Origin of the sequence: Natronorubrum marinum, assembly GCF_052040125.1 — an archaeon.
Classification (GTDB): Archaea; Halobacteriota; Halobacteria; order Halobacteriales; family Natrialbaceae; genus Natronorubrum.
On record NZ_JBPPFV010000001.1, the window covers coordinates 1,114,789 to 1,345,474 of the forward strand.

The window sequence follows — 230,686 nt, forward strand, 5'->3', positions numbered from 1 at the left end:
GCTTTTTTCGCCCGGCGTGAAGGGGACCGATTCGTCGGGATCCGGTCTCGGTCTGTATCTGGTCGAAACGCTTATCCACCGATACGACGGCGATTTCCGGGTCGAAGAGAACGAACCCAGGGGAACGACGTTCGTCGTCGAACTCGATCGATGCCCTCCTTCCACGGCGGATGAGAGTCGGCGCGACTCGGACACGCCGCAAATCAACTGAGTGCCCGATCGACTTACGGCTCGTACTAACCACGCCTCGGTCGGTTCGCCCCGTCAGATGCCGCGAGACACCTATTGCAGCGTCGACCGGTTGCGCCGACGAACCGAACCGCTCGCGGGAGCGGTTCTCGCGACGAAAACTTCTAACTACACTCGTTGTGAACGAGTACGTATGTCACTCGAAGTCGGGGTTCTCGGCTATCGGTTCATGGGCAAAGCACACGCGAACGCGATGGCGCGGCTGCCGATGTTCTTCCCGGACGCGCCGGACGTCGAACGCAGCGTCCTCGTCGGCCGCGACGAGGCGGCGTTGACCGACGCGGCAGACCGGCTCGGCTTCGACTCGATCGCGACCGACTGGGCCGAGGTCGTCGACGATGTCGACGCCTTCTACAACCTGGGGCCGAACCACGTCCACGCCGAACCCTCGATCGCGGCGCTCGAGGCCGGGACGCCGGTCTTCTGCGAGAAACCACTTGCGCCGACGCTCGAGGAGGCCGAAACGATGGCCGAAGCGGCCCGGAACGCCGGGAGCGACGTGCCCGCCGGCTGTGCGTTCAACTATCGGTTCGTCCCCGCGATTCGGTACGCGAAACGGCTGCTCGAGGCCGGCGAACTGGGCGAGATCCACCACGTCCGCGGGCGCTACCTGCAGGACTGGCTGGTCGATCCCGAGGCACCGTGGTCGTGGCGCAACGACGAGGAACTGGCCGGGTCGGGCGCGCTCGGCGACCTCGGCGCGCACACGGTCGACCTCCTTCGATTCCTGGTCGGCGACGACGACCTCGCGGGCGAGATGGTCGGCATCAGCGGCCACTTACAGACGTTCGTCGACGAGCGGCCGGTTCCGGATTCGGACGAGACGCGACCCGTAACCGTCGACGACGCCTACTCCGCCCAACTCGAGTTCGAAAACGGCGCCATGGGGACGCTCGAGGCCTCCCGCTTTGCTACCGGCCATAAAAACGACCACACCGTCGAAATTCATGGCTCAGAGGGCAGCCTCCGGTTCTCCCTCGAGCGACTGAACGAACTCGAACTGATGCGAACGAACGAAAATCGCGGCTACGAGACGATTCTGGTCACCGACGAGGACGACCCCTACGTCGACCACTGGTGGCCGCCGGGCCACGTGCTCGGCTGGGAGCACACGTTCGTCCACGAGAACTACGAGTTCCTGAGCGCCGTCAGCGAGGCTGGCGAGTTCGAGCCGAGTTTCGAGGACGGCCTCGCCGCCCAGCGCGTGCTCGCGGCCATCGAGGAGAGCGACGAGAATCGGGAGTGGGTCTCGCTCGAGTAGGGCCGTATCGGGACTGCTTTGGCGCTGCCCATCACCGATACCGAGTATGGCGCACGACGAAGACGAACGGTACTGGGGTCGGCCGGCCGTGCTCGAGCGTGGCGGCTCGCAGATTCACTACTGGGTCGTCGGACCGGAAGACGGGCCGCTGGTCGTTTGCACGCACGGTGCGACGATGGATCACCGGCTGTTCGATCCGCAGTTGGAAGCGCTGGTCGACGCCGGATACCGAGTGCTGGCGTGGGACATCCGGGGCCACGGGATCTCCAAACCCATCGGTACCGACTTTACGGTGCCTCTCGTAGTCGACGACCTGATGGCGATCATCGACCGCCTGGGTGACGAGGAGGTCGTCCTCGTCGGGCAGTCGTTCGGCGGCTACGTCTCACAGGAACTCCTCTTTCGGTATCCCGAGCGCGTGACCGCGCTCGGAATCATCGGTTCGACGGATCTACTGACCGTTCCGCCGAGGCTCGAGTACCTCGCCCTCCGACTCACGCCGTCCCTCTTTCGGCTCTGGCCCGCCGGCCACCTCCGCAAAGTCATTGCAGAGAACACGGCGGAAACACCGGCGGCGAAACGCTACGCGTACAATGCAACCTGTCAACTGTCGAAGCGAGAGTTTCTCACCGTCTGGAAGGCAGTCGCCGTCTGCCACCACGCCGAACCGGGCTACCGTATTCGGAAACCGTTTCTGTTGACCCACGGTGAGCACGACGGGACGGGAACCATCGCGCGCGATGCACCCGCGTGGGCGGAGCGAGAAACCGACTGCCGGTACGAGGTGATCCCCGGTGCCGGCCACAACGCAAACCAAGATAATCCCGGCGCGTTCAACGAGATACTGCTCGAGTTCCTCGAGGACGTAGTCGAAACCGGGTAGCGCCGCCCGTTACACCGACTCGTCGCATCCCGATTCGTCTCGACGGACCCGACGAAGACCCGGTTGTAAATACGCAAGCCGCTTCGTTTCTTCGCTGCCTCTCATACCGACCTCGATGGACGGCTACGACGTCGCGCTCATTATCGTCGCGATTGGACTGCTGGGTGCGATTCTCTTACCGCGATTGCTGGCGAGCCGTCCGCTCTCGCTGCCGATGTTCTACGTCGGTCTCGGAGTCGCTCTCTTCGCGATACCGGGGACGCCGTCGATCGATCCCGTGGCCAACGCAGTCGCGACCGAACACCTCACCGAACTCGTCGTGATCATCGCGTTGATGGGCGCGGGACTAAAGATCGATCGCCCCTTCGGGTGGCGCAACTGGGCGGCGACGTGGCGGCTGCTCGCCGTCACGATGCCCCTGACCATCGCAGCCATCGCGGTACTCGGCTGGGCACTGCTCGGACTCCACCCGGCGACGGCGACGCTGCTAGGTGCGGTGCTCGCCCCGACGGATCCCGTCCTCGCCTCCGACGTGGATGCGGGCGCGCCGCTGACGGAACTCGACGACGAACGCGCGTCCGTCCACCGATGGGGCTCCGTTCGATTCTCCCTGACGTCGGAGGCGGGCCTCAACGACGGCCTGGCGTTTCCGTTTACGTACCTCGCGATCGCCATCGCCGCGGCCGACACCGTCGCGGGTCGAACGTGGCTCCTCGAGTGGGCGCTTCTCGACGGACTGTACAGGATCGGAGCGGGGCTCCTGCTAGGGTACGTGATCGGCCACCTGATGGCCAGGCTCGTCTTCCACGCGCCGGTCGAATCCCACCGTTCGGAAGTACTGGCGGGCGCGGAAGCGATCGTGACGACGCTGTTGGCCTACGGCGTAACGGAACTGCTCGGCGGCTACGGCTTTCTCGCGGTGTTCGTTGCGGCGCTGGAACTCCGACGCTACGAGTGGGAACACGACTACTACCGGGAACTCCACGACTTCGCGTCGCTCGTCGAACGGTTGCTGATGGCGGCCGTGCTCGTCCTGTTCGGCGGTGCGATCGCGGACGGGCTGTTGGCGTCGTTGACTTGGCCCGACGTCGCGGTCGGACTCGCGGCGATACTGCTCGTTCGGCCTCTCGCTGGCCTGCTCGGGTTCGTCGGCTCCGATGCGCCGCTGGGCGATCGTGCGATCGTCTCGGCGTTCGGCATCCGCGGAATCGGCTCGTTTTACTATCTGGCGTTCGCGCTCGCTCACGCCTCGTTCGCGGAACTCGAACTCGCCGTCGCCGCCGAACGCCTTTGGGCGATCGTCGGCTTCGTCGTCCTCGCCTCGCTTTTCATCCACGGTGCGACCGCCGGCTTCGTGATGGACGCGTTCGACGCCCGTCGCGACCGAACGCTCGCGACGGACGATGGAACCGTCGACGAACGGACGGACGATTCCGGGCCGTAAGAACCACTTTATACAGTCCGGACGAATTGTCGGTTCAGTATGGCAACCAGACTGGCGGAGTTCGTTGCCGAGGAGCTCTGGCTCCTGATCGGCGTCGTGACGTTCGCACTCGTCAGCCTCGCCGGAATCGCCGGCCTCGAGGCACTCGCTGGGGCGATTTCGATCGTCGGCTGGTTCCTGCTGACGCCCCTGTTCCTATTCTGGGGCGAGGAGATCGCCGCGCTGTACGTCGGTGACGAAGAGGCGGCTTCGGACACAGATGACGCCGAACCCGACGCCCTCGAGGAACTCAAGCGCCGTTACGCGGAAGGCAAGATCGACGACGAGGAGTTCGAGCACCGCCTCGAGCGACTGGTGGCGGTCGATGAACTTCCCGACGACGTGTTCGCCAGGGGGTCGTCGACTGAAACGGATGCTGGAGACAATCGTCGCGAGCGCGAGTACGAGCGGGAATCGTAATTCGACCGCCGTTCGACCCGACTACGCCTTTTCGTCGGCCGTTTTCGCCCTGATGACCGTATCGATCTCGTCGTAGCGGACGCTCTTGTTCTCCGGCGACTGGCCGTCGATCTCGAGGTAGGCCGGTTCGAAACTCGTTACCGCTCCCGAGTGTTCCGGATGGTCGGCATCCGTTCGGTCTCGACTCCAGATTTCGACGACATCGCCGACGGAGATGTGCTCTTGGACGAGCGCCGCGGCTTCCTCTTCGTCGGCGTCCGGCGGGACAGTGAGTTCGGTCATGTCACCGGACAGACGACGGCGACGCGGGTAAGTGACCCCGCGTCAGTTGACGGTCGCTTTTATCCCGTCGGGCGGCAGTCGGTGAGTCCCGCCGTCACGGCAAACCTCCGATCGACGGTCGGCGGCTCGGTTACACGAGCGAGACCGTTTCGAGTGCGTCGATCCGCCCGGCACCGGTCTCGGGGTCGCCACGTCCACTCCCCTCCGCCCCGCGTTCGATCACGTTCTCGACTTGGTTGGCGTTGGCGCTGGGATCGAGTTCGCGCACGAGCGCGGCGAGCCCGCTGACCTGCGGTGCGGACATCGACGTTCCGGAGAGGGCCGCGTACTCGGCCCCGGGAAGCGCCTCGTTGTTCGGGTCGAACGTCGAGAAGATCAGTTCGCCCGGCGCGCCGACCGAAATCTCGTTGGTCCCGTAGTTCGAGAACGCCGCGAGTTCGTCGTCTTCGGTCGTCGCGCTGATCGAGGAGGCCCGAGGGATGCTCCCCCAGAGGCTGACCCACCCGCCCTGCTGGAGGTTCTGGCTGTCGTTCCCCGCGCTCACCACCACCGACGTGCCTCGCTGGGCGACGCTGCGTACCACACGCTGGCGAGCGATACGGTAGCCCTCCTGATTGTCTCGCGGTGGCTGCGGCGGGCTTCCGATGCTCATGTTCACGACATCGAGCCCACGCTCGGCCGCGTAGTCGAGAGCGAGGAGGGAGTCACCCACGGTAGCGAGGAGGTCACCTTCCGCCGGAAAGACCCGGAGCGAGACGATTTCGGCGTCCGGCGCGACGCCGGTCACGCCCGACGCTCCGGTCGCCGCCGCGATGCCCGCGACGTGAGTGCCGTGATAGTGTACGTCGCCGGTGTGCTCGGACTCCTCCCAACCGACGAACGTCCGGCTGGCGTCCGTGTCGACGTTCCCCAGATCGGGGTGGCCGTCGTAGACGCCGGTATCGATAATCCCGATGCGGGTACCCGTTCCGGTCGCGTGCTCGTGTGCATCGAACGCGTTGATCAGCCGCTTGTCCCACTGCTCGTCCTCGAGTTCGCCCTCAGTGTTCGTCGCTGTCGGGCCCTCGGGCACATCGAGTCCGTACGCGAAATCCTCGAAGGCGGCATTGACGCCGTTCGCATCCGACGGGTCCTCGTCCTGGGGGCCCAGGACGAGGTAGACGTTCGCCCCCGTAATCTCGTGGACGACCGTAAATCCCGCTCGCTCGAGTTGCGTCGGGTTGCCGCCACTGACGATGTATCTGACCCGCTCTTCGTCCGCACTCGCCGTTCCGATCGCTGTAAGGCCGATCCCTGTCGGTATTCCTGCGACTACCGCACGTCGGTTGAGGTCGTATGACATACGGGAAGGGCGAAGAAGTTGGAACAATATAACTATTTATTTACTAACTTTTCATAGTCGGTGTATTCTGAAACCTCGTACACGTGTAGACCGCCGTAACCGTCCTCACAGGCTCGTTGTGTGGCGAAATTCGCGTGTGAACTGCGTTCCCGAGGGTCCGTCGAAGGGTGACCGGTCACACCACTATTTAGACGACAGTTTTTGTACGATAGCGCCGAACTGAGGGGTATGACGACGATCAAGGACAGCGTTCATGACCACATTCGGGTCGATGGTGTGGCGCGCGACCTCCTCGATACACCCGCCGTCCAGCGACTTCGAAATATTCGCCAACTCGGCACCGTCTCGCTGGTCTACCCCTCCGCGAACCACACCCGGTTCGAACACAGTCTCGGCGTCTATCACCTCGCCTGTGAGGCTCTCGATCACCTCGGCATCGACGGCCAACAGGCCGAGCGCATCCACGCCGCGGCCCTGCTTCACGACGTCGGCCACGGCCCGTTCAGTCACAACCTCGAGTCGGTCACCCACCGACGGACCGGCCGATATCACGACGACGTTCACGGCCTCCTTTCGCAGGGGGAGGTCGGCGATGTCCTTCGTGAGCACGACCTCGAGCCGGACGCCGTCGCGGACCTCGTCGCGGGCGAGGGACGGTTCGGGCAGCTCGTCTCGGGCGAACTCGACGTCGACCGGATGGACTACCTGGTGCGAGACGCCCACCACACCGGCGTTCCCTACGGCACGATCGATCACGGGCGACTCGTCCGCGAACTCACCTTCACCGACGGCGAACTCGTCCTGGACGAGGGGAACGTCCAGGCCGCCGAGAGCCTGCTGGTCGCTCGGGCGCTGATGAACCCGACCGTCTACAGCCACAGCGTCGCCAGACTCACCAAGGCGATGCTCCGGCGGGCGTCCGAGCGGTTGCTCGAGTCCCCCGACACCGACGTCGACGCCGGAACGCTCCAGCGGATGGACGATCACGATCTGATCGTCGCCCTCCGAACGTGTGCGGAAACGAGCGAGTTCTCCCGACGATTGGACCAGCGAGATCTGTACAAACGGGCGGTGTGGGCGGAGATCGACGACGTTCCCGGCGGGATCATCGAGTCCAAGCACGAATCGATCCGGGAGTTCGAACGCGAGGTCGCCGACGAGGCGAACGTCGATCCGGAGTGCGTGATCCTGGACGTTCCCGGACGGCCGTCGATGAAGGAGTCGACGACGCGCGTGCTGGTCAACGGCGACATTCGCCGGCTGGGCCAGCAGTCGCCGCTCGTCGAGGCGCTGCGGGCCGCCCAGTACTCCCAGTGGCGACTCGGCGTCTACTCGCCGCCCGAGATGCGCGAGCGCGTCGGCCGCGCGGCCGTCGACGTGCTGGGGCTGGATATCGAGGGCGCGCTCGTACGGGAGGTTCGAAACGGGCTGGACGCGACGCTCGATCAGTTCGTCGACTGACGCCGGTGACGGAACGGGCTCGAGGTCGCTGCCGACGCTCGCCCGTGAACTCACCATACTGACATTTCAGCCGTACTATAATACGGGATTGACGGACAGTAGTGACTGCCATCCGAATCGGTTCGTCGATGATTCGACTTCCACCGCCGTCGGTTCGTCGCCGCCCAGACCGACTGTGATCGCCGGAAATGCGACTACGGCTGTCGGTTATTAGCAACCGTCGCTCAAGGCGTCTCGTCAACGATCGGCCGGGAGTAACCTCCTTTCGTTACGAACTGATTCGCCCACCAACTCCGGATTAATCGGTTCCTGTGGCAGTGTAACGTTCTGGTAGCTTTTCTACTGGCATCGTGGCGAGACCAGTCATGGACGCACACAGTCCGCGGCGACGAACCGTTCTTAAAGCCGGTGCGATAGCGACGCTACTCTCGGCTGGCGGGAGTTCCGCGACCGGCGCACAGGGGACGACTGTCGACGACGAGCGGGCCGCCGAGATGCTCCGGGAGTTCTACGACGGCTACCTCGAGGGGATCAGCCAGGCGGTCGCCACCGACGTTCAGATGGAGGCGTCGATGATCGAAGACGGCCGCGACGAACCGTGGCCGCTCGCGGTCTGGGACGACGTCGAAGACGCGCGTAGCGAGGGGATCACGCTGGGTGCCAGCGAGGGCGGCTCGCAGCCGTTTTGGGACGAGTATCAGTCGTTCGACCGCGACTACGACGGCGGAAACGGTGGGGGCGATCCCGACGACGGTGGGGACAGTGGCGATGATACCGACGACGCCGGTAACGGCGAGGTTCGGATTGAACTGCTCGAGACCAACGATCCCGTTCTCGCGGGCGAGACGCTCGCGGTGACGGCCGAACTCGAGACCGATGCCGACTCGGCGACTGCCGCCGAGGTCGAACTCGTCGTCGGCCACGATCCGACGGTGGTCGATACCGTCTCGAGAACGATCGACGGGACGGAGACGGTGACGCTCGAGTTCGAGACCGCAACGGTCGCGAACGGTCAGACGTTCCCCGTTCGGGTCCAGGGATCGGACGATTTGGCGGAGACGTCAGTCCACGTGCTCGGAACCGACGAGAGTGTGTGAGGTGACGGGACCCGGAGACGGATAGGGACTCGGGGGCGGATAGGGACTCCGGGCGGGATTGTCGAGTTGGCCGGCCGTACGGAACTGCTACGTGTCGCTACAGGGAGCCGTTGCGGACTGCTATAGTCGCCTCTTTCGCATCGACGTCGCCGGTTGGTCAGGTCGCAGTGGGGTGGCGAGTCCCAAATCCGAACGTATCACTGTACATGAAGATAACTTAACCCGATCCATCGGGTGCTATGGGTCACGAATGGCCCAGACGACTGAAACTACTACTCTTTCAGAAAGACCATCAGAGACCGACACGAGTACGTCGATCAGAACGCTGAACGAATCGTCGTCCGGGCTCGAGATCCGCGTTCTCGAGACGATTCGAGCCAAGTCGGCCGGCCAGTGGAACGACGTCGTCGAGCGGGCGACGTGCGGCAGCGTCTTCCATCGATACGAATGGTTGGAAGCCATCGAGACCGGACTCGGATACACGCCGCGGCATCTCGTCGTCGAGAAAGACGGCAACCTGATCGGTCTGCTGCCGAACTTCGTCGTCGATATCGAAAAGACACCGTTCAAACGGCTCTCGTCGGTCTATCCGGGATTCGGTGGCCCGCTTGTCACGACCGACGTAGACGAGACGCTGTCGTTGCTCACCGATGCCGTTCCGGATCTCTGTACCGGCCGGACGGTCGTCCACCAGATCCGCGCGCTCGATACGAAGTATCTCAGGTACAACAACCGCCTGCAATCGACGGGGTACGAGCCCTATCGACGGGAGTGTCGATTCCTGCTCGATCTGACGCGAGGGTACGACGACATCTGGAACGAGATGAGCAGGACGAGACGGCGAGGGATCGAACACGGACGGGACGCCGACTACGAAATCGTCGAGGAGGAACTCACCAGGTCGAACCTCGAGCGATTTCACCGCGTCTACAGCCGGGTGATGGACCGCGTCGACGGCGACGTCTATCCGCGTTCCTTCTTCGAACAACTACTGTCGATGCGAGATCGACTGCTCCTGTTGACGATCCGGATCGACGGCGAGTACGCCGGCGGATTTCTGGAACTCCTCGACGAGGATCGGTCCTCGATCCACGGCTTTTTCGCCGCGGTTCCACAGGCGTACTTCGACGACCACGCGTCGGAACTGCTCTACGACCACGTGATTCGATGGGGGATCGAAAACGGTTACGAGACGTACGACTTCGGGAGCACGAACTCGAGTTTCGAGGACGGCGTCTTCAGATTCAAGGAAGGGTTCGGCGGCCGGCTGATTCCCATCCTCGTCTGGGAGCGCGGCTGCAATCCGCTCTGGAGAGTCCTCAAAACGGGCCGGTCGCTGTACTGGCCCCATCGGTGAACCGCTTCGGCCCGCCCGGCCCGTAGACCGTCTTTTTCTTTCGATTCGTCGACGGGCGACGCTACTCACGATCTCCGAAAAGGTCCGGGTGCGAGAATTGAACTACGCGTCTCAGTCGAAACTGACTGAAGGATGGACACTACCCTAACCCGGACGCGAGTGCATTCGAATCGATGACGGGTTCGTAAAAAGGCCTTCTGTCGGATTGCCTCGCGTGAGAACGCGGCGGGTTATACTGTCGGACAGAACTACGTGAAGATCGGTCGCTCTACTGCGGCCGTCTCCGACGGCGACGGCCGCGAATTCGCGACCGACTTCGTATTGACTTCTGTCCGACAGTATTAGTACCAGGCGCCGCCGGAAGAGACGTTGATATCCTGCCCCGTCACGTGGCGAGCGTCCGGGCTCGCGAGCTGGACGGCCAGCGCGGCGACCTCCTTGGGCGGAACCAGCTCGCGGATCGCGAGATTGTCGAGCACGTCGCCTTTGGCCTCCTCGAACTCGATCCCTCGTTCGTCGGCCTGCTTCTGGAAGACGTTCCGGATACGCTCGCCCTCGACCGGGCCGGGACAGATCGCGTTCGCTGTGACGTCGTCTTCGGCGAACTCGAAGGCCAGTGCGCGCGTCAGCCCGATGACGCCCATCTTCGAGGCCGCGTAGGGCGTCCGATTGGGGTAGGGCCGCTTGCCGCCGATCGAGGAGAGGGTGACGATGCTACCGTGATCGGATTCGCGGAGGTGCGGCGAGGCTTCCCGAACCGCTCGAGCGATGCCGACGACGTTCACGTCGAGCGTTTCGAGCCACTCCTCGTCGGTCGTCCGCTCGACGGGGGCGGTCGGCCCGGCGATGCCGGCGTTGTTCACCAGACAGTCCAGCCCGCCGAACTCGTCGACGGTAGCGTCGACGGCGTCGGCGACTGAGTCGGCGTCGGTTACGTCGGTTTCGACCGCCAGCGTTCGCTCGGGTGCGTCAATCAGTTCTTCCGTCTCGTAGATCCCGTCGCTACGGGCCGCGAGCGCGACGTTCGCGCCCGCGTCGGCGAACGCGACGGCGATTTCGCGGCCCAGTCCCTGACTCGCACCGGTGACGAACGCTGTGGTATTCTCCAGCATACTCGAGTCGTCGAGCAAGATCCCCTAAAGCGTTCCTGCCGGTGAACCGCCACGTCGCTACCGACGGTTCCGCGTCCCCCACGGTCTTTACGCTCGAGGCCGACTCCAGAACCGATGCGAGCCGCAGCCTTCACCGATCTGACCGGTCCGGACGGCGTGAGCGTAATCGACCAGGCGGAGCCCGAGCCCGGCCCGGACGAGGCCGTCGTCGACGTCGAAGCGAGCGCGATCAACCGCCACGACCTGTGGATTCTCGAGGGCGACTCGGCGATGGTCGACGCGGACGACCTCCCGTTCGTCACGGGGCTGGACGTCGCCGGCGTCGTCGAGGACGTGGGCGACGGCGTCGGGAACGTCGAACCGGGCGACAGGGTCGTGCTCTGTCCGAACGAGACCTGCGGCGCCTGTCGGTTCTGCAGCGAGGGTCCCGAAAACACGTGCGAGCGCTTCTCGCTGTACCACGGCGGGCTGGCGGAGCGGGCTCGAGTGCAGGCCGATCGACTCATCGTCTTGCCGGACGAGGTCGACGCCACCACGGCCGCCGCGCTGCCCACGGCGTACATGACCGCCTACCACATGCTCCGACGGGCCGACGTTGGCCCGGGTGATCTGGTCTTCGTTCCCGGCGCGACTGGCGGAGTGGGCGTCGCGACCGTCCAACTCGCCGACATCCTCGGCGCGCGAACGATCGGAACCTCGTCGTCGGCGACGAAACTCGAGCGCGTCCAGGAACTCGGGCTCGACTACGCCATCCAGGCGACCGACGTGGACGAGATCCAGGGGGAAGTCGCCGATATCGGCGATCCCGACGCGGTCATCAACCATCTCGGCGGCGAGTACACGAAACTCGGACAGGACGTGCTGCGCCGCGGCGGGACGATGGTCGTCTGCGGCCGCACGGCCGGTAACGAGTCGGCGATCGACGTCGCGAACCTCTTCCTCGGGCACAAGCGCGTCGTCGGCTCGACGATGGGGACCCAGGACGATCTGCGACGGCTCGTCGAGTTGACCGCTTCAGGAGAGCTGTCGCCGGAAATCGATCGGACGTTCCCGCTCGAGGAGACCGCCGACGCCTTCGCGACGATGCAAGACCGCGAGAGCATCGGTAAGCTCGTGGTCGAACCGTAGTTCAGCAGCTTTCATCCAGGCAAGTTTCGGCCGCCCGGCCATCCACCGCCGGGTGGGATGAAAGGGGCTTTCGGCGTCGGCGAACCCGGACGACGAAAGCACCGCAGTCGAACGGAGTGAGACGAGGAGCGCAGCGAGTCCCGGGAGCCGAGGTCGAAAGGGGCTTTCAGGGTGTTCGCGTCCGCGCTCACAGAAACCGCGTCAATTCACACGCTAGCTAGTCCTAGCCGGAACGCGCTGGCCGGAGCTATTTCCGCCGGCCCGATGTCCGACGCCCATGACCGATATCGCCATCACCGGCGCGTCAGGACGGGTTGGACGGGAGGCTATCGAGGCGCTTTCCGACGAGAATCTTACCCTCTTTTCACACAGCGAAAGCGAGGAACTGGACACCACGCCGATAGACGTCGCCGACCGCGAGACGTTCGTCGACGTCCTCGAGGGCCAGGACGTCCTGATCCATCTCGCGGCCAATCCGGACCCGCGGGCGGAGTGGGACGAACTTTCGGGACCGAACGTCGACGGGGCGTACAACGCGTTCGAAGCCGCGGCGGAGAACGACGTAGAGCGGGTCGTCTTCGCGAGTTCGAACCACGCGGTGAACATGAAAAACACCGTCTCACCGATCCGGCCGGAGTCGACGGTCGGCAAGCCCGAAATCGTCCGGCCCGACGACGAGATGGATCCGGACACCTACTACGGCGTGACGAAGGTCTTCGGGGAAGCGATGGGTCACTACTACGCCAAGCGCCACGGGATGGACGTGGTCAACCTCCGAATCGGCTGGCTGCTTTCGGAAGACGAACTCGAGCAGGAGGTCGCCGACCGAGACGGGGCGGGCGAGCGGTTTGCTCGGGCGATGTGGCTCAGTGACGGAGACTGCCGGCGGGTGATCGAGGCGGCCGCGACGACGAGCCTCGAGTCGAACCCGACGACCGCTCACGGCATCTCGGACAACTCCGAGCGGTTCCTCTCGCTGTCGGAGACGATGCTCGAGTTGGGCTATCGCCCGCAGGACGACTCGGCGGACGTGTTGGGAGACTGATGGAACGGGAGGCCCAAGTCGAGTGGGCCGTTCGACGTCCGCCGATTCGCGGACCGTAAGACCGATTAGCGACTGGTCCGTACCGAGACATATGACACGGGTACGCGATTCGACGGGCTACGGACCGAACACCCAGATGTCCCTGTTCGGGTACATCATGGCAGCGATTCTCGTGATGATCGCGCTACCGCTATTGCCGGTACTCATCCCCGCGTACATCATCTGGCGGGTGTTCTACGCCGACGAACCCGAGCACAGTTTCGAGTCGTGGCGAAAGGAACGGGGTCGACCGCCGAGCAGTTCGTAAGCGGTCAGTATGGGTCTCAGTCGTCCGCGCTCGCGCCAGCTAACGCCGACGGCGGGCCGCCCGGCAGTTCGTCTCGGTCGTGTGGGGCCTCGAACGCGAGGTCCGGGCCTCGAGCGACGATCCGGTTCGGATTCACGTCGGGATGGGTCGTGTAGTAGTGTTCTTTGATGTGGTCCATGTTTACCGTCCCTGCGATGCCTGGCGTCTGATAGAGGTCGCGCAGGTACGGCCAGAGGTTTTCGTACTCGCGGACGTACTGGACGTTGCACATGAAGTGCGTGTGGTAGACGTTGTCGAACCGGACGAGCGTCGTGAACATGGCGACGTCGGCCTCCGTCAGCCGATCTCCGGCGAGGTATCGCTGGTCCGCCAGCACGTCGTCCCAGCGCTCGAGCGCGGCGAACAGGTCGTCGACCGCGTCGTCGTACGGCCCCTGCTTTTTGGCGAAGCCGGCCCGGTAGACGCCGTTGTTGATCGGGTCGTAGATCTCCTCGATGATTCGGTCGACGTCGTCCTGCAAGCCCTCCGGGTAGAGATCGACGTCTCGAGTCGCAACCTCCCCGAACTCGGTGTCGAGCATCCGCATGATCTCCTTCGACTCGTTGTTGACGATCGTGTCCTCCTCTGTGTCCCAGAGAACGGGAACAGACACGCGTCCGGTGACGCCCGAGTCAGCCTCGACGTAGAGCTCTCGGAGGTAGTCGGCGTCGAGGACGGGGTCTCGCGTACAGCTTTCCTTTTCGGGCGTGAACTGCCAGCCGTCCTCGTCGCGGTAGGGGTCGACGACCGAGACGGAGATCGCGTCCTCGAGCCCCTTCAGCGCCCGGACCACGAGGGTTCGGTGCGCCCACGGGCAGGCGGAGGAGACGTAGAGGTGGTACCGGTCCGCTTCGGGCTGGAACCGGGCGTCCGGATCGTCGCGGATCCGGTCGCGAAACGTCGTCTCCTGGCGTTCGAACGAGCCGTCGTCGTCGGTGTACTCTCCAGCGTCCGTCCGCCACTCGCCGTCGACGAGCATGTTCATACCCGTGGTACGGCTCGAAGGTACAAAGCGTCTCGCTGACATCTGTGTTACCACCGTGAAACGCCACTGCCGGCGGTCAGCTCACGGCAGTCGCGACCCAGTAGCCCAAGCCGATGGCGACGAGGATCGCGCCCTCGAGTCGCGTTACGCGCCTGCCGGTCGCGAGGAGGCCCGTCGCGATGGCGGTCAGGGCGACCAGCCAGACGACGCCGGGGAAGACGGCGGGGTCGACGGTCATCGGACGCACGACCGCCGCGAGGCCGAGCACGCCGAGGCAGTTGAACACGTTCGAGCCGATGATGTTGCCCGCCGCGATGGCGACCCCGCCCCGTCGCGCCGCGACGACCGACGTGACGAGTTCCGGCAGCGAGGTCCCGGCGGCGACGACCGTCACGCCGACGAGCCACGGCGAGATCCCGACCGAGAGTGCGATGGTCGTCGCCGAGGTAACCAGGACGCGACCGCCGGCGATGACGAGTGCGAGGCCGACGAGCAGGCGAACGCTCTCGCGACCGAGCCGTACGGGATCGTCGGCTGTTGCGGTCTCGTCGGTGACGAGGCCGTTCTCGTCCGCCGTCCCGCCGATCGCTTCGATCTCGGGACTCTCGATCGTCTCGATTTCCTCAATCTTCTCGATCGCCGCCCCGCCGTCTGAACTATCGGGCTCCCCGCTCGAGTCCGTCCCCGACGACCGCCGGATCGCCATCCAGAGCGCTCCGAGATAGCCGAGCAAGAGGACGAGCAGCAGCGTCCCCTCGAGTCGCGACACGGACTGGTCCGCCAGTATAAAGGCGGCGACGACTGTCGTACCGGCCATCACGAGCGCGTCGCGACGGAGCAGCGTCGTCGTGACCCGGAACGGGGCGAGCACGGCGACGAGCCCGAGAATCACGCCAAGGTTGAACACGTTCGAACCGACGACGTTGCCGACCGCGACGTCGCCCTGACCCTCGAGTGCGGCGGTCGTCGAGACGGCGATCTCCGGCGCGGAGGTGCCGAAGGCGACGACGGTGAGACCGACGACGAGCGACGAGATCCCGACCGACTCGGCGAGCCTCGAGGCGGCCGCGACGAGCCACGTGGCCCCGAGCCAGAGGGCAGCCGTACCGACGACCAACAGCGCGACGCTCTCGAGGACTCCCATCAGTTCCTCTCTCTCCCGGAACCGACAAAAGCACCGGGCCGACTCGAAGCGACTCGCCGAGTTATGGGACGTCCAAAGAGGCGCTCTCCAGCGGACGGTCGGCGAACTGTCGCCGAGACGTGTCGGCCGGAAGTAACCCACTCATTTCTTGGTAAGACTTTTCAGCGAGAGTTTGATTATACATCTCGTGAGTTCAAATGAGTGGTGTCAGTGATGATTCGACTGATGGCGATCCGACGGACGCATTCGTCCAGGGAACCGACGACGACGAACCACGAATAGCGTTTTACGGCGGCCGCGGAATGAGCGCGCTCCCGATCGCGTTCTTTATCGTTTGGGCCGTCGCACAGACGGCGCTCTGGCGGATCTCGGATACCGGCGGATTGATCGTCGGGATCCTGATCGGCCTCATTGTCGGAATGTTCTTCGTCCGCGGGAACTGGAAATCCTACGCGAACACCATCTTCGAGGGGATGACCCAACCCGTCGCGGTGACGGCGATCGTCGCCTGGATCTGGGCGGGGATGTTCGCCGAGGTGTTACAGGACGGCGGTTTCGTCGACGGACTGGTCTGGTTCGCCGACGTCGCGGGGATCGGCGCGACGCTCTTCCCGGCGGTCACGTTCGTCCTCGCGGCGCTGTTCACGACGGGAATCGGAACGGGGTACGGCGCGGCTATCGCGTTCGTCACGCTGTTCTTCCCGGCGGGCATCCTGCTCGGCGCGAACCCGGTCTTGCTGTTCGGCGCGATTTTGTCGGGTGCGATCTTCGGCGACAACCTCGCGCCGGTCAGCGACACGACGATCGTCAGCGCCGTCACGCAGGATTCCGACATCGGCGGCGTCGTCGCCTCGCGGTTCAAGTACGCGATCATCGCCGCGCTCATCGCGTTCGTCGGCTACGTCGTCGCCGGACAGTTCATGGGCGGGCTCGAGATCGCCGGCGACGCCCAGGAGATTCTGGTCGCCCAGAGCGAACCCATCGGCTTGATCCACCTCGTCTCGATGGGGATCGTCATCGGCGCCGCAGTCGCCGGCCGGCACATCGTCGAAGCGATCTCGTGGGGGATCGTCTCCGCGATCGCGTTCAGCCTCGTGCTGGGGCTGATGAGCGTCGGCGACATCGTCACCTTCAACGCGCCACAGGACGCGCCGGTGGCCGAACCGCTCGAGTTCCTCCCGTTTCTCACCATCGTCGACAACCCTGACGCGGTCGGCGTCGGCGGGAGCTTGATCAACGGTGCCGCGGGCTTCTTCGAACTCGCGATTCTCGTCCTGTTGATCATCGCGGCGGCCCAGATCATGATTCGGGGCGGCGCGTTCCAGGCGATACTGGACTGGTCGATCGAGAACCTCGCGACGAACGTTCGCAACGCCGAACTCACGATGGTCGGCTCCGCGGCGCTGATCAACGCCGTCATCACGATCAACACGGCCGCCGAGGTCGCGATCGGGCCCTACATCTCGAAGATCGGCGAACGGTTCAACCTGAACGGCTACCGTCGGGCGAACATTCTGGACGGGCAGACCGCCGCGCTCGGCTACATCTTCCCGTGGTCCGGCGGCGTCCTCGCCGGCTACACGGCGATGCAAGACTTACCCGCGGCCTACGACTGGTTCGACACGGACATGCTCGTCACGCCGATCGACGTCGTCCCGTTCGTCTTCCAGGGCTGGCTGCTGGTCGCAGTGTTCGTCGTCGCGGCCATCACCGGCTTCGGCCGCGAGTACGTTACCGACCGCGAAACTGAGGAGGTGGCACGCATATGAGCTTCTTCAATACGTATTTCAAAGGATGGACGTTCCGGAGTACCAGGCCGTCGTTCGACGTGGGCGACGAGATCAGCGTGTTCGTCTCCGAGACGAACGGCACCGACGCGGGACTGGCCTACGTCGGTGATACCCAACTGATCGTCGAGGGTGCCGGTCCGGAGACCGTCGAGAAACGCGTCCGACTACGGGTGACCGAGTTCGACGAGGCGGAGTCGACCGGTCGCGGCGAGTTCCTCGAGGTCGTCGGCGAGAGTTCCTACACGCAGTAGTCTCCGTCCGCAGTTCCGGTCACGTTTTTTCGGTCGCTCGAGCGAGAGACACACGTTTAAGCGACCCGAGTGAGCATGCGAGGTATATGGCAGACGACGGGGATCGGCACCGACAGAGTCGCCTGTTTACGGACGACGACGGTGAGTTCGACGCTGCACGCGCTCGAGAGGAGTCGCTCCCGGTCGAGGACGGCGAACTGATCGATACCGACGAACTCGCCGATCACCAGCGCTACGTCGAGGGGCGGGGGATCTACGACGAGCGAAATCGGATCAACGACCTCACGGGCAAGGAGTGGAAGTACGCGACGAAATCGGTGATCGCGGAGCGCTACCCGCCGGACGTCCAACACGACCTGCGGAGCGAACACGGCGGCCAGAAGCCGCCCCGACTCTGTGCCGACCTGATCGAGCGGTTCAGCAAGGCCGGCGATACCGTCCTCGACCCGTTCGCCGGCGTCGGCGGCACCCTGCTGGGCGCGAGTTTCTGCGAGCACGAGGGGACGGGGCTTCGGGAGGCGATCGGCTTCGAGCGCACCGAACGCTGGATCGAGATCTACGAGACGGTCCTCGAGCGCGAGAACGAAGCGCGACGGAGCCGCGGGGAACCGCCGCTTTCCGAACAGGACGTGCGCCACGGCGACTGTGCGGACCTGATCGAGGAGATTCCGGACGACTCGGTCGACCTGCTCCTAACCGACGTTCCCTACTGGAACATGGACGAACTCGAGCAGACCCGAAACGAGCGCGCGACCCGCGAGAGCAAACTCGGCGCGTTCGACGCGGACGAAGATGCTGAAGATTCTGAAGGCGTTGAAATCGCTGGAGACGCCGAAAGAACCGACAGAGCCGACGACGAAGCGGGCGGCGAATCGGACACGCAGTCCAAAGCCGAGTGGCTGGCCGACATGGCCGAGAAGTTCGACCGCTTTGCCGACGCGGTCGCCCCCGACGGCCACCTCGTCGTCTTTATCGGCGATATGTACCGCGAGCAGTCCTACGAGTTCCTCTCGGCGGATCTCGCGCGAGCGATCGAGGCGACGGCACCCGTGACGCTCGCGGCGACTCTGATCTGGTACGATCCGACGAAGGATCTCCACGTCTACGGCTATCCGTTCTCGTTCGTCCCGTCGATGGTCCACCAGAACGTCCTCGTCTTCCGACCTGATAGCTGACATACCCGCGGGCTGACCCGTGTCATTCGGGCGTCTGACGCGGTTTTATTGGCTCTCGAGACAATCGGTTTAACTGGCGCGCACTGGCGGAAATCGCTCCCCATCCCACTCCAACCCACCCCATCCGCGCGCCAGCATTCCTCCCCTCTCGCTTTTGTGCGGACGACCGATCACGACAGAGACGGTCGTCTCCGCGACGCAGGGTGTCATACGGTTTACTGTAAGTCATCTCCGGCCCGACCGCGAGCCGTCCTGCGGTCGGGCCGGTAAACCGTTATAGCAATCCGTATCAGGCGCTCGCCGGTAACAGCGCCGACCGAACGTCGTCCGCCCGATCGGTTTCGGTGATGATCGCGACCTCGTCGCCGCTCGCGAGTTCCGTTCCGGGTAACGGAATGGTCAGCGACTCGCGCTCGCGGCCGTGCGCGTAGATCCGTGCTCCCGCAGGTAACTCGAGTTCGCTGATCCGTTTCCCGACGGCTGGCGAGCCGTCCGTAATCTCGAGGACGGTCAGTTGCAGGTTCGTCGCGAGATCCGCGACGACGTTGAAGTCGCCGCCGAGCATGGCCGTCTTGGCTCCCGCCGCGCCGAGTCGCTCGGGGTAGATGATCTCGTCGACGTCCGCGGCGTACCTCTCGTAGATGTCCTCGCGGTAGTCCTCGTCGATCCGCAAGACGGTGCGACAGCCGTGGTGTTCGCCCACCATACAGGCCGCGAAGTTGACGTTGAGATCCGGCGAGAACGCACCGATTGCGTCGGCCGTATCGATCCCGGCGTCGACCAGGACGTCCTCGTCGGCGCCGTCGCCGTGAACCGTCTCGAACCCGTCGTTCTCCGCGCGCTCGACGCGGTCGGGATCGTTGTCGACGACGATGGCTTCGTGACCTTCGTCGCTCAGAATGCGCGCCGTTCGCGATCCGACCCGTCCGTAACCCACGATGACGAATCTCATGGTACAGTAGTACACGCTCCGAGGTCAAATACGTTGGCTCGAGGACGGGGAGACCGACGTGAGCGCCGCGTTGTCCGCAATCGCCTCCGTGATCGCATCCGTCAGTCGCCGTCCGTCGCCTTCGTTTCGACGACGACCACCCGCAGATCGTTCAGGTTCGTGCCGGTCGCACCGGTTCGGATCAGTTCGCCCCGCTCGGCCAGATACGGCGAGACATCGTTGTTTCGCAACGCGGTCCGAGCGGTCTCTCGATCCTCGACGGTCGTCCCATCGACGAGCGCCCCCGCCGCATCGGTTGCGCCGTCGATCCCGTCCGTGTCGACGGCCGCGACGGTGATCTCTCCCTCGAGAGAGCGCCCGTCCACGAGTTCGATCGCCGCGCTCGTCGCGAACTCCTGGTTCGGCCCGCCAGTTCCGTCACCGGCGACCGTCACGGTCGTCTCGCCGCCCGAGAGGAGCACGGCCGGCGGCGACAGCGGGACTCCCGTCGCCAGCACCTCCTCCGCGATGGCCACGTGAGTCGTGGCGGCCTCGCGGGCCTCGCCGCGAACGCGCGAGGAGAGCACGAGCGGTTCGTAGCCGCGTTCGAGGGCGACCTCGCGGGCCGCCTCGAGCACCGTCGTTCCGTCGGCGACGACGTACGTCTCCACGGTCTCGAAAACCGGATCGTCGGCGTCCGGCGTCTCCGGAATCTCGCCGGCGGCGCCGCGCTCGAGCCGATCGACGACGGCCTCCGGAACGTCGATCTCGTACCGCTCGAACACCGCAATCGCGTCCGCGAACGTCGACCCGTCGGGGACCGTCGGCCCGCTCGCGATCACGCTCGGATCGTTGCCGACGACGTCGCTCAGGAGCAGCGAGACGACGGTCGCGGGGGCTACGCGCCGGGCCAGTTGGCCCCCTTTCAGCGCCGAGCAGTGTTTTCGAACCGCGTTGATCTCGCTGATGTCGGCGCCGCTCTCGAGCAACGCGTCGGTCGTCAACTGCAGATCCTCGAGCGAGACGTCTCCCGCTGGCGCGGACACGAGCGCGCTCCCGCCGCCGGTGATCGCCGCCAGTACAAGCGTTCGCTCGTCCGCCGCGTCGGCGGCCGCGAGCAGTTCGCGCGTGCTCTCGACGCCGCGCTGGCTCGGCACCGGGTGGTCACCCTCGAGCACCGCGACGCGGTCGGTCTCGGCCGGATCGTCGGTGACGACGACCCCACCGCCGATCCGATCGCCGATAACGTCCTCGAGCGCCGCGGCGACGTGTGCGGCGGCGTTCCCGCCGCCGAGCACGATGATCTCGTCGTACTGGGTGAGGTCGTATTGTGCGAGGTTGCCCGTCCCGTCAGCGACACGAAGGCGATCGCGTCCCTCGAGCGAGACGGCCTCGCGGATCACTCGCCGCGGGTGGCCGGCCGCGATTCCCGCTTCGAGACACTCAAGGGTGAGATCCCGAGCGTCGGTCGTCGCCAGCCGATCTCGGTTCTCGATCACGGGCGATCACCTGCCGAACGGTCCGGCGGCCGTCGCAGTGAACGGTTCGATGGCCGTCGCAGCGAACGGTTCGATGGCCGTCGCCGTAATCGGTCGTCGATGTGGCGCGGTCCGGTGGCCGAATCGCCGGTGAACGGCCCGCGTCCCGTCTCTCCCATAGTCGAGCGTTTCGCCCGGAGCCGATAAAGGTGGTCCCAATACGGCCTTCCTCGAGCCCTCGGCGGAAGACCGAACCGAAGTTGTCGAAGGTGGTTACCGCGGAATCATTGCACGAACGTGTCTATTAGCTATCGGCTTTCGGACGGGAAGTTTTAACTAATCGCTCTTGTTATGCTCGATCGTCCAATATGGGGGCTTCCGATACAATCGCGGCCTACTTCGGATTCGACGAACACGAGACAGACTATCGAACTGAGACGCTCGCCGGCGTGACGACCTTTCTGGCGATGGCCTACATCATCGTGGTCAACCCCGCGATTCTGGCCGAAGCCATCACGATCGACGGCTACACCGACGCCCAGACGCGAGACGTGATCGCGATCGCGACGATCCTCGCGTCCGTTCTGGCGATCGGCGTGATGGCGTTCTGGGCGAACCGCCCGTTCGGGCTGGCCCCCGGGATGGGGCTCAACGCCTTCTTCGCGTTCACCGTCGTGATCATCCTCGGCGTGCCGTGGGAACTCGCCCTCGCCGCCGTCTTCGTCGAGGGGATCATCTTCATCGCACTGACGGCTGTCGGGGCCCGAAAGTACGTCATCGAACTGTTCCCCGAACCCGTCAAGTTCGCCGTCGGGGCCGGTATCGGTGTCTTCTTGCTCTTTCTGGGACTCCAGGAGATGGAGGTCGTCGTCGGCTACGAGGCGACGCTGCTGACGCTCGGGAACGTCCTCGAGAGCCCCGTCGCGGCGCTCTCGCTCACCGGGCTCGCGCTGACCTTCTTCCTCTACGCTCGCGGCATCCGCGGCTCGATCATCGTCGGCATTCTGACGACCGCGGTCGCCGGCTGGCTGCTGACGCTCCTCGATGTCGTCTCTCCCGGCGCGTTAGTGCCGGAACCAGCGTACGAGCAGGCGACGAGCGACGGGCTTTTCAGCATGCTGCTCTCCGTCGAGTACGATATTACGCCGCTGATTTCGGGCTTCGTCGACGGACTGGGGATGATGGCCGACGATCCGCTCGTCTTCGCGCTCGTCGTCTTCACCTTCTTCTTCGTCGACTTCTTCGACACCGCGGGCACGCTGATCGGCGTCTCGCAGATCGGCGGCTTCCTCAACGAAGAGGGCGATCTCCCCGAGATCGAACGCCCGCTGATGGCCGACGCGGTCGGGACGACGTTCGGCGCGATGATCGGGACGTCGACGGTGACGACCTACATCGAGTCCTCGACGGGTATCGAGGAGGGCGGCCGAACCGGCTTCACCGCACTCGTCGTCGGCGTGCTGTTCCTTGCGGCGCTGCTCTTCGTGCCGCTCATGCGAGCGATTCCGCAGTACGCGACGTACATCGCGCTCGTCGTCGTCGGGATCATCATGCTCCAGGGCGTCGCCGACATCGACTGGCAGGATCCCGTCTGGGCCATCTCCGCCGGCCTGACGATCACGATCATGCCGCTGACCGCCTCGATCGCGAACGGACTCGCTGCGGGGATCATCAGCTACCCGCTGATCAAGGCGGCTATCGGTGAGGCACGCGACGTCAGCCCCGGTCAGTGGGTGCTCGCCGTCCTGTTCGTCTGCTACTTCACGATCTACTTCGCCGTCGAAGCGGGACAGATTACGTTCTGATCGGCGCGCGCCGTCGCTTTCGTCCCGCTCGTCATCGATTGCGGCAATTCGACACCCGACCAGTGGTCTCTTAGGGCTGAGTCGACTATCCGTATCCATATGGCTGACATTACGATGTACGAACTCCCCGGCTGTCCGTACTGCGCAAAAGTCCGCACGAAACTCGACGACCTCGAGCTCGAGTACGACGTGATCGAGGTCCCTCGGTCACACGACGAGCGCACCGAAGTCGAGAAGGTCAGCGGCCAGACCGGCGTTCCCGTCATCACCGACGAGGCCAACGGCGTCGAGGGAATGCCGGAGAGCGACGATATCGTCGAGTACCTGGAAGAAACGTACGCCTGAGTCGTCCCTGCCGTTCGGTCGTTCGAATCGGTTCTCGCTCCTGCGTCAACTCGTGAGCGACAGCTTGCGTGTCATCTCGAAGCCGGATATCGCACTTGAACCGCTGTAAAACCGATCTAAGCAGCTTCTTCGTGTTCGGCGCGCTCTCGGATGACCTTCCGGAGCTCCGCGGCGTCGCGAAGCTCCTCGAGTTCGTCGCGTTCGACCAGCGCGGTGCCGTCGACGGACTCCTGTTTCGCCCGGTCGACGACGTAGACGGACTGCGTGTGGGTGACGTGGCCGATGGAACTCATGATCCGGGCCCGTTTCTCGGCCGCCTTCGTGAACTCGGAGTGGCCGGTGAGCACGACCTCTTCGTCGTCGTCCTCGTCGTCACGGCTGACGGCTTTGAACGGCGAACGCAGCGTCGGGTGGACGCTGTAGCCGGCCCGCGTGAGGACGGCGACGACCTGTTCGTCGTCGGGGTCGGCGTCGGGGTCGTCGGGCGTCGAGTCGCTCTCGTGGACCTCGTCGGCGCCGTCGAGTACGTCGACCGGACTCGTCAGCGGCGCGTCGAACAGCTCCTGTAGCGTCATCGCGACCTCGACGGAGGCGTTCATCCCGTCTTCGTACTTCGAGACGGTTCGCCGGGAGACGCCGAGTTCGGTCGCGAGTTGGCCGAGACTCCACTCTTTATCCTGACGTTCGTCGGCGAGCAGGTCGCCGTCGATGTTGACGTAGAGGCCGCCGGGTGCGGCGTAGATCAGCGGCGGGACCTCCTCGATGAACAGGTTGTACGCCGTATCGGGGCTGAGGACGGGGACGCCGTGACGGAAGTAGGTCACGTCGGGTTTGAGATCCTCGTCGCGACTCCGGAGGCCGATGACCAGCGGCGTCGCCCGAAGGTAGGTCCCCAGGCGACGCATCTCGTGGCCCGTGGCCTCGTTGAACGCGTCGATGTTGCCGAGGATTTTGACCAAAATGAGGTCGTCACCCCGGCGCGCAGCGATATCGAAACTCTTCGGTCGGATCGCACACCGGTCGCTCACCACGAATCCCGCGTCCTCTAACATCGCGGTCACGTTGCCGACCAGTGCGGAGCGGGACATAGGGGGATGTAAGCGATTCCTCGTATAAGACGTTTTCCCCGGGACATCCGGGTGCCGTATCGTGGTTCGGATACGTACCGGCAGTATACTTTTATACTTGTTACCGCCCCCGTCGGTGATAGGTCGCTTCCGTTGATCGGTTCGATCCAGTTCGAGTGGACAACTCGAGGACCCATCCCGAAAGCGGTTACTCGCTCCCGTCCCAACTCCGAGCGATGACCGTCGTCGGCCTCGACGATACCGACTCCCGCGAGCGCGGGATGTGTACGACCTACGTCGCCGCACAGGTGGCTGAGCGACTGCGTCGACAGGGGGCTACGGTTTCGAAACTGCTTCTCGTCCGACTCAACCCCGCCGTACCGTACAAGACGCGGGGCAACGCTGCGCTCGCGATATACACCGACGCCGACCCTGATCACGCCTTTTCGATCGCTCGAGACCGCCTCGAGTCGCTCTCGGAGACGGCCGACGAGCGAACCAATCCGGGGCTCGTGGTGACCGAGGGCGGGCTCGAGGACGTTCCCGATGACGTGAGCGAGTTTTCCGGTCGGGCGATTCGCGAACACCTCGAGATTGCCGAGGCGACGGCGCTACTCGGGCGCCACGGCTACCGCTCGTGGCACGCGGGCGACGGACGCGGGCGGATCGGCGCGCTGGCCGCGATCGGCAGTCGTCGGGCGCTCTCGGAGTGGACGTACGAACACATCTCCTATCGGGATGCGAGCCGATGGGGAACCCCGCGAGACGTCGACCGCGAGAGCGTCTTCGACGCGGCCGACCGTGGCTACCCCGGCGTCTGGGACACGGTGGACCGCGGGGAGGACGAGCCCGTCTGCGTGCCCCACACCCCCGGCCCGATCCTGTACGGGATCCGCGGCGACGATCCCGGCACCGTTCGCGATGTCGCCGGGATGATCGAAAGCGAACCCGTGGCCTCGAGCCAACTGTTCGTGACCAATCAGGGGACGGACGTCCACCTGCGAGATGGAGACCTCGAGTCGGTCGTCGACGGCCGGGCGTACCGGGTCGACGGACGGGTCGCGAGCGAGCCCGAAACGCGTCGCGGGGGGCACGTGTTCGTCGCTCTGGCGGCTGGGTCGGCTGACACCCCACGGCTCGAGTGTGCCGCGTTCGAACCCACGAAGCGGTTCCGCGACCGGGTGCGAGCGCTGCAAGTCGGCGACCGGCTTACCGTCTGCGGCGAGGTGTCGCGGGGAACGCTCAAACTCGAGAAGTTTGCGGTCCGAGAACTGGTGACGACCGAGCGCGTGACCCCGACCTGTCCCGACTGCGACCGGCGGATGAAAAGCGCCGGGCGGAATCAGGGCTACCGCTGTCGGGACTGCGGGACCAGCAGGGACGGGAAAGCCGAGCGAGAGCGCGACCGCGACCTCGAGACGGGCTGGTACGAAGTTCCCCCGTGCGCACGAAGACATATTTCGAAGCCGCTAGTCCGCGGCGGGTTCGACGCGCCGACCCACCCCGAGCGGTAGGCAGTTCGCGGGCGGGATGGGGTCGTCGTCGCGTCCGCTCCTCGTCCGGGCAAGGGACACGCTCGATTCAGATTCAGTTCTTGAGCGTGCCGTAGACGGGGTAGGGAATGTTACGCGCGACGCCGTCGGGACGCTACTGAACCGGGATCCCGCGGCGGACGAGAAACTCGCTGGTCGCCTTGATCTCGACCGGGCTGCCGATGACCCGACAGCGGTCCTCGCCGTCGGCCACGATGGTCACGGTGAACTCGTCGTCCAGCGGCGGCTCGAGGCCCTCGAGGACCGCTCGAGGGAGCACGATCTGGGTGCTATCGCGCAGCCGCGCCGCATTTGACATCGTGTGCACGGTGCGTCGCGCGTCGTTTATTTGTGTCGAAACCGTCGCCGTCGGTGCCGGAATCCGGTGGTAGTACCGCGTGGCGTTCGTGGTGTGCGTGGATACGATCCCGTTCGAAGCGTCCCACCGGGGAGACGGACGGTCGTCGTCCGTCCCGAAACGGGGACGGAGCGTCTCGGTCACTGCAGCGCGGGCTCTTCAGCGTCGTCATCGACGTCGCGCTCGTCGGTCCCTATGGACCGCATATCGTCGCTTTCGGAGAGCGAAACTGTCGAGTGCAACCGTTGCAGGGTCCTAAGCGTCCGGGTAGTTATGGGCGATACCGTCGGCTGGAGAGTCATGGGCGAACTACTCGCGAAATCGCTAACGAAAAAGTCCGTCGTCGGTGTCGACGGCGTCGACTTCGGAACCGTTTACAACCTCACGCTGAATACGACATCCGGGAAACTCAACGATCTCGTCGTCGACCCATCTGCACGGATCGAATCCCGGTCGCTCGACTTCGAAACCGACGAGGACGGTCGGCTGCTCGTCCCCGTCGATCGGATCCGAGTCGTGAAAGATACCATCGTCGTCGACTACTGAGCGGAGCCGGTCGGCTTCGGGCCTCGCCGCTCGAGCGGCGAGTCGACGACGAGCGCGGTATCGCGACGACCGAGCGCACGACGGCGCCGTCGTCACCGTACTGCGGAGGGGTCGAAAGTGTTTTTCGGCACGGGCGGTTGGGTACAGACAAATGGGGCTCGAGGAGGAGATCGAGAAGATCGAAGACGAAATCGCCAACACGCCCTACAACAAGTCGACGGAGGCCCACATCGGCCGGCTGAAGTCCAAGCTCGCGGAGAAAAAGGAGAAGCTTCAGAATCAGAGTTCGGCCGGCGGCGGCACCGGCTACTCCGTCGAGAAACACGGCGACGCGACCGTCGCGCTGGTTGGGTTCCCGAGCGTCGGCAAGTCCTCGCTGTTGAATTCGCTGACCAACGCCGAGAGCGAGACGGGCTCCTACGAGTTCACGACGCTGGACGTCAACCCCGGCATGCTCCAGCACCGCGGGGCGAACATCCAGATGCTGGACGTGCCCGGACTGATCGAGGGCGCAGCGACGGGGAAGGGTGACGGCCAGCAGGTGCTTGCGGTCGTCCGGAACGCCGACCTGATCATCTTCACCCTCTCGGTGTTCGAGATCGAGCAGTACGATCGGCTGCAAGAGGAACTGTACGACATCAACATCCGCGTCGATCAGGAACCGCCGCGGGTGACAGTCCGGCCGAAGATCAAAGACGGCATCAAGATCACCTCGAGCACCGAGCAGGACTTAGACGAGAAGACGATCTCGGACGTGTTGCGCGATCAGGGCTACGTCAACGCCGACCTGAATCTGCAGGAGAACGTCGACATCGACAGACTGGTCGACGGCCTGATGGAGAACCGAGAGTACATCCCGTCGATCACCTGCGTGAACAAGGTCGACCTGATCGAACCCTCCTACAAGGAAACCGTGGACGAGCAACTTCGCGAGCGCGACTTAGATCCCGAGGAGGTGACGTTCATCAGCGCCGAGGAGGAGAAGGGACTGGACGTCCTCAAAGACCGCATCTGGGAGAACCTGGGGCTCATCCGGGTCTACATGGAGAAACCCGGGCGCGGCATCGACTGGGAGGAGCCCCTCGTCATCGAGGAGGGCGCCACCGTCGCCGAAGCCATCGAGAAACTCGGCGGCGAGATGGAAGAGCGGTTCCGCTTCGCTCGCGTAACGGGTCCCAGCGCGACCCACGACCAGCAACAGGTCGGCAAGGACCACGTCCTCGAGGACGAGGACGTGCTGAAGCTGATTTTACGGCGGTAGCTTCCGCGGTGTCAAGACGGTCGAGACGGTCGAGACGCTGGAGGTGGTTTCGTTCGATGGTAGTGTGGACCCGAGCGACTGTCCACTCGCTCGTTCAGTCACGCAGGAATTAGTTAGCAGGCTGAGTGTACCGTTCCGATCGACTAGCGTTATTCGCCAGCACGATGGCTCGTCTACTATGTCCGAATTCGGTGCACTGTCGCTGGTTCCGCCGCTGCTCGCGATCGTCCTCGCGATCGTCACCCGGCGGCCGATGCTCTCGCTGTTCCTCGGCGTCTGGTCGGGGGCCGTTATCTACACGGAGAGCCTCGGTCTCGCACAGACGTTCGACTGGATCGTCGGCGCGATCATCGCCGACGAAGGCTTTCACGTCCAGATCCTGCTGTTTACGATCCTGCTCGGCTCGGGCGTCGCGCTCATCTGGCGCCTCGGCGGGGCGACCGCCGTCCGCAACTGGGCGACGGCCCGACTCGAGACCCAGCGAACGGTCGGGTTGACGACGTGGGTGTTAGGGCTGCTCATGTTCTTTGACGACTACGCGAACACCGCGATCGTGGGGAGTACGATGCGTGAGATCTCGGATCAGTTCCGCATCTCCCGCGAGAAGCTCTCCTACATCGTCGACTCGACGGCCGCGCCCGTGGCGACGATCGGGCTCTCGAGTTGGGTCGCCTTCCAACTCTCGCTGATCGCCGCCGGCTACGAAGACCTCGGCGTCGAGGAGGCCCCGACGGCCTTCGAAACCTTCGTCTGGTCGATTCCGTACAACACCTACTCGCTGCTCGCGATCGCGATGGTCGGCATCGTCGTCTACACCCGTCGGGACTTCGGCGAGATGCTCGACGCGGAACACCGCGCGTGGACGACCGGGAACGTCAACCGCGAGGGCGCCCAGCCGCTACAGGAAGTCGAGCGCGATCTCGGCGAACCGATCGAGGACCGACCGATGTTGCGGACGTTCTTCGCGCCCGTCGTCGTCCTCATCGCGGTCACGCTGGCCGGCGCGCTCTGGACGGGCTACGACGCCTGGACCGCGGCGCAAGCCGAGGCGGGCGCACCGACGGCTATCGGCGCCGCCGCGGGCGAGGACGGCTGGCTGCAGGTGCTCGTCGACGTCGTCGGCGCGGGCGACTTCGCCGGCGCGCTGGTCTGGGGCTCGTTCGCCATGGTCGCGACCGCAATCGCGATCGGCGTCGCCTACGATCTCTTCGATCTCGGCGACGGCGTCGACACCGTCATCGACGGCTTCCGGCTCATGGTGACCGCGGTCACGATTCTCGTCCTTGCGTGGGCGATCAGCGATGTCGCGTCGGCCCTCGAGACGGGCGACTACGTTGCGGGGGCCGTCGGGGATGCGATTCCGATCGCGCTGTTCCCGATCGCGATCCTCCTCGTCGCGGCGTTCATCGCGTTCACGATGGGGTCGTCGTGGGCGACGATGGGAATCGTGACGCCGCTCGCGATCGAACTCGCCTACAGCCTGACGGGAACGTTCGACCTGATGCCGGTCGTCGTCGGGGCCGTCTTCTCGGGGGCGATCTTCGGCGACCACACTTCGCCCATCTCCGACACCTCCGTGCTGTCGTCGACGTTCACCGGGGCCGACTTGATCGACCACGTGCGCACGCAGATCTACTACGCCACGACCGTCATGGTCGTCGTGGTCGTCTGCTACCTGCTCTACGGCTATCTCGACGTCTCGCCCGTCATCTTCCTCCCGCTGGGGATCGCACTCCTCTACGCGCTCGTTCGCGGGCTGTCCGAACTCGACGGAGCCCGCAAGGGACTCGATCCGATCGCGTCGCGGACGTCTGCGGAGCGCGCGGACGGCGACAGCGGGGACGAGTAGACCGCCGGCTTCGCCACGCTTTTTGATCCCGCAGGCGTCGTGTCGCGTATGGACGGAACGCTCGACCACACGATGATTCGCGTCGAGGATCTCGAGGCGTCCCTCGACTGGTACCAGACGCACCTGGAGTACGAGGAGAAAGACCGCTACGAGGGCGACGGCTTCACCATCGTCTACCTCGGCCCCGAGGAGATGCACGAGGAAGGCGCGATGCTCGAGCTCACGCACAACGAGGGCGCGGACCTCGAACTGGGCGACGCCTGGGGCCACGTTGCGGTTCGCGTGCCCGAAGGCGAACTCGAGGCCCACTACGAGCAGCTGATGGACGGGGGCGTCGAGGACTACCGCGATCCCGAGAGCTGCGGCGGCCGGTACGCGTTCGTCAAAGATCCCGACGGCCACGAGATCGAAATCGTCCAGCGCGATCAGGGGGCGACGTGGTCGCTCGACCACACCATGATCCGCGTCGAGGACGCCGACGAGGCTCTCGGCTTCTGGACCCGAAAGTTCGAGTACGACGAGGTCGGCCGCTGGGAGTCCGATTCCTTCGCGAACTACTTCGTCGAGCCGTCGGACGCCGCCGAGGAGGCGATGTCCGTCGAGTTGACGTACAACTACGACGGCCGCAGCTACGAACTGGGCGACGCCTGGGGCCACCTCTGCGTTCGAATGGACGACCTCGAGGCGGACTGGGATCAGTTGCTCGAGCGGGAGGCTGAGGACTACCGGGACCCCGAGAGCAACGACAACATGTACGCCTTCACCAAGGATCCGGACGGCCACGAGATCGAACTGATCGAGCGCGACCTCGAGGCCGACTCGCTGTTCCCGTTCTGAGCGGCGACCAGTCGCTTAACCGTTCTAATACGACGCGCAGGACGAATTTTCCCTTTTAACAGTTCAAAAACGAACGAGTACTCGAATCTATCCCAACCAATCACTACGTAGTGTGAGGCAACGCGGATTCGACACACCTATTGGTGTGTGGACACACTCTCGAGTAGAGAGGGACATGTCCGGAAACGCCGATCGGAACGAATCGGGCCAGTTCGAATCGACGTTCGACGACGAGGAGATTCTCGCACACTTCGCTGACGGTCGGCCGTTCCATACCGCTCAGGAGGTCGCCGACCGCTTCGGTGTCGACCGATCCACGGCCTATCGTCGATTGTCTGACTTGGCGGCAGCCGGGGCGCTGGAGAAAGTTACCCTCGGTAGTCGGACCGTCGTGTGGTGGTACCCGACGGAGACGGCCGGAGAACACACGGAAGCGGAGACCGACGACCCGCTTTTTACTGCTCCCGCATTTACTATCGACGAGCCGATCGACGAAGACGACATCGACGACGTCCTCTACGGTGAACTCGAGGGATGAGCGGTCCGGGAACGACTCCGCTGTTGGTCGATACGGGCGCGTTCTTCGCACACTTCGTTCGGGATTCTCCCCGGCACGAGCGAGCCCGTACCGTCATGAACGGTATTCAGGCCGGTAACCTCCGATTTCGTCCGCTGTACACCACCGGATACGTTCTCAGTGAATTAGCGACACTCATTCTCCGGAAGAAGAATCACGAAAAAGCACTCGAGACGCTTCGACGAATCCGAAATTCGTCAGCCATCACGGTTCTCCACCCCGACGAAACGCAGTTCGACGCGATCTGCGACGAATTCGCTCGCTTCGACGACCAGCAGATTTCGTTCGTCGATCACGCGACGGGATCGCTCGCGGCTGCCTACGAGGTTGAACACGTGTTCGCGTTCGATAGTGATTTTCGAACGCTCGGGTTCACGCTCGTTCCCGAGGACGTGCACATCCCGTAGACCGATCACTCGAGCGCTTCGTTGTCCGCCTCCCACGACGCCCGCGCCGTAACCCGGTCGGACTCGATCTCGAGGGACAGATCGTCGGCCGTCGCGCCGAGTTCGGCCTCGAGTTCGGCTTCCGTCTCGGCGTCGATCGACTCGAACGTCGCCGCGAAGTTGCCCTCGGCGCTGCCGTCCGCGTCGAACGCGAGCGAGCTGACGATCGTGCTCGCCTCCTCGACGTCGTCGAGATCCTCCTCGCCGCCGTACGTGCCGAAGACGGCGTGGCCCTCGCCGGCCGCCTCGAGCGCCCAGTCGAACTCGTCGCGCTCGTCGGTCGCGCGCTCGCGGTCGCCCGCTTCGGCCTCGAGGACGGTTCGAACGTGGTCGACGCCGTCGACGTCTTCGGAGTCGCTGGCAAGAACTATCGCGTCCGCGCCGACGGCGACGGCTTGACTCGAGGCCGCTCCGAACCCGTCGTCGTCGGCTTCGCTCGCGTAGAGCCCGAAGTCACCGATATCGTCGACGTGCTGGAACGTCGCTCCGGCGGCGTACGGATCGTCGTCGGTATCGGTGAGCGCCTCGACGACTTCTTCGGTCGCGACGTCCCCGAGGAAGACCAGCGTCTCGTTGACGAGCAGCAGTTCGTCGAGCGTCGTTTCGGCGTCGTCCGCCGCTAGCGTGTCGTCTTCCAGATCGACGATCCGGTCGAGGCCGGCACTCGGAGCCGCGAAGCCCGCAGACATCGCCGCGAGGAAGACGCCGATCAATGGCAGTTCGAGCATCGGATCCTCGGCGTCGGTTGGGTCGTCGTCCGGCACTGGATCGTCGCCATCGTCGTCCTCGAACGCCTCGAGGCCGGCCCAGTCGACGTAGCTGAACAGCAGTTCGCCGTCGGCGTCACTCGCCAGCCACCGCTCGTAGTCGGGGAGACCGGAGGACTCGTTGGTCTCGCCCTCCGGGTCGGTTTCCGCGTCGGTGTCGCCGTTTTCGTCATCGTCGTCGCCGTCGTCGGCGCTCGTACAGCCCGCCAGTGCGGCCGCCGAGGCGGTCGCGGTTGCCCCGGTGAGTCGTAGCAGGTGTCGTCGGTCCAGATTCATAGAGTCCGTATTCTGAGGGTGCCAGCAAAGTTGTTCTGGTCAGGACTGTCTCGTTTTAAGATGGGTTATTGACGTTCTCGTCGTGACGATCGTACGTTGGTTTCGCCTCGCTCGAGGCTGGGTTGTTGTGAACGAGCGAGTGTACGTGTCGACTCTCGAGGTGGTAATCAGTAATTAGGAGGGACGCACTCGCGAACGTGGCGTGATCTGGGCGAGTAACGAGCGATGAAGAGCCACACCAGCTCGAGAAAGTCAGATTACTTTATGAGTAACACGTGGTTGGAATCGGTATTCACGAGGTGGTATCAATTGGTGGCTCGAGCCGTCGATAGCCGCTACGTCATGCGATTTTATCTAATCGCCGCCGAAGTAATCGATTACTGAGTGTTCCAGAAAGCTTATTACGTGATGCTTTATACATTTCTGATACCCCTACCCGGTGCGAGACAGTGCGGCGGTTTGCACTGGTCGCTCACTCGCACTCCTGTCGTATCGATCGCAGACCAACCAACACAAAACACAAAGACAACATAAATGACAAGCGAAATTTCATATCGCGAAAAGGGACGCGCAGTGTTCCTGGCCGCGCTTATGGTTATGTCGGTCGTTGCCATGTCCGCAGCGTTTGCGGGTGCGGCGGCAGCGAACCACGACGATGAGACTACAGTTACGGCCACCGCCGGAAACGGTGATCGTGCATATCAAGGCCAAACTGTAACCGCATCAGATGTAGAGCCACTAAACAGCAATGATAACACCGTTGACCTTTACCTCGGAGACCCATCTGAAGATGGAGAATGGATCCGAGAGGTCGACGTTGAAAACATGAACGGTGGAACAACCGGTGACATCGAGATCGACACTACGAACCTCGAATCAGGTTCCTACTGGATCGAGACGGGTGACGGTGACCTGACCTTCTCGGTTCGAACGCAGAACCTGGATGCCGAGTTCGCTGACGGTGTCGTCACGAACCTTCAGGGCGAATCGTCGGAGACGACGCTCGATATCGAGTCGCCACGCTCGACCTTCCCCGTTCACATCAGCTCCGATGACCTAAGCGGAGATCAGCTCGTTCAGATCTTCGGCGTTACCGAAGACTCTAACGAAGACCACAGCGATGACGGATACGTTGTTGTGCACAATCGTGGTAGCCACGATGCTGACTTCCAGAACCTCGAAGCTGGTGAATACAACATCACTGTCGAAGCTGGCGACACTGCGGCTGAAGATACCGCAACGATTACTGTCTCCGACGAGGAAGTCTCGGTAGACTTTACTGAGTCGACTTTCCTCGAAGAGCGCAGTAACGTTGCAGAAGTCACAGTTGACTTCGACAACGCAGACAACGCCTTCCTCGTCGTTGGTGACGAAGATGAGGTCAACTACGAAGTTGTCCTTGAAGTCACGCCAGATGACAGCGATGACGAAGTTACTGTTTCGATGAACACCGCACTTCTCCACACCCTCGAAGAGGCTGACGAAGACGGTGTTCACGATGCAGTTAGTGCCGACAATGACGCTACTGTTGAGATTGTCGACGTTGTCCACGATGGACCCCTCACCAACCCACTCGCTGCTGGTGACTATCAGCTCGATCTTGGTGGAGCCTACGACGGCGACCTGACTCAGGAGTACGACACGGCGTACCTGACGCTTGAGGAGCGTTCGACGCTCTCCGAGGATGCCGTCTCCACGCACACCGCACCTGCAGGTGACGTTACGGATGCTGACGGATTCGCAGATGCAACGGTGACCGAGAGCGACGAGATCGCTGCCGGTGACCAGCTCTTCGTTAGCGTCGAAACGTCGGGCCTCTTTGGCTACTTCGCTGATGGTGTAGACGCAGACGGTATCTCGCTCTCGCTGACTGAGCAAGACAACTCGCCAAACGCGAACCCACAGACCTGGAGTACTGACGACGACACTCTCGACGCAACCCTCATTAGCGCTAACCAGTCCGAAGGTCAGCTGATCTACGTCATCGACTACGATGACCTGTACGACGGCGCCCCTGAGGACTTCGACGACTCCCTTGGCTTCGACGTTGACTTCACGGTCTCCGAAGAAGACAATGACTACGTTGACGATGAAGACGAGTCCGCTGAGAGCGAATTCTCGCTCGAAGAGCGAAACACTGAGTGGGACGACAGTACGGCTGAAATCCCTAACTCGGCTAACGCTCTCGCAACTGGTACAACGAACGTCGCACCCGGTACCGAGTTCACCACCCGAGCTCGCGCACCAGGTACGTTCGTGACCTTCTCCGACGTGGAAGTCACTGAAGATGGTACCTTCAGTGCTGAGTACGACTTCAGCGGGTACAATGCTGGTACTGAGTTCACGCTCCGCGCAACGGATCCGGTCGGTAGCCAGCACATCACTGCTAACTCCATCCTCGTCGAAAGTGAGCAGCCAGCAGAGGCTGACCTTGACTGGAACGTCAACGTCGATCCTGCAGAGCCCGTTGAGGGTGACGACGTGACCGTGACCGTCTCGGTCGAGAACCTCGGCGAAGAAGCCGGTGCAGCCTCCTACGACTTCCTCCTCGACGGCGAGAGCCAGATTGAGGGCGACGTTGAACTCGAAGGCGGCGAATCCGATACGGATTCCTTCACCGTTGAAGACGCTGCTGCCGGTGACTACAACTGGGAGCTGCTCGTCGACGGTGAATCCGAATCCGACGGCACGCTGACCGTCAGCGAAGCCGACGAGAACGGAGAGGAGAACGGTGACGAGAACGGCGACGAGAACGGCGACGAGAACGGTGACGAGAACGGCGCCGAGAACGGTGACGAGAACGGCGACGAAGATGACTCCGACGACGACGGAACGCCCGGCTTCGGTGTCGCAGTCGCTGTTGTCGCACTGCTCGCAGCCGCAATGCTCGCACTGCGCCGCCAGAACTAAACCGTAACTAACTACCGGACCCGCTCCGGTTTCGCAGTATTTTCCTTTCTTTCGAACGCTACACCCACAGCGGTAGCGCTCGTCGACTACGTTGCGACGCCGTCGTGTAAACAGCAGTCATGAAACCTCGTTCGTTCAAGCGTTTCGAAGCAATTCTCGAGATCGATACCACCGAAGCGATAGTTCTAACCGACTAGCGCAGCCGATACGCATCGGTGCTAACTCTGGAACGGTAGCATTCTTTCAGTGCTCTGCACGAGATGTCCAGACGGAACGCTGCGGGACGCTCGAATCGGTGATCCCGGTGTGTGTCTCGTACGTATTTCTGGCGAAAATCGAAGCAACAGCACCACGCAAACCCCGTCGCTCGTCACTCGTCGCCGACCAGACAGTACGCGTGTCCGGGTACCTCCATGATCGTCTCCTCCTCGTCGTCGTAGTAGTTCGAAAACACGGCCCGCTCGGCGTAGTAGATCCGGCCGTCGACGGGGACCGGCGCGCTGGTGACGCGACCCCGGTTCTCGACTCGCCAACACCGATCGCCGGTCTCCTTGTCGAGCGCGTAGAGATGCGAATCGTAGGAGCCGACGAGCACCGATCCGGAAGTGACCGACAGCGCACCGATGACGCGCCCGTTTACGTCGGCTGACCAGCGTTCGTCGCCGGATTTGGCATCGATTGCGTAGACGTAGCCGTCATCGTTACCCATGTAGACGACATCCTCCTCGGGGTCGACCGCCGGGTTCGACATGATCGAGCCGTCCGTCTCGAACGCCCACTCCAGAGAGCCGTCCTCGAGGTCGAGGCAGTAGAAGGTATCGTCCCAACTGCCGAAATAACCGTAACCGTCGTGGGCTGCGACGGTTCCTTTGATCTCTGCGCCCGCGCGAAACGCCCCGTCTTCTCGTTCCTCGCCGTCTGCCTCGGCCTGAAACTCCCAGAGAAACTCGAGCGAAGGGAACTCCCAGCAGTAGACGACGCCGTCGTTCGAGCCGGCGAGGATGCGCCCGGCCTCGAGGTCGATCGTGGGCGAGGGGTGGGGCTGGCCCCAGATGCGGTCGTCGCTCCACGTCGGCTCGCCGGTCTCGGCGTCGATGGCCCAGAGCGCTCCCGAGGACGGTGAGCCGTACTCGGCGATGACGTAGAGCGTCCCATCGTAGTAGGCTGGGCTCGAGCCGATCGCGAGTGTTCCCTCGAGTTCATCGGATCGTATTCGCCAGACGAGATCGCCGGTTTCAATGTCTAGCGCGTACAGATCTCCGTCATAGCCGCCGATGTAAGCGGTGTCGCCGACGATAGCCGCCGAGCCATGAAAGCCGAGGTCCGTCGCACCCGTCCGCGTCGACCAGCGCTTCTCGCCGTCGGGGGCGTAGGCGTGTACCCAACCGTTGTCGCCCGCGAACACGATCGTCTCCCCGTCGGGCGTCGGAACCGGGCTCGATTTGGCCGCGGTGTGTCCGACGTAGTTGATCGGAAACGTCCAGTTCACGCTCACCGATCCCGGAACGGCCTCATCGGGATAGTAGCCGAGGCGTCGCAGCCCCCGACAGAACAGCGAGACGTTTTCGTCCGGATGTGTCGCGTACTCGGAGACGAATTCTGTGGGCTCGCCAGTGCCACAATCGCCGTCAGCACCGGCTGGATCATCGCCGTCGACCAAGGTATTGACTGTGTCGGCACACCCGGCTAGCCCCGCGACCGCGACGGCACCGCTTACACGAAGGAGGTGTCGTCGAGTCGGTGTGCCCGAATGTTCTCGAGTACGCCCGGACGGCGAAAACTGGTTCGTCGATTCCATTAGGGGTTCTGTTGACGTCGAAAACTGCTGTAGGCAAAAGTATCCCGATTCCGCTGGTTTCGCGTGTTTCGCTGAAGTTTTCGACAACGATGATTTCGGAATGCCGGCTTCGGTTTCGCCGTCGTCGCTGTGATCGCAGCCGCGATGCCGGCCCTGCGACGCCAGTACGATGTCTAACCACCGGACTTCGTTCGGCTTCGATGTACGGTCATTTCTTTCGCGCGCTACACCACCCAGCGACAGCCGTCGCGATCGACGACGGGATCGCGAACGATCACGCGATGCGGGCGCTTCTCGCGACGACCGACGCCGATAGCCTTGGCTCGAGTCCGAGTTGGTCTCCGATCGGACACCATTACAGAAGCGCCGTACTTTGGCTCCTGGCTGGACACGCCGGCCGATGTCCCGACGCGAGTCTGGACGAACGACTCGCGGCGACCGGTCACCGATTAGGACGACTCGAGCGACACCGATACCAAAGTTCGTTCCCCCGTGTCCCACCTGCGGGAGGCCCGTTATCGCCGTAACGGTCACCGGTTCGACCGAGCACCGGACGTCGCCTTATGACTATCGGGTGGACGCGGGCTTGCTCGCGCGGAAGTCGGTCCCGCTCGAGACCGTTCTGATCCGGTGCGCCGGGAACCGCGCGCCCGTTCGGTCGAGACCCCTGGGAGCAGTCCAATTCCGAGGGCGGCCCGTTTCGATCTTCGACCGCGCTCACCCGCCGACCGACATAATTCTACGGGATTATCCACTGATAAAACATGTCTGTATCTTGGTACACCGAATATCTGCCCAGAATAATTACCATCGCGGATTTCTACAATTCCAGGTTATAGGCCCCTTACTTCGAGAAATTAATGAGATAGCAGATCCAACACAACCGATTACAGCCCCGTAAACCGTCCCGCAAATCGCCGACTCATAGCCGGTTTGACACCGCATTCAACAAAGTTATGACACTGCCGAATCGACCACGTAACGAATGCTTACTGGCTGGCGGTATCGGATCGTGAGCGTCCTCGGCGTGGTCGGATTGACCATCGCCGCCGTGGTCGCTACCAACCACCCGCTATCCCAGCACGTCTTTACGACGTACGTCCCGCTGTTCAATCGCCTCGAGGTAACCGTCCTGACCGGCGGCTCGTTTTACCGGGCGATTGTCCTCTCCGTCGTCGCCGTCACGGCGTGTCTCCTGCCGCTCTATCGACCGCGTCCGCGCCGACTCTTGGATACCGTCGTGCTGGCTCAGAAACGGCTGCTGGTCGCCGGACTCGCGCTCGCGGCTCTGGGCTACTTCAAGTGGTCTCACAGGCTCCCTCGCGCAACCCTGGTCACGATCGTCGGGCTGCTCGCGATACTGCTCCCGGCGTGGTTCGTCTGGATACGACACCGGCCGTCCGAGTCGGACGGGCGCACGCTGTTCGTCGGCGACGATCTGGCCCAGATCGAGCGCATCGCACCGGCCGTCAACGCCCCCGTGCTGGGCTATCTCTGCCCGTCGAGCGTCGGCTACCACGGGTTCGACGAGGACGATATTACCGCTCACACGCCTCGAGCGGAGAGCGGTGACGTCAGAGCCGACGGTGGCGTTGCCGTGGAGCACCGCGAGTCGATTGGTGGGGCCGGACCGAACGGTCCGCCCGGGTCAACACCCGACGAGTCGCGAGCGCTCGCCGGACTCCCGCGACTCGGTGGCCTCTCCCGTCTCGAGGACGTCCTCGTCGAGCGCGACGTCGACACCGTCGTGCTCGCGTTCCGAGAAGCCGACCGGGCGGGGTTCTTCGGGGCGCTCGACGCCTGTCACGAACACGGTGTCAACGCCAAAGTTCACCGGGAGTATGCCGACAGCGTGCTCGTCTCCGCGGGGGATGTCGGCGAACTGGTCGACGTGGATCTCGAGCCCTGGGATCCGCTGGATCACCTGTTCAAGCGCGTGTTCGACGTCCTGTTTGCGACGGTCGGATTACTCGTTTTTGCGCCGGTAATGCTGGTGATCGCCGCCGCGATCAAATACGACAGTCCGGGTCCGGTCCTCTACAGCCAGGATCGGACGGCCGGACTCGGCGAAACCTTCCCGGTCTACAAGTTCCGTTCGATGGTTCCCGAGGGCGAGGACGCAACGCCTACCGACGACGAGGCCAACGATCGGATCACGGGCGTCGGCCGCGTCCTGCGGAAGACGCACCTGGACGAGCTGCCCCAGCTGTGGTCGATCTTCGTCGGCGACATGAGCGTCGTCGGCCCGCGCGCCGTGTGGACTGAGGAGGAGGTCCTGCTCGAGCGGGACGCCCCGGCGTGGCGCAAGCGCTGGTTCGTAAAGCCGGGGCTGACCGGGCTGGCCCAGATCAACGACGCGAACAGCACCGATCCGAACGCGAAGCTGCGGTACGACCTCGAGTACATCCGTCGACAGTCGTTCTGGGTCGACCTGAAGATCGTCGTTCGGCAGATCTGGAACGTGCTCACGGATGTCTGGGCGATGATCCGCGGGTAGCCCCAAATCGCAACGAAACTCGAGTTCGCTGACTCTACTGATGAGACGCCGACTCGAAACCGGCCATCGATTTTACGGACCGCGTCCCCTCGAATATCGACAGCCGTCTGAGTCGCGTACGGCGACACCAGTCGTTCGAAAACGGGGCTCGGTTCGAGAAAAGATATCCGCGGTGGTCTGGAAGTCCGTCCGCGATGGCGAACCTATCGCCTTTCGGGCGGCTCGGGCGGTTCGAACGCGGTAGCGAGCACCGTCCAACCCCGCGTCTCGGTGATCTCCTCGAGCGTTCGCTCCGAACGCAGCCCCAGAAGCGAGACCAGCACGAAGGCCGCGTGTGCGACGAGTAGCGCCGTCCCCAGTTGACCGAGCGCGACGGAAACGAGCAGCGAGACGAGTACCGCCGCGATCATCGCCAGTCCGACGACCTGCAACGGCCGAACCCGAAACGCCGCGTCAAGTCGAGAGACGGCGCCGGCCGTTTTCGATGTGCCAGCGGCGTCTGAGAGCCCCTCGAGACACCGATCGAGAAGTCGGATGAACGGCCCGACCGTATACGTCTCGCGGAGGTCGATGACGATCACGTCCGGCTCGGGTTCGGCCGTGAACCAGCGGTACAGCCGCGAGTGGCGGACGAAGCGCGCGAGCGTTCGGACACCGCCGCTGAGCCGAGACTGCGAGATCCCCCGCCGAAGTCGCTCTTCGAGGGCTTCGAGCGTCGATTTGGGGGAGTCGGCGTTCGAATCGAGCATGATCAGTTGTCGACGAGCCAGACCCGTTCCTCGACGGACGTAACGCCGAAGTCGAGGTAGACGGTGTCGCCGTTGTCGAGAGCGTCACCCTTGAATCGGGGCCCCAGCGCGGTTTCCCGGGTCTGTAACTCGACGGTGAGGGTCACGTCGTCCCTGGTCGGATGCTCGCGTTCGTGGAGTTCGCCGTTTTCGGTTTCGACGATAACCGACGCGGGTTCGCGTTCGACGTCCTGGATCGTCGCCCACGTCTCGTCGCCGGCGGTCTCGGTCAGTCCGGGCTCGAACAGACTCGCCTCGCGGTCGCTCAGTTTCTCGAGGTCGATTTCGACGGTCGTCGTCGCTGGCTCGCCGGCCTCCTCGATAACACCCATCTCGAGTGCGTCGAACGCGAGATCGTAGTCGGCGGTGGAAAGCGGGATCGTCGACCCGGATTCGACGGACGCGTGTCCGTACCGGAGGTCCGCCCCCCGCTCGAGCGTCGTCAGCGTCGCGCCGACGAACACCCGATGGCGCTGGTCGCCGACGGGGTAGACGGAGACCCTTTCGACCGTTGCGACGGTATCGTTACCGAACGTGACCTCGTCGCCGACTCGAATGTCCGCGGCGGCGGACGGCGATAGCGTCGCCTCGAGTAGCACGTCGGTCTCCGCGAGCGAGAGTTCGGTTCCCTCGTCTTCGACGGTCTCGATGGTTCCGGTGGCGTCGTACGCTTCGGTCCCGACCGAGACGTTGTGACCGGTCGCGAACTCGGCGTCGCCGAAGGCGTAGGTTCCGTTCTCGAACTGCGTCCCCTCGACCTCCGTTCGGACGGTCACGTGGGTTTCGCCGTTCGAAACCGGCGCCGCGTACACGTCGGTGACGGTGAGCGTGTGGGGGTGGTCGTCGTGAGTCATCTCGTCGCCGACCGAGATACCGTCGGCCGTCGACGACAACTGCGTCCCGAGATCGATAGTCGCGTAACGAGTCTCGACGGCGGGTTCGTCGGTCTCGGTCTTCTCGCCCGCCCCGAGCGTCCCGACGGCCGCGACGCCGGCGACGACGACCGCGAGGACGAGGCAGACGGCGAGCGCATCGACGACGTTGACGGTCCCGAAGAGGTTCCCGTTCTCGTCGATTAGCTCCATGGCTCACCCGAATCGTTCATACCAATGCTGAGTTTCTCGCATGCACATAGGTATTGTGACCTGCCGATAGGGACGCGTCTTCGGTTGCGTTTCGATCCGACGATCGTATGCCGCCGGTCACTCGACTCGAGTGCGGTCTATCCACCGGACGAGAAGCGCCGTGACGCCGATAACCGCGAGGACGACTGGATCGGACGAGACGTACAGGTTCGGCGTCGGGTGGCGGCCCCAGGTGACGGGATAGAGCCATGCGCCGGCGGCACCGTCGGCGTACGCCTTGACCGCGTCCACGAGCAGATGGGAGAGCGCCCCCGCGAGCAACACGCCGAAAACTTGCCGGTGCTGGTCGGCGACGACCATCGCGCCGAGACCCGCGAGGAGAACGACGCCGCCGAGCGTGTGGATCGCGTCGACGCTGAACGAGACGCCGAGGACGCTCTCGAGCGTCGCATCCGCGACGAAAAGCCCGATGCGGTTGAGATCCGGCAGGAGCGCGCCGATCATCGCGACGGCGACCCAGCGCTTTGTCATCCGCTCGAGTCGCCAACTCGCGACGGTACCGAGGGCGTAGGCGACGAGGACGTGCGAAAGGAGTTCAGCCATCGTCGGAACCCTCCCCGGTTTCAGCGCCGGCAGACTCGGATAATTCGCCGACGTCCGACCCTCGACGTTCGCCGACGTCCCTCCCCCGGGGTTCGACGGCGAGCGTTCGCGGGTTCACGGTCCAGTGGCGGCCGAAGGAGCCGATCGCGAGCAGGACGCCGACGACGGAGGTCACGAGTTTGTAGTCGAACGCGGCCGAGTCGCGGTCGACGACGACCGTTTCGTCGGCCGTCATCGTTCGATCGGACTCGAGGACGCCGTAGACCTGGACGGTCCCGCCGGGTGCCACCGTCTTCTCGAGGCCGTAGATCTCGAGTTCGGCCGCGACCTCGTCGGCGGAGTCCGTGACGTGAATCTCGATGGTCTCGCCGTCGACCGATTGGACGCTCCCGATCAGCAGGACGCGCTCGCCCGCGTAGGCGTCGTACTCGTCCCGCAACTGGTCACCCGTCGGATGGGGCCAGTTGTCGTCGTACGCCCCACCGTAGTGCACGCAGAGTCCGAAAAGTGCCGCGAGCAAGAGCGTGGAGACGACGATTCTGGCGGCGAGACGCATTCGTCTCTGTGCTGGATCGTCGTCGTCTTGATCGTGTCGGTCGAACCGCGATCGACGACTCAGTTCGACTCTCCGTTCTCGTCCGCATCGACCTCGAGGATCGACCCATCCAGTACGTCCGACTCGGTCACGTCGACGCTGTCGTCGCCGACCGCGTACGATCCGGCGTAGGGAACCGTCGCCTCGAGTCGGCCGTCGTCCCCGACCGTCACGTCGCGTTCGTACGTGAACGACTCGTCGTCGACCGACACCGACGTACTGACGGTCACCGTCTCGCCCGGTTCGGCGTCCGCTTCGATCGTCGCCCCCGGAACGACGGCGAACGCCGCCGCGGACCGATCGTCGTCCGCGTAGAGCAACTGGTAGTGAGCGAGCGCCTCGCCGCCGTCGCCGCCGGCTCCGAGGTCCTCGAGCAGTTGCGCGTGCGCGCTCTCGGCCGGCAACTCGCCCTCGCGTTCGGTTACGACGACGTAGCCGACCCTGTCCTCGAACTGGCTGTAGTTGCCGTCCGGATCGTCGCCGAACCGGAAGTCGTCGAAGTTCGCCATCGCGTAGCCGTAGCTCTCCGACTCGCCGCTCACGTGGTAGTTGTACATCCGATTGTCTCCCCACTCGCTCAGCACGAAGCTGTCGGGGTACTCCCGGTCCGCGTCGGCGGCGTGCTCGTCGATTGTCAGCGCGGCCTCGAACTCCGCGTCGCCGTGGGCGACCTGTCCGGAGAGTCCGGGAACGTAGAGCAGACTAAAGCCGCAGACGAGCAGGCCGATCCCGAGAACGTACCCCAGCTTCCGCGCGTCGGGCAGCGTGATCGAGGGCTCGTCGCTGCCGCCGTCCGCGGCCACCGCGTTCGGTCGTTCGGTTTTCCGTCGGAACGGGGACGGTCGCCGCGCGAGGTCGATCGTCGACAGCGCGTAGACGAAGCCGACGCCGCCCAGCACGGACAGCGGAACCGCGAACTGTGCGGCGAACCGAACCTGTATTCCCGCGAGCATCATGAGAGTCGACGCGTACACCGCGAGCAGCAACCACGCCGGTTCGTACTGCCGAGAGACGTGCCAGACGGCCCATATCAACACCGCGACTCCGAGATAGAAGCCGACCCCGAGCTGGATCAGCGGTCCGAAAATCACCGCGTACTCGGGAGTGAACAGCGACGACGTCTCCGTGATGCCCTCCCGGAGGAGCAGATCGTCGGCTCGAGACCGCGCCTCCGCCCAGTCCGCCGGCCGAAACCGGCGAAGCGCGTAGAGACCTGCACCGACGACGGCTACCTCGAGCGCGACGAGCCCGCCCACGCGTATCTCGAACCGTCGCCACAGATCGCCGAGCGCGAGCACGACGACGCCGCCGCCGAGCACCATCGCGGGCGTGTAGGCGACGAACCCGGAGTGCCAGCCCCAGTTGGTGTGGAGCCAGACCGAGATCGCCGTTCCGATTCCGATTCCGACCAATACGGGGAGGTTCGCCAGCGTCGGCGAGATGTCCTCGCGGGCGTCGATGACGGCCCGAAGCCCGACGTAGGCGGCAAGCGGCACGAACAGCAGCGAAGAGCCGCCCCACAGATGAGCCGACGCACCCAGCGCCACGCCCAGCCCCACCGCGACGATCCACGTGGCCGGCGACGAGAGGTGGTCGCGAACCGCGTCCCGATCGGCGCTCGTCTCGCGTCGCCGCGTCAGATCGACGGCGAGCCACGCCAGCGCGAGGAGCGTCGCGCCGAGCCAGAAGTACTGGTGGAGCCGGTGCTCGAGGAATCCCACCTGCGTGTACACGGCGTGGACGGGCGTGACCGCGAGCAACACGACGGAGGCGATACCGACCCTGACGTCCCTCGTCACCACGACCGCCAGCGCGTAGATGGCGACGCCGAGCGCGACGGAGGCGACGACGGGCAACCAGGCCGCGACCGCGTCGGCGGCCCACTGATCCCCGCCCAACAGCGTCGCGAACCACCAGTTCAACGCGTGGGTCAACGGCCGCCGGCCGACGGCACCGGCCGGCAGCTCCGCGAGGACGCCGATATCCGTCGGGCTCGTCGACTCGGCCAGCAGTTCGTTCGTCCAGTATCGGTAGTAGTACGGATCGTTGCCCGGCGAGACGACGTGGTCGCCGCGGAACACCGACCGAAACTGCGTGAGTCGCATCGCGACGACCAGCAACAACGCGCCGGCCAGTCCGGCGAGCGCCCGTCGGTCGCCCCAGATTCCGAGGCTGAACGCCGAACGGAACTCGAGGGAGCCATCGTCGCCGGTATCCGACTTTACCGCCTCGCCTGACAGCACGGCCCGGACGACCGCCGCGTCGGCGACCCGGTACTCGCCGTCGGCCTTCTCGACGATCCCTCGAGACACGAGTTCGCCGAACGTTCCGGAGTCAAGCGGAACGTCGTCGAACGTCCAGGTTTCGGCTTCGGAATCGACCTCAAGCACGGTCTCGAGCGCCCGTTCCGCCTCGTCGTAATCCGCGAGAAACGAGGCGGTCGCGTCGGCGAGCGCGCTCGAGTCGGCATCGGTCATTGCCCATCACGTGAGTGTACGGACTCATCACGTTTTCGCTCCGAGTCGGCAGTGACGACCCCGTTTCGTCGCGTTCGGACGACGGCTTCAGTCCGAGCCATCACTCCACCGTTACGCTCTTCGCGAGGTGTCGCGGTTTGTCGATCGATCGACCCAGGCGATGGGCGACCCAGTAGGCGAGCAGTTGTAACTGGACGTTCGCGGTGACCGCCGCGCCGATTTCGTTCGACGCCGGTACCTCGAGGACGTGATCCGCGTACCGTTCGACGTCGGTCTGCCCGTCCGTCACCGCCACGACGGGCGCGTCGCGAGCCTCGACTTCCTTGACGTTGCTGACGGTTTTGTGGGCCCGTTCGTCGTCGCCGGTGACGAGCGCGAAGACCGGCGTCTCCTCGGTCACGAGCGCCAACGGGCCGTGTTTCAACTCGCCGGCGGCGAAGCCCTCGGCGTGGCAATAGGAGATCTCCTTCAGTTTGAGCGCGCCCTCGAGCGCGACGGGGTACTGGTAGCCCCGTCCGATGAAGAAGAAGGCGTCCGACCCGGCGTACTCCGCGGCGATCTCGGTCGACTGCGAGGTATCGAGGACGGTCTGGACCTGGTCGGGAACGTCGCGAAGCGCCCGAATCACGTCGTGGTTCGACCCGTCGCTCAGCCGACACGCGAGCAGCGTCAACGCGACCTGCTGGCTCGCGAACGTCTTGGTCGCGGCGACGCCGATCTCTGGCCCGGCGCGAATGTACAGCGCGTGGTCGCACTCCCGCGCCGCCGAACTGCCGACGGTGTTCGTCACGGCGACCGTCTGCGCGCCGGCGCGGTTCGCCTCCCGCAACGCGCGCATCGTATCCGCGGTCTCGCCGCTCTGCGTGACGCCGATGACGAGCGTCGACGGGTCGACGGGAATCCGGTCGGTCGAGTACTCGCTGGCGAGAAACGACTGGGCCGGGACGCCGCGGTCGCGTAGCAGCGTGGCCCCGAACAGGGCGGCGTGGTAGGACGTTCCGCAGGCGACGAACTGCACCGGCGACGACGACTCGAGCGCGTCGAGTTCCTCGAGGCTCACCGTCCCTGTCAGTTCGTCCACGCGACCGCGAAGACACTGCCGCAGCGCCGTCGGCTGTTCGTGGATCTCCTTGAGCATGTAGTGGTCGTACCCGCTCTTGCCGGCGTCCTCGGCGTCCCACTCGATCGTCTCGACGGACGGTTCGACGACGGTTCCGCTCGAGTCCGTGACAACGACAGCCTCGGGCGAGAGCCGGGCGAACTCGCCGTCTTCCAGATAGACGACGCGGTCGGTGTAGTCGATAAAGGCCGGCGCGTCGCTCGCGAGGTAGTAGCCGTCGTCGCCGATGCCGAGCACCAGCGGCGACGCCTGTCGGGTGGCGTAGACCGTCTCCGAGCCGGCGAAGACCGCCGCGATGGCGTAGCTCCCCTCGATCCGGTCGATGGCGGCGCGAAACGCGGCTTCCGGAGCCATTCCCTCCTCGAGGGCGCGGCCGATCAGGTGCGGGACGACCTCGGTGTCGGTCTCGCTCTCGAACGTGACGCCGTCGGCCGCGAGTTCGTCCCGTAACGACTGATAGTTCTCGATGATCCCGTTGTGGACGACGGCGACGCGTCCCTCGGCGTCCGTGTGCGGGTGTGCGTTGACGTCCAAGGGCGGCCCGTGCGTGCTCCAGCGCGTGTGCCCGATGCCGATCGAGCGTTCGCGCAGTTCCGCGGTCGGCAGCGTCGACTCGAGCGCGGCGAGTTCGCCCTCCCGCTTGTGAACTGCGAGCGTTCCGTTCGCCAGCGCTACACCTGCAGAATCGTAGCCGCGGTACTCGAGGCCGGAGAGTCCGTTCAGCAGGACGTCGATCGCGTCGCGCGATCCGACGTAGCCGACGATGCCGCACATCAGGACCGGACCTCCGTCTCGGAGTCGATCGTCCCGGTGACGGTCGTTCCGGAGCCGATGACGGCGCTCGAGCCGACGATCGCCCCCGGCGCGTAGGTCACGCCGCCCCCGTCGCGGACGCGGTCGGCGATGAGCGCGCCGAGAGCCTCGTTTCGGTGGATCCGATCACCGACGTGGACGTCGCCCGGGCCGCCGACGACGGTCGAGCCGGCGCCGATCCGGACGCCGCGTCCGGTCACGCAGTCGACGAGCGTGGCGTTCGGACCGATCCGCGTATCGGCGTCCACGACGCTGTGCTCGCAGACGACGTTCGATCCGACGGTGACGTTCTCGCCGAGACACACGTTGGGACCGATCACCGCGCCGGGCCCGACGACGCAATCGTCGGCGATGACGACTGGACCGCGGATCGTCGCGCGCTCGTGAATTCGGGCGGACGCCGCGGTCGTGCTCTCGACGCCGTCATCGTTCTCGAGGAGGGCGTCGGCGACCTCGAGCAAGTCCCAGGGATAGGTCGCGTCGATCCAGATCCCCTCCGAGCTAACGCCTCGAACCGGCTCGTCGCTGTCGATCAACGCGGCGAGTCCGTCCACGAGCGAGTGTTCCCCGCTTTGGGAGTTCGCACTCCGGACGGTATCGAACGCGCGCGTCTCGAGGGCGTAGACGCCAGCGTTGAGCAGGTAGCTTCGTCCGTCGGTCGGATTCTCCACGATTTCGGTGACCCGGCGGGACGACCCCTCCGCGTCGTCGGGCTCGAGGAGGACGCCGCCGTACTCGGAGACATCGCGGTGCTGGATCGCACCGATGGTCGCCGCGGCGTCGTCGGTCTCCCCGTGGGCGTCGATGACGTCCTCGACGATCCGTCGGTCGACGAGCTGGTCGCCGTTCACGACGAGCGACGGACCCGCCATCGTCGGTTCGGCAGCCGCCAGCGCGTGACCGCTTCCGAGCTGTTTCTCCTGGGTCACGTAGGTCACGGGGACGTCACGGTACGTCGAGCCGAAGTGCGACTGGACGCGATTCCGTCCGTAGCCGACGACCACGGTTAGCTCCGCGATTCCGGCAGCGATCAGCGCGTCGAAGACGTGGGCCAGTATCGGGTCGGTAGCGGCGGGAAGCATGGGTTTGGGCCGGTGTTCCGTCAGCGGCCGGAGCCGCTTTCCTTCTCCCGCGGCGAGGACGATAGCGGATCGAACGGTCATGTTGCCCCCTCGTCACACAGCCGGTGTAGGTCTTCCGGTCTTTCGACCCCGAACGGCCGTAAACCCTATCTATCGGGCCGCAAACGGCGTCTCGAGTGGCCGGCCACGAGATAGAAATACGGTAGTCAGGAGGTGTCGAGAGCGGCGGACCGGTACGGTCGATCGCTCGTCCGTACTATCGGTACGGCTTCCCGAAAACCATATCAAACAGCGATACAGAAGCGGTCCTTCTGCGATCAGTCGTCCGCGGCGACGGCCTCGCCCTCGCTCGTCGCCTCCGCGCGCTCGAGATCCTCGAGGTACTCGTCGGCGTCGAGTGCGGCCTTCGACCCCATTCCGGCGGCCGTCACGGCCTGCTGGTAGTGGAAGTCGACGACGTCGCCGGCGCCGAAGATGCCAGGGACGTCGGTCTCGGTCTGGCCGCCGCCGTCGCCGCCCTGGGTTCGGAGGTAGCCCTCGTCGTCCATCTGGACGCCGGTGCCCTCGAGATAGTCCGTGTTCGGCGTGTGACCGATCGCGAAGAAGACGGCGCCGACGTCGAACTCGAACGTCTCGGTCTCGGGGTCGTCGAGGCGGTCGGTGGGGTGGCCCTTGTCGTTGCGGACGAGGGTGACGTGGTCGATGCCCGCTTTCTGCGAGCCGTGGAGTTCGGTCACTTCCGTGTTCTTCATGATCTCGATCTCGCCCGCCTCGACTTTCTCCTGGACGCGGTTGACCCAGTACTGTTCGGCGCGGAACTCCTCGCGCCGGTGGGCGATGTAGACGGTGTCGGCGAACTTGGTCAGGAAGGTCGCTTCCTCCATCGCGGCGTCGCCGCCGCCGACGACGAGCATGTCCTCGTCGCGGAAGAACGCGCCGTCGCAGGTGGCACACGTCGAGAGGCCGTACCCCATCAGCTCCTCTTCGCCCGGAATCCCGAGCGTTCGCGCGCTCGCGCCGGAGGCGGCGATCACGGCGTCTGCGGTGTAGACGTCGCCGTTGGTTAGCTCGACGCGGAACGGCTTGGTGTCCGCGTCGACGGTCTCGATGATGCCGTTTTTCAGCTCGGCACCGAACTGCGTGGCCTGCTCTTTCATGTTGTTGACCAGTTCGGGGCCGCCGATCCCCTCGGGGAAGCCGGGGTAGTTCGCCACGTCGGTGGTTAGCGTGAGCTGGCCGCCGGGTTCGTCGCCCTCGATGACCAGCGGCTCGTTGTCTCCGCGGCCGGCGTAGATCGCTGCGGTCAGTCCGGCGATTCCGGTTCCGGCGATGATCAGTTTGCGGTGTTCGAGCACCTCGCCGTCCTCGGTATCGCTTTCGATGCCCAGTTTCGCGTCCAGTTCGCCCGTCTCGTCGAGGGCGCTGGTCTCGTCCCAGCCGCCGATCAGTTCGTCGTCGATGAACACTTCGGGGGCCGTCTTGCGACCGTTCGCTCGCTCGACCATCTCCTCGAAGAGGTCGTCGTCGCCCGTGACGTTGTACGTCTCGTACTCGACTCCCTTCGCGTCGAAGAGATCCTTGGCTTTGTCGCAGTACGGACAGTCCTCTTTGGTATAGATCTCGACTCGAGGCTGTTCGCTCATGGGTACGAGTTGGGACAGAGTGCCTAAACCGCTTGCGTTCTCAGCAACGCGAGGATGGCTCCTGTGACGTCCTGTGTCGTCGTTAGGTCTCGGTAGACCGCGCCGCGTCGACGAACTCGACGACGACGGCGACGTCGCGGTCGGTCCGATCCTCGAGGGCCGTCTCGAGATCGGCGACGAGATTCGGGTACGGCGCGTCGGCGGGCCGCTGGACGACGACGGTAACGTCCGATTCGTCGTCGATACCGGCACCGACGAACTCGGTTCGCACCTCGACGAGTTCGAGGTCATCGTACTCGTCGTCGTCGAGGACGGTACGAACCTCGTCGTTGACGCTGTTCTCGTAGAAGACGTACTGTCCCAACACGAGGCCGCCCACGGAGAGCACGATCACGCCCAGAACGACGACGACGGCGAGCGTGTCGACCCACTCATCGGTGAGATTCTCCCGAATCGAGCCGCGCGTCCAGCCGTCGGGTCGATATCCCAGATACCAGAAGACGGCGAGCCCGGAGAAGAGGATCGACGTGGCGTTGACCGCGACCAGCACGAACGCGCCGAGCGCGACGGAGACGTTACCCCAGGCCAGCCCGATACCGACCGCCGCGGCCGCCGGGATGAGGGCGACGGCGATCATCACGCCGACCAGCGAGACGGGAATTGCCGTCGCGAGGCCGAACGCTCCCGCCGCACCGGCACAGATCCCGACGACGATCGCGAGTAGCCCGGGCGAGATTCGGTTCTGGACTTGGACGATGGCGGTGATGTCGATCGTCGATGGGACGACGCCGCCGGAGCGAACGATCCAAGCGAAGACGAACGCACTGGCGATGGCGACCACGAGCCCGAATGCCAGCGACGTGAGTCCGTCGACGACCATCTCGCGGTCGTCGAGCGCGAGGCCCACGGTGCCCGTCAGCGCTGCACTGACCTGCGGCGCGATCACCATCGAACCGACGACGATCGCCGGCGAGTCGAGGAGGAGTCCCGCGGTCGCGACGATCGCGCTCAACACGGTCATCGCGTAGTAGGTGACCCGACCCGGCGTCATGTTCATCGCTCGAGACCGGATCTCTTCGTGGGCGATGCTATCGTCTTCTTCCTGACCGTTGACGTATCGCTGCTCGAGTTCGTCGATCCGCGGCGTTCGCGCCGTCTCGATCGAGGAGACGACGACGAACTCGTCGTCGATTCCGGCCTCTCGAAGCGACGAGAGCACGCGTTCGACCGCTTGGGGCGGGAGCGGGAAGCTGATGAGTTCCCCGCTAGTCCCGTCGCCGGCTTCGGCGGTCCGGACGTAGTCGATCCCCTCGTCGTCGAGGACCGCGAGCGCGTCGTTGCACCTGTCGTCCGGCACGAACACCTCGATCTGTCGCACGCTCGAGTGCAACACCCCGGGTTTCAAACCTATGAAGGCGTTAACGCCGTCGAACGCGTTTCCTTCGTGTTCACGGTCGAACCGTTCGATATCTGGGACAGTCTCCGCCGCTGAGACGCGACTCGCTGACGACACTGTTACGGTACCCACGGCCAATCACCGAGTATGGCTGCGGATCTCGAGGAGAAAACGGATCGCTACGGGGAGTTGCTCGCAGAGGCGCTCGAGGAAGCGTCGATCGCCCCACCGGACGGAACGCCGATGGCCGAGGCGGCAGCCGAGTGTTACGAGATGGCGGCCTCGTATCTCGAGGACGGCCGGCACTTCCGCGAGGAGGGCGACCGCGTCAACGCGCTGGCGTCGTTTTCATACGGCCACGCGTGGCTCGACGCCGGCGCGCGCGTCGGATTGTTCGACGTCCCGACGGAGGGACACCTGTTCACCGTTTGACGAGGGAGCCCAGCAGCGTTGAAACCCGCAGTAGCAGAGGAGAGTCACCTGTCGAATACGAAAGGAGGATACAGCAACCCGGCGCCGTTTGTTTCAAGCAGCTCGTGCTGAATCAGTCGATCGCTAGCCGTTCAAATGGCCCACCTTCGCGTCAGGCTTCCTGCCGAATTAATGTCAAACACCAGACTACCGCTCTCATCCTCGTCGCCCGGATAGTAGTGGAAGTGGTCTTGTTCAGTTAGAAAGGAATTGTCCTCAAAGAGGCTGTACGCTATGAGATACCGCTGTCGTTCAGCAACCTCTTTACGGACAGTTTGCTCGTCCGGTTCGATATCGATCGATCCTGAGAACGTCTGGGCTTCGCTTCTGGAGAGGTCTCCGTCTGTTCGTGAAAAAGCCATTTCGATTGTGTAGGAACTCTCGGACTGGTTAAAGACGGCCACGGAGAGCATCTGAGAATCAGAGAACAGCCCCGTACATCCAGCAAGCCCCGAGCAGAGAGGAATCGAGCCCGAAACAAAGGTACGCCGTTTCATACAAAAGATCTCTTTTCAATCAATAAGTATTTTTGGAGCAATCGAGTCGTACAGCCTCCCGTATTGAGTATCCATTACTGTTGATCAAGTTCTGACTCGTGTTGCATTCGCGCCGTGGATTCAGCACGGCCGTACGAAACTATCACCGATTATTGATTTCAACGGGGCCGGTAGCCCGGAACGAATCCGACGGCGAGCATTCGATCCGGTGACAGTGTCTCCTATCATAGTATGTTAAGGGAGTGGAGTAACTGAGAGAGGGTAATGGAGGCGGCTCTGTGGTACGTACTGACCGGAACTCGCGGCGGTGCGAACCGCGTCCGGATCCTCAGTACACTCGACGAGCAGCCACGAAACGCGAATCAGCTTGCAGAGGACCTCGGTCTCGACTACAAGACGATTCGCCACCATCTGGACGTTCTCCTCGAGAACGATATCGTCACGAAAAGCGGCGACGATTACGGCGCGATTTATCTGCCAACCGACCGCACGCGCCGTCACTGGGACACTGTCGAACAAATAATCGAAAAGGTGGAGTAACTATGGACGAATTTGGGAAAGAGTATATCCCGACCGACTTCAAACGGGAGACACGATGAGCCTCTGGATTACCGTTGCGCAGGCAACAACCGTGCTCAACGTCGTACTGTTGCTCGGCCTGAGCTACATCTGGGGGCGCAACTACCTGACGTTCAGGTCGAAGCACACGCTCGGACTCCTAGTCTTTGCGTGTTTTCTGTTGCTCGAGAACGGACTCGTCCTCTACTACTACCTGATCGATCCGACGCTTTCGGCGTGGTGGCACGACGAGTCGCTGGTTCCGGTGATCGTCTGGCAGACGCAGATGGCGATTAACGTCGCCCAGACGATCGGGCTGACGTTCTTGCTGTGGATCACGCTCGATTGAACCGGCGTTCGACTGCTGCCCGCGTATTTCACTTCTCGACACCAGCACTTCGCAGTGAAACTGCAAGTATCAGCCATCACTTAGTGCAATCCCTGTCACTTCGGAACTCGAGTTCCGATCTGGGGTCGAATTTGGGTCCGAGTTCGGTCGTATTTCCACGGTAATCAGGTCGGAGTTTGGAAAATCTTCTTTTAAGTAACCGGGGCAGTGTGGGCCATGCGCCAATACAGCGCAGTACTGATGGGAATCATCGTTCTGTCCAGCGCGATGCTGGCCGGCACGGCGGGCGCCACCGGTGCAACGGCTGCATCGGTCGACGCCGGACAGGAATACAAACACGATCACGCGGCGGTGACCTTCGAGGCACAGACCTCGGGCGGCTCAACGGTCGTCGTCGACGAGGTCACCGTCCCCGACGGCGGCTTCGTGACGGTTCACGACAGTTCGCTCGACGATGGCGACGTGCTCGGCAGTGTGGTCGGCTCGAGTGCGTATCTCGAAGCCGGCACGCACGAAGACGTCGTCGTCGACCTCGAGAAACCGCTCGAGGACGACGACACGCTGTTCGCGATGCCACACATGGACACTGACAACGACCGGATCTACTCGTTCGTCTCGAGTAACGGCGGGACAGACGGCCCCTACACCGTCGACGGTGACATCGTGATGGAAGACGCCGAGGTTACCGTCTCGGCCGACATCGAGATGAGCGAGCAGCCGACGACCGGCGAGAACGTCGTCGTCGACCGCGTCGAACTGTCGGAGGGTGGCTTCGTGACGGTTCACGACAGCTCCATCGCGGACGGTGCAGTCTTCGAGAGCATCCGCGGCACGAGTGCGTACCTCGAGGCAGGCGTTCACGAGAACGTTCGAATCGGTCTCGACGACCCGCTCGAGGACGATGACACGGTGTTCCCGATGGCACACCAGGACACGAACAACAACGAGCAGTACGACTTCCCGGCGACCGAGGGGAGCGAAGACGGCCCCTACGCTAACGCTGACGGCGACCCGGTCATGGCGCCGACCGACGTCACCATCAGCGAGGACGCCACTGTCGACTTCGCAGCGCAGTCCTCCGGTGGGAGCTCCGTCGTCGTGGACGAGGTCTTCGTCCCCGAGGGTGGCTTCGTAACGATGCACGACAGCACGCTCGCAGACGGTGCAGTCTTCGAGAGCATCCGCGGGACGAGCGACTACCTCGAGGCCGGACTCCACCACGACGTCGTAATCCACCTCGACGACGAACTCGAGGACGACGACACGCTGTTCGCGATGGCGCATCTGGACACGAACGACAACGAGACGTACGACTTCCCGGCGACTGACGGCGAGGAGGACGGCCCGTACACCACTGACGGTGACATCGTAATGGACGATGGCGAGGTCGACGTGTCGGCCGCGGTCTCGGCCTCGGCACAGGCCTCTGACGGTCACACCGTGACCGTCGACCGCGTCGACGTTTCCGAGGGTGGCTTCGTGACGATTCACGATGCGAGCCTGTTCGAAGGCGACGTCTTCGGGAGCGTCGTCGGCACGAGCGACTACCTCGAGGCCGGCACGCACACTAACGTCGAGATCGCACTCGACGAGCGACTGACGGCCAGCCAGACGATCGTTCCGATGGCCCACCAGGATACGAACGACAACGAGATGTACGACTTCCCCGCGAGTGAAGGCGAGGAAGACGGTCCGTACACCGCAGACGGTGACGCCGTGGTCGACACCGCGAAAGTGACCGTGCCCGCGAGCCTTGCAACCGCCGACCAGCAGAGTGACGGCGAAACGGTCACCGTCGACTCGGTGACGCTTCACGATGGCGGCTTCGTGACGATTCACGATAGCACGCTCACAGACGGTGCAGTCTTCGAGAGCGTTCGCGGCACGAGCGAGTACCTCGGTCCAGGCACTCACGAAGACATCGAGATCACCCTCGACGATCCACTGACGGCTGACGAGGACGTCTTCGCGATGGCACATCTCGACACCAACGACAACGAACAGTACGACTTCCTCGAGAGCGACGGAGCGGACGACGGCCCGTACGTGGCGGGAGCCGATCCGATCATGACCTCCTCGAGCGTGATGGTCGATAGCGATGAGATGGACGATGACGACGGAATGAACGGTGACGACGGAACGGATGGCGACGACGGGATGGACGCAGATAATGACGAGATTGATACTGACGACGAAACGGACACAGCTGACGATAGTGTCCCCGGCTTCGGTGTCGTCGTCGCTGTCGTTGCACTGCTCGTTGCAGCAGCGATCGTTCGACGGAGCAACTGAGGCGGACTGTGATGTCTGCGACGGAGTGCCCGCGTCCGTTTTGTGGGCGCTCCGGGACACAGTTTCAGCAGCCGATACGAAACGTTCAGGCTCGTCGCCCCAATCATTTTTGCCCCCACATTTCTATTGGGAGATACCAAACCATTACCCGAGGATTGGGAGCCCGGCCGATCCCCGAAATCAGCGGGTCGGCCCGCCACGTGGACGCAACCACCTTCGGATCCAACCCGACGCCGTGTCCAGCATGATTAATCGATATATAACCGAAACATATATAATGGGAAAGGCGATTAGTTTATAAAGAAGACGAAAGCTTTATACGCTTAACGGTATTACTATACGTTAGCCGAGGCGACCGGGTTTCTTCTGGATACCCCACCCGGGAGCCCCGAATAACCATCTCGATACACCATGACAGAGACCACAATCAGAACCTATACCGACGAGGAAGAGCGCGAAGAACCGACCGAGACGTCGGGTGAGCGAGAAACCTGCCCCGAGTGTGGCGGCCGGGTCCTCTCGGACGCCGAACACGCGGAGACGGTTTGTGAGGACTGCGGCCTCGTCGTCGAGGAAGACGAGATCGATCGCGGTCCCGAGTGGCGCGCCTTCGACGCCGCCGAGAAGGACAAGAAGTCCCGCGTCGGCGCGCCGACGACGAACATGATGCACGACCAGGGGCTGTCGACCAACATCGGCTGGCAGGATAAAGACGCCTACGGCCGCGCCCTCTCGAGTCGCCAGCGCCAGAAGATGCAGCGGCTTCGCACCTGGAACGAGCGCTTCCGTACCCGCGACTCGAAGGAGCGCAACCTCAAGCAGGCGCTGGGCGAGATCGACCGCATGGCCAGCGCCCTCGGCCTGCCGGAGAACGTTCGCGAGACCGCCAGCGTGATCTACCGACGCGCCCTCGAGGAGGACCTCCTCCCGGGCCGGTCGATCGAGGGTGTCGCGACGGCCTCGCTGTACGCCGCCGCGCGCCAGGCGAACACGCCCCGCAGTCTCGACGAGATCTCGGCCGTCAGCCGCGTCGAGAAGATGGAGCTAACCCGAACCTACCGGTACATCATTCGGGAACTCGGCCTCGAGGTCAAACCCGCTGACCCCGAACAGTACGTCCCGCGATTCGTCAGCGATCTCGACCTCTCGGACGAGACCGAACGCATGGCCCGCGAACTGCTCGAGTCCGCACGTCAGGAAGGCGTCCACAGCGGCAAGTCGCCGGTCGGCCTCGCGGCCGCCGCCGTCTACGCCGCCGCGCTGTTGACCAACGAGAAGGTCACGCAGAACGACGTCAGCGAGGTCGCGAGCATCTCCGAGGTCACGATCCGAAACCGCTACAAGGAACTCCTCGAAGCCTCCGACACGGCAGCCCCCGCGTAACCGACGTCGTTCGGGGATCTGTCATCGGCGGTATCGGTGTGGCGTCGGGAGGTGCGGATCGGTCGGTTCGTGAGTAACCGTGCGGCAACACTTTTGAGGCGTGGTGTGTAATACCGTGACATGGACCAGACGACCGTCCAGCTGTTGTGTCCTGAATGTACGAAAGAGTGGCAGATTACCCCGGGTGACCTCCCTGAATCCACCGCGATGTTTCACTGCCCGAACTGTCACGCATCCCGACGGCTCTCCGAGTTCATGCGAACGGACCGCGATCTCCAGACGCTGAAACAACTCGGTTAACGCCGACCGACGTCATCACTTCTCGCGTTCGGTCCAACAGTAGTGACCGTTTAACTCTCCGAAGTAGTGCCATTGGAAACTGAGACGAACACGTGATTTACGACGGTAATACTTGCTTGTAGCCGTCCCTTTCGGGCGATTTCTGCTCGGCAGGGACGACCTTCGTTGTCATCTAGCCGGTGACATACCCTGGTTCGAGTAGGGGTTGCGTGTTAACGCGACTCAAGATAATAATATAACCCTGCAGTGGGTAGGATTGGATGGTTATGAAGAAGCAGGAGCTCATTCACCTTCACGGCCTTCTCGCGGAGGTATCGAACCAGTGTGCGGCGTGGGACGACTGTCAGATTGATCTCGAGGAGTACGAAACGCTCGGGATCCGACCGACATCGATTCACAAATCGAAAACAGATCACAAAGCTGCTGTCTTTGCACTCGCAGGGGGAATCACGATGAATATGCGCGAGGGGGAGCAGGAAGCAGTTGCCGCTACTGCAGACTGAGAAACACGTCGTCTCCTTCGAGTACGCTACAATTGACTGGCGAGACGTGTCTTCTGGTCGACCGTTTCGGTCGGTTTCGTCGACGACATACGGGTTCGGTTCTACGCAACTCGGATTACGGCATCGTTCCAGCAGGTAACGATCGATAAGGTCATCAAAAACGAGCGTCGGGTGCTCGATTCGATCCTCGAACTCGGGACGAGCTACTCGACCAGATCCTCGAACTCGGGAAGGATTTCGTCGTCATCCGACTCCGTCGCTTCGGAATCCGTCTCGGACGACTCGTCGTCATCCGACTCCGTCTCGTCGGTCGATTCCGTCTCGTCGTCCGCAGACTCGTCGTCTTCGTCCTCGTCCTCGAACTCCTCGATGCTGATAACCTCGAGCGGGATGTTCTCGAGTCGCTGTCCGATCTCCTTGCGAGCGATTCGCGAGGCGTGTTCCTCGCGCTCGACGTTGAAGACGGACATCTCCAACTCGAGCGCGACGAGTGCTTCGTCGGCCGCGATGAAGGCGGGCGGCAGCTCCTCCCCCGATGGCGTCGTGCGCTCGCCCATGTTGATTTCGACGTAGTTTAACTCAGGGTTCAGCATCTCGCCCGTCTTCGAGATGGCGATACGGATCGCCTCATCCTCCGTCTCAACGTCGAACACCGGCACGGCGGCTTCGACGACGACCCTGCAGTGCATACCTAGACAGTGTGTCGCCTGCAGTATGAAGGTTCGCCTCATTTCAGTCCGATTCCACGAACGGCTGCGCCGTCCCTCGGTCTACGCTTCGACCACGACGACCGACGACGCCGGTCGCCGGCCAGTTCGAAAGGCAAAAGCCTCCGCTCCCGAAGGGTCGGACAGATGGACACAGGGACGATTCCGGTCGACAGCCTCTCCGGCGGGCTCGACCTGTACCGGACGCTCGAGAGCGGCCAGAGCTACTGCTGGCGACGCGGCGACGGCGAGATGTACGGCGGCGCGGAGCCGGGCGACTCGTGGTACGCTACCGTCGTCGAGGGCGACGTGATCCGCATCCGTCAGGTCGACGGCGTCCTCGAGTGGGAGTCGACCACCGACGCCGAGGCGACCGTCCGTCGACTGGTTCGCCTGGACGACGACCTCGAGGCCATCGTGGCGGCCGCACCGGACGATCCGCTTCTCGGCGAGGCGTACGACGCCCACCGCGGGATGCGACTGGTCGAAGATCCGCCCTTCGGCTGTCTGATCTCGTTTATCTGCTCCGCCCAGATGCGCGTCAGTCGAATTCACACGATGGTCTCGACGCTGGCCCGCGAGTACGGCGACGCGATCGAATTCGACGGCGAAACCTACCACGCGTTTCCGACGCCGGACCAGTTGGCGGCGGCGACCGAAGCCGAACTCCGGGAGCTCGGACTCGGTTACCGGGCACCCTACGTCGTCCGCACGGCCGAGATGGTGGCGAACGGCGAGGCAGATCCGGGTGAGGCTCGAGCCCTCGAGTACGAGGCCGCCCGGGACTATCTCACGCAGTTCGTCGGCGTCGGCGACAAGGTAGCCGACTGCGTCCTGTTGTTCTCGCTCGAGTTCGACGAGGCTGTTCCGCTCGACACGTGGATCAAGTCGGCCATCGAGGAGTACTACCCCGATTGCGATCGGGGCTCCTACGCCGACACCTCGCGGGCGATCCGCGAGCGACTGGGCGGGGAGTACGCGGGCTACGCCCAGACGTACATCTTCCACCACCTGCGAACCGGGGAGTGAACTCGTTCTCAAAATTGTTTTGTTGGCCCGCCGTCAATAACCGCGTATGGTTGACGGGACGGTCGCTTCACTCCTCCTCGCGGCTGGATTCGTCGGGGCGTTCGGCGTCCTGATCAAGTATTTCGGGATGGGCCAGTTGATCGCAGGCTACGATCCAGACCGCGTCACCGACGAGGAAGGGTTGGCGAGGTTCATCGGAACGAACACGCTCTACGTCGCTGCGCTGCTCGTGCTCGTCGCCGCCGTCAAGTATACGGCGGCGTTCGCGGCCGCCGAACTGGTCTGGGCGGGCTTCCTCTTCGGGGTCTTTGGGCTGACCGCTCGCATGATTGTCGGCGCTCGCCGGTACGAAGACACGAAGTGAGAGTTACGTCCGTGTGCAGTCCAAGGAGCGCGCTGTCGCGCGTGAGCGGCCCGTTCGGTGATGATCGACTACTCCCTGTAATCGTCACGCCCGGTGAGCGCCCAGTACGCCTGCGAGACGAGCGTGACGGCGAAAATTACCGTAAGGAGTCCGGCCACGGCGAGGGCGACCGTTCCGCCGAGCAGGTAGTATGCGAGGGCGCTCGCGCCGAGTACGAAGACGATCGAGCCAACGAACAGCTCGAGCAGCTCCCGGATCGTCGCGCGGCTGCTCGAGACGTCGAGATACTCGTCTTCGATGCGTTCGATGATGCCCATCGCTCGTCGTCGAGTAAGTAGCGGCCGGTGTATATCGTAATCGCCTCGAAACTGGACTGGCGCGAAGCCGGGTTTTTGACGCTCGCGGTCGATAACTCGCACATGGCAGATCGAATCCGCGCACACGTCTTTGTCACCGGGACGGTACAGGGCGTCTACTATCGCGCGAACACCCGCGATACGGCTCGAGAGAAGGGGATCGACGGCTGGGTGAGGAACCTTGAGGACGGCCGCGTCGAGGCGATCTTCGAGGGGCCCGAAGACGCCGTCGAGTCGATGATCGAGTGGTGTCACACGGGGAGTCCCGCGGCCGAGGTCGAGGACGTCGACGCCGAGTTCGAAAAGCCACAGGGCGAGGACGGATTCGAGGTTCGGTACTGAACAGTCGTTTGAAGACGGATCGACGACGAAGGGGCGTCGACCGCGCGCCGTCTGATCACTCGAGGTCGGCCGCGTACTCGGTGAGCCACGGCGGCTCGTCAGTGTAACGCCACTCGGCCCAGTCGGCCTTCTCGCCGGCGTAGTAGGCCCGATACGCTGCGACCGGATCGCCGGGTCGCCTGTACTCGTCGGGCATCGCCTGCGGGCGAGGTGTCGGCTCGTCGCTCGGAAACGCGATTCGGTCGGGATCGATCCGCTCGATCACCTCCCAGGAGGCGTGATCGTCGTCCTTCTCGTATCGTTCGACGAACTCCGCGTTGAGCGCCTCGGCGTGCTCGCGCAGTCGGAGCCAGTTGGCTCGAGACTCGGTCGCCCACCGCGTCACGGGATGTCCAGTGTGAGTGGATTTGTAGAGGAACTCCTCCTCGGAGCCGTTCTCGCGGGCCGCGGTACAGAGCACCTGGGCGGCCTCGAGCAGCAGTTTGTTCACGTGCTGGTCGCAGTGATACCGCGCCGCGAGCCGCGGGTCCTCGTCGAGCCAGAAGACGTTCACAGTAGCGCTGGGGTGTACGAGAACTTGAGCGTATTGACGACGCAAGGAGGCCCATCGTAAGGTGCAGTGTGTCGACCGCCGTTGGGCGATCGATTTGGTTCGGTCGACCAGCGGCGCTCAACGGAGTGGATCGATATCGGCGTCCGCACTCTTCGACGGTCGGCCCGACGAATCTGGAGGGATGTCGGTCTCGTACCGCGAAAGTGTTATCATTATCAGTACCTCCGTGTGAGAAATGAAAATCTGCGTAGATTCCTGATTCATCACATGGGGCGATAAGTGAAGGCCTCCCGATGAACTGATGTTGTTTTAATTTCTCAGAAGAAAATTCATCATTTTCTGCGAGTTTCTTAATTTCCTCTTCATGATGTTCTCTGGAAATAGTAAACCCATGGGACTCCAAGAATTCATCAAACGCATCATTATCTCCAGACTGCTCCCGAATCTGGAGAGTTTGGGCCATAATGTCGTCTGCATCACGTCCGTATGATGCTGCAGCATTTGGTGTGACAAATATACTCCCAGTAGTACCGACTGCGGTTGCTTTTAAAACGGTTCTTCTATTGAATCGTTTTTCATTTCTGTCTTGATCCATACTACAAATAATATGCCATATATACAAAACTTTTCTATCGCTTTCAAATAGAGAATGTGAAAAGATATAGTGTATTTTCATTTAACATCTGAGTTAGATCCAGCCATATTGGTTAGAGGGACGGGTGGAATCCGGCGTGTCGTCCGCAATATTCAACGGCCGGCCCGTCGAACGCTCCCGCATGATCACAGGCGAGCGGATGGCCGCCGTCGACGAGAACGCCGCGGCGCTCGGCGTGGCCCAAAAGCAGCTGATGGAGTCGAGCGGGCACGCAGTCGCCCGCACGGTTCGGAGCGTCGCCGAACCGGGCTCGAGCGTCGCGATCGTCGCCGGCCGCGGGAACAACGGCGGGGACGCGTTCGTCGCCGCGCGATTTCTGGACGACTACTCGGTAACGACCCTCCTGCTCGGCAAGGCCGAGACCATCGGAACCGAGATCGCTCGCGAGAACTGGGACGCCCTCCAGCAAAGCGAGTACGAGACGCGGAAGATCACGGACTCGAGCCAGTTCGACCTCCCCGACTGTGACGCGATCGTCGACGCGATGCTCGGTACCGGAATCAGCGGGGACCTCCGAGAGCCCGCCGCGACTGCAGCCGGGGCGATCAACGACGCCGACGTCACCGTCGTCGCCGTCGACGTCCCGTCCGGCTTCGATGCGAACGGCGGCGACCACGCGGACAACGGCGTCGAGGCCGATCGGGTCATCACATTCCACGACGCGAAACCGGGGCTCGAGGACCTTGACGCCGACCTCACGGTCGCCGATATCGGCATCCCCACAGCGGCCGAGCGCTACGTCGGTCCGGGAGACATCTCGCTCGCCCGACCCGACGGCCGGGACGGCCGACCATACGTCATCGGCGGCGGACCCTACACGGGCGCGCCGGCGCTCGCCGCGCAGGGGGCGCTTCGGGCCGGCGCGGAACTCGCCTTTGTCGCCGCACCCGACGCCGTCGCGGGCGAGATTCAGGGCTATAGCGAGGACCTCATCGTCCAGCCCTACGAGGAGGACGTGCTCACGCCCGAACGGACAGAAGAGCTCCTCGAAACCGCCGAGCAGTACGACAACGTCGTCGTGCTTGGCCCCGGATTGGGCGTCGCCGACGAAACGCTCGAGGCCGCGGCGCAGTTCCTCGAGTCCTACGACGGCCGCGTGGTCGTCGACGCGGACGCCTTGCGAGTCGTGCCCGACCTCGAGACCGACGCGACGCTGGTCTGTACGCCTAATCGCGGCGAATTGGCCCGGATGGGGGGGCCCGATACCGACGATCTGGCCGCCGCAGCGGACGAGATCGAATCTTTCGCGGCCGATCTGGGTCATATCGTCCTCGCGAAGGGCGCGACCGACGTGATCACGGACGGCGAGCGGACGCGGATCAGCCGCTCCGGCACCGTCGGCATGAAAGTCGGCGGAACCGGCGACACGCTGGCCGGCATCGTCGCGGCCCTGATGGAACACACCGAACCGTTCGACGCCGCGGCGGCGGGCGCGCAGGTCAACGGCCTCGCGGGTGAACGAATCGCAAGCACTGAGGCGTTCGGCTTCCTCGCCTCCGATATGCTCGACGAGATTCCTGCGGCACTGTGGGGTGGGGCCGATGCGTGAGGACCGATCGAACGCAGCGGACTCGAGTGAGGACCGGTCGAACCCGGCGGAGTCGTCCGGGGAAGCCGCGGCCGACGAACTCACGCACACCACCGACGACGGCGACGTCCAGATGGTCGACGTCGGCGACAAACCGGACAGCGAACGCCGCGCCGTTGCGATCGGGGAAATCCACCTCCAGCCGTCGACGATCGAGGCGATTCGCGAGGATCAGGTCGGCAAGGGCGACGTGCTCGCGACCGCCCGCATCGGCGCGATCCAGGCCGTCAAACACACCTGGGAGACGATCCCGATGTGCCACCAGATTCCGATCACCAACGTCGATACCGACTTCTCGCTCGCGGAGGAGCGCATCGAACTCGAGGTCGGCGTCGAAACCACCGGTAAAACGGGCTGCGAGATGGAGGCGCTCGAGGGCGTCACGACGGGCCTGAACGTCGTCTGGGATATGGTCAAAGCCGTCGAGAAGGACGCGGACGGTCAGTATCCGTCGACTGGCATCGAGAACGTGCAGGTGCTCGCGAAGGAGAAAGAGCGGACGTAACGCGCTCGAACGGCTCGTCTCGGTCGACGTCACACGCCGATTCGCCACGGTACAATGCCAATAGTTATTTTCGTAGGACGCGTCACGGAAAATGATCGTGGTCGTCCCTGATCTCTGGTCGGCGCTCGTGCTATCTACGCTGCTTCTCGTGGTACTGGCCAGCCTCTGTCTCTGTTACGTGGTTGCTGCCGACGCGAACGCCCGCGGCGCGAGCGGGTTTGCCTGGGGTGCACTCACGTTCGTCCTCGCCCCGGTAACCATCCCCGCTTACCTGCTGTACAGACGTCGACTACCCGCTCGAGACGACCCACCCGGACCAACCGAACGCCGGATCGGGGCGTTCGGAATCGGCGGCGTCGCCGCCTACGTCACGGGTTCGATCGTCTCCCCGCCGGATCCGATGAGTCTCGTCGTCTACACCCTCCCGCTACTCGTCGTCTTCGTGCCGCTGGCGACACGCGTCTACGCGCCGAGATGACGGGGAGTCAGCGCTTGACGCCGGTTGCCGCGCGGAACGTACATTTTCCTCGAGCACCTACTGCGACGATATGTCCGCCGAAGATGTGGACGAGCCGTCGGAGACGGCCCTCGAAACCGGCCGAACCGAACAGTTATCGGCTCCCAGCGACGCCTTCCAGGCGCTCGGCAACGAGATTCGGATGGGGATTCTCGAGACGATGCTCGAGCGAACCGACGGTGACGAGCCGTCGCGAGCCACGTTCTCGGAACTGTTCGACGCCTCCGGGGTAGACACGTCGGCCGGCTTCGCCTATCACCTCGAGCAACTCGTCGGTCCGTACCTCCGAAAGGATGCGGCGGACGGGAGCGAGGGTTCCGGGGAACGCGTGGCGGGATACGAACTTACCTACGCCGGACTGCAGATCGCCCGGGCGATCGCCACCGGTACCTACACCCATCGGGTCGACCACCCGCCGATCGCACTCGAGGAGGCGTGTCCGTTCTGCGCTCGCGAGGCGCTCGAGGCCGAGTCGACCGACAACGTCGTGACCGTGGCCTGTGCCGACTGCGAGCGCCGACTGTTGCAACTCGGTTTTCCGCCGTCGGGACTCGAGTCTCACGGACGAAGCGTTCCCGAGGCGTTCGACCGCCACCACCGTCACCGGCTCGCGCTCATGCGCGACGGCGTCTGTGCCGAGTGTGCCGGCGCCGTCGACACCCGACTCGAAACGCCATCGGCTGCGGTCGCCGACGAGTTGCCATCCGAGCACGCGGATCACGTCCAGGCCGTCCTCGAGTGTTCCACCTGCGGCACCGAAGCGCGCTGTCCCGTCACGCTGGCACTGCTCGAGCACCCGGCGATCGTCTCGTTCTACCACGAGCACGACCGGGACGTTCGGGAGCGACCGATCTGGAACGTCGGCCACGAGTGGGCCGAAACGGTGCTCTCGGAGGACCCGCTCGCGGTTCGGGTCGCCGTCGAACTCGAGGATGCGGTGCTCGCGCTGTACGTCGACGACGGGCTCGACGTGGTCGACGTCCAGCGGGCGACAGTCGAGGGTTGACATCCTCCCCGCCCTGAAGGGCGAGGATTCCCGAGTCAAGCGAATCGAAGGTTCGCGTACCTCGCAAATATCCGATTTGCTTAGCGTTGGGATATTACGGTTTGCAACCCACCTGTTCCCTCGAGTGGAACGACCCAGAGGTTTGGTTGAACAGGTAGGCTACTGGCCGTGCCAAACGACCGTTACTCATATCCCCCGTTGGGAGACTCTGAGTTATCTTTCTGCGAATATTCACCGCGCCGTTCACGTCTGCGTTCATCGTCGTACCACACGACTCACAGACGTACAATCCACGCTCCACCCGATTCGCATCACGTTTCCGACCACAACACGAACACGTCTTCGACGTGTCTCGCTCACTCGTTCGGTCTACGAGGATGCCGTGTTCCGCCGCCTTATATTCGAGCAAACGAGTGAAGCGGTCGAACTCCCATCCGTGAAGTTTCTTGTTCCCACGCTTACCCCAGTTTCGAGCCTCGCCGTTCTCTTCCTCACGAATTTGGCTCAAGTCACCGATAGCGATACACCCGACCTCGTGGTCGATGCACCGCTCTACGATGTGCTTGGCGAGTGCGTGCAGGAAGTGGTCTTTCCGTCGGGACAACGTCTGACGGGCGCGAAGCGCACGACGCGACGGGCCGTTTTCGCCCTCGGTATCGTACTCGTCGCGGGTGAAGTAGTGCTTGTCCTGTTTCAGCACGTTCCCCGGATACAACTCGGCGTCCCCATCGTCGTAGGCGATGGCGAGGTAGTTCTTGATGCCGAGGTCGATTCCAGCGGTGTTGTCACCGGGTGCGTCTTCAACGGGAATTTCGACTTTGCAGACGAGGTGGAGTTCCCAGTGGTCGCCATTCCACACGGCCCTAACATGCTGGATATTCTCTACGGTCACGTCCGGTCGTGTCTCGTACTCACAGAGGATGAAGTCTGTGAGGGTGACGACTTGTGATTGAAGCCCTTGCTCAGACGGAGTTTGTTGTGCTTTTCGTCGTGCTTGATACCCTTCTGTTTCCACGTCACGGTGGAGCGCGGGTGGTTGTCGCCGTGTTTGCGGTAGCCGGGTGGATTGGCGTCCTCGTCTCCTCGTTGGCGTGCTTTGTACCAACTGGTGAACGACTCAGCAAACTCTTCGAGAACTCGCTGACTGGATTGAGAATGTAAGTCCCTGTATCGTTCGTGTTCCTTGAGTTCGCCGTCGTCGGGGATTTCCCCGTCGTCGTCCCATCGGCCTTGCGTGTAGTATCGGGCGACGTTCCACAGTTTCGACGCAGAGAATCCGCAGTCATCGAGGTCGCCACTCACTTGGGAGTGGTTGACGATTTTCGCTCGATAGGTGCGAGTTGTCTCCAGCATCGGAACTGTGTTCATAACTAGTTATGAAAAATTAATTATTAAATGTAACGACCGAACGTGGAATATCCGGCAGTACCATCGACGATAGATTGTGTAGGAGTTGTCGGCTGTATCCCCGCCCTGAAGGCGGGGTTTTAGCCTTGTAACTTCCAAAGCGAGGGTCTCGAGCGATTCGGCGTTAGGGCTCGAGCTCAGCCAGGACCGCCACGATCTCGTCGGCGGACAGCCGCTCGACCGTCGCCGCGTCCGAATCGATCGTCCACACGTCGAGGCTCTCCGGCTCGAGGTCGCTCTCCGCCGTCGTCGCGAGCGCCTCGAGTGCCGCGACTATTCCCCCTCGCATCTCTCCCGAGAGGTCGCCCTCGAGCCGCTCCTCGAAGAACCCCCTGATTGTATCGGTGCCGTTCCCGATCGAGACGGCCCGCCAGCCGTAAGGCGTGCCGCTGGGATCGACTTCGAACAGTCGCGGTTCTCCGTTAGCACCGCCCGGACGACCGGGATCGACGCCGGCGACGAGGAGTGCCGCACCGAACGGTCGCGACCCGCCCGTCTGGGTGTGTTCCTGGACGTGATCCGCGAGGTGGGTCGCGAGCGATTCCACGCTGATGGGCTCGCCGTATCGCACCCGGTGGTGCTGGGCGACCCGCCGCGCGACGTCGACGAGCTGTCGCGCGTCGGCCGCGTGGCCCGCGGACGCGATCGCGAGGTGGTCGTCGACCTCGTGGATCTTCTCGATCGTGTCCGCCTCGAGCAGCGGCGAGCGAACGCGCTTTCGCGCCGCGAGGACGATGCCGTCGTCGGTCACGACGCCGACGCTCGGCGAGCCGCGTTCGACGGCTTCGCGAGCGTACTCGACCTGGTAGAGCCGGCCGTCCGGCGAGAAGATCGTGTTGCCGCGGTCGTAGGCCTGCTGTGGTGCACTCGAGTCCATCTCAGCGCACCTCCTCGTCGGATTCGTCGATCGCGTTCGGATCGTTCGACCGGGCGGCTCCCGCCCCGTCGGCCGTCGACGCGACGCCGTCGGCGACGCTCCCGAACTGCTCGAGGTCGAGCGAGTCGGCGGTACTCGTCGCGATCGTCATCCCGTCGCCGCTGGCGGTGTCGCGCTCGGTCGCACTCTCTACGGCGGTCGCGACGACGCGGCGGAGGTCCGCGAGCGGGAGGTCGGGCTCGTAGCTCCCCTCGAGCGAGCCGTAGGCGAGTTGCATGCCGCTGCCGCTGGCCGCGTACGCAGTTTCCATGACGCCGCCGCCACCGCCGATCTGGTAGACCGCCGGGCCGTCGTCGACGCCGGCGAGCACGAGGTCGAGGATTCGGTAGGGGCCGCGTCGAACGAGGTCGCCGGCCACGGTCGCGGCCGTTTCGACCGACGCGGCGTCGCCGTGGCGTAACTCGTACTCTCGGAGTTCGGCGCGAAGGTGTCGAACGAACGACTGCGCGTCGCTGACGCTGCCCGAGAAGGCGACGGCCGTTCGGTCGGCGACGGGTTCGATCTTCCGCGCCGACCGATTCGTGACGAACCGGCCACCGAGACTGGCTCGCGTGTCCGCCGCGAGGACGACGCCGTCCGCACCGACGGCACCGACCGTCGTGGTTCCCGTTTTGATCTCGTTCGGTAGCGTATGCGGGTCGGTCCCCCCGTCGTCTCGATCGGATCGTCTCCCGTAGTCGATCGACTGGAGGCCGTTCGGCTCGAGGAAACTCGTCTCGAAGTTCGTTTCTGATTGCATCAGTAGCAAGGAGGGCTCCCGACGGAATATATGTTAGCTAAAATATATTTTAGCTGCGAGGGTGTACGAACCCGTCTCGAGCGTCGAAACGGAATCAACAGCTACGAATAACGGCAACCGAACGCCGTACGCGCTCGATAGCTCGGGAGTAAATCCGCGTTACGACGCCGACTAGAGGTCCATCCCGCCGTTGACGTCGATCACTTCGCCCGTCACGTAACTCGAGTCCTCGCTGGCGAGGAAGCGAACGACGGCGGCGATGTCCTCGACTTCGGCCAGCCGTTCGAGCGGAATGCCCGAGATGATTCGCTCGAGGACGTGATCCGGCACGCTCTTGAGCATATCAGTCGCGGTGAAGCCGGGCGCGACGCAGTTGGCCGTCGACCCGCCTTTGGCGAGTTCGAGGGCGATGGTGCGGGTGAAGCCGAACATCCCACTTTTGGCGGCGGCGTAGTTGGCCTGTCCGAAGTTGCCCTGTTTGCCGACGACGCTCGAGATGTTGACCAGTCTCCCCTCGTGGGCGTTCCAGATGTCGTCGTAGAACTCCTGCGTACAGTTGAACATCCCGCCGAGGTTGACGTCCATGACGCGATCCCACTCCTCGCGGGTCATCTCGGTGAACTGTTCGTCGGCCGTGATCCCGGCGTTGTTGACCAAGACGTCGGCCGGGCCGAACGCGTCGTGACAGACCTCGCGCATGTGTACGACCTCCTCGCGGTCGGCGACGTCGGCCCGTGCGGTGACGGCGCTCCCACCCGCCGATTCGATGGCGTCGACCGCCTCGAGCGCCGATTCTTCCGACGATCGGTAGTTGATCACGACGTTTGCACCCTCCGCGCCGAGGTACTCCGCGATACCGCGTCCGATCCCGCGCGCCGAGCCGGTGATAACACAGGTCCGCCCATCCATAGACATGGTACACCCGTTCAACGTCCGGCGATAAATAACAACATGTTAGGCATCGGGATATACGTCGGCGAGAGAACGTGAGAAACTCGCGAGGTCGGGTTCGATAGCACGGTGTGGTCGCGCGAACCGCCGGCTACCGCAGTGGTGCTATCGATTCCGGGCTTGCTCGATCCAGTCTTCGATTCGGCTGGGCGAGATACCGGTTTCGGTGGCCAACTCCGCGGTGTCGGCATCGGCTAACTGATCGAAGGTTTCGATACCGGCTTCGGTGAGATCGTCCGCGTACGCCTGCCCGACGCCGCTGAGATCGGTCAGATCGTCGGTCTCGGACGCGATTTCGGAGGCGGCGTCCTCGCCGGCGACCTCTTCGACGACGTCTTCGTCGACGGCCATCTCGCCCGGCTCTGCGGGCGTTTCCTGAACGTCGTCTTCACCGCGCGCGGCAACTTCCGCGTCGGTTCGGTCGGTCGTCTCCGTGTCGATCCCGTCCGATTCGGTCTCGACGCCGACGTCGGTTTCGACCGCCGCGCCGCCGTCCGTCAGATCCGCAGGACCGGATTCGTCTCCGGCGACGTCCTCGGCGAGTGCGGCGTCCTTCTCCTCGGGCTCCGGGGTCTCCGGTTCGGCTTCGATATCCGTTCCGTTCGAGCGCGCCTCGAACCACTCGCTGACCTGCGGCCAGAGTTCGTCGTGGCTCCGCGAGGAGACGGACATCCCGATGTGGCCCGTTGCGAACTCGAGGATCTCGGTGTCCTCGGAGCTGATAACGTCGTTGAACGGCTTCGACGCCTCCGGCGGGATGAGGTGGTCGTACTCCGCGACGATCTGGAGGACGGGCATGTCGATCTTCGTGAGATCGACGTGCTCGCCGTTCAGGTAGAGTTCGTTCTTGTAGAGCTTGTTCTCCTGGTAGATGTCGCGGATAAACTCCTCGTAGGCCTTGCCGGCGACGTCGATCCCCTCGTCGAGCCAGCGCTCCATCCGGGCGAAGTTCTCGACGAAGTCCTCGTCCTCCATGTTGTCGTAGAACCGGACGTACTTCGTCACGTTGTTCGCGACGGGATCCATCAGCGCGAAGCCGACGTCGAGGAATTCGGCGGGAACGTTGTCGAAGGTGTCGGTGACGGTTTCGGGGTCGTAGTAGTCGTCGGCGCCCCAGAGCTCGAGCACGCCGCCGTCGCCGGCAAAGCAGAGGCCGGCGGCCATCAGCGCGAGGTTCTTGACCTTCTCTGGGTAGAGCGCGGCGTACATCGCCGACTTCGTGCCGCCCATACAGTAGCCGAGGATGTTGATCGAGTCCTGTCCGGAGCGCTCGCGGACGACGTCGACGCAGTTGTCGATGTAGCGGTTGACGTAGTCGTCGAGACCCAGCGTGCGGTCGAGCTTCGATGGCTCGCCCCAGTCGATCAGGTAGACGTCGAAGCCGGCCTCGAGCAGCGTCTGGACGACCGACCGATCCGGCTGGAGGTCGAGGATGTACGGCTTGTTGATCAGCGCGTACGTGACGAGGATCGGGATATCGTGTTGCTCCTCGGTCATCGGCTCGTAGTGGAGGAGTTGGAGTTTGTTCTCCTCGTAAACGACCTCACTCGGCGTCTGACCGACCTCGACGTTCTCGAGGGTCTCGGTTCGCTCGGGCGCCACTTTGCTCTTGTCGGCCAGCTCGGCGGTCGCCTCCCAGGCCTGGCGCTGCATGTCGAGGACGGATGTGAACGGGTTCATCATTCCTCCTCGAGGTGGTCGAGAACGCGGTCGAGTTTCTGCTCGACGGCGTGCTGGCGGCGCTCGAGTTCGACGAGGCGGTCGCCGACCTCGACGACGGTGTCTTCGGTCGCGAAGCCGAGTTGGCTGAGCGTCTCCTGTGAGGCCTCGTCAGCCTGTTGCTGGAGTTCGAGGATGTCGCCGACGGTCTCGCCGGTCATCCGAGCGAAGGCGGTCGTCGACATGACGTCCTTGAACGCGTCGTTGGCCGTGTTGAGCCAGATGTCGCGGAACTCCTCCATGTCGACCTCCTCGCCGTCCATCTGATCGTTCATCCGCTCGACCATCTGCTGGGAGGCGTTCATCCACGTCTCGTAGGCCCGTGCGTAGCCCTCCACGCCCTCGGAGACCTCGTTCTCCTCGGTGGCCTCGCCGACGGCCTCGGACCAGCTCTCGACGAACTGGGCCTGGGCTTCCATGTTCTCCTCGATCGCGTCCATAAACTGTTCGTTCCACTGTTCGACGACTGCGTTCCAGTTCTGGTCCTGGGGCTGTGAATCTGTCATTGTGCTAAAATTGGGGTTCGGTGCTGAAAAAGCTGCGCCTGATGCTGCGGTCTACGCTGAGACGTCGAACTCTTCGGCGGCTTCGTCGACGTTTTCGGCGACGGATTCGACGTTCGCTTCGACCTGCTCGTGGGCCTCGAGTGCGGCGTCGAAGGAGTTGTCGACGACCTCGGAGTAGCTGGCAGCGAACTCGTCGTAGGCGGCCTCGGACTCGTTGATGGCCTCGACGACGGCCTCGAGCGACTGGTGCTGTGCGTCGGTCGCGGAGTCGAAGCCTTCGTCGACGAGTTCGCGAAGATCGTCGAACTCGGCGGCCTGCTCGGGCATCGAGGCCTCGAGGGCGTCGAAGTAGGCGTGGACGGCGCCCTTGGTCAGTTCGGCGTTGGATTCGAACAGTGCGCCGGAGCTTTCGACGGCGTCGCCGAAGGCGCTGATCGAGGACTTCTGGGCCTCGAGGGCGTCGTGGGTGAGGTTCTGGGACTGTTCGAGTGCGGTGCGCTGTGCGTCGAAGACGGCGGTGAATGGGTTCTGAGTCATGATTGATCCTCTCGGTTGCGTTTGACGGGTACGACGATCGTTTGGACGATATCGCCCTCTTCGATGTCGAGGGCTTCCCGTTCCGGGCCGGGAATGCTGATCCGACCGCCGCTCTGGACGCGAGCTTTGAACGTCGCCGTTCCCATGTTCATCGGGCCGAAGCTGGAGCCGGTATCGAACGGGTTCGAGCCGCTGGCCTGCAGCATCTTCTTCATCATCTCCTGCTGGGATTCGGCAACCTGCTCGCCTGCCTCCTGCATCTGTTCGGTGAACATCGCAGGCGGAAACCAGAGCGATCGGTCGGAGTCGTCCGTCATCAACAGTACGTATGGGTTCGGACCTGATAAGGCTTTCCACCAGAAACCATCTGATACCATCTAATGGTTAACGATGGATCGGATATCTCTCACACGACTCTCGAGCAGTCGGCAGTTCGATGCGCATTCGATCAATCGAGTGGCGGACGAACGCACGAAAACAGCTAATAATCGTTTACAACTGGTTTAAAGCCGTCCTGGTTCAGCCAAAGAAGTCATAACCTCCACACACCTACCGACCAATAGATGTCCCACGAGAAGACTGCGAAACACAACTTCGCTGCCATGACGGACGCGTGGACGTCGATGGCCCAGACCTTTTTCGAAGGTGCGACCGCTGCGAACCGTGCAGCCATGTCCGCAATGTTGACACCCGGCGTATCGAACGGCTCCGACACCGAGACCGTCGCCGCCTCGATCCCCTCGATCGATCACTCCCACCTCGACTGGCAGTTCGACCGGACGGTCGACGACCCTGCCCACATCAGCGTCGGTGACACCGTCACCTTCGAGAAAGTCCTGAGCGAGGACGATGTCCGGGCGTTCGCCCACGTCAGCGGCGACACGAACCGACTGCACCTGGACGAGGAGTTCGCCGCCGGCACGCGGTTCGGCGAACGGATCGTCCACGGCACCCTCGTCTCCGGTCTCATCAGCGCCGCGCTGGCGCGGCTACCGGGACTCACGATCTACCTCTCCCAGGACCTCGAGTTCAGCGGTCCCGTCGGCATCGGCGACCGCGTCTCCGCCCGCGTCGAGATCGTCGAAGACCTCGGGAACAGGCAGTACCGTCTCGAGACGATCATCCGGAACGAGAGCGAGGACGCGACCGTCATCAACGGCGAAGCGGTCGTCCTGATCGACGACATGCCCGAGGAGTAGTCGACGCGCCGCGTCGACGACCGGTCGGTCAGGTAGTCTGGCAGCCTCTCGTTTTCAGTCTAGCCCTCCCCCGTCCGCCGATCCCGTAGCGACGGCGCGGCCGAATCCGGGTGCAACGTTGCTAAGTAGTTCCTCGCGGAACGGCCTGCTATGACGCTCTTCGGGACTGCAGGGATTCGCGGCCCAGTCGAGGAGGTAACGCCAGCGCTCGCGCTCGCCGTCGGACAGGCCGCCGGCGACCCCGACACGACGTTCGTCGTCGGCCGAGACGGCCGAGAGACCGGACCCGCACTCGCCGCGGCGGTCGAAGCCGGCCTCGAGAGCGCCGGCTCAGACGTCGTTCGAATCGGCGAAGTACCGACGCCGACGCTCGCGTTCGCCTCGCGCGGCCGCAAGGGCGTGATGCTCACCGCGAGCCACAACCCGCCCCAGGACAACGGCATCAAACTCTTCGCGAACGGTGTCGAGTTCGACCGCAACGCCGAGCGCGCCGTCGAAGACCGCGTCGAGGGCGACGACGGGATCGAGTCCGCTCGCTGGGACCGGTGGGGCGAGTCGACGACGCTCGAGGTCCTCGACGCGTATCGGGACGCCGTCGTCGCCTACGTTCGCGAGCAGTTCTCGTCGTCGAGCGAGGGCTCGGCGGACGATGTACCGCTCGAGGGGCTCGAAATCGCCGTCGACTGCGGGAACGGAATGGGCTCGGTCGCGACGCCGTACGTCCTCGAGCGACTCGGGGCCGACGTCGTCGCGCTCAACGCGAACGTCGACGGCCACTTTATCGCCCGCGAGAGCAAGCCGACGCCGGAGACGCTGTCGGACTTTTCGGCCTTTTTGGAGACGGGTTCGTTCGACTTCGGATTGGCCCACGACGGCGACGCCGATCGGCTGGTCGTCCTCGGTCCCGACGGCGAAGTGATCCACGAGGATACCGTACTCGCCCTCGTCGCGGCCCACTACACGGCGGCGAGCGACGCCGAGGACCCCGTCGTCGTGACGACGCCCAACGCGTCGGCGCGCATCGACGAACAGGTCCGAAACGCGGGCGGGCGCGTCGAGCGGGTCCGACTCGGCGCGCTTCACGAGGGTATCGCTCGAGAGCGCCGTGGGACAGCGGACGACGACGAGACGGCCGTCGTCTTCGCCGCGGAGCCGTGGAAACACATCCACACGGCCTTCGGCGGCTGGATCGACGGCGTCGCGAGCGCGGCGGTCGTCAGCGCCCTCGTCGCCGCGGCCGGCGATACGGAGACGCTTCGCGGCCCCGTCACCGAACGTCCCTACCGAAAGGTCAGCGTCGACTGTCCGGACGACGCCAAAGTCGACGCGATGGCTGCCCTCGAGACCAATCTCTCCGAGGCGTTCCCGGCGGCGGCCGTCGATACGAGCTACGGCGTTCGCCTCGAGTTCGAGGACGCCTCCTGGATCCTCGTCCGGCCGAGCGGAACCGAGCCGTACGTGCGGATCTACGCCGAGAGCGACGCCGTCGACGACCTGGTCGCGGACGCTCGCGACGTCGTCGAAGCTGCGGTCGCCGTTTCGCGATAGTCGAGTCGAGGCGGACAGCTCGTGATCCCAACGCGGACCGTTCCTGCTTCCACGGTTTTCACTCCTGTCGTGTTCGGAAAGAATAGCAAATGTCGTCTGGCTAGTTCTGTTACTATTACATTCGTCGATTCCGACGAGTATAAACCGGAGGTCTACGCTATTCAGGGCCATGGCGCAGAATCGACGGCGGTTCCTTACTGGTGCAAGTATCGCAGGACTCACAACGGTAGCCGGCTGTGTCGGCGGCTTCGGCGAAGACGCCGAGACGGAGTATCAGGTCGGAATGGTGTACGCGAGCGGTGGGCTCGGCGACAACTCGTTCAACGACATGGCCCAGCAGGGCGTACAGAACGCGGAAAGCGACTTCAGCGTCAGTTACAGTGAGGCCGAGCCGAACGATGACAGCGAGTTCGACGGTGCACAGCGCGACTTCGCGGAGGACGGCAACTACGACCTGATCAGTTGCATCGGCTTCGCACAGAAAGACGCGCTCGAGGGCAACGCCCCCGAGTATCCCGAGCAGAACTTCATTATCATCGACGAGGTCCTCGAGGAGGATAACGTCCGAAGCTACGGTTTCGACGAACCGGCAGGATCGTTCCAGGTCGGTCACCTGGCGGGACTGCTGACCGCCGAGGAGTTCTCGGCCGGCAACAGCGAGACGAACCCCGACGCGAACGTCGTCGGCTTCGTCGGCGGCGTCTCGTCGCCGCTGATCCAGTCGTTCGAGGCCGGCTTCACGGCCGGCGTCGAGTACGCAAACGACGACGCCGATGTCGTCACGTCGTACGTCGGCGACTTCAACGACACCGGCACCGCACAGGAGATGGCGCTCTCGATGTACCAGGAAGAAGACGCTGACATCGTCTTCCACGCGGCGGGTGCGTCCGGGGTCGGCGTCTTCCAGGCCGCCGAAGAGGAGGGCCGGTTCGCGATCGGCGTCGACTCCGACCAGTCGCTCGAGGAGGACTATGAGGACGTGATCATCGCGAGTATGGTCAAGCGCGTCGACGAGGCAATCTACACCGCCGTCGAGGCCGTCGTCAACGACGAGTTCGAAGGCGGCGAAGTCGAACAGCTCGGTCTCGAGGACGACGGTGTCGAAGCCGTCTACGGCAGCGAACTCGGTGACGAGATCCCCGACGAGATCAAAGAACAGGTCGCGGACTCCAGAGAGGAGATCATCGACGGCGAGATCGACGTTCCGGACCACCCTGACGACCTGTAATCGCATATGACCGGTTCGGGAACGGGACCAACAGACGACGGGGGAACGGCAGGGACAGCAATGAGTCGCGATTTCGCCGTCAACCTCGATGGCATCACCAAGCGCTTTCCGGGCGTCGTTGCGAACGACAACGTCGATCTCCGGGTCGAGCGCGGGACCGTCCACGCGCTGCTCGGGGAGAACGGGGCCGGCAAGACGACGCTGATGAACGTCCTCTACGGACTTTACGAGCCGAACGAGGGCCAAGTCATCGTCGACGGCACCGAACGATCGTTCGGCTCGCCGCGGGACGCCATCGACGCCGGGATCGGAATGATCCACCAGCACTTCATGCTGGTCGACACGATGACCGTCGCGGAGAACATCGCGCTCGGCTCCGAACCCACGAAGTGGTTCGGGCTCGCGGTCGACCGCGACCGAATCGACGGCGAGATTCGCGACCTCTGTGACCGCTACGGCTTCGACGTCGATCCGCACGCGACGGTAGCCGATCTGAGCGTCGGTGCCCAGCAACGCGTCGAGATTCTCAAAGCGCTCTACCGGGGCGCCGACATTCTCATCCTCGACGAACCGACGGCCGTCCTCACCCCGCAGGAAGTCGAGGGCCTCTATGACGTCCTCGAGGAACTGACGGAACAGGGGAAGACGATCATCTTCATCACGCACAAACTCGGCGAGGTGACCCACGCCGCGGACGAAGTCACCGTCCTCCGCGACGGGGAGTCCGTCGGCACGGTCGATCCGACCCGCACGGATCGGAACGAACTGGCCGAGTACATGGTCGGGCGGGAGGTCCTCCTCGAGGCCGAAACCGAGCCGAACGAGACCGGCGAGACGATCCTCTCGATCGACGACCTCGCCGTCGAGGACGACCGCGGCGTCGACGTCGTCTCGGGTATCGATCTCGAGATTCGCGCCGGCGAAATTCTCGGTATCGCCGGCGTCGACGGCAACGGGCAAGCCGAGCTGGTCGACGCGATCACCGGCCTCCAGCCCCCCGACCAGGGAGCGATTACCCTCGAGGGCGACGACGTTACGGCGTGGTCGCGCCGTGACCGAATCGACGCCGGCATGTCGTACATTCCGGAGGACCGCCACGAGCGCGGGCTCGTCATGCCGTTCGATCTCGTCGAAAACGGCGTCCTGGGCAGCCAGCGGGCACCCGAGTTCGCCGACGGCGGTCGGATCGATTGGGGCAGCGTTCGCGACCACTCCGAGGAGATTATCGACACCTACGACGTTCGGCCGCCGAACCCCGACGCCGACGCCGAGTCGCTGTCGGGCGGCAACCAGCAGAAGTTCATCGTCGGCCGCGAGTTCGAACGCGATCCGCAGCTGCTCGTCGCGACCCATCCGACCCGCGGCGTCGACATCGGGTCGACCGAGTTCATCCACGAACGATTGTTAGATCTCCGACGCGCGGGCGTCGCAATCTTGCTCGTCTCGTCGAACCTGGACGAAGTTCGAAGTCTCTCCGATCGACTCGCGGTCATCTACGAAGGTTCCTTTATGGACGTAACGGACCCCGACGATCTCTCCGAAGAGGATCTCGGCTTACTCATGGCAGGCGAACAGCCCGATGCCGGTGTCGACTCCGCTCCGACACCGACTACCGACGACACGGCATCGAACACGGGCACCGACACCGGAGGTAACCGATGAGAGAGACGATCGAACGACTCCTCGGCCGACTCGTTCGCGCGTCGGCGTTTGAGCGAATCGCGATCAGTTTCGCCGCGCTGTTCGCGTCGATCGTTATCGGCGGCGTCCTCGTCTTCGTCTCCGGCGGCTTCGCCTCCTGTCAGACCGGGCTCACCCTCGGCGGCTGGACGTTCTGTTACAACCCGATGCAGGTCTACTACGAACTGTTCCTCGGGGCGCTCGGCCATCCGCTCGAGGGCGGCTGGCACCCGCTAAACTTCGACATGTCGGAGACGCTGCAGCAGACGACGATCCTGATCTTCACCGGGCTCTCGGTGGCGGTCGCGTTCCGCGCCGGACTGTTCAACATCGGGACACAGGGGCAACTGGTCGTCGGAAGCCTCGCGACCGCGGTGACCGTTCTCTACGCCGCGACGGTCGTCCCCGGCGGACTCGTTGGCATGCTCGTGTTGATCCCGCTCGGCGTGCTCGCGGGTGCGATCACCGGCGGGCTCTTCGGTGCGATTCCGGGTGCGCTCAAGGCCTACGCCGACGCGAACGAGGTCATTACGACCATCATGCTCAACTTCGTCGCCGTCGGGATCACCTCGACGCTGCTGTCCTGGCAGTTCCAGGATCCCGACAGCTCCAACCCGGGGACCCGTCGAATTCCCGAGTACGCCGAGATTCCGAACATCCCCATCGTCGGCTTCAGCGGGCGGATGAATTTCTCGCTGCTCGCGCTCGGGTTCGCGGTCGCGCTCATGATCGGTATCGCCTGGCTGCTCGCCCGAACCTCCTTCGGCTACGAGTTGCGGACCAGCGGCGTCCAGCCGGACGCGGCCGCCTACGGCGGCGTCGACGAGAAGCGCATGATCGTCTCGAGCATGACGCTTTCGGGCGCGCTGGGCGGGATCGGCGGCGCCTTCTGGGTGCTCATGGTTCCCGGCCGCTGGCTCGAGAGCGTCCCGGAGTACGGATTCGACGGCATCGCCGTCTCGATTCTCGCGGGGAACAACCCGATCGGCGTCGGCGCGTCGGCGTTCCTGTTCGGCATCCTCGACAGCGGATCGCAGTCGATCAACACGGCGACGGACGTGCCGCCGGAACTGGTCGGCATCCTGAGCGGGCTGATCATCCTTTTCGTGGCGATGCCGGAGTTCTTCCGGATGATCGGCACGCAGTTTACCGATATCGGACAGTCCGACCCCGTCCGGGCGGACGGCGGTGACGACGGAGGTGAGACCGATGCGTAATCCCATCGGCACAGTCCACGACCTGTTCGACCGAAACCCGGTCGCGGTAACGATCGCCGGCGTGGTCGCCTTCGCGCTCTTCCTCTGGATTACCCCCGGCGGCTGGCAGGCGGCGACGCTTCGCCTCGCCGTTCCGATCGCGCTCGCGGCGATCGGCGGCATCTTCGCCGAGAAGAGCGGCGTCATCAACATCGGGATCGAAGGGCTGCTCATCGTCTCGGCGTTCAGCGCGATCGTCGTGACCTTCTGGCTCGGCTCCGGCGAGTCGACGTTCGCGATCTCTCACCACTGGTGGGGCCTGCTCGCGGGCGTGCTCGTGAGCACGCTGTTCGCCTTCCTGTTCGCGGTCGTTTGTATCGAGTTCAAGGCCGACCAGATCATCGCGGGACTCGCGCTCTGGCTCATCGCACTCGGGCTGGCACCGTTCGTCTCGCGGATCGTCTTCGACAGCCCGAACACGGCCGGCGTCGGTCGGTTCGACGCCGTGACGATCCCGGTCCTCTCCGATATTCCGCTGATCGGCCACCTGCTGTTCGACACGCCGCCGCAGGTCTACATCATGCTCGGTGCGGCCGTCGTCGGCTGGTACGTCCTCAACCGAACGAGCTTCGGTCGCTGGGTCGTCGCCAGCGGCGAGAATCCGAAGGCGCTCGACACGGCCGGCGTCGACGTCCGAAAGGTCCGCTACATGGCGGTCCTCCTCTCGGGCGTGTTCGCCGGCCTCGGCGGCGCCGGGTTCGCGCTCGGCCAACTCCAGACGTTCGCCGGCGGCGGCGAGACCGACATCGGGGGCCGCGGATTCATCGCGATCGCGACCTACCTGTTCGCGAACTACCACCCCCTCGGCGCGCTGGCCGGTTCGTTCCTCTTCGCCGGACTCGACGCCCTGCAGATCAGGCTGCAGTTGGCCGGCTACGCCGTCCCGACGGACCTCATCCAGACGATCCCGTACATGACGGTGATCGTCGTGCTCGTCTTCGTCGGCAAAACCCGGCTCCCGGACGCCGCCGGCGATAACTACGAGTCCGGCGAGGACTGATCGCGAGCGCACGCCGCTCGCGGTCGGTTCGGAGTCGGCCTCCCATTCGATCGGGGCCTGTCGCGGTCGATGCTTTCTTGCGCGTCCTCGAGCCACTAGTAACCATGAACGATCTCCTCGAGGCCGCCCGCGACGTCCAGTCCGCCGCCCACGTTCCCTACTCCGAGTATCCCGTCGGTGCCGCCCTCGAGACGGCCGACGGCGAGGTGTTCGTCGGCTGTAACCTAGAGAACGCGAACTACAGCAACAGCCTCCACGCGGAGGAGGTGGCCGTCGCCGAGGCGGTCAAGAACGGCCACCGCGACTTTTCGCGCCTCGCCGTCAGCTCCGGTCGCCGGGACGGGGTCACCCCCTGCGGGATGTGTCGCCAGACGCTGTCCGAGTTCTGCGACGACGACCTCCTCGTGATCTGTGACGAGGGCGAGGACGAGGACCCGACGGAGTACACGCTCGGCAACCTGCTGCCGAACACGATCACCGAGGAGATGCTCGAGTAGTCCGCTGTCCGTCCTCACGTAATTGCGTATCAACGGCGCGCTGCGGTACGGCGAACGACAGTGAGCCGTGCCGTGACTCGCGAGGGATGAGCGAACGACCAGCGGGAGTGAGCGAGTCGGTTGGGGAGGACGTGGAAACCCTCGGTGCCAGCCCCGAGGCGGTATTCTAAGTTCCGGACTACCAAGAGTCCGTGCACTGTCCTCCGTATCGCCTCGAGTCGCACCTTCCGTTGTATCGGAACACCACCACTCAGAACTGTCGTTCGAACGCCACCGGATCGGAGACGGTGTAGTACGGCCCGCCCAGTCGGCCGACGGTCGGGAGGTCGCGCATGTCGAGTTTTCCGTCCCCCTCGGCGAGCAGTTCATCGGCGACGTGGACGTGCTGGACGTCGCCGAGGATCATCAGTTTATCGTGGACCTCGAGGGAGTCGTGCAGCGTACACTCCATCGAGACGGCTGCGCTCGCGACCCGCGAGGCCGAGACGGTCCGACAGTCGGCGCGCTCGACGTCGGCCAGATCGAACTCGCTCTCCTCGGGCGGGATCGCGGCTGAGGTGTGGTCCATCCGTTCGATCTCGGACTCGGTGACGACGTTGACGACGAACTCGCCCGTATCCAGGGCGTTTCGCGCGGTGTCTTTCAGTTCGTCGCGGTCGCCGTTGGGCGTGTTGAACAGCACCGTCGGCTTCTTCAGCGAGACGTAGTTGTAGGAGCTAAAGGGGGCCAGGTTGTCGACGCCATCCTCGGTTCGCGTGCTGATCCAGGCGATGGGTCGCGGGGTGACGACCGTCTTGACGAACCGGGCGATTTCGTCTTCGGACCGCTCGTCCGTGTCGAACTCGTGCATGGATCGTGAATGGGGTGCTCACTACATCAGTTCGACGGGCTCCTCTTCACAGTGCCGATGATCCTGCTCGGCGTCTACTGTGCGCGCGGTCGATTTCGTCCCGCGAGCGCTCGATCCGCTCTCGAGATGAGCTCGCGACGATAGCGTCATCTCCGCTTCTCGAGCACGTCCCGAAGTACCGTCCGATGACAGCGCTTCTTCGCGGTGTTCTCGAAACAGACCAGCGCGAGCGACTCCCCCTCCGCGAGTCGGGCTTCGAGGCCCTCGAGCGTCGCCCGCGCGTCGGCCGACTCCTCGAGGTGGGTTCGATACCGCTCCTCGAACCCGACCTCGTCCCACGCGGCGTTGTGCGCGCCCTCCTCGCAGATGCCCCGCATTTTGAGGTCGTCGACGGCCGTCCGGAACGTCTCGAGCAACGCCGCTGGCGGCCCGAGTTCCGGCTGATTCTCGTCGACGGCGCCGTGAAACCACGGCGTCGGTTTTCGGACGACGCCGACGAGCGTCGTCTCGGACGGGAGATCGACGAGATCGTGCTGTAAGGCAGCCACGTAGGTGTCCGTGAGCGCGCCCTCGAATCCGCGTGCCATATCGGCGGTACGTCGGCCCTGCAGTTATATACGGCGGCGGTGCGAATCACCGCGTCCGAATGACCGGCGACAGCGAAGATCCGAACGCCGACGTACAGTACCACCTCGAGGTCGGCTCCGACGACGTCGCGGAGACCGTACTCCTCCCGGGGAATCCGGAGCGACTCGAGAAAATCGTCGACTTCTGGGACGACCACGAAGTCACGGCCCACCACCGCGAGTACCGGACGGCGACGGGGACGACCGAGGGAACGCCGATCTCGGTCACGTCGACGGGGATCGGCAGTCCGTCGGCCGCCATCGCCGTCGAGGAACTGGCTCGCGTCGGCTGTGACACGTTCATCCGCGTCGGCTCCTGCGGGGCGATCCAACCCGAGATGGACGTCGGCGATTTGGTGATCACGACGGGCGCGGTTCGCCAGGAGGGGACCAGCGACGAGTACGTCCGAGAGGACTACCCCGCCGCGGCCGACCACGAGGTCGTCTGCGCGCTCGTCGCGGCCGCCGAGCGACTCGGCTACAACTACCATACCGGGATCACGATGAGCGCGGACTCATTCTACGCGGGCCAGGGTCGCCCCGGTTTCGAGGGGTTCGAGGCCGCCGGCGCGGACGATCTCGTCGACCAGTTGAAGGAAGCGAACGTCAAAAATATCGAGATGGAAGCGAGCGCGATCGTGACCATCGCGAACATCTACGGACTCCGCGCCGGTGCGGTTTGTACCGTCTACGCGAACCGCGAGACCGGCGAGTTCCGAACCGAAGGCGAATCTCGCGCCGCCGAGACGGCGACGCTCGCGACCCACCTGCTGGCGAAGATGGACGCCGTCAAACGGGAGGCGGGGGCGGATCGGTGGCACGCCGGGCTCTCGCTCGAGGACGCGTGAGCGATACTCCGGCGAAAATCAGTTGCTGAACCGACCCGTGGACGGCCGGCCTACACCTGCTCGTTCTCGTGAAGGCGTTTCATCCGGCTCTCGAGGTCGACACCGCGCTTTTCGAAGTACGCAATGCGGGCTCGGTAGAAGAGGTACCCCAGGAGCATCCAGCCGGCAAGGACGCCGACCATCACCGGAATCTGGGTCGACACCAGCACCCACAGAATCGCGGCGGAGACGACCGCTCCCGCGGCAGTGAGCTTGAGCAGCCACGGCGGCAGCTTGTACAGCGAGTACTCATAGCGGTCGGGGAAGACCTTCGGCAGGTTCCACAGCGCGACGCCGGCGACGGCGAGGCCGAACAGGATCGTCAGCGAGAGCGCCACGGAGAGCGTGACGGTTCCCGGCGAAATTGGAGCGACGAGCAACGGCGGGACGCCCAGCAGGAGGACGGCCACGTACGGCGAGTCGTAGCGGTCGTGAATGCGGGCGATCGCTCCCGGGATGATATCGTCACGGCCGGCTCGCATCAGGAGCCTCGAGTAGGCGGTGTAGGTCATGTTGATCGACGTCAGCGCACCCATCGCCGCGGCCATCAGGACGAGCGCGGTCAGCGCCGTCGGGAAGTTCTGCAGGGACACCTCTGCGACCGCGGCGTCCATCCCGCCGAGGGCCTCGTAGTTCGCCGAACCGACGAGGACGACGACGAGTCCGACCAGCAGCGAGAGGGAGACCGCGGCCGACAGCCCGAGCACGCGCGGGATGTTCTTCGCGGGGTTCTCCATCTCCTCGCCGAGTTCGACGACGAGTCGGAAGCCTCGAAGCGGGAAGTACAGCGAGACGACGGCGACGATAGCCGGACCAGTCCCTTCCGGGAACAGCGGCGTGTAGTTGTTCGTATCGACGATGAACGCACCGGGAAGGATGAACGCGAGCATTCCGACGACGATGATCGAGACCATCACGAACTGGACGATGGCGACCATCTTGATCCCGAGGACGTTCAGGACGATAAACGGGATAAGCAGCCCGTAGATCAACCAGAGATCGGGAATCGCCGGAACGGCCGAGATGTTATCGGCGACGAATCCGGCGTACTCGGCGAAGCCGAGTCCGATGAACAGCATGCCGGCCCAGACGCCGGGGATCGTGATCCACGGGAGCAAAAAGCCCCAGAATGGCCCCACGAGCCGCGACGCGTAGACGTAGCTCCCTCCGGCGACGGGTATCGCACTCCCCAACTGCAGCGACATGAGGATCCCGAAGGTCAGCGGAATCAACGCGAGCAACAGCGCGAAGATGATCCCCGGTCCGGCGTCCCCCGCCAGCGGTCCGGGGAGCACGAACGCGCTCACGCCGATGACGTTTCCGATTATCAGTACCGTGGCCCCGATTAGCCCCACTTTCTGGTCGATTATCCCGTGTTCAGACATTGTATCTATCTCGAGAGATTGTTCGAGACAAGTCCGGTAATCAATAACAATGTTACGAATTATCGGAATATACAGTAACAGCTGTCGCGATATTTGCTAAGAGAGAGCCAACAGCGAACGCTCGGATGTGTTCGCCAGACCGCCGGCGCTACTGGACTCGGTGTCACGACGTCAGTGAGCGTCGATCGATTCGTCGACGTCTATTGCGGGACGACGCGGTCATCGCTGTTCGGAGTCTGCATAGCGCCGATCGGTAGTGGGACCTTCGAACCCCCCGCTACTCACGTGGCGGTCTGTGCCCCGTTCGTAAGCGATTCCATCGGAATCTCTCTACTCCCGAATCCGGATGATTCCATCCTCGAAGACCTTCCGATTGGGGACGATATACTCCTCGGAGTCGTCCTCGATCTTCGTGACGAACAGGTCGACCTCCTGAACGATCCCCGTCTGTTCGCCGATCCGGACCCGGTCTCCGATCCCGTAGGGCTGGTTGAGCAACAGGTAGATGCCCGCCGCGCTCGAGACGAGAAAGTCCTTGAAGGCGACGGTTCCCACGAAGACGATTCCGAGGGCGTACACCGTCAACAGGATCAACAACGCGACGACGTGCACCCCGATCTGACCCAGCGCGATGATGAAGGTCACGTAGAGGACGGTGTACTTGACGAGTTTGGGGAGGACCGACACCTCCGGGAGTTTGACGCCGCGGAGGTACTCGCCGACGACCAGCTCTGCCTTGTCCGCGACGATGAAGCCGATGATAAGCACGAGGACGGCGATGAACACCTGCGGGATAAACTCCGTCACGCGCAGCCAGAACGCGTCCGTATCCAGCAACTGCGCGATGTGAATCGCCGTGAGCACGGCGATTCCGTAGATGAACCACGAACTCAATCGCGCGACGATGCCGACTGTGGAGGTCCCGATCGACTGGGCGGTCCGCTCGAACGGGGTCCCCTCGACCGTCTCCGGCACGCCGGATGCTGTCAGCAACTCCTCGTTGAGCCGCCCGACCAGATAGCCGACGACGATCCCGAGCGCCAGCACTGCCGCGGCTATCACGGCCGGTTCGTCGATGAGGATCTGCCAGTCCATGTCAGTACGCCTCCGGATCGACCTCCAGAATGAGTTCGCCGGCCTTGAACGCCCGCACGAGCCCGTCGCTCTCGGAGAGGACGATCGTTATCGCGTTCGTATCCCGCGTGATCGCCCCGCCAGCCATGTGGCGCGCACCAAGGCCCTTCGGAATGTCGACCCCTTCGGCGGACGGCTCGAGGTACCGGTACGCCGAGACGATTTTCCCCGCATCGGAGATGACGAACGCCCCGTCGAGCCGCGAGAACTCCTTCAACATCACGTTCACGATCGGATCGCCGACGTGAACGTGGGACTTCTCGAAGGGGTTGTACGACAGCGGTCGAGACTTGTTCATCACCTTGCCCGCGTCGCCGACGACGAACAGCGCGCCGACCGGTTTCCCCTTCTGCCCTTTCTTGCCGAGTTCGATGGCTAACTCGAGGACGGCCTTGACGACCTCCGGCTCCGCCCGCGATTTGACGAAGAGGTCGTAGATCCCCGTGTGGGCTTCGGCATCCGCGCGGACGCGAGAGAGCGTGTCAATACTGTCCGAGAACGTGTTCGTCGCACACAGGAGTTCGTCGCCGCCGTCGATCAGGCCCTGCTCTAACGCGCCCTCGAGGCCGAACTTGATCCGCTCTCTGATGTCGTCGAACGCCAGCGGAAGTTCGACGAACGTCTCCGCGCCGACGGCGTTTTCGGTTCCGATGACGATCAGCTCGAGGTCTTCGATGTCCGTAAACCGCTCGTAGTACGAGCCGCTCGGCGAAAAGAGTACGACTGCATCGACGTTCGCATGGAGATCCCCGAACACGTCGTCTAACCCGTCCATTGATCATACAAGTCGGTCCCGCGTGAATAAGCGTTGTGGACCGTCTGACGCGCGTCTGTCGCGCGGCATTCGATTTCGCCGGCTAGAAGCGCGCTCCCGGCCGTGACGGGGACTCGGCGACGACCGGTGCACCGATTCGGACCGGTTCGTTTCTCGAGTGTCGGCGCTCGAGTAGTGTCGTTTTAGTTTGGTCACTCGAGGCTGTGCGAGACCGGATTCGAACCGCGAGGACTTCGCGTTGCTCGTCCTCTGGGCCGCGAATCCGGTCCTGCTCCTTCACTCGTTTTCTCGCTTCGGAAGAGCTTCGCTCTTCCGTGCTCTCGTTCGCTACGCTCACGAGAAGTCCGCTCGAAAAATCGTTCAGTGCGCGGGACCGGATTCGAACCGGCGGACCCCTACGGGACAGCGTCCTAAGCGCTGCGCCGTTGGCCTGGCTTGGCTACCCGCGCGCACTCTCAGCTATCCACGAACTCAGTAAGAAACTGTCGATACGTATTACGGGTGTGTCACCGGCTCCTCGGGTGACCAGTCCGGCGGGACGATAAACGTCACGTGCTCCGAGTCCCGGAGTTGATGGAGTTCCGCCGCTTGTTCGGCCAGCGATCGATCCCGGTACGGCATTTCTAAACCGCACCCGGTGCAGACGAGCTTGCAGGTTGGCTCTTTCATAGACGAGACGCAGCCGCGGATCGTACCCGGTCGACGAGCGTCTATTGGAATGGCGGGACAGCGACGGTTTAGTAGTTGTATCCTAGTGAAACTGACAGTGAACGGCCAGCTCACCTACTCGTTCGTAGCTGAACATTGTCCGGGACAGCACCGTATTGGCCGATCGTTTCGTCGAGTGTACGTCTCGAGGACCACGGATATACTCCACTTTTGACACGCCTATTCCGTAGCTTTATCCGCGATGCACCGATATCCCCTCGTATGCACAGCGCTCGGGATCGTATCGAATACGAACAGTGGCTCGAGGAACTCGAGTGCGTCGCGGACCGGCTGGAGCTCTCGACTGATGCTCGGTCGTGTGCGGTAGATCTCTTCCTGGCTGACGTTCCCGATGAAGACCGGTCGAAGCGGGCGGTTCTCGCCGCAAGCGTCTACGCCGGATCGCTCGTTGCGGGCGACGGCCGAACGCAAGGGGCCGTCGCCGACGCCGCGGACGTCTCGCGACTCTCGATTCAATCCCGCTGGAAGGAGTTACTCGAGACGGCGGGTCTCGAGCCACCGCGGTGGTAGGTCGATCTAAGCCACCGTTTCGACCGTTTCAGGAGGACAGTGTCACACTGAGACGCTGTAAGTAGACGATACGCAGCCGAAATCGAGTACAACAGCGGTGAACGGTCACCTACATCGCAGACGATGGGGGAATTTTTCCGACTCACTCGGAGCGGTCCGCCTCGCTCTCCGCGCCCTCGAGGACGTTTCCGTGTTCGTCGATTTCGCCCATAACGATTCGCGTACTCGAGATGATATCGCCGTCGTCGGCACGCAGGTGCGGAACGACGACGACCTCGAGTGGGTCGTGGCCTCGTTCACGTCGGATTTCGTTGATCCGCTCGCCGCCGTCTTTGGTTTCGGGCGAGACGACCAGATAGTCGAACTGGGGTTCGGTCGCGATGCCGGTCGGTCCGTCGAGGCGTCGAATTTCGAACTCGCGATCGTGTTCGTCGCCGATCGATTCGAGTTCGTCCTCGAGCGCCGCTTTTCGCTCGTCGAACGCTCTGACCCGTCGCTCGACGTTTCGTGTCTTCGGCGCGAGTTCGTCGCTCGTCAGTCCCACGGTCACGTCACCGAGTTCGAACGCCCGTTCGAACAGCCGACGATGGCCATCGTGGACGGGGTCGAACGTCCCACCAAGCGCGACGTCCATACCCCACCTCACTCGAGCGGTGCGTATAAAACGGTCGAATCGGGGAACGACGCGATGCGAGAGGAGAGACCAATCGGGTGTGTTTCGACGACTGTCGTACCTCCCCTTCGCATTGTTTTTAGTAGTCGCCCGCAGTGTCCCCGATATGGGATTAGACGAGGATTCACTGGAGTACCACCGAACCGATCCGCCTGGAAAGATCGAAATTTCGACCACGAAGCCGACGAACACGCAGCGTGACCTCTCGCTGGCGTACTCGCCCGGCGTCGCCGCACCGTGTCTGGAGATCGACGCGGACGAGAACGAGGCGTACACCTACACGGCCAAGGGGAACCTCGTCGGCGTCGTCTCGAACGGCTCCGCAGTTCTCGGCCTCGGCGACATCGGCGCGCAGGCCTCGAAGCCGGTCATGGAGGGGAAAGGCGTTCTGTTCAAGCGCTTCGCCGACATCGACGTCTTCGACATCGAACTCGACGAGGCCGACCCCAACAAGATCGTCGAGGCCGTCAAAATGATGGAGCCGACGTTCGGCGGCGTCAATCTCGAGGATATCAAAGCGCCGGGCTGTTTCACCATCGAGGAGCGCCTGCGCGAGGAGATCGACATTCCGGTCTTCCACGACGATCAGCACGGGACGGCGATCATCTCCGGCGCAGCGCTGCTCAACGCCGCGGACATCGCCGGAAAGGATCTTGAAGACCTCGAGATCACGTTCTCGGGTGCCGGCGCGAGCGCGATCGCGACGGCCCGATTCTACGTCTCGCTCGGCGTTCAGAAAGAAAACATCACCATGTGTGACTCCTCGGGGATCATCACCGCCGAACGTGCCGAGGCGGACGATGTCAACGAGTACAAGCGGCAGTTCGCTCGCGACGTCCCCGACGGCGACCTCGCGGACGCGATGGACGGTGCGGACGTCTTCGTCGGCCTCTCGATCGGCGGCATCGTCTCGCAAGAGATGGTGCAGTCGATGGGCGACAATCCGATCGTCTTCGCGATGGCCAACCCCGACCCCGAGATCGGCTACGAGGAGGCCAAGGGGGCCCGCGACGACACCGTCATCATGGCGACCGGGCGCTCGGACTACCCGAATCAGGTCAATAACGTCCTCGGCTTCCCGTTCATCTTCCGCGGCGCGCTCGACGTGCGCGCGACCGAGATCAACGAGGAGATGAAAGTCGCCTGCGCCGAGGCGCTGGCCGACCTCGCGCGGCAGGACGTTCCCGACGCGGTCGTCAAGGCCTACGGGGACGAGCCGATCCAGTACGGCCCGAACTACATCATCCCGAAACCGGTCGATCCCCGAGTGCTCTTTCGCGTGGCTCCATCGATCGCCGAAGCCGCGATGGAGTCCGGGGCCGCACGGACCGAGATCGACCTCGAGGCCTACGAGGAGGAACTCGAGGCCCGCCTCGGTAAATCACGGGAGATGATGCGCGTCGTGCTCAACAAGGCCAAGAGCGACCCCAAGACGGTCGCGCTCGCGGAGGGCGAGAACGAGAAGATGATTCGCGCCGCGTATCAGATCCAGGAGCAGGGGATCGCCCTGCCGATCCTGATCGGGGACGAGGGCGAGATTCGCCAGACTGCGGCGAACCTCGGGCTGGACTACGATCCGCAAGTTGCAGACCCCTCGGTCGGCGACTACGAGGCGTACGCCGAACGGCTGCACGAACTCCGCGCGCGGAAGGGGATCACGCGAAGCGAGGCCGGCGAACTGATCGAGCGCGATTCGAACTACTTCGGCAGCGTGATGGTCGAACAGGGCGACGCCGACGCGCTCCTGACCGGACTCTCTCACCACTACCCCTCCGCCCTGCGTCCGCCGTTGCAGGTCATCGGGACCGACGAGGACGTCGACTACGCCGCCGGCGTCTACCTGCTCACGTTCAAGAACCGCGTGATCTTCGTCGCCGACGCGACGGTCAATCAAGCACCCAACGAGGACGTCCTCGCCGAGGTCACCAAGCAGACGGGCAAACTCGCCCGCCGGTTCAACATCGAACCGCGCGCCGCGCTCCTCTCGTACTCGAACTTCGGCAGCGTCGACAACGAGGGCACCCGCAAGCCCCGCAAGGCGGCCGCGATGCTCCAGGACGACCCCGAAGTCGACTTCCCCGTCGACGGGGAGATGCAGGCCGACACGGCCGTCGTCGAGGATATCCTCGAGGGCACCTACGGCTTCTCGGATCTGAACGAGCCCGCGAACGTGCTGGTCTTCCCGAACCTCGAGTCGGGCAACATCGGCTACAAACTGCTCCAGCGCCTCGGCGGCGCGGACGCCATCGGGCCGATGCTGGTCGGCATGGACGAGCCGGTCCACGTCCTCCAGCGGGGCGACGAGGTCAAGGATATCGTCAATCTGGCGGGTGTGGCGGTCGTCGACGCACAGCAGGAGTAACGAGGCGCGATCGAAGAGAGCGCCTCGGAACAACGAACGGGCGCTGTGCGCCCGTGAGTAGCGCGGTTCGGAGCGGACGCGGTTCGGAGCGGACGCGGTTCGGAGCGGACGGAGTGAGCGAGAACCGCGGCAAAGCGAACGGTGACCGACGGGCACCGTGAGCCGACGAAGTGAGCGAGAACCGCGAAGAGGCGAACGGGGAACGCACGTGACCCGTGAGCGAGCAGCGATCGATCACCGCGCTTTAGCTGTCGCGGATACCGAGTGTCAGTAGAACCCGAATGCAACGTCCGAACAACTCCCCCGTATCGGAGATCGATCGAGACCGTGCTACCGGCTGCTCCCGACGGCGACTACTCGCCGCAGGCGGCGTGGCCGCGGCGACGGGACTCGCCGGCTGTGTCGAGCTACCGACGACGCTGGAGGCCCGCCTCGAGGGCTCCGAGGCTGTCTCGCTGTTCCACGGCGGGCTGCGTCGACTGGGGTACTATCCCGACGAAACCGTCCCAGACTCGGTGGCCGTCAACTGGGAATTCCCGCTCAACTACGTCGAGCACACGGCGGCCAAGTCGAGTCCGGTTCCGACCCCCGACGGGGAGACGATCGTCTTCGCGGGCGATACGGGCTGGATCTACGGCTACACGCCGGGGGGCGAACTGCGCTGGTCGACCCGGACGGGCGCGACGGACCTCGGCTTTCACGGCTCGGCGGCCATCGTCGGCGACACCGCCTACATCGGCGGCTACGACGGCGACCTCTACGCGCTGGACGTCGGGAGCGGCGAGATCGTCTGGCGGACCCGATCCGCGGATCTCGACGACGCGCTCGCGATCGGCTCGAGTCCCGCCTACCACGACGGCTCGCTGTACGTCGTCTCCGAGTACGGCTCGCCCTCCACGGGGACGCTCTGGGAGATCGACCCAAACACCGGCGAGCCGACCTGGAAGGACGACCGCATGTGGGGCCAGCCCCATCCCTCGCCCACGATCGACCTCGAGGCCGGGCGGCTCCTCGCCGGCTCGAACGACGGCGTCCTCTACTGCTGGGAGTACCCCTCCCTCGAGTTCGCCTGGGAGTTTCAGGCCGAGGCCGACGGCGATGAACGCGAGGGTGGCGCGTTCCGTGCAGGCGCCGAGATCAAGGGGACGCTCGCGGCCCACGACGGCTACGGCTATTTCGGCAGTTGGGACAATACCTTCTACTGCCTCGATCTCGAGGACGGCTCTCAGGAGTGGGCGTTCGAGACGGGCCGATCGATCATGTCGAACCCGGCGGTCGACGTCGACGCGGATATCGTCTACATGGGAAGCGACGACGGCTCCGTCTACGCACTGGACGCCGCGTCCGGCGAGGAGATCTGGTCGGCGGACGTCGGTGGCCGCGTCATCGGCGCGCTGACGGTCACCGCCGAGACGGTGCTCGCCGGCTCGTACGATTCGCACCTCTACGCGCTCGACAAGGAGACGGGCGACCGGAACTGGCGGGTCGAGAACCGGGGTCGCGTCAGCAGCGCGCCCGTCCCCGTCGACGGTCGAATCTACTACGCGGAACGGGCCGTCGTCTCGACGGACGACGAAAACGAGGAGACGACCGAGGTTCCGGGCCACGCGTACTGTCTGGTCGGGGACGAGTGAGTCCGACTCGAGCGCGACGAAGTCGATCAAGAGCACCGCGACACCGTGTGAGCGCGGCGCACGGCCGTCGTTCATCGCCGGCGTCCATCCCGTTGCATATAAATATCCGCCGAGATTGTTTGCAGGTATGCAAGATCAGGGCAACTCTACGCGCAAGCGAACCGGTGGCCGACTGAAGAACGTCCGCAAACGCCGGAAGGACGAACTCGGCCGCCTGCCGACCGAGACGCAGGTCGGCGAACAGCGATTCCGAACCGTCGACGTCCGCGGCAACGGGACGAAGACGCGCGCACTCGCAACGAACGTCGCGAGCGTCAACAAGGGCGACGAGACCGTCTCGGCCGACATCGAAGACGTCGTCGAGAACGACGCCAACCCGAACTACGTCCGCCGAAACATCATCACGAAGGGCGCCGTGATCGACACCTCGGAAGGACAGGCCCGCGTCACGTCCCGACCCGGCCAGACCGGCCAGGTCAACGCCGTTCTTCTCGAGTAACGCCTCGATTCTCGATTCGTCCGGCGACGGACGAGACTCGTCCGATCCGTTCGACCGCGAGTGGCTTCGCTCTCTGCGACCCGCCGCCGGCCCCCGATCAGACGTCCCCGATAGCGGGGTTCCAGACCGGCGTCAGCGGTGCTTCTAACCGGTCGATCTCGTCGTCCGTGAGATCGACCTCGAGCGCGCCGACGCTGTCCTCGAGGTGATCGATCGTCCGCGGACCGATGATCGGTGCGTCGACGACCGGCTTGTGGAGCAGCCACGCGAGCGAGAGCTGTGCCGGGCTCACGCCCTTGGAATCGGCGAGGTTGCGGACGACCTCGAGGACGTCCCAGTTTTCGTCGGCGAATCGCTTCGCCATAAAGTCGTCCGTCGCGGCGCGGCCGTCCGCCGGCACCTCGTCGCGGTCGTACTTCCCGGTCAGGAATCCGCCCGCCAGCGGCGACCACGGAAGGACGCCGATCCCCTGATCCGCACAGAGCGGCAACACGTTGGCCTCCTCGTGACGGTCGACGAGGTTGTACTCGCATTGCATCGAGACGAATCGCTCGTCGTTGTCGACGTCGGCTTCGTAGAGCGCCTTCGCGAACTTCCAGGCCGGCATCGTGCTCGCGCCGACGTAGCGGACCTTCCCCGCCTCGACGAGCCGGTCGAGCGCGGACAGCGTCTCCGTAATCGGCGTCTCGTCGTCCCAGCGGTGGATCTGGTACAGATCGACGTACTCGAGTCCAAGTCGATCGAGACTCGCCTCGGCTTGCTCGAGGACGTGCTTGCGAGAGAGCCCCTGACCGTTCGGCCCCTCGTGCATCGGACCGTACACCTTCGTCGCTACGGCGAGTTCCGACCGATCGCGGTCGGCTTCGGCGAGCGCCTCGCCGAGGATTTCCTCGCTCTCGCCGCCCGAGTAGACGTTGGCGGTGTCGAAGAAATTGATCCCGAGGTCGAGCGCGCGCTCGATCACCGCGTGAGACTGCTCGCGATTGTGGACCATCCAGGGCTGTTCGGTTCCGAAGTTCATACAGCCGAGGCAGAGTCGCGATACCTCCAGTCCCGTGTCGCCGAGGCTAGTATACTCCATCCTGTCGTCGTTCTCGGCCGTCCCGAATATAATTCTCGCACACCGCTCGGTGGACTGTCTTGAGCGGCGATAGGAACGGCGATCGACGACGGCGCGACGGCGATCCGACCTCAGGGCCGCGGCGCGGCCTTCTGCAGCGCCGTCTCCGCGATGTTACCGCCGTAGTCGGCGCTTCGGGACAGCGAGTCGACGATCAGCCCGAGCGACTGGGCCTGGACGGGATCTAACTCGCGCAGCATATCGTCGATCGTTCGGGTGTGTTCGTCGATCTCGAGGACGGACTCCAGGGCGGCGTGGCCCAGCCGCGTCGCCTCCCCGGTCTCCTCGGCGACCAGCGCGTCCATCGCCTTCTCGAGAATGTCCGAGGCGTCCCCGTGGAGTTCGATGAGCGCGTCGGCGACGGCTTCGGGGATCTCCGCGAGTTTGAACGCGAGATTGGAGATTTTGGCCGCGTGGTCGGCCACCCGCTCGAGTTGGCGCGCACTCGAGTGGTAGTCGAAGCAGTCCTCGCGGGGGACGCCGAGTTCCTCCGCGGCGCGGGGCGAACGCAGCGTGGCGCGGAAGATCCGGGAGACGACGAGCCAGAGCCGGTCGACGTCGTCGTCGCGCTCGATGACGTCCTGTGCGATGTCGTCGTCGTTCTCCACGAGCGCGGTGACGGCGTCCTCGAGCATCGACCGGGCGATCAGGCGCATTCGGCTCACGGCGTTGACGATCGAGAGCTCCGCGGAGTCGAGCAGGTCCTGAATGACGACGCTGTCGGTCGTCTCCTCTAACACTTCGACCCCGACGAGACTCTGTGTCGCGCTCCGGATCGCACTGCGCTGGTCGGTCGTAATCCGGCTTGCCTCGAGTCGGATGATGTCGAAGCCGCTGACGTACATCGTCATGACGGCCCGGGTGAGTCGTTCGCCCTCGAGATCCGAAATGTCGAGCGTCCCTTTCTGGCGATCGGTTTCGCTCTGGGGCGTCAACAGTAGCGAGTCGTTCTCGGGGTAGAACTCGACGGTCGTTCCGGCGCCGACGCCGTTTTCCGTCGCCCAAGATTTCGGCAATGAGACGGTGTACGTCGATCCGCCCGTCACCTGCACTTTGCGCGTCTCCATACGCCGCGCTTTCGAGCCGGTACCTATAAATCCACCTTCCTCTATAGAGGCCAAACCGTGGCGACAGACGCGATCGATACCGTAGCTGCGGCAGGAGCCGTGGAGACAAATGACGGGGGCACTGTCACTGAGACGCTGTGCCTAACATAGAGATATATAGATAACATAGTAGGGTATTTAGATAGATTCTCCTATAGAGTTCACTGATGGGTAACGAGCCGAGGTCTGGTACAGACGGCACAGTTTCTCGCCGTCGCGTTCTGCTCGGTACCGCCGGTGCTGGTCTGACGGGGTTGTCTGGCTGTCTCGTTCGAGGCGAGGACAGCGGCCTCGAAGGGGAGATCATCATCGACGGGAGCGACACGCTACTACCGAACAGTGCCGCGGTCGCAGAACGGTTCATGTGGGAAAACAACCGCGTTCGAATCCCGGTTCGAGGCTCCGGGACGGGCGCCGGCTTCCAGCGGTTCTGCGCCGGCGAAACCGTCATTCAGGACGCCAGCCGGGAGATTACGTCGGAGGAAGAAGATCAGTGTTCGGCAAACGGTATCGACTGGCTCGAACTCGAGGTCGTTATGGACGGACTCGCGATTTTCGCGAATCCGGCTAACGACTGGTGTGACTGTCTCACCGTCGACGAACTGAATCAGCTGTGGCAGTCTGGATCGGACGTCGAAACCTGGAGCGATCTCGATTCGGACTGGCCCGACGAGGAGGTCGACCTGTTCGGGCGGGACTCCGCGTCGGGTACCTTCGACTACTTCACCGAGGCGATCAACGGCGAGGCGGGAAACATCAGATCGGATTATACCGGAACGCCGGACACCAACGTGATCGTTCGCGGCGTTCGAGGTGACGAGCACGCGGTCGGCTTCGGCGGCGCCGGCTACTACTACGAGAACGAGGACGATCTGAAACTGATCGCCGTAGACGACGGCAACGGCTGCGTCACACCGACTGAAGAGTCGATCGAGAGCAACGAGTACACGCCCCTGTCGCGACCGATGTTCATCTACATCCGACTGCAGGAACTCCGGCGCGAGGAGGTCCGCGAGTTCGCCCGCTTCTATCTCGAGAACACACAGGAGACGGCGAGGGAGGTCGGTTACTACGCCGTTGCTGACGAGACGATCGCGTCGCAACGGGAGAAGTTGGAAGACAGAATCGAGGAGTTCGCATGAGTCAAGACCACATCGACCTCTCGCGCGATAGTAACGACGTCGGAACGCTCGGCGATCGGGTCGCCCGATACGTCTTTTTCGCCTGCGCGTTCCTCTCGGTGGTGACGACCGCCGCGATTATCCTCATCCTCATCGAGGGTTCGATCGACTTCTTCACCGAGGTCTCGTTCCTCGAGTTCTTCACCGGAACCAACTGGTCGCCGCGGATTCAACCCACCAGTTACGGCGTGCTACCCCTGGTGTACGGAACGCTGTTGATCACCGCCATCTCGGCGCTGGTCGCGTTGCCGGTTGGCACGCTGACGGCGATCTATCTCTCCGAGTACGCCGATCCGCGGGTGCGAAAGACGGTGAAACCCACCCTCGAGATCCTCGCCGGGATTCCGACCATCGTCTACGGCTTCTTCGCGCTCTCGCTCATTACGCCGATCATCCAGCAGTTCTACCCCGATACGGGGACGTTCAACGCCGTCGGCGCTGCGATCGCCGTCGGCATCATGATCATCCCGATGGTCTCTTCGCTCTCCGAGGACGCGATGAGTTCGGTGCCCGACGAACTCCGACAGGCGGCCTACGGACTCGGTGCAACGCGGTTCGAGGTGTCGACGCAGGTTGTCTTTCCCGCCTCGATCTCCGGGATCATCGCGGCCTACATTCTCGCGATTTCGCGGGCGATCGGCGAGACGATGATCGTCGCGCTCGCCGCGGGGATGTTACCTCAGATCACGACGAATCCGTTCGAACCGATTCAGACGATGACGTCCTACATGGTACAGATCGGAACGGGTGACGTCTCAGTCGGCTCGATCGGCTACCAGAGCCTGTTCGCCGTCGGGCTGACGCTGTTCGTCATGACGTTCTCGATGAACGTCTTCAGCATGTGGGTCCGCGCCCGCTATCAGGAGGAGTACCAATGAGCGCAGAAACCGATTCAGTCGACTCCGGAACCGACCCCACCGAGTTCGAGTTCGACGGCTCGTCGGTGCGACGAAAGCGCCTGTACGGCAAGGTGTTCCTCGGCGCCTGTATCGCCGCGACGATGGTCGGCGTCGTCGCGCTGATCGCCCTGCTCGCCGACGTCATCATGGAGGCCTGGGGCTGGCTCACGCTCGAGTTCTTGACCTATCCCCCATCGAACCTCATCGAGAACTACAACCCGGCGAATTACGGCGATCTCGAGACCGGGCCGGGCGGGATCTACCCCGCGCTCATCGGCTCGATCTACCTGATCGCACTCACCGCCGTCTTCACGCTGCTCCTCGGCGTCGGCGCGGCGATCTATCTCGAGGAGTACGCACCCGACAACCGGCTGACGAAGTTCATCGAGGCGAACATCTCGAACCTCGCGGGCGTTCCGTCGATCGTCTACGGACTGCTCGGGTTGGCGATGTTCGCTCGCGCACTGCAGATGGGCAGCAGCCTCATCGCGGGTGCACTGACGCTGACGCTCCTCATTCTGCCGATCGTCATCGTGTCGGCACAGGAGGCGCTCCGGGCCGTTCCGGACTCGATGCGTCAGGCATCGTACGGAACGGGGGCGACGAAGTGGCAGACGATTCGCAACGTCGTCCTCCCCGAGGCGCTGCCCGGCATCATGACGGGGATCATTCTCTCGCTGTCTCGAGCTATCGGGGAGACGGCACCGATCCTGATGGTCGGCGCGGCGACGGCGATGTTTCGGCCGCCGTACAGTCTCACCGGCGCATTCAGTGCCATGCCCATGCAGATCTTCGAGTGGGCGACGCTCCCCGAAGCGGAGTACCAACACGTCACGGCCGCCGGGATCGTCGTCCTCTTGACGGTCCTGTTGTTGATGAACGCCACAGCGGTCTTCATCCGGAACAAGTACGATCGACGGTAGCAAGCACCATCACGCCGGCCGATCCGTATCGGTCAACCGGTCCGTCGCGTTTTTCGCTCGGTTTCGGCTCGGTCGAACGCGTTTGTACCTGAAACACGTGACAGTGAATTAAGGGTATGGCCACAAGAATAATGCGCTCGTTTTCTGTACGGTGTATCGAGACATGCTCGTATGAGGCTCGTGTATCGGTTCGGTATCGTCTTTCTCGTCGTCGTCCTCGTCGCAGGAGCGGTACTCGTCGTGACGTTCGACGCCCACCGGACCGACGTCGAGGAGCAGGCGAACACGTCGGTCGCCGACCGAGCAGCGCTCTCGGCGTCGATCCTCGATGACCGCCTCGAGGAGCAGCGACGAACCGTCGCCGTCGGTGGGATCAATCCCGACCTCGCGGCTCACGGGGCGGATCGACAGGACGAGGCGCTCGAGCGATTCGTCGCGTCGACGGCGTTCGACGGCGCCTCGGTAGTCGACGAAGACGGACGGGTGCAGTCGTTCGAGACGACCTCGCCCGGCTTCGAATCCGAGGAGATCGTCGGTGACGACTTCAGCGATCGCACGTACGTCCAGCGCGCGCTCGCCGGCGAGCAACACGTCAGCGACCCGTTTCGGGCACAGACCGGCAACACGGTCGTCGTGATCAGCGCGCCGATCGTCGTCGACGGCGAGATCGTCGGCTCGCTCAATGGCGCCTCGCAGCTCGAGGCGACCGGGCTGTTCGACGGGCTAAACGGTGACGACGAGCGAGAAGCCGTCACGGTCGAGACGGAAACCCGGGCGCTGTACTCGACGGCCGATCGATTCGACGAGACCGTCGCCCATAGCGCCGACCTCGAGACCGTCGACTGGACGGTCACGGCCCACCGTGACCGGGCGGCGGTCGACGAGCGAATCAACCGGCTCGCGGTCTTTCAGGCCGTCTCCGGCGTCGCGCTGCTCGGCTCGATCGTCGTCTTCGGCGGCTGGGTGTACCGCTCGAAGATCCGTCGAATCGGGCAGTTCGCCGACCGGGTCAGAGCCCTGGAACGTCGGCAGTACGACGCCGGCCCGTCGTTCGAGGGGGCTACCGAGTGGCGGCGTATCGACGACGCGCTCGAGCGACTCGGAACCGCACTGGCCCGGCGCGAGCAGATGCTGCTGGTCCTCAACCGAATCCTGCGACATAACCTCCGGAACTCGCTCAACGTGATCGCCGGCCGGGCCAGCGACCTCGAGGACCGACTGGACGGTCCCGAGCGGGAATCCGCCCGAGAGATCCGGCTGGTGACGGGTGAACTGCTCACGTTGGCCGACCGGGCGCGGATGACCGAGAAATTGCTCGATCCGGTCGGCGAGGAGTCGCCGCGGATCGATCTCGCGGCCGTCGTTCACGAGCGCATCGTTCAGTTCGGACTGTCGGGGGCGGACGACGCAAAGCCGAACCTGACCGTGAGGATTCCGGATCGAGCCGTCGCCGTCTGCGGACCGGAGGTCGCCGTCGCAATCGACGAACTGCTCGCGAACATCGCCGAGCACGCCGGACCGTCGCCGACCGTCGACGTCACCGTCGAGACGGACGACGACGTCGTCCGGATTCTGGTCGCCGACGACGGGCCCGGCATTCCGGCGGAAGAGGCCGCCGTCATCACCGGCAATCGAAAGATCTCACAGGTCAGCCACACCGGCGGCATCGGCCTCTGGCTGGTCGACTGGATCGTGAGCCAGTACGACGGACGGCTACTGATCCCGTCCGGCACGTCGAACCCAACTTCGATAGCCGACGGCGCAACCGTCGTCCTCGAGTTCGCTCGCGCGCCGGACTCGACAGCAAACGCTGACGGCGAGGAGCGGACGTAACACGATCCCGTCGCTATCGTCTCACCGTTCTGGGCCTCCATGGCCAGGGCTGGCCGCGTCCGTACTGGAACTATAGTTCGCTATATATCTCTACATACTAATATAGGGGAAACAGCAGTCGAATAGAGGAGTCATAGTACACTATTTATTCTGTCGGCTGATGGTATCGACTGATGACAACGGTGCCTCGAGTCGGACGATTCGAGAGACTGGCTGATCGAACCCGAACCGTCGGGCCAGCCAGTCGACCGAGTAGGCCGGTCGGGCGGTCCAGTAGATCTCACCGTCAGTCCATCGGGCCAGTTCGTCGGCCCGGCTCGAGCGAGTACCGCGTGGTATCGCCCGCGAAGCACATTCCGGAACAAGTAACTGCGTGAGTCCCAAGAATCAACCACCTCATATGACCGCGAATGGCGGCGGCCCCAGAACCGTATCGACGGCAGAATCCGACGGCGCTCGGTCGGACGCATCGATGACCGACAACGCGCCGCTCGGCACCCCGCGCGTTGACGATGCCGTCATCGAATCCCGAAACCTCGACGTCTTCTACGGCGACGATCAGGCGCTTCAGGGGATCGATATGGACATTCCCGAAAAGAAGGTGACCGCACTCATCGGTCCGTCGGGCTGTGGAAAATCGACTTTCCTGCGCTCGATCAACCGAATGAACGACCTCATCGACGTTGCCCGCGTCGAGGGCGACCTCTACTTCCACGGCAAGAACGTCTACGACGACGACGTCGACCCCGTCGCCCTCCGGCGCAAGATCGGCATGGTTTTTCAGAAGCCGAACCCCTTCCCAAAGAGCATCTTCGACAACGTTGCCTACGGGCTGCGCGTTCAGGGCAAAGACGACGACGACGTCGATGAACAGGTCCGAACCGCACTCGAGCGTGCGGCGCTGCTCGAGGAAGTCGAAGACCAACTCGACTCGAGCGGGCTCGACCTCTCCGGCGGCCAGCAACAGCGACTCTGCATCGCTCGCGCCATCGCTCCCGACCCCGAGGTCATCCTGATGGACGAGCCGGCATCGGCGCTGGACCCCGTCGCCACCTCGAAGATCGAGGACTTGGTCGAGGAGCTCGCCGAGGAGTACACGGTCGTCATCGTCACCCACAACATGCAGCAGGCGGCCCGTATCTCCGACAAAACGGCCGTCTTCCTCACCGGCGGCCACCTCGTCGAGTTCGACGACACGAACAAGATCTTCGAGAACCCCGAGAGCGATCGGGTCGAGGACTACATCACCGGCAAGTTCGGATAGTCGGCGGAATCGAATTCGGGCCGGCAATCCGTTGGTTCACTGCTTTTGTCGGTCAGTTTCGCGTCCGCCTCGAGAGCGATCGTTCGGGCTCCTTCGCCGGCGATCACGTTGCCGGCTCGATGTTCTGGTTGACCCGGAAGAAGTTGTCGGGGTCGTACCTCGATTTGACTTCCTGCAACCGGTCGTAGTTGTCCCCGTAGGTAGCTCGAATCCGATCCTCGCCTTCGTCCATCATGAAGTTGATGTACGACGCGCCGGCCGAGTGCGGGTGCAACGCCTCCCAGTAGTCGCGAGCCCACTCGGCGAGCCGATCACGTTCGGCGGGATCCGGATCGACGCCGACGATGACCATCGACCAGGTGGCGTCGCGATGGCTCCAGGCCGTTTCGTCTGCATCCACGCGGTGGACGGCCCCGTCGATCGGGTAGAGGTGCATCGTCGACTTGGGGGTCGGCACCTCTCCGAAACGCCGGTGTTCCGCGATGGCGTCATCGGTCAACTCCGACACGAAATCCCCCTTCCAGTACCACTGGTCACCCGGTGCGTAGAGTTCGTCGAACATGCTCTGTAGCGTCGGATAGGGCATCGGTCCCACGTGTTCGAACAGCGGTTCGGCGACGTCGCGGGCCGGTTGGATCGCGTCTGCCGCCCGCTCTTCGGGTCCCGCGTAACACCACAGTAGCCCGCAGACCTTCTCGCCGTGGATCTCCTCCGGGAAGGGATCACCCGGCACCTCGGCGGTGAGGTAGAAGGCGTAGACGTCCTCCGGTGCCTCCGGCAGCCACTCGCGATACCAGCGCATGGTCGTCTCGAGCTCTTCGATCGACCAGAACATCGGTCCGGCGACCACCGTGTCGACGGGATGCAACTGGAACTCGAACGCGGTGACGACGCCGAAGTTGCCGCCGCCGCCGCGTAGTGCCCAGAACAGGTCGGCGTTCTCGTCCTCGCTGGCGTGAACCAGTCGGCCGTCGGCCAGCACGACGTCCGCGCTCACGAGATTATCGATGGCCAGTCCGTACTTGCGACTCAGGTAGCCGTGGCCGCCGCCGAGAGTCAGCCCGCCGACGCCGGTCGTCGAGATGACTCCGCTGACGGTTGCCAGCCCGAAGGCGTGGGTTGCGTGATCGATATCACCCCAGGTACAGCCCGGTTCAACTCGGACAGTCTCTGCGTCGGGATCGACTCGGATGCCGGTCATCTCGGAGAGGTCGATGACCAGTCCGTCGTCGACGAGCGACAGCCCCGGGCCGCTGTGACCGCCGCTTCGAATCGCCGTCTCGAGCCCGCGTTCGCGGCCGAACGTCACCGCCGCGATCACGTCCGCGACGTTCGCACACCGGACGATCAGCTCTGGATGCTTATCGATCATCGCGTTGAAAATCGTCCGCGCGTCGTCGAACGCCGGATCGGCGGGCCGGAGTAGCTCCCCTCGAAGCGTCTCCGAGAACTCCTCGATCGCCACGTCGTCGTCTGTTGTGGTTGTTGCCATGATTTCTCCCCCGTTCGGTTCGCGACGAACGGGCATCGCCTCGGTAATAGCGTGTTATTACCAAGCACACCTCTACGGACTACCGAGAGCGTGATGAACGTAGTGAGTGGCGATCCGGCAGTCGCTGGATTTCGCGCGACCGGTGGGATGCGGTCACCCGCTGCAAACCGAAGGCGGGCCCGCGGGAGCACCCGTTGGGGCGGTCACAGCGACAGGACGAGGATCAGGTGGTCGGTCTCCCGCCCGTCTGCCGCCGTCGGGACGTCGGTTCAGGCGACGAGGTCCGTCGGGTCGTCGTGCTGGGCTCCACACCGGCTACAGCATCGATCGTCCGGGGTCCGCATCCGAGCGACGGGAGCGGGCGCAGTGCGGTCGGGAAAGAGCGGCGCATCGTCGCGAACGTCGTCGAACGCGCCGTTGGACTGGTGGATCACGCCGTGGCAGGGACGACAGATCGTGAGCAGGTTCTCGAGGTCGTCCGGTCCGCCCGCAGAGCGGGGGTCAATGTGATGGGCCTGTAGCGTCCGATCGTCGGCTCCACAGCGCGTACAGGCGTCACCGTCCCGACGCAGCGTTTGTCGCCGTAGCTCCTCCCAGCCTCGCCGTAGCGGCGCTCGTCGGGTCGGCCGCCGGTCTCCCGTTCGCTCCGATTCCCCATCGGTTTCGAGATCGTACGGGTCGCGGTCTCAAAGGCCCATCGCCGGACTCGAGATGATCCCGGTGCTCAGGCAACCGTCGTTCGGATGGGTGCGGCGACGACAGCGGTCCAACCGACAGCGCTGGAGCGATCGCGACAGCCGCTCAGGCCGCGTCGATGCTTCCGTCCGGCCGAACCGTCACGACCGGGACGGGTGCCGTCCGCACGACTTTGTCGGTGACGCTGCCGAGAATCCGTTTTTCTAGCCCGGTCCGTCCGGCCGTTCCGATCACGATCATCTCGGCGTCGAGTTCCGCCGCGTACGCTGCGATCTCTTCCGCGGGGACGCCGGTTTTGACGACGGTCTCCGTCTCGAGGCCGCGTTCTTCGGCCGCTGCCGCGAGGCTGTCGGCCCACTCGGCGGCGACGTCGGTGACGTCCTGTTTACTCTGGGGCGGTGCACCGCCGATCGACGAAATCTCAGAGATATTCACATCGCCGACGGCGAGCGCGTGGACCGTCGCATCGAGTTTTTCGGCAAAATCAAATCCGACTTCGGCTGCTTTTTCAGCGTACTCGCTCCCGTCTGTTGGTATTATAATGCTGTTTGCCATCGAACGTACTCTATTTCTGGTGTTTGGATGACGTTCGTATAGTGTTTTCCAATCGAGCAACGTTGGCGATGGTCTCCGCTCTCCGGGTTCCGTCCCCGTCCGGCCGTCTCTCATACCCGCCACGGAACTCCGTCCGGCTACTCGAGACCGCGATCGCCGTCACAGTGAGCGCAAGCTATATCTTCGCCCGGAAAGGTGCGTGAATCATGGCTCGACAATCGTATCAGGAGAAACTCGTGGAACTCCGCGAGGATATCCTCTACATGAGCGAAGTCGTCATGGAACGACTTCGGATGGGACTCGACGCGCTGGAACAGAAAGACAACTCGATCGCTCGCGAAGTGATTCAAGGGGACGGCGAGATCAACCGGATGTATCTCGATCTCGAGCAGGACTGTATCGATCTGCTGGCCCTGCAGCAACCGGTCGCGAGCGATCTCCGGTTCATCGCCGCCTCGTTCAAGATCATCACCGACTTAGAGCGAATCGCCGACCTCGCGGTCAACCTCGGGGAGTACACCTTAGACGCCGAGGAGAACCTCTTTCCCGACGTCGACGTCCAGGAGATGGGCGATCTCACCCTCGAGATGGTCGAGGACGCGATGGTCGCCTACGACGTCGAGGACACCGAGGCCTGCCGGGAGTTGGCCTCTCGCGACGACGATCTCGACCACTTCGCCGAACGGGCGAGCGAGATCGTCGTCCGGGACCTCATCGAGCGCGAACTCGACTCCCCCTCGGAGGTCGAACTCCTCCTGCAGGACGTCTCCCGACTGCTGTTGACGATTCGAGACCTCGAGCGCGTCGGCGACCACGCGGTCAACATCGCCGCGCGGACGCTGTACATGGTCGAAAACGACGACGAACTGATCTACTAACGGCGATTCGAAGAGCCGGCGCGTCGACGCTGTTCGCGTGATGGCGTCCCGGTCAACAGCTGCCCAACATCGTCCACGTTTCGCGTCTGTACGAGCAGTTCCGCCGCCTCTCGGATCGTAAAATCGGCGTCGAACGCCACCCCGTAGCAGCGGGTGTAACACTCGAGCCACTGGTTCATCGCTCGCTCCAGGGCCTCGAGTTCGGCCGGCGAAAACGGAACCAAGCGACCGCCGGTTCGGGCCTCGACGTAGAGCCAGATCGCCTGCCCCGCGCCCTCGCGGAGGTACGTGGCGGCGTCGTCCGGATCGGCCCCGCCATCGCCGTCGTCGGCCGCAACGGCAACCCGATCCCGCTCCGCACGGCGCTCGAGGGCGGCGATCCGCGGGCCGTAGCGACTCATCCTATCCCTCGCGGTACTCGACGCCCTTGCCACCTCGCGGATGTTCCCACTCGGTGTCCGCGACGATCGCACAGGTTCCACACTCGATGCAGGGCTGGGTGTCGAGGCTGACCAGCGTCTCCTCCGTACCGTTCGTCTTCACCGTCTCGGAGCGGTAACAGCCGCCGCCGAAGTCCTCGGCGCTGACCGGACAGGCGTGGACTGCCGCCCCGCTGGCCTCGGCGGACTCGTCTCTGAGTTCGATGTGGGGGTTCCCGACGTCCGTATCGTAGGTGAGGTCGCCGATGCGCTCCTCGAGCGTCGGCGGTTCGATCTCGCTGCCCCAGTGGATGGTCCGCCCGTGCTGCTCGCCGATGACCGTCGGGAGCGTGACGTAGCCCGTGCTCGTGTCGGGCAGCATCGACACCAGGAACGGGGAGTTGTAGGCTCGCTTCAGCAAGCCGTTCGCGATCGGGTTGCCGACGGCTAGCGAACCGACTCGGGACTCGAGCACTCGATCGACCGCGCTCTCGACTGCGTCGTGCTCGCCGACGCCCCGGCTGAGTTCGTAGCGCCGGGGCCGGAGTTTATCCATCGTTCCGGACTTCTCGAGCATCTGTGCGTACCGTCGACCGGCGGCCTCGGGTTTGGCGTCGCCGCGTGTGACGACGAAGGCGTCGGCCGCGAGCGCGCCGGCGGTGACGGCGTGGTTCATCCCCTTGATGATCGGCCCCTGGGCCTGCATCTGGCCGGCGGCGTCGCCGACGAGCACCAGTCGGTCCTGGTAGGGCTCCGGGTGGGCGACCTTTTTGGAGTCGGGGACGAGTTTCGCCGAGTACTCGCGTTCGTCGTAGTCGTCGCGGAGCCACTGGGCCAACAGCGGATGGGTGAGCAACGCGTCGAGCAGTTCGTGTGGCTCTGCTTGCTCCTCGACGAGGCTGTCGAGGTGGAAGACGGTCCCGATCGACAGCGAGTCTGCGTTGGTATACAGGAAGCCCCCGCCGCGGACGTCCTCGAAGAGGTCGCCCGAGAATAGGTGGGCGACGCCCTCGTCGTCGTCGATCCCGAAACGATCGTTGACCACGTTCGGATCCATATCGACGACAGCCTTGACGCCCTGGAACCATTCGTCGGGCTCCTCCCAGTCCATCAGCCCGGCGTCGCGGGCGAGTTCGGAGTTGACGCCGTCCGCGCCGACGATCAGGTCCGCTTTGATTGGATCGAGTTCGTCGCAGGTGACGCCGACGATCTCACCGTTCTCTCGTAAGAGCCCGTTTACGCGGACGTCCGTCAACACGCCGCCGCCCGTCTCGCTGGTCTTCTCGTGGACGCGGGCCTCGAGCCAGGAGTCCATCTGCCGGCGGAGCACGGCGTCACACCAGTCGGTGTCGTGCTCGTGGAGATCCGTCAGTTCGTAGCTCTTGACCTTGCTCCCCGCGATGTTGTGGATGTGGTAGTCCGTGACCGGCCGTTCTGCGGCCGCCTCGCGGAAGCCGTCGAAGAGGTCGTCGATCGTGTAGGCGGCCGACTCCTCGGCGTAGATCAGTCCGCCGGAGACGTTCTTCGACCCGGCTTCCGTGCCGCGCTCCAAGACGAGCGTCTCGACGCCGTGGTCGGCTAGCCGTGCCGCGGCCGCGGCCCCGCCGGGTCCGCAGCCGACGACGACGGCCTCGTAGTGCTCGTACTCGCTCGTGTCGTCGGTGTCGGCGCTCATCAGTCGTCACCTCCGCTGCCGTCGGCCATCGCCTCGAGTTCGATCACGCCCGATTCGACCGCCCGCGTCAGCCGCGGCAACAACTCGAAGAGGTCGCCTTCGACGAAGTAATCCGAAAAGTCACGAATCCGCGCGTCGGTATCCGTGTTGATCGAGACGATGGTGTCCGACTCGTCCATCCCGACCTTGTGCTGGACGGCACCCGACACCCCAGCGGCGATATACAGTTCGGGTGCGACGACCTGTCCCGTCTCGCCGATCTGGCGCTCCTCTTTCGAGTACTCCTCGACGTGACCATCAAACTGGTAGGAGGAGGTGACGATGCCTCGCGTGATGCCGAGTTCGGCGTCCTCGAAGGCGTCGACCAGATCGAGACCGAGCTCTATCCCCTCGGTGGGGTCGTCCGCGATCCCGCGTCCGAGACAGACGACAACCTCGTGGCCGGTGAGGTCGATCCCGGCCTCAAGCTGGTCGTGTTCGGTGATCTCGACGCGGAACCAGTCGTCCTCGAGGTCCATGTCGTGTTCGATCACGCGCCCCTCGCGGTCCGGGTCGCGTTCGATGGGATCGAAGCTCCCCGGAATGATCGACGCCCCCTGCGGATGGAACTCCCGTCCGGGGTTGTCGAGACAGAGGATCGTCGAGTACTCGAAGCCCGAGAAGTCGGGTCGCTTCATGTGCAAGACCTTCTCGAAGGTCTTCTTGACGCCGGGTTCGCCCGTCTTGACCGGGTTAGAGACCTCGTTCTCCTCGATGTAGAGGTCCGAACAGTCGGAGGCGAGCCCCGAGTCGAGTTCGGCCTGTACCTTCGCCGAGAGGTCGCGTCCGTTGTTCGTCGCCGGGAACAGGATATAGCGCGGCTTGTCGTACTCGCGCCAGTCGGTGCTCTCGACGGTCCCCTCTCCGCGGGTCATGTGGGACGTGATCTCGGTGTAGGGCTTGTGGAGGAATCGCTCGAGGCGGTCGTCGTCGTGGTAGACCGCGACGTCCGCGCCGTAGGCAATGCACTCCTCGGCGAGCCCCTCGCAGTCGTCGCCCATGAGGAACGCGACGACGCGCTCCTCGTCGTCGTAATCGTCGGTGAACTGGTCCATCAGCCGCCGTGCCTTGCCGAGCATCTCGAGCGAGACGTCGAGCAACTCGCCGCCCTGGGTCTCGCAGAACACCCACATGTCGGCGTACTCGCCGTCCGCGAGGGCTCGAACGTGCCGTTTGTCGCGCGTGGGATGTGAGAGGCCGTCGTCCTCCTCGACGTCGGCTTCGTCCGGTTCGGTCTCCTCGTCCTCGACCGCTTCATCGGCCTCGTCGACTTCCTCGCCCTCGGCCTCCTCGCCAACCGTCTCTTTCGTCTCTTCGTACTCGCCTTCGGTCTCGGTTCCCTCCTCGACGCCGTCGCTCGCTCCCGCCTCATCGGCGTCGAGTTCGCCGATAGCCTCGAGTCGCTTGTGGACGGCTTCGCGGGCCGTCGCCCGGTCCTGTCCGGTTCGCTCGGCCTCGAGGATTGTCTGGAGTTCGTCCGCGTCGTCGATCGTCTCGAGTTCGTCGGTCAGTTCGTCGACCGTGTGTTCGTTGGGGTCTACGTCGGTCATCTCAATCACCCGCTCCCGTCGCGTATGGGTGCATCTCCTCGAGCACCTCGCTCATCTCGCCTTCGTCGCCGGGATCGATCATCGTCGCCTCCCGCTCCGAGGGGGCTTTGGGAATCGGGTCGACCGACGAGACGATCGTCGGCGAGCCGTCGAGCCCGATGTAGTCGGGATCGAGGTTCAGATCCTCGTGATTCCACGTCGTCAGGTGCGCCTCGTGGTCGGCAGCGCGCGCTTCGGTCTCCGCGCTGAGTTGCTTGTGGGTCAGCCGGTGGGAGGCCTTTCGGTAGGTCGGCTCGAACTCGGGATCGGTGACGACGAAACACGGTAACGGTACCTCGACGGTCTCGATTTCGTCGATATCGCCCTCGACGAGCCGCTTCGCCCGGAGTACTCGCTCGTCGGGATCGATGTCGAGCGCGAGGACGTGCGTGACGATCGGCCAGTCCATCGCCCAGGCGGTCTGAGGACCGGTCTGGCCCGTCTCCCCGTCGGCCGATTTGAAGCCGGCGAAGACGATATCGATGTCGCCGACCTCCTCCTGATAGGTCTCGAGGCCGGCGCTGAGCGTGATCGCCGTCGCCCAGGTGTCCGACGCGGCGAGTTCCCGGTCGGAGAGCAGATAGCTGTCGTCGGTGTAGACCGATTCCATGGCTTCTTTCAGCACGTCGGCGTAGCCCGGCGGTCCCATGCTCATCCCGGTGACGTGCCCGCCGTGGCGAACCCGTGTCTGTAGCGCGGCCTGGACGGCGAACTTGTCGTTCGGGTTCATCACCGTCGGCGTCTTTCCGCGCTCGAGGTGGCCGTCCTCGTCGAACGAGACGGCCCCTTCGGAAAAGTCCGGGACCCCTTTCGTCAGTACGATCGATCGCATCGCACCCTCCGTTTCGGTTGTGTGATTGTCACTCCCATGCCTGTCAACCCCTATCGTAATTATCGGTATTAAGAATAGGGGTAAAAATCGCCACGAGAAGCTGTCGATCCGCTCGCTACTCGTTCGACCGGAGACATTTTTAGCTCGAGACGGCGATCGAATTCACGGCAATCTACACGAGAAGGGATCTCTCGACGGACGTGACGGATGCACTGTCCGACCGACGATCACGGATGCGACCGACTGGTAACGATTCGGTCGCACTTACTCGGGGTCGTGCTCACTCGGGATCGCGTTCGGTCGTCTCCATCGTGATCTCGCCATCGGCTCTGATCGTGCCGTCGATTTCGGATTCGGGGCCGAGTTCGAGGTCGTTGCACGAGACGTCGCCGAGGATGCGAGCGTTCGGTTCGATCGTGACATCACCGTCGCGAGTCGTCAGGTCGCCGTGGATCCGGGTTCCCTCGCCGACGGTGACGTCGCCTCGAGCGCGGAGGCTACCGAATATCGTCGTGTCGGTGCCGACGTCGATCGTCTCGGCGCGGACGTTGCCGTGGAGTCGGCAGTCGTCGCCGATCGTCGCGGGCGTCGACACTCGCCAGGCGTCGTCGCTGACGGTCGCGTTCCGGGGGATCACGAGCGGTTCGACGTCGGGTTGGGCGTCTCCCTCTTCATCGACGAGTTCGGAGACGAGCCGCTGGGCGGTGTCCTCCTCGCCGACGAGCAGGAGATGTTTGAGGTAGACGAAGAGGAGGACGATCGTCGGCATCGGGTTGCGGATGACGATCCAGCCGTTGGCTTCGAACCCCTCCTCGATCTCGACGTCGTCGCCGATGTCTAGATCGCCGGCGACTTTCATCTCGCCCGCGACGTGGACTCGCTCGCCGATGTAGGCGTCCTGTCCGACTAACACGTTCTCGGCGACGTCACACCACATGTCGAGTCGGCAGTCGCCCTCGGCTTCGATGGCACCGCCGAACTCGACGCTCTCGCCGGCGAGGACGTTTCGGCCGCGGACGCCGAAGTCGATCGTCGACCGCGCGCCGACGAGGACGTCTCCGTCGGTCACGAGGTCGACTTCCTTGGCTTCCGTCCCGTCGGGAACGACGAGTTCGTCGAGCGGATCCCTGCTAAATGCCACGTTTCAGGCCAAAGGAGTTATCCGGTAATAAATCTCGCGCGTCGTCCGCCGTCCGTCTGACGCGCGTCTCACGCCTGTCGGATGCAGTCGCCTCGCTTTTATGGCCCCCACCGCCTACACTCGCATATGACTACACTTGCGTTCGACGACGAGGGCGTCGACGTCGTCTACGAAGGAACCGAATTTCGCCTCGAGAAGGACCTCATCGAAGAGGCCACGGAGAAGTCCTACTACGACGTGACCGACCACGAAGTGCTCAAGATCGTCGCCGAGCAGCCGAACCTCAAGGGCGAACCGCGGCGCGTCGGCGATATTCTCGACTGAAGCCGTCGGATTCGGGGCGTCGTCGCGTTCAGATTTAGGGACCCCCTCAGTCGATCGTCGGCACCGGCACCGACTCGAGGACGCGCTCGACGATCCGCCCCTTGTCGGCGTCGTTGACCGTCGCGTCGGGCGTTAACACCAGTCGATGCGCCAGCACCGGCTTCGCGACGCGCTTGATGTCGTCTGGAGTGACGTACTCCCGGCCCGTGACGACGGCGTACGCGCGGGCGGCCTCGAACAGCCGTTGGGTTCCACGCGGGGAGACGCCAGTCTCGACGCGGCCGTCGGTTCGGGTCTCTCGGGCCAGCGTCGCGATGTACTCGAGCAGATCATCGTCGACCCGAACGGTCTCGGGGACCCGTCGCAACTGCGCGACTTGTTCGGGCTCGAGGACCGGATCGACCGACGGACTGCCGGTCTCGCGACTCGCGCGGCGGCGGAGTAGTTCGACCTCGCCGGCCTCGTCGGGATACCCCATCGCCGTCTTGACGAGGAAGCGATCGACCTGGGCCTCCGGCAGGGGGAACGTCCCCTCCTGCTCGACGGGGTTCTGGGTCGCGATGACGAAGAAGGGATCCGGGAGCGGGCGCGTTTCGCCGTCGACCGTAACCTGACCCTCCTCCATGGCCTCGAGCAGCGCGGCCTGCGTTTTCGGCGGCGCGCGGTTGATCTCGTCGGCCAGCACGATGTTGGCGAAGATCGGGCCCGCCGAGAACTCGAACTCGCGGTCCTGTTCGTTGAAGATGTGCGTGCCGGTGACGTCCGACGGGAGCAGATCGGGCGTGAACTGGATCCGCGAAAACGAGAGCCCCAGCGCGCTCGCGACGGTCCGGGCCGTCAGCGTCTTCCCTGTTCCCGGTACGTCCTCGACGAGCACGTGGCCGCGGCCGACGACGCCGAGGAGGATCTCCTCGAGAAAGGCGCGATCACAGATGACGGCGTCGCCGATCGCCTCGAGGACGGCCTCGCAGTCGGCGGTTGCCTGAGTTCCGTTCATAGCTCACGGGTCGCAGGCTCGTGTCAAATGGATTTCGCTCTCGAGGGACGAGAGTCGGTCACACTCGGGGAGAAAAATCGAAACGGGTAAAAACGTCTCCCGGGTAGGTAGAGATGAGCCGAGATAGCCTAGCCCGGCCAAGGCGGTAGATTCGAAATCTACTGTCCTCACGGACTCGGGAGTTCAAATCTCCCTCTCGGCGTTTTCAGCAGCACAAAACGGTGAGCGAAGCGAGCCGTTCGTGCTGCTGAAAACTCGCACAGGGAGTTTGAACGAGACGAGTCGCAGCTCGCGCAGCGACCGAAGGGAGCGAGCAAGAACGTCTCGGCGTAGTTCAAATCTCCCTCTCGGCAGCCCTATGAAACGGTGTAACGATCACGATCCGAAGCGCTCGAGAATCGCGTTCCAATTCTCCAACCGATAACAGCGACCAGCATCTCCTCACTCGCGAGTTCGATCTGTCTCCAGTAGCGAACCTCACCCGATCAGCTATCCTCCTGACCGGCGTAGATGGCTTCCCACGTGACGTCTGCGGATTGCTGAACAGGTTCTAAGTAGATTCGACCCCACTGGATACGGTCTCCGACGATTCTCTTGATGACGACTCCGCGAACGTCCAGTTCCTCGTCAGTCTGTGTACCGTGCATTCGCAGCTCTATCCAGGCAGTGTCGCCGTCGATCGTCGTTCGCGGAAACTGCACCGCCAGATCGGGGGTGGTCTCGAACAGCTGTACCCAGTTCGCCCGAACCTGCGCACGCCCGGTGAACGATCGTTCGGGGTGGGCCGGCGTTTCGCTCCGATAGTCCTCGTGGAAACACGAGACCAGTTCGTCGAGGTCGTGATCGTTCATCGCCCGCAGGAAGCGATCCACGACGTGTTTGGTACTTTGTGTCACGGAGACTCTCCACCGGCGGAGGTCATAAACCCGAGGTGGGAACAGTGAGTGAGTCGTGAGACGCGGTACGAGTTTCAATCGGCAGGCTCGTCTGTGGCGGGGAGCGTGAACGAAAACGTCGTTCCGCCGTTCGGGCCGGAATCGATCCAGATCTCGCCGCCGACAGATTCATTTCGCTCGTCTGTCGAGCCCGGCTTCACGCTGTTCGCCCGGACGCCGTGTCGTTCGACAATCCGCTCGCAGAGCGCGAGCCCGATCCCCGTTCCGGGGTGTTCTTCCTGGCTGTGCAGCCGTTGAAACACCTCGAACACCCGATCTGCGTCCTCGGGTTCGATTCCGATTCCCTCGTCGCTGACCGAAACGATCCACTCGTCGCCGTCGCGCGTAGCCGAAATTCTCACTCGAGGCGGCTGCTCGCCCCGGTACTCGATGGCGTTGTCCAGCAGGTTCTGGAACAGCTGGCGGAGCTGGCTGGCGTCGCCCGCGACGGTCGGTAACGGCTCGCTGGTGATCTCCGCGTCGGTGTCCTCGATTCGTCTGTGGAGGTCCAGCAGAACGTCGTCCAACACGGCATCGAGATCGACGGAGTCGAAGGATTCGCCGCGCGTATCGATCCGCGAGTACTCGAGGAGCCCCTCGATCATCGCACCCATCCGCTCGGCACCGTCGACGGCGTACCCGATGAACTCGTCGGCGTCCTCGTCGAGTTCGTCGGCGTACCGGCGCTCGAGGAGTCCAAGGTAGCTCGTGACCATTCGCAACGGCTCCTGGAGGTCGTGAGAGACGGCGTAGGCGAACTGCTCTAAGCGTTCGTTGGACGCCTCCAGTCGGCGCTGGTACTCGTGGCGCTCGGTGATATCGAAGTGCGCGACGGCGACGTATCGCCGCCCGCCGTCGGTAAAGGGTGCCGCCCGCATGAGGAACCATCGGTGCTCGTCGGGCGAGTGACACGGATACTCGAACTCGAACAGGTCACGTTCGCCCGCGAGAATTTCGGACAGGCCCGCGGCAACCGCCCGCGCGGTCTCCGTCTCGGCTTGTGCGGTGACCTCGAGATAGTTCGTCCCGACCGTGTCCGCCGGGAGTCCGATGTCGTTCGCGTCGCCGAACTCCCGCCACGCGCGGTTCGTATGCAGGATCGTTCCCTCGTCGTCGAGAATCGCGAAGTTGATCGGGAGCGTGTCGACCGCCGCAGGAACGAGAGCCTCCGGCCCTCGAGAGTGCATGGACGGGTCCAATCGGCCGACGGAGAAAACGTTGTTCCCGGCGGGTTGGACGAGGCACGATTTCAGGTATTTTGGCTCGCTGCAGGTACAACCGTCGGCCGTCAACCACTCCCCGAGTGCAACCGGATGATCGCCGACACTGGTGACGTGCATGTCAGTCGCAAGCACCCCGTTTATCGATGTCAGTCTGTTAGCTACGGTGCCAGTAACTAACAATGGACACGGACCGTATCTACCGCGCCGCTCGTCGGGGTGAGATGGCGCGATGAATTTCGACGATAGCGGCGAGCGCGACGACGAGGAGACGTTCCACCCGCTCGGTGAATCGTGGCAGGACGGTCTCGAGGACGCACTCGAGGACACCGAGTACGACGCGAAGCTGGGGATGGAGATGGCGAAAGACGCCATGCGCGTTACGGAGGGGACACTCTCGGAGGAAGAATTCTACGATCGGTACCACGACGACGTCGTCGAGGAGTTCGGCGAGGACGGCCGGCCGATGGCTGAGGAGATCGAGCAATCGAGGGAGGAGGGGCGGTTCGAGGAGACGCTCTCGCGGTTCGGCGTCGGCGAGGACTCCCGACGCAGCGTGATGAAAAAAATGGGGGGTGTCGGGGCCGTGGGACTCGGCGCGTGGGGCGCGACCAACAGTGGCGGCACCGAGTCCGCATTCCTCCAGGACGAGGACCAGGAGGCGGACGAGCCGGACGATACGAACGGCGACGGCGTTCAGTGGGGGATGGCGCTGGATCTCGAGCACTGCGACGGCTGTCTCTCCTGCGTCGTCGCCTGCGCCGAAGAGCACGACTGGGATCAGGGGGCGAACTGGATGTACGTCCTCGCGTACGAGGACGACACCGTCTCGTCGCCCGACGCCGACGACTTCGAGTCGACGGAGGACTTCGAGTACCTGATCCGGCCCTGCCAACACTGCACCGACGCCCCCTGTGAGAAGGTGTGTCCAACGACGGCTCGCCACACCCGCGATTCGGACGGGCTCGTTCTGACCGATTACGACGTCTGTATCGGTTGTCGCTACTGTCAGGTTGCCTGTCCGTACGGGGTCAACTACTTCCAGTGGGGGGAACCGGACGTCGACGAGAGCGAACTCGACGAAGATCACGTCTACGACGAACGCGGCCGCCCCGTCAGCGCCCGCGGCCCGCGCGGCGTCATGGAGAAGTGTACGTTCTGTCCGACCCGCCAGGACGGGTCGAAAGGCGAGGACCTGGTCGGGAGGACCGCCTGTGAGGACGCCTGTCCGCCCGAAGTGATCCAGTTCGGCAACATGAACGATCCGAATAGCGACCCGCAGCGCTACATCGAAAACACCGCCAAGAGCCGGACCCTCGTGCGCACTGCCAGCGACTTGCCGACCCCGGAGGACTTGGAAGCGGCACTCGAGGGCGAGGACGACGACCTCGAGTCCATCGTCGATGCGGTCGAGGACCTCGACGAGGAGATGGTCGGACTCCTGCTGGCGATCGCGATCCTGAGCGACGAGGAGGGACTCGAAACTGACGAAAACAGTACCCTCGTCGAACAGGAAGCGGGTGCGCTCGAACTGGTCGCGGTGCTCGAGGACCACGGCCTCGACCTCGAGGACGAGGAGCTCCTGATCGAACTCGATCTCGCCGAGGAGCCGGACGAAGACGAGGGCGAGGAGTTCGAGGGAGCGAGCGAGGCGCTCGCACAGGAGCGACTCGACACGTTCGCCGGCGATCCCGACTCGAAATTCAAGTTGCTCGAGAACATCGGGACGGATCCGAACGTCGTCTACCTCGGCAACGAGCCGGGACCGAACGCTCACCAAGTCGAGGGACCGGTGAGCTACGCCGACGTCGGTCAGACGGACAACCGAAAGGACGTTCTGGACGAGGGAACCGTCGGTATCGACGGCCCGTCGCTCTGATCGACCGGCGGCTCGACTCGCCGGCTTCATTACGACTGGCTCGAACGTCCACGTATGAACGTTCGTCAGCGGGTGATCGTCGGCAGTCTCTGGATCGGCGTCGCGGCGTTGATGGCGATCACGCTCGAACCGGGGGTTCCGTCGACGGTCGGCGAAATCGCACGGCTGTTCGTCGTGATCGTCGCGCTGTTTCTCGCCGCTATCTATTTCTTCGACCCCTGGGACATCCACGGTCGGCTGATGCCGGATCAGGAGTAGTCGAAAGCGCGGCGGACGGCGTCGTGAAAACTCGACGTCATCCTCGCTCGTCAGTCGTCCGCCGGCGTCAGCGGCCGCTCGTCGGCTGCGAGGAGTCGATCGAGTGCGTCGACCATCGCCTCCACGCTCGCCCGCGTGATGTCGGCCTCGCTGCGAGCGACGGTGACCGAACGGTCGTTGCGGACCATCGTCACTTCGACGGTGACGACGGCGTCGGTGCCGCCCGTCACGGCGTCGACGTGGTAGGAGTCGAGTTCCGCGTCGGCCATCGAGCCGAGCGCCTCGCGAACGGCCGAAACGGCAGCGTCGACCGGACCGGAGCCAGTACCACTGGCGACGCGCTCCTCCCCGCCGACGGCCAGTCGGATACTCGCTGTCGGGACGGCCCCGCCGCTCGTCGCGGTGAGGTCGAGCAGTTCGACCACGCGCTCGCGGTCGTCGCCGGTGACGTCTTCCGCGATGGCGAGCAGATCGGCGTCCGTCACCCGGCGGCCGCGGTCGCCGAGTTCGGTGACGCGGGTCGCGATTTCGGCGACGGCGTCGTCATCGGCCTCGACGCCGTGTTCCTCGAGCGTCGCCTGGACGCCCGCGCGCCCGGTGTGTTTGCCGAGTGCGAGCCGTCGCTCCCGGCCGACCGTCTCGGGCGCGTAGGGCTCGTACATCTTGTCGTCCTTGAGCGTGCCGTCGGTGTGGATCCCGCTCTCGTGGGTAAAGGCGTTCTCGCCGATGACGGCTTTGTTCGGCGCCAGTTGGATCCCCGTCGCTCGAGAGACGGTCTGTGCGAGGCCGTACAACTCCTCGAGTTCGAGGGTCTCGACGTCGTAGACGTGAGAGAGCGCAATAGCGACCTCCTCTAAGGCAACGTTGCCGGCGCGCTCGCCGAGGCCGTTGACGGTGCAGTGAACGAGGTCGGCGCCGGCGGAGACGGCCGACAGCGCGTTCGCGACGCCCAGCCCCAGGTCGTCGTGAGTGTGGGCGCTGACCGGCCCCAGTTCGGCGAGTCGGGAGACTGCTTCGGCGGTGCGCTCGGGACCCGTGTGGCCGACGGTGTCGGCGAAACAGACCCGATCAGCACCGGCGTCGAGCGAGGTCCCCATGAGTTCCTCGAGGTAGTCGAGGTCGGCCCGGGAGCCGTCCTCGCCGATGACCTCGACCCAGAGGTCGTGGTCGCCCGCGTACTCGACGAGTTCGGCGGTCTTCGCGAGGTTGTCCTCGCGGGAGGTGCCGACCTTCCCCTCGACGTGACGGTCGCTCGAGGGGACGACGAGGTGGATGCCGTCGACGTCACACTCGAGTGCGAGATCGATATCGGTCCGGATTCCGCGACAGAAACTGGTGACGCGGGCGTCGAGACCGAGGTCGGTCACGCGGGAGATCGCCTGGCGCTCGCCGGCCCCGGTACAGGCGCTACCGGCCTCGATGACCGACACGCCGGCGCGCTCGAGTGCACGCGCGATTTCGACTTTCTCGTCGGGCGAAAGCGAGACACCCGGCGCTTGCTCGCCGTCGCGAAGCGTCGTATCGAGAAGGCGGACGGTACGGTCTGGGGAAATCGTCTGCTCGGCGGAGTGAGTCACAGGTACGAGTGAAGAGTGGTGGCTTTCATCGCTGAATTTCACGCCCAGCCGGGTTGCCCCGACTTCCTCTATCCTCGGACTCCGGCGTTGAGAAGGTATCTCGTGCCATTGTATCTCCCCCTATCGAATCACGGCGACTTAACTCCGCCGGTCACGGTACAACCTGCGAGCGGGTCGTCCACGGAGTCGAGACGTAACGCCGACCCGAACACCCATTCACCTCCCCGTCGTAGCCTCACTCGAGTATGGATTCAACCCTGGAGCCGCTCGCGCGATCGCTTCGCGAGGCCCCGGTTGTCGACAGAGACGGCTACGAATACTTCGTCCACGGCGTCACCGACGGCGTCCCGCCCGTCGAGCCGTCGGTGTTGCGGGCGATCGCCGACGGCATCCGCGAGCGGGTTGACCTCGAGTCAGTCGACACGCTCGTCGCACCGGAAGCGATGGGCATTCACCACGGGACGGCGCTCTCGCTCGCGACCGACGTCCCCCTGGTCGTCGTCCGCAAGCGCTCCTACGGCTTCCCCGACGAGGTCGCCGTCCACCAGGAGACCAGTTACGGCGAGGACGAACTGTTTCTGAACGGCGTCGATGCGGGCGATCGCGTGGTCGTCGTCGACGACGTCCTCTCCTCCGGCGGAACGATCGACGCCGTCTGCGGGGCGCTCGAGTCCGTGGGTGCCGAGATCGTCGACGTCGTGACCGTGCTCCGACGGATCGACGTCGACCACGAGGACGTCTCGCACGACGTGACGAGCCTGCTCGACGTCCGGGTTCGGGACGGAGCAGTCGAGATCGTCGACTGATCGTCGGGCGGGTTCACTCGCCCTCGAGAACGAGTCGGTCGCCAGCCTCGACGTCGTCCGCAGTTCCGGCGGGGAGTTCGATGAGCAGATCGCACTCCTCTCGAGCGAAGCTCCGCCATGGCCGCAGTCGCTCGACGCGTTGGACGACGTCGTCGACGACCCAGACGGCGTCGATGGGGAAGAAGACGAACAGCATGTGTACGTCGCGAATCTTGGCCGTGTCGAACAGAAAGACGAGCGCGGAGTTGTCCGGAAAGGATCGACGAAACATCAGCCCGCGGGTCTGGCTCAGGATCGATTGCGCGAGGTCGACGTCCGTCGCCAGCACGTCCTCGTGGCTCACCGCGTCGGTCCCCGTTTCCGAATCGTCTCCGCGTTCGACCATCGAGTGGTGAACCAGTTGCACGCTCTCGGCTCCGGGTGCGAATAGCAAAAACCTTCTCGCTGGCAGTGACTTCCTTCCCACCCTGAAAATCGACCCTCTGACTCTCACACAGCCGCCGAACGAAAACGGCTCTTCGTCGACTTACTCGTCGAACGTGAAGGAGGCGTCGTCGGTCGTCTCCTCGGACGCATCCCCGTCGGTCTCGACCGTCTCCTCACCGAACGAGAACGCATCGTCGCCGGAGACTTCCCCGTCGGGTTCGTTGGAGCCGCGCTGTTCGTCATGGCCGCCGGCAGCGTCCTCGTCCGGGGTCGGGACGTCGCCGACGACGGCAGGTTCGGTGGCGGTCTCGAGGGACTCGAGTTCGATGGCCGAGGCGCTCGCGTCGGCGTCAGTTTCGAAGCGGTCGAGCGCCTCGGAGAGCGTCACCGCCTGCTGGGAGAGGTCGTCTGCCGATTCGGAGACCTCCGACAGCGCGGACGTCTGCTCCTCGGCGGACGCGGCGACGTTCTCGGCTTCGGCGGTCGTCTCCTCGGCGATCGTCGCCACCTCGTCGACCATCGCGACGACTTCCTGGGTCGAGGCCGCCTGTTCTTCGGTCGCCGCCGAGATCGACTGTACGCCGTCGTTCGTCTCCTCGGCGTACTCCGCGATCTCCTCGAGTGCAGAGCCGGCGTTCGTCACGAGTTCGTTGACCGCTTCGATTTCCTCGCTGGTCTGGTCGACTTCCTCGGCCGATCGCTCGGTCTGATCCTGGATCTCCTCGAGTCGGGTACTGATCTCTTCGGTGGCCGTCTTGACGTCTTGGGAGAGTTCCTTGACCTCGGCCGCGACCGCAGCGAACCCGCCGTCGTCACCCGCGGCGGATCTGGAGGCCTCGATGTTGGCGTTGAGCGCGAGCATGTTCGTCTGCTCGGCGATTTCGGCGATCCGATCGATCAACTCGTCGACCGTCTCGACCTCGTCCCGGAGCTGCTCGAACTCGTCGACGACGGCGTCTCGATCCCGTTCAAGTTCCTCGCAGGCCTCGATGGCGTCGTCCAGTTTCTTCCGACCGTCTCGACCGGTCTGAGCGGTTCGCTCGGCGACGTCCGCGACCTCGTTCGAGGAAGCGGCGATCTCCTCGGTCGTCGTCGAGAGATTGTTCATTTCCGCGTCGACGGAGCGGAGCGACTCGTACTGCTTGTCAGCACCGTCGGAGATCTCCTGGACCGACGCGCTGACCTGTTCGCTCGCGGATCTGACTTCTTCGCTCGAGGCCGTGACCTGTTCACTGGCGGTCGCAACGTCGGTCGCGAACCGGTTGAGGTGCTCGACGGTCGCTTCGATTTCGGTGAGCATCTCGTTGAAGTCGACGGCGATCTCCTCCATGGTCTCGTTGTCCGAGACGTTCGGGTCCATCCGAACGGTGAGGTCGCCGTCCGCAGCCTCCTCCATCACGCCGCAATAGGTCGTCGCTGCCTGTTTGAGCTCCTCGTTTATCTGCTCGACCCGTTCGCGTTCGTGCTCGGCGTCGGCCCTCGCGTCCTTGGCCTCGACGATCTGCTGTTTCAGTTCGTCGCGCATCGAGGCGAACCCGTCGTACAGTCTGCCGATATTGTCGATCCGCTTTGTCTCGAACTCGACGTCGAGATCGCCCTCCTCCATCTGTCCGACCTTTCGCGTCAGTCGGTCGATCGACGTCGCCGTACTGCGCCCCATCACCGCGCCGACGAGACCGATCATGAGGACGCCACCCAGCGTGGCCATCATTCCGTACTGGTTGACCGAGTTAACGAATCCGTAGGCTTCGTCGGTCGACGTATGAGAGAGCACGACCCATCCCGTTTCAGTCCCGTGGTACGCCGCAACGTAGCTGTCCGGATCGAAATCGTGCGGCGGCGACTGAAGCGCACTAACTGGTGGCTCGTCGAACGTCATCGATCCCGAGTGGGAGGCGTTCTCACCGGCTAGCGCCTCGTCTAAAAGCGGGTGATCATCCGCGTAGGCGTCCTGGAATCCGGAGTCGACGAACCCGTCCTGCAATCCATCCGCGCCGCCTCCAGTGAGCCTATCGTCGAGAATGATCTGCCCCTCGCGATCGACGACAACCGTCGATCGTTCGCCATCGACCGTCGCACCGAGGTCCGTCATCACGTACTCGAGTTCGAACGAGACGATGATCGCCGTGTCGTCCTGGCCACCCGTGCTGATATAGTACGAGACGACCGGCGTGTCGTCGACGGCGTACGGCTCCGTTCGTTCGACGTTCGACGCCGAGACCTCCGAGTCGATCCGGTGCGGTTCGGGGAACTCGACGTCCTCGAGCGTCGTCGCATCCTCCGTCGTCGTCGCCAACAGTTCGTGGCTTTCCTGATCGACGTAGTGGATCGCGTCGACCTGTCCCGATAACTCGAGTTGGAGGTCGTAGAGATACGACTGGATCGCTTCTTCGTCACCCGATTCGATGACGGGTGTATCGGACGTACTGGCAGTACGCCGTTCATTCTCTTCGTCCCAGTTGTCGATCGTGTTCGCCTCCTGTGCGGCGAGCGATTGTTGATCCTCCAGTGCGTTCTCTTCGACGCTGTCAGTGATCTGGGCCGTCGCGACGAACCCGATCGCACCGACGGAGAGACCGAGTAGTAACAGGGCGATACCGAACTTTAGAGCGTAACTTCGTCGAATCGTCGATGGGACGATCCGCCGTAGTGAATCGAGCATTGAGATAGAACAGTTATTATTATTCAAAAAACTTTCCTGTTTGCGCTAGTATCTCGACAGCGTACAGTAACGGAGTGAAAAATGTTGTGGCCAAATAGGGCGTGCCATTAACAGTTGTGTCGAACTGCGCTCGGAGCATTCACATCGATTCGGTCCGTACTGTGGACTCGACGTATGGAAAAAACGCCCCGTGGTACGTCCGTCGGCGTCGACGACCCGTACGAGTTCGCCGGCGTCTGTGACTATCTCACCGGCGAGGGGCAGTGTCGCTACGCGTTCGACCACTACGAGCGCGATCCCGCATTCGCCCGCGAGCGTGCGGACGATGACTATGCCTGCCCCGTCGTCGATCCCGAAACCGACGAAACGTGGGCCGACTGCCCGCACTTCCGCTCACGAAACCACGATCGGGAGTGCGTCCGCTGTGGACTCGAGGAAAAGCGCATGGCCCACGACGACGAACGCCCGCTGCTCGAGGAACATCACCTCTCGTACGCCCGCAACGGCGAGGAGCTGACCCACGAGATTACGATCTACCTCTGTCGGTGGTGTCACGCGAAGGTCCACAACTCGTGGGCCCGGATCACCGACGACGCCGCGCCGGAGCCGGACGCGATCGCCGCGCTCGAACAGCGCCGCGGGCGCGAGTACGACGAACTGGGGTTCGAATCGGCTGCAGAGCGGTACGGTGAGGGCGAAGACGGCTCCGACTGAGGGACGCCGCCACCTGACGGCTCGTTATCCCGTATTTTTCATCCCGGCTGCGATACCCTTGACCGTCAGGCGAAGCGTTCGCTCCTCGATATCGGTTCGGTGAGTTCGGTCGAGGAGGTACACCTGCAGCAGGTTCAGCGGATCGACGTAGGGGTTGCGCCGCGCCAGATTCTCGCCGAGCCAGTCGCGGGTGTGAAGGGTTTCCCGCTGACCAACCGTGGTGATCAACTCGGCCGCTCGCTCGTACTCGTCGGTCACTCGTGGGAAGAACCGACTGCGGAGGTCCTCGTCCGCCAGGTCGGCGTACTGTTCGGCGATCTCGAGTTCGGTGCGAGAGAGCGAGAGCGCAGCGTTGTCGAGCGTGGTTCGGAAGAACGACCACTCCTCGTACATCTCCTGGAGGGTCTCTATCGAGCCGCCGTCTTCGATGTATGCGTCGAGACCCGTCGCGAGGGCGTACCAGCCCGGCAGGATACAGCGCGACTGCGTCCAGGAGAACACCCACGGGATCGCCCGCAGGTCCTCGACGGTTCGCTCGCCGCTGCGCGAGGCGGGACGCGACCCCAGATCGAGGTCCTCGATGACCGTGATCGGCGTCGCCTGCTCGAAGTAGCGGACGAAGCCGTCGCTCTCGAGGAGGTCGCGGTACTCTCGGCGGGCGGCGTCGGCCATGGTCTCCATCGCCTCGACCCACTCGTCGTGCACCTCCTCTTCGGGCTGCTCTTTGGCGTACAGCCGCGCGCGAAGCTGTGCGTTGACCATCTGTTCGATGTTGCGCTCGGCGATGCGCGGGTTGGCGTACTTCTCGGCGATCGCCTCGCCCTGCTCGGTGAACTTGACCTGCCCCGTCACCGTGCTGTTCGGCAAGGCCAACAGCGCCTCGTTCATCGGGCCGCCGCCGCGGGAGATCGAGCCGCCGCGGCCGTGGAACAGCCGCATCGTCACGTCGTGATCGTCGCAGATCTCGCCGAGTCGGCGCTGGTTCTTGTACAGCGACCAGTTGGCCGCGAGGAAGCCGTTCTCCTTGTTCGAGTCGGAGTAGCCCAGCATGATCTCCTGGGTGCGTCCGCGCGCCTCGAGGGCCTGCGCGTAGGCCTCGTTCTCGAAGAGGGATCCCATGATCCGCCGGGCGCCGGAGAGGGCGTACTCCGTCTCGAGCAGCGGGACGATGTCGAGTCCGCAGTGTTCGGGCAGGGAGACGACGCCGGCCTGGTCGGCGAGGAACAGGACCTCGAGGACGTGGCTGGGTTCGTCGGTCATCGAGATGGCGTAGGTGTCGATGGCGTTGACGCCGTACTCGGTCTGCCAGTCTCCGAGGTTGGCGAACAGGTCGAGGACCTTCGTCGACGCTTCGGAGAGGTCGTCGGTCTCGGAGAGGTCGATGACGGATTCTTCCTGGAGAACCGCCTCGGTCAGCAGGTCGGCCCGTTCCGCCTCGTCCATCTCGTGGTAGTCGATTCCCTCGCGCTCGAGGGCCTCCGCGATGGCATCGGTATGGTTCTGCTGGTGTTCACGCAGGTCCAGACTGGCGAGCGAGAAGCCGAAGGTGGCGACCTGCCGCCGGATCGGGTCGACGTGCGCCTCGGCGACGCTCTCCGCGCCGTTGTTCCGCAGGCTCCCCGCGATAATCTCGAGGTCGTCGAGCAGGTCGTCGACCTCGTCGTAGCCGCCGGGGCGAACGTCACCGACCCGCTGGAGCCGCTCGCGCATCAGTTTGAGCTTCTGTCGGTAGGGCTCGTCGGGGTAGCGCTCCTCCGCGGTTCGGGCGCTGCCGGGCAGTCGCTCGCGGTCGTCCTCGAGCGAGACCAGAAAGTCGGAGCCGGGGTCGATTCGGCTCCCGTCCTGACTGAGGACGCCCGACAATCGTTTGAGTTCCTCGCGATACTTTTCGAGGATCACCGAGCGCTGGCGTTCCAGCGTGTTCGCGGTCACCTCCGGGGTGACGTAGGGGTTTCCGTCCCGGTCGCTGCCCGCCCACGACCGGAACTCGAACAGCTTGGGAATCTCGAGGTCGCCCTCGACTTCGTCGTCGATCGCGTCCGCCAGTTCGTCGTAGACTTCGCCGACGACGTCGAACAGCGTGTTCTCGAGGTACCACTGGACGTTTCGCGCCTCGTCTTCGGGTTCGGGCTGGCGATTTCGAACCTGCGGCGTCTGCCAGAGACTCGTCACTTCGGCGTCGATATCCCGCCAGATCTGGCCCTCCTCTTTCTCGGTCAACAGCCGTTCGTCAAGCGTCTCGAGTTCCGTCGAGATCGTTCGCAGCTTCGATTTGACCGTCTTGCGTCGGGCTTCCGTCGGGTGGGCCGTAAACGTCGGCTCGATCAGCACGTCGTTCAGAACCTGTTTGACGGTGTCGACGTCGCTGTTACCCAGCTCTTCGGCCGCGGTCTCGAGGCTGTCCTCGAGGGTCCCCTCGTGGGACTCCGTTCGAATCGTCCGTACCCGCTCGCGCTCTTCGGCGAGGTTGATCAGTTCGAAGTAGGTCGTAAACCCTCGAGCGACGACTCGCTGATGGTGTGGCGACAGTCCGCGGAGGTCCGCGATGAGCGCGTCGCGCGAGTCGAGTTCACCCGATCGGTAATCGATCGCGGCCTGTCGACACGATTCGACCGTTTCGAACGCCCGCCGAGAGGTCTGGTCCTCCAGGACGTCACCGAGTAACGCACCGAGCTCTCGGACGTCCTGTCTGATCTCCCTGTTGTGAAGTCGCATACCAAGAGCGTACGGCTTCTACCTCAAAAACCCCCGTGGAGGGTCCGTATCTCCCATTTCATCCTTTTCCGTGATAGTTACTGACGGTGACCGATTGGAGCGAAATCTGTCGATCACCGAGTCGACAATTTGTCATGTACTCACACCTCGGTGTAGACCGATCAGTAGCGTTCACGTACGAATTAGCAACTCGAATCCGAGTACTTTTCTCGAGACCGACAGTAGCCCGCGACGAGAGCGCCATTCAATTATTTGGAACGATAATGATGGACCAATCGACGAAACCGGCGGGATCGAATTGGCGCGCGCACTCCTCACGGGCGAATATTAGGGCCTTGTTGAAACCCTTGCGGGCAAACATGATGGGCGAGTAGTCTGAGACAGGATAGATTCCCTGCCGAAGTCACGACTTCTCCGGTTCGTTGAACGAGCTATGGTGCTGTCTCGCCGTGCTGTTGCACGGTTTTCGACACGCTATTTTCGGAAGCGGTTCACGCTCCGTCAGCACGTCGTTCTTCTCTGTCTCAAGGTGAAGAAGACGACCACGTACCGCGACCTCGTTGATGAACTCATCGAGATGCCTCGCATCCGTGACGCCCTCGAACTCGATTCGATTCCCGCACCCTCGACACTCTGTAAGGCGTTCGACCGCTTGGAGATGGCCGTCTGGCGAGTGTTACTGAACATCTCGCTCGCGGACTTGCCGCTGAACGGTATCATCGGCATCGATCCTTCGGGGTTCGAGCGGGCGCATGCATCAACTCATTATACGAAGCGAACGAATCTCACCATTCGGCAGTTGAAGACGACATTACTGGTCGATACGGCGATTGACGCCGTTCTCGACATTCACGTGACGACAACACGGAAACACGATACACAGATCGCGCCACAGGTGGTCAAACGGAATGTGGACTCAATTGAGGTATTGATTGGCGACAAAGGATACGACGACCAGAACCTCCGACAGCTCACACGTGATCACGGTATTCGACCACTCATCAAGCATCGAGAGTTCTCATCGCTCCATACGGCATGGAATGCGCGGTTGGATAGTGACCTCTACCATCGTCGAAATATGAACGAGACAGTCAATGCGGCGATCAAACAGAAATACGGTGCGTTTGTGCGATCACGCCGCTGGTGGAAGCAATTCCGCGAACTCGTCATCAAATGTGTCGTTCACAACATCGAACAGACGCTCACGTTGTTCCGTCCGTCGTAGTCACAGACGTCAGTGGCTGTAGATGGTCTGAGACAACAATCAACAGTGGTCGTTCACACCTGCTCAGGCTCAGAGAGTTCGTAAACTTTAATCCAGCCGTCATTCTTGACTTTCACGAGGTAATCGGTGTACTGGAACTCAACCGTGCCGACACCCTGTCGGGACTTCTCGCTCACGTTCGGCCCGAAGAATGCGTCTTCAATCGCTGGTACGTCCACGGTTTCGTACAGCGGTGGCGATTTCACCTCACTCGGGGAGACGCCTTCGGCTTCTGCGATGGCGTATACAATTACGGTCGTGAGTTCTCCCCGTCCATCGGGTTCGTAGTGACGCTGTCCCACCTGCGACCAGTGCTTATCAGCACTACTGGTTGGGTTGTCGTCGCTTTTGATTCCGCCGTTAGTCTTCTCACTCATCCATCTCACTCCGTGCGTGCGTTTCCTGATTCGAGTCGAGGCTGGCACCTATCCCTTCGAGGGCGATCAAGACCTGTTCGGCGTGTTCGGCGGTCGTAATCGTCTCGGTCGCCTCATCGAACGTGATTACGCTTTCGTCAACGAGTTTCGGAACATGAGCGTGGTACAGCGAGACGTACACGTCTTCACGCTGAGCCTCTGTGACCGCGTGTTCGGGAATGTCGTTCTCCCACGCAGCGATTTTCGTCGCCAAGTCGGTCAGCGACCACTCGGTGGCTTCGAGAAGGGTGTAGCACAGGTAGCGCCGTCGGGAGTGCCCTAACGCCTCGTATACCGGTTCGATTTCTAGAAAATCGGGGGACAGCAGTTGTTTGTCGGGTGGTGCGGAAACTTCGGATGTGGCTTCCTCATAGGGATCTGGTTCGCCAGCCATATCTGTAGAAAGAACACGGGGACTCATTAACGGTTCCCCCCCGGCCGAGATAGACCGGTTTATTTCCCGATCACGAGCGGTTCATGTACAGATACGAACCATTTACGAACCTGTTCAGAACATCATCTTCAGGGCGAGGTTGTCTGAGAGCAACAGTATCGAGGAGGACTCCATCAGTGATCGGGAGCCATTCACGTCTTGCAATACAGAACACCGATGAAACATATAACCGTTTGAGGGTTTCAACAGAGCCAATATTAGTTGTTTCCGTGATACATCAGCGAGGTCGATCTCGTTCCGTGTCGACCGCGTCAGCCACCGCGTTTTCGATACCATACTCGAGCCCCGATCGGCGACTCGTCCGCGTTGAGATCCAGTCTTCGCAGCACTAACTCCCGGATAGCGGCCGTGACGACGAGGTCGACGGTGTCTCCGTCGTCGACCCGCAGTTCGAAGACGCAGTGTCCGTCGCGCTCGTCGATGCGTTCGATGGTCCCGACCGACCACCGATCGACGTCGTGAGTCGGCTCTCGAGCGTGGATTCGATCGTGGTTCATGTTCGGACGGAGGTCGGGCAGGCGGTTGAAGTTACGGTGCCGGCGATGCGAGTTTGCCCGCATTGTCCGTCAGTAATCGCCGAGCACGCCGAGCCGTCTCGCTCTGCGGGTCGCGTACTGAAAGACCGCGTAGCCCAACGCCACGTAGCCGACAGCGACCGCGACCAGGAGTCCGAGTTCGGTCGGCGAAAACTCCCAGATTCGAACGCCGTCGATCATCGCCCGCTGGAGGAGTGCGCTCCCGTGAGCGAGGGGGAGAAACCGCATCCACCCGAGTTCGAACGCGGGTGCCGAAATCAGGACGATGAATCCGAACTGGAGGAGATTCAACCAGTTTCCGACCTGCTTGTAGAGCACGGTGACGCCGCCGGCCGCCAGGCCGAGTCCGAGCACTGAAACGATGCTGAGCGTCGCGATAACGACGATCGTGAACAGATTCAGTTCGAGCGTCGTCCCAGTGAGTAGGATCATCGCGATCAGAATTACCGTCGAGGTGATGAACGTCCGAACGATCTTCGCGACGCCTTTCAGCACCGCGACGGGTGCGAACCCGAACGGCGTCATCACGTGGCGCTCGAGGGTCCCCCACTGCACCTCGCTCCCGATATCGTTCGAGATGGAGGAGTACGCCCCCACCGACAGCGTCCACAGGAAGTAGCCGACGATGATCCCTTCGATCGAGTCGGTGAGCGCCTGTCCGGCGACCATCTGCCCGCCGTAGAAGAGCACCCCGAAAAAGAACAGGGAGATGACGATGCCCCCGATAGCGTTCGCCGGATAGCGCACGAAAATCAGAAACTCGCGGTAGAGCACGGCCCGCGCGAGGTGATAGTAGCCGGCCGGTCGCGGCGTCGCGTCCTCCTCCTGTAGCCGTTGGCTCATCGGTCCCTCCGATCGACCGTCGTCAAATCGACGAACACGTCCTCGAGGTCTGGTTCGATCGTCCGAACGCGCTCGAGCGTCACGTCCGCGGCGCGGAGCGTGTCCACCAACTCGTAGAACCCGTCGCTGTCCGTCGTCAGTTCGATCAGGGTGCCGCGGTCGTACGGTTCGACGCGAATCCCGTCGAATCGGCCCTCGAGGCGCGACACGATCGCCGCATTGAGATCGCGGCTCGCGATCTGCACGCGATGTCGATCCGTCCCGTCCAGCAGCGCCGCCACGGTGTCGTCGGCGATGATCGCCCCGTCGGACATGATGAGAACGCGGTCACAGACCGTCTCGACGACGTCCATGTCGTGGCTGCTGAGGATAACCGTGAGATCTTCTTCCTCGACGAGCCGTCGCAACTCCCGCTGGAGCGTTCGGGAGCTTTCGATGTCCAACCCCAGCGTCGGTTCGTCGAGAAAGACAACTTCTGCACCTCCCGCGAGAACGCTCGCCAACGACACTTTCTGCTTCATCCCGCGCGATAGCTCGCGGACGGGCACGTCCGCTTTTTCCTCGAGCCCCAACTGCGTCAGGAGCCGGTCGTGACGGTCGCGCACCGAATCCGGATCGACGCCGCTGATCGTCGCGAAGTACCGAAGATTCTCCCGAACGGTCAGCCGCCAGTAGTCGTTTCGCGCTCCCTCGAGCATCGCGTCGACGTACGCGTACGCCTCTCGAGGCCGATCGTAGACGTCGATCCCCCGTATTCGAACGGTCCCCGCGTCCGGCAACACCATTCCGAGAATCGACTTGATGAGCGTCGTCTTCCCGGCCCCGTTCGGCCCGAGTAATCCCACTATCGACCCCGTTTCGATCTCGAAGGAGACGTCGTCTACGGCGGTCACCGCCGTCGGGCCGTCACCGAATCGCTTGCTGAGCCCGGTCACGGAAACTGCGATGTCGTGACGGTTCGTTCTCGTGCGTTCGCCACTAACAGAGGCCTCGGCTCCGGTGGGGGGAGCGATGTCGGAGGGCGAGCGACTAGCGAATTCCGCAGCGATTCTCCTACCGGGCGGGGAATCAGCGACTTCTCCGCTCGTCGATCCGTCGTTGTCTCGCGCGGTCACAGTATCGGTTTAAGTGTGCTAGATACAAAAACACGAGGCCAACGGCGAGTTCGATACCGATCTGAGGCTGCAGCTGATCCATCGGCGCGGCTGCTGAACGACGCACTACTACCGGAACGAACGTATCCGTATTCCGTCCGTTGATTCAGCGGCACGTTTTTAGGAATCAGCCGTGTCGATGGCACCGTGGGACGCTATCAACCCGGGCAACACGATTCGTTTATTAGCTGTGAGACGCCTCGTTGCGGGGCAAGCAACGCTCCTGAAGGATCTCCGGAGTACGATACCGACTGCTGGCGGTGTGGGGAACCGCTCGGTGGAAAGCCCGAACCAGGAGATACCGTTCACGTCGACATCGTCGACGAGAAAGCCGACGGGACGCTCGTCTGCAAAACGGAGAGCGGATTCGTCCTCTTTCTCGAGGCGGATATCGCGGCGATCGAAGCGACGGTTCGAGTGACCTCCGTCGACGAGACGTACGGTGAAGCGGACCTCGTCGAAACGGGCTCGTAGCTGGAATACCGTTCGTGGGGAACACTGCTCCGTCACGATTCGTACCTCGCGCCGCTCGCTCACCCGTTCGTTCGCGGCTCCGAATTGCTCTACTTCGAACCCCTGAGTCGGGGACGACGTGATCGTCGTCGACGCATCGCCACCGAGGCTTGCCCGATTCGGATCCTCGAGGATCACGAGCCCGACTCCCGGCGCGCCCTCGCGTTCACCCGGTGGGACGGTCACGGATCGGCCGCATGCCTCGAGTAGCGCCTCTTCCTCGTCGATACGAGCAGCCGGTTCGTCTCACCGGCGCTCACGTCGATCGCAGTTCGTCTAACTCTCCCAATAGCTCGTCGATGTCGGGTCGGTCGAACGTCGAGCGGCCCCGGTGGCTGGCGGCAACCACCGGCTCGTCGCCGCGGCGGTCGACGATGACGACTGTGGGCATCCGACCGAAGAAATCGCTGAACGCACCGAGAATGCCAAAGCGGACGGGCTGATCGTAGTCGTCGCCGACCGACGCGCCGGGATCCGCAAGCAGCGGATACGGGAGATCGTATCGAGACTGCCATTCCTCGACGCGATCGAGCGGCTCCGGAACGATCGAGACGACTTCGGCGTCCCGCTCTCGAAACTCCGCGACGCGATCGGCGAGATCCTGTACCTGACTGCGACAGTTCGTACAGTAGTGATCGCGCTGGAAAAACAGGACGACGAACTCGACGTCGTCGTCGAGTCCGGAGAGCGTAAACGGGTCCGGTCCGGTCGCGACGTTCGCGAGTGAAAAATCTGAAACGCTACTCATGTGCAATCTAGGCACCCAGTGGAGCAAAACCGTTCGGCTGCTGTGTACGATGCACCCACATCCGACGTAGTCGGCCGGGCAGTGATAGGGAGGACCTCGACGGATCGGCGATAGATACCGCCGACCACTCCGCCCCTCGCTCAGTGTTCCGAATCACGAATCGCCTCGTAGTACTCCTCAGTCGACCACTCTCCGTCGAGAGACGCGGTGGCCCACTCGGGCTCGAGAAAGACCATGAAGTCGGTGGTCCCCGAGTCGTCGAGAGCGGTAGGCATCGCGCGGTGATCGAAGCCCCGATCGACGATATCGGCGTAGGCCTCCCCGAGAATCACGGTATCCGCTTCGACGCCCTCGCTGTTGGTGTACTCCGGAACGAGCATGCCGGTAAGCCACCAGTCTTCGACGGAGAGGTCGGTGTCGATCGTTTCGATGAACTCGGTCGCGAGCGCTTGAGATTCGTCGCTAACACCATCGTCGCCATCAGAACCGTTGGGTTCGTCGTTCTCGTCTGACTCTCCCAAACACCCAGCAACGGTACCGACGGTTACCGTCGCGATGGAGGCCACTACCGTTCGTCTCGATGCGCTCTCAACCGGTCGTGAATTGAATTTGTTTTTCATATATCGTTTCGGAGTCGTTTCGATTATCGAGCGGTCCAACCGTTTCCTGTCCGGTTCCACGGCCACTACCGCCCAAACTGTCGGGGCGCTTTCGCCCAGTCGTACGATAACAACCGAAGCGACGGCGACGATCCGGGTGGAATCTGATCGAACTCTCGAATAACGCGTCGAACGCCCGATCGACCGCCGAAATCCCCGACGAACCACAGACAGAGTCGCGGGACACGGACGCGCCCGCGCTCTGCGTCGTACTCGACGTGTTCCTCGAGATATGCGCGCGTCGACGCATCGAGCTGTTCGTCGATCGAATCGGGTTCGTACGCCAGGATCGCCGGACAGCTCGCGGCCCCACAGTTGAGCGCGAAGTGAATCCTGGGATCGACCTCGAGACGGTACGCGCGGTCGAGTCCGGTTCGCTCGAGGCGCGGGAGGTACCCGAGTCCGTACTTCGAGCGGCCGCCGCGGAGAATCCCGTGTTCGATGTCGTCGAGACTGAGAGCCGTGCCAGCGATCGTAATCGCAGTTGCGCGGAAAAATCGAACGCGCGATTCGAACAGCGCCGGCCGACGTTCGAGCAGCAGCTGAGCCGCCGCATTATAGACGTTGAGCCAGAACGCGAGTCCGACCCGTCGGTCGGTCCGAACGGTCTCGAGGTCGGAAGCGTCGGCTTCCGAGAGGGAGTTCAGATACGGCGTTGGTGCGTGGCGACGTTTGACGGACTCGAGCAGCCGATACGCGGTGGCCGTCGGATCGAGAGGCGACACGGTCTCTTTGCTCGACCCGTCGCGTGAGGTTTCGTCGGCAGCGTCCACGTCCGACGGAGACCGAGGAGAAGCGGTAATCGATTCGTCGCTTCGATCTGTATCCTGCGGAACTTCGTCCGACGAATCGGCCATACGTACGCTGGGTTAGTCCGATACAAAATCGTTGTGCGGTTGGGTGTGGTCGCTGCACGGCCGAGTAGGCGTGCTCGGTGCCGACTCAGACCCGCTAGGACACGAGGACGGCCGTCCACCACCACGCGATCGTTCCCAGCACCGCGAGAACGACCATCGCGAGAACGGCCGGAAGTGGCGAGTGCTGTCGCGTAAGAACGATCCAACTCCAGAGGACGAACGGGACCGGAGCAAGATGTGCGAGAGCAACTGCGTCGGGAAGTACGTCTCCTAGCCAGAGGACGACGGTTACGATTGCTGCGGTGACGGCAAGTGTGGCGAATGCTCGCCGAATGCGTGCTGGCGACCACCGAACTGCGAGCGTCCGCTTTCCGACGCCGGCGTCTGCAGTCCTATCCGGCCAGTGCGTCGCCAAGAGGTTACAGGCGACCAGCAATGTAAACGGGACGACTGCGAGTGCGGCCGCAGGTCGTGGGGACGCAACGACTGCGACACCGTACAACGGAAGCAGTACGTCACCGATGACGGCGTTGACGACTTCACCAACGCCTCGTCGAACGAACGCGATCGGCGGCAACGAATACGCGAGTCCGAGTCCGAAAATCGCCGCGAGCAACGCGAGGGAATCGAGTGGGAGACCGGCGACTGAAGCAACACCCGCCACGATGATCGAGGCAACCAAAGCCGAGCGTACCGTCGCCGATCGCAAGAACGATCGCGACAATCCCGTCTGATCGATTGCGCCGCTCCCACCCGAAAACGGCGTTCGAGTCGTCAACGCGTCCGTCTCGACGTCTGCGTACTCGTTTGCATAGTGGATCGCTACCGCAACCGGCAGGAGAGTTATGATACCTATCAGAACCGTCTCGAGAAATTGGATCGAACCCATCTCGACAGGTGCTGAACCGACCGCAGTCAGCGGGGGGCCAGTGATCGCCATCCCGACGCCAAACACGTAGACCACCACGATGAGCGCGAGTTGGCTCGGTCGCGCAGCCACCCAAAGCGTCCAGAGTCTCGGGAGCCGGTCGGCTACCCACGAGTCAGTGGTTGACCGGTCGGTGTTCGGGGTGGTCACAGGACTCCTTTAGATTGGTCGATAGTAGTCCTGTTGATGTATCCGGGTTCGTCGCCGATCCGTGGCGATCGTGGGTATGTCTCCTACCTGATAGCGAGCCCTGGATTAGTCGCCGACGGCCGTCATCGTCGAATTTCCCCGTATCAATCGGGATCGTGTCGTCCCGAACGTCCGTTCGTTGTCCCAGATCGATTCACCGTATCGGACCGCTGGTGATTGCTACCGAGCGGTCCCTCGGTCTCACGTCGACGCTCCTGCAACGTCGATCCATCCCGCGACGTCCACCTGACTCGCGAGTAGCAGACCGATTCTCCCAGCAAATAACGATGCGAACAGGATCAACACGAGGTCACTCGCCCGGATTCGAGTCCCACGGTTACCCGATGGTAGCACGGGCTCAAAACCACGGGACTGCGTCGGGGAGAAGTGCTCCGTCAGGGATTCGAACTACGCGAAACGCTCACTAGCGCTCACGTTTCTCTACTTCGAACCCTGGATTGCATCTGCTGCTCACGTATTGTTTGCAGCAGAATGCTCCGTCAGGGATTCGAACCCTAGTCATTGCCGTGAGAGGGCACCTCCATAGCACGGAGGATACCCTCTGTCACGAGAGCGCTTCTCGCCGCCAATCTACCGATTCTGGGCGCAGTAACAGATTTTACGGATGCGAACTATATAAACCACCACTTCGTTGCCTGTTCTACAAGTTCGATCCGGCGGATTCAGCTACCGTTTTCGAACTCTTCGTCTGTCCTCCCATCTGATCGACTATACTCGACTTTGTCGGAACCGACCTCGATTTCTTCGAACGCCCAATGGTGTTTTCGCTGCAGTGTCCTCCCTGGTTCGATATCCCACTGGTTGACGTCGATTGTACCCAGGTTGACACCATACCGGAATTCGAATTCGAGCGCCGCTTCTGCTGCCTGTTTTAATTCCTGGGCTACAGGATTAAAACAAAACAGCCAGATAACTGCCCAACCTTTCCTCAGGTACATTTCAGTCTTCCGCAGGAGAGTGTTCGTGAGCCACTCTTCGGCGTCCATTCCCGGCACCCAATCACGCGAGACGATTTCGATGACGGCCCCGTTGTGATTTTTTATTTGGTCGGTGATTATCTTGACGTCTGGCTTTAAGTTACCTACTCGGAGATCTTTGACATCAGCGCCGTGTTCCCACCGTTCGTTGTCGATTGCAACAGCACCGTGCCCGTCGATAGTGTTCGACTCTACGATGATCGTTGCACCGGGATATAGCGGACGATACGCAAGGATAATCTTCGAGTTTACGTGTTCGTCGAGTTCGGTTCCGACCATCCAGTCTTCTTCATACGCGGTTGGAGTCACCATCAGGTCTTTCGGGCGGACCCCTGGGCCGAGCTCCGTAGCTACTCTTCTGGCGCTTATTTCCTCTTCTTTCTTAGGGAGCATTTCAGCGATTTTTTCGATGACGGCCTCACGACCGGGGCCGGGCGTCCAGTCTTCATTGTTATCGTCTTGATCGGACATCGCATTTTTGACCAGGACGATTGCCCCATTAGTTATTAACTACCGAACAATTATCGTGAAGATACATCCCTAAATTTCCTTAAGTATGGCTTAACATTACCTCATTTCACCACCCGTCCAGAAATACAGTAGGATTTTTCAATTTGTTTGTTTGAGGGGCACTCGTTGGTTATTATGTGATTAAATTCAAATGTACTGGACGACCTTGGGAAGCACGTCGTTGAAGGGTGGAGAACGCTCGAAAAGTTCCTCTAAGTGCTTTTTTCGGGCTTACAAAAGATTCAACCGCTGGCCACGCTCCACTAGTGGAACCGTGGATTGAGAAGTTCCACGGCCTGTCCAAGCAAAGTCTGAAGCGGGCCGCTCGTACCTACGGCATCCTCCGATCACTGAACCTTGCTGGGGCACCAATCCTGGGACTCGTTGGCTATTCGCCCTTGATGCTTTTCGGCAGCTGCGTAAGATTATTGTTCGAACTACCTTCTAACTCACCAATAGTGTGTTTCACAAGAGCGTTATGTAGCTGGGGGGAGGTTAACTCCAAGATTCGTCGGATCGTTCAGTCGACCCGTCGGAGTGAGATACGCCGGACGACAATCGGGCGCTACGGAGAAGAATTGAGCGGCCGAAGGGTGGCGAGCGAACCGGCTCATGGCATTTCGTCGATACGACCAATCGCACAGGGTCGAATGGCCACCGTCGCGACGCCAGTTTGGCACTGACCCGAAGCCGATGGCAATCTGCGATCTAGGATCCCTATCGGAATCGATCCTCTCGGAACCGCTCTTCGACGTCCGCGACGGCCGCGTCGCGCTCGTTGGACGGCATCGTCGACAGCAACCCGTCGCCGAAGGCTGTCAACCAGTCGGCCAGTCCGTCCGCGCGACCTTCGAACTCCATTGGTCGATTGAACAGCCCCGTGAACGTCACTTCGATCCCGTGGTCTTCCAGAGGCCCTGCATACTCGCCGATGGTCGGGAAGTACCACGGGTTAGTCGGTTCGTATCCGCGCTCCCGCATCTCGGTCTGCACTGCCTCAACGATCTACCGCACGTTCCCTGTGCCGCCCAACTTGTGGACGACTCGGACATATCTGACGAGTACGCGGCAGTCGAATTGGAGATGGAGTCCGGTGAGCAGCGGCGCTGGACGTTCCGACAGGGGAAGTCCGACTGGTCGTGGGTATTCCCGCGTGAATAGTGGCGGAAGCTCGACGAGGATCATCCAGTTGCGGATTCGATCAAACCGAACGCGAGGATCGGCTTCTTACACCGGCTCGAACGGAACAAGGAGGAGGCCGTGCGAGATCACACGCTCGTGGTGTACGTACGAAACGCGCCGTCCGGGCACGAGGAATTCTACGACGGCTTTCCAGACCGATTCACAGATGCAGAGTCCAAGATCGATGCGGCGATCGAAGGGACGAACTTCTCGATCACGGGTAACAAGTCGAATGTCCTCCGCAGAGAGTACGAGATCGAGGTTGACAGACACGACGACTTCTTCGACGCGTATCTGGCCGCGTTAGCCCGCGCAATTAGCGAAGGCGTCGTCTCGAACCCGGAGTTGATCGAGACGATCGACCGGCTCTACGAGGCGACGATTACCGAAGACGTCTCACTGTGAGGATCGGAGCTCGTCGAGGCGACGCTCGTCGGCGTTGGTCAGTAGTTGAACCTCGTACTCGTCTTCGAGATGAGCAATCTCCTCGAAGCAGTCATGGGTGGCCGCTTCGTCACCGTCGTCGAGGTGTTGTTTTCCCTGCTATCGTTTGACATTCACTATCTCTCGCTTGCCCGCGTATCGAGGTAACGTTTACTCGTAATACTGGTGTGCTTTGTCGAGGTGATGCCACCATCCGTCCGTGACACCGTCGTCATAGGAGTGCAACCTGAAGTCCGGAAGCACGGCCAGGCCCTGACTTTAATTCGAGAAGTCTGTCAATTTCGTTTGGGTCGTTTCTACTTTAGGCCGTAGCGCTGGATACTTCCGTTTCTGTTTTTGTCCGAGAGTTAATAGAATTGACTGAAAATCATACCCACCGGTAAGAATTGCAGGTAGACATGTCCTATCACCAGGAAAATATTACTACAATACAGTAAGTTTCAGATCATGTACCGGTGAGGAAGCACAGTGCGTTCGGAACGAGTACACGAGCGTGTTCCCACCCATGTCACCGTTGAAGGGTGGACTCAGAGGTTTCGCCGATGGATTCTCGAGCAAGCCTCAGGTGTACCCGGTTGGCTAGGCGAGGCGGAGCCGAGTGGGAAGGGGTTGTCAAACGACGGGAGTAAGGAGACGACCGTCGCGACCGAGAACAAGCACGTTCGGACTGACCTCCTCAACATGCGCAACGAGGGCGGATCGCTCGCCGGCGACCATGTCGCAGCGACCCAACCTTCTGGTTAATCCTCAGCCTGAACGCGGTCGATAACGTCTGTATCGGTGCGCTGATCAGTTCGAACCACTATGGTAATAATTACATTAAGAAGTGGGACCGGCGAGACCGTCTAACGCAATGATGAGAAGTGCACGAACCTTTCTTACTATCTCGGCTTTGCACGTTGGACATCCTACAATTTGAGCCGGCAGGTCAGCAGAAGGGACGGTGTTGAACCGGTATTTCGATGTCGGTCACGCAACCGACCACGTTGACAGCGCACCAATCGATGCGAAAACGCGGGCAGTTCGCTCCTGTAGAGATTAACTCATTGATTCGCTCATCGACATGATCTGTCAGTAGACGGCCTCTCGTGGCTGTGTGAATATTGAATATATCATCTTCACAACGTGCAAATCTGAGTTACTATGACAGACCTGCAATCGCGTCTCCCAGCATAGTGCACGAATACAACTCAATCCAGGCGGTGATGCGGTTCAGTCGTGATGGGACCAATTCGGTCCTTTGCGACCGCTGACACGTTCCATGACTGGATTCCGATCGGTGGCAAAGTGTGTGTTCTCCGTCCCTGGAGTAAAGAAGACCCGCAAGTTATCAAAGCCGCCCGCTCCGACGCGATCGGAGACGCCTCGACGACCGCCGAAATTGCCGCTCACCCGGTCGTCGAGATCAGCGAACGACTGGCACACACCCATCAGAACCGGTTCCTCTAGCGCGGTTACTTCATCGTCAAGGTCGGGAGTTGCGGTTGCTGGCGCGATGACGGCCTCCACAGTCTGAATGATCACTGCGAGGTTGACCCCGACCCGGTTGACAGTGATGCATATGTCGAAAATAAGGACTGATGCCATGAGATGGGGTGGCGTGGACTAATCGTCAAGTGCGACCGTGTGGTCGGCGAGTAGATAATCACCAAGCCAATGCTTACCCCTGCGATAGAGGCGGACTTCCGCATTTCGTCGAAGGCGTGGAACCTCTACAAACAACTGTGGTTCCACCCGTTGATGGCACGCTGACTGGTGTCGTCAATCTGGTGCGTCGAAGCGCTTACTTCGGCTCCGTTCCGTTCGTTTCACTTACTTTACTTTGCCGTAAGTATACCTGCCACTCCGTGTCTCTTGGGAGGGGGTGGAAGTGTAAAGGTATTGGGGTGAATATCGAAGAGTTGCACTGCATTAATAATTCATCCAATCAAAACCTTATGCAGAATCTTCGGCGTCAGGCATAATATTCACCACACAAACCGAGAGTGTTGACACTCTACAGTTGAATTTCGATGACGACGGCTGTCAATCTCATCCCCTGCGTGGTACGTGTCACACTAGTTCGATAGGAGTATCAAATATTTCACAAACCTACTATTTTTCAGTGGCTTCCTCGGCCTTGTTCGGTTTCGCGATATGCCTGTCTCGTTGCTATCAACTCTTCTAGTGGTTCATCAGGCAGGCCAACCATATGGTCTGTAACCACACTCTGCTTCGTCTGATACTGGCATTCGAACGCGTACTGTACGCTCTCTGCGCACTCCCGGAGTTGGTACGCCGCGGCGGATTCAGATGGAAACAAGATTCCGCCTCGGTATCGGTAGAGGAGGTACTCTGCTCTCTGAAGGTGATGGTGGGCGGCGGCCAGTTCGTCAATTACCTCTGCTGTTAATTCCTCGGGAAGAGGTGTCGAGTCGTCGAACGGTTCCGTGTGTTCCTCGCTCATTACATCATCCGAATATCACAAGTCAAACAAATAACTTTCCACGTCTGGAATCGAGTCCTGGCAGGTCAGAGGTAGATACCGTGTGTATGTCTCTCGACAATCGGTCGTGGATAATTCGGTTGAACAGCACGCCGTTATCGCCGTTCCTCACTTTTGTTTGGTACATCCGATCGACATCTAGTGCGCATCTAACGACTCCGGTTCACTGTATTGTGCACACATTCTTCCGTCGAAATGAATTTAAGCAGGTATCCCAGACCTTCTGATTGCATATGGTTGTAGACGACCTTCATCCCGTGGACGGCGAAATTCTGGACAGGATAACAATAAAGCAACTCGAATCCGCTATTGGCAACCTGGAAGTGTACTGCGATATCATGGCGGCTCGGGGTCGCGACGTGGGACCATACTACCCGGACGAGGGTTATGCAGTAAGCCGTCTCCAGTACGAACTGAAAGAAGTCAAGAAATCGCACGAAATCAGGTCTGATAGCGATCAAGACTACGATACGTCGGACTTAATGCACGAGATTCTAGAAAGGGACCAGAGAGACCGGGACGGTCAATAGTACACGAAACATCTCATGGCCAGTGCATAAGGGATATTATTGTTCCGAGGGGACGCGTTTCGGCTCCATATTTTTCGAATCTACATCGACTGCTGACGGAGTTCCGCGTCGAGGTCTTCAGACGACCAGATGATTGCGTCCGGGTCATCGATCACCAACTCACGCGTCCCGTTCTTTCCTTTCCGGTGTTCTGCTTTCCCTTCGAATAGGTTAGCAAATGTCTCCATTGCTCGGTGCACCTGCTTTGGCGAGTAGGAAACATCTGCTCCTTCTTCATTGGCCATCGCTTCTTCCATCCACGCGATGATGTTGTCCCGTTTGATGTTGGCGACCTGCCGGGGGCCGCCACCGACGGTCCGTGCGATCTTGTCCCAAATCTGAGCAAGAGCGATTGCCCGCTTCGTTGATGCAGTTGCTCGCGGACTGAGTTCATCCACGCCTGCGAGGTGCCGTTCCATTTCCGTGAGTTTACATTCAAGCGCAAGTGCCCCTTCAGAGGACTTCTCTTCCAGCGTTGTGACTCGCTTATTCGTCCGTGCCAGTTTCTTTTCGTGGTCGACCCGATTCTCATCCACCTGGTCCACAAGTTCGGCTATTTTAGCTTCAAGTCGAGTAACACGATTGGCAAGCGTTTTGATTGCCTCCTCAGAATCGTCCGCATGAGTATCGTTAGCTCCCAGGTCACCAACGTCACATCTCTCGTCCTCTCGACTCATAACGCCCACCTCCCCTGTGTACCGCCTCGTCGCGAAGCGAAAACACTTGCTTCCGGAATTCTGATGGCGGTAACGGCTGGTACTTCACACTGTCTTCGGTAACTTGTCGTTCTGATTTTATTCATCACACAAGAACAATCCAAATTATAGAATATAGGTTCACCGTCAACTGGAAAGCGGGACTCGAAGAAGGGATGATCGTGGTAAGGAGTTCAATCTCGAATCATGGAGTTGGTCGAACAATTACAGTTCGACCGTGTGCTAGAACCGCTTGCAGTCTCCTCTTCGTCGATGATTCATCGTCGAATAATACCAGACGACGGCCGTCTATCTCGTGTTTAGGCCCAATCCGTGTTGACAGAACAGTTATATTCAAGTTATTTACAATGGATGATTGCCGATGCACAGCAAACAAAGTCTCCGGCCCGAAGCGAAATGGCTTGCTTGTGTCGGCTATACGACTGCTATCGAAGTACCCATGAGTTTCACGATCAACTCAGACGCGAGTGAACAACTCGTCCAAGAGGCGGAACAGATTCACGAATATTTCATCGACCAACTCGGCTACGCTACGTACGATGTTGACATCGTCATTCGTGGCGACGATACCCTCGAAATAACCGTTAGCCCTGGCGCGACCGCACCATCTAATTGGCCCGTTGACGTCCTTGAAGTGTACCGCAGCCTCTCGAAACGAGAACGTAGCCGCCTTGACCGGCACTACTGTCAACCGGCGCGCATCCGTGACGAACTTGAGCGGATAGCCGATGCAGACTCCAGAGTCGAAAGAGGGTGGAAATGACAAATCCAACATGATAACAATTACCATCAATATTGACGACAGTATCGACCACGACAGCAACGAAGCTATCGAATCACTCCTCTGTTCACTCCAACTCACCGGTGACAACAGTGTTGACCCGTCCAAACTCCAGGAGTTGCTCACTGGGTTCCCGAATGAGGCTCTGAACATTCGCCAATCCACACACCACCCGGACTGGCAACGCGGCGAACCGTGTCCGGAGTGTGGAGACGAGTCTATGAGCGTGATGTGCGTCGAGGAGGATATTTATATATCCGCTGACGGTCAATTTGAGTACCAGAATAATGGTGAAGCACTTGGTCCCCAACTCTCGATTCGTTGTCGGGACTGTGGAACAGACCTCACTCACATCCCGTTCCAACATCTCACTGTTTAATCTCGACCTCCAATGAGGGCGTTCACCACCGATTAGTTCAGAGGCCTGATAAGCACCTGTTTCAATCAGCGTTACAGTGGGGTGTGAATTTATAGAAGGGGAATCGTAATTATTGAGAATGTCGGTCATAACACGCCAACACTACGAACTTCGGCGCGAAGATGGTGAACCAATTCGCGTCGAATCCGTTCGGCGCGATGACTGGGGCGGAATGTCCGACCCATGTCCAGAATGCGACGGGACAGAATTCGACCACGTACAATACGAGGGGGGCCATTACGGTCACGAAAACGACTCGGTCGTGATGCGGACAGATTATTGGGGGCAGAAAGGCGGAATCTATACTGCTTGTAAACGCTGCGGCACTGTATTGCACAAGCATCCTGCATACGACCTATTACGAACAATTACGGATTCGGACGATTCCATTAGCAAATAAGATATTACCGATCCGATTTGAAGTGTTTGACAACTACCGCTCGAAACCGGTTTACGATGGGGATTCATTATGCTTGGGAGGAGAGTCTACAGTTGGCCGGATCACGAATCGCATTGCCCGTTCAGCGGCCCACGCAGCTATTGAGCACCCCTTCTCGTTTGGGTCGGATTCCGCTATCTCCTTTCGCTGTTCGAAGGCTACTGTTGCCTAAGGTAACTGAGGGTCTTACACACGTTCCGTCGCATCACCGGTGATGGGTCGTCAAGACTCAATGAACACATCTAACTCAGTCGCGTGATAGTAGTCGATGACGCGGTCGAGGGTCGACAGCAACGTCCAGAGTTCCTCACCAACTCCACCATAATCAAGGACGTTCTCTTCCGCCCACTGGAGATCGGGGTCAAAAGACTAGTCCACCAAGACGGCTCCACAACGCTAGTTCCCATGCTTCGTCAGACAGTACGAGAGTCCCGTCACTTCGACTGCCTCCACGTCCGGCGCCTTCACGACTGCCTGCCCCTTCCCGAAGTTCGGTAAGTCCTTGGCGAACTCAGACGGAATCGATGAGACGTCGTCGACGACTTCCGATTTCAGGCCGAGAAAAATGTTCGTGTTGATCTGTTTGATCACATCGTCATCGACATCGTCCGGATTTTGTGTGATGAGACAGAGTCCGAGTTTGTATTTTCGTCCTTGCTTGACCGCAGCCCGAGCCCGACGAAGGATGTACTCTTCGCGAAGGCTATCCGCACTCGAGAAGTAGTTGTGCGCTTCGTCAACAGCAACGAGCAGCGGAGTATTCCGGACGGCGGGATCGACCTGATAATCGTCTATCTTGTTCTCGATGATGTACGAGAGCAATGAGAGAACCGTGAGACTATCCTTGGCGCCATTGAGGTGACTTGTCGGGATGACTGTCACCTGCCCCTCCCGGAAGATGTCGTCGGAAATGTCTGGGAGGAAGTCCGTTCCTTCGTCGAAAACATCGTGGAACGTACCCCTGTCGACGCGACGCTGGACGGCACCCCAGGTGCCACCACCGATGTCGTTCTCGGTCCGAAGCCGGCTATTCTCGTCGTCGTGTTCGGTGAGGAACGCAAGGAAGTCCTCGTAGGTCGGTCGTGACACGCTGCGGTCATGGTAACTGCTCTGCTCATCGAAACACGAGAAGTACGCATCGATGCAATCGATGATCGCTCCTCGAGTGATCTCTGTCGGCTGGTACGGCATCAACAGATCTGGTCGGTCGCGAACGATTTCGAACGGGATCGAGAGTTCGCGGCTCTCCGTCGTCGACGGCGCGTTCGTTCCGGCTACCTGTGGCACGAAGACCTCGAGATCGTCGACGCCGCCGTGCTTGACACCGTGTCGTCGGAGCGTTCGCTCGATCGTCTCGTCGTCAGCGACCTCCGAGTTGTCCTCGCCCATCTCCCAGTACTCGTTTTCGGGATCGATGATAACGAGGTTCAATCGCCGCTGTTGGTCCTCGCCGGTGTCGTGATGCCGAATCGGGTAGCGCTTTTCGGAGACAAACTGACGGAGGACGTTCTTCGTGAAGTGGGTCTTTCCCTTCCCAGTCGAACCGGCGACGAGCGCGTGACGGAAGACGGCCGGTTCGCCGTCCTCGACTTCACCAGTCTCTCGATCGATACCGGGATTGCTGAGATAGTAGGGGAACTGCTCGCCGTCTACGGTCATCGCGTCACCACCGACGGAAAGCCACCCGGCGAAGATTCCATCCCCGGGGATGTTGAGTCCGGTACGAAGACAGTCTTCGTCACGGGCGAGTCGCGCCGGCGAGTTTGGCTTCGGAATGCGGTTGACAATCCCGCTCTCAACGTCATCGGTCCCGATATCATGAAGAATCGCAAGTGGTTCTAACTCGGCGATTTGGACGTATTCGGACTCGTCGAGGTCGGCGTACGCGCTGATCTGGTTGTGAGCGTCCGACTTATCGTCTAGGTCGGTGTACGGCTCGTATCGAAGCGTGTCCGTGACTGCGAACAGTTCTGAACCGTCGTCCGGGTACGGGATCTGGACATAGTCACCGAGCCGGATGTCGTCTCGGTCCTCGGTTCGGACGAACGTATTCACCTGGTAGTCACGGCGGCTGACGTGGATCTGCTCGCTCGCGACGACGTGACCGAACTCGTCGTCGGACGGTTCGGTCACGCCACTCGGAACGCTTCGTTCGGGCACTTCCGTGTCGTCGGGTTGGTCCGCTTCTTCGTCTCTGTCGGTGGAAGTACCGGACGAGTCGCGCGTCTCTGTGTGGTCGTCTGCGATCGGGTCGTTCTCGAGGATGTCGTCGATATTGTCACTCATAGTTGCGGCTGTCTTCGAGGTGGCTCCAGCGGCCATCGCGATTGTAATCAAATGCCGGTTCGACGGTTTGGAGCGCATCGCGGATCGTTTCGCGGTTATCCGGACTAATGCGTGCGATACGGTCGGCGCGTGCCACGGCACGTGGGACATCACTCTGCCGAGCGACCTCCTTGAGCGCCTTTAGACGAATCTGGTCACGCCGATCCTCGTCGGTGAGGAACAGAGCGGGCGTTTCGATCCGGAACACGTTCCCCGTCTTCGGCGTTCGGACGTAGCAGAACGCCCGTTGATAGTTGTCGGGCTGCCCGTGATCGAGTTCGTCGGACACGGCCTCGAGCAGATCGAACGAGTCACCACGCAGTTCGACGTCCCTCTGCACGAACCACGACGTGTACGTTAGGTGGTCAAGACTAGGATCCCGGAGTACCTCCCCGATGAACTGGTTATCACGCAGCCACGGAACGTCACGGAGTGTGCCGTGGGGGCCACGCAGTTCGTTCGCTTTGATTTTCTCTCGAAGCGACTCGGTGACCTCGCCCATGGAGGACGTTTTCACGACACCGAGGACCGGCACGTCCCGCTCGTAGCAGGTATCGATGACTGCGACGTAGTGCTCGATCACCTCCGTCGGGAGGTCCCAACTTCCAACGGGTGCACCCTGTCCGGACCGCTCGAGTAGCGTCCAGTAGATCACGCTCAGCGGGTAGACGGAGCCGTCGAGGAACAACGGACCATCGACGGTATCGAGACACCGACGTGCGTGTTGTCCTTCGGCGAGTCGCTGCACCGTCGAGGTGAGAATCGACGTGACGTTGGTCCGTTGTCGCATCTCCGGAATCCGGATGATCTCTCCCTCGACACTGCCCTGTTTGATGGTCTCCTGATGGAGTGTGACGTCATCGTCCTCGAGGTAGACGCCGGTCACGACGGTACCCTGCTGTTCGGGCTCTCGGTCGGCACCGGCACCGCTCACACCGAGTTTGGCGTGGGCCGTATCGACGACTAGGCCGTTGTTGTACTCGAGCGGCCGAGTCGTGCTGGCGTCGACGCCGTAGGTCGGTCCGTCCCACGGATCGTCGGTCCACGTGCCGAGTTCCGCCTTACGCGTCTTGGAGTACGAGAGGTCGCCCAGCGGTTCGACCGTTCCACCTGTATGATCGAGAAGGTCGAACAACTCCCGAGCGTGCGCTGCCTGATCCGCGACGCTACGCGGAACGCCTGCGTCGACGTGCTCGGCGAGTTCCCGGATAACGCCGAACGCGCGCTCGTCCATTCAGTCGTCACCCAAGGTACGACCTAGCGTTCGTACATCGACGGTGCTGGCGTTCGTTTCCTCGTCGATACTGACGACACACTCGCGCTCGGCGCCCTGAATGAGGCGTTCGTCGTGTGAGACGACGATCACCTGCGGCACGTCCCAGTCGGTGATGCTGTCGAACATCTGTTCGAGGCGGCCGACGTGGCCTTCGTCGAGGAACGTCGTCGGCTCATCAAGGATGAACGGCGGGAGTCGACTACTGTCACCATCGCGCATCTCCGCGATGAGTTTGTAGATCCCGGCACGAAGTGCGAGATTGACGATTGCACGCTCACCGCCGCTCGCGTTACTCGGGTGCTCGAGCGTACCGTCGTCTCGGAGGAGCTGGATCGCGTACGGCGTCCCGTCGGGCCCCTCGTCGAGGATACGCACCTGCTGGTAGCTACTGTTCTTGTAAATATCGCTGAAGATGTCGTTCGTGTACTCGTTGACGTACGCGAGGTACTGTTCGCGGAGGTCCGATTTCGCGCCCTGATACACGTGCATCATCTTTTCGAACTCGTCAGCGCGATCCTGTGCCCACTCGCGTTTTTCCTCCGCAAGTTCGAGACGACCGTGGAATCGCTGGAGTTGCTCGAGTTCGTTTTCGAGGATGTCTCGGTCCGACCTGAGCGACTGAAGCTTTGATTCGAGGTCGTCGGCCGTCCCCTCTCGCTGCTCGACTCGCTCTTGGATGGACTCGAGATTTGTTTTCGATTCTTCGATGTCCGTCTCACTGAGTTCCTTCTCAAGGTCCTCGATTTCGTCTTCGACGTCGGCTATTTGCTTGTTTAACGTCTCGATGGAGTCACGAGCGTGGCCGATGTCCTGCTGGTGACTGTCGATATTGCTTTCGAGGTCATCGATCGCGTCGTACGCGTCTACTGCCTCGGCGACGCGTTCGCGCTGCTCGTTCGCCGTTTCGATGGCGTTTTCAGCAGCAGCGAGGTCGGCTTCGGCATCCGTGACCGCCTCTTGCTGTGTTTCGATCTGCTCCGACAACTCGTCGAGCTGCGCCTCCAGGCTCTCGAGTTCGGCTTCCGTGTCGGCGTACTCGTGCTGAAGGTCCGAGAGCTCGTTGACGCGATCATCGTGTCGGTCGCGTAATTGGTCGACGGTGTCGAAAGCGTCGACGACGATGCCACCCTCTTCGATACGCGTCTCCAGCGCGTCGATCGTTCCGTCGAGTTCGCCGATTTCAGTTTCAAGGTCGTCGACGGCAGCCTCCGTTTCTTCGAGGTCACTCTCTGCGTCGGCCAGCGCTTCCTGTTCCTCGTCCAGTTCGTCTTGGAGCGTCTCGAGTTCGTCTTCCAATTCCTCGACTCGATCCGCTGTTTCTGTGACGGTCTCAGTACGGAACTCTCGGAGGTCGATCGCCTCTACTCGGAGGTCATCCAGTTCGTCACGACGAGATATGCGATCGTCACGCTCTTGCTTTGCCGTTTCAAGTTGCGTTTCTAGCTCCGCGATCTCCGTCGAAATCTCGTTGAGTTCGTTCTCGAGGTGGTCAGCGTCGACCGTCTGACCACACTTCGGACACGTTGCAAGGCCGTCCAACGACTCCAGTTCCTCTTGGTCCTCTTCGAGACTCGTTTTCCGTGTCGCGAGTTCCGTGACTCTGCCGTTGGCCTCCTCGATCGACTCCTGAATGTCGCCTTTGGCCTCGGGAACCCGACCGTCGATGACCGTACTGAGCGTACCGTCGTCGACGTCGATGTCGAACCCTGTGAGCTCGTCGTCGAGAGCGACTATATCGGCCTCGAACTGGTCTCGGTCGTTTTCGAGTTCGTCACGGGCGGACGAGAGCTCTGATTCCACCTCGTCGATACGCTCCTCGATTCTGTCGATCTCTGCCTCTGCGGCTTCGATATCTGTTCGGACGTCCGCAATGTCGTCCTGTTCGGCCTCGAGCGACGCCTTCGTGGCAGCGAGCTTCTCGGACCGTTCGTTCTTTTGTTTGGTGAGCTCATCTCTATGTGATTCGACGACGTCCAAAGTATCGTCGGTCACCGAGTCCGGACAGTGTTCATCGGACAGGAACGCCTCTGTAGCCGCGTTACGGTCGCCTATGGCCTCCGAGAGTTCGTTTTCGAGTGCGTCGACATCACTCTCTGTCTCGTCGAGAGCCTCTTCGAGAGCCGACAGTGATTCTTCGATTTCGTCGCGGTCTTCACGGAGTGGCTCTCGCTCGTCGCGAAGACGGTCGCGTTCCTCTTCCGCTTGCTTCAAGGCGTTCTCTCGGTTCTGTCGCTCGACTTTCGCTGTCTCGACGGCACCTCGTGCGGCCTCGAGGGTCTTCTCGGCGGTAGATTCTGTAGCGAGATCGATCTCGACCGGATCGGTCGTCGCAGGCGTATCGAGTTCCACGAGGGCTTTTGTTTGCTCCTCGATTCGGTCTTGGAGATTCTCGATCTCGGCCTCAGCGGCCTCGATCGCTGCTTCTGCCTCCTCGATATCCTGTTGTTTGGTAGCACGTTCCTCGAGGAGGTCTTCACGCCTCTCTTTCGCCTCACTGAGATCCGTTTTCAGCTCGTCGTGGCCCTCAATTGCGTCCTCGAGTTCCCGTTTTACGTCCTGAAGCTCCTCGAGGTACTCGTTGATCTCTTCCAGTTCGGATTCCGTCTCCGCAATTGCTGCTTCCTTCTTTGCGAGTTCGGATTCGTACCCGTCGACGTCGTAGTCGAACTCCTCGTCGATAGTCTCGCGGTGGTTTTCCACCGCCTGTTCATTCTCGGTGACGAGACGGTTCGCTGCGCGACGTGCGCCTTTCATCCGGTAGCGGTACCGGTCGATCCGATCAAGTCCGAGCAAATCGTCGATGAGCTCCGCACGGGCGTCGTCGTCGAACAGACGGTCGACCTCGCCCTGCTGGACGTACACCGAGCGCGAGAAGCTGTCCTCGTCCATACCGACGACGTCGATGACTTCTGATCGGACGTTCCGGATCCCGGATTTCGGCTCCTCGAGCGCTGGTGATGTAATCACCGCGCTGTTCTGACCGTCCGTATTGATCGTCCACGTGACCGTGTACGGGACGTTCTCGACCTCGAAGGTGAGTTCGATTTCACCCGTTTCCGTCCCCCGACGGACGATATCGTCGAGGTGGAAGTCGTTCGATCCGACGTTACGAATCTTCGAGAGGAACAGGCCACCGAAGATCGACATCAACAACGTCGTCTTGCCCGCTCCGTTATCGCCCCGGACGAGTACCGTTCCGTCCGGCAGTTCGATCGTTTCGTCGCTATAGCTCCGAATGTTCCGTAGCCGCAGTTTCGTGATTTTCATTCGTCTCCCCCCATCGTCACGGTTGTATCGATGTCTTCGTCCGGCGCTTCGACGTCGTCAAAGGCTGCTCGTTGCGCATCTCGTAGAGCAGGTTCGAGGTCATTGGCGGCCCCGCTGACGGAGTCGCTGAGTCCGTCATCTTCGCGTACACGAACGTCGATATCGAGTGCTATTTCTGAGAAGTCCTCGCCTGCCAGTCGCTCTTCGATAGCTCCGTCGAGCCCCTGGAGCGACATCGCCTCGATCGAGTCGACGTCGATATCGACACGCCCTCGATTATCGTCGACGCTCACGACGGCGGCGCCGGCGTCACGGGCCATCCGAGTCACTTCGTTCGCGGTGACGGCACCGCGTTCGCCAGTCAGTTCGATCTTCGCGACGGCGTCGGTGAGGTCGCGTCGGTCAAATACATCTTGGACGTGACTCGCGCCGTCATCCTCGCCGAACGCGATATGGAGCACCGACCACGGGCGCGTCTCGAGTTCGAGTTGGCGTCGGGTGAGATCACCGTCCTCGATTTCGAGCAACTGGACAAGCCCGGTCTCCTCTTGATCCTTCGCACAGCGCTCGGTCGCGCTCGCATACCAGACGTCTGTCCCATCGACGTGTGCGCTCTTCGGCTGGTGGAGATCTCCGAGTGCGAGGCCGTCGAGGTCGACGTTGACGCGCTCGAGCACGTCCTCGACAGGATGGTCAGCGATGATTCCTTCCGCGGGGGGCTCGAGCAGTTCGTGCATACAAAGGATCGAACACTGGGCCTCCTCAGGTGCCGATTCGAGCTCGAAGTCGGCTGTGTCCCAGACGCTCGGGCGGACCGCGTCGATACCGTAGAGCGCTATATCACCGACGACTGTCGGTGCTCGATCGAGTCGGGTCACGGCGTTCGTACGTCGCAGGAGATCGAGCCACTGGTCGTCGTTTTTTCGTTCGTGGTTTCCCACGATTCCATAGAACGGAATCTCATGTTTCTCGAGCGGCTCGAGTGCATCGGCACAACGCATGACTGTCGGGAGTGACGGTACAGGATCATCAAACAAGTCCCCGGTATGGATTACGGCGTCAACATCACGCTCGGCCGCGAGATTGATTGCCTGCTCGAAGGTGTCTGCGAAGTCGTCGCGTCGGACATCTGAACCGTATTGACGCTTCCCGAGGTGGGTATCGCTGATATGTAAGAGTCGTGTTTCAGGCACATTAACCATACAGACAAATCATGGTATATAAATGAGAAATGGGTTGGCTAGTAGTGACCTCGACTATCCGATGTGAGCGGGCGGTTTCAGAGAATCACATCTAATTATATTTATAGTATATTCGGAAAAGAATTTCTTGGCAACAACATATTTGTTATAGCAATGTTAGGTGCCAACTAGCAGTAAGCGTTTGGCCTTGAAATAGGAGAAGAAACTCAGAATGGTTGGAAGGGTGGTGTGATATGAGTGATATACACAAAATAGCGGACGGGTTTACCGACATTTCTTCGCCGGGAGAGCGGTTCAGGGACCAGTGGTTGGATGACTTGCTCAGATCACAGTGGCCGCCCTATATCGACGATACAGCGTATCTCGTGATGCAGGGTATCGCGATCGGTGAGACCGATCTCTCGACAGCCGATTTTGGCAGTGAAGTGGGCCGATACTATCGGCGTGGTCTCGCAAATTCGTCGGACATCAGTCTGGAGAAGACAAGTCTGCCCATCGGATCGATGGATTCGAGAGATGTCGGCAAAATCGCTTGGACACTCAAACGTCTCCAAACCGATATCCGAACTTCCAACAGCGCGAACTATCGGTCGACGAGTCGTGCACTAGAGGCGATTGTCAACAAAACGATGCTCGAGGCCGCTGCTGCACAAGACGTCTCGATTCAGGATTTCGAGACGGTCCGATTACCGGACCAAGCGAGCATTAGCGATCTCATGTCCGAACTACTCTGTCGACCACGAAGTACGGTGTTCGTCAGAACGTTGAACGAACTCGCCGATACGAGTATGAGTTCGGGAAAAAGTCTCCTCGAACTGCTTGAGGAGCCGCGAATGGTGACGTCACTTTGGGAGCACCAGCGGGACGCGTTCTCCGACTGGCTCGACGCCGGGTGTCGAGGTTTCGTCGACATGGCAACCGCGACCGGAAAGACGTTTCTCGGTCTCTCTGCGATCGCACACCACTTCGGTCGTCTTCATCCCGAAGACCAAGATCTCACGGACGAATTGATCATCCCTCCCAGTGGGAACCCGACGGTGGTAATCGTCGCCCATCGGAGTATAATTCTCGATCAATGGAAACGAGAGTTCGACAGGCACCTGAATATTCCCGAAGACGCGTCGGCACAGGAGGGGGCGCACACAGCGCGATACTCATGGGGGACGGTTCACTTCTGGACACCGACGCGATTGCTCGAGAACGATATGCCGAACGCGGATTTGGTGGTTCTCGACGAAGCACACCACTATCTCGGCAGTAGTGGCTTCGGATCCATTCTCGACGATATCGATAACCACGTGCTCGCACTGTCAGGGTCGATCGACGAGAGGAACGCAAAATCCCTCGAGCGACGGGGTATCCCAAAGGTATTCGAATTTACGCTCGAGGACGGGAAGGAAGTCGGGATAATCCCACAATGCACGTGGAACGTAGAGCTCGTGCCATACGAGGGACAAGAAAGGCTGAAAGAAGTAACTCAACGTTGTCAGGAAGGATTCGAGCAGTATCAGGACGGGAGCGCAGCAGCAGACGTGTCCAGCGTATCCGAGGAAGACGTGTCGTTCGAGACCCTCCGAGAAGCACGATCGGTCGTTCACACGAGTGCTGCACGATCCGTGATGGAGCAAAACGAAGCGTTCCGATCCTTTTCGTCGGGGATCAAATCCCGAAGTCTGACCAAGTCGAACATTTCGCCCGCTCTTAGTCGTATCGCGTCGCTCACCCTCGAGCACATTGAAGACAACAAGTGTGTTGTCCTTCTCGAGTCGGGTGACGAAATCGAGACCGTCAAGGAATATCTACGCCAAAAGCTCGACGAAGAAATGTTCGAGGAGTTGGTCGAAATCGTTGCGACCGGTGACGACGACCCACTTGAGGCCGCCGAACGGTTCGACGAGGAGTACGATTCGGGTGCACTCATCGGAACCGGGACAACACTCGGTGAAGGGGTCGATATCAAAACGGCTGACGTGGGAATCAATAGGGCAAGCGGGCAGGTCAATCGCTCGTTGGTACAACGTATTGGACGCATCCTCCGGAATCCCGACGGGGAGAAAAAAGCGACCTTCTACCACGTGATGGGAGTACCGACGAGCGACGAGGCGATGTTCGCTCGCGAAGACGGCATGGACCTGCTGGAAACCGCGAGTCAGTTCCTCGTCTGGGGAGAGTCATTTAGCGCACGCCCGTGGTTCAACGCAGAAAAAAACGCGGTAACAGATGCTCTTCTGGCATTGGAACGCGAGGGGGTGCGTGGAATTCGAGAACTCGCCCCAGAGCACTACGAATGGCCCGACGATTCCGAAGTCAAGGCACAACTTCGGTCACTCTGTGATCAGTTCGACCGAGACGGCAGTTCGCTGTTGCTCTCACTCGAAGGTGACGCGTTCGACGAGCAGGATGATTTCGAATCGAAAACCGAACGTGACCAGATCGTTGCTGGCGGTCTCGATCACCCTATCAGAATCAGCGAAGATGCACTGTCTCTGTTAGAAGCGTGTAGCGGAGAATCCAATCAAGGAAGAGTCGATACGGCGGTCCGTAGAGCACTTTCGGAAATAGAGCATATCGAAGTTGCCAACTCTGAACAACGTTCCTCTACTACTCCCGTTGATCTGAATCCCGTTCTCGAGGGAGTCGTTCGGACGATGGCCAAAGACCAGGACGTCGAGAGTGGTCGTATCGTTGAATGGGCGATTGAAAAGACGCACGACCAAAAGACAGCGTAAAGGATAGCAAATGACGTTCACAAATGAGGAAAACCTAACCAAATGACGGCGAACGATGAACTTGTAGATCGGCTTGGCTTGCGAAAAGTCAGTCGCACGTATAGACGACGGCGACGGATCGCAATTGTCGGGGTGCTGCTGGCAGGTACTGCCTCCCTTCTCGTTCCAGAGTTTGTCGTGCTTGGTGTTCCAACTACCGTTATTTGCGCCTACATTTATAACAAGTACAGTGGCGAAAATGAGGAAATAGCGAGCGAAGTCGAGCAGCACGCCGTAGAGCAACTCGAGATCGCTAGACAACTTCTCTGGGAAGGGGAGAAAAGCGCTTCTATCGCCAAAATAGACTCTCTGCAACGTGGTCTCGAGTCCATACGGGAATCGTCACTCGAGGAAAATTACGATGATACGAAGTTTGACTACCTTTACAATACGGTCATTGATGTCGGCAGGTATCTAAAGCAGACGGAAAATTACGACTGGCCAACGGAAAAAACGTCTACCATCATAGAGCCCAAAGAGCCACCGGAGTTCTCGAGCGAGTCGGTTCAGGATCTCGTTATTCGACTTAGAAAGGTTGGGATGGACCAATCTCAACTCAATGCGGTCCGATCTCGCATCGAGTCAGACCAACGCGATCTCGAGCAAACGAAACAAACACTCGAGAGCGATGTATCGGTGACCGCCGCCGCCGCGGCATTTGTCGAGTCCGATCGCGAGGAGCGACCACCGATTTCCGAAGACATCTTGACTGCTCATCCTGCCGGCAAAGAATTGGTGAACCGAGCACGCGAAATGGAGGCCGCGCGGGAGAAACTCGGCTTTCGGGTGTTGGTGGATGCTGCCGTCACTTCTGAAGCGGAAGCCGATCAGCAGGCGGAGTCCGATTCGAACACAGCCGAGACGGCGTACAACGAGGCTGCCTCATACTACGCTAGAGCTGCAGAGTTAGCGAACGAGACGTATATCGAAGTAGTAAAACTCGAGGAGACGGCGCTCTCCAAACCAGAACTGACTGCAGTTGACGGCATTGGCCAAGCCCGTGCTGAAAAACTCGAGCGGATCGGTATCGAGTCACCAAGCGAGTTGCGAGACAAAGAGAAACTCACTGAGGCCAAAGGCTTCGGCGAAAGACGAGCGGAGTCGCTCATCGAGGCACGAGATGGACTGCTTGAAGACTACCTGCGCCACAAACGAGAACGTGTCGAAGAAAAACGAGCGGCACTGGCCTCCACCGAAGAAAAGCGCGAAGAAGCTTCAGACCCCTCTAACAGGTCGGTCCAGGTCCTCGTCGAGCAACTCGCGAGAAGCGGTGCGAATCAGGCTCACCTCGAAGCACTTCAGTCTCGCGTCGAGTCCGAGCAGCAAACCCACGATCGGGTAAAGCAGGCGCTCGAGCAGGGTGCGCCGGTGTCTGCTGCTGAGGCGTTCATCGAGTCCTCCCGTGAGGATCAACCACCAATTCCCGAAGAAGTCGGGAAAGAACACCCTGCCGGCGAGGAACTGGTAACCCGGGTGCATACCACGAAGACGACTTTAGACGAATTCGGCTTTCGAGCCCTCGTCGATGCTGCCGTCAGCCGTGACGAGAAGGGGAATCGCGAAGCGGAAACCGATCCGAAATCGGCAGAGAAGGCATACGACGAGGCAGCCACGTACTATGCCCGTGCCGCACAGTTAGCGAGCGAAGCCGATTACGAAGTAGAAATACTCGAGGAGACGGCCCTTTCCAAGCCAAAACTGACCGACATCGACGGTATCGGAACGGGTCGCGCTGGCCCGCTCAGGCGTATCGGTATCGAATCGCCGAGTGACCTCACGGATGTGGTAAAACTGACCGAAGTGAAGGGCATTGGCGAAACGACGGCGAAGTCTCTCATCGAAGCGCGACGGGACCTGTTGGAAAACTACCTCCGGGAGCACCGAGAACGCGTCGAGGAAAAGCGGGCTTCACTGCCACCCAGCAATGAGGAACAAGTCGCCGAACTGGTCAAAACGACGACTGAGGCATTGGATGCTGCTGACGACGCGATACCCACCGACCTCTCGACAGCCACTGAGCACCTCGATCGCGTTGAGGACGCTCTCGCCGACAACTCTATCGAAGACGAACGGGCAGTTCCGGAGGACCTTACGTCCATCAAGGAGCGTCTGAGCGAACTCCGGGTTCGAGTTCGAACCGAGAAAGCGCAGCGTGAGTTCGATAACTCGATGTCGACGGTTGATGACTTGCTCGACCAACTCGAGACCGCTGCTGACCGCGGTGAATACGATCGAGCGATCGGCTATACAGGACCAATTCGGCAGCAACTGGATAAAGCAGCGGGACTCCAGGATGATCTCGGGGCCGGCGCCTCGAAACGCATCGAGTCCTGCGAGAAGCGCCTTGAGCGACTCACCACCAGGGCGTCACAAGCACAGCACCGAGAAACGTTCGAAAAGAACTTACAAGAGATCGAAACGACTGTCGATAACGGCGTTGAGGCAGACGCGAACGTGGAGTACACAGTGTCTGCAAAAGCGTATAATGAGGCACAGGAAGAGGTAGAGGATGCACTCGAAGTAGCCTATGATGCCGAGTACGCCGAAGTGTGGGAACTCGAACGACGACTCGAGCAAATCAAGTCAGCGAAAGTACGTGCAATCGAACAACGCGACGAAGACTGGGAAACACGGTGTGCAACGGCCACATCACAGGTCGACCGTGCGAACCGAGAACTCGAGAAAGTGGATCAGTATCTCGACATCGGAGATGAGGGAGCGGCTTACAATAGCTACCAGGCTGCTAACGAAGCAGTCGACGAAGCGAGATCAACGCTTCGAACCGGACACGTTCCGAGTGAACGAGAGTGTTGGGACGAGGTCGACGACATGCAGATGCGCGTCGACGAAGTTGGCGATAAACTCGCTTCGCATGGCATCGATCAACCAATGGTCAGCCACGATGAACTCCTGGCATATCTGAAGGAGCTAGCCATAATCTTCGACGAGTCCCCCTCTGCCGAATTCGTTCGCACTTACGGAATCTATCCGGTCGACGAGTACGAAGAGGCGTTCGGGTCGTGGAGCGAGGTCCTGAACGCAGCGAATCTCGAACCCGTCGAGTCGCGAAGTCGAAGACAGTACTCTAGAACTAATATTCTCGACTCGATAATCGCAGTCGCCGAGAAACTCGGCGAGCACCCGGAAGCGGCCGAGTTCAACGAACACGGCGAAATGTCCTCAACTACGGTGACCAATCGGTTCGGTGCCTGGGAAGCGGCTATCGCACTCGCAGGCCTCACGGAGGAACCAACTCTCGAGGTGGTACGAGAACACGCTGACGCCGTTGAGGCGACTCGAAGTAATTCCGACGAACAGTCTCGAACGTTCACCTATACGGAAGACGAAACCGATGCCGATGACCCGGACGATGACGAGAACGACCCGAATTCGTCCGATGGAGAAGGGGAGGGTGGAGAAGAGGCAGAGGACGAGGATGACTTTAGTGGATTCCGAGAGCGTCGTCAAAAGAGGGAACGACTCAAGAACTCCTGACAGATGAGTCGAGCGCCGCCACGGCCGTTCGAAGCGAGGAGATTCATATGGATCGTGCTCATCTCGCTTCCCCTTCGCCAGTATCATCGATTCCGTTTACTGAACGGTCAGAACCAATGCTGTTGTAATCGCGGGGACCACATTCAGGTCCACTGCACGCTAATGAGCTATATTCTTCACCTACTTGTAAAAATCAACCTGTGTCAGAATGATATATTCGACTAATGAAGAGCTGTGCGGTGATTTCGTTTCCACCGGTCAGTAATCTTAACACCCTCGCCTGCTTTTGGCCGCGTATCGCACTCCAAGAGATGGAAGCAACGACGGAAAATTACGAAGCAACACTTCGCTCCGCACGCAACTGTCTGAACACCGCACGGTCAGAATATCGTGCGATCGAGGACGTCGACTCAGTCCCGAGTGAACTCGTCGAGTCCATCAACGAACTCGATAGAGAACTCGAAGATCTGGAGGACGTGATTAACGTATCTGAACAAGAACTCCGCCGGGCGGAAGACGTCGCCGATCGCGCGGAACTCCTCGAGGCGGTTCTTGCAGCTGTTCGCGGCCGAGTGCGGGCGATTATCGATGCCGACGTCGATCGGCTCAGACTGTGGTTCGATGGCTACGACCGATTGACACGCCAATACGAGGTCACCGAGGCGACGCGTAGTCGGTGCTCAGAGGTGGAACGGATCTGCGGGATGATGGAGCAATTGATTACCAAAGACCGGCACGAGAAGATCCGAACGAACGACAAGTTCTCGCCCGGTGCTATCGACCGAACTCTCCGAGAACTCGATCGGCAACTCGTAGAGGACGTGGAAGTCGGCAAGTATATCGGTGCCTGTCTCTCGATCATCGAGGATCTGTTCCCGATCGTTCACGATGGACTTGGCTCACTCGCCGATGAGAATCCGCAAAAGTCGTCATTCGGTAATTCACTCAGTGAGGTCAAAAAGCTCCGCACGGAAGCCGAAGAGATGCGCGACACGGACCCCGCGGCAGCAGCCGAAGCGGTCCGCGTGGCTCTCGAAGGGGCACTTATCCACCACTACGCCGTGAGTCGAGCAGTTGCCGATCAAGAGTTTGCACAAGCGTTAGCTGAACTTGTCCGTGATCAGGGTCTTGACCTCGAGTTGGAGTACGAGGAGAGTGCCGCCCGCGGTGACGTCGACGCACTGCTGGACGAACTGATATCGATCATTCAGACGGAAGTGACTCGTTCGAGGGGCGCTCGCCTTCGGCGTCTCCTCGAAGAGCATAACGGCAGTGTGAATCGAACAGCCGCAGCGACTGAATTCACCGTCACCGAGATACTCGAGACGCTTCAGACGATGGACGACGACAACAAAATTGCCGACGTGGAGGTTACGTTCGAATGAGTTCTGACTTCGCTTCGGGACCAATTGATAACCGAACCATCGAGACGGCGTGGGAGTCGTTCACGTCAGAAGAGGAAGTGTATCGATCCGTGAAGAACGACGTCCTCGACGCCGTAACGGACGCGTGTGCCAGTGGGATAAATGCGGGCAATTACGATGCGACGGCCTCTCTGCAGGAAGTGTTCGAGGCGTTCACGGACGAGCATTGTGCGGAAGAGGCGCCGTTCGTGACCGAGGTACTGGAATCGGACGCGCTCATCGTGGATGTCCTCGAACGAGGACGCGAACAAGTCGCGCAAATCATCTTCCAGCAACTCATCGAGGAACTCGTCGACAGCGGCGACCTCCTGTACGTGTACAACCGACAGCAGGTGCGGAGTCACGTCGCCGAAATGGCCCGGTACTTTGCCCTCATCAGGCAGCGACTCTCGAGGGAGACGAATTATACGTTTTCGCCGAACCTCGTGAAAATGGTCAAGATCGACTCGGCTGATCGCGAGCAGCCGATCATGGGACAAGACCGCGAAAAAGCGCAGCGGTTCCAACAGCCGTTACGTCGCATCAACGAACGGATCGAAGATGCAGAGCCCGCGTGGGAGCTCGAAGATTCTCTCGGCAGCGAGTGGCGGGCGGCCGTCTCGGATACGATGGAACTGATGGGCGAGTTCTTCCGCACTGGCCTCCCCGATGAATTCGACTCCCTCGCCGCCTATCAGGCCCGCGCTTTCGAGAACGTATTCGTTGACGCGGTCACCGACGGTGGATCGACAGCTCACGATGCGAACATCGTGACGGCAAGCACGGGTGGTGGGAAGACCGAAGCATTCCTTTTCCCGACGCTCGCGTATTCGCTGTTGGCAAACGAAGCAGGAATTGACGGGACGAAGGCCGTATTAACGTATCCCAGACGAGATCTGTGCAACAACCAGTTTGAACGGCTCTTTTCGTATATCACCACGATAAACGAAACGGAATCCTCGCTCGGTGCGTCGTTCGATGACGCTCCGCTCACACTTAGCATCCAGCATGGGGGGCGAGGCGATGTCGAACTGCCGTGTCCGCACTGTGATGACGGGGAAGACGGGACGCTCGAACCAGAAGACGACACGTATTTCGAATGTCAACGGGATTCCGATCACGTCGTTCATTACGCGACTACTGACCGAGGTGCGTCCGCCGACTTCCTCATCACGACCGGCGATTCGCTCCATCGACGGTTGATGGACAAGTACGGGAACGCGGCGCTCTGGTCCGAACCCTATCCACCGAAGTTCCTCGTTCTCGACGAGGTGCACGTTTACACCGATCAGGCGGGGATGAACGTGGCGAACGTCGTTCGACGCTTCAAACAAGCGATGCAGCGAAAGGCTCGAAATCAGGAGCCGCGTTTCATTGCATCGAGTGCCACGATCAACAACGCGACGGAATTCACCGGTGGCATCTTTGGGATCGACGAGGAATCGGTTCGGCATATCTCGCCTAATGACGACGAAAAGGACACGCTCGGCCGGGAGCATTTCGTATTCGTCAAAGCGACCGATCCGCGCGAGGTCATTGTTCCGGTCGGCGAGTCACAATTTAAACCTCGGTCAGAGTGGACCGAGACGACGCCGACGACCGCGACCAACCTCTCGTGTATGATCCAGATCGCGTTCGCATTCTATCACACGATGAGAAAGGAGCAGGCCGGCGATAGGCCGGGGCTCACGGACGACAAGGACCGAATCCTCGGGTTCGTCGACTCGATCGATTCCGTCAGTCGACTCGGTGGATTCGTCCAAGAGACCGAAGAAGACGGCCTCTTCCGACTGCGGACTCCCGACGCTGTACTCGGTGAACGAGGAAACAATCCGGACTGCCCTCGCGAGCAATTCCGAGGTGCGACCGACGACACATACGACGAGGGAGCAGTCTGTGAGTCCCTTCCTCCGAATCCCAACCTGAACGCCTGTCCAGTCTACGAGGACGGAGAATGCTGGTGGACGATGCAAGATAGGCGACTCGACCTGCAGGAGATGAAAGTTGCCATCCACAAAAGCGGTCGCACACAGCACGCCGGAACCGGGGCGACGGTCGAAGATGACTGGGACCAACTCATCTCGACGAGCGCTCTCGAAGTCGGATTCGACCACCCCAGCATTATCGGGACCTTCCAGTATCGAGCCCCGCGAAACGTCCCGGGGTTCGTACAACGCAAAGGTCGCGGCGGACGCGACGCCAAAGACGAACCTATCACGGTCGTTGTTTTGGGATCGTCGCCGACGGATTCGTACTACTTCCACCACTCGAACTACCTGAGTGAGCCTCGCGACGAACACCTCGATATCCCATTGGACGCGGACAACCGCTTCATCCGCGCGGAACACATGACTGCTGCCATTGTCGACTACTTCAACGTCACAGACACAACCGACGCAAAGCGATTATTCCGAGGACAGTGGACAGCGGGTCCTGGCGTCGGTCCAGATGTCCCGTACTTACGGGACCAATTCGAAGCGCACGAACCCGACATCCGCAACTGGCTCGACTCGGCGTTCGAGGCATCCGACGAAGAAGTCGACCGAGTTCTCCGGGAGTTCGACCAATACGTCGTGTCCCTGTTCGAGGAAGTCGCACCTGGCACGGACGATACGCCATATTGGGAGTTCTTCGAACGGGCGATGGACAACCGCCAGACAACGGGCCCAATTGATCAACTCATCGACGCCCTGCGTGAGGAGGAGATAGAATGAGTCGCGACTCGCGAGAGAATGTTGGACTGAGCCATAGTGATCGAATCGGCCGTCTACAGGGAATCCGTAAGCAGGTGGACGAATCTGATTTCCCGTACCTCGACCTCGCGGGCATCTTCAACGCTGACCCAGCTGCAAATCCACCGTACATCATTCCTGAGACGTTTATATCCGAAGAGGTAGGCGGATCGCTCACGGTTATCGAAGACGAGAGCGAGGAGGTCCTCGGACAAGAGAACGCGAACCAAGTGTTGAGCAACTTCCTTCCAGGTGGGTACAAGAAACGCTGGAAGAAGTTCCGACTCTGGCGTGGGACGTGGGACTTGGGGTCCGATGCCGGCGTTGCAGATATCGGTCCAATGTTCGATTGGGCGCGGTCGTATCCGCTCACGGACCTTCTTGGAGACGTAACGTCGGTCAACTACACCGAACTTTCGTTTAATCCGGATGACGTTTGCGTTTACATCCCTCGGACCATCCGCGTCGATGACTTGGTCGATCCGGACTACGTTTGGCTTAACGACGAGAAGGTCGTCTGGACGGGAAAGCCCCCGATGAGCAGTACGCCGCTCTCATCAGATCCGACGACGAACTACCTATGGTTCAAACACACAGCAGAACCGTTCAGCGAGACTAACGATGTGGCTGCGATCGCCGATAGCGACGCGGTCGCCGGCGTGTCGTTCGACGACGATCACGAGTTCATCCGGTGTTACTACGCGTCCTTGCTTACACTGTATCCGAAGGGAACGACCCGCACGCAATCAGGCCTCATCACGTACAGCGTCGAAGATGACGACACAACTGCGTTCGTCGGGACGCGTGAGCGGAGCCAGGTCCTCTCGCTCGAACTCGATCGGAAGGAGCTCCGTTCGCGGATCGACGCAGCGTTTGCTGACAATCCGCAACTGAAACGGGATGTGAAATTCGCGTATCTCCATCAACAGTTGTGGGAACGGCTGTTTTTCGATGAAGAAGCGATCGAACACGAGTTCGCCGTACAACCGCTGATGGAGCACCTGAGCGGTGCCGACTTCTGGCGGCGGATGGTCGAAGAAGACGAATACGGCGTGTTCGGTCTCTCGGGGCCGGATCTGGTCCAGACCGTCGAAGAGTTGTTGCCCACCGATTCGCCAACGCGACTCCGCCTTCTCGGCCACGACGGGCCAGATTCGTCGCTCCCCCTCCAAACGGTCCGCTACGAGACGGGAACGCTCGCCGAACTCTTGGCCAGATGTCGGAACGATGACCTTGTCGTGGAGTTCGCCGAAGACGTCCTCGTTCACTCCGCCGAACATGCGCTCGCGACCTGGGCAACGGAGTCAACCGGCAGTGGAACGTCGTTCGAACTCTGGTATGATCTCAACTTCCAGGCAAACGACGATCCGTACGCTCGCATCAGTATCTACGACGCCATCGAAGGCGGTGCAGGCATCGCGAAAGAGGTCGCCGATCTCTTCGATACCGACGAGAGCATCAGCATTGACGCGGGGCTGGCCACTCAAGGGCGGTGTCATTCGGCAACCGCCGACCGGGCTACCATTCGCCTGCTAGCTGACCACCCAGATGGTTCGTTGTACGATATCCAGCGAACGAATCGAGAGCACTTCGAGGAGTTGGTGGATGAAACGCTTGACGGACAGATATCTGACACTGGGGCGTTCAGCAAGGACGACCTGCGATCGCTCGTTACGGCGCGCGTTCGTCGGTTGTTCGAGACGCGTGAACTCGCCAGGTTCTACTCTTATTTGGCGGCTAAACTGGAGGAACTGGCGAGCGAACTCGGACGGACCCCGCGAACGGCCGATCTGGCTCTGTTTTTGGACCGACACGTCTTCGAAGACCCCAGCATCCAGGCGACCTACGAGCGGTTCGCGAGCGAAACTGGCAGAAAAGATATCGCCGAGTTAGAAGAACGACTTGAAGAGTTGACGGTCGGGTGTCTCACGGCTTGTCCAGACTGTCTTCAGACGGAGCACAGTCGCTGTCTGAAGGCGACCGGGCACCAAGCAACGACACTCAATCGCCGACTATTGACGGAGGTATTCGACACATGATCCGCAAGCTGTCAACGTTACTCGAGAATCCGCCCGATGGCATCGGTGAGGAGATGATGGTTCGGTGTCGCGTCCGTAGCGACGCCATGCCCGGCGAGTCCGGCGGTGAGAAAATCGTCTATCTCGTCGACGATCCGGTGGAGCGAGAGGCCGGCGTGGCTGCACTGTCGTTTTGGGCGGACTCGCCCTCACCTGAGGGGCTTCGAGCCACTGACTCCGCGCTCCTATCGACCCTCGATATCCCGGTCCAGAACGATGAAATAGAGGGTCTCGAGGGGATTGGCATCCGGCAAGACGAGGAATTGATCGTCCGTGCGGTACCCAACTATCGCCCGGCCGAGGGAGAGGCTGATCTCTACCTCAACGTCACGTCAGTCGTCGTTCGCTCGCCGGAGACGCTGGTGAGCAAAGGGAAACTTAGAGTCCAAGAACGGTGTTCGCGCGAATACTACCTCAGGTACGTAAAGAACGCCTACACGGGCGGCCGATACAGTCGCGAAAACTACCAGCGGAGCTCGATTTTCCGCGGCAATGCGGTCCACGAAATCGCCGAGAAGGCGTTTGAAAACCAACTGAATCGGTTTTTGGACGACGAATGGACGCCTGAATCCGTCGAAGCGTATTGCACCGAGTTTCTCGACAACGGATTGGGATTCGAACAGGCCCTGCTCGTGCTATCGGGGGCGGGGCTCGACGAACGAGATCACATCCTCGAAATCACGACGCGTCTCTTCACCGATGCAGAACTCAGAGAGCGGCTCACGGAGGCCGACAACATCGAGGTCGAACGGTTCCTCGACGAAGAACTCGGGTTCGCCGGCCGGGTCGATCTCTTGCTTGACGAGACGCCGTACGACATAAAAACGACACGCAATCCCGCCGACGAGACGGTCGACAAGCACGGCTATCAGTTGAAACTTTATTTGACTTCGCTGCTCTTCGAGAATTTGGAGGACGGCCGGTCAGTACGTGAGGAAATCGCGGACGGACGGACTGCGTACCTGATCTATCCGAACGTCGACGCAGAAGATGTCCGTTTCGAACCGGTCGAACTCACGTGGGACGACGTAATCGAATTCTTGCAACTTCGCAACGACGCGACGAAGTCAGCGGACTCTTTCGCTCCGCCGTCCACATACGATCGGGACTGCGAGGATTGTGCGTTCGCTTCCGCAGAGTGGATCAACGGCCCGGATGACGCCCTCCCTCCGGCCTGCACCTACCATTGTCAGAACGAACGCCGGTGGCCGTGTTACGAACTCGAAGACGGCAGTGTGACATCAGATTGCTCACTCTTCGACCAATGTGACCAACGTCACGAATACCGCACACCCGCCACCATCGATCGATACGAATCGACACGGGCAGCGTTTAATGACGAGCGGAGAGCCAGAAACAGCGCCCGCCACGCGCTTGAGCGTCTCGATCGGGCCGTTCAGCGCGATACGGGCTACCTGCTCGACGAACTCACGCTCTCCGGCATGGCATCGTCAGGTACCGTGTTGCTACTCGAGGCGCAGGAACCTGCGGTGCCCGCGTTTTCACCGGGTTCCACCGTCAGACTTCGATCCCCCGCCGAAAGCGTGGATCAGGAGGCGGTGTATCTCGGCCAGCGTGGAGAAACGCACCGGTTCAAACTGGTGTCCGGTTCTGCACGCTCGTTCTTGAACGCGGACGGCCCCTTCGAAGCGTTGTACGCGTTCAGCACGCGGTCGATCACGCACCGATATCTTCCCTATCTTGACTTCGCACAGCGACGGGGAGTGACCCTCGGAATTCAGGGCGGAGACGCCACGACTAACGCAACGACGCGAAACGTCGTCCCCGAGAGGGTCGCCGACTACCTCGACACCGATGAGGTGTTTATCGACCTCCCCATCGGGACAGATCGGCACACGAAACTCGAACGACTCGTCGAAGAGATCGTGACCGCCTCACTCCCGCACCCCGAGCGGGAAGACAAGACCGTTCCCGATGCGGCCCGGCGCGTACTCGTCCTAGGGACCACTCCAAGGATGGTCGATATCGCAGCCGATGCGCAACCGGAAGGAACGCACTACCGAGTCGATGGGACAACCGGACGCGACGACCACCATGCGCTCCGTGACATCGACGGATATCACCAATTGCAGCAGCGGTTATTAGAGTCGAACTCGTTAGTGTCGTCGGTGGAAGCGGCGACGAGTGAGAACGGTCTAGGCGGCGTTGGACAGCTCTTCCACAGACTGAAGGAGGGATCGTTCGGGGCTCGCGATCACTCGGATAACTTCTTCGACCACTTAGTCGTGCTCGGTGCCGAGACGCTTACGGAACCGGAATACAGGTTTCTTGCGGACGTCGCCGACCGGACCGTTCTCGTCGGCGACACGCGTGCGAGTGGGCCGTCGATGATTAGTCGAAGCGCTCGTGACGCAGATCTCGAGGTGTCTTACTTCGAGCAGGCGTTCGATCACTACAGTTCGTTCGAGAGCGAAACCGCGGTCAGCCTCCAAATGCGAGGGTCTGCGCCGCCGGCATTGCGACAACTCTATCCGTCCGGTCCCTGGGACGAGATCGAAGGCAGGATCCAGTTCTTGAACATCGAAGGTGGCGAAGCAAGCGCTGTGGAGACGATCGAGTTGCACGCGACAGTCCGCGCCGAGAACGGTCCCGGGCGTCGCCTCGTGTTTGATGTCACTGATACCCCGATCGACCCGTTGGAGGCACAGGACGTGTTCGCCGACCGGCACAACCTCGACGCGACGAGTCTACGCGAGGAGAGCGTTGTCGTGATCAACGAGGAAAGCTTCTACTTGGCGGCGAAGGAACCGATCGATGGCGACAATCCGGAATATCATGAGGTCACTATTCGTGCCAATGCACTCGAGTTGTCCCAATTCAGTAGTGCTCTTCTGCGAAATAACATCGCGGAACAGATCGTTACGCAAGTGGCTTCGGCTGAAGATATCGACCGTATTGTGACGCCATTCGCGGCACATGCAAACGCTATCGAACAGCGGCTTACCGAAGAGGACGTCGACGCAACGGTGTCATTGCCTGCGAATCTCGATGGAGATGTTATAGACCGTGCCATCGTGAGTCTCGGAACTGCCAACGACGCCCGCATCGTTCGTCCGCCACTCGACGATCCGGAAGTTCTCTATCGAATTCTATCGTGTGCGAAACATGTGGTCTTCGTCGGAAACGGAGAGACGTTACAAACGAAGGACCTGTTCCAGCGACTTATCGAAGAATCGGTACCGTACGCAAATACAGAGAACTGACCCTCTTCCAAACATCTATGAAATAAATGAGTGATATCCCGTGTCGGATTTATTCTATCTGGTGTCGAGACACCAATAGTTATTTGTCAGACGCAAGGCAAGGGAGTCACGACTTTGAATATGGACTCTCCACAGGAAGCACTGGATGGGGCAGTCAATCGTGCTTCCGAGATCATCTGGTGGAACAGATCGTTGACGAAACTAAACCAACAAGAGAATATCGACAATGCCGAGTCGTTCGTTCGAGACGATCTTATCGAGTCAAAGGGACCGTATGTTGAATACGTTCGTACCCCGAAGGCATACAACGTCTCTATCTCCGAGTTTCTCGATTCACACGACTATCATGACCTCGTTTCAGAGGCCGCAGTAGACGTCCTGTTCGACGGTAACGACTCGCTGCCGCTCTATCAGCATCAGGCAGAGATGATCGATGCCATCGAGAGCGATACGAACGACAATATACTGGCGGTTCCAACCGCGACGGGGAAGACTGAGTCGTTCTTCCTGCCGATTTTGAATCACTGTCTGCAGACCGACGAGTCGGGGCTGAAGTCGATCGTCATTTACCCGATGAAGACGCTGGAAGTGGACCAACTCAACCGATTCATCCGTTATCTCGATCGTGTCAATCGGGACCTCAAAGGTGAGAAAATCAAGATCGGTCTCTGGGACGGCGATACCGAGGAGTCCGTCGGCAGCCAAGATTTCCAGATTCAGTCGGGATCGTATATCCGCGGACTGGAGTGTCCCCGAACGGGCGACAAACTCCGCGTGAAGTCGAATTTCAATGTCGGGACCGACGACCACGACTATCCGTGGATACGCGTCACACGAAAGGGCATCCGGAGTGGGGTTGACATTCTCTTGACCAACCCGGAGGCCTTAGATTACCTCTTCGTCAATGACAAGTCGAGGACACGAGGCCTGGTCGGCGAGGAACCGAGCGAACATCCTGTGGAACACATCGTGTATGACGAGGCTCACGTTTGGTCCGGCATTAGCGGCGCATCTGTTTCCCTGCTCTCACGCCGACTGAAATCGTTCTACAGTGCAAGAGATCCACAGGTCACGATGGTGTCCGCGACCGTGGACAACCCGGCTGAACTCGCGGCTTCGCTGACCGGCGGCGAAGAGTCCGATGTGAACGAGGTGACGTTTACTCCCGAACCAGTTCCAGTCGACGTCAAACCGGACTTCGGACGGATAGAGCCGTGTTCGCTAGAAGAGATCGTCCGAGTTCTCATTCATGCCACGCAAGAGACAACGTCGGCGTCTGATCTGAGAGAACAATATCCTGAACTGGGGAACGCGATTTCGACGCTTCGCGAGATCGGTATCTTGACCGGTGGCAACCAGTTGCGTGTACGCCCGTCGGTAGAGCAGTGGCTTCTCCCTCCCATCGAGTCAACGATCGACTCGTTAGTCAAGACGGACAAATACGATGACCCCCTCGATGTCGCAGCATCGGAAGAAGGAGTGGAACGAATCGTCAACCGAGTCCTCGACTCCGAAAACATCGGGAGCAACTGGAAGCGGTTCGCTGTCGAGAACATTCCTGAAGTCGGAGCGCTTGCCGAACTCTTCGAAGAGGGGACTGGGAGTGTCCGATTCCGACATTACGACGATCTGCTAACTGCAGTCGATGCCGAATCAGTCGATGATCCCGATGGCGTACTTTCGACGGTGATGCTCTTCGGTCGACTCGGTCGGATTCTCACCGACAAGTATCACACGTTCTTAAAGCCGCCGTCGAAGGCGTATTGGTGTCGCGACTGTGCACTAGTCTCTCGGCACAACAGCTGTCGCGAATGTGGAATGGGGATTCCGGAACTGCAGTTCTGCCGTCGCTGCCACCACCCGCACGTCGGTGAGGAGCGAGAGGATGAGACCGAGTTCGTCCCGCTGAACGCACCGGAAACGGACCGGTGCCCGGGCTGTGGAGAGAAGCCATCCCTTCAGGACATCAACGTTCCGACGTCGACGTTGTTGTCGTTCATGCTGACCGAACTCTGCAGGCTGACGCCGTCGAAGAAGACGCTCGTCTTCAACGATTCGCGAAGTTCCGCCGAAGCAGTCGGTGGAGGGATCATCGACACCGAGTACGGATTGGTGGCGGAATCACTTTATATCGAAGAACTCCTCGAGGCTGGCGGTTCGAAAGAAGCATCGGAGATCTATTTTAACGTCAGCGATCGATTGAAAGAGGAATACTGGAAACCGCTCAAGGAGAACGCGATCGACGAAGAGGGAGCGACCTACGAGATCCTTGAGGATATGCGCCAGCAGATCCAGCGGAAAGCGTCCCTCCAGAACTGTCGGCATCTCACGCCGGCTGCACTCGTAACGTCCGAGTACCTCTCCGATCTCTCAGATCCTCGTGCGCTCGCTATCGGACATGAAGTGTTCGACATCTTCGCTCAAGATCCGAACGTCTCCTTTCAGCGCAATCGCATCCAGATCAAGGGGCTTACCTACGACCGGTTGCGAAACAAGGTTTCTAACGGACTGCGGTTCAGCGACGAGGAACTCGATCGGCACCTTCCACGCATCCTGGCGCGACTCGAGGAATCAGGGTTCGTTCACCAACCGCCGTGGGACGAACTGACCCAGCAGGTTCACGATAGCGGCGAATCGGCCGATAACATCGACGGTACGCTCACCTATCTCGAGGACGAGCGAGACCGTCTCGGTGGGCTCGTCGACGTCGATCAGCCGGCCGAGAGCGGCGTCTTCCAGCGCGACCTCAAGGAAGACGATTCCGTCCTTCGGTTGGTCGAACGTGTCACCTACTGTACGAACTGCTACGCCACTTATCCGGCTCCGGAAAGCGAGACTCTCGACACCTGTCCACAGTGTGGGAATGGCGTGGAGACGTACGACCGATTCAGCAGCACGGACGATGGCTACACCGGAACTGGGGTCGCCGACGTGGAGAGCGATTGGGAGTGGAACGTCGATCACTGGGGAAGCGACATCGCGCACCCAGCGGCCACTGATTCGATAGAGACCATCTCCGTCGGTATCCACAAAGGCGACGTCCCGGCTTCGCTTCGTGGAGCAATCGAGGAAGCGTTCCGGAAGTCAGATCCCGACGTCAACATCGTCAGCGCCACACCCACGATGGAACTCGGCGTCGACATCGGGACGCTCGATAGTGTTACACAGGTGGGTGTGCCGCCGACGTTAACCAACTACGTACAGCGGAGCGGCCGAACCGGGCGTTCGCGCGGGAGTTCCTCGCTCGTCTCGACCGTCATTCGAGGCGAACATCCCGTCGATAACCACTACTATGCCAACCTTGAGGCGTTCTTTTCGGGGTTCGAACCGGTTCGCGTTCCCGACCCCGAGAACTACGACGAAGTAATGGCCGGACACGTCTTCACCGAAACGCTCGCGTATCTCCTCCGTAACCCGGATCCGAAACAGGTGATGGACCAGATCTACTCGCTCAACGAGTCGGCGCTCGATCTCACGAGTTATCAGCAAGAGGTCCGCAAGCGGTTTCGAATTCTGGAGAAATTCGTGAGCGAGGACCCCCAGCGAACGAGCGTCGAGCGCCATCTTCGGAACGTGTTCGGCCCGCGTGGCGTTGAGATCTTCGAGCAGATCTTCTTCGAAGACGGACCAATAAACCTCCAGCGGCGTGGAAAGCGCACGTTCCAGACCCTCACCAATGTCGATGGATCCGTCCAAGCGGTGACCTCGCTGACGGAGCGCTACCGTCGTCTCGATCAGTGGGCCGGCCTGCTGGGATACCTTGCAAACTACAGAGGATTCGGATCACAGTTCCCCATTAAGGTTAGCAACAGGGGGAGCGACGATATCCGGTTCGAGACTTCGGGTCAATTGTACGAGGTGTTCCCTGGTCCCGAAAACGACACTGGCGCGGTGTTCCGACTCCAGGGGACCAAGTACATCGTCACGGACGTTCACGGAAGCCCCGACGAGATCACTACGACCGGCATCTGCCAGAACGAGGAGTGCGAACGCCCGTTCGAGAGCCACGATCTCGAATACGAGGTGTGTCCGCACTGTGACTCCCCGCTACATGAAACCGCAATTCATCCGATCGCTTCGGTAACTTGCAAGAAGGCGTCTGGCGGGCAGAAAGGGTACTCGACGCGTCCAATCGCGACCGTCCACATCGATCAAACGGATACTCACGAAACGGAGACCGTCGACCTGTTCGGGTCGGAATGCGAACTTTCAGTTGGCAACTTCGACATCGTCGACTTCATCTACGCGTTCGAGCAGTTCCACTCCCGACGAAGCGGGAAGAAGACGCTCCTGTCCGAAGCGGTGGTAGATGCTGGCGGCGATTCGGACGTCGACGAGTCCGACGCCTCGCTGGAGGACCTGCTCGACGAGGTCGACGAGACGACGTACCGGCCGGTTGGACAACAGTATCATACGCGCGGCCTCCGTTTCCGGTTCGACCGGGCAGCGATCCGAAGTCGGTTCGACGAGTACGCACCGGATGCGTCGTGGCCGGCCGCTCTCGTGAGCCTCGAACAGGCCCTCGAGAAGGCCATCGCGATCATCGCCGAGTGTGACCGGGACGACTTCCGAGTGAAGGTCGACGATACGGGTGAGGAACTCGAAGTGTTCATGGTCGACAGCCGCGAGGGCGGCAACGGCGTCACGTGGCAGGTGCTCGAAGCGCTCCGCGAGGGGGGTTCGCTCGAGCGAAACGTCCGTAAGGTCGCTGACTGCGAGACCTGTTCCGGATACTGCGACCAGTGCCTGTTGCTCGCACGAACGCCGGCGTTCTACCTCGAGAACGACCTGCTCGACAAATACGCATTACGGGCCGTCATCGGCAGCGGGCCTCACCAGGATGACGCGGCAGAGGTCGAAACCGCCTCTGGAGACTGATGTCAGATGCATCGCCTTTCCAGTTTAAAAGAGAGATGCGAGATGGAGGAGACGGATGCAGTGGCGTAAGTTCGACTCGCTGATCTCGGATACCGAAGTGGTGTTCATCTCCGATCCGATCAAGAACGGGAACGTGGAAGGACTCCTGAGAGCGCTCCCCGCAGTATTGTATAGCGGGTTCGACGACGTCACGTGTCCGAAGTCCTGGCTTCAACTCGAAGATCCGTCTCGACACCGCGCGTACGAGTACAACTGGCACCTCCTCCAAGACATCGAGCGGCCGCAGTTCGATCTCGTAGCAGCTACGACGCAATACTACGAAAATAATCTCCCGGTCTACAGTCTGCAGGGCCTAGTCAACCGATATTCGGTTTCCGACAGACAGATCGTCGTCATTGGGGACAGTGAGAACTTCGAACTCGCCGGAACTGTCAGACCCTTCCGTGAAGATCCCGTCGTAGATCGGGCGATGAAATACCAGGAGGTGTACGCTGCATATGAGCAGCAATACGAAGAGCACGGCATGGAGTTGCCGCTGAAAGGGACGAAGAACCTCTTCTTACACGACAATGCGAACCTGTACGAGTTGGCTACGGGGACAACACTTTCTTCGGTGGAAGGATTGATCGATGTCCTCCCGGATGCGCCGTATCTGCCGCTCCTTGAGGGCCTCTCCTCCGTATTTGCTTCCGGTTCGACATATGGAAGCGAACCGTTGGAATCGACTGCGGCAATCGAGGCGTTCGGCAAATGGCTTCGGCGCCGAATCGAACTGGACTACAACGAGGCACTCTCTGTCGCACGCACGATCAACGACTACGCCATTGACCACGAGCAACTGTTCGACGAGGCGAGTCGGACTCAAATGCCGAATATCAACGACGCACGGACCGCACGCCGCGAACTGACTCCAGAAGAGAACTCGATACACGAGCGATACAACGTCTGGCTGTCGAATGCGCTGTGACCAAATAACCACCAATAGACCATGATAACGAGTGAACAATACGTACTCAACGTCGTCCAGAACCCGAAGCTCATCGAAATTGCCTACCGGGCGATACAAGGGGGAAACGTGGAAGAGGAAGAAATAGTAGCCAAGACGGGACTTGAATCCGATGGCGATGGGAACGGAACGTTTGAACAGGCGACGGACGGCCTCCTAACGTTCGGATTGGCCCGGAAATCAGAGTACAAGTATCACCCCGAATCTCTCGCGTTCGAAATCGACGATTGGGAACTAAACTTCCGGATGACGATGCTGCACAACATTACGAAGGAAGCTACCGAGCCTGATTGGGGAAAACAATCGGCCGTCGTTCTCAATTACGAGTGGCTCCTCGACAACAAACAGTACTTCAGTGGGACGAGCAGCGAACTTCGGAACAAGATCGATCGCTGGCATCAAGAGCAGGGATACGAACCGCGGAACAACAACGGTGAGCGGATGAAGCTCAATCCGGAGAAGTTCAATCACTGGCGAAACCAGGCCGAGTATCTTGGCCTCATTCATCCCACCAAAGGACGATCAAGCACCTACACCGTCGCGCCGGATCCCGATCTCGTTTCGGCGTCAGTGTACGCCGCCTGCGAAGAGGACGGCGACGGTGAGGGCATCGAGACGCAGAAATACGTCGATTGGCTCAATCAGAACCTGCTTCGCGTCCCGTTGACGACGGAGGGTGAGTTCACGAAACCGTTCGCGAGTACCCTGTATCGGCTTGCCAAGAACGAGCGAATCGCCCTCGTCAAGCACGGTGACCAAGCACAGGTCGGACTCAACGGAGTAGCGATCGATTCGAACGACGGCATCGCGAAGAACGCGAACTACATCACGGTGAACACATGAGTTCAATCCAACAACCCAACGGATCGCTGTGTCCGCACTATCTCGATATCGACGAAGAACTCCTGAGTCAACTCTCCAGTAAGGTCGCAAAAGTCAGGTCAGAGGACAAGGAACTCTTCGATTTCACGCATCACCGTATCACCGTTTTCGATGCTCTCGCCGAGGGTGAAGTGGAGGTCTCTGAAGAGGAGATCTACGAACAGTTCGATAGACACCGTCCGAAGAACTTCGTCACGGTCATTGAGGGCAACGTTGGTACGGGGAAATCCGAACTCTGTGCGTACCTCTCGCACCAACTCCAGGATGACGGGCGACCGGTCCTCCACATCGATAAGAACGCCGACCTCCTCACAATCATGGCCGAGGAGATCCCTCAGTTCTATCGAAAACACATCGGCGGGGAACTCCCCGGAGCGAGCAACGTCGAACGACTCCAGAAACACGTCCGCCAGAACCGAGATACGGTCGCCAGTCTCGTCGTCGCAAAGGCCGTACTTAACATCTCAGACCTAGACGACACCGACGTTGACCTCACATCAAGCGAACGAGAGCAACTCGAAGAGTTCGTCCGCGATAAATTGACCGCGATCAGCCAGCGTGGCGACCTCGCAACGAAGGTGAGTTTCGTCGATCCAGGTGAGATCGAGAACTTCTCCTATCTGAACGTCTTCGAACGAAAGTCACTGGAAGACGCAGCAGAAGCGTGGAACGATGCCATCTGGGAGGCCGTTAGGGACGAATACGATACGCCGTCGTTGGACCAGCTCCTGAAACGCGTTGGTCAGGATTTCGGTGAGGACCGCCCAGTGCTCGTGTTCGAGGACTTCTCTATCTCGGCCCTCGACGCAGCAAAGCTCCGCGACTTCATGGAAGACGACAGTACGGAGAACAACTGGGACTTCATTATCGCGGGAACACAGGACTCGACCGAGATTCTTCACACGCAAACCGGGTTAGAACGTCACGAGTTCTACCGGACGAACCGCCCGAACTCAAGCAGTGTCATCTTCTTGGATGAGGACTCGTGTGTGGACTTCATCCGCCCGTTTCTGGGCTACATTAAATACGATGATGGGAGCGTCTCGTACAAACGCGACGAGACCAATGTGATCGTGGACATCCAGTCACCGGCGACCGCCAGCAAGTGTAGCCAGTGTGGCTTCTGTGACGACGAGTTTCGGGACCTATTCCCGTTTAACGAGGGATTTTTGCAGCGAATCTACCGTGGACTTGACGAGGGCGACCAACGACCACGACGGTACGTCGAAAAGGTCTTCGACGTTCTCGAGGACTACATCGAGGAATTCGTCGATTCGCCCGCCAGTTCTGATGAGTTGAACGGCCTCCACAATGCTCGTACCGTACACGACGACATCTACAGCGAGGAATCCGTGCGGCAACTCGCGAAGTGGTACGGCGAGGAGAGCGAGGACTTAAACGCGCTGGTCGTCGATGCGCGTTTTCCCCAAGCGTTCGGGTTCAAAGAAGACCTCGTAGATGACCTGCCAATCGAGCGCCGAACCGTTTCCCTGGACCATGGAGGCGAGCGCGAGGCGTGGATCATTCCGAAGACGAAACAACAGAAGAAGAAGCCGAAACGGAAGAAAAAGAAGCAGAAGAAACGGCAGAAATCGAAACCGGATCCGGAGGAGGAGAAGATCGAGGAAGTCAAGGGATACCTCGACACGTGGCGCGAGAACCCCGACGCAAGCGCAGCCGCGGATCTCGACGTCTACATGCGGACAGCCCTCAAGGATGCGTTGGACGAACTCACAGAGGGGTTCGTTCTTCAGTCCGACGGCGAACTCGAGTACCTCGTCGGCGGGAACAACGATCCGTTCGTTCTCGAAGGGCAGGGCCTCCGGAATAGGGATCAAATCAAGATCGATCCAGCGGACTTTACAACGTCCGATCTGCTGGCACTCCTCCGATACGGCGTTTACCGCGAAATGAGTCCGCAGCAGGCCGACAAAGCGGCATTGTTCGATGAAGTCGGCACTCAACTCACCGGCTACGCTCGCGAGTGGCGGTCGACGATTCGATCGGAGTATCTCGAAACCAATCCGAATTTATTCGTTCGGTCGGCTCAGCATAGGGAGTTCGAAGATCTCGTTGTCGCTCTCTGCGGCGTCGCCGCAATGTTGGATGATCCGTGGGAGGAAGTTACCGCCGAGCGGATACAAGAGGCGTACTCTGCTGACGAACTCACGTTGGACGCCGATTTGAAGAACATCCTCAGCGATCGACTGGTGCAGGAGAAGCAGGACACCATCACCGAGTTCATGGACGACACGGAGTACATACAGGGGCTCGTGGGCGACTACTTCGCAGCGAGCGACAGCGTTCTCGACCTCCAACGGATTCGAGAACATCTCGCCGAGGCCCCTCCGGCTGAGGTCTTAGACGACCTCAAGAAGAGTGGGGTTCAGAACTTGCCTTCAGATCTGCGGTTCGACAGCAACACGTCGGTCAAGAATATCGCGTTCGCGGGTTACAACGTCGACGACGCGCTCGACACGGTTGCGAGTGACGAGGACGCACCGACCGCTGCTAGCTTCGTCAACCATCAATTGCGAGGCGTCAACGTCTCGAACGTCAAGGAGTACATCGAAAACATCCGAACCTACGACGACGTGAGCCCGGATTCGAAAGAAATCCTCGGGAAGTTCGCCACCTACTCACAGGACGAAATCGACGCGGTTCTGACCGCATGTACGCTTCAAGGCGATTTGTGGGAGCGGAGAGGAACTCACGCATCAATTCACGGGACGCTAGCCGGTCTGAAAATTTACGAACACGAACTCACGGGAACACTCACACAGATAGACCTCACGGGCGACCGAGCTGGCGGCGATATGTCCGAGTTCGTGAAATTAAGTGACCGCTATACGGAGGGACTGTAATATGCCGACGAGCGAATTCGAGACCGAACTGAAGAACTACTACGAACAGAAGCGGCAAAGCCAATTGACCAATAAGATCGGGCAGGCAGCGAGTCTCATGCGGGAAACGCTCTTGCTCTGTGCAGTCTACGACGAAGTGTTTGAGGGGACGATCACTCCGAATCAATCGATTCGCGATGACGTCGAAATACTCCGTTCTCACGTCCAAAACAGCGAGTTCGATGCAATTGAGTCTAAAATCGAGAGTGCCCTCGCCGACTTAGAGGAGGAGCGAGACGATGCACGCGAAGAACTTCAGATCGAACTTCGCGATCTCGAGGATCGCATCAACGGCTTCCGGTCGCTGAACAAGCGCATTAGTGAAGTTGAAGAGGAGCGCATCGACGAACTGTTCGACACTATCGAAGGCCTTGACGATGTCCCTATCGACGAAGAGCGGGAATTCGAACAACTGGAAAACGAGGTTCGGGAAGCCGCCAGTGAGTTCGTCCAAGAACTCGAGGCGGTCGAAGACGATCTCTTCGAGGGGTTCCGTGGCAGTGACATCGAAGAACAAGTGCGATCGCTACTACAGGGGGAGACGATGCACCTCACGCAGCCAGACGGAGAGGAACTGAACGCACTCAGGGAGTCACAACTCGGTCCCTACCTGACGCTGTCCCTAGAAGGAGAATAGTAACAGCTGACAGCCGTTTGTCGCTCACCGCTTCTCTGATCCGGTTCGAGCCGCTCGAAAGCGGCTAATGACACCGACTTCTGGATCTATCGTTTCTGCGGGACGCTCTAGTGACAACCACTACTGTTATCGAGGCCATTTGCAACTCAGTTGAGTCGATGCCAAGAACGGTGGTACTTTTTGACTCGGTCGAGCGTGTCGTCGTCGATAGACTCGAGCCGTGTGAGGTCCATGTTGTCTTCAATATCTGCTCGTTTCACTTCTCGCGAAATGGGATGCTCCGCGGCTTGCTCGACGAATTCGTCGTAGGTGTCCTCACTCGTCTTCGTGAGTTTTTCAACAGCTTCGAGTGACTCGGTTGGAAACCTCGTCTTCTCATCCTGTCTGAGGTCTTCAATCTCCCAGTCGCTATCTTCGACAACGTCGTGAAGCACAGCTGCGATCATCGCTTCTTCCGTATCTTGTTCCAGCATCACCCGAAGTGGATGGAGAATGTACGTATTTCCGGATTTGTCCGTTTGACCGGTGTGTGCTTCGAGTGCAATTTCGATCGCTCGCTCGAGTGGGTTCATGAAGAAGTGCGATCATTCTAATCAAATGAATTTTTTGGCAGCCAGACCCTACTTGACGGAAACTCGGTTAGTTCAAATAGTACGTAGAGCCCTCGCTTGTATTCTAGGGAGCAAACCAATCGCGAGAGACTACCCTAACTCAAAGTTTCCAATTGCCCACCGATCGATGCCCGGTGAGAGTTTGTCCTTTGAATCGATCGTATTCGTCCCATCGGATAGGATACCGATCTTTTCGAGTTGAGCCGGAAGATTGTACGTGAAATTCGTGTTCAGAATCTGTGCTAAATACTCGGGGTCGTCGGTGATCTGGCTCGTTCGTCCCTCTTCGATGAGGCGTGGGACATCGCGTTCATCGACACGATCGCTGTAGGCCAGATTGAGAAACGTATTCGGATAGCTCGTCAACAACCTCTCACACAACTGTTGAAGCGTGATCGTCGAATTCGGGTAACGACGGAGGATCTCGAAAAGCGTTCGATATTCAGGCACGGCGGCGAACCGGTTTTGGAGGGACGTGGCCACGAGAGGGAACTCTTCTTTTAGCGATTTGTCTTTCGCATCGATCAGGGCTTCTGCCGTGTGTAGATCGCTCCCCTGTAGCACCGTCCAACAGAGTCGTCCTTGATCCGTCAACTCAAAGGGTCCATCAGATCCCACGAGACCCAATTTTCGAGACATTCGAATCATTCGCCCGACCTTCGAACGATAGGGGTACTCAATCCGTTCACAGAGGTCGTCGATGTCACTTTGCCTTCGACAGGCGTGTTCACCGATCGCGACGATCGGAAGCAAGTTGTTGAGCGGATCTCTGTAGTTCGGCAAGAACGTATCTCCGCGGTTGTGATCGGAGAGTAACGCGTCTAACTGTTGGCGAGTATTTGAGAGTTGGTCTCGAAGATCGATCGTGTGCGGATGGGTGGGCGAGATATCACCGTCACGGACAGCTAAGACCCCTACACCGTTGGCGTGAGCAATGTCTGTGAATCCCTGTAGAGCGTTGTCGGACGCTGCGAGGTACGCGTGATCAACCCCACGGCGATAACTGACCGCTTGGCCGAAGCCCTTCCGAACCCCGCTCGATCCTTTCACTTCTACTGCGAACACACTGTCTGTTGGCGTGAATCCGAGAATATCCGGGCGGTATCCGCTGATAGTGACGTTGTGACTCGGCCATCGATCGATAACTTCGCAGTAGTTACTGTGAGAGTGGTGCTGAGTCGGTACATGGACGAACACCCGATAATCGCGCTCCGTCAGCCATTCTGCGACCCGTGTGAAAACCGTTGATTCATCCATGGTATGAGGACTCTTGGTCGGTACCGGGTTCAGTCTTTCCCGGTGCCGACCACAATAATGGCCTCGATCCCGCGTTCGATTCGTGAAGTTGCGGCTTTGCCGTCGTCTATCGAGGGCATGGAGGCGACTAGCTTATTCTGACTGGCTGAGAATCCGCACGTAGATACCACTCATGGATTCGGTTCCAGATCAAAACCTGCAATTAAACGGGGAGACGCTAACCCGCCACGAAAAAGCCGCTATCTGGATGGCACTTCATCGGTTGCGAATATACCACGTAGAGTCGATAAACGAAGGATCAACGACAAACTGGGATCCGGAGGAGATTGCCGACGGAAAACACAGCGTGCTCGAGCGATTGCAGGATGGCCCGGACTCGCCCGCACCGCTATCTTCTCTCGGACGTAACGATGTCAAGTTACTCCAGAGCGCACTCGGATACTACGTATTCAACAACTCGGGATGTACTGCGGGCGAAAAACGCCGCGCCCGTGAACTCATCAGTCAATTTGAAGAGATATAACTCGCGGAATAGGTGTCGATCCGTTTAAAACAGACGATCTGGATCCGGAACTGCTGACTTAGCAGCGTCTCACGCCAATCCCTATCTGTGCTCCGTCGTAGCTGCCGGCGATGTCAACCGTCACTCGACGACAGTACGAAGTACGAGGCATAGAGGACGAACCCGTCCAAATCGAAGCTATCCATCGGGATGACTGGACCGGAATGACTGACCCCTGCCCGGAATGTAATGGTACTGAGTTCGATCACGTTCGGTACGAGGGAGGCCATTACGGTCACACGGGCAATGCAACCGTCTTGCGGACGGATTACTGGGCCCAGAAAGGCGGCATCTACACTGCTTGTAAGAGGTGCGAGACTGTGCTACACAAACATCCGGCGTACGACCTGTTACGGATCTTCGATTCCTCGCGGGGACAATCTAACGAGTGACCCGTCTACGACTGTGAAGAAGTGTGCCATCGAATGCTTTGAATGGCTTTCTGCGATGAACTCGCAAGCGTCCTTGATTAAATCGATTCTTGGACGAACTCCGCCGTGATCTCCAACCGTTGCTCCTGCGCTGCTGCATCAAGTGCCCGGCTACAGACTGAAAGCACTTGACGAATATTTCCTTGTGATCGGTTCAAAATCACGTCTAACCCGTCCTCTGTAAACGGATGAACCCCGTCGCTTTCGGTCACGCGTTCTCGGTCGAGATACTCTTCGACTAACTCGTGTAAGTGTTCGTTCGTCAGCGGTCGCAGCGCGACTTCTTGGCCGATTCGTTCGCTGAACGCGTGGTACTCGCTCATCACGTCTTGCCAGACTTCTGGGGCGCAGCCAAACAGGAGACACAGCCCGTCGCTGTTCTGATCCATCAGGTGACGGATGCTGTTCAGTGTCGCCTGCTCGTCTTTCGACGAAAGTCGCGCGATGCTTTCGAACTCGTCGATGAACACGAAGACGGCGGTGTAGCCCAATTCGAGGAGGAGGTTCTTTAAGGCCGTAAACGCTCGCACGCCCATCGTATCGTCGTCGAGAGCCGTATGAATCTCCATTTCTTTCCGTTGTTCGTATCTGATCCCTTCCGCGGTGAGCCACTGCCAGGCGTACAAATTGGTGTCTTCGTACACCATGTGGATGATCGCCCTTGCGAAGTCGGCGAACTGCGTGACGTCGCTCAGGCGCTTGATGGCCTCCGGAACGATTTCGGAGAGGAGCACGTCGCCATCGTCGATGAGCGAGCGCATTGCACTCCCGCTAATCGGGTTTGCCTCGGTCACGTCTCGTGCAACCGATGCGAGAAACTCGTACGCGATATCCTCCACCTCTGCGAATCCGAGATCGTACATGAACTCGTGGTAGATATCGATGAACCCTTCCCCGGGCTGCGCAACGTACCCGACGATCGCTTCCTTCCGGTCCCGAAGAAGCGATCGCGTGTATTTGAGCGTGTGAGACTTGCCGTTACCGTATTTTCCAGTAACGACAAGGTGTTTCGACTTACCCGTTGAGAGCGTTGTCGACACGGTCGAACTGATGGCGTTCGTTGCTTGCTCTTGTCCGCAGTAAATCTCTGGCTCTTCTGCTGGTACAGGGCTATACGGGAACGGATTTCCGCGAAGACCGAATTGATCGTAATCCTGTGCCTCGTCGCTGATGTCGAAGGCTTCGCTCATTGATCTGGTGTGAACGTGATGTCGCGGTCGTGCACCGCGAGGTAGTAGTATTGTTTGTCGAACTGTTCGAGGCCGGCCATCACTTGCCGCGTCGATTGCGAGGTCGAGACGAGCGACTCACCATCTGAAAGCTCGATTTCTTTAATTCCCAGAGCCGAATCCTTTGCCGCCGTATCCAGCGGGGCACCCGACAGCTCGAGTTTGCCAACGTTCTCTCGACACAACTTCGAGAGACCATGGTCGAAGGCCTCTCGAGTGCAACCGAGCCGTTCACAGGTCAATTCGCGGAGGCGAGGGATCGAGAGGTATCGTTGGCGAAGGTCGACACCGGCCGTCTCCTCGAGTTCGTCGTAGATCTCGAGGAGAACGTACTGGAAATTCGCCGGCACGGACGCGCGGTCGATAACGTAATAGTCGCCAGTGAAGGCGTTCCGTTGGATTCCGCCGAGTCGTTCACCCCAACTCCCGATGACCTCGATCCCCGTTTGGTTGAATGAGTAAGGTGAAAACTCATGCTCGTCTTCGAGGTATTTGAGCAACTCATCGGGGCCAACCGGTTCTATTTCGGACAGTGCCTCGGAAAAAGCACCATAATGAGGACTTCGAACAGCCAGAATTTCGTCTGCCTTTGACCAGTTTTCGTTGCGAATCGCGGTCAGAAATCGTTTACCGACAGAGGTCGTCCGATAGATTGCTTCCTCCTCGTCGTCGTCACTTTCGTGTTCCTCAAGAAGCCCGATTCGGGTAGCTTCAAGGATCGTTTCTCGAGCCCGACGATGAGTTATAGATAGCGCTTCTTCGACTTCGCTCGTCGCTTTGTCTGTCGTCTCACAGAGGTGAGTGAGTTCTGTGAGCCGGCCCAGAGTTACGGGCCGGACCGTCGCCCGTTCGGACGTCACGATAACCTCCGTACCTGCTGCTTGGCCGTTCTGTACGCTCGTTGCGTTACCTCGTTACCCTGGAATCTGAGATCCAGATAGTCCTCGATATCTTTGCCAGCAGCCGCGACGTACCGGAATCGCCGCAACTCCGCTGTCAGAGCCCACAGATTATGTCTAACAAGCGCGTCACGGTCTTCTCGTATGTCCTCGAGTGTCCGGGTACCGCAAACAGGACAGGGACAAGGAAGATATTCGAGTTCGTCAATGTTCCATAGCTCCTCGCCGCCGAACCCGGGGAGCAGGTAGTTTCTGTTCCCCGCACTACGGATGAAGGCAGACGAATCGAAGCTATCAACTCCAAGATATAGCAAGAGCGGTTGATATACTAAGCCACCCAGGCCGTAGACGTGAAGGTGCTTATCTGTCGCATTGCGTGCAGCCAATACTAGCTTCGTGACTTTTTCGTAATCTGTCCGAACGGGCACGAGACTCCCGAGTGCGTAGCCGTCGAAATCACCACGGCTTTCTAGATGTCGAATGGTGTTTCTGATAGTCTCGGGATCGTATCCATGGACGCTCGCGAGCAACAGTTCCTCGCCGCCGTGATAGTCGCTCGCCTCCAACGCGAGTTCGATACTTTGCTCGATTCGACGCTGGTTCTTCGCTGCACGGTTCTCTCTAGACAGGGGGACGTCCACCGTGCCGAAGATGTCCGCGTTGAACAACCGTTGGGTCTTAAGCGTCTCTCGCGGCGTCGTGTCCCGTTCGGTCTGACTGAAATCGTACCCGCCACTATCGGCGTAAACGATGGTGTCCTCCGGTACACCCATTTCTTCTCTAAGCGATACCCCGTCGGTCAGTCGATCCCACATCGGATCCCGGTTTCTGATCGCCCGAGAATTAATCATCGCGGTCGGAAGGTCCGGGATCGAACCCACGTATTCCGGTGTATTGTCACTCGACCGTTTCCCGAGATTTCGGACGGGAAAGAGAACTGGGGTCTGCAGTTCTCCGTGGGGGAGATCGAGCACTTGCTCTCGATACAGCATCGAGTTTTAGCTCAGCTGGCCATCATAAGGTAATGATCAGACTAGATGCGTTAATTATTAATTGATTGTGGATCTAAAATTCGGTGAGATCTTTCTGAGAAGTCGGTTCAGAGAGACATGCTGATTTCACGTCATCCGGTGACGTCGGTTCTTCACCGTTAGCGAGGTGCCCTGCAAGGTTCTTTAAATAAACTCCCTTGAGTGCGACGACAATCGTTCCCTGTTCCTTCGCCTGTTGAGTGCGGGCGGGAATCGATACGACGTTATCGTTGCGAGCTGCGATTTCTTCCTGGTTGAAAGTGACTGCGAGTGTGGTCTGGGGCAGCGCGGAGAATAGGTTAGGGAGATCCAGCGCTCGATAGTAATCGCTGCCCAGCGCCAAGAAGACGACGTCGTAAGTGTTGGAGGCGACTGCTTCTTGCGCCCGTTCCGAAATCTGTAGGGACTCGGAACGGGAGTCGATTTCAGCGGCAGACATATCTGCAAAGGTGACGTCGTACGGAGGCAACTCCTCGCTTTCTTCGACGAGTCCGAATCCTGCGCTGATGAAATATCGATCGACGGTATTGCCGCCTGCACGGAGTGAATCAACCGCTTCGCTGATGTACCGCTGCTGACGGCCGGTGTAAAGCTTCCGAGCGGGCAAACTGACAGCCTCGTCGCGTTCGCAAAGCGCTTCCAACCTTTCCTCGTCAATTTCTGCCGCGTCGTAGACGGCGCTCTCGTCCGGATACGACTTACTGTTCGAGCACTGGTCGATGATTAGAATTTCCATTGTTAGAACTCCATTAGTCCCTTTTGGACCATGAACTCCGGCAGAAACTGGCTATCGTAACCTAATCGGTCGAGAACGGCCGTCCGAAGTTCCTCCGAACTCTCGTATAGTTCGACAGCACAGTTGCGCCGTTCAATACTTTCGACGACATCATCCGTGATCGTTCCATCGGGATCGTACAGGAACGCGTGTTGGTATCGGGTACAGAACTCGCCGACTGACGGTGCCACCTCGTCCGCGTCATCCGAGACCGACGTTGGCGGTTCCGACCACCACTCGTGAACGCCGGCGTCAGAAATAGTGCCGATTTCGGCGACGGGGAGATCGTGGGTGTCGGACCAGAAGTCCGTTTGCTCGGTGAGGAGGTACCCCTCTACGGTACTGTGCTTCGTGAGCGGATCGGTCGCCGGCGTGGCGACGAGCGTCTTCGGAAGGGCTTCGCGGAACTGATCGTAGAACCGTTTCGTGTTGTGGAACCCTCGTCGGCGGTTGCGGTTGTTCGCACGAAAGATGGCGACTTCAATCCCGTGCTTTTCACAGATTCGACAGCCACATTCGTCCCACGGCTCCTCGCGAAGGAGAGCCTCGTACTCCTCGAGTAAGTCTTCATCGCCGATCCACGACGCGTAATCCTCTACGAGCAACCAGATTTGATCATACGTCGCTACATTTCCGGAGTACTCCTCCCGCTGTTCGATCGTGTCCGCCATTCTCGGGAACGTTCCCTCGAAGTGGTCTCGACCGGTTTCGATCAGAGTTTGGTACTCTTCGAAATCGATCGGCGATTCGGGATCGTCGTCACGAAGCAGTTTGATGACCTTTTTGCGGAAGGGGCGGCTAAAGCTCGCTCGAAGTTCGCGACCGTGTTCGTAGTGGTCGCGGAAGTGGCCCTCGACATCGCGCAATAGACGCCGGTCGTACTCCTCGTCGTGCCTGTGTTCTTTCAGGTACGGGGCCAGTTCGTCGAGTGCCCGTTCTGCTTCGCCGGCCCAGTTTCGAATTGCCTGTGAGATAGATTCGCCGTCGTCGAACGCACGGAGCGAATGGAGGAGTTCCTGACCGCGTAGGGCCGTTTGAATCCGCTTCTCGAGTGGGTCTCTGTTCGACCCGAATCGGACGCGAAGCGCGTCATAGCGCCGATCACTATCGAGGTGATAGTTGTCACCGCCGGTCCACGCCGAGCGGAGCATACTCGCGCTGTCGAAACTCGACATTCCGGTGCGACCGATCGCGTCGAACGCGTCCGTTTTGGCGAACCCGAAGACGTGTGTATCAACTCTCGTTTTTCGCGCCCTCTCGTGTTCCTTGACTGCGTTTCCAACGCCTGTGACGATATCCCGAATTCTGCTGGCGTTGCTCCCCGCGACGCCTCCGATCCCGACGTATTGATACTCGAGATCGAGCACCTTGTCCGCCGCTCGCGCATACGACATCGGATCCCAACCCTGGATCGCGACCATCAGACGGAAGGAGTAGTCGTTATCGTCGTACAGTTGCTTCATCTCTTCGGCGTTGTCGAGCGTCAACTGATATCGGAACTCCGTGTCGTCCTCTCGATAGACGGCTCGAGGATCGTCTCGTAGCCGTTCGAGCACGTCGACTGGATCGCCTTCGAAGTCCTCCCGCTCGAACGGATCGACAGAGGAGACATCGAAGATCGTCGAGTCGTAGTCGGCAACGTATTCGGGCCACTCGGTCGGCCACTCGTCGACCATGACGTCGACCTCTTCGGTTAGTTCTTCGGGGAGATCGTTTTGCGAGATCGGTGAGTCGGCGAATGCGCGCTTGTCGAGATAGAGCCGGGTCTCGTGTCCCGAGCCGAGCACGAGATGATCGATCGTCACGCCGACCGTAACGTCGAGATCTTCGTAGAACGCAAGCATCTCATCGTTGCCGTAGGGAGGAAATGGGAGCGATTTGTAGCCCCAAGCACCGCAGTCGCTGATCGTCGGGAGCCAGTCGGGAACCTCGAGTCCGGACTGCTCGCCGTAGACGCCGTGAGACGTCAATCGGTCGAACTTCGTCACGCTTTCTTCGACCTGTTCACGCGAGATTAAGACGCCGTCGATCGGGGTCGTTTCGTAGTCAAAGATGTCCCAGATGTACTGGAGCTCGCGCTCGTCCTTGCCGAGTTCAGAATGCTCGTCGTGCTCGAAATCGTAGTGAGCGTCGACGTTGTCATCCCATTCTGGAACGTAGAACCTCACAGATAGTGGTCACCACAACTGGATTGCGCGCTCACCCATATGAATCTCCCCACTTGAGTCAATACATAGCCGGGGAGTTGCAATCACCTCATCGGGAAAGGTCCATCCATGTCCCTCACTGGTCGACCCTATTTCCGAAGAACCACCTCTTTACACACGAAAGACTCCGGTCGGATCTGAAATATGTATAGGTGGATATTTGATTGATAGAGTTTCTATGATCCTTGCTCAATCTCCTCTAGTTTCTGTTTCAGTTTTTGGTTGTACTCTTCGCCATCTTCACCATGGTGAACCCGAAAGTGACAATTTGGACGGAGAACGATAACTGTATCTGGCGTGTCTGATCCACCGTCATTCAACTCATTGATATGGTGATCATTTCCATGACTGAACGTCTCTACGTACTCGATTTTCTGCGCCTTTCGGACAAGCCTTGGCCAAATATCGTCAAATTCCCTCAGATAGTGTACGAGAGTCCGGTCAAACTTGATACTATCCCCCATGTATATTAATTGACTCTCGTTCAAAGTTGGAGAAGGGTGTCTATGAAGTGTGGACTCGAGGGCAATTCATATCTATGTTCACTAACCATTATAGGGTAAAAGAGTGTGTGGTATGACATGCCGAAACGAATCACGGATTATTACGAGGCAGGAACAAAGACACAAATTGCTATTGATTACTGTGCACGGAATAAAGTAGTCCCAAGAAAATCGGATAATCGATATCTTCCAGAATCTTGGAAAGGAATTCCATCTAGTGAGGTGCAAGAAGGTATTGAACGGGAATTCGGTGTTCAAGTAGCAAATGGAACTGGAACTTACATGTGGCAAAGGCTTGGTGCAGACCACGATCTAGATGCTGCTCTGAAATTTCTACAAGACCGCCGTGAAGAGCTTTTAGATGCTGGCGTACAAGAACTAGCTACTTGGAAGTAGAATTTACCATTTTCAGATGAAGATGTCTGCGAATACGAGCAGAGTTGAGCAGGAAATCTTAGCGCAACGTTCGATACAGGAAAAGCACTTGGCGCAATGAATGTCGCTATTCTCGCTAACTATCAACAGTAGTTTGCTGGATACCCAGGATGATTTCGTACGGAATCGCTATTCGTTTCTGAAACGGCCCGTTAGACCTACCGATTAGTAGTCGTAGAGCGATTGTTGCCCTGTATCCGAAGTATCAGTAGCGATTTGAGGATTGAAGAATTTTTCAAGCATTTCTGTACATGTCTCAATGGATAGGTAGCTTAGGTGATCCGGCCCAGAAATATCGCTGTTGACCTGAGTAGTAAGATAATGATGGGCATCAGTCGAGGTAACACATTTGACGGAGTGTGGACCAACACACACTACAGCAGCATATCCAGCATTCTCTGATATTTCTTGATAGGTTGAAAATCCTGCTCTGGAGGGTCGGTATGAGAATATGGGTTTGTCTGGTCCATCTTCCGAAGAGAGCATTAACCCGGTTTTCTCATGCCGCCTACCAGGTTGAATCTCAAACCCATGAACCGACAGTTGTCTATCTTTGTTAAGTGTGACATCAATAGGATCACAGACAGTCTGCAGTTCTCGGAAAAATGAGTTCGGAGAGTAGCTTTCCCGATCTGCCTTAGTGAGGAGTTCGTATACATCAGTTGCTGACATAGTACTCCCTGTGTCTAACTAGGAATTGAATCTGTTGGCCCCTCGATTGTAATATTGACCGATCCAACATCCGCCGATATAAGGGAAAGTCCGATCTTGAGTTCCTCAATTGATTGCTGAAATCTGTGTCCGAAAACTCAACACAAGTCGGGCAGAATCAACTCGATCTTTCCCTCGAACCCCACCGAAAGAACTAGATTTTCGGCGGTTGTTATCCTGGATGGAGACAAGCCAGACACAATGAATATTCAACAGCACGGAAACCGCCGCCACAAGAAGTGTGCCTCAGTTAAGACGAAGTGACAGTCCTTCTCAAAGTTGCCGATGGAACCCAACAGCGAATCGCGTTCAATATAGGTGAAGGCGTACCGGATTCGTGATTCGTCTTTCCGATAGCTGTCAGAAACTGCGTGCTGAATACAGAGGATATATCCCTCAAATTTCGAAATCCGCGATCAGCGCGGCGTGATCACTATAATCGAACGAGTCAGGGTCGTACTCACAATGGACCGGGTTCAGGTCTTCGGAAGCGATGATGTGGTCGAACCGGCTGTTGCCGAAACTCTCGTCTAGCGTGTCGATGTCCCCGTAGCCCCACTGATAACGGAATACGTCCACCATCCCAGCGTGACCCAGTCCCTTCAGAATCTGGAGTGCTGCGGTCCGCCAGCGATCTCGGATTCGCGGGTCCTTATCGTCGATGTGTGTGGTCGCCTGCCCGTCAGCCAACTCCTCATCTGGCGCGTTGAAGTCGCCGCCGAGAATCCGCAGTCGCTCTGGCCCGTTCATGATCCGGTCGAAGACGGTCTCGAAGATTTTGATTTTCTCCTCGCCTTTCATCCCACCTGGGACAGCGCGGACGTTCCAGACTTCAATTTCTTTCCCGTCGAATGTGCAGGTAGTTACCAAGATTTTCTCAGGGTAGTGCGTCGAGAGGTGCTTGCGGTCCTCGTCGTTGTACGACTCGTCAAACAACTCTAGTGGAACGTGTTCGATGTCGTCGGAGTCTCGGACAGCGGTGAGATTGCCGTTGGTGTGGCCGATGTCGTGATGGGGCTGGATGTCACTCTCACGGAGTTCATGCGCCCACGACAGCGTATCTACGATACCATCATATCCCAACTCGTCGCGGATTAACTCGCGGATGAACTCCCGGCGGTACTGGTTCACCTCGTTCAACAGGAGCAAATCTGGCGGATCATCTAGTCCTGCGAGATACTCGATTTGGGCCTCGATCTCGTCTTCGGCTTGGTAGGGGAACGCCCCTTTTGTATTCCAGGTGAGTACTCGCATACTATCTCTTTCCCTGCCAGCTACAATAATCCGTCCACGGATCTCTTAGACATGCTCACGGCCTGACCGACTCGCGCTCTGTATTCAGCAGAGGAATTACGTCAGACGACGAATATTTCGACAGAGTCGGGTTTCCTTCAAGTGTGGTCCAGTGCCCATTTGGTGTTTATATGCCAGCCACTGTGGTAATGGGCTAAGGCGAGTTCCAACCATGTCATCCAGCGATCCTGAACGACCGGCGTTGAGTCCCAGCGCTATCGGTCAGTTCTTTCGTCTCCAGAGTTGCCCGATGTACCTCCAGTGGGAATACGACGACGACGCGAACAGGCTCATCGAGAAACGCGACTGGGAAACGAAGCAGTTGAGTCCCGTCCTCTCGGGTGAGGGGGACGACTTCGAACGACGCCAACTCGAGCGACTGCGTGGACCTGACCGCAGAGTCGTCGGACTCGAATCGGAACGGGATGCATCTGATGGACCGCAGTACGACGAAGTGTGGAGTGATGACGCCGACCGGGCTCGAGAGCGCCTCACTGCTGCCGTTCGAGAAGTCGCACGAGCCCCGTCCTCGGCTCCGGAACTCGTGGTTCACCAGGCGCCGCTCGCCGGATCCATCGGAGCGTACGCCGTCCGCGGTTACGCGGATTTCCTTCGTCTCGTTCCGACGAGCTATGGACTGAAGGCGACCGTTTATGAGGTCAAATCCTCGAGTTCGCAGAAGGTCCACCATCGGTACCAGGCCACCGCCTACGCGATGCTCGTCGAACAGGTGTTCGAACGCGAAGACATCCCTGTCGACGCCGAATCGGAGCCCGTTGATGCGGCGGTCGTCACACCGGAGAACGGAATTCGGGCGGGGCCGGAAGACGTAGACGGTTTCGATACGAAGCCGTACAGAGTCAAACTCGAACTCAAGCTGCAAGATGGAGGATCGTTCGATCAAACGATTTTGGAAACATCCTTCCAGCAAACGAGCAACCGAATCGCTCGTCGATGTTCCGGATGCGAGTACGAATCGCTTTGCGTGAGCCGCGGACTCGAGAACCAAGGGCTGGAATTGCTCGGCTTGCAGGCCGGAACGCAGGAATCGCTCGAACGGTTGGATATCGAGACGATCGAAGATTTCGCTACGCTCTTCGACCAACCCGGCGACGACGCGAAACACTACCATTACGAGGCCCTCGAACCGGTCGATGAGGAGTTGGTAAGTCGCGTTCGCACCGAAGCCGACGTATCCAATCTGCAGAAGCGAGCGCAGATTGCCTATCGTTTCCTCAGCGAAATCGACGACGAATACGGCCGAGACGGTCCCGATTTCTATCCGTACTCGCTGCAGGGTACCGGTAACAACCTCCCGGCTGACGATCACGGCGAGTGTGACGTCGACTGGGAAACGGATCAAGGCCCGGATTACCCGTCAGGGTCGCTCGTCCGTGTATATTTGTACGTCAATCAGGACTTCGCCCAAGAGAGGGTGACGCTGCTGAGTGCATACGTCGAGAACACGATGACTGATCAATCCCGGCAGATCACCGAGTTGCCGGACGCGCTCCCGACATCAGAGCGAGAGAAGGATGCGGAGGAGAGTCGTCTCTTCGGCGTGTTTTTCGAAGAACTCGCTGCAGCAGTGGCTGACGTGGCACCGAATCTATCGACCGATCTCGACGTGGACCTGGGACTCGAACCGAATGAGGGGTTTCTACACCTCTACCTCTACAGCAGTCGGCACAGAGAGGCGCTCATGAACGCGGTTCGCCGCCATCCGAGCGCAGATTGGCGACGGCCGCTTCGCACCCTCCTCGGACTCCGGGCGGGAATCGACCAGGACATGGTTTCGGTCCTTCAGGACGACTTCCGGCAGCGCTGGGCGTTTCGGTTCCCGGGACTGGGACTCGTCCAGACGGTCGCTCACTTCCAACCTTGGGGAGGCGATTGGTTCGACTGGCAAGGAACGCGTTCGGACGGGGCGACCGCCCCGTTACACGAGATCTTCGCCACGGATGTCTTCGACTCGGTCGTACGGCACGACGCCCCCGATGGAACGCTCCGACTCGATCACGGGCGGTCCGAACTTTCGTGGACGCCGGAGGACCAACGTCTCGCACGATGGGTCTATCCGGTTCGAAACCGGGAGACCGACACCATCCCGGTCGAGTACGTCTGGGCCGTTCGCGATCGGCTCGAGCCCGAGGAGACCGACGATCCGGAGCGAGCGCGCCAATACTGTTATCGAACCGAGCGGGAGGACGAGGAGATCACCGAGGAAGACCTCGAACTCTTCGCCGAACGGTTTAGCCGGGCCGCTCACCACATCGAGCGGAGCATCTCGGTGAAGGACAAGTTCGTCAACAAGGAACCGATCGATCTGTCGGAACTCTCCCGTTTCTCCTTCGCACACCGGACGCTCGACGAAGCCTGCATCGAGTACCAACAACTGGAGTACCACACGATCAAAACGGGCCTCGAATCGTATTATCGTCAACCGGTTGCCGAACGGATCGATGCCGGCAGTTCGGTCGCATTTGAGTGTACCAACGTCGATGAGGACCGAAACGTGGTCGAAGGCCAACTGTTGACCAGCGACCTCGAGCGCTACGATCCATCGGCGGCGGACGGAGTCATCGGGGGACCGCTTTCCGTCTCGGATCACGATTTCATGGTGTTGACGAAACTGACCGACGACGGCGACCGAGCGGAGGACGTGTTCCGAGGGAACCCTTCGAATATCGCTCACTCGCCGACGGTGATCGTTTCGACCGTCGACGAATCGATGGGAACCGTTCGGGTGACGCTTCCCTTCGAAGACGGATGGCCGAACGGATACGACGAGTATACGACGTGGCACAAGGGCTGGGGAATCGACACCGACGCCCGAGAGGATGATTTCGCCGTCCACATCGAGGCCGGCGATCGGTTCATCGTCGACCCGATGATCGATCAGATCACGCAAGCTCGCGCGTACGAGGCACTCGAGAACGCCGTTGATGCGCCGGTTCGGCGCTGGCTCCGTCAACTGTACCGGGGAGACAGAGATCAGATCCCGATCTCGCAATGGGACGCGTCCGCGGTCAAGGAGTATGTCGATCGCATGGCGAACGCGGATGGGTTCCAGCGGCCGAACGAGAAACAACGCTCGCTCATCAACGATGTCGATCACGGAATCGTCACGCTTCAGGGTCCCCCGGGAACGGGCAAGACGAAGTACACGGTCGCACCGGCGATTCTGAGCCGGGTACACGCGGCAATGACGGCCGGTGAGGGGATGCTCGGTGCCGTCTCGGCCGTCTCCCACGGCGCCGTCGACGAAGCTCTCGAGAGCGTTCTGGACTTGCTCGAGGCGTGCCCTCCAGGAGATGAAGACGACGCCCTCCCCCTGTTTCGCATCTGTTCGAGTTCGACCCAGGGCGTCGATCATCCACGGATCCAAAACGTCTACTACAACGACGCTGATCCGGACGTGCTCCGAGAACTCCACCACGACTACCTCGGAGCAGATGCGCCGTCGGATGCGACGGCGTTGTTCTTCGGTCCACCGGTGTCGATCAGGAGTTTCATCGACAAACTCCTGCGAACGGTTGATGAAGCGGAACACGAGAGGGTCGCCGAACTCATGCGCAACGAGGCGTCGACGATCTTCGACCTCGCCATCGTCGACGAAGCCAGCATGATGGATCTCCCGCTCTGCCTGTTGTTCGGTTCGTTCGTCAAAGACGATGGGCAATTCGTACTCGTTGGCGACCACCGCCAGATGCAACCGATCCAACAACACGGTTGGGAAGACGAGGACAGAGAGCCGATCGAGATCCACGTCCCCTTCCTCTCGGCCTTGGATTTCCTCCGCTATCTTCGGGGGGAAGACGTCGACATCGAGTACTTCGCATCGGAGTCGCCGGAATTGGACGATCCCGACGAGGTGCTTCCCGTCCATCGACTCGAACAGACCTATCGGCTTCCGCCCGAGTCCGCACAAATGCACACGGACTTGTTCTACGACCAAGACGGGATCGAACTCGAAAGTGCCGGCGAGAGTCCGCACCTTGCTCTCGAGAGTACGTCTGCTATTAGGGAGCCGCTGGCCAAGCTTCTCGATTCAGACGACCGAGTGATTCTACTGGTTCACGACGAGGGGCAGTCGCAGAAGTCGAATCCCCTTGAACAGGCGATCGTGACGGATTTGACCAGACCTCTGTCGGAACAGAGATCCGGAGATCGTCCGAGTGAAGAGGACAAACTCACCGCCGGCGTCGTCGTTCCGTTCCGCGCCCAGCGCCGCGATGTCCTCGGTATCGTATCCGATACCGTGCAAGTGGACACGGTCGAGCGGTTCCAGGGTGGAGAGCGCGATCTGATGGTCCTCTCGATGACAGCCTCCGATCGGGGGTACGTCAGCCAACTGAGCGAGTTCCTCCTCGAACCGAACCGGTTCAACGTCGGTGCGAGCCGCATGAAGCGAAAGCTCGTGGTGCTCGCGTCCGCCAGCCTGTTCGAGGAGTCGAGCAACGACGTGGACCAGTTCGAGCGCCACCAGGCGTGGGTCTCGTTCTACGAGGGAATGGGCGGACTCGACGGGGATTACGAGGAGTACAGACTCGACGAACTGTTGACGGCGGCGGCGAAAGATCGCTTCTTATCCGACCGAGCGGCGGATGAGACGCACATTCGGGTTTACACCGGCTACTCGAATTAGGTAGCGGGCAAAGATCGAAAAGGCGCGTGGTATTCGGTGTCGGTTTATTGAGTCCGCAACGTATCGTCACCTTCGAGATAATCAGGCCATTCTACGCAACGGGAGCAGTAGAGGAGTGGAAGCCGTCTTACGACTCGTCCTGCCTTCGTCGATCCTCGTCGGTGTATCCGCCGGTCGAACCCTCCCGGCGAGCGCGACTGATTCGTTCCGAGGTCGACTGGTATGCGTCCCGAGCCCCGTCCCCGCTGTGATCCATGTCGAGCGATCGGTCCGGATCCATTCCCATACTCGAGGCGGTTAGCGCCGCATCCTGGTTGGCCCCGACGAACAGGAATTCCCAGTCGTGCGACTCTCGCCGGTCTTCAACCAGGTCACGAACCGTGTCTTCCGGAGTTTCGGAGGCGTTCTCTTTCCCGTCGGTGAGAACGACGACGATCACGTTCGATGGTCGATCGGATTCCGCCATCGTCGCAAGGTAGTCAGTCGTCTCGTTGATCGCCGTGGCAATGGCATCGTGGAGTGCCGTTCGCCCACTTGGCGTGTAGTTGTCGTCGAGTTTCGGTGCCGCTTCGATTGGCTCACCCTCGTAGACGCGTTCGACGGTCGTGTTGAAATCGTACAGCGTTACCGTGGCCGTTCCCGGTTCGTCCCGCTGGTCTTCGAGAAAGCTGTTGAATCCACCCTTGGTGTCGTCCTCGATCGCCGCCATTGAACCAGATGAGTCCAGCACGAACGTGATGTGGGTCTTCATACACAGAGTGAATGTCAACGACCCTATTTAAACGGGAAATCCGGACCGAATGACGCGTCTTCAACGTCCTCGCGCTCGTTCTCTTGACATGCTACCCCAGGGTCAGCAGGAATCGTATTTGCTCAGGGAGCCTGCTCGGGATTTTGCTCGACAAACTCCGTGACTGCGTAGAACGGTACTGTATCAACGATTGCAACCAATAGCTTGACTAGGTACTGACCGAAGACGATCGAGATCAATGCCCACCCCCACGTCGGGTCACCGCCGAGACCCAGCGCGGGGAAAATCGCGAATCCGAGAGTGATAAACACGATCGTGTCAACCCCCTGGCTGGCGGCGGTCGAGCCGCAGTTCCGTATCCATCGATGTCGACCCGCTGTTCGGGATTTGAGGGTAGAGAACAATCTGACGTCCATGTGTTGGGCCACTGCCAACGCCACGACTGACGCCAGAATGATCGACGCCGAATCACCGAGCGTTGCCACGAACGCAGTTTGTCCGTCATAGAACGGCGCTGTGGGCATCCAGATAGACACATAGACTAGCAGATACGATACTACGAGGGTGAAGACGGTGCCGTTCACCACCGATGCCGCATACTCCCGTCCATGATATTCGACGAGCAAGTCCGAGGCCAGGTATGCGACGCCAAATGCGAGGAACCCGGCCGGAATGGCGACGCCACCGATTACCGGCAGTTCGAGCCAGGTCAATTTGGCCGCTAACACGTTGGCCAAGACAACGGATCCGGCGAAAAGCGCCGTGAATATCGCACGAGTGTCCTCAATTTGCACACTGAACCACCCCGCGTCGTCTCCATCTTTTCGTTCGACAATCACTCGTCAACCGCTCGTCTCGAGGTTCCGCCATCGCTTGCTGATCTCCGAATAGGAAAGAGGCCGTTCCGTAACGGTCACCTCTCCAAGCAGTAGTCGCTTGATGGATGCTATCTAAAGCATCCTTTGAGAATCTTCGAGCCATATTCGAGGAATATTCTGGGAACACATAATGTTTGTTGATCTTGGGATGTGTAGCGAGGGTTCCGAGTCCAGTTTCGTACCCAGAACTCCGATTCGTGGGATGCCGTCCAAACGAAGATCGGAGCCTTGATCGAACGTCGGTTCGGTCAGGACCGGCCGAATTCGGACAGTCAAGAGTAGCACAACGTTCATCAAGAAGCGCGACTATCGTTCAATTGGCGCGTATGCGCCAACGTAGTGATTGCCGAGAGGCAAACGACGCCGTTGATCGGGCTGTTCCCGGGAACGCAATAGGGAATCAGTGGTCAACGGTGGCCCCGGACGCGTAACGGCGAAAGGGGCAACGGTTCCACCTCATTCCTGGGACCGTTTTCCGAAGACAATCGACGCCGAGCGACCGTTTTGATCAGTGACCAACAGATCGAACTCGGAGCGATCTGTTGCCGTCCGACCTCGGCGACGTAATTAGCCAAGATGGGATACTCTCTACCGTGGGGGAAAGTATTAATACGGCACCTTCCGTCTATCTAAACAGTCAGGGACCCCAAAAGGTCCTGCCTCAACGTCGGATCGGTCTCGATCAAAAACGGGGCCATTCGGCAATCACTACGCCATGTTCGCCAACAATTCAAGCGGTGAGTCCACGGTATCGTCCGACGATTGTCTCGGCCTCGAGGAACGGGGTGAGTGCTGTTCCGAGTGTGGAGAATCGGTAACACGTGTAGCCGATGGTGAGCGCGTTTGCGACGAGTGCGGCCTAGTTATCGACAGTTCCCCGCTGAGTCGAAGACGAGCACGCGTGTTCGATAGTCGTGACTGGGAAACGAAACGACAGACCGGGGGTCGAGAAACGGCACTCCGCGTCGATCGAGGTCTTGGGGTCGGCGTCGGTTCGGGTCATCGAGATGGCAATGGGAACGTCTTATCGATCAGCCAGCGCAATCGGGTGCGCACCGGACACTGGGGAAACGCCGTCGATACGGGGACACTCGGGTATGCACTGGGCGAACTCCAGCGAGTTGGTGCCGTAGCCGGCATTCCCGAACCGGAGCAAGAGACGGCGGCCAAGCTCTACAGACGGGCGTCTGAGGAAAGATTAGTTCAAGGGCGGACGATCGAAGGGTTCGTCTGTGCATGTCTGCTTATCGCCGCCCGAGAGTCCTCCGCCTCCATTCCCCTCACCAGTGAACGGCTTCTCGCGGCCTCGCGTCTCGAGAGCGAGGGCAAGATAACGAACGCGAGAACGGCACTCGTTCGAGAATTCGACGACGTAAAGCTAGCGCCCGCGAGTCCGCAGGACTACGTCGTTCAGATTGCGAACGCCGTTGGCGCGTCGAACGAAGTCCTCCGGCGCACGAAACGGGCCCTCGAAGTCTACCAACGAGAGGAGGGGAACTATCGCGGAACCAATCCGAAGGTGACCGCAGCGGTGTCACTCCACGCGACCTTCGACAAGCTCGGGGTCGAGGACAGACCGACGCTCGACGAACTCGGCCGTGCGGCCGGCGTCAATCCGACGACGATCAGCAAGCGTAAGTCGTCGTTCGTGAGTGCTGCGGGTCAGTAAGCGACTCTACGAATCGCACTTCCAGCCAGCCAGGGATTTCTCATTTATAACCGAGGTGCGCTTCGATGGAGTAAGAAGAGATGATCGATGAGGAAGACAGCGAGAGAAACGACCATAGACCCCGTATTCAAGATGTACGTGAGCATTTGAATGCAGTAGATCCGACGCTTCGGGCGCGGTGGTACAATAGAGAAGAATCGGCTGCTACAGATCCGACGACAGGTCGCCCTCTGATATCGGATTGCATCGATGCACTCGCCGACACCGACCGGAATATCCGATTATCCTGCTCTCGAACGCTCACTGCATTAGCGTCTACCCATCCGGCTGAAGTCGGCACGTCGCTCGCAGACACGTCGTTTCCGTTTACCGACAACGATGATAGGGTGCGAGCGAACGCGGTTCAGGCGGTCAGTGTCGTCGCTGACCAAGAACCGGAAGTAGTCACGTCTCTCGTTTCGACGCTCGTCAAGAGACTCGGCGATCCGAACGACGACGTACGCGTCTACAGTGCAGTAGCGCTCGCCGCACTTGCAGACCACGACGCGTTAACGATCGCCTCGATAACCGACTCGATCGTCTACCGACTCAAGGACGACGTGATCGACGTCCGGTTGCACGTCGCCGAAGTGCTCGCGGCCGTGGCTGTCGACTCGCCAAGTGCTCTCGAGGGGGATCTCGAACCGATACTCGAAGAGAGCCGCGCCGCAAATACATGTCTTCGACACGCCATGACGTCGGCCCTCGGCGATTGTATCGACGTTGGAGATGACCCGCGTGTTCAGACGGCACTTTTCGAGCGACTTTCGGATTCATATCCGGCGATTCGCGAGGCCGCTGCTTCGGCCCTGCGGCAGTCGGCTCGCCAGGAACCGTCATCGATGCGTACCCCAGAAGCAATCGAAGCACTGATTGAAGCGCTCGCGGATCCGTCCTCAGAAGTACGAACGAACACGGCATGGGCGCTCAAACATGTTGGCTACGACGATTACTGGCGTGTCGCCCTCGAGTCTGATGCCGAGCCGGCGACCGTTGCCGGTGGAATCGCACAAACGTACCGTTCGGTGGCCGATCTCGATCTCGATGCGCAGCTCGAGGGAGCACGACGCTGCAGTATCTGTCGCACTCAATTTTCCGAACCGGAGTTCGAGCATCCGAACGTCGTGTGTGAGGAATGTATGACGGAACTCGATTCTATACAGAGTGATCCGAGTGATCGAAGCGAAACCACTGACGAACGTGCCGGGTCGTCGCCCGTCTCGATCGATGGGGCCAAGTGCTGGCGACAGGTTCGATTCGGTGAACTAGTGACGATGCGGGACGCCCACGACTGCGATACCTATACAGAATTTCTCGAAGGTCACTTCACACGGGACGGAACTCCGATTCAGTCGGTACGCTTTTGAACTCAAAATTCCGTCTCGAACGAACCGTCACGCTGCCACCGACCACGCTCGAGACGGCCCCTCGCTACACGCTCGATGCGATCCGGTACTTCGGCTGGCGCTCGATCAAATAGTGGTTCCTGCCGGCAGTTCTCCGTCGCACAGCTTTCGACGCGTTTGTACGACGTTCCGGACCGTTGCGTACTGCCCGCATTTCCGCTCCCCGTTGGTGAGTCGGTCAGTCAATTCATCAATCGCGTCGCCACTACTTTCGAGAGATAATCAGGTGTGAGCTGGAAGACCTATCGCCTAAAGGCCCCTCGGGACTGGTAATCGTCATGCCACCCGAGCTTGCTCACAATAACACCCTTGCTCGCCGATTTCCGTCTTCGACCATTCAACGAACGGTGTTGATAGATCAACCATTACTCTTGCCAACAACGTCTATGATGTTGTGCATTACTTGTGTTACGGCCTCGGTCCGCCCTGTCGTCGATACCTCGTTAGCATCCTCGTCGAACTCAACGACGCCATATTCGTCGAGCATCGGCAAATGAGTATGATGGAGGGCAAAGCGGGATGATCGCTGGACCGTTCGACCGGCGATTGCGGAATCAACATCTGTTTCGGTGGCAGCAACCTGTCGACTCAGGTCCGGTACCCGAACTGTCACCGTCTCATTCTCTTGCTCAAATTGAAGATCCGACAGCAACTCGAGCACGATTCGCCGTCGCTCAGACTGGAGAAGACACAGAATGTCCTCCAATTCATCGCGGAATTCTCGCCGACGGGTCTCGAGTGATGATTTGGGCTCCGTTGTGAAGATCGGGACGGGCGTCCGCGTCGCCGTCTCGTGATCCTCGACAGTGATGAGCGACGCAGTCGGGTCGGTGTCGTCGTCGAGCGCGGCCGGATTCGACGTTCCGGCATACGTGACAGAATAATTGTATCGATCAGCTTCCCAGGTCGCCGCGCTCGTGAGTCCACCCGCGGCAATTTCGCTCACGAAGGGGGCTGCGGTATCAGCCGCCTCGAGGGCACCAATAACGGACTCGTCTTTCCCGGCCGGCGGCCAGATAGACTGGTTAACAGCGATGATCGTGTAGGTGAACCCGCTCTCCTGGGTCAACGACTCGAGACGATCTGCGAATGCGCCCTGATCCTTCGCATAGTCAATTCCGTACAGGGCAACCGTCTCGTCCAACATCGTCGCCGTGCTCCCGAGTTGCTCGACCACCCCTGCGTCGCTCAGTGACGCGAGCGGTGATCGATCGCCGCTGACCTCTCGACGACCGCTGATCACATAGCAATCGATTCCGTGGTCAGCGAGTCGCTCAAGCTCATCGCTGGCGAACGATATATCCGCATTAGCCGGTTCCGGCTGTCGAAACAAATTGCCAGTGTGCAAAACGGCATCAACGTCGCGCGTTATGGCTCGGTCGACGGTTTCTGGAATCCCGCCGGTCTGTCCCGCGTTCGAATCACCTGCGTCCAGAGCGATCATCGAATCGCTCACGTGAAGTATTCGAATAGTCATTGAAGTTGTCTTCTATTGGATTGGAAAGGGTACTTTGCAAGCCGATACGGCCATTATCACAGTAGTTTCAGAGCTTGCCCTGTACGAGATCTCGCATCATATTCGGATTCGTCCTCGACTGCGGCCGTTTTCGAGATTGACCGACACGTTGCTGTGATACAGACTCCGTGCCCGAGGCCTCATTCTCGGCCCGAGTGTCAGTCCCGTCATCACGAGATGGTACCGCCTCGGCGGCCTCAACCGCATTATCGACGAAGATCGTCTCCAGTCGTCCGCTCTTCTCGTAGATAGGCTTTCGAACGGTGAATCGAACCCCCATTGAGTCTCCCTCTTCCAGTCCCAGGGCTTCCGGAACGAGGTTCGAGAAGGTCACCCGGTGTCCCCCAATGCTCGCAAACACGGTTTCGTCCTCGAAAGTCATCGTCGCTCGCAACTCGTCCCCGGGAGTGATCGACTGCCCCTCGCTCAGTTCGGTGACGGTCATATCGGGAGTCACACTACACGGAATCCAGTCAATGGCATATAAAATCCAAATCGGGTACTCGATTCGACGATGAAGAGGTTACCGCAACCATCCTTCGGGACGATGCTCCGCTGTTTCGGCTATGAAAATGCGTGCGCGATACTGATCACGATCGGGCGTCTCGAGGTGATGCTCCTTGCTACCGATCGCTTAGTTCGCAATCGAGTACAAACGACATACTCTGTCGCCACGCCGGCCGAATGTGCCACTACCTTGAAGAGGTGTCAAGAAAGATTCCAGATGGTATGAACAGACGTGCCGTCCTGATAGAAGACGCGACTGGAAGGAAGAAACTCGAAGTGACGTTACCGGGCGGTCGTTACCAGCTTTCCCTAAACGGACCAGCAGTGAACGTCTTGTGCGATACTCTCGGTCACGGAATCAACGATACCGTCCCCGACCCGTTCGTCCCGATTTTTGTCGCGACTGGTGACGCGTGGTTCCCTCGGCAGCGGGATATCGACGGCGTCATCGACGACCTACCAGCGGACGGGACACTGACAGACACCCAACGGGAAGCGCTTATCCAATATCTCACCACGGTTCGGATCAGCCCGAGAAACGCGAAACACGTCGAAAGGGCGCTCGAGGAATCCCCGGTAGCCGATGCGGTGGATCCCGAGGAGTTACAGGTAAACGAACTTCCAGAGATACCGGACGGCATCGATCTGGGCCCCGAATCGACGACAGAAGATGGATCGGAAACGTCGTCTCAACACACTTCGCAGTCGACGACCGACTCGGGCGCCGGGACAGTCGATGGGGCGTCAACCTCGCCGTCCGACGCTGACAGCGACGCGATCGAGGAGACGGAGATCTGTACCATCCCCGGAATAGGACCTCATCGAGCCGAAAAACTGCTCGAAGGCGGCTACGCGAACGTGGACCATATCGCGGACTCTCGGCCGTCGGACGTCGCCGATGCAACCGGACTGAACATCCAGATGGCAACGGTAGCGGTCGAAGGTGCACGAGAAATCACCGGCTACGAGCGACCGACGGCGGATCGCCTCGCTTCCGAAACGGGTGGGGAAAAGGACCGGTTCACCGGTCCCCTCTCCTCGCTCGCTGCTTCTGGAACCCCTCCTTCTGAGGCTGCTCCCGTGCTGCGATTGCTCTACGGCCCCTCACTCGTGGATATCGAATCGGTCTCCGGTCAACAAGCGTACTACTTGTGGGAAGCCGGGTATCAGACGCCGTTCGACGTCGCGACTGCTACCGTTGAGGAATTGTGTGACGTTCCATACATCGGACAGACGACCGGAACTGCCATTCGCGAGGATGCGCAGAAACTGATCGAGTGCGAACGCTGACGTTCACGCGAGAGGAGACGGGAACGGGCTTCGGTCGCACCCCGCTTAGTCCAATTGTTCACTGTACTCGGGACGAGCGGGACAGTTCCACCGAATATCGCATTCGGCACACGTTCCTTCGGACGGCGCCTCGGCCGACTCAATTTCGAACCAGTCTCGAGTGGAGCGCGATCGTTCGATGCGCTGGACCGTGTCGTCGAACGCCTCGAGGGAGTCTTCGACGGCGGTCGGTGCGAACGTCAACTCGAACATCGCCTCTTCCCTCTGGTCTTCGCCGAGGAAGTAGATGACACCGCGATCCGGATACTCGCCCTGATGGTACGCGTACAACTCCGCGTACGTGTTGAGTTGAGCGCGATAGTCATCGACTTCGTGCCCGCCCTCCGGTCGCTTGCCGGCCTTATAGTCCCAGATCTCGTATCCTTCATCATCGCCGATCAACACGTCGACGACACCTTCGAGGATGAATTCGCCGCGATTACTCTGCAGGTGACATTCAGTATCGACGACCCGGGGATACAGGTCCGCTCCTTCGCGGCGGTTGAACCGCTGTATGTACTCGAGCGCGCGCCGTTCGGCTTCCTGGCTCATCGGGTAGATGTTTCGCGCCTTTAGCGACTCCGCAACCTCGTGGAAGTATGTCTCGATGGCGTCGTCGTCCGGAATCGTTCCCCCGTCGACGCCCTCGAGTTCTCCGCTGAAGTGACGATGGGCGCGGTCGAGGGTCTCGTGAACGACGCGACCGAAGAAGAGTTGGGTCGCGTGGTCCGGGACGAAGTTCATCTCGTTGTAATATCCGTATTGGCGCTTACAGCGGCGATAGGAGAGCACATCGCCCGTGATGCTGTACCGGCGCTTCAACTCGGTCGCATCGTGGCTGCCGACGCTATCAACGGCGGTCTCGAGGAAGTCCGTCGGAGTGCGCAGTCGACGGTCGCCGGCAAACCACTCCGTCGTCAGCGGCTCTCCGTCCGCCCGGTAGCCGAGCGAAAGCGTCGTGGGCTCGTCGCCGTCGAGGAGGATCTGATCCTCCTCGGCCCGCGAATACGCGACGTAGAAGCGACGAATCTCGTCCCGTCGAGCGCGTTCGTTAGCGGTTCCCGACGGATCGATCGACGCGTACGGCCGAAGTTGCTCTTCGATCCAGTACGTCCCGGACATCCAGGGCTCGCTGTCGAGGTCGCTCGTGAAGACGACGGGAAACTCCAACCCCTTCGCTTGATGAACGGTCATCACCTGCACGAACCCTTCGGGTATCTGGTCGTGCGGGTCCTCGGGTTCGTCGAAATCCGTGGACTCCAGATAGCCGCAGAACTGCCAGTAGAACTGCCTGAGAAAGCGTGTAGAGACGGTCTCGGTACGCGTCGATTTTTCCAACCGCCGCGATCCGGTGATGCTGGCAAACGAATCGAACAGACTCGACAACTGGCCCAATCGGTTCCCCGGTTCAGGTTCGTCTGGGCTCTCTATCCACGTTTGGAACGGTTCGAACGAGAGAACTCGGTAGAACAGTTCCAGGAGGGTAATGCCGAGCGACTCTCCGTCATCGGCGTTGGCGAGAGACTCCCGCCGCCGGGGGATATACGCGTCTAGAGCCTCGGCGTCATGATCGTCGACGAGCGTCTCGTAGTCATCGTACCACCGATCGATCTGCTGTCGGGTTCGACCGCTAACGCGAATCGTGTCAGCACCCTCGAGACCCGGGTCGATACAGCGGAGCACCGCTCCGAGCGCGAGTTTGATCTCCGGTTGGTCCAAAAACGCCTTGTTTCGGGGATTGTGCACCGGAATGCCGCGATCCCGCAGGGCGGCCACGTATGGGCCAGCGCGACTCGCCGTTTCTTTCGTGCTCTTGAACAACAGGGCGACCTGACTGTAATCGTCGATATAGCCTTCCTCGTGCAATCGCTCGATGAGTTCCGCGGCCTGATCGGCCGCCACCTGGTCGCGTTCGCCCTCGAGAAGCGATTTCACGCTCTTTCGACCTTCGGTTCCCGAACGACCGACCAGCATCGGTTCCTTTCCCGGGGCTCGAGCGCCTTCCGATTGCATGAGGGGGAACTCGTCGAGGTACCGGTTACACCACGAGATGATGTCCTCGGTCGAGCGGTAGTTGTGTCTGAGTTGGACCGTTTCCACGGTCGTACCGAACCGTTCGGCGGCGCGCTCGGGAAAGCGAATGAGACACTCGACGGTCCCACCCCGGAACCGATAGAGAGCTTGATCGTCATCGCCGACGACGGTGATGTTCGGGTGGTCGAGTGTTTCGGTGAGGCGGAAGTACAGTTCCTCCTGCAGCGGATTCGTGTCCTGGTACTCGTCGACGAGGACGTGCGAGATCGGCGGTTTGTCGCGATTCTCGTCGCCAGCGACCAACCGTGCACCGCTGTCGCTGTCGAGAAACTCGATGAACGTCTCGAGAAGTCTGGCGAAATCGCAGCGACTGTGTTCCCGAAGCGTTTCGCGATACTTGTCTAATCCTTCCGCGCAGACGCGCCACGGGTCAGCGGCCTGATTACGAATGTCCGCGGTGTCGACGCGATACTGCGAGAGGCGGTTCAGCAACTTGGCCGCGCCGTTGGTTGCCTGCCACTTGTTCGGGCCGTACCGGTCGCTGATCCCCCACCCGAGCATCGATTCGAAGAACTCCCACTCGTCGCCGGAAATGGCGTCCTCGTCCGGAACCGTCTCCCAGTCATCCGCGTCGAGTCCGCTGCCGCGCAGATAGTCGACGAATTCACAGTTGTCGTACATGAACAACTGCTGGCCGTCCTCGTCGAGCAGTTCGACGTTCGCATACTCCGGATATCGGTACTCCTGCATGAGATCGTTACAGAGGGAGTGCAGGGTACCGATGCGAAGCGCGTTGGCGTCGACGTCGTCTTCGAAACCAAGCGTCGCGAGGCGATCAGCGATTCGCTCCTCGAGGTTCTGGGCTGCTTTCTCAGTGAACGTTGTTATCAAGATCGACTCGGGAGGCACGTCGTCGACTAACAGCAGTTTGAGTGCTCGAGAGACGAGAACCTCCGTTTTGCCGCTCCCCGGTCCAGCGGTGATCCATAGCGGTCCGCGCCCGTGAGTGATGGCGGTTCGCTGACCGTCGTTGAAGGACCATTCCTCGTCACCGAACCGGTCGCGGTTGGCTTCCTCGAGTCGCGAAATGAAATCGTCTACCGTCAGTGACGGAGGCGTCATGGGTTTACATCCGATTCAATTGGTTATAAATTCCCAATGGAAGTGTTGCATCACGATGATGGCGAAATAACGGCTTTGAAATTCGGATTTTCCCTAACTAAGGATCTGCGTGCTCTTTTGCGTAGACATAGAGAATCGTGTGTACGTTGAGCATCGTTGACGACCGGGTTGTCTAATAGGTACACGTCCGTCGGTTGATATCCCCCCGCGGCAGGCCGCGTTCAACGGGTTGACGATCGGCGCGATAAATCGTATTCCCGTTCGTGCTCCTCACACGTTCTATAGAGAGTCCAATAAGTATGAGCTACCTAATGCACGAGGGTACTGACTTGGTTATTTTGCGGTATTTCGCTTCAGAAGCACTTGTCATGAGTCAATTCACCGCCACTCTCTAATGAGAGGGTGTCGGACGAATCTGTTGCTGACACTTCCTGACGGTACTGCTGACTGAACGGTACTGACGTAATTCGACCGTTGCGGACTCTTCTTTACGACCCTAACACCAATATGTGAATATCGACCATTTGTTACTATGACTACAATTGACTCGGACAGTCGGGATATCATACATGCGATTGAACGGCACGATGGTAGTGCCTCAACAACGGATATACGACGCGAAACTGGACTTGACAATTCCAGCGTCCGATACCGGTTCCGAAAATTGGAGGAACTTGGATTCGTCGCAACCGAACGAGACCCAACGGCCACACCCGAAGGCGTAGCACCAATCACGATCGCCAAACTCACGGATGACGCTCGCGAGGAAATCCAGAAAGGACTGATCGTTGAATCCAAGCGTCAGCGAGCCAAAATCGAACCTGCAGACAACGCAGAGAGTATAAAAGAATTAGAAGAGGAGCTCGCACAACTCCGCGACCGTGTGCATCACCTCCAGAGTAACCAAAATTGGATAGGCCCGCGGGTTGAGGAATTAGTAGAAGACCACCACGAGTAACTAGTACAGAAACGGTACTACATCGTAGACCAATCTCGATATAAAGTCAGGATTCTCTATCTGGAGCGTGTCCTTTGTGACATTTTAACGACCCCGCGAGAATTAGTTAACTGAATATCGGTCCTTATCCTTGTACCGGTCTCGTTCACAGTCATAGTGCGGTAGCATGTGTTTTCTCGTCGTCTCGAAGTCACACCAGGCGCAAAAGTAAACAACACGTTCACTATCACGGTGTTCTGCATATACCATCTCATGTGGTCCAATCCGTCCAATTTCTTTTGGATCTTGCATATGTGATATTATATGTGTTGTATTGCTAAGGTGTTTGGGAGAAGGAGGGATAGAGTTGACGGCGAGATTGGAGACGGGTTTGCTGATAGGTGGAGAATCTGTAGGGCTGAAATTTGACCAATTATCCCGATACGAGTTCAATAGCCTCGAATACCAGCTAGATACTCTCGAGGCCCTCCTGTCGATACTCTACGGGAGTGTGCGTGTACCGTCTCGTCGTTTGGAGGTTTTTGTGCCGCAGCTGATTGGCGGTCGCGGAAAGCCCCATCTCTGTTTCGAGATAGGTGCCGGTCGAATGGCGGAGGGCGTACCACTTGAGGTCCCGGTTCTCGTCGTCGAGTTCTATCTCGTCGAGGAGTTTATCCAAGAAGTAGTTGAGGGTCTTGGAGTTGTACGGATTGCCCTTACGGTTTAGCCAGATCGATTCCGTGTCGTCGTATTTGGCGATGTTCTTCCGCTGGCGCTTCCACTCCCGAAGAGCGTCGACCGTTTCGTTCCGTAGAGCTATCTCCCAGTGGTCTCGGTTTTTCGACGCTTCCTCTTTGGGGATAAACAGCGCGCCCTTAGAGAGCCGGAGCCACGACATCTGGGCTCGTTTCACCTCACAGGGCCTGAGTCCCGCATCGAGCGCGGTCCACAGGAGAGAGACCCACTTGTAGTTGGTGTTGAGGTACTCCCAGTCGTCCGGACTGACCTCCGATTTGGGTTTGCCCAGCTTCTGGGCGATGTGGGCTTTCCAGCGGTCGCGTTCGTCCGGTGTGAGGTCATTGTATGCGGGCACGGACCCGTATTCAAGGACGGCGTCTCGCAGTTGTTGTCGTTCGGCTATCGAGAAGTAGTCCGGGATGTTGTAGGTCTTCTCGTCGAAATTGACCTCGCATTCCCAGAGCTTCTTGCCACGTTCGTCGTAGAGGTAGTAGAAGTACTTAGAGAGGCTATCCATCTCTCTCCGTTTCGTCGCCTCCGCGTAGGGCTCGCCGTTCGATTTCCGAATTTCGTCGTTCTTCAGCATCGTCGCGACTGTGTCCGCGTGCTCGTGTTCCAGATACGAGACGTACCCGACTTCGCCCCAGATGAGTCGATAGTACTTGTCGACCCGACTCAGATAGTTATCCACTGTATCGGCTGCGAGCGGCTTCTCTTCCTTTGGCTTCCGGCCACACTCGCGCAGCCACGTTTCGAAGTCGTCCATTATGGACTCGTAGGTGGTCTTTTGCCGCGGTGTGAGTTCGTATTCATACCGTTGGTTGTTGTTCGATGATTGATTAGACGTACTCATGTAGTCATCGGGAGAATGTTGTGTTATTCTCCCGACACTGGCATCACCTTCATATCTGGCCGTCTGAGATACACGTATTAAAACCTATCGCGCGAGAATTATAACAAGAACGTCGGTATTGGCTGTATACCTACACAAATGAATTGTTTTTGACTGTGCGATTCGCGATAAATTGATGACCAATTGGTATATGTTTCCCAATTTATCCCATTCTGTCGAGTGCGTCGCGACGTTCCTCAACGGGAGTCTGATCGTACTTCATCGTCGTCTGCTCGCTCTTGTGGCGTAACTGTGCCTGCGCTGCCGCAAGGTCTTCTTCACGGGTCATGTACGTTCCTACAGAGTGGCGAATCGTGTACCACGACACCTGGCGGTTCTCGGTAGGTATCCCCGCTTCTTCGAAGAGCCGATGGAGAAGATAGCGGAGCGACTGCGACGAGTACGGGTTTCCGTGATTCGTCAGCCAGATGGTTTCCGTTTCATCGTACTTGGCGTACGTATCTCGCTGGTCTAGCCATCGTTTGAGATACTCGACCGTCTGGCTCCGGAGACCGACGAGCCAGTTGTCCCGATTCTTGGACGACTGCTCCTTTGGAATCCGAAGCAGCCTGTTGTCGACATCTACCCACGATGTCGTTGCGCGCTCAACTTCGATGGGACGGAGTCCGGCATCCATCGAGACCCAGACGAGCGAGGGAATTTTCCAGCCATTCGCGCAATCCCAATCGGCGGGGGTAACGTCTGACTTCGGTTTTCCGAACCGCTGGGCCAAATGAATCCGCCACCGGTCGCGCGCCTCTGGTGTGAGGTCACTGTAACTAGGAGCGCTGCCATATTCCAGGGCCGCTTCGCGAATCTTGACGCGCTCTTCGCGCGAGAGATAGTCGCGCGGATTCGACGCGGAGTCCCTTGAGTAAAATGTGATCTCCGGTGTCCACTCTTCCAGCCCGTGTTCGTGATGTCGCCATTTGAACAACATCTTCACCGCTTTCTGGCAACAGTCTTTGTGAGCAGTACTCAAATCAGTGCTCGCAAGTTCCGTCATCCAAGCGTCCGCGTAATCGTGAGTGATGTTCGCTGTATATCTTCCTTCGTAGTCCCAGACGAATCGATAGAACTGATCCATGCGGGCCGCCCGGGGTTTGACCGTCCCGAGCGCGTATCCCTCCACGCGATCGGGATCTTTCCCGAACGTGAGCAGCCAGTTGAGGCAGGCCTCACGTTGAGTTTGGTAGTCGATAGTTTGGCGCTCGTTGAGAAACGCCTGGGATTTGACGGTTACAACGTTTATCCCGCTCAAATCGGGCATTTGTAGTCCTCCTCCAAATACCCTTTTCGCTTGCCGTGGCAAAACGAAAATCGCATGACGGCGGCGCAGTGTTCTATTTGATGTTCTAACTTGCCCTGTGACATTGGTTGGACGTGCGTGTTGCTACGTCCAAAATCGAGAGACGGCGTCGGGGAGAAGTGCTCCGTCAGGGATTCGAACCCTAGTCATTGCCGTGAGAGGGCAATATGATTGGCCGGACTACACCAACGGAGCGTACTACATCACACAGTTGTGCGGTGGACAGTTTAAGGATTCCGTTTCGATCCGTCACTGTCGCATCCTACCACAGATTCGAGCGGTGACACGACCGTCACTCCTCGAACGGAGATTTGGTCGCCTCGGGTTCGAACCCCTCGAGGCTGATGATGTTCTCGCGGCCGACGCGAAGCTTGCTGATGGAGCCCTCTTCTTCCATGTCGGAGAGGAGCATGCTGACCTTGGACTTCGACCAGCCCGTCTCTTCGACGATGTTGACCTGCTTCATTCGGCCACCGTTCTCGCGAATGAGCCTGATAACTCGATCCTCGTCGGTGAGCAGTTCCTCGTTGGCCAGCGGGCTGGCACCGTCCGTCGAGTCGCCGTGGCTCTCGCCTGTGGACGACGGCGCCGCGTCCAGGTCCGTCTGCTCGGCCGAGATGACGTTCGACTGCGTCGTGGTGCCGGCGTCAACGGCCGTGGGATCGTCGGTCTCGGATCCCGAGTTTCGTCGTCGGTACCAGACGGCGGCGCCACCGATCCCGAGTACGACGAGCGCGCCGAGAGCCAGGTGCCACGCCGCATCGTCGCCGTTCGTGATCGTCGACACGTTTGAACCGGTCTCGTCGTTCCCACCGCCTGCACCGTCCGTGACGAAGACGGCGCGCGGATTCCCGTCCAGGAACTGTTGTTCACCTTGCCACTGCACCGAGTCGGCGTTCTCGAGCGTGTTGTGTGACGGCCGGGCCTCGTCTTCGGGCCCGATACGATCGAACGTGAGGCCGTCGCCGGCGACGATCACGATCGACTGGTCAGGGCCGATGTACATTCCTTCGAAGACGTCGCCGACTTCGACGGTCCCGTCCTCGACTGCCCCGAACCCGTTCCAGGTGAACGACATCTCGACGATTCCCCGAGTGCCGAACCGATCATCGACCGTCGCAGACCGATTAAAGTTCGTCGCCTCCATCTCCCGGTCGGTCGTCTCGGCGCCGGTTTCGGTCATCCGGTGGGCCTGTGTGACGAATCGCTCGTAGAGTCCGGTCTCTTCCTCCTCGAACTCCTCGGCGAACTCCTCGAAAGCCGCGCGCTCCTCGGATTCGTTTTCGGTGTCGAACCGCTGTACGTGTCGGAACGTCCACGTCGCGCTGCCGTTCTCGTGGACGGTGATCTGGAACGTCGTCGTGTCGAAGTCCCGTGAGTCATCGGCGATCGATTCGTCGGCTACCGCGTCGGTTGCACTCGAGTGCTGGGCTGTCGGTTGCGTCGCTGTGGTCGACTGAGACGGGGCGCTCGCGCCGACATCGATGTCGGAGACCGCCACCGGGATACCGACACCGGTGAAACCGGCGAGAAAACCGATGATGACGAGGACGACGATGCCGACGGAGACCGACCGGTTCATTCGTCTACCACTACGTGGCGGAGCTAAAAATGCTTGTGAATACCGGAACCCGCCGACGGTCATCGAGAATTCGTCGATGGAGAGCGAAGATACCGCTCGTCGGAGCGTGTCGATACGCACAAACCAGTCGATAGCGTAGCCGCAGCCATGATCGCCAATCTCGCGCAGGGCGTCCAGGTGTTCACGAGTAACGTCTACCTCGTCGACGGCGAGCGAACCGTCTTGGTCGATCCGGGGGCAAACTTCGACATCGTCAGCGCCGTTCGAGAGCGAGTCGACGACCTCGACGCCGTCGTGCTCACGCACACTCACCGGGACCACGTCGGTAACCTCGAGGCCGTGAAAGACGCCTTCGGCGTCGACGCGTGGGGGTACGACACCTCGATCGACGGCGTCGATCACGCCATCGAGGACGAGGAGACGGTCCAACTGGGCGACGACGAGTACGTCGCTCTCCACACGCCGGGACATAAGAACGACCACCTCTGTTTCTACGCGGCCGGCGCGGGGATCCTCTTCGCGGGCGACCTCGTCTTTCAGAACGGGAGTTTCGGGCGGACCGATCTCGAGGAGGGCGACCGAAAACTGCTGATCGAGAGCATCGATCGACTGCTCGAGCGGATCGACGAGGATCTCGAGGAGATGCACACGGGACACGGCCCGAGCGTGACGAACAACCCGTACGACCACGTGGAACTGTCGGCCCGAATGGCTCGGCAGGCCTAAACCGCGGCCGCCGCGAGAACCGCTGTCGGATCTGCCCCGCTCTCCACGCGACGGTCGCTCCCGGTCGAGACGTAGTAGTGGCGGAGTCTCGGGACCGTCACGGCTTCAGTACGTGCACACTCGCCGGCCTGAATCCCACGGTGATCTCGTCATCGGGGACCTCTTCGAGCCGTAACACGACTGGAACGCCGTTCCACCGGCCGTACGCGCGGACGGTCTCCCCGCGGAACTCGCTGGTCTCGACGGCGATCGATACCCGATTCTGCTCGACCGAGGGCGACAACGCGGCCGCTCGGACGCAAAAGTGTACTCGATCCGTGCCGTCTCGAACCGCGGGGATCTCGACCGTTTTTCCCCCGACGTCGACCGCTGCGCGGTCGCCGTCTCGAGCGACGACCATCCCCTCGAAGACGTTGTTGTCGCCGACGAACTCGGCGACGAATCGGGTTTCCGGCTCGCGGTAGATCGTCTGCGGCGAGGCGACCTGCTCGATCCGGCCGTCGTTCATCACCGCGAGCCGGTCCGAAATCGCGAGCGCCTCCTCCTGATCGTGCGTGACGTAGATCGTCGTGATCTCGAGCCGAGACTGGATTCGGGTGAGCTGGCGGCGAAGCGACTCTCGGAGGCGGGCGTCGAGCGCGCTCATCGGTTCGTCGAGCAGGAGCAGGTCGGGTGCCGGCGCGAGCGCCCGGGCGAGGGCGACCCGCTGCTGTTGCCCTCCTGATAGCTGCTCCGGGTCACGACTCCCCGTCCCCTCAAGATCGACGAGCTCGAGCAGTTCCGCGACGCGCTCGTCGACGCTCACGCCGCCCGGCGGGTCCCGGAATCGGAGCCCGTAGCCGACGTTTTCGGCGACGTTCATGTGCGGAAAGAGCCCGTAGCTCTGGAAGACGACGCCGACGTCGCGCTCCTCGGGCGGCACGCCGGCCATCGGTTCGTCGTCGAAGCAGACGGTCCCGTCGGTCGGCTCCTCGAAGCCCGCGATCGTTCTGAGCGTGGTCGTCTTCCCGCAGCCCGAGGGACCGACGAGGGTGAAGAACTCGCCGTCGCTGACGGTGAGGTCGACGTTCTGCAACGCGTCCGTCGCGGTTTCGTCCGTCCCCGCCTCGTAGCGTTTCGAGACGCCCTCGAGTCGGAGGTCGGTCACGGTTCGTCCCTCCCGCCGACGCGGTCGACGACGACGAAACTCGCCGCCGTCACGGCCAACAGCAGCGTTCCCATGGCGATCGCGGGACCGGATCGGCGGCCCAGATAGCGTTCGACGGCGACGGGCATGGTGTAGCTCTCGCCTCCGCTGGCCAAAATCACCGTCGAAGAGAACTCGCCGATCGAGATGGCGAAGGCGAACGCCGCACCGGCGACGATGCCGTTCGCGACCAGTGGCAGTTCGACATCGAGCAACGCCCGGAACCGCGAGGCACCGAGCGCACGAGCAGATTCGGTCATCGCTGGATCGAGATTCGTCAGCAGCGGTGAGACGTTTCGGGTTACGAACGGGTAGGCCGCGACCGCGTGGGCGACGACGATCGCGACGGCGCCCGTGACCTGGAAGCGCCAGCCACCCGGCAGCGGGATGCCGAACACCAGCCCCTGCAGGAGCCCGATCCCGAAGACGATGCCGCTGACGGCGAGCGGAAGCATCGCGAGGGTGTCGACGATCGTCCCGCTGCGGCCGGATCGGGCCGTTAACACCGAGATGACGACGCCCATCGGCACGGCGATCAGGAGCGTCGCAACCCCGAACAGCAGCGAGTTTCGGATCGCCAGCAGCGGGAGCGTCTGGAAGCTCGCGCCCTCGAGTTGGCGCTCGAGCAAGAAGGCGTAGTTCCGGAGCGTGAAACCGGAGCCGTCGGTAAATCCACCGACGACGAGACTCGCCATCGGGCCGACGAAGAGCACCAGCGCGACGAGGCTGTAGCCGAAGATCGCGAGTCGCCGCGGCGAGAGAGCGGTCCGCAGGTCGGGGACGAGTCGCTCCTTCGGCGGCGGCGACGGCGCCTGCGAGAATCCCGTCTGGGCGGACTCGTACCGAAGATAGGCGTAGGTCAGCCCGAGCGAGAGGATCGTCTCGAGGATCGCGAGCGTCGCGGCTTCGGCGTAGTCGAGTCGCTGGATGCGGTCGTAGATCCAGACTTCGACGGTCGCGAGCTGCAGTCCGCCGAGGGCGAGCACGATGGGGAACGTCATGAACGTGAAAATAAAGGTCAACAGCGCGCCGGTGAGGACGGCCGGGGCGAGTTGCGGGGCGATGACGTCCCGAAAGGCCCGACGCTCGCTCGCGCCGAGGCTGCGAGCCGTTTCGACGGTACGCGCGTCGACGGACTCCCAGGCGGCGACGGTGAGCCGGGCGACCAGCGGCGCGTTGTAGAACGCGTGAGCGAGGATCACGATAGTCAGGGGACTGGTCTCGATGAACGCGTACGGGCCGAGACCAACCGTTTCGAGGAGCCCGTTGAGCGTTCCCGCTCGTCCGAACATCGCGTAGAAGCCGATCGCGACCAGAATCCCGGGCATAACGAACGGGAGGATCGTCAGCGATCGGAGCGTTCGCCGGCCGTAGAACTCGTAGTTCGCGAGGACGTACGCGGCCGGCAGCCCGAGCGCGACGCTCGCGACCGTCGACAGCGCGGCCTGGTAGGCCGTAAAGCCGAACAGTCCCTTTCGAACCCCGGGCGTATCGACGGCGAACCACGGCACGGGGAGAGCGACGCCGGGGAGCGGATACTCGAGCGTCAGCGAGATCGAAATCGCGGCGAGCCAGCCCGCGAGCGAGCCGAGGTGGGTGCCGATCGCCAGCGGCTCCGCGAAGACGTCCGCGAGCGCCCCGAAGTAGAACGGATCCGTCAGCACGTCGGCAAAGTGGCCGAGCGTCGGCGTTCCGTCCTCGAGGACGGCCTCGACGAAGACGACGCTGACGGGGAGGTACAGCATGACGACGAGGATTCCCGCCGTCACGAGCGCGGTCAGTCCGATTGCGTGGCGCTCGAGCCACGCGCGGACGCGACCCGTTGCGACGCGACCTGTAGCGGACACGGCCGTCGATTACTGGCTGGCGAACTCGCGCGCCCAGTCGTCGACCCACTCGTCGAGGTTGCCGCGGAGGTCGTCGTAGCCGACCGTCACCGCCTCCGGCGGGACGTAGGCGTACTCGTCGAACTCGTCGTCGAGATCGACGTACTCGTTCTCGACCGCGGGGAACTGGACGTTTCGCTCGGCGATCTCGGCCTGAGCGTCGTTCGAGAGGACGAAGTCGAGAAACTCGTAGGCGAGATCGACGCTGGTTGCACCTTCGAAGATCGCCATTCCCTCCGGATTCGCATAGCCCTGGTCGTTCAGGAAGCCGATCTGGTGGCGCGAGAGGTCGTTTCCTTCCGCGCTCGCGAACACCTGATCGGTCGAGTAGGAGACGACCATCGGTCGCTCCTCGTTCATGTACGCGCCGTAGTAGGACTCCGACCAGTCCTCGAGGGTGCGGACGCCGTTCTCCCGGAGGTCCTCCCAGTAGTCGAGATAGCCGTCCTCACCGAAGGCGTCGATCGTCCACAGCAGGAACGCCTGTCCGGGATCCGAGGTCTGGGCGTTTTGAGCGATCAGGGCGTCCTCGTACGCCGGTTCGGTCAGGTCCTCGAACGTCTCGGGGTCGTCGACCTCGGTCTCGTCGAAGACGAGACTGATATACCCGGTGTCGTAGGCGAGCACGCGGTCGTGTGGGTCGCCCATATCCAATCCGTCGCGAATCCGCCTCGAGCGATCGATCCGATCCGCGTTGAGTCCGCGGAAGAGCCCTCCCTCCTCGAGGTTATCGTCGACGCTCACGAGGTCGTCGATGTTCAGCCCGAAGTACACGTCGGCGTCGATGTTCTGCCCACCCTGCGCCTGGTTGATGTAGTGGCCGATTCCCTGATCCGGAAGCTGTACCCACTCGATTTCGGCGTCGGGGTACTCCTCTTCGAACGCCTCCTTGAGCCACGGGCCGGCGGGGTTGTCGCCGTCGATCATCGACTCGTAGGTGACGACCTCGAGCGTTCCCTCCAAATCCAACTCCTCAGGTTCGGGATCGCCGTTCGAATCGTCTGATTCGTCGCCGTCCTGCGTCAGACACCCGGCGAGTCCGAGCGCGGCCCCACTACCAACTGCACCGACGAACGTTCGTCGTCTCATTACGCGGTTGTTTCACTGGGTGGTCTTAACCCCTCTGATACTGAAATTGCCCCTCTGGAACCGGAACCGACGGATTTCGAGGGTGCGAGATGACGAAAATACAGGGCCGTTTCGGGAGGATTGTTTGATAGCGGGGCTCACGCGGTGAAACAGCTGTTCGACAGTGTCACAGGCTCTCAGACCCGCTGGGCCGCCTCGAGCATCGCGTCGTACGCTTCCTCGTACGCCCGTGCGATCCGCGCCGGATCGTCACGCGCGTCGCCCCCGAGCGCCGGCAGTCGAACCCGCTCGAGCGGCTCGAGGGAGTCGAGCACGTCGGGCATGCGTTTCTCGAGTGCGCCGTCTTTCGGGCTCGAACTGGCGACCTCGCAGGCGCGACAGTACCGGTCGCTGGCGTAGATCCGCGCGCGGCCGGGTTCGACGGCCGCGACGGCGCTGATCGCCGCGTGCTCGAGCGACTGGAGCGGCTGTGCGATGTCGCTGTAGGATTCGACGACAGCGATGTCGGTCGACTCGATCTCGGCCGCCAGTCGTTCGAACGTAGGGACGTACCGCTCCTCGGCGAGTTCGTTGAATTCGCCGACGGTCCCGACGGGGATGGCGTCCTCGAGCGGGAGCGCATCGGCCACGACGTCCGGAATATCGGCGGTCGCGTTGCGGACGTACGTCGGCCTACTATCGCCGTCACTCGGCCGACCGACGCGGTCGACGAGGAACTCGCGATCTGACCTGCCGAGGAGTCCGGCTCCGCCCCCCGGCGTGGGCCGCCACAGGCGGTGGACCGGGTTGAGCCCCTCGGGCTCACGGCCGCGCGCTTCGGCCCGCGCGAGCCGTCCGGCGTCCTTGCCGTAGAGCCGACCCTCGGCGAGCGCCGCCCGGCAGTCGTCGTGGTCGAACCAGTAGTCGTTGCCCGCACGCGGTTTGTAGCCGACGGCCCCGGTCCGCTCGAGGAGCCCGGCCGAAAACGTGGTCTTGCCGGCGTCGACGCGGTCGGCACCGACCACGAGGAGGATCATTCGGTGTCTTCGTCGGCGTTGCTCTCGTCGCCGTCACTCTCGTTTGCGTCGGTTTCGTCACCGCTACTCTCGTCGTCGTCGGCTTCGTCGTCCGCTTTCGTCTCTTTCAGCCCGTAGTGTGCCGGCTCGTCGTCGGAACGCGGTTCGGCGACGACGAGGTCGTCGGCGTTGGTCATGATCCACGGGATCGTCCAGTCGAGCAGGACGTCCTCGGTTCCCTGGTCGATCTCCGCGTCGGGCTCTAACCCCTGCAGGAGGCGGGCGATCTCGTAGACGGTGTACATCTGGTCGGCCTCGAGCAACTCCGCGGGCGTGTAGAAGTCACACGGCGGCAGGCTGTCGAACTCGGACTTGGAAACGGGCATCTACTGGGTGCTATCAGCCTCGCGGGCCTAAATCGTTCGTTCCCGATCCATCGACAGCGTCGCGATTTCGATACCGGTGGAGAACCGTTTGACGTAGGCACTGGCCCGACGACGGGCCATCTGAGTTACTCGAGTCGCTCGGGCACCCCTCCAAGTGGCGGCTCTTGCCCGTCGATACTACCTTTCGAGCGCCGCGTCGAGCAGTTCGATCGGATGCGGCGGTCGGTCGTACGCCTCGAAGTCGCCGATCTGGGTGCGACAGGAGGTTCCCGGTGCGACGACCGTGGTCCCGTCTCCGTTCGCCGTCTCCGCGTCGGCCACGCTCGCCTCGAGCTGTTCCCGCAGGAGCGAACCGATCGCCCGCGAGAGCTCGTAGTGTTCGGCCTCGTAGCCGAAGGAGCCGGCCATCCCGCAGCAGCCCGAATCGACGGGGTCGACGGCGTAGCCCGCGCGTCTGAGCAGGCCGACCGCGTGGTGGTCAGCACCGCGAGCCTTTTCGTGGCAGTGGCCGTGGTAGGTCACTCGCTCGCGGGCGTCCTCGGGGTCGACCGGGAGCCGCTCGTCCAACCGGTGTGCGTCCAGATACTCACAGACGCCGTAGGCGTTCGAGACGAGTCGCTCGAGTCGCTCGTCGTCGACGCGGCCCGGGAGCAGCGATCGGTACTCGTCGACCACCATCGCGACGTCCGAGGGTTCGACGAAGCAGACCGACCAGCCCCGCTCGAGGGCAGGTTCGAGGCTCTCAAGCAGCGCTTCGCCGTGATCGGCGGCGTCGTCGAGCAACCCCTTCGAGTACGCCGCTCTGCCGGTCGGTCCGAGGTCGGGGACCGCGACGCGGACGCCAGCGGCCTCGAGGACCCGAACGGCGGCCTTGCCAGGGTCGGGGTTCGAGTAGTTCGTGTCCGTGTCGGGAAAGAGGACGACGCCCGCGTCGGCCGTCTCGGGATCGACGGCCGACTCCCGGTCGGCGAACCAGTCGACCAGCGTCTCCCGCTGGAACTCCGGGAGCGTTCGCTCGGACGCGATTCCGAGGGTCTTCTCGAGGGCCGTCCGCGCACCCGGCAGGTTCGTGGCGCGGTTGGCGACCGGTGCTGCGGTGCTTCCGGCCGCGGCGAGCCGATCGACGTTCGAAAAGAGACGTTCGCGGAGCGTCGTCCCGTTGCGTTCGTGGGACTGGTGTTTCACCTCGGCTTTGAGCTTCGCGAGGTCGACGCCGGTGGGGCAGTCGCTCTGACAGCCCTTGCAGCCGATACAGAGGTCGAGCACCTCCTCCTGGAACCGGTCGCTGTAGAGCTCCTCGGGGTCGATCTCTCCGCTGATCGCCGCCCGGAGCAGGTTGGCCCGCCCGCGGGTCGTCGCGATCTCCTCCTCGGTCGCCCGGTAGGTCGGACACATCACGTCCCCGTCGGTCTGGCGACAGGTGCCACAGCCGTTACAGAGTTCGACGAGGTGAGAGAAGCCGCCGTCGTCGTCGTCGAAATCGAGCGTGGTCTTGGGCTCGAGCGAGGCGTAGTCGGGGCCGTAGCGGAGGTGCTCTCTGATGTCCGTGGGGTCGTCCTCGCGGTAGACGACCTTCCCCGGGTTCATCCGCCAGTCGGGATCGAAGGCGGATTTCGTGTCCTTGAACGCCTGCCAGAGGTCGGGGCCGTACAGTTTGGGATTGAACTCCGTCCGCGCGAGTCCGTCCCCGTGCTCGCCCGAGAACGCGCCGTTGTGCTCGAGCGCGAGGTCGGTGACGTCCTCGGCGATTGATCGCATTTTCTCGACGCCATCGCCGTCTTTCAGATTGAGGACCGGACGGATGTGCAGCGTCCCGACGCCGGCGTGGGCGAAGTAGGCCGCCGTCGTGTCGTGATCCGCGAGGATCTCCTGAAAGCTCGCGACGTACTCGGCGAGTTCCTCGGGCGGCACCGAGGCGTCCTCGACGAACGGGTACGGCTTCGGATCGCCGTCCATGCTCATCAGGAGCGGAATCGACGCCTTGCGGAGCTTCCAGAGTCGGTCCTGGGTTTCGGGCTCGAGCGCTTCGATCGAGTCGAACGCGGTTCCGTCGTCGACGAGGCGCCCGGTCGCGTTCGTCAGCGCCGCCGACAGGTCGTCGACCACCTCCGAGTCGAACTCGACCATCAGCACCGCCGCGGTGCCGTCGGGGATCGCCTCCGCGTACTCGGCGTACTCCGGCGACTCCGCGGCCAGGCGAAACACCTCGTCGTCCATCAACTCGACCGCGCTGGTCTCGAGGGAGAGCGCCTCGGGCACCGCGGCCAGCGCCTCGAGCAAATCGTCGTAACAGCAGACCGCGAGCGCGGTCGTCTCGGGGCGCGTGACGAGCGAGAGTTCGGCCTCGACGACGACGCCCAGAGTCCCCTCCGCGCCGACGATAAGCTTTGAGAGATTGATGACGTCCTCGCCTGCTTCGTTCTCCCGCAGCACCTTCTGCAGATTGTAGCCGCTGACGCAGCGTTTGAGGGTCGGATACCGCGCCTCGATCTCGTCGGCGTTGTCCTCGACGAGCGCGCGGACGGTGCGGTATATCTCGGCCTCGCGGTCGTCCTTCGAGACGATATCGTCCCACTCCGGACCGTCGAGGACGACGTCCCGCGTGCGAATCTGCGAGCCGTCCGCGAGAACGACCTCGCACTCCTCGACGTAAGCGTCCGTGATCCCGTACCGGACCGAGTGGGCACCCGTCGAGTTGTTGCCGATGCCGCCGCCGATCGTCGCCCGGTTCGACGACGCCGGGTCAGGTGCGAATCGGAGGCCGTGGGGCTCGAGCGCGTCGTCCAGATCGTCCTGAACGACCCCGGGCTGGACGGTGGCGCGCCGCTCGTCCGGATCGATCTCGAGGATGTCGTTCATGTGCCGGGACAGGTCGAGGACGATACAGCCCGGCCCGACCGCCTGCCCGGCGAGCGAGGAGCCGGCGCCGCGAGGGAGAACGGGGACGCCGTAATCGGCCGCGACGCGGACCGCGGAGCGGACGTCGTCCGTGTTCCGCGGGAAAACGACTCCCGCTGGCTGGGCGCCGTAGATGCTCCCGTCGGTCGCGTACAGCACTCTGGTGTACTCGTCGAAGCGAACGTCGCCCTCGACCGCGACCTCGAGGGCGGCTGCGAGGTCGCTCTCCGCGCTATCGACGCTCCCATCGACCTCGGTTCCGCTCGTGCTCGAGGCGCGCTCGAGCGGTCGGTCCCCGCCGCCGACTCGTTCCGTAGCCATACGGGCACTCGACCACCGAGAACCAAAACAGTGCGTGTCGATTTCACACGATGTTACCGGTCGGGATCAACCGGTGGCACCGCTCTCGAGGATGTCGTCCAAAAAACGTCTGGATTGCGGAGTCGTCGCGTCTCCAGCCAGCTACGTTACTCGAAGTGGTCGAGGCACTTCTGGTACTCCTCGGCGGCCGAGTCCCAGTTGACGACCTCGAAGAAGCCGTCGATGAACTCGCCGCGGTCCGGACCGTAGTCGTAGTAGTAGGAGTGCTCCCAGACGTCGAGCGCCAGGATTGGGTGGGAGCCCCAGAGTGCGCCCTGGTCGTGTTTGTCGACCGCGACGTTACGCAGTTGCTTGGCGACCGGGTCGTAGACCAGCAGGGCCCAGCCACCGGCGGCGCCGGCGGCGGCCTCGAACTCGCCCTTCCAGCCCTCGTAGGAGCCGAAGTCCTCCTCGATGCGGTCGGCGAGGTCGCCCTCGGGTTCGCCGCCGCCGTTCGGCGACATGTTCTCCCAGAACAGCGTGTGGAGATAGTGTCCACAGCCGTTGTGGGTGACGTTCGAAAGGGCGCCGGGCGTCGAGCCGAAGTCGCCCGACTCGCGGTTCTCTTGGAGGGTCTCCTCGGCGGAGTTGAGTCCGTTGACGTAGCCCTGATGGTGGGTGTCGTGATGCCAGGTCACGACCTGTTCGGAGATCGATGGCTCCAGCGCGTCGTAATCGTACGGAAGTGGTGGAAGTTCGTGGTCAGTCATTGGAATTCACCTGTGGTTTTGTATCTGCATCTCGCCTGTTAAGTTTTGAGGAGAGAAACGGTATCATGCCGCACAGGCGATCGCTCTCCCCTCGTGTGGTTCGTCTCGCGTGATACGCCGCCACCGGTAGTCTCACCACGGGTTGCGGGTTAAACCTTTCATACGGACTGCTGTAAGTCATTTCCAATGCAACCGCAAGACGTTCGCGGTTGCACCGGTACATCGTTACAGCAGACCGTATCAGTCACGCCGAGGACCATGTCCTCGCGTCTGGCTACGCGCACTCCTGTCCTCGCGTCTGGCTACGCGCACTCCTTGTGTTTCGCGTGCTCGAGCCACTCCTCGAGCGACGGCTGATTCCAGTATCGAACGGTCTCGCTGCGCCGGTCATGGTCGAGGACTCCGGCATCCTCGAGTTTCGGCAGGTGCGTGTGCTGCAGTTCCGTTCGGATTCGTAGTTGTCGCTGGTCGCAGTCGGTTTCGGAGTCGGTGTTGTCGCCGGAGTCGGTTTCGGTTTCGTCTGCTATCGCCGCCTCCTCGCTCGAGTCCGCCTGCTGGAGGGCGATAATCGCGGTCGCGAGTTCGTCGAGCGTCGCGACGCCGTCCGGTTGGTCGTGCATGTAATAAAGCGCGTACCGCCGGCGGCGGTTCGAGAGGAGATCGAAGATCAGATCGAGCGACGGCGTCACCTCGGCCGTGATCTTCGTCGACTCTCGCTCGGTTTCACGCATCCACGAACCACCTACCGTGTGTTACCATTCGAAACCACCAACCGTCCCTTCTGCAGCCGTCACATTAGATGTTACGTCTACCTAGAAAAACACATGTATATTCGTCGCAATATAATATCGGGTGCAATTACTGGGTGGTGGCCGCTGTTAACGAGATCATGGGAGAAGCCCTCGATGCCCAATGTATCGTCTCAACTGTCCGCTGTACGCGAGAAAACGAAGAAATCAACCGCCCGAATCGCTGCGTTCGATCCGAGACGTGGTTCGACGTACTACTCGTAGAGCCACTCGGCGTCGTGCTGATCGTAGTCGATCAGTTCGTCGTCGTCGAAGTGAATCGCGATTTCGCGTTCGTTCGCGCCCTCGTCCTCGTGGTCGGCGGCGTGAACGACGTTTCGACCGAGATCCAGCGCGTAGTCGCCGCGGATCGTTCCCGGTGCTGCCTCGAGCGGGTCAGTCTCGCCGATCATCTGGCGAACCTGACGGGTCGCGTCCTGGCCTTCCCAGACCATCGGGACGACCGGACCGCCGGTAATGAACTCGATGAGGCCGTCGAAGAACGGCTTGTCCTCGTGTTCACTGTAGTGTTCTTGGGCCCGCTCCTCGGGCATGTTGATCACTTTGATCCCGACGAGTTTGAGACCGCGGTCCTCGAGTCGGGAAATGACTTCGCCGACGAGCCCGCGCGCGAAGGCGTCGGGCTTGACCATGACGAAGGTCCGCTCGTGGTCGCTCATTGTTCGGCCTCGGTCTCCTCGGCTTCGGCCTCGCTGTCGTCTTCCTCTTCGCCGTCGACATCCTCGCCCTCGGCGACGTCCTCGTCACCGGCGGCTTCGGAGTCGTCGTCCTCGTCGACGGCTTCCTCCTCGGTCTCGAGGTCGTCGTCAGCTTCGGCGTCGGCGACCTCGTCCTGATCGTCGTCCTCGGCAGCGGGCGTGGTAGCCTCGGCCGGCCCCTTGTTACGGCGACCGTCCTCGGTCCACTCCAGATCGCGCGGTTCGCGACCGAGCTTGTAGTTTTTCTCCGCCTTCGAGTCGACGAAGTGGAGCACACTGCCGTTCTTGCGGACGTACATGATGCCCGTTCCGGGCTCGATCTCTTCGCCCGTGTAGTCGCACGTACGTTTCTCGACCATTGGTTATTGTCCTCCGATGGAGTCCGCCTCACGAGCGGTCTCGCGAAGCTGCAACACGTCGCCTTCGCGGACCGGCCCGAGGCAGTTTCGGGTGATGATTCGTCCCTGGTTCTCGCCCTCCTTGATTCGGCATTTGACCTGCATGGCTTCGCCGTGCATGCCGGTCTTGCCGACGATCTCGATGACCTCGGCGGGCGTAGAGCCGCTTTCTTCCTCTTCAGCACTCATCTCTGGTCACCTCAGTCGAGGTCCTCGACCTTGTCGGCGATGTCTTCGACGTCGTCTCCGGCCTCGCCGGCGTCGACGATCGCCGCGGCGGCGCTCCCGACCTCGAGGCCGGCGGCGTGGCCGACGTCGTCCTGGGTCTCGATGAAGACGACCGGAATGCCCTTCTCGTCGGCGAGTTCGGGCAGGTGCATGACGATCTCCTCGGGGGAGACGTCTTCGGCGACGTAGACGAGATCGGCGTTGCCGCGCTCGATCGCTTTCGTCGTTTCGTTCGTTCCTTTCTTTACGCGTCCTGTGTCTCGTGCGACCTCGAGTGCCTCGAGGGCATCGTCTGCGAGGTCGGCCGGGATGTCGGTTGTTACGTAGACTGACATTGGTTGTTCACCTCTCCTACACGTGGGCTCGCGCTCCCCTGCCGTCCGGGTGCTGGGCACCCGTGCCGAACTGATTCCGGCGGAAGTCCTGTGAGGCTAGGAGCATCATCAACCCCGCGTAGGGTGTACTACGCCAGTAGCGTTGCCCCCCTTAAAAGCGTGTTCAAACAGACGGGGCTGTGAGAGGTGTCCGCACGGGCCGATTCGACAGGATATCGACAGTCGTGACTGTGGTGCGGGATTATCAATCAACCCACGGTATGCGGTGGTCCGGAGTATCGATTGCCGTCGAACGGAACGCTTCGCTCGATCACCCGTCCAGGCGACTGCCCCATCGATCGTACTCCGGTGGCTATTACTCTCGAGGCCCCAATTCGGGCACATGGACGCGGATATCGTCGAACTCGCCGAGTCGCTGTTCGACGAGGCGACGGGGGTGAACGAGCGGCGGCTGCTGGTCCTCGCCGGCGACCGAGCGGCCGGATACGATATCCTCGAGTCGCTCCTCGACAGCCTGCCGGTTGCGATCACCGCTACCACGCTCGTCGGTCCTGACAACCGCCTGCGCTGTGAACACCTCCCGCAGGCTAACGCGAGCGACCTTCTCGGAACGACTCGAGACGTGATCGCGCTCGATACTCACGACGGACTTCGACCGAACGCGCTCGGCAAAGTCGTCGGTGCGGTCGACGGCGGCGGCCTGCTGGTCCTACTCACGCCGCCCCTCGAGGACTGGCCCGACCGCGGCGGCGAGTTCGACGAGTCGCTCGCCGTCCCCCCATTCTCAGTGGCGGACGTTACCGGACGGTTCAGACGGCGCCTCGTCGAGACGGTACGCGCACACCGCGGCATCGGGATCGTCGACCTCGAGAGCGAGAGTATCGCCGACGACGGGCTCACGAATCCGGCACCGCGATGCACCGGAGAGCAGCAATCGTCGCTCGAGGCGCCGACGAACGCCCGGTTCCCCGACGAGACGTACGAGGCCTGTCTCACGGGCGACCAAGTCGACGCGGTCGCCGCGTTCGAATCGCTGCTGGAAGGCACTGAAACGACTGAAGCGACCGAAGCGACCAAAACGATCGAAGCAGCCAGAAGTGACCGGCCACGAGCCGTCATCCTCGAGGCCGACCGCGGCCGCGGCAAGTCGAGCGCCGCGGGGCTGGCCGCGGGCGCGATGGCCGCGGCTGGACTGGACGTCCTCGTCACCGCGCCCCGATCCCGGAACGCGGCCGAGATCTTCGACCGTGCGAGGGAGCTCTGCGGGACGCTCCCGGACGTCGACGCAGCCGTCGACACTGCTCGGCGTCTCGAGACCGCTGTCGGCGGCCGTATCCGGTTTCTCGAGCCGACCGATGCCGTGACCCACCTCGCAACCGCGGACGTCGTCATCGTCGACGAGGCCGCCGCGCTCCCGGTCGCGATGCTCGAGTCGCTGCTCGAAGCCGACAACGTCGCGTTCGCGACGACGATCCACGGCTACGAGGGGGCCGGCCGCGGCTTTTCGGTCCGGTTCCGTGATCGACTCGCGGAGAGCGACCACGCGGTGGCCGAGCGAACGCTCGTCGAGCCGATTCGGTACGCCGCGGGTGACCCCGTCGAGGTCTGGGCCTTTCGCGCCCTGTTGCTCGACGCTCGGCCGCCGGTCGAGTCGCTGGTCGAGAATGCGACACCCGAGTCGGTCGAATACCGTACTCTCGAACCGGACGACCTGCTCGCGGACGAACACCTGCTCCGTGAGGTGTTCGGCCTGCTCGTGCTGGCCCACTACCGCACCGAGCCCAACGACCTCGCGCGGCTGCTCGACGCGCCGAACCTCGAGGCCCGAGCGCTGGTCCACCACGGCGCCGGCGATACTGACGATTCCGACGGCGGCCGCGTCGTCAGCGTCGCCCTGCTGGCTCGCGAGGGGAACCTGTTGCCGGAAACGCGGACGATGATGTACGAGGGAGGCCGCGTCCGCGGGAACATGCTCCCCGACGTGCTCACGAGCCAGTTGCGCGACGAGTCCGCGGGCGAACCCGCGGGGCTCCGCGTCGTTCGCATCGCGACCCACCACGCGGTGCGCTCGCGCGGACTGGGGTCGCGGCTGCTCGAGTGTATCCGCGAGGAGTTCTCGAGCGAGACGTCAGATGTCTCAGGCGGCGACCGGGACCGGCGATCACGCGAGACGGTTGACTGGCTCGGCACCGGGTTCGGTGCGACGCCCGATTTGCTCGAGTTCTGGCGCGAAAACGGCTACCGAACGGTCCACGTCTCGACGACTCGCAACGACGCCAGCGGCGAGTACTCGGCGCTCATGCTCGCTCCGACGACCGAGTCGGGAGCCGACGTCCACGACCGCCACGCGGACTGGTTCGCCCGCCGGTTCCCGGCGCTCTGTACGGACGCGCTTTCGGACCTCGATCCCGACGTGGCCCGCGGGCTCCTGCGGTCCGTCGACGACGCGCCAGCGCCGCCGCTCGAGCTATCCGATCACGACTGGCGAGTCGTCGCTGGCGCGGCCTACGGCCCCGGACTGTTCGACGTCGACCCCGGCCCGTTCCGTCGACTCGTCGTCCGCTACTTCGTCGAGAACCCGCCCGACATCGATCTAACCGACCGCGAGGAACGGCTGCTCGTGCTGCGCGCGCTCCAGGGTCGCGACGTCTCGACCGTCGCGGAGCGACTCGAGTACCACTCGACGGGCCAGTGCATGCGTGCGCTCGGCACCGCACTCCGTCCGCTAGTCGATCGGTACGGGGGAGATGCGGCGCTCGAGGAACGGGATCGGTTCGCTGACGAGTGAGTGCGCTCGAGACGTCGACACCAACTGGCAGTCGTGTCCGCCGAAACCCGTTTTTCGATCCCGAGCGTATTCGGGCGCCGACCGGATTATACACTGAATCGCACACCGAACCGTCGCCGATCGGTTCCGAATCGAGGCTGGATCGACTGTCGAATGCGACGTCCGAGACGCAGCAGATTCGGTCCCTGTGAAAGTGTCTCGAGGAGGCCCGTATCGCGCTGATACGGGTTCCTCAAGCGTTCGCTTGACTACTTTCGCTCTGCACGTGGCGCAAGTATATCCGCTCCGGTAGCGTCTGAAACAATGAGGAGAGCGCGATGATCAATTATCATACGGTTACCATACCGTTAGCTCGTCGTATCGCCCGCAATCGACCGCGAACCGTCCCAAACCGACTACGTACCGTCCCTGCGGAGGTGGGGCCGTGACGGACTATCGGTCGACGAGTAGTGCCGCGGACCTCACGGAACCGTCGACCCCCGAGGGACCGTCTTCGACGGAGAAAAGTCGGACCAGTGTCGCGTCGGCGGACGGCACTCGAGACCGATTCGGTAGCAGGGGAGCGGACGAGAACCGCGACGGCAAAGCGACGCTCGCCGTCGAAACCGAGGGACTCGTCAAGCACTTCGGCGAGACGAAAGCCGTCGACGGAGTCGATCTGTCGATCCCCGCAGGCGGCATCTACGGCCTTCTCGGACCGAACGGCGCCGGTAAGACCACCGTCATCCAAATGCTCGCGACGCTGTTACGGCCTGACGCGGGCGCGGCTCGAGTCTTCGGCCACGACGTGGTGAGCGACGCCGACGCGGTGCGCAGCCGGGTGAGCATGACCGGCCAGTTCGCATCGGTGGACGAGGATCTCACCGGACGCGAGAACCTCGTCTTGCTGGCTCGGCTGCTCGGCTACTCGCGATCGCAAGCCAAAACGCGGACGACGGAACTCCTCGAGGCGTTCGGACTGACCGAGGCGGCGCCGCGGCAGGTGAAGACGTACTCGGGCGGAATGCGCCGACGTCTCGACATCGCGGCGAGCATCGTCGTCACTCCCGAACTGCTGTTCCTCGACGAGCCAACGACCGGGCTCGATCCGCGGAATCGCACGCAGGTGTGGGAAATCATTCGAGCGCTCGTCGCCAACGGAACGACGGTGGTACTGACCACGCAGTACCTGGAAGAAGCCGATCAGCTCGCCGACCGAATCGCCGTCATCGACGACGGGCGGATCATCGCCGAGGGGACGCCGAGCGATCTCAAGGCCTCGATCGGCTCGGGCGTCCTGACCGTCCGAGTGCGCGACCCCGACCAGCGCGAGGAGGCCAAGCGCGCGCTGGCCCGGATTCTCGACGTTCCCGTGGATCTCGAGGCCGATCCGACGGGGCTCTCGGCTCACGTTACGGAGACCGACCGCATCGCCCACGCGTTCGTGGAGCTCTCACGGAGCGGGATCGAGGTCACGGAGTTCGCGCTCGGCCAGCCCAGCCTCGACGAAGTGTTCCTCGCGCTGACCGACCAGCCGGCACACGAGCACGCGGTCTCCGCGGAGGGGTCCCGATGAGCGACGAACGCACGTCCACCGACCCCGACGCCGAGGCCCTGCGAGCGGCGGTGTCGAACCAGCCGCGACCGCCCCGAGCGAACGCCCTATCGGCGTCGCTCACCTTCGGCTGGCGCGCGCTCCTGAAGATCAAGCACGTCCCCGAGCAGCTGTTCGACGTCACCGCCTTTCCCATCATGTTCCTGTTGCTGTTTACCTACCTGTTCGGCGGGGCGCTCGCGGGATCGACGAGCGCGTACCTGCAGGAACTCCTGCCGGGGATTCTCGCCATGACCGTCGTGTTCATCACCATCTACACGGGCGTGACGCTGAACGACGATATCGACGAGGGCGTCTTCGATCGGTTCCGAACGTTGCCGATCTGGCAGCCGTCGGTCATCGTCGGCGCGCTGCTCGGCGACGCCGTCCGGTACACGATCGCCTCGACGGTAGTGATCGTCCTCGGACTGCTACTCGGGTTCCGTCCGGAGGGTGGAGCCGTCGGCGTTCTGGCGGCGGTGGCGCTCTTGCTGGTGTTCTCCTTTAGCCTCTCGTGGATCTGGACCGCACTCGGGTTCGTCGTGCGAAGCCCCGAATCGCTCATGGGCGTGAGCATGCTGTTCCTGTTCCCGCTGACGTTCGTCAGCAACGTGTTCGTCGATCCGGAGACGATGCCCGGCTGGCTCGAGGCGTTCGTCGCCGTCAACCCGGTCAGCCACCTCGTCACTGCGATGCGCGGGCTGATGCACGGCACGGCGACGGTCGGCGAAGTCGGCATCGTCCTGCTCATGTCCGCCGCACTCGTCGCCGTGTTCGGTCCCGTGACGATGTATCTGTTCCGCACACATCAGTAACGGGATCGACAGCTACAACAGCCGGCGAAGCAGCCAGTTGGGCGTCAGATCGAGGGCCCACGCGACGAGTCGCCATCGCCGCGTGACGTAGACGTGATCCTTCTCTTTCCGGATCGCTCGAGCGATCTGTTTCGCGGCGGTCTCGGGCGAACACTCCCAGAAGTCGCCCATCGAGAGCTCGGTATCGACGTAGCCGGGTTCGACGGTCGTGATCGAGACGGTCGAGTCCGCCCCGCGCTGGCGGGCTCGGAGCCCCTCGAGGTAGGTCGAGACGAACGCCTTCGACGCGCAGTAGGCCTGGACCCCGCCGCCGCCGAAGTGGGCCGCGACGGACGAAATGCCGACGAGCTGGCCGTCCAGTTCGCTCGAGTGGTCCTCGCGACCCACGGTCTCGAAGTACTCCATGGCTGCCGTCGCGAGCGCGACGAAACCGCGAACGTTGACGTCGACGGTCCGCCGTTCGGGCTCCCACTCGAGTTTCGGGTTGAACGGACCGACGCCGGCGTTGAGCACCACTAGATCGACCGACCCCATCGCTTCTGCGAGTTCGAAAAAGCCCGCTCGAGCGTCCTCGGTGTCGGTGACGTCCATCGTCGCGACGTAGGAATTCGTGGGGAGCTCACTGCCGATCTCGCGCATTCGTTCCGTCCGACGGGCGGTGAGCCCGATCTCGTAGCCTTCGTCGGCGAGTTGCCGTGCGAGCGCTTCGCCGATCCCCGACGACGCGCCGACGATAATCGCTCCGCGTGTCTGCGTCATATCCAGTCGTTCGGATGCTGGTACGTAAGAATACGGGAGGCGGAACCGGCCGCTACCGCGTCAGTGTCGGTGAACAGGACGGATCGCTCTCATCGACTGCACCGAAGGCCGTACGCCTTTTGCCGGGCCGGCCGTCGGAGTCGATATGGTCGATGCGATCACGATCCTCGCACTCGCGTTGCTCGTCGGCGGCGTCGTCGGGACCCTCGTCCCGCTCGTCCCCGGTGGGCTGCTCTCGCTGTCGGGGATCTACCTCTACTGGTGGCACTCCGGCTTCGCCGAACCCGGAACGATCACGCTCGCCGTGCTCACGGTTCTCGGGCTCCTGACGCTCTTCGCGGAGTTCTTCGCCGGCTCGCTCGCGGCTCGAGCTGGGGGCGCGTCGTGGACGACGACCTCGATCGCCGCCGTCATCGCCATCACGCTGCTCCTCCTCGTCGGTCCCCTCGGGCTGCTCGTCGGCCTGTTCGGGACGGTCTTTCTCCTCGAGTACTTCCGGCGCGGGGACGCCGCCCACAGCACTCGGTCCGCCCTCTTCGCGACCGTCGGCACCCTCGCGTCGACGGCGATTCAGGCGCTGTTGACGGCGACGATCCTGTTCGTCTTCGTCCTCGCCGTCTTCGCGTTCTAATGGTTCGACCGTCTCAGCCGTCTCAATCATTTCGTTCGTCTCGAGCGATTCCACCCGGCCCGCTCGAGGAGCACAAACACTGAGTCGGCCGCCGTCGTAGGGCGCCTATGGACTGCACCGAGGACGACTGCGATCGGCCCGCCGCCGTCGAACTCCACATCCCCTGGACCGACAACCGGCTGGTCTGTGCCGCCCACGCGCGAGTGCTGGGTCGGCGGGACGGCGTCGTCGCCGATCCGATCGTCGAATCGGGGGAGGACCTCCTCGAGTAAAACCGGTTCGTGATCAGCCAACAACGTCGGTACTGATTCGGAGTAGACAACAATATTGTATATCTCGGGAAAAGTTGTGTATAGTTGGATGATATCCGAACTTTCCGGAAGTGGTATGAACGAACATCGTTTCTACACCACCTGTTCAACGAATGTCGCGCAATCGCCGGTCCTTCCTTCGACGCGCAAGTTTCCTTAGCGCGGGCACTCTCGGTGCTCCAGGTATAGTCAGTGCTACATCTGATTCGGGCGACGAACGTCGTTTCGAGGGAACCGTGACGCACTTCGGAACACCGGTTGAAGACGCGACGGTTTCCGTCGATTCTGGAACCGAGACTAAAACTGACGAGCACGGCGCCTATGAACTGATACTCGACAGCGACGAGCGGGGTGAACGCGTTTTCGAGGTGAGTGCTGACGGATATCGTTCTGAGACGAGAACGGCCGAGGTTTCCGAGGGTGAAACGATCACGATCGACGTATCCCTCGACCGGAAGTGGGGCCCAGATAAGGGCGAACTCGAGGTGTTTGTGACTCAGGTCGGGGGCGGTGCAACCATTCCGTGCCACGTGACGATTTTCGGTGATGGAGCGTACGACGTTCGCGCACCGCGCGGATCAGTACCTGACGATGTCGAATGGCAGCGAGGATTCGTCGTGAACGAGGGATGGTGGGAGATTCACGTCTCGAACGCAGATGGCTACGCGGACGGATACGAAGAGGTCTACGTTGAAGCGGGAGACGACACATTAGGATGGGTTGAGCTCACTGAGGGAGAAAACGAGATTCCGACAACCGGTCAGGTTGACGGCACGGTTGAGGACGTTCACGGAACTGCAATCACCGGAGCGACGATTACCGTCGACGACCACCCAACGGTCGCCACTGACGAGAACGGCGCGTTCAATCTCGAACTCGGACACGGGACCCATACGATTGAAATCGATGCAGACGGCTACGAATCCGTCAGTGGCGACATCGGTGTGAAGTTCGCCCGAACGTCAGAACTCAGCGTCGCGCTCAATTCCCGACGATAACCTCCCCTTGAGAGTGGCGGGCCGCGAAGCCTTCCGCTGAACGCGGATTGCAATCTGGAAAGTGTCGCCAGAGGGGGAGCCGAAACGCGGCTTTTCACCGTATGTCGACACTTATCTGTCTGTGGAACCATCTCGAGACTATGGGAATGTTCGAGCGGCTTGGCGAGACGGTCGAGCGATTCAAACAGGAGGCGGTGTCCGCTCGAGACGAGAGCGCCGACTATCGATGCCGGAACTGCGGCACCGAGATCTACAGCGAACAGGAGCGGTGCCCGGAGTGTGACAGTACCGAGATCGGACGCGTCGCGGAACCCGAGACGACCGCGGAAACCGCGGGCGGTGAGGAGGATACGGAACCGGACGAGACCGTTGCAGCCGAAGCCACCGAAACCACCGACGAGACTGGGGACACCGAAGACGTCGAGGCCGACGTGCTCGTCGAGGAGGCGGAGCACGACGAAGACGCCGAGACGTAACCAAACTCGAGTACCGACCAGTCGCCTTCCGACTCAGTCGTGCGTGTAGTAGACGACGGT

At 61.3% G+C, this 230,686-nt stretch carries 195 protein-coding genes, 3 tRNA genes and 5 pseudogenes (2 of these 203 running past the window's edge); 96 read left to right on the plus strand and 107 right to left on the minus strand.

Annotated features, from left to right (window positions below; translation table 11 throughout):
* From ACSFC5_RS05600 to ACSFC5_RS05620, 5 genes are all read left to right on the plus strand, one after another.
* Positions 1-211, plus strand: the 3' end of a protein-coding gene (locus tag ACSFC5_RS05600) for a sensor histidine kinase (RefSeq protein WP_440764258.1). 929 nt of this gene lie to the left of the window's left edge; 211 of the gene's 1,140 nt are visible here — the last part of the coding sequence; the start codon falls outside the window, past its left edge; it ends in the stop codon at positions 209-211.
* Positions 212-382: 171 nt separating this feature from the next.
* On the plus strand, positions 383-1,510 hold the full coding sequence (locus ACSFC5_RS05605) for a Gfo/Idh/MocA family protein (RefSeq protein ID WP_440764259.1): 1,128 nt from the start codon (positions 383-385) through the stop codon (positions 1,508-1,510).
* A 46-nt stretch (positions 1,511-1,556) separates the two neighbouring features.
* Complete coding sequence (locus ACSFC5_RS05610; protein ID WP_440764260.1) at positions 1,557-2,393, plus strand: alpha/beta fold hydrolase; 837 nt, start codon at positions 1,557-1,559, stop codon at positions 2,391-2,393.
* A gap of 115 nt (positions 2,394-2,508) precedes the next feature.
* On the plus strand, positions 2,509-3,837 hold the full coding sequence (locus tag ACSFC5_RS05615) for a cation:proton antiporter (RefSeq protein ID WP_440764261.1): 1,329 nt from the start codon (positions 2,509-2,511) through the stop codon (positions 3,835-3,837).
* A gap of 39 nt (positions 3,838-3,876) precedes the next feature.
* Positions 3,877-4,296, plus strand: a complete 420-nt coding sequence (locus ACSFC5_RS05620; RefSeq protein ID WP_440764262.1) for an SHOCT domain-containing protein — start codon at positions 3,877-3,879, stop codon at positions 4,294-4,296.
* Positions 4,297-4,317: 21 nt separating this feature from the next.
* Here the strand turns inward: ACSFC5_RS05620 and ACSFC5_RS05625 are convergent, their stop codons facing one another.
* Both ACSFC5_RS05625 and ACSFC5_RS05630 read right to left on the minus strand, forming a co-directional pair.
* The gene (locus tag ACSFC5_RS05625; RefSeq protein WP_440764263.1) at positions 4,318-4,578 is read right to left on the minus strand and encodes a hypothetical protein; all 261 of its coding nucleotides are present in this window, start codon (positions 4,576-4,578) and stop codon (positions 4,318-4,320) included.
* Between the two features lie 130 nt (positions 4,579-4,708).
* On the minus strand, positions 4,709-5,920 hold the full coding sequence (locus ACSFC5_RS05630; protein ID WP_440764264.1) for a S8 family peptidase: 1,212 nt from the start codon (positions 5,918-5,920) through the stop codon (positions 4,709-4,711).
* A gap of 228 nt (positions 5,921-6,148) precedes the next feature.
* Here ACSFC5_RS05630 and ACSFC5_RS05635 point away from each other — a divergent pair, with 228 nt between their 5' ends.
* From ACSFC5_RS05635 to ACSFC5_RS05645, 3 genes are all read left to right on the plus strand, one after another.
* Positions 6,149-7,381: an HD domain-containing protein gene (locus ACSFC5_RS05635; RefSeq protein ID WP_440764265.1), complete on the plus strand. Its 1,233-nt coding sequence runs from the start codon at positions 6,149-6,151 to the stop codon at positions 7,379-7,381.
* 365 nt (positions 7,382-7,746) lie between these two features.
* Positions 7,747-8,478, plus strand: coding sequence for a hypothetical protein (locus ACSFC5_RS05640; protein WP_440764266.1), 732 nt, complete (start codon positions 7,747-7,749; stop codon positions 8,476-8,478).
* 250 nt (positions 8,479-8,728) lie between these two features.
* On the plus strand, positions 8,729-9,835 hold the full coding sequence (locus ACSFC5_RS05645) for a lipid II:glycine glycyltransferase FemX (protein ID WP_440764267.1): 1,107 nt from the start codon (positions 8,729-8,731) through the stop codon (positions 9,833-9,835).
* Positions 9,836-10,176: 341 nt separating this feature from the next.
* Here the strand turns inward: ACSFC5_RS05645 and ACSFC5_RS05650 are convergent, their stop codons facing one another.
* The gene (locus ACSFC5_RS05650; RefSeq protein ID WP_440764268.1) at positions 10,177-10,947 is read right to left on the minus strand and encodes an SDR family NAD(P)-dependent oxidoreductase; all 771 of its coding nucleotides are present in this window, start codon (positions 10,945-10,947) and stop codon (positions 10,177-10,179) included.
* 114 nt (positions 10,948-11,061) lie between these two features.
* Between ACSFC5_RS05650 and ACSFC5_RS05655 the strand changes: the two genes are divergently transcribed.
* From ACSFC5_RS05655 to ACSFC5_RS05665, 3 genes are all read left to right on the plus strand, one after another.
* A complete protein-coding gene (locus ACSFC5_RS05655; protein ID WP_440764269.1) occupies positions 11,062-12,075 on the plus strand; it encodes an alcohol dehydrogenase catalytic domain-containing protein in 1,014 nt (337 codons plus the stop codon).
* A 277-nt stretch (positions 12,076-12,352) separates the two neighbouring features.
* Entirely contained in the window at positions 12,353-13,120 is a 768-nt protein-coding gene (locus ACSFC5_RS05660; RefSeq protein ID WP_440764270.1) for an NAD-dependent epimerase/dehydratase family protein, read from the plus strand.
* Positions 13,121-13,211: 91 nt separating this feature from the next.
* Positions 13,212-13,427, plus strand: coding sequence for a DUF7535 family protein (locus ACSFC5_RS05665; protein WP_440764271.1), 216 nt, complete (start codon positions 13,212-13,214; stop codon positions 13,425-13,427).
* A 16-nt stretch (positions 13,428-13,443) separates the two neighbouring features.
* Here the strand turns inward: ACSFC5_RS05665 and ACSFC5_RS05670 are convergent, their stop codons facing one another.
* On the minus strand, positions 13,444-14,451 hold the full coding sequence (locus tag ACSFC5_RS05670; protein WP_440764272.1) for a glutathione S-transferase family protein: 1,008 nt from the start codon (positions 14,449-14,451) through the stop codon (positions 13,444-13,446).
* Between the two features lie 76 nt (positions 14,452-14,527).
* Complete coding sequence (locus ACSFC5_RS05675) at positions 14,528-15,595, minus strand: calcium/sodium antiporter (protein ID WP_440764273.1); 1,068 nt, start codon at positions 15,593-15,595, stop codon at positions 14,528-14,530.
* Positions 15,596-15,792: 197 nt separating this feature from the next.
* Between ACSFC5_RS05675 and ACSFC5_RS05680 the strand changes: the two genes are divergently transcribed.
* The 3 genes from ACSFC5_RS05680 (at position 15,793) to ACSFC5_RS05690 (ending at position 18,811) form a co-directional block, all read left to right on the plus strand.
* Positions 15,793-17,364 (plus strand): Na+/H+ antiporter NhaC family protein, encoded by a 1,572-nt coding sequence (locus ACSFC5_RS05680; RefSeq protein WP_440764274.1) that lies wholly within the window; start codon positions 15,793-15,795, stop codon positions 17,362-17,364.
* A complete protein-coding gene (locus tag ACSFC5_RS05685) occupies positions 17,361-17,636 on the plus strand; it encodes a DUF7513 family protein (protein ID WP_440764275.1) in 276 nt (91 codons plus the stop codon). The genes ACSFC5_RS05680 and ACSFC5_RS05685 overlap by 4 nt, the downstream gene beginning before the upstream one ends.
* A gap of 86 nt (positions 17,637-17,722) precedes the next feature.
* On the plus strand, positions 17,723-18,811 hold the full coding sequence (locus ACSFC5_RS05690; RefSeq protein ID WP_440764276.1) for a DNA methyltransferase: 1,089 nt from the start codon (positions 17,723-17,725) through the stop codon (positions 18,809-18,811).
* Positions 18,812-19,100: 289 nt separating this feature from the next.
* On the opposite strand, the gene ACSFC5_RS05695 is transcribed toward ACSFC5_RS05690, so the two are convergent.
* A complete protein-coding gene (locus ACSFC5_RS05695; protein WP_440764277.1) occupies positions 19,101-19,763 on the minus strand; it encodes a potassium channel family protein in 663 nt (220 codons plus the stop codon).
* Between the two features lie 101 nt (positions 19,764-19,864).
* On the minus strand, positions 19,865-21,241 hold the full coding sequence (locus ACSFC5_RS05700; protein WP_440764278.1) for a glycerate kinase type-2 family protein: 1,377 nt from the start codon (positions 21,239-21,241) through the stop codon (positions 19,865-19,867).
* Between the two features lie 347 nt (positions 21,242-21,588).
* Between ACSFC5_RS05700 and ACSFC5_RS05705 the strand changes: the two genes are divergently transcribed.
* Complete coding sequence (locus ACSFC5_RS05705) at positions 21,589-23,025, plus strand: NCS2 family permease (protein ID WP_440764279.1); 1,437 nt, start codon at positions 21,589-21,591, stop codon at positions 23,023-23,025.
* A gap of 99 nt (positions 23,026-23,124) precedes the next feature.
* On the plus strand, positions 23,125-23,370 hold the full coding sequence (locus ACSFC5_RS05710; RefSeq protein ID WP_440764280.1) for a glutaredoxin family protein: 246 nt from the start codon (positions 23,125-23,127) through the stop codon (positions 23,368-23,370).
* A 116-nt stretch (positions 23,371-23,486) separates the two neighbouring features.
* Here the strand turns inward: ACSFC5_RS05710 and ACSFC5_RS05715 are convergent, their stop codons facing one another.
* Entirely contained in the window at positions 23,487-24,458 is a 972-nt protein-coding gene (locus ACSFC5_RS05715) for a transcriptional regulator (RefSeq protein WP_440764281.1), read from the minus strand.
* Positions 24,459-24,673: 215 nt separating this feature from the next.
* On the opposite strand from ACSFC5_RS05715, the gene ACSFC5_RS05720 reads away from it, so the two are divergent.
* Positions 24,674-25,951: a TiaS agmantine-binding domain-containing protein gene (locus tag ACSFC5_RS05720; protein ID WP_440764282.1), complete on the plus strand. Its 1,278-nt coding sequence runs from the start codon at positions 24,674-24,676 to the stop codon at positions 25,949-25,951.
* A gap of 133 nt (positions 25,952-26,084) precedes the next feature.
* Here the strand turns inward: ACSFC5_RS05720 and ACSFC5_RS05725 are convergent, their stop codons facing one another.
* Positions 26,085-26,288 carry a VNG_1110C family protein gene (locus ACSFC5_RS05725; RefSeq protein ID WP_440764283.1) on the minus strand — a complete coding sequence of 68 codons (204 nt, stop codon included), beginning with the start codon at positions 26,286-26,288 and terminating at the stop codon, positions 26,085-26,087.
* Between the two features lie 312 nt (positions 26,289-26,600).
* On the opposite strand from ACSFC5_RS05725, the gene ACSFC5_RS05730 reads away from it, so the two are divergent.
* From ACSFC5_RS05730 to ACSFC5_RS05755, 6 genes are all read left to right on the plus strand, one after another.
* Positions 26,601-26,873: a PRC-barrel domain-containing protein gene (locus tag ACSFC5_RS05730; protein WP_440764284.1), complete on the plus strand. Its 273-nt coding sequence runs from the start codon at positions 26,601-26,603 to the stop codon at positions 26,871-26,873.
* Between the two features lie 151 nt (positions 26,874-27,024).
* Positions 27,025-28,134 carry an OBG GTPase family GTP-binding protein gene (locus ACSFC5_RS05735; RefSeq protein WP_440764285.1) on the plus strand — a complete coding sequence of 370 codons (1,110 nt, stop codon included), beginning with the start codon at positions 27,025-27,027 and terminating at the stop codon, positions 28,132-28,134.
* A 178-nt stretch (positions 28,135-28,312) separates the two neighbouring features.
* On the plus strand, positions 28,313-29,983 hold the full coding sequence (locus tag ACSFC5_RS05740) for a Na+/H+ antiporter NhaC family protein (RefSeq protein ID WP_440764286.1): 1,671 nt from the start codon (positions 28,313-28,315) through the stop codon (positions 29,981-29,983).
* A gap of 48 nt (positions 29,984-30,031) precedes the next feature.
* Entirely contained in the window at positions 30,032-30,820 is a 789-nt protein-coding gene (locus tag ACSFC5_RS05745) for a VOC family protein (RefSeq protein WP_440764287.1), read from the plus strand.
* A 175-nt stretch (positions 30,821-30,995) separates the two neighbouring features.
* A complete protein-coding gene (locus ACSFC5_RS05750; protein ID WP_440764288.1) occupies positions 30,996-31,358 on the plus strand; it encodes a helix-turn-helix domain-containing protein in 363 nt (120 codons plus the stop codon).
* A complete protein-coding gene (locus ACSFC5_RS05755) occupies positions 31,355-31,804 on the plus strand; it encodes a type II toxin-antitoxin system VapC family toxin (protein ID WP_440764289.1) in 450 nt (149 codons plus the stop codon). Before ACSFC5_RS05750 ends, ACSFC5_RS05755 begins: the two co-directional genes overlap by 4 nt.
* A gap of 5 nt (positions 31,805-31,809) precedes the next feature.
* Here ACSFC5_RS05755 and ACSFC5_RS05760 read toward each other — a convergent pair whose 3' ends face one another.
* Positions 31,810-32,886: a hypothetical protein gene (locus tag ACSFC5_RS05760; protein WP_440764290.1), complete on the minus strand. Its 1,077-nt coding sequence runs from the start codon at positions 32,884-32,886 to the stop codon at positions 31,810-31,812.
* Positions 32,887-33,459: 573 nt separating this feature from the next.
* On the opposite strand from ACSFC5_RS05760, the gene ACSFC5_RS05765 reads away from it, so the two are divergent.
* Entirely contained in the window at positions 33,460-35,796 is a 2,337-nt protein-coding gene (locus ACSFC5_RS05765) for a BGTF surface domain-containing protein (RefSeq protein WP_440764291.1), read from the plus strand.
* Between the two features lie 370 nt (positions 35,797-36,166).
* Here ACSFC5_RS05765 and ACSFC5_RS05770 read toward each other — a convergent pair whose 3' ends face one another.
* Positions 36,167-37,594 (minus strand): outer membrane protein assembly factor BamB family protein, encoded by a 1,428-nt coding sequence (locus ACSFC5_RS05770; RefSeq protein ID WP_440764292.1) that lies wholly within the window; start codon positions 37,592-37,594, stop codon positions 36,167-36,169.
* A gap of 985 nt (positions 37,595-38,579) precedes the next feature.
* On the opposite strand from ACSFC5_RS05770, the gene ACSFC5_RS05775 reads away from it, so the two are divergent.
* Complete coding sequence (locus ACSFC5_RS05775) at positions 38,580-40,091, plus strand: sugar transferase (RefSeq protein ID WP_440764293.1); 1,512 nt, start codon at positions 38,580-38,582, stop codon at positions 40,089-40,091.
* Positions 40,092-40,294: 203 nt separating this feature from the next.
* On the opposite strand, the gene ACSFC5_RS05780 is transcribed toward ACSFC5_RS05775, so the two are convergent.
* The 9 genes from ACSFC5_RS05780 to ACSFC5_RS05820 all read right to left on the minus strand — a co-directional run bounded on the left by ACSFC5_RS05780 (position 40,295) and on the right by ACSFC5_RS05820 (position 51,675).
* Positions 40,295-40,840 (minus strand): hypothetical protein, encoded by a 546-nt coding sequence (locus tag ACSFC5_RS05780; RefSeq protein ID WP_440764294.1) that lies wholly within the window; start codon positions 40,838-40,840, stop codon positions 40,295-40,297.
* 2 nt (positions 40,841-40,842) lie between these two features.
* The gene (locus tag ACSFC5_RS05785; protein WP_440764295.1) at positions 40,843-41,964 is read right to left on the minus strand and encodes a DUF4330 family protein; all 1,122 of its coding nucleotides are present in this window, start codon (positions 41,962-41,964) and stop codon (positions 40,843-40,845) included.
* Between the two features lie 117 nt (positions 41,965-42,081).
* On the minus strand, positions 42,082-42,567 hold the full coding sequence (locus ACSFC5_RS05790; protein WP_440764296.1) for a metal-dependent hydrolase: 486 nt from the start codon (positions 42,565-42,567) through the stop codon (positions 42,082-42,084).
* Positions 42,560-43,123, minus strand: coding sequence for an OB-like fold-containing membrane protein (locus tag ACSFC5_RS05795; RefSeq protein ID WP_440764297.1), 564 nt, complete (start codon positions 43,121-43,123; stop codon positions 42,560-42,562). Before ACSFC5_RS05795 ends, ACSFC5_RS05790 begins: the two co-directional genes overlap by 8 nt.
* A 59-nt stretch (positions 43,124-43,182) precedes the next feature.
* Positions 43,183-45,639 carry an MFS transporter gene (locus tag ACSFC5_RS05800; protein WP_440764298.1) on the minus strand — a complete coding sequence of 819 codons (2,457 nt, stop codon included), beginning with the start codon at positions 45,637-45,639 and terminating at the stop codon, positions 43,183-43,185.
* 100 nt (positions 45,640-45,739) lie between these two features.
* Positions 45,740-47,533, minus strand: coding sequence for a glutamine--fructose-6-phosphate transaminase (isomerizing) (glmS, locus tag ACSFC5_RS05805; RefSeq protein WP_440764299.1), 1,794 nt, complete (start codon positions 47,531-47,533; stop codon positions 45,740-45,742).
* Positions 47,533-48,735 (minus strand): sugar phosphate nucleotidyltransferase, encoded by a 1,203-nt coding sequence (locus tag ACSFC5_RS05810; RefSeq protein WP_440764300.1) that lies wholly within the window; start codon positions 48,733-48,735, stop codon positions 47,533-47,535. The genes glmS and ACSFC5_RS05810 overlap by 1 nt, the downstream gene beginning before the upstream one ends.
* Before the next feature lie 236 nt (positions 48,736-48,971).
* Entirely contained in the window at positions 48,972-50,297 is a 1,326-nt protein-coding gene (locus ACSFC5_RS05815; RefSeq protein WP_440764301.1) for an FAD-dependent oxidoreductase, read from the minus strand.
* A gap of 82 nt (positions 50,298-50,379) precedes the next feature.
* Positions 50,380-51,675, minus strand: coding sequence for a TIGR00341 family protein (locus ACSFC5_RS05820; RefSeq protein ID WP_440764302.1), 1,296 nt, complete (start codon positions 51,673-51,675; stop codon positions 50,380-50,382).
* A 165-nt stretch (positions 51,676-51,840) separates the two neighbouring features.
* On the opposite strand from ACSFC5_RS05820, the gene ACSFC5_RS05825 reads away from it, so the two are divergent.
* Complete coding sequence (locus tag ACSFC5_RS05825; RefSeq protein ID WP_440764303.1) at positions 51,841-52,125, plus strand: DUF357 domain-containing protein; 285 nt, start codon at positions 51,841-51,843, stop codon at positions 52,123-52,125.
* Between the two features lie 131 nt (positions 52,126-52,256).
* Here ACSFC5_RS05825 and ACSFC5_RS05830 read toward each other — a convergent pair whose 3' ends face one another.
* Positions 52,257-52,661, minus strand: coding sequence for a hypothetical protein (locus tag ACSFC5_RS05830; protein WP_440764304.1), 405 nt, complete (start codon positions 52,659-52,661; stop codon positions 52,257-52,259).
* Between the two features lie 264 nt (positions 52,662-52,925).
* Here ACSFC5_RS05830 and ACSFC5_RS05835 point away from each other — a divergent pair, with 264 nt between their 5' ends.
* From ACSFC5_RS05835 to ACSFC5_RS05860, 6 genes are all read left to right on the plus strand, one after another.
* Entirely contained in the window at positions 52,926-53,201 is a 276-nt protein-coding gene (locus ACSFC5_RS05835) for an ArsR/SmtB family transcription factor (protein ID WP_440764305.1), read from the plus strand.
* Between the two features lie 55 nt (positions 53,202-53,256).
* A complete protein-coding gene (locus ACSFC5_RS05840; protein ID WP_440764306.1) occupies positions 53,257-53,568 on the plus strand; it encodes a DUF8036 family membrane protein in 312 nt (103 codons plus the stop codon).
* A gap of 267 nt (positions 53,569-53,835) precedes the next feature.
* Positions 53,836-55,860, plus strand: a complete 2,025-nt coding sequence (locus ACSFC5_RS05845; protein ID WP_440765025.1) for a DUF7282 domain-containing protein — start codon at positions 53,836-53,838, stop codon at positions 55,858-55,860.
* Positions 55,861-56,271: 411 nt separating this feature from the next.
* Complete coding sequence (locus ACSFC5_RS05850; RefSeq protein ID WP_440764307.1) at positions 56,272-57,243, plus strand: transcription initiation factor IIB; 972 nt, start codon at positions 56,272-56,274, stop codon at positions 57,241-57,243.
* A gap of 120 nt (positions 57,244-57,363) precedes the next feature.
* Complete coding sequence (locus ACSFC5_RS05855) at positions 57,364-57,543, plus strand: DUF7836 family putative zinc-binding protein (protein WP_027119191.1); 180 nt, start codon at positions 57,364-57,366, stop codon at positions 57,541-57,543.
* Between the two features lie 266 nt (positions 57,544-57,809).
* Entirely contained in the window at positions 57,810-58,046 is a 237-nt protein-coding gene (locus tag ACSFC5_RS05860; protein WP_006090682.1) for a UPF0058 family protein, read from the plus strand.
* A gap of 203 nt (positions 58,047-58,249) precedes the next feature.
* Here the strand turns inward: ACSFC5_RS05860 and ACSFC5_RS05865 are convergent, their stop codons facing one another.
* The gene (locus ACSFC5_RS05865) at positions 58,250-58,735 is read right to left on the minus strand and encodes a DUF555 domain-containing protein (RefSeq protein ID WP_440764308.1); all 486 of its coding nucleotides are present in this window, start codon (positions 58,733-58,735) and stop codon (positions 58,250-58,252) included.
* A gap of 165 nt (positions 58,736-58,900) precedes the next feature.
* Here ACSFC5_RS05865 and ACSFC5_RS05870 point away from each other — a divergent pair, with 165 nt between their 5' ends.
* Together ACSFC5_RS05870 and ACSFC5_RS05875 are read left to right on the plus strand one after the other, a co-directional pair.
* Entirely contained in the window at positions 58,901-59,782 is an 882-nt protein-coding gene (locus tag ACSFC5_RS05870) for a DNA-3-methyladenine glycosylase family protein (RefSeq protein WP_440764309.1), read from the plus strand.
* Between the two features lie 46 nt (positions 59,783-59,828).
* Positions 59,829-60,146, plus strand: a complete 318-nt coding sequence (locus ACSFC5_RS05875; RefSeq protein ID WP_440764310.1) for a DUF3784 domain-containing protein — start codon at positions 59,829-59,831, stop codon at positions 60,144-60,146.
* Between the two features lie 68 nt (positions 60,147-60,214).
* On the opposite strand, the gene ACSFC5_RS05880 is transcribed toward ACSFC5_RS05875, so the two are convergent.
* Positions 60,215-60,463 (minus strand): hypothetical protein, encoded by a 249-nt coding sequence (locus ACSFC5_RS05880; protein ID WP_440764311.1) that lies wholly within the window; start codon positions 60,461-60,463, stop codon positions 60,215-60,217.
* A 102-nt stretch (positions 60,464-60,565) separates the two neighbouring features.
* Between ACSFC5_RS05880 and ACSFC5_RS05885 the strand changes: the two genes are divergently transcribed.
* Complete coding sequence (locus ACSFC5_RS05885; protein ID WP_440764312.1) at positions 60,566-60,844, plus strand: acylphosphatase; 279 nt, start codon at positions 60,566-60,568, stop codon at positions 60,842-60,844.
* A 55-nt stretch (positions 60,845-60,899) separates the two neighbouring features.
* On the opposite strand, the gene ACSFC5_RS05890 is transcribed toward ACSFC5_RS05885, so the two are convergent.
* Positions 60,900-61,397 carry a hypothetical protein gene (locus ACSFC5_RS05890; RefSeq protein ID WP_440764313.1) on the minus strand — a complete coding sequence of 166 codons (498 nt, stop codon included), beginning with the start codon at positions 61,395-61,397 and terminating at the stop codon, positions 60,900-60,902.
* Between the two features lie 776 nt (positions 61,398-62,173).
* On the opposite strand from ACSFC5_RS05890, the gene ACSFC5_RS05895 reads away from it, so the two are divergent.
* The 4 genes from ACSFC5_RS05895 (at position 62,174) to ACSFC5_RS05910 (ending at position 65,668) form a co-directional block, all read left to right on the plus strand.
* A complete protein-coding gene (locus tag ACSFC5_RS05895) occupies positions 62,174-63,601 on the plus strand; it encodes an NAD(P)H-hydrate dehydratase (protein WP_440764314.1) in 1,428 nt (475 codons plus the stop codon).
* Entirely contained in the window at positions 63,594-64,145 is a 552-nt protein-coding gene (moaC, locus tag ACSFC5_RS05900; protein ID WP_440764315.1) for a cyclic pyranopterin monophosphate synthase MoaC, read from the plus strand. The genes ACSFC5_RS05895 and moaC overlap by 8 nt, the downstream gene beginning before the upstream one ends.
* Before the next feature lie 97 nt (positions 64,146-64,242).
* The gene (locus ACSFC5_RS05905; RefSeq protein ID WP_440764316.1) at positions 64,243-64,623 is read left to right on the plus strand and encodes a hypothetical protein; all 381 of its coding nucleotides are present in this window, start codon (positions 64,243-64,245) and stop codon (positions 64,621-64,623) included.
* A 70-nt stretch (positions 64,624-64,693) separates the two neighbouring features.
* Positions 64,694-65,668: a DUF7351 domain-containing protein gene (locus tag ACSFC5_RS05910; RefSeq protein ID WP_440764317.1), complete on the plus strand. Its 975-nt coding sequence runs from the start codon at positions 64,694-64,696 to the stop codon at positions 65,666-65,668.
* Between the two features lie 94 nt (positions 65,669-65,762).
* Here ACSFC5_RS05910 and ACSFC5_RS05915 read toward each other — a convergent pair.
* The 8 genes and pseudogenes from ACSFC5_RS05915 to ACSFC5_RS05950 form a co-directional block, all read right to left on the minus strand.
* Positions 65,763-67,021, minus strand: a pseudogene (locus tag ACSFC5_RS05915) (RNA-guided endonuclease InsQ/TnpB family protein).
* Positions 67,022-67,199: 178 nt separating this feature from the next.
* Positions 67,200-67,952, minus strand: coding sequence for an archaeal proteasome endopeptidase complex subunit alpha (locus tag ACSFC5_RS05920; protein ID WP_440764318.1), 753 nt, complete (start codon positions 67,950-67,952; stop codon positions 67,200-67,202).
* Position 67,953: 1 nt separating this feature from the next.
* Positions 67,954-68,751 carry a proteasome subunit alpha gene (locus tag ACSFC5_RS05925; RefSeq protein ID WP_440764319.1) on the minus strand — a complete coding sequence of 266 codons (798 nt, stop codon included), beginning with the start codon at positions 68,749-68,751 and terminating at the stop codon, positions 67,954-67,956.
* A gap of 171 nt (positions 68,752-68,922) precedes the next feature.
* On the minus strand, positions 68,923-69,666 hold the full coding sequence (locus ACSFC5_RS05930; protein ID WP_440764320.1) for a beta-ketoacyl-ACP reductase: 744 nt from the start codon (positions 69,664-69,666) through the stop codon (positions 68,923-68,925).
* A gap of 141 nt (positions 69,667-69,807) precedes the next feature.
* Complete coding sequence (gene phaC, locus ACSFC5_RS05935) at positions 69,808-71,385, minus strand: class III poly(R)-hydroxyalkanoic acid synthase subunit PhaC (protein ID WP_440764321.1); 1,578 nt, start codon at positions 71,383-71,385, stop codon at positions 69,808-69,810.
* Complete coding sequence (locus ACSFC5_RS05940) at positions 71,382-71,927, minus strand: poly(R)-hydroxyalkanoic acid synthase subunit (RefSeq protein WP_440764322.1); 546 nt, start codon at positions 71,925-71,927, stop codon at positions 71,382-71,384. Before ACSFC5_RS05940 ends, phaC begins: the two co-directional genes overlap by 4 nt.
* 51 nt (positions 71,928-71,978) lie before the next feature.
* Positions 71,979-72,464, minus strand: coding sequence for a hypothetical protein (locus tag ACSFC5_RS05945; protein ID WP_440764323.1), 486 nt, complete (start codon positions 72,462-72,464; stop codon positions 71,979-71,981).
* Positions 72,461-72,781: an AbrB/MazE/SpoVT family DNA-binding domain-containing protein gene (locus ACSFC5_RS05950; RefSeq protein ID WP_440764324.1), complete on the minus strand. Its 321-nt coding sequence runs from the start codon at positions 72,779-72,781 to the stop codon at positions 72,461-72,463. Before ACSFC5_RS05950 ends, ACSFC5_RS05945 begins: the two co-directional genes overlap by 4 nt.
* A 246-nt stretch (positions 72,782-73,027) precedes the next feature.
* On the opposite strand from ACSFC5_RS05950, the gene ACSFC5_RS05955 reads away from it, so the two are divergent.
* The 7 genes from ACSFC5_RS05955 (at position 73,028) to cdd (ending at position 80,872) form a co-directional block, all read left to right on the plus strand.
* A complete protein-coding gene (locus ACSFC5_RS05955; RefSeq protein WP_440764325.1) occupies positions 73,028-73,663 on the plus strand; it encodes a MaoC family dehydratase in 636 nt (211 codons plus the stop codon).
* Positions 73,664-73,813: 150 nt separating this feature from the next.
* Positions 73,814-75,211 (plus strand): phosphohexomutase domain-containing protein, encoded by a 1,398-nt coding sequence (locus ACSFC5_RS05960; protein ID WP_440764326.1) that lies wholly within the window; start codon positions 73,814-73,816, stop codon positions 75,209-75,211.
* A 169-nt stretch (positions 75,212-75,380) separates the two neighbouring features.
* On the plus strand, positions 75,381-76,439 hold the full coding sequence (locus tag ACSFC5_RS05965; protein WP_440764327.1) for a BMP family lipoprotein: 1,059 nt from the start codon (positions 75,381-75,383) through the stop codon (positions 76,437-76,439).
* 6 nt (positions 76,440-76,445) lie between these two features.
* A complete protein-coding gene (locus ACSFC5_RS05970) occupies positions 76,446-78,101 on the plus strand; it encodes an ABC transporter ATP-binding protein (RefSeq protein ID WP_440764328.1) in 1,656 nt (551 codons plus the stop codon).
* Positions 78,098-79,336 carry an ABC transporter permease gene (locus ACSFC5_RS05975; RefSeq protein ID WP_440764329.1) on the plus strand — a complete coding sequence of 413 codons (1,239 nt, stop codon included), beginning with the start codon at positions 78,098-78,100 and terminating at the stop codon, positions 79,334-79,336. The genes ACSFC5_RS05970 and ACSFC5_RS05975 overlap by 4 nt, the downstream gene beginning before the upstream one ends.
* Positions 79,329-80,375: an ABC transporter permease gene (locus tag ACSFC5_RS05980; protein WP_440764330.1), complete on the plus strand. Its 1,047-nt coding sequence runs from the start codon at positions 79,329-79,331 to the stop codon at positions 80,373-80,375. Before ACSFC5_RS05975 ends, ACSFC5_RS05980 begins: the two co-directional genes overlap by 8 nt.
* A 104-nt stretch (positions 80,376-80,479) precedes the next feature.
* Positions 80,480-80,872, plus strand: coding sequence for a cytidine deaminase (gene cdd / locus ACSFC5_RS05985; protein WP_440764331.1), 393 nt, complete (start codon positions 80,480-80,482; stop codon positions 80,870-80,872).
* 250 nt (positions 80,873-81,122) lie between these two features.
* Here the strand turns inward: cdd and ACSFC5_RS05990 are convergent, their stop codons facing one another.
* Both ACSFC5_RS05990 and ACSFC5_RS05995 read right to left on the minus strand, forming a co-directional pair.
* Positions 81,123-81,722, minus strand: a complete 600-nt coding sequence (locus tag ACSFC5_RS05990) for a flavin reductase family protein (protein ID WP_440764332.1) — start codon at positions 81,720-81,722, stop codon at positions 81,123-81,125.
* Positions 81,723-81,868: 146 nt separating this feature from the next.
* Positions 81,869-82,309, minus strand: a complete 441-nt coding sequence (locus ACSFC5_RS05995) for a DUF488 domain-containing protein (RefSeq protein ID WP_440764333.1) — start codon at positions 82,307-82,309, stop codon at positions 81,869-81,871.
* A 59-nt stretch (positions 82,310-82,368) separates the two neighbouring features.
* Here ACSFC5_RS05995 and ACSFC5_RS06000 point away from each other — a divergent pair, with 59 nt between their 5' ends.
* Positions 82,369-83,196: a nucleoside phosphorylase gene (locus ACSFC5_RS06000; RefSeq protein WP_440764334.1), complete on the plus strand. Its 828-nt coding sequence runs from the start codon at positions 82,369-82,371 to the stop codon at positions 83,194-83,196.
* Between the two features lie 50 nt (positions 83,197-83,246).
* On the opposite strand, the gene ACSFC5_RS06005 is transcribed toward ACSFC5_RS06000, so the two are convergent.
* The 4 genes from ACSFC5_RS06005 to ACSFC5_RS06020 all read right to left on the minus strand — a co-directional run bounded on the left by ACSFC5_RS06005 (position 83,247) and on the right by ACSFC5_RS06020 (position 86,978).
* A complete protein-coding gene (locus ACSFC5_RS06005) occupies positions 83,247-84,620 on the minus strand; it encodes an APC family permease (protein ID WP_440764335.1) in 1,374 nt (457 codons plus the stop codon).
* 330 nt (positions 84,621-84,950) lie between these two features.
* Positions 84,951-85,715 carry a mechanosensitive ion channel family protein gene (locus ACSFC5_RS06010; RefSeq protein ID WP_440764336.1) on the minus strand — a complete coding sequence of 255 codons (765 nt, stop codon included), beginning with the start codon at positions 85,713-85,715 and terminating at the stop codon, positions 84,951-84,953.
* Between the two features lies 1 nt (position 85,716).
* Entirely contained in the window at positions 85,717-86,529 is an 813-nt protein-coding gene (dacZ, locus tag ACSFC5_RS06015; RefSeq protein WP_440764337.1) for a diadenylate cyclase DacZ, read from the minus strand.
* A 364-nt stretch (positions 86,530-86,893) separates the two neighbouring features.
* A tRNA-Leu gene (locus tag ACSFC5_RS06020) sits at positions 86,894-86,978 on the minus strand.
* A gap of 481 nt (positions 86,979-87,459) precedes the next feature.
* Here ACSFC5_RS06020 and ACSFC5_RS06025 point away from each other — a divergent pair.
* Positions 87,460-87,768, plus strand: coding sequence for a transcription initiation factor IIB family protein (locus tag ACSFC5_RS06025; RefSeq protein ID WP_440764338.1), 309 nt, complete (start codon positions 87,460-87,462; stop codon positions 87,766-87,768).
* Between the two features lie 142 nt (positions 87,769-87,910).
* Here ACSFC5_RS06025 and ACSFC5_RS06030 read toward each other — a convergent pair whose 3' ends face one another.
* Complete coding sequence (locus ACSFC5_RS06030; RefSeq protein WP_440764339.1) at positions 87,911-88,402, minus strand: phosphopantetheine adenylyltransferase; 492 nt, start codon at positions 88,400-88,402, stop codon at positions 87,911-87,913.
* 145 nt (positions 88,403-88,547) lie between these two features.
* Here ACSFC5_RS06030 and ACSFC5_RS06035 point away from each other — a divergent pair, with 145 nt between their 5' ends.
* The 3 genes from ACSFC5_RS06035 to ACSFC5_RS06045 all read left to right on the plus strand — a co-directional run bounded on the left by ACSFC5_RS06035 (position 88,548) and on the right by ACSFC5_RS06045 (position 92,936).
* Positions 88,548-90,803 (plus strand): NADP-dependent malic enzyme, encoded by a 2,256-nt coding sequence (locus tag ACSFC5_RS06035; RefSeq protein ID WP_440764340.1) that lies wholly within the window; start codon positions 88,548-88,550, stop codon positions 90,801-90,803.
* A gap of 281 nt (positions 90,804-91,084) precedes the next feature.
* Positions 91,085-92,437, plus strand: a complete 1,353-nt coding sequence (locus ACSFC5_RS06040) for an outer membrane protein assembly factor BamB family protein (RefSeq protein ID WP_440764341.1) — start codon at positions 91,085-91,087, stop codon at positions 92,435-92,437.
* Between the two features lie 127 nt (positions 92,438-92,564).
* On the plus strand, positions 92,565-92,936 hold the full coding sequence (locus ACSFC5_RS06045) for a 30S ribosomal protein S8e (protein WP_440764342.1): 372 nt from the start codon (positions 92,565-92,567) through the stop codon (positions 92,934-92,936).
* Positions 92,937-93,033: 97 nt separating this feature from the next.
* On the opposite strand, the gene ACSFC5_RS06050 is transcribed toward ACSFC5_RS06045, so the two are convergent.
* Together ACSFC5_RS06050 and ACSFC5_RS06055 are read right to left on the minus strand one after the other, a co-directional pair.
* Entirely contained in the window at positions 93,034-94,017 is a 984-nt protein-coding gene (locus ACSFC5_RS06050; RefSeq protein WP_440764343.1) for an aldo/keto reductase, read from the minus strand.
* Positions 94,018-94,127: 110 nt separating this feature from the next.
* Entirely contained in the window at positions 94,128-95,123 is a 996-nt protein-coding gene (locus ACSFC5_RS06055; RefSeq protein ID WP_440764344.1) for a PhoU domain-containing protein, read from the minus strand.
* A 206-nt stretch (positions 95,124-95,329) separates the two neighbouring features.
* Between ACSFC5_RS06055 and ACSFC5_RS06060 the strand changes: the two genes are divergently transcribed.
* The 5 genes from ACSFC5_RS06060 to pstB all read left to right on the plus strand — a co-directional run bounded on the left by ACSFC5_RS06060 (position 95,330) and on the right by pstB (position 101,262).
* The gene (locus ACSFC5_RS06060; protein WP_440764345.1) at positions 95,330-96,304 is read left to right on the plus strand and encodes a PstS family phosphate ABC transporter substrate-binding protein; all 975 of its coding nucleotides are present in this window, start codon (positions 95,330-95,332) and stop codon (positions 96,302-96,304) included.
* A complete protein-coding gene (pstC, locus tag ACSFC5_RS06065) occupies positions 96,301-97,221 on the plus strand; it encodes a phosphate ABC transporter permease subunit PstC (RefSeq protein WP_440764346.1) in 921 nt (306 codons plus the stop codon). The genes ACSFC5_RS06060 and pstC overlap by 4 nt, the downstream gene beginning before the upstream one ends.
* Positions 97,218-98,165, plus strand: coding sequence for a phosphate ABC transporter permease PstA (gene pstA, locus ACSFC5_RS06070; RefSeq protein WP_440764347.1), 948 nt, complete (start codon positions 97,218-97,220; stop codon positions 98,163-98,165). Before pstC ends, pstA begins: the two co-directional genes overlap by 4 nt.
* Before the next feature lie 171 nt (positions 98,166-98,336).
* Entirely contained in the window at positions 98,337-99,998 is a 1,662-nt protein-coding gene (locus ACSFC5_RS06075) for a sensor histidine kinase (RefSeq protein WP_440764348.1), read from the plus strand.
* Between the two features lie 400 nt (positions 99,999-100,398).
* Positions 100,399-101,262, plus strand: coding sequence for a phosphate ABC transporter ATP-binding protein PstB (gene pstB, locus ACSFC5_RS06080; RefSeq protein ID WP_440764349.1), 864 nt, complete (start codon positions 100,399-100,401; stop codon positions 101,260-101,262).
* Positions 101,263-101,365: 103 nt separating this feature from the next.
* Here the strand turns inward: pstB and ACSFC5_RS06085 are convergent, their stop codons facing one another.
* From ACSFC5_RS06085 to ACSFC5_RS06095, 3 genes and pseudogenes are all read right to left on the minus strand, one after another.
* On the minus strand, positions 101,366-102,754 hold the full coding sequence (locus tag ACSFC5_RS06085; RefSeq protein ID WP_440764350.1) for an FAD-binding oxidoreductase: 1,389 nt from the start codon (positions 102,752-102,754) through the stop codon (positions 101,366-101,368).
* A gap of 272 nt (positions 102,755-103,026) precedes the next feature.
* Positions 103,027-103,412 (minus strand): annotated as a pseudogene (locus ACSFC5_RS06090) (HNH endonuclease); the annotation flags it as partial.
* 143 nt (positions 103,413-103,555) lie between these two features.
* Positions 103,556-104,005 carry a universal stress protein gene (locus tag ACSFC5_RS06095; RefSeq protein ID WP_440764351.1) on the minus strand — a complete coding sequence of 150 codons (450 nt, stop codon included), beginning with the start codon at positions 104,003-104,005 and terminating at the stop codon, positions 103,556-103,558.
* A gap of 206 nt (positions 104,006-104,211) precedes the next feature.
* Between ACSFC5_RS06095 and phoU the strand changes: the two genes are divergently transcribed.
* Positions 104,212-104,883, plus strand: a complete 672-nt coding sequence (phoU, locus tag ACSFC5_RS06100) for a phosphate signaling complex protein PhoU (RefSeq protein WP_440764352.1) — start codon at positions 104,212-104,214, stop codon at positions 104,881-104,883.
* On the opposite strand, the gene ACSFC5_RS06105 is transcribed toward phoU, so the two are convergent.
* The 5 genes from ACSFC5_RS06105 to ACSFC5_RS06125 all read right to left on the minus strand — a co-directional run bounded on the left by ACSFC5_RS06105 (position 104,880) and on the right by ACSFC5_RS06125 (position 110,578).
* Positions 104,880-105,284, minus strand: a complete 405-nt coding sequence (locus tag ACSFC5_RS06105; protein WP_440764353.1) for a DUF8055 family protein — start codon at positions 105,282-105,284, stop codon at positions 104,880-104,882. The genes phoU and ACSFC5_RS06105 overlap by 4 nt on opposite strands.
* A gap of 1 nt (position 105,285) precedes the next feature.
* On the minus strand, positions 105,286-106,977 hold the full coding sequence (locus ACSFC5_RS06110; RefSeq protein WP_440764354.1) for an FAD-dependent monooxygenase: 1,692 nt from the start codon (positions 106,975-106,977) through the stop codon (positions 105,286-105,288).
* Positions 106,977-108,566 carry an electron transfer flavoprotein subunit alpha/FixB family protein gene (locus ACSFC5_RS06115; RefSeq protein WP_440764355.1) on the minus strand — a complete coding sequence of 530 codons (1,590 nt, stop codon included), beginning with the start codon at positions 108,564-108,566 and terminating at the stop codon, positions 106,977-106,979. The genes ACSFC5_RS06110 and ACSFC5_RS06115 overlap by 1 nt, the downstream gene beginning before the upstream one ends.
* Position 108,567: 1 nt before the next feature.
* Positions 108,568-109,437: an electron transfer flavoprotein subunit beta/FixA family protein gene (locus ACSFC5_RS06120; protein ID WP_440764356.1), complete on the minus strand. Its 870-nt coding sequence runs from the start codon at positions 109,435-109,437 to the stop codon at positions 108,568-108,570.
* A 280-nt stretch (positions 109,438-109,717) separates the two neighbouring features.
* Positions 109,718-110,578: a polymer-forming cytoskeletal protein gene (locus tag ACSFC5_RS06125; RefSeq protein ID WP_440764357.1), complete on the minus strand. Its 861-nt coding sequence runs from the start codon at positions 110,576-110,578 to the stop codon at positions 109,718-109,720.
* A gap of 126 nt (positions 110,579-110,704) precedes the next feature.
* Here ACSFC5_RS06125 and ACSFC5_RS06130 point away from each other — a divergent pair, with 126 nt between their 5' ends.
* On the plus strand, positions 110,705-110,902 hold the full coding sequence (locus ACSFC5_RS06130; protein ID WP_440764358.1) for a DUF5800 family protein: 198 nt from the start codon (positions 110,705-110,707) through the stop codon (positions 110,900-110,902).
* A gap of 46 nt (positions 110,903-110,948) precedes the next feature.
* Here ACSFC5_RS06130 and ACSFC5_RS06135 read toward each other — a convergent pair whose 3' ends face one another.
* The gene (locus ACSFC5_RS06135) at positions 110,949-111,899 is read right to left on the minus strand and encodes an AAA family ATPase (protein WP_440764359.1); all 951 of its coding nucleotides are present in this window, start codon (positions 111,897-111,899) and stop codon (positions 110,949-110,951) included.
* Between the two features lie 117 nt (positions 111,900-112,016).
* Between ACSFC5_RS06135 and ACSFC5_RS06140 the strand changes: the two genes are divergently transcribed.
* Positions 112,017-112,101 (plus strand) — tRNA-Ser (locus tag ACSFC5_RS06140).
* A gap of 283 nt (positions 112,102-112,384) precedes the next feature.
* Here ACSFC5_RS06140 and ACSFC5_RS06145 read toward each other — a convergent pair.
* Both ACSFC5_RS06145 and ACSFC5_RS06150 read right to left on the minus strand, forming a co-directional pair.
* Positions 112,385-112,795: a nuclear transport factor 2 family protein gene (locus ACSFC5_RS06145; protein WP_440764360.1), complete on the minus strand. Its 411-nt coding sequence runs from the start codon at positions 112,793-112,795 to the stop codon at positions 112,385-112,387.
* A gap of 74 nt (positions 112,796-112,869) precedes the next feature.
* Positions 112,870-114,021 carry a PAS domain-containing sensor histidine kinase gene (locus tag ACSFC5_RS06150; RefSeq protein WP_440764361.1) on the minus strand — a complete coding sequence of 384 codons (1,152 nt, stop codon included), beginning with the start codon at positions 114,019-114,021 and terminating at the stop codon, positions 112,870-112,872.
* Between the two features lie 265 nt (positions 114,022-114,286).
* Here ACSFC5_RS06150 and ACSFC5_RS06155 point away from each other — a divergent pair, with 265 nt between their 5' ends.
* Complete coding sequence (locus tag ACSFC5_RS06155) at positions 114,287-115,933, plus strand: 4Fe-4S ferredoxin N-terminal domain-containing protein (protein ID WP_440764362.1); 1,647 nt, start codon at positions 114,287-114,289, stop codon at positions 115,931-115,933.
* 54 nt (positions 115,934-115,987) lie between these two features.
* Positions 115,988-116,191: a hypothetical protein gene (locus ACSFC5_RS06160; protein WP_440764363.1), complete on the plus strand. Its 204-nt coding sequence runs from the start codon at positions 115,988-115,990 to the stop codon at positions 116,189-116,191.
* A 50-nt stretch (positions 116,192-116,241) separates the two neighbouring features.
* On the opposite strand, the gene ACSFC5_RS06165 is transcribed toward ACSFC5_RS06160, so the two are convergent.
* The gene (locus tag ACSFC5_RS06165) at positions 116,242-117,768 is read right to left on the minus strand and encodes a (R)-citramalate synthase (RefSeq protein WP_440764364.1); all 1,527 of its coding nucleotides are present in this window, start codon (positions 117,766-117,768) and stop codon (positions 116,242-116,244) included.
* A gap of 245 nt (positions 117,769-118,013) precedes the next feature.
* On the opposite strand from ACSFC5_RS06165, the gene hpt reads away from it, so the two are divergent.
* Positions 118,014-118,574 carry a hypoxanthine/guanine phosphoribosyltransferase gene (gene hpt, locus ACSFC5_RS06170; protein WP_440764365.1) on the plus strand — a complete coding sequence of 187 codons (561 nt, stop codon included), beginning with the start codon at positions 118,014-118,016 and terminating at the stop codon, positions 118,572-118,574.
* Positions 118,575-118,587: 13 nt separating this feature from the next.
* On the opposite strand, the gene ACSFC5_RS06175 is transcribed toward hpt, so the two are convergent.
* Positions 118,588-118,980: a DUF192 domain-containing protein gene (locus ACSFC5_RS06175; protein ID WP_440764366.1), complete on the minus strand. Its 393-nt coding sequence runs from the start codon at positions 118,978-118,980 to the stop codon at positions 118,588-118,590.
* 120 nt (positions 118,981-119,100) lie between these two features.
* Positions 119,101-121,662, minus strand: coding sequence for a methyl-accepting chemotaxis protein (locus ACSFC5_RS06180; protein WP_440764367.1), 2,562 nt, complete (start codon positions 121,660-121,662; stop codon positions 119,101-119,103).
* 174 nt (positions 121,663-121,836) lie between these two features.
* Here ACSFC5_RS06180 and ACSFC5_RS06185 point away from each other — a divergent pair, with 174 nt between their 5' ends.
* Positions 121,837-122,376, plus strand: a complete 540-nt coding sequence (locus tag ACSFC5_RS06185; RefSeq protein ID WP_440764368.1) for a DUF7097 family protein — start codon at positions 121,837-121,839, stop codon at positions 122,374-122,376.
* A gap of 24 nt (positions 122,377-122,400) precedes the next feature.
* Here ACSFC5_RS06185 and ppc read toward each other — a convergent pair whose 3' ends face one another.
* Positions 122,401-125,091: a phosphoenolpyruvate carboxylase gene (gene ppc, locus ACSFC5_RS06190; RefSeq protein WP_440764369.1), complete on the minus strand. Its 2,691-nt coding sequence runs from the start codon at positions 125,089-125,091 to the stop codon at positions 122,401-122,403.
* Positions 125,092-125,476: 385 nt separating this feature from the next.
* Between ppc and ACSFC5_RS06195 the strand changes: the two genes are divergently transcribed.
* A complete protein-coding gene (locus tag ACSFC5_RS06195; protein WP_440765026.1) occupies positions 125,477-126,316 on the plus strand; it encodes an IS5 family transposase in 840 nt (279 codons plus the stop codon).
* Positions 126,317-126,369: 53 nt separating this feature from the next.
* Here the strand turns inward: ACSFC5_RS06195 and ACSFC5_RS06200 are convergent, their stop codons facing one another.
* The 5 genes from ACSFC5_RS06200 to ACSFC5_RS06220 all read right to left on the minus strand — a co-directional run bounded on the left by ACSFC5_RS06200 (position 126,370) and on the right by ACSFC5_RS06220 (position 129,719).
* Positions 126,370-126,732 carry a HalOD1 output domain-containing protein gene (locus tag ACSFC5_RS06200; RefSeq protein WP_440764370.1) on the minus strand — a complete coding sequence of 121 codons (363 nt, stop codon included), beginning with the start codon at positions 126,730-126,732 and terminating at the stop codon, positions 126,370-126,372.
* A complete protein-coding gene (locus tag ACSFC5_RS06205; RefSeq protein WP_440764371.1) occupies positions 126,725-127,165 on the minus strand; it encodes a DUF7344 domain-containing protein in 441 nt (146 codons plus the stop codon). Before ACSFC5_RS06205 ends, ACSFC5_RS06200 begins: the two co-directional genes overlap by 8 nt.
* Before the next feature lie 311 nt (positions 127,166-127,476).
* The gene (locus ACSFC5_RS06210; RefSeq protein ID WP_440764372.1) at positions 127,477-127,722 is read right to left on the minus strand and encodes a DUF7861 family protein; all 246 of its coding nucleotides are present in this window, start codon (positions 127,720-127,722) and stop codon (positions 127,477-127,479) included.
* Positions 127,723-127,791: 69 nt separating this feature from the next.
* Positions 127,792-128,604, minus strand: coding sequence for an ABC transporter permease (locus ACSFC5_RS06215; RefSeq protein WP_440764373.1), 813 nt, complete (start codon positions 128,602-128,604; stop codon positions 127,792-127,794).
* Complete coding sequence (locus ACSFC5_RS06220) at positions 128,601-129,719, minus strand: ABC transporter ATP-binding protein (protein WP_440764374.1); 1,119 nt, start codon at positions 129,717-129,719, stop codon at positions 128,601-128,603. The genes ACSFC5_RS06215 and ACSFC5_RS06220 overlap by 4 nt, the downstream gene beginning before the upstream one ends.
* A 186-nt stretch (positions 129,720-129,905) precedes the next feature.
* On the opposite strand from ACSFC5_RS06220, the gene ACSFC5_RS06225 reads away from it, so the two are divergent.
* Positions 129,906-130,232, plus strand: coding sequence for a TRAM domain-containing protein (locus ACSFC5_RS06225; RefSeq protein WP_440764375.1), 327 nt, complete (start codon positions 129,906-129,908; stop codon positions 130,230-130,232).
* A 295-nt stretch (positions 130,233-130,527) separates the two neighbouring features.
* Here ACSFC5_RS06225 and ACSFC5_RS06230 read toward each other — a convergent pair whose 3' ends face one another.
* The 5 genes from ACSFC5_RS06230 to ACSFC5_RS06250 form a co-directional block, all read right to left on the minus strand.
* Positions 130,528-131,019 (minus strand): peroxiredoxin family protein, encoded by a 492-nt coding sequence (locus ACSFC5_RS06230; RefSeq protein ID WP_440764376.1) that lies wholly within the window; start codon positions 131,017-131,019, stop codon positions 130,528-130,530.
* Positions 131,020-131,159: 140 nt separating this feature from the next.
* The gene (locus ACSFC5_RS06235; protein ID WP_440764377.1) at positions 131,160-131,540 is read right to left on the minus strand and encodes a hypothetical protein; all 381 of its coding nucleotides are present in this window, start codon (positions 131,538-131,540) and stop codon (positions 131,160-131,162) included.
* 164 nt (positions 131,541-131,704) lie between these two features.
* Entirely contained in the window at positions 131,705-132,535 is an 831-nt protein-coding gene (locus ACSFC5_RS06240) for a DUF547 domain-containing protein (protein WP_440764378.1), read from the minus strand.
* 94 nt (positions 132,536-132,629) lie between these two features.
* Positions 132,630-133,475, minus strand: a complete 846-nt coding sequence (locus ACSFC5_RS06245; RefSeq protein WP_440765027.1) for a prenyltransferase — start codon at positions 133,473-133,475, stop codon at positions 132,630-132,632.
* 860 nt (positions 133,476-134,335) lie between these two features.
* Positions 134,336-135,121, minus strand: coding sequence for a hypothetical protein (locus ACSFC5_RS06250; protein WP_440764379.1), 786 nt, complete (start codon positions 135,119-135,121; stop codon positions 134,336-134,338).
* Positions 135,122-135,420: 299 nt separating this feature from the next.
* On the opposite strand from ACSFC5_RS06250, the pseudogene ACSFC5_RS06255 reads away from it, so the two are divergent.
* Positions 135,421-135,608, plus strand: a pseudogene (locus tag ACSFC5_RS06255) (hypothetical protein); the annotation flags it as partial.
* A gap of 269 nt (positions 135,609-135,877) precedes the next feature.
* Here the strand turns inward: ACSFC5_RS06255 and ACSFC5_RS06260 are convergent.
* Positions 135,878-136,141, minus strand: a complete 264-nt coding sequence (locus ACSFC5_RS06260; RefSeq protein ID WP_440764380.1) for a hypothetical protein — start codon at positions 136,139-136,141, stop codon at positions 135,878-135,880.
* Between the two features lie 297 nt (positions 136,142-136,438).
* Here ACSFC5_RS06260 and ACSFC5_RS06265 point away from each other — a divergent pair, with 297 nt between their 5' ends.
* Both ACSFC5_RS06265 and ACSFC5_RS06270 read left to right on the plus strand, forming a co-directional pair.
* Positions 136,439-136,747 (plus strand): hypothetical protein, encoded by a 309-nt coding sequence (locus tag ACSFC5_RS06265; RefSeq protein ID WP_440764381.1) that lies wholly within the window; start codon positions 136,439-136,441, stop codon positions 136,745-136,747.
* A 1,260-nt stretch (positions 136,748-138,007) separates the two neighbouring features.
* Positions 138,008-138,235, plus strand: a complete 228-nt coding sequence (locus ACSFC5_RS06270) for a hypothetical protein (RefSeq protein ID WP_440764382.1) — start codon at positions 138,008-138,010, stop codon at positions 138,233-138,235.
* A gap of 652 nt (positions 138,236-138,887) precedes the next feature.
* Here ACSFC5_RS06270 and ACSFC5_RS06275 read toward each other — a convergent pair.
* Positions 138,888-139,232: a hypothetical protein gene (locus tag ACSFC5_RS06275; protein ID WP_440764383.1), complete on the minus strand. Its 345-nt coding sequence runs from the start codon at positions 139,230-139,232 to the stop codon at positions 138,888-138,890.
* Positions 139,233-139,504: 272 nt separating this feature from the next.
* Here ACSFC5_RS06275 and ACSFC5_RS06280 point away from each other — a divergent pair, with 272 nt between their 5' ends.
* On the plus strand, positions 139,505-139,801 hold the full coding sequence (locus ACSFC5_RS06280) for a hypothetical protein (RefSeq protein ID WP_440764384.1): 297 nt from the start codon (positions 139,505-139,507) through the stop codon (positions 139,799-139,801).
* An 80-nt stretch (positions 139,802-139,881) separates the two neighbouring features.
* Here the strand turns inward: ACSFC5_RS06280 and ACSFC5_RS06285 are convergent, their stop codons facing one another.
* Positions 139,882-140,517, minus strand: a complete 636-nt coding sequence (locus ACSFC5_RS06285; RefSeq protein WP_440764385.1) for a hypothetical protein — start codon at positions 140,515-140,517, stop codon at positions 139,882-139,884.
* 400 nt (positions 140,518-140,917) lie between these two features.
* Between ACSFC5_RS06285 and ACSFC5_RS06290 the strand changes: the two genes are divergently transcribed.
* Positions 140,918-141,319, plus strand: coding sequence for a hypothetical protein (locus ACSFC5_RS06290; protein WP_440764386.1), 402 nt, complete (start codon positions 140,918-140,920; stop codon positions 141,317-141,319).
* Positions 141,320-142,590: 1,271 nt separating this feature from the next.
* Here the strand turns inward: ACSFC5_RS06290 and ACSFC5_RS06295 are convergent.
* The 4 genes from ACSFC5_RS06295 to ACSFC5_RS06310 are packed head-to-tail and all read right to left on the minus strand — an operon-like array spanning position 142,591 to position 150,264.
* Positions 142,591-144,480 (minus strand): ATP-binding protein, encoded by a 1,890-nt coding sequence (locus tag ACSFC5_RS06295; protein WP_440764387.1) that lies wholly within the window; start codon positions 144,478-144,480, stop codon positions 142,591-142,593.
* On the minus strand, positions 144,473-145,753 hold the full coding sequence (locus tag ACSFC5_RS06300; RefSeq protein ID WP_440764388.1) for a DNA double-strand break repair nuclease NurA: 1,281 nt from the start codon (positions 145,751-145,753) through the stop codon (positions 144,473-144,475). The genes ACSFC5_RS06295 and ACSFC5_RS06300 overlap by 8 nt, the downstream gene beginning before the upstream one ends.
* Complete coding sequence (locus ACSFC5_RS06305; RefSeq protein ID WP_440764389.1) at positions 145,754-149,062, minus strand: AAA family ATPase; 3,309 nt, start codon at positions 149,060-149,062, stop codon at positions 145,754-145,756.
* Positions 149,059-150,264 carry a metallophosphoesterase gene (locus ACSFC5_RS06310; RefSeq protein ID WP_440764390.1) on the minus strand — a complete coding sequence of 402 codons (1,206 nt, stop codon included), beginning with the start codon at positions 150,262-150,264 and terminating at the stop codon, positions 149,059-149,061. Before ACSFC5_RS06310 ends, ACSFC5_RS06305 begins: the two co-directional genes overlap by 4 nt.
* 233 nt (positions 150,265-150,497) lie before the next feature.
* Between ACSFC5_RS06310 and ACSFC5_RS06315 the strand changes: the two genes are divergently transcribed.
* Together ACSFC5_RS06315 and ACSFC5_RS06320 are read left to right on the plus strand one after the other, a co-directional pair.
* On the plus strand, positions 150,498-152,993 hold the full coding sequence (locus tag ACSFC5_RS06315) for a DEAD/DEAH box helicase (protein ID WP_440764391.1): 2,496 nt from the start codon (positions 150,498-150,500) through the stop codon (positions 152,991-152,993).
* Between the two features lie 42 nt (positions 152,994-153,035).
* Positions 153,036-156,527 carry a homing endonuclease associated repeat-containing protein gene (locus ACSFC5_RS06320; RefSeq protein WP_440764392.1) on the plus strand — a complete coding sequence of 1,164 codons (3,492 nt, stop codon included), beginning with the start codon at positions 153,036-153,038 and terminating at the stop codon, positions 156,525-156,527.
* 410 nt (positions 156,528-156,937) lie between these two features.
* Here ACSFC5_RS06320 and ACSFC5_RS06325 read toward each other — a convergent pair whose 3' ends face one another.
* Positions 156,938-157,174 (minus strand): hypothetical protein, encoded by a 237-nt coding sequence (locus tag ACSFC5_RS06325; RefSeq protein WP_440764393.1) that lies wholly within the window; start codon positions 157,172-157,174, stop codon positions 156,938-156,940.
* Between the two features lie 174 nt (positions 157,175-157,348).
* On the opposite strand from ACSFC5_RS06325, the gene ACSFC5_RS06330 reads away from it, so the two are divergent.
* The 5 genes and pseudogenes from ACSFC5_RS06330 to ACSFC5_RS06350 all read left to right on the plus strand — a co-directional run.
* Complete coding sequence (locus ACSFC5_RS06330; protein ID WP_440764394.1) at positions 157,349-157,912, plus strand: hypothetical protein; 564 nt, start codon at positions 157,349-157,351, stop codon at positions 157,910-157,912.
* Complete coding sequence (locus ACSFC5_RS06335; RefSeq protein WP_440764395.1) at positions 157,909-160,644, plus strand: DEAD/DEAH box helicase; 2,736 nt, start codon at positions 157,909-157,911, stop codon at positions 160,642-160,644. The genes ACSFC5_RS06330 and ACSFC5_RS06335 overlap by 4 nt, the downstream gene beginning before the upstream one ends.
* 74 nt (positions 160,645-160,718) lie before the next feature.
* The gene (locus ACSFC5_RS06340) at positions 160,719-162,701 is read left to right on the plus strand and encodes a hypothetical protein (RefSeq protein ID WP_440764396.1); all 1,983 of its coding nucleotides are present in this window, start codon (positions 160,719-160,721) and stop codon (positions 162,699-162,701) included.
* Between the two features lie 86 nt (positions 162,702-162,787).
* Positions 162,788-165,964: a PD-(D/E)XK nuclease family protein gene (locus tag ACSFC5_RS06345; protein WP_440765028.1), complete on the plus strand. Its 3,177-nt coding sequence runs from the start codon at positions 162,788-162,790 to the stop codon at positions 165,962-165,964.
* 426 nt (positions 165,965-166,390) lie between these two features.
* Positions 166,391-166,546: pseudogene (locus ACSFC5_RS06350) on the plus strand (DEAD/DEAH box helicase); the annotation flags it as partial.
* Positions 166,547-167,386: 840 nt separating this feature from the next.
* Here the strand turns inward: ACSFC5_RS06350 and ACSFC5_RS06355 are convergent.
* Positions 167,387-167,584, minus strand: a complete 198-nt coding sequence (locus tag ACSFC5_RS06355; protein ID WP_440765042.1) for a hypothetical protein — start codon at positions 167,582-167,584, stop codon at positions 167,387-167,389.
* A gap of 198 nt (positions 167,585-167,782) precedes the next feature.
* Here ACSFC5_RS06355 and ACSFC5_RS06360 point away from each other — a divergent pair, with 198 nt between their 5' ends.
* From ACSFC5_RS06360 to ACSFC5_RS06380, 5 genes are read left to right on the plus strand one after another with little or no spacing between them, the layout of a single operon-like run.
* Positions 167,783-170,842 carry a helicase-related protein gene (locus tag ACSFC5_RS06360; RefSeq protein WP_440765029.1) on the plus strand — a complete coding sequence of 1,020 codons (3,060 nt, stop codon included), beginning with the start codon at positions 167,783-167,785 and terminating at the stop codon, positions 170,840-170,842.
* Positions 170,843-170,897: 55 nt separating this feature from the next.
* Positions 170,898-171,809: a hypothetical protein gene (locus ACSFC5_RS06365; RefSeq protein WP_440764397.1), complete on the plus strand. Its 912-nt coding sequence runs from the start codon at positions 170,898-170,900 to the stop codon at positions 171,807-171,809.
* Positions 171,810-171,830: 21 nt separating this feature from the next.
* Positions 171,831-172,691, plus strand: a complete 861-nt coding sequence (locus tag ACSFC5_RS06370; protein WP_440764398.1) for a hypothetical protein — start codon at positions 171,831-171,833, stop codon at positions 172,689-172,691.
* Positions 172,688-175,594, plus strand: a complete 2,907-nt coding sequence (locus ACSFC5_RS06375) for a P-loop NTPase family protein (RefSeq protein ID WP_440764399.1) — start codon at positions 172,688-172,690, stop codon at positions 175,592-175,594. Before ACSFC5_RS06370 ends, ACSFC5_RS06375 begins: the two co-directional genes overlap by 4 nt.
* 1 nt (position 175,595) lies before the next feature.
* Positions 175,596-176,270, plus strand: coding sequence for a hypothetical protein (locus tag ACSFC5_RS06380; RefSeq protein WP_440764400.1), 675 nt, complete (start codon positions 175,596-175,598; stop codon positions 176,268-176,270).
* A gap of 146 nt (positions 176,271-176,416) precedes the next feature.
* On the opposite strand, the gene ACSFC5_RS06385 is transcribed toward ACSFC5_RS06380, so the two are convergent.
* The 7 genes from ACSFC5_RS06385 to ACSFC5_RS06415 all read right to left on the minus strand — a co-directional run bounded on the left by ACSFC5_RS06385 (position 176,417) and on the right by ACSFC5_RS06415 (position 185,233).
* A complete protein-coding gene (locus tag ACSFC5_RS06385) occupies positions 176,417-176,842 on the minus strand; it encodes an HD domain-containing protein (RefSeq protein ID WP_440764401.1) in 426 nt (141 codons plus the stop codon).
* A gap of 129 nt (positions 176,843-176,971) precedes the next feature.
* The gene (locus ACSFC5_RS06390) at positions 176,972-178,138 is read right to left on the minus strand and encodes a hypothetical protein (RefSeq protein ID WP_440764402.1); all 1,167 of its coding nucleotides are present in this window, start codon (positions 178,136-178,138) and stop codon (positions 176,972-176,974) included.
* Positions 178,139-179,169: 1,031 nt separating this feature from the next.
* Entirely contained in the window at positions 179,170-180,321 is a 1,152-nt protein-coding gene (locus tag ACSFC5_RS06395; protein WP_440764403.1) for a BREX system ATP-binding domain-containing protein, read from the minus strand.
* Positions 180,318-181,220: a hypothetical protein gene (locus tag ACSFC5_RS06400; RefSeq protein WP_440764404.1), complete on the minus strand. Its 903-nt coding sequence runs from the start codon at positions 181,218-181,220 to the stop codon at positions 180,318-180,320. The genes ACSFC5_RS06395 and ACSFC5_RS06400 overlap by 4 nt, the downstream gene beginning before the upstream one ends.
* Positions 181,217-182,233, minus strand: coding sequence for a tRNA-guanine transglycosylase (locus ACSFC5_RS06405; protein ID WP_440764405.1), 1,017 nt, complete (start codon positions 182,231-182,233; stop codon positions 181,217-181,219). The genes ACSFC5_RS06400 and ACSFC5_RS06405 overlap by 4 nt, the downstream gene beginning before the upstream one ends.
* Positions 182,234-182,324: 91 nt before the next feature.
* Entirely contained in the window at positions 182,325-183,026 is a 702-nt protein-coding gene (locus tag ACSFC5_RS06410; protein ID WP_440764406.1) for a DUF6884 domain-containing protein, read from the minus strand.
* A 2-nt stretch (positions 183,027-183,028) separates the two neighbouring features.
* A complete protein-coding gene (locus ACSFC5_RS06415) occupies positions 183,029-185,233 on the minus strand; it encodes a queuine tRNA-ribosyltransferase tRNA-guanine transglycosylase (protein ID WP_440764407.1) in 2,205 nt (734 codons plus the stop codon).
* Positions 185,234-185,853: 620 nt separating this feature from the next.
* Here ACSFC5_RS06415 and ACSFC5_RS06420 point away from each other — a divergent pair.
* Positions 185,854-186,171, plus strand: coding sequence for a hypothetical protein (locus ACSFC5_RS06420; protein WP_440764408.1), 318 nt, complete (start codon positions 185,854-185,856; stop codon positions 186,169-186,171).
* A gap of 204 nt (positions 186,172-186,375) precedes the next feature.
* Here the strand turns inward: ACSFC5_RS06420 and ACSFC5_RS06425 are convergent, their stop codons facing one another.
* Both ACSFC5_RS06425 and ACSFC5_RS06430 read right to left on the minus strand, forming a co-directional pair.
* The gene (locus ACSFC5_RS06425) at positions 186,376-186,882 is read right to left on the minus strand and encodes a hypothetical protein (protein WP_440764409.1); all 507 of its coding nucleotides are present in this window, start codon (positions 186,880-186,882) and stop codon (positions 186,376-186,378) included.
* Between the two features lie 435 nt (positions 186,883-187,317).
* On the minus strand, positions 187,318-188,175 hold the full coding sequence (locus tag ACSFC5_RS06430) for an endonuclease/exonuclease/phosphatase family protein (RefSeq protein WP_440764410.1): 858 nt from the start codon (positions 188,173-188,175) through the stop codon (positions 187,318-187,320).
* 289 nt (positions 188,176-188,464) lie between these two features.
* Between ACSFC5_RS06430 and ACSFC5_RS06435 the strand changes: the two genes are divergently transcribed.
* Positions 188,465-192,862, plus strand: a complete 4,398-nt coding sequence (locus tag ACSFC5_RS06435) for an AAA domain-containing protein (RefSeq protein WP_440764411.1) — start codon at positions 188,465-188,467, stop codon at positions 192,860-192,862.
* 127 nt (positions 192,863-192,989) lie between these two features.
* Here the strand turns inward: ACSFC5_RS06435 and ACSFC5_RS06440 are convergent, their stop codons facing one another.
* On the minus strand, positions 192,990-193,613 hold the full coding sequence (locus ACSFC5_RS06440; RefSeq protein WP_440764412.1) for a vWA domain-containing protein: 624 nt from the start codon (positions 193,611-193,613) through the stop codon (positions 192,990-192,992).
* Between the two features lie 122 nt (positions 193,614-193,735).
* Positions 193,736-194,407 carry a queuosine precursor transporter gene (locus ACSFC5_RS06445; protein WP_440764413.1) on the minus strand — a complete coding sequence of 224 codons (672 nt, stop codon included), beginning with the start codon at positions 194,405-194,407 and terminating at the stop codon, positions 193,736-193,738.
* A 1,132-nt stretch (positions 194,408-195,539) separates the two neighbouring features.
* On the opposite strand from ACSFC5_RS06445, the gene ACSFC5_RS06450 reads away from it, so the two are divergent.
* Together ACSFC5_RS06450 and ACSFC5_RS06455 are read left to right on the plus strand one after the other, a co-directional pair.
* Complete coding sequence (locus tag ACSFC5_RS06450; protein ID WP_440764414.1) at positions 195,540-196,160, plus strand: transcription initiation factor IIB family protein; 621 nt, start codon at positions 195,540-195,542, stop codon at positions 196,158-196,160.
* Positions 196,161-196,240: 80 nt separating this feature from the next.
* Positions 196,241-197,566, plus strand: a complete 1,326-nt coding sequence (locus tag ACSFC5_RS06455) for a sister chromatid cohesion protein PDS5 (RefSeq protein WP_440764415.1) — start codon at positions 196,241-196,243, stop codon at positions 197,564-197,566.
* Between the two features lie 397 nt (positions 197,567-197,963).
* Here the strand turns inward: ACSFC5_RS06455 and ACSFC5_RS06460 are convergent, their stop codons facing one another.
* Entirely contained in the window at positions 197,964-198,782 is an 819-nt protein-coding gene (locus ACSFC5_RS06460) for a DUF7344 domain-containing protein (RefSeq protein WP_440764416.1), read from the minus strand.
* A gap of 367 nt (positions 198,783-199,149) precedes the next feature.
* Positions 199,150-199,566, minus strand: a complete 417-nt coding sequence (locus ACSFC5_RS06465) for a hypothetical protein (protein WP_440764417.1) — start codon at positions 199,564-199,566, stop codon at positions 199,150-199,152.
* A 395-nt stretch (positions 199,567-199,961) separates the two neighbouring features.
* Here ACSFC5_RS06465 and ACSFC5_RS06470 point away from each other — a divergent pair, with 395 nt between their 5' ends.
* Positions 199,962-200,918, plus strand: a complete 957-nt coding sequence (locus ACSFC5_RS06470) for a helix-hairpin-helix domain-containing protein (RefSeq protein WP_440764418.1) — start codon at positions 199,962-199,964, stop codon at positions 200,916-200,918.
* A gap of 45 nt (positions 200,919-200,963) precedes the next feature.
* Here ACSFC5_RS06470 and ACSFC5_RS06475 read toward each other — a convergent pair whose 3' ends face one another.
* Entirely contained in the window at positions 200,964-204,113 is a 3,150-nt protein-coding gene (locus ACSFC5_RS06475) for an ATP-dependent DNA helicase (protein ID WP_440764419.1), read from the minus strand.
* 532 nt (positions 204,114-204,645) lie between these two features.
* Between ACSFC5_RS06475 and ACSFC5_RS06480 the strand changes: the two genes are divergently transcribed.
* On the plus strand, positions 204,646-205,071 hold the full coding sequence (locus ACSFC5_RS06480; protein ID WP_440764420.1) for a MarR family transcriptional regulator: 426 nt from the start codon (positions 204,646-204,648) through the stop codon (positions 205,069-205,071).
* Positions 205,072-205,519: 448 nt separating this feature from the next.
* On the opposite strand, the gene ACSFC5_RS06485 is transcribed toward ACSFC5_RS06480, so the two are convergent.
* The 4 genes from ACSFC5_RS06485 to ACSFC5_RS06500 form a co-directional block, all read right to left on the minus strand.
* Positions 205,520-206,554 carry a tyrosine-type recombinase/integrase gene (locus ACSFC5_RS06485; RefSeq protein WP_440764421.1) on the minus strand — a complete coding sequence of 345 codons (1,035 nt, stop codon included), beginning with the start codon at positions 206,552-206,554 and terminating at the stop codon, positions 205,520-205,522.
* Positions 206,555-206,843: 289 nt separating this feature from the next.
* Entirely contained in the window at positions 206,844-207,950 is a 1,107-nt protein-coding gene (locus ACSFC5_RS06490) for a tyrosine-type recombinase/integrase (protein ID WP_440764422.1), read from the minus strand.
* A gap of 159 nt (positions 207,951-208,109) precedes the next feature.
* A tRNA-Glu gene (locus tag ACSFC5_RS06495) sits at positions 208,110-208,184 on the minus strand.
* 97 nt (positions 208,185-208,281) lie between these two features.
* Entirely contained in the window at positions 208,282-209,571 is a 1,290-nt protein-coding gene (locus ACSFC5_RS06500; protein ID WP_440764423.1) for a helix-turn-helix transcriptional regulator, read from the minus strand.
* Positions 209,572-209,718: 147 nt separating this feature from the next.
* On the opposite strand from ACSFC5_RS06500, the gene ACSFC5_RS06505 reads away from it, so the two are divergent.
* On the plus strand, positions 209,719-210,297 hold the full coding sequence (locus ACSFC5_RS06505) for an MBL fold metallo-hydrolase (RefSeq protein ID WP_440764424.1): 579 nt from the start codon (positions 209,719-209,721) through the stop codon (positions 210,295-210,297).
* A 97-nt stretch (positions 210,298-210,394) separates the two neighbouring features.
* Here the strand turns inward: ACSFC5_RS06505 and ACSFC5_RS06510 are convergent, their stop codons facing one another.
* The 12 genes and pseudogenes from ACSFC5_RS06510 to rpl7ae form a co-directional block, all read right to left on the minus strand.
* The gene (locus ACSFC5_RS06510) at positions 210,395-211,444 is read right to left on the minus strand and encodes an ABC transporter ATP-binding protein (RefSeq protein WP_440764425.1); all 1,050 of its coding nucleotides are present in this window, start codon (positions 211,442-211,444) and stop codon (positions 210,395-210,397) included.
* Positions 211,441-213,330 carry an ABC transporter permease gene (locus tag ACSFC5_RS06515; protein ID WP_440764426.1) on the minus strand — a complete coding sequence of 630 codons (1,890 nt, stop codon included), beginning with the start codon at positions 213,328-213,330 and terminating at the stop codon, positions 211,441-211,443. Before ACSFC5_RS06515 ends, ACSFC5_RS06510 begins: the two co-directional genes overlap by 4 nt.
* A 9-nt stretch (positions 213,331-213,339) precedes the next feature.
* Positions 213,340-214,458 carry a thiamine ABC transporter substrate-binding protein gene (locus tag ACSFC5_RS06520; protein ID WP_440764427.1) on the minus strand — a complete coding sequence of 373 codons (1,119 nt, stop codon included), beginning with the start codon at positions 214,456-214,458 and terminating at the stop codon, positions 213,340-213,342.
* Positions 214,459-214,634: 176 nt separating this feature from the next.
* Positions 214,635-215,474, minus strand: coding sequence for an ATPase (locus tag ACSFC5_RS06525; protein WP_440764428.1), 840 nt, complete (start codon positions 215,472-215,474; stop codon positions 214,635-214,637).
* Between the two features lie 101 nt (positions 215,475-215,575).
* Positions 215,576-215,839, minus strand: a pseudogene (locus ACSFC5_RS06530) (DUF5827 family protein); the annotation flags it as partial.
* A gap of 177 nt (positions 215,840-216,016) precedes the next feature.
* Positions 216,017-219,058, minus strand: a complete 3,042-nt coding sequence (locus tag ACSFC5_RS06535) for an FAD-binding and (Fe-S)-binding domain-containing protein (RefSeq protein ID WP_440764429.1) — start codon at positions 219,056-219,058, stop codon at positions 216,017-216,019.
* 146 nt (positions 219,059-219,204) lie between these two features.
* On the minus strand, positions 219,205-219,807 hold the full coding sequence (sod, locus tag ACSFC5_RS06540) for a superoxide dismutase [Mn] (RefSeq protein WP_090303571.1): 603 nt from the start codon (positions 219,805-219,807) through the stop codon (positions 219,205-219,207).
* A 302-nt stretch (positions 219,808-220,109) separates the two neighbouring features.
* Positions 220,110-220,538: a DUF7344 domain-containing protein gene (locus tag ACSFC5_RS06545; protein WP_440764430.1), complete on the minus strand. Its 429-nt coding sequence runs from the start codon at positions 220,536-220,538 to the stop codon at positions 220,110-220,112.
* A 272-nt stretch (positions 220,539-220,810) separates the two neighbouring features.
* Positions 220,811-221,275, minus strand: coding sequence for a nucleoside-diphosphate kinase (ndk, locus tag ACSFC5_RS06550; protein WP_090303573.1), 465 nt, complete (start codon positions 221,273-221,275; stop codon positions 220,811-220,813).
* Positions 221,272-221,673, minus strand: a complete 402-nt coding sequence (locus ACSFC5_RS06555) for a 50S ribosomal protein L24e (RefSeq protein WP_440764431.1) — start codon at positions 221,671-221,673, stop codon at positions 221,272-221,274. The genes ndk and ACSFC5_RS06555 overlap by 4 nt, the downstream gene beginning before the upstream one ends.
* 3 nt (positions 221,674-221,676) lie before the next feature.
* A complete protein-coding gene (locus tag ACSFC5_RS06560; RefSeq protein ID WP_006064297.1) occupies positions 221,677-221,901 on the minus strand; it encodes a 30S ribosomal protein S28e in 225 nt (74 codons plus the stop codon).
* An 11-nt stretch (positions 221,902-221,912) separates the two neighbouring features.
* Entirely contained in the window at positions 221,913-222,275 is a 363-nt protein-coding gene (gene rpl7ae / locus ACSFC5_RS06565; protein WP_006090865.1) for a 50S ribosomal protein L7Ae, read from the minus strand.
* Between the two features lie 382 nt (positions 222,276-222,657).
* Between rpl7ae and tmcA the strand changes: the two genes are divergently transcribed.
* The 3 genes from tmcA to ACSFC5_RS06580 all read left to right on the plus strand — a co-directional run bounded on the left by tmcA (position 222,658) and on the right by ACSFC5_RS06580 (position 227,451).
* Positions 222,658-225,063: a tRNA(Met) cytidine acetyltransferase TmcA gene (tmcA, locus tag ACSFC5_RS06570; protein WP_440764432.1), complete on the plus strand. Its 2,406-nt coding sequence runs from the start codon at positions 222,658-222,660 to the stop codon at positions 225,061-225,063.
* Between the two features lie 424 nt (positions 225,064-225,487).
* Positions 225,488-226,618: an ATP-binding cassette domain-containing protein gene (locus tag ACSFC5_RS06575; protein WP_440764433.1), complete on the plus strand. Its 1,131-nt coding sequence runs from the start codon at positions 225,488-225,490 to the stop codon at positions 226,616-226,618.
* Positions 226,615-227,451: an ABC transporter permease gene (locus ACSFC5_RS06580; protein WP_440764434.1), complete on the plus strand. Its 837-nt coding sequence runs from the start codon at positions 226,615-226,617 to the stop codon at positions 227,449-227,451. Before ACSFC5_RS06575 ends, ACSFC5_RS06580 begins: the two co-directional genes overlap by 4 nt.
* 12 nt (positions 227,452-227,463) lie before the next feature.
* On the opposite strand, the gene ACSFC5_RS06585 is transcribed toward ACSFC5_RS06580, so the two are convergent.
* Positions 227,464-228,210 carry an SDR family NAD(P)-dependent oxidoreductase gene (locus ACSFC5_RS06585; protein WP_440764435.1) on the minus strand — a complete coding sequence of 249 codons (747 nt, stop codon included), beginning with the start codon at positions 228,208-228,210 and terminating at the stop codon, positions 227,464-227,466.
* A gap of 145 nt (positions 228,211-228,355) precedes the next feature.
* Here ACSFC5_RS06585 and ACSFC5_RS06590 point away from each other — a divergent pair, with 145 nt between their 5' ends.
* From ACSFC5_RS06590 to ACSFC5_RS06610, 4 genes are all read left to right on the plus strand, one after another.
* Positions 228,356-228,841 (plus strand): DUF456 domain-containing protein, encoded by a 486-nt coding sequence (locus ACSFC5_RS06590; RefSeq protein WP_440764436.1) that lies wholly within the window; start codon positions 228,356-228,358, stop codon positions 228,839-228,841.
* Between the two features lie 107 nt (positions 228,842-228,948).
* On the plus strand, positions 228,949-229,113 hold the full coding sequence (locus ACSFC5_RS06595) for a DUF8014 family protein (RefSeq protein WP_440764437.1): 165 nt from the start codon (positions 228,949-228,951) through the stop codon (positions 229,111-229,113).
* 152 nt (positions 229,114-229,265) lie between these two features.
* Positions 229,266-230,150, plus strand: a complete 885-nt coding sequence (locus ACSFC5_RS23330; RefSeq protein WP_502262229.1) for a carboxypeptidase-like regulatory domain-containing protein — start codon at positions 229,266-229,268, stop codon at positions 230,148-230,150.
* A 140-nt stretch (positions 230,151-230,290) separates the two neighbouring features.
* Positions 230,291-230,626 (plus strand): hypothetical protein, encoded by a 336-nt coding sequence (locus ACSFC5_RS06610; RefSeq protein ID WP_440764438.1) that lies wholly within the window; start codon positions 230,291-230,293, stop codon positions 230,624-230,626.
* A gap of 33 nt (positions 230,627-230,659) precedes the next feature.
* Here ACSFC5_RS06610 and ACSFC5_RS06615 read toward each other — a convergent pair whose 3' ends face one another.
* Positions 230,660-230,686, minus strand: the end of a protein-coding gene (locus tag ACSFC5_RS06615; RefSeq protein WP_440764439.1) for a glutamate--tRNA ligase. It continues 1,692 nt past the right edge of the window; 27 of the gene's 1,719 nt are visible here — the last part of the coding sequence; its start codon lies beyond the right edge, outside the window; it ends in the stop codon at positions 230,660-230,662.

Excerpts from the sequence above, each read along its gene's own strand:
- ACSFC5_RS05670 (WP_440764272.1), bottom strand. The coding sequence starts at position 14,451 with ATGAACATGCTCGTCGACGGCGAGTGGCGGACGGACGCTGGAGAGTAC.
- pstA (WP_440764347.1), top strand. The coding sequence starts at position 97,218 with ATGAGCGCAGAAACCGATTCAGTCGACTCCGGAACCGACCCCACCGAG.
- phaC (WP_440764321.1), bottom strand. The coding sequence starts at position 71,385 with ATGATGAACCCGTTCACATCCGTCCTCGACATGCAGCGCCAGGCCTGG.
- ACSFC5_RS06465 (WP_440764417.1), bottom strand. The coding sequence starts at position 199,566 with ATGACCGTCACCGAACTGAGCGAGGGGCAGTCGATCACTCCCGGGGAC.
- ACSFC5_RS06075 (WP_440764348.1), top strand. The coding sequence starts at position 98,337 with ATGAGGCTCGTGTATCGGTTCGGTATCGTCTTTCTCGTCGTCGTCCTC.
- ACSFC5_RS06355 (WP_440765042.1), bottom strand. The coding sequence starts at position 167,584 with ATGTCGGAATCGGACACTCCCAGTCCCCTCTTCGAAGAGTTCGGCAAG.
- ACSFC5_RS05715 (WP_440764281.1), bottom strand. The coding sequence starts at position 24,458 with ATGTCCCGCTCCGCACTGGTCGGCAACGTGACCGCGATGTTAGAGGAC.
- ACSFC5_RS06455 (WP_440764415.1), top strand. The coding sequence starts at position 196,241 with ATGATCGATGAGGAAGACAGCGAGAGAAACGACCATAGACCCCGTATT.
- ACSFC5_RS06395 (WP_440764403.1), bottom strand. The coding sequence starts at position 180,321 with ATGAGCGAAGCCTTCGACATCAGCGACGAGGCACAGGATTACGATCAA.
- ACSFC5_RS06035 (WP_440764340.1), top strand. The coding sequence starts at position 88,548 with ATGGGATTAGACGAGGATTCACTGGAGTACCACCGAACCGATCCGCCT.
- ACSFC5_RS06375 (WP_440764399.1), top strand. The coding sequence starts at position 172,688 with ATGAGTTCAATCCAACAACCCAACGGATCGCTGTGTCCGCACTATCTC.
- ACSFC5_RS05965 (WP_440764327.1), top strand. The coding sequence starts at position 75,381 with ATGGCGCAGAATCGACGGCGGTTCCTTACTGGTGCAAGTATCGCAGGA.
- ACSFC5_RS05645 (WP_440764267.1), top strand. The coding sequence starts at position 8,729 with ATGGCCCAGACGACTGAAACTACTACTCTTTCAGAAAGACCATCAGAG.
- ACSFC5_RS05695 (WP_440764277.1), bottom strand. The coding sequence starts at position 19,763 with ATGAGATTCGTCATCGTGGGTTACGGACGGGTCGGATCGCGAACGGCG.
- ACSFC5_RS05775 (WP_440764293.1), top strand. The coding sequence starts at position 38,580 with ATGCTTACTGGCTGGCGGTATCGGATCGTGAGCGTCCTCGGCGTGGTC.
- ACSFC5_RS05815 (WP_440764301.1), bottom strand. The coding sequence starts at position 50,297 with ATGAGCGAACAGCCTCGAGTCGAGATCTATACCAAAGAGGACTGTCCG.
- ACSFC5_RS05690 (WP_440764276.1), top strand. The coding sequence starts at position 17,723 with ATGGCAGACGACGGGGATCGGCACCGACAGAGTCGCCTGTTTACGGAC.
- ACSFC5_RS06285 (WP_440764385.1), bottom strand. The coding sequence starts at position 140,517 with ATGAGTCGAGAGGACGAGAGATGTGACGTTGGTGACCTGGGAGCTAAC.
- ACSFC5_RS06535 (WP_440764429.1), bottom strand. The coding sequence starts at position 219,058 with ATGGCTACGGAACGAGTCGGCGGCGGGGACCGACCGCTCGAGCGCGCC.
- ACSFC5_RS05615 (WP_440764261.1), top strand. The coding sequence starts at position 2,509 with ATGGACGGCTACGACGTCGCGCTCATTATCGTCGCGATTGGACTGCTG.
- ACSFC5_RS05640 (WP_440764266.1), top strand. The coding sequence starts at position 7,747 with ATGGACGCACACAGTCCGCGGCGACGAACCGTTCTTAAAGCCGGTGCG.
- ACSFC5_RS06060 (WP_440764345.1), top strand. The coding sequence starts at position 95,330 with ATGGGTAACGAGCCGAGGTCTGGTACAGACGGCACAGTTTCTCGCCGT.
- ACSFC5_RS05910 (WP_440764317.1), top strand. The coding sequence starts at position 64,694 with ATGTCCGCCGAAGATGTGGACGAGCCGTCGGAGACGGCCCTCGAAACC.
- ACSFC5_RS05780 (WP_440764294.1), bottom strand. The coding sequence starts at position 40,840 with ATGCTCGATTCGAACGCCGACTCCCCCAAATCGACGCTCGAAGCCCTC.
- ACSFC5_RS06435 (WP_440764411.1), top strand. The coding sequence starts at position 188,465 with ATGTACCTCCAGTGGGAATACGACGACGACGCGAACAGGCTCATCGAG.
- ACSFC5_RS05720 (WP_440764282.1), top strand. The coding sequence starts at position 24,674 with ATGACCGTCGTCGGCCTCGACGATACCGACTCCCGCGAGCGCGGGATG.
- ACSFC5_RS05745 (WP_440764287.1), top strand. The coding sequence starts at position 30,032 with ATGGACGGAACGCTCGACCACACGATGATTCGCGTCGAGGATCTCGAG.
- pstC (WP_440764346.1), top strand. The coding sequence starts at position 96,301 with ATGAGTCAAGACCACATCGACCTCTCGCGCGATAGTAACGACGTCGGA.
- ACSFC5_RS06295 (WP_440764387.1), bottom strand. The coding sequence starts at position 144,480 with ATGAGTGACAATATCGACGACATCCTCGAGAACGACCCGATCGCAGAC.
- ACSFC5_RS06180 (WP_440764367.1), bottom strand. The coding sequence starts at position 121,662 with ATGCTCGATTCACTACGGCGGATCGTCCCATCGACGATTCGACGAAGT.
- ACSFC5_RS06160 (WP_440764363.1), top strand. The coding sequence starts at position 115,988 with ATGAACGTTCGTCAGCGGGTGATCGTCGGCAGTCTCTGGATCGGCGTC.
- ACSFC5_RS05825 (WP_440764303.1), top strand. The coding sequence starts at position 51,841 with ATGGCTGCGGATCTCGAGGAGAAAACGGATCGCTACGGGGAGTTGCTC.
- ACSFC5_RS06425 (WP_440764409.1), bottom strand. The coding sequence starts at position 186,882 with ATGTCAGCAACTGATGTATACGAACTCCTCACTAAGGCAGATCGGGAA.
- cdd (WP_440764331.1), top strand. The coding sequence starts at position 80,480 with ATGAACGATCTCCTCGAGGCCGCCCGCGACGTCCAGTCCGCCGCCCAC.
- ACSFC5_RS05940 (WP_440764322.1), bottom strand. The coding sequence starts at position 71,927 with ATGACAGATTCACAGCCCCAGGACCAGAACTGGAACGCAGTCGTCGAA.
- ACSFC5_RS05810 (WP_440764300.1), bottom strand. The coding sequence starts at position 48,735 with ATGACCGTTCGATCCGCTATCGTCCTCGCCGCGGGAGAAGGAAAGCGG.
- ACSFC5_RS06215 (WP_440764373.1), bottom strand. The coding sequence starts at position 128,604 with ATGAGCCAACGGCTACAGGAGGAGGACGCGACGCCGCGACCGGCCGGC.
- ACSFC5_RS06040 (WP_440764341.1), top strand. The coding sequence starts at position 91,085 with ATGCAACGTCCGAACAACTCCCCCGTATCGGAGATCGATCGAGACCGT.
- ACSFC5_RS06370 (WP_440764398.1), top strand. The coding sequence starts at position 171,831 with ATGATAACGAGTGAACAATACGTACTCAACGTCGTCCAGAACCCGAAG.
- ACSFC5_RS06440 (WP_440764412.1), bottom strand. The coding sequence starts at position 193,613 with ATGAAGACCCACATCACGTTCGTGCTGGACTCATCTGGTTCAATGGCG.
- ACSFC5_RS06250 (WP_440764379.1), bottom strand. The coding sequence starts at position 135,121 with ATGTCCGATCAAGACGATAACAATGAAGACTGGACGCCCGGCCCCGGT.
- ACSFC5_RS05665 (WP_440764271.1), top strand. The coding sequence starts at position 13,212 with ATGACACGGGTACGCGATTCGACGGGCTACGGACCGAACACCCAGATG.
- ACSFC5_RS05930 (WP_440764320.1), bottom strand. The coding sequence starts at position 69,666 with ATGTCTATGGATGGGCGGACCTGTGTTATCACCGGCTCGGCGCGCGGG.
- ACSFC5_RS06590 (WP_440764436.1), top strand. The coding sequence starts at position 228,356 with ATGGTCGATGCGATCACGATCCTCGCACTCGCGTTGCTCGTCGGCGGC.
- ppc (WP_440764369.1), bottom strand. The coding sequence starts at position 125,091 with ATGCGACTTCACAACAGGGAGATCAGACAGGACGTCCGAGAGCTCGGT.
- ACSFC5_RS06010 (WP_440764336.1), bottom strand. The coding sequence starts at position 85,715 with ATGGACTGGCAGATCCTCATCGACGAACCGGCCGTGATAGCCGCGGCA.
- ACSFC5_RS06085 (WP_440764350.1), bottom strand. The coding sequence starts at position 102,754 with ATGGCAACAACCACAACAGACGACGACGTGGCGATCGAGGAGTTCTCG.
- ACSFC5_RS06115 (WP_440764355.1), bottom strand. The coding sequence starts at position 108,566 with ATGACCGACGTAGACCCCAACGAACACACGGTCGACGAACTGACCGAC.
- ACSFC5_RS06050 (WP_440764343.1), bottom strand. The coding sequence starts at position 94,017 with ATGGAGTATACTAGCCTCGGCGACACGGGACTGGAGGTATCGCGACTC.
- ACSFC5_RS06105 (WP_440764353.1), bottom strand. The coding sequence starts at position 105,284 with ATGAGTCGCTACGGCCCGCGGATCGCCGCCCTCGAGCGCCGTGCGGAG.
- ACSFC5_RS06505 (WP_440764424.1), top strand. The coding sequence starts at position 209,719 with ATGATCGCCAATCTCGCGCAGGGCGTCCAGGTGTTCACGAGTAACGTC.
- ACSFC5_RS05610 (WP_440764260.1), top strand. The coding sequence starts at position 1,557 with ATGGCGCACGACGAAGACGAACGGTACTGGGGTCGGCCGGCCGTGCTC.
- ACSFC5_RS05740 (WP_440764286.1), top strand. The coding sequence starts at position 28,313 with ATGTCCGAATTCGGTGCACTGTCGCTGGTTCCGCCGCTGCTCGCGATC.
- ACSFC5_RS05710 (WP_440764280.1), top strand. The coding sequence starts at position 23,125 with ATGGCTGACATTACGATGTACGAACTCCCCGGCTGTCCGTACTGCGCA.
- pstB (WP_440764349.1), top strand. The coding sequence starts at position 100,399 with ATGACCGCGAATGGCGGCGGCCCCAGAACCGTATCGACGGCAGAATCC.
- ACSFC5_RS05990 (WP_440764332.1), bottom strand. The coding sequence starts at position 81,722 with ATGCACGAGTTCGACACGGACGAGCGGTCCGAAGACGAAATCGCCCGG.
- ACSFC5_RS06000 (WP_440764334.1), top strand. The coding sequence starts at position 82,369 with ATGACCGGCGACAGCGAAGATCCGAACGCCGACGTACAGTACCACCTC.
- ACSFC5_RS05620 (WP_440764262.1), top strand. The coding sequence starts at position 3,877 with ATGGCAACCAGACTGGCGGAGTTCGTTGCCGAGGAGCTCTGGCTCCTG.
- ACSFC5_RS05850 (WP_440764307.1), top strand. The coding sequence starts at position 56,272 with ATGACAGAGACCACAATCAGAACCTATACCGACGAGGAAGAGCGCGAA.
- ACSFC5_RS06055 (WP_440764344.1), bottom strand. The coding sequence starts at position 95,123 with ATGGAGACGCGCAAAGTGCAGGTGACGGGCGGATCGACGTACACCGTC.
- ACSFC5_RS05635 (WP_440764265.1), top strand. The coding sequence starts at position 6,149 with ATGACGACGATCAAGGACAGCGTTCATGACCACATTCGGGTCGATGGT.
- ACSFC5_RS05705 (WP_440764279.1), top strand. The coding sequence starts at position 21,589 with ATGGGGGCTTCCGATACAATCGCGGCCTACTTCGGATTCGACGAACAC.
- ACSFC5_RS05735 (WP_440764285.1), top strand. The coding sequence starts at position 27,025 with ATGGGGCTCGAGGAGGAGATCGAGAAGATCGAAGACGAAATCGCCAAC.
- ACSFC5_RS05835 (WP_440764305.1), top strand. The coding sequence starts at position 52,926 with ATGGAGGCGGCTCTGTGGTACGTACTGACCGGAACTCGCGGCGGTGCG.
- ACSFC5_RS06260 (WP_440764380.1), bottom strand. The coding sequence starts at position 136,141 with ATGCGGGAGCGCGGATACGAACCGACTAACCCGTGGTACTTCCCGACC.
- ACSFC5_RS06280 (WP_440764384.1), top strand. The coding sequence starts at position 139,505 with ATGGTTGTAGACGACCTTCATCCCGTGGACGGCGAAATTCTGGACAGG.
- ACSFC5_RS05870 (WP_440764309.1), top strand. The coding sequence starts at position 58,901 with ATGGACACAGGGACGATTCCGGTCGACAGCCTCTCCGGCGGGCTCGAC.
- ACSFC5_RS06580 (WP_440764434.1), top strand. The coding sequence starts at position 226,615 with ATGAGCGACGAACGCACGTCCACCGACCCCGACGCCGAGGCCCTGCGA.
- ACSFC5_RS06595 (WP_440764437.1), top strand. The coding sequence starts at position 228,949 with ATGGACTGCACCGAGGACGACTGCGATCGGCCCGCCGCCGTCGAACTC.
- ACSFC5_RS06245 (WP_440765027.1), bottom strand. The coding sequence starts at position 133,475 with ATGGCGATCACTGGCCCCCCGCTGACTGCGGTCGGTTCAGCACCTGTC.
- ACSFC5_RS05795 (WP_440764297.1), bottom strand. The coding sequence starts at position 43,123 with ATGCGTCTCGCCGCCAGAATCGTCGTCTCCACGCTCTTGCTCGCGGCA.
- ACSFC5_RS05660 (WP_440764270.1), top strand. The coding sequence starts at position 12,353 with ATGACCGATATCGCCATCACCGGCGCGTCAGGACGGGTTGGACGGGAG.
- ACSFC5_RS06385 (WP_440764401.1), bottom strand. The coding sequence starts at position 176,842 with ATGAACCCACTCGAGCGAGCGATCGAAATTGCACTCGAAGCACACACC.
- ACSFC5_RS05605 (WP_440764259.1), top strand. The coding sequence starts at position 383 with ATGTCACTCGAAGTCGGGGTTCTCGGCTATCGGTTCATGGGCAAAGCA.
- ACSFC5_RS06320 (WP_440764392.1), top strand. The coding sequence starts at position 153,036 with ATGACGGCGAACGATGAACTTGTAGATCGGCTTGGCTTGCGAAAAGTC.
- moaC (WP_440764315.1), top strand. The coding sequence starts at position 63,594 with ATGCGTGAGGACCGATCGAACGCAGCGGACTCGAGTGAGGACCGGTCG.
- ACSFC5_RS06380 (WP_440764400.1), top strand. The coding sequence starts at position 175,596 with ATGCCGACGAGCGAATTCGAGACCGAACTGAAGAACTACTACGAACAG.
- ACSFC5_RS06585 (WP_440764435.1), bottom strand. The coding sequence starts at position 228,210 with ATGACGCAGACACGCGGAGCGATTATCGTCGGCGCGTCGTCGGGGATC.
- ACSFC5_RS05830 (WP_440764304.1), bottom strand. The coding sequence starts at position 52,661 with ATGAAACGGCGTACCTTTGTTTCGGGCTCGATTCCTCTCTGCTCGGGG.
- tmcA (WP_440764432.1), top strand. The coding sequence starts at position 222,658 with ATGGACGCGGATATCGTCGAACTCGCCGAGTCGCTGTTCGACGAGGCG.
- ACSFC5_RS06210 (WP_440764372.1), bottom strand. The coding sequence starts at position 127,722 with ATGAACCACGATCGAATCCACGCTCGAGAGCCGACTCACGACGTCGAT.
- ACSFC5_RS06485 (WP_440764421.1), bottom strand. The coding sequence starts at position 206,554 with ATGGACGACTTCGAAACGTGGCTGCGCGAGTGTGGCCGGAAGCCAAAG.
- dacZ (WP_440764337.1), bottom strand. The coding sequence starts at position 86,529 with ATGGACGGGTTAGACGACGTGTTCGGGGATCTCCATGCGAACGTCGAT.
- ACSFC5_RS06310 (WP_440764390.1), bottom strand. The coding sequence starts at position 150,264 with ATGGTTAATGTGCCTGAAACACGACTCTTACATATCAGCGATACCCAC.
- ACSFC5_RS06185 (WP_440764368.1), top strand. The coding sequence starts at position 121,837 with ATGGAAAAAACGCCCCGTGGTACGTCCGTCGGCGTCGACGACCCGTAC.
- glmS (WP_440764299.1), bottom strand. The coding sequence starts at position 47,533 with ATGTGCGGCATCGTCGGCTACGTCGGATCGCGCGACGCGATCGACGTC.
- ACSFC5_RS05955 (WP_440764325.1), top strand. The coding sequence starts at position 73,028 with ATGTCCCACGAGAAGACTGCGAAACACAACTTCGCTGCCATGACGGAC.
- ACSFC5_RS06130 (WP_440764358.1), top strand. The coding sequence starts at position 110,705 with ATGACTACACTTGCGTTCGACGACGAGGGCGTCGACGTCGTCTACGAA.
- phoU (WP_440764352.1), top strand. The coding sequence starts at position 104,212 with ATGGCTCGACAATCGTATCAGGAGAAACTCGTGGAACTCCGCGAGGAT.
- ACSFC5_RS05855 (WP_027119191.1), top strand. The coding sequence starts at position 57,364 with ATGGACCAGACGACCGTCCAGCTGTTGTGTCCTGAATGTACGAAAGAG.
- ACSFC5_RS05865 (WP_440764308.1), bottom strand. The coding sequence starts at position 58,735 with ATGCACTGCAGGGTCGTCGTCGAAGCCGCCGTGCCGGTGTTCGACGTT.
- ACSFC5_RS06345 (WP_440765028.1), top strand. The coding sequence starts at position 162,788 with ATGCCCGGCGAGTCCGGCGGTGAGAAAATCGTCTATCTCGTCGACGAT.
- ACSFC5_RS06520 (WP_440764427.1), bottom strand. The coding sequence starts at position 214,458 with ATGAGACGACGAACGTTCGTCGGTGCAGTTGGTAGTGGGGCCGCGCTC.
- ACSFC5_RS06135 (WP_440764359.1), bottom strand. The coding sequence starts at position 111,899 with ATGAACGGAACTCAGGCAACCGCCGACTGCGAGGCCGTCCTCGAGGCG.
- ACSFC5_RS06095 (WP_440764351.1), bottom strand. The coding sequence starts at position 104,005 with ATGGCAAACAGCATTATAATACCAACAGACGGGAGCGAGTACGCTGAA.
- ACSFC5_RS06120 (WP_440764356.1), bottom strand. The coding sequence starts at position 109,437 with ATGCGATCGATCGTACTGACGAAAGGGGTCCCGGACTTTTCCGAAGGG.
- ACSFC5_RS05630 (WP_440764264.1), bottom strand. The coding sequence starts at position 5,920 with ATGTCATACGACCTCAACCGACGTGCGGTAGTCGCAGGAATACCGACA.
- ACSFC5_RS05655 (WP_440764269.1), top strand. The coding sequence starts at position 11,062 with ATGCGAGCCGCAGCCTTCACCGATCTGACCGGTCCGGACGGCGTGAGC.
- ACSFC5_RS06030 (WP_440764339.1), bottom strand. The coding sequence starts at position 88,402 with ATGGACGTCGCGCTTGGTGGGACGTTCGACCCCGTCCACGATGGCCAT.
- ACSFC5_RS06300 (WP_440764388.1), bottom strand. The coding sequence starts at position 145,753 with ATGGACGAGCGCGCGTTCGGCGTTATCCGGGAACTCGCCGAGCACGTC.
- ACSFC5_RS06240 (WP_440764378.1), bottom strand. The coding sequence starts at position 132,535 with ATGGCCGATTCGTCGGACGAAGTTCCGCAGGATACAGATCGAAGCGAC.
- ACSFC5_RS06150 (WP_440764361.1), bottom strand. The coding sequence starts at position 114,021 with ATGCACTCTCGAGGGCCGGAGGCTCTCGTTCCTGCGGCGGTCGACACG.
- ACSFC5_RS05980 (WP_440764330.1), top strand. The coding sequence starts at position 79,329 with ATGCGTAATCCCATCGGCACAGTCCACGACCTGTTCGACCGAAACCCG.
- ACSFC5_RS06525 (WP_440764428.1), bottom strand. The coding sequence starts at position 215,474 with ATGATCCTCCTCGTGGTCGGTGCCGACCGCGTCGACGCCGGCAAGACC.
- ACSFC5_RS05785 (WP_440764295.1), bottom strand. The coding sequence starts at position 41,964 with ATGGAGCTAATCGACGAGAACGGGAACCTCTTCGGGACCGTCAACGTC.
- ACSFC5_RS05970 (WP_440764328.1), top strand. The coding sequence starts at position 76,446 with ATGACCGGTTCGGGAACGGGACCAACAGACGACGGGGGAACGGCAGGG.
- ACSFC5_RS06200 (WP_440764370.1), bottom strand. The coding sequence starts at position 126,732 with ATGAGTGAGAAGACTAACGGCGGAATCAAAAGCGACGACAACCCAACC.
- ACSFC5_RS05755 (WP_440764289.1), top strand. The coding sequence starts at position 31,355 with ATGAGCGGTCCGGGAACGACTCCGCTGTTGGTCGATACGGGCGCGTTC.
- ACSFC5_RS06205 (WP_440764371.1), bottom strand. The coding sequence starts at position 127,165 with ATGGCTGGCGAACCAGATCCCTATGAGGAAGCCACATCCGAAGTTTCC.
- hpt (WP_440764365.1), top strand. The coding sequence starts at position 118,014 with ATGGATTCAACCCTGGAGCCGCTCGCGCGATCGCTTCGCGAGGCCCCG.
- ACSFC5_RS06315 (WP_440764391.1), top strand. The coding sequence starts at position 150,498 with ATGAGTGATATACACAAAATAGCGGACGGGTTTACCGACATTTCTTCG.
- ACSFC5_RS05625 (WP_440764263.1), bottom strand. The coding sequence starts at position 4,578 with ATGACCGAACTCACTGTCCCGCCGGACGCCGACGAAGAGGAAGCCGCG.
- sod (WP_090303571.1), bottom strand. The coding sequence starts at position 219,807 with ATGACTGACCACGAACTTCCACCACTTCCGTACGATTACGACGCGCTG.
- ACSFC5_RS06230 (WP_440764376.1), bottom strand. The coding sequence starts at position 131,019 with ATGAGTAGCGTTTCAGATTTTTCACTCGCGAACGTCGCGACCGGACCG.
- ACSFC5_RS05800 (WP_440764298.1), bottom strand. The coding sequence starts at position 45,639 with ATGACCGATGCCGACTCGAGCGCGCTCGCCGACGCGACCGCCTCGTTT.
- ACSFC5_RS05945 (WP_440764323.1), bottom strand. The coding sequence starts at position 72,464 with ATGACTCAGAACCCATTCACCGCCGTCTTCGACGCACAGCGCACCGCA.
- ndk (WP_090303573.1), bottom strand. The coding sequence starts at position 221,275 with ATGAGCGACCACGAGCGGACCTTCGTCATGGTCAAGCCCGACGCCTTC.
- ACSFC5_RS05675 (WP_440764273.1), bottom strand. The coding sequence starts at position 15,595 with ATGGGAGTCCTCGAGAGCGTCGCGCTGTTGGTCGTCGGTACGGCTGCC.
- ACSFC5_RS05885 (WP_440764312.1), top strand. The coding sequence starts at position 60,566 with ATGGCAGATCGAATCCGCGCACACGTCTTTGTCACCGGGACGGTACAG.
- ACSFC5_RS06610 (WP_440764438.1), top strand. The coding sequence starts at position 230,291 with ATGGGAATGTTCGAGCGGCTTGGCGAGACGGTCGAGCGATTCAAACAG.
- ACSFC5_RS05685 (WP_440764275.1), top strand. The coding sequence starts at position 17,361 with ATGAGCTTCTTCAATACGTATTTCAAAGGATGGACGTTCCGGAGTACC.
- ACSFC5_RS06555 (WP_440764431.1), bottom strand. The coding sequence starts at position 221,673 with ATGGTCGAGAAACGTACGTGCGACTACACGGGCGAAGAGATCGAGCCC.
- ACSFC5_RS05680 (WP_440764274.1), top strand. The coding sequence starts at position 15,793 with ATGAGTGGTGTCAGTGATGATTCGACTGATGGCGATCCGACGGACGCA.
- ACSFC5_RS06045 (WP_440764342.1), top strand. The coding sequence starts at position 92,565 with ATGCAAGATCAGGGCAACTCTACGCGCAAGCGAACCGGTGGCCGACTG.
- ACSFC5_RS23330 (WP_502262229.1), top strand. The coding sequence starts at position 229,266 with ATGTCGCGCAATCGCCGGTCCTTCCTTCGACGCGCAAGTTTCCTTAGC.
- ACSFC5_RS05960 (WP_440764326.1), top strand. The coding sequence starts at position 73,814 with ATGACGCTCTTCGGGACTGCAGGGATTCGCGGCCCAGTCGAGGAGGTA.
- ACSFC5_RS06420 (WP_440764408.1), top strand. The coding sequence starts at position 185,854 with ATGCCGAAACGAATCACGGATTATTACGAGGCAGGAACAAAGACACAA.
- ACSFC5_RS05750 (WP_440764288.1), top strand. The coding sequence starts at position 30,996 with ATGTCCGGAAACGCCGATCGGAACGAATCGGGCCAGTTCGAATCGACG.
- ACSFC5_RS05730 (WP_440764284.1), top strand. The coding sequence starts at position 26,601 with ATGGGCGATACCGTCGGCTGGAGAGTCATGGGCGAACTACTCGCGAAA.
- ACSFC5_RS05875 (WP_440764310.1), top strand. The coding sequence starts at position 59,829 with ATGGTTGACGGGACGGTCGCTTCACTCCTCCTCGCGGCTGGATTCGTC.
- ACSFC5_RS06335 (WP_440764395.1), top strand. The coding sequence starts at position 157,909 with ATGAGTTCTGACTTCGCTTCGGGACCAATTGATAACCGAACCATCGAG.
- ACSFC5_RS06390 (WP_440764402.1), bottom strand. The coding sequence starts at position 178,138 with ATGGATGAATCAACGGTTTTCACACGGGTCGCAGAATGGCTGACGGAG.
- ACSFC5_RS06475 (WP_440764419.1), bottom strand. The coding sequence starts at position 204,113 with ATGACGCCTCCGTCACTGACGGTAGACGATTTCATTTCGCGACTCGAG.
- ACSFC5_RS05860 (WP_006090682.1), top strand. The coding sequence starts at position 57,810 with ATGAAGAAGCAGGAGCTCATTCACCTTCACGGCCTTCTCGCGGAGGTA.
- ACSFC5_RS06025 (WP_440764338.1), top strand. The coding sequence starts at position 87,460 with ATGCACAGCGCTCGGGATCGTATCGAATACGAACAGTGGCTCGAGGAA.
- ACSFC5_RS06290 (WP_440764386.1), top strand. The coding sequence starts at position 140,918 with ATGCACAGCAAACAAAGTCTCCGGCCCGAAGCGAAATGGCTTGCTTGT.
- ACSFC5_RS05725 (WP_440764283.1), bottom strand. The coding sequence starts at position 26,288 with ATGTCAAATGCGGCGCGGCTGCGCGATAGCACCCAGATCGTGCTCCCT.
- ACSFC5_RS06270 (WP_440764382.1), top strand. The coding sequence starts at position 138,008 with ATGGGACCAATTCGGTCCTTTGCGACCGCTGACACGTTCCATGACTGG.
- ACSFC5_RS06430 (WP_440764410.1), bottom strand. The coding sequence starts at position 188,175 with ATGCGAGTACTCACCTGGAATACAAAAGGGGCGTTCCCCTACCAAGCC.
- ACSFC5_RS05760 (WP_440764290.1), bottom strand. The coding sequence starts at position 32,886 with ATGAATCTGGACCGACGACACCTGCTACGACTCACCGGGGCAACCGCG.
- ACSFC5_RS05975 (WP_440764329.1), top strand. The coding sequence starts at position 78,098 with ATGAGAGAGACGATCGAACGACTCCTCGGCCGACTCGTTCGCGCGTCG.
- ACSFC5_RS05895 (WP_440764314.1), top strand. The coding sequence starts at position 62,174 with ATGATCACAGGCGAGCGGATGGCCGCCGTCGACGAGAACGCCGCGGCG.
- ACSFC5_RS05790 (WP_440764296.1), bottom strand. The coding sequence starts at position 42,567 with ATGGCTGAACTCCTTTCGCACGTCCTCGTCGCCTACGCCCTCGGTACC.
- ACSFC5_RS06545 (WP_440764430.1), bottom strand. The coding sequence starts at position 220,538 with ATGCGTGAAACCGAGCGAGAGTCGACGAAGATCACGGCCGAGGTGACG.
- ACSFC5_RS06410 (WP_440764406.1), bottom strand. The coding sequence starts at position 183,026 with ATGGAAATTCTAATCATCGACCAGTGCTCGAACAGTAAGTCGTATCCG.
- ACSFC5_RS06005 (WP_440764335.1), bottom strand. The coding sequence starts at position 84,620 with ATGTCTGAACACGGGATAATCGACCAGAAAGTGGGGCTAATCGGGGCC.
- ACSFC5_RS06305 (WP_440764389.1), bottom strand. The coding sequence starts at position 149,062 with ATGAAAATCACGAAACTGCGGCTACGGAACATTCGGAGCTATAGCGAC.
- ACSFC5_RS06155 (WP_440764362.1), top strand. The coding sequence starts at position 114,287 with ATGAATTTCGACGATAGCGGCGAGCGCGACGACGAGGAGACGTTCCAC.
- ACSFC5_RS06275 (WP_440764383.1), bottom strand. The coding sequence starts at position 139,232 with ATGAGCGAGGAACACACGGAACCGTTCGACGACTCGACACCTCTTCCC.
- ACSFC5_RS05880 (WP_440764311.1), bottom strand. The coding sequence starts at position 60,463 with ATGGGCATCATCGAACGCATCGAAGACGAGTATCTCGACGTCTCGAGC.
- ACSFC5_RS06360 (WP_440765029.1), top strand. The coding sequence starts at position 167,783 with ATGGGGATTCCGGAACTGCAGTTCTGCCGTCGCTGCCACCACCCGCAC.
- ACSFC5_RS05925 (WP_440764319.1), bottom strand. The coding sequence starts at position 68,751 with ATGCAATCAGAAACGAACTTCGAGACGAGTTTCCTCGAGCCGAACGGC.
- ACSFC5_RS06500 (WP_440764423.1), bottom strand. The coding sequence starts at position 209,571 with ATGAACCGGTCGGTCTCCGTCGGCATCGTCGTCCTCGTCATCATCGGT.
- ACSFC5_RS05950 (WP_440764324.1), bottom strand. The coding sequence starts at position 72,781 with ATGACGGACGACTCCGACCGATCGCTCTGGTTTCCGCCTGCGATGTTC.
- ACSFC5_RS06110 (WP_440764354.1), bottom strand. The coding sequence starts at position 106,977 with ATGAGCGCCGACACCGACGACACGAGCGAGTACGAGCACTACGAGGCC.
- ACSFC5_RS06560 (WP_006064297.1), bottom strand. The coding sequence starts at position 221,901 with ATGAGTGCTGAAGAGGAAGAAAGCGGCTCTACGCCCGCCGAGGTCATC.
- ACSFC5_RS05650 (WP_440764268.1), bottom strand. The coding sequence starts at position 10,947 with ATGCTGGAGAATACCACAGCGTTCGTCACCGGTGCGAGTCAGGGACTG.
- ACSFC5_RS05920 (WP_440764318.1), bottom strand. The coding sequence starts at position 67,952 with ATGGACTCGAGTGCACCACAGCAGGCCTACGACCGCGGCAACACGATC.
- rpl7ae (WP_006090865.1), bottom strand. The coding sequence starts at position 222,275 with ATGTCAGTCTACGTAACAACCGACATCCCGGCCGACCTCGCAGACGAT.
- ACSFC5_RS06365 (WP_440764397.1), top strand. The coding sequence starts at position 170,898 with ATGCAGTGGCGTAAGTTCGACTCGCTGATCTCGGATACCGAAGTGGTG.
- ACSFC5_RS05770 (WP_440764292.1), bottom strand. The coding sequence starts at position 37,594 with ATGGAATCGACGAACCAGTTTTCGCCGTCCGGGCGTACTCGAGAACAT.
- ACSFC5_RS05845 (WP_440765025.1), top strand. The coding sequence starts at position 53,836 with ATGCTGGCCGGCACGGCGGGCGCCACCGGTGCAACGGCTGCATCGGTC.
- ACSFC5_RS05840 (WP_440764306.1), top strand. The coding sequence starts at position 53,257 with ATGAGCCTCTGGATTACCGTTGCGCAGGCAACAACCGTGCTCAACGTC.
- ACSFC5_RS05995 (WP_440764333.1), bottom strand. The coding sequence starts at position 82,309 with ATGGCACGCGGATTCGAGGGCGCGCTCACGGACACCTACGTGGCTGCC.
- ACSFC5_RS06490 (WP_440764422.1), bottom strand. The coding sequence starts at position 207,950 with ATGCCCGATTTGAGCGGGATAAACGTTGTAACCGTCAAATCCCAGGCG.
- ACSFC5_RS06480 (WP_440764420.1), top strand. The coding sequence starts at position 204,646 with ATGACTACAATTGACTCGGACAGTCGGGATATCATACATGCGATTGAA.